The organism is Geminocystis herdmanii PCC 6308, from assembly GCF_000332235.1.
GTDB classification, from domain to species: Bacteria; Cyanobacteriota; Cyanobacteriia; order Cyanobacteriales; family Cyanobacteriaceae; genus Geminocystis; species Geminocystis herdmanii.
This window is the reverse complement of the sequence record NZ_CM001775.1, coordinates 995,687-1,226,372: the sequence shown is the minus strand read 5'-3', so window position 1 is coordinate 1,226,372 and position 230,686 is coordinate 995,687. Positions and strand designations below refer to the sequence as shown.

General features: G+C 34.3%; 224 protein-coding genes, 4 tRNA genes and 2 pseudogenes (2 of these 230 cut by a window edge). 110 read left to right on the top strand and 120 right to left on the bottom strand.

Features of this window, described 5'->3' with window-relative positions; translation table 11 throughout:
• From SYN6308_RS06140 to SYN6308_RS06105, 7 genes are all read left to right on the top strand, one after another.
• A protein-coding gene (locus SYN6308_RS06140; RefSeq protein WP_017293563.1) for a TIGR04283 family arsenosugar biosynthesis glycosyltransferase crosses the window boundary here: on the top strand, positions 1–247 show its 3' portion. It extends 443 nt beyond the left edge of the window; only the last 247 of its 690 coding nucleotides appear in the window; its start codon lies off the left edge, out of view; it ends in the stop codon at positions 245–247.
• 264 nt (positions 248–511) lie between these two features.
• The gene (locus SYN6308_RS06130; protein ID WP_017293561.1) at positions 512–898 is read left to right on the top strand and encodes a DUF3110 domain-containing protein; all 387 of its coding nucleotides are present in this window, start codon (positions 512–514) and stop codon (positions 896–898) included.
• Positions 899–983: 85 nt separating this feature from the next.
• Complete coding sequence (murQ, locus tag SYN6308_RS06125) at positions 984–1,877, top strand: N-acetylmuramic acid 6-phosphate etherase (RefSeq protein ID WP_017293560.1); 894 nt, start codon at positions 984–986, stop codon at positions 1,875–1,877.
• 263 nt (positions 1,878–2,140) lie between these two features.
• The gene (locus SYN6308_RS06120; RefSeq protein ID WP_017293559.1) at positions 2,141–3,718 is read left to right on the top strand and encodes a site-2 protease family protein; all 1,578 of its coding nucleotides are present in this window, start codon (positions 2,141–2,143) and stop codon (positions 3,716–3,718) included.
• Positions 3,719–3,962: 244 nt separating this feature from the next.
• Entirely contained in the window at positions 3,963–4,370 is a 408-nt protein-coding gene (locus SYN6308_RS06115; protein WP_017293558.1) for a hypothetical protein, read from the top strand.
• A 10-nt stretch (positions 4,371–4,380) separates the two neighbouring features.
• Entirely contained in the window at positions 4,381–5,652 is a 1,272-nt protein-coding gene (locus tag SYN6308_RS06110; protein ID WP_017293557.1) for a glutamate-5-semialdehyde dehydrogenase, read from the top strand.
• Positions 5,653–5,875: 223 nt separating this feature from the next.
• Positions 5,876–6,310: an Hsp20/alpha crystallin family protein gene (locus tag SYN6308_RS06105; protein WP_017293556.1), complete on the top strand. Its 435-nt coding sequence runs from the start codon at positions 5,876–5,878 to the stop codon at positions 6,308–6,310.
• A gap of 143 nt (positions 6,311–6,453) precedes the next feature.
• On the opposite strand, the gene SYN6308_RS06100 is transcribed toward SYN6308_RS06105, so the two are convergent.
• From SYN6308_RS06100 to SYN6308_RS06080, 6 genes are all read right to left on the bottom strand, one after another.
• Positions 6,454–7,194: a DUF3120 domain-containing protein gene (locus tag SYN6308_RS06100; RefSeq protein WP_017293555.1), complete on the bottom strand. Its 741-nt coding sequence runs from the start codon at positions 7,192–7,194 to the stop codon at positions 6,454–6,456.
• 193 nt (positions 7,195–7,387) lie between these two features.
• Complete coding sequence (locus tag SYN6308_RS06095; RefSeq protein ID WP_017293554.1) at positions 7,388–10,762, bottom strand: helicase-related protein; 3,375 nt, start codon at positions 10,760–10,762, stop codon at positions 7,388–7,390.
• A gap of 79 nt (positions 10,763–10,841) precedes the next feature.
• The gene (locus SYN6308_RS25440; RefSeq protein ID WP_272943056.1) at positions 10,842–11,138 is read right to left on the bottom strand and encodes a sigma factor-like helix-turn-helix DNA-binding protein; all 297 of its coding nucleotides are present in this window, start codon (positions 11,136–11,138) and stop codon (positions 10,842–10,844) included.
• A gap of 66 nt (positions 11,139–11,204) precedes the next feature.
• Positions 11,205–12,437 (bottom strand): sigma-70 family RNA polymerase sigma factor, encoded by a 1,233-nt coding sequence (locus tag SYN6308_RS23285; RefSeq protein ID WP_017293552.1) that lies wholly within the window; start codon positions 12,435–12,437, stop codon positions 11,205–11,207.
• An 82-nt stretch (positions 12,438–12,519) separates the two neighbouring features.
• Positions 12,520–12,861: a hypothetical protein gene (locus tag SYN6308_RS06085; RefSeq protein ID WP_017293551.1), complete on the bottom strand. Its 342-nt coding sequence runs from the start codon at positions 12,859–12,861 to the stop codon at positions 12,520–12,522.
• Between the two features lie 16 nt (positions 12,862–12,877).
• Positions 12,878–14,155, bottom strand: a complete 1,278-nt coding sequence (locus tag SYN6308_RS06080) for a hypothetical protein (protein ID WP_017293550.1) — start codon at positions 14,153–14,155, stop codon at positions 12,878–12,880.
• A gap of 140 nt (positions 14,156–14,295) precedes the next feature.
• Here SYN6308_RS06080 and SYN6308_RS06075 point away from each other — a divergent pair, with 140 nt between their 5' ends.
• Complete coding sequence (locus SYN6308_RS06075) at positions 14,296–14,739, top strand: lysozyme inhibitor LprI family protein (RefSeq protein ID WP_017293549.1); 444 nt, start codon at positions 14,296–14,298, stop codon at positions 14,737–14,739.
• 1 nt (position 14,740) lies between these two features.
• Here SYN6308_RS06075 and rimK read toward each other — a convergent pair whose 3' ends face one another.
• Positions 14,741–15,649, bottom strand: a complete 909-nt coding sequence (gene rimK / locus SYN6308_RS06070) for a 30S ribosomal protein S6--L-glutamate ligase (protein WP_017293548.1) — start codon at positions 15,647–15,649, stop codon at positions 14,741–14,743.
• A gap of 257 nt (positions 15,650–15,906) precedes the next feature.
• Between rimK and SYN6308_RS06065 the strand changes: the two genes are divergently transcribed.
• The 6 genes from SYN6308_RS06065 to SYN6308_RS21880 all read left to right on the top strand — a co-directional run bounded on the left by SYN6308_RS06065 (position 15,907) and on the right by SYN6308_RS21880 (position 20,073).
• Positions 15,907–17,127, top strand: a complete 1,221-nt coding sequence (locus tag SYN6308_RS06065; RefSeq protein WP_017293547.1) for a vWA domain-containing protein — start codon at positions 15,907–15,909, stop codon at positions 17,125–17,127.
• Positions 17,128–17,156: 29 nt separating this feature from the next.
• Complete coding sequence (locus SYN6308_RS21890; protein WP_017293546.1) at positions 17,157–17,399, top strand: type II toxin-antitoxin system RelE/ParE family toxin; 243 nt, start codon at positions 17,157–17,159, stop codon at positions 17,397–17,399.
• Between the two features lie 149 nt (positions 17,400–17,548).
• Positions 17,549–17,803, top strand: coding sequence for a hypothetical protein (locus SYN6308_RS06055; RefSeq protein WP_017293545.1), 255 nt, complete (start codon positions 17,549–17,551; stop codon positions 17,801–17,803).
• Entirely contained in the window at positions 17,796–18,095 is a 300-nt protein-coding gene (locus tag SYN6308_RS06050) for a hypothetical protein (protein WP_017293544.1), read from the top strand. Before SYN6308_RS06055 ends, SYN6308_RS06050 begins: the two co-directional genes overlap by 8 nt.
• Before the next feature lie 37 nt (positions 18,096–18,132).
• Positions 18,133–19,512: a protein kinase domain-containing protein gene (locus SYN6308_RS23280; RefSeq protein WP_017293543.1), complete on the top strand. Its 1,380-nt coding sequence runs from the start codon at positions 18,133–18,135 to the stop codon at positions 19,510–19,512.
• Positions 19,513–19,869: 357 nt separating this feature from the next.
• The gene (locus SYN6308_RS21880) at positions 19,870–20,073 is read left to right on the top strand and encodes a hypothetical protein (protein ID WP_017293542.1); all 204 of its coding nucleotides are present in this window, start codon (positions 19,870–19,872) and stop codon (positions 20,071–20,073) included.
• Between the two features lie 217 nt (positions 20,074–20,290).
• On the opposite strand, the gene SYN6308_RS06035 is transcribed toward SYN6308_RS21880, so the two are convergent.
• From SYN6308_RS06035 to cysE, 7 genes are all read right to left on the bottom strand, one after another.
• On the bottom strand, positions 20,291–21,871 hold the full coding sequence (locus tag SYN6308_RS06035; RefSeq protein ID WP_017293541.1) for a serine/threonine protein kinase: 1,581 nt from the start codon (positions 21,869–21,871) through the stop codon (positions 20,291–20,293).
• A gap of 58 nt (positions 21,872–21,929) precedes the next feature.
• On the bottom strand, positions 21,930–22,373 hold the full coding sequence (locus SYN6308_RS06030) for a hypothetical protein (protein ID WP_017293540.1): 444 nt from the start codon (positions 22,371–22,373) through the stop codon (positions 21,930–21,932).
• A 253-nt stretch (positions 22,374–22,626) separates the two neighbouring features.
• Complete coding sequence (locus tag SYN6308_RS06025) at positions 22,627–22,953, bottom strand: DUF760 domain-containing protein (RefSeq protein ID WP_017293539.1); 327 nt, start codon at positions 22,951–22,953, stop codon at positions 22,627–22,629.
• Positions 22,954–23,054: 101 nt separating this feature from the next.
• Positions 23,055–23,546 carry an SMC-Scp complex subunit ScpB gene (gene scpB, locus SYN6308_RS06020; protein WP_017293538.1) on the bottom strand — a complete coding sequence of 164 codons (492 nt, stop codon included), beginning with the start codon at positions 23,544–23,546 and terminating at the stop codon, positions 23,055–23,057.
• 179 nt (positions 23,547–23,725) lie between these two features.
• The gene (locus SYN6308_RS06015; protein ID WP_017293537.1) at positions 23,726–25,294 is read right to left on the bottom strand and encodes a S8 family serine peptidase; all 1,569 of its coding nucleotides are present in this window, start codon (positions 25,292–25,294) and stop codon (positions 23,726–23,728) included.
• A 73-nt stretch (positions 25,295–25,367) separates the two neighbouring features.
• Positions 25,368–25,571, bottom strand: coding sequence for a heavy-metal-associated domain-containing protein (locus SYN6308_RS06010; protein WP_017293536.1), 204 nt, complete (start codon positions 25,569–25,571; stop codon positions 25,368–25,370).
• Between the two features lie 43 nt (positions 25,572–25,614).
• Positions 25,615–26,301 carry a serine O-acetyltransferase gene (cysE, locus tag SYN6308_RS21875; RefSeq protein WP_017293535.1) on the bottom strand — a complete coding sequence of 229 codons (687 nt, stop codon included), beginning with the start codon at positions 26,299–26,301 and terminating at the stop codon, positions 25,615–25,617.
• A gap of 219 nt (positions 26,302–26,520) precedes the next feature.
• On the opposite strand from cysE, the gene SYN6308_RS21870 reads away from it, so the two are divergent.
• On the top strand, positions 26,521–26,859 hold the full coding sequence (locus SYN6308_RS21870; protein ID WP_017293534.1) for a hypothetical protein: 339 nt from the start codon (positions 26,521–26,523) through the stop codon (positions 26,857–26,859).
• 105 nt (positions 26,860–26,964) lie between these two features.
• Here SYN6308_RS21870 and xth read toward each other — a convergent pair whose 3' ends face one another.
• Complete coding sequence (gene xth, locus SYN6308_RS05995; RefSeq protein WP_017293533.1) at positions 26,965–27,753, bottom strand: exodeoxyribonuclease III; 789 nt, start codon at positions 27,751–27,753, stop codon at positions 26,965–26,967.
• A gap of 343 nt (positions 27,754–28,096) precedes the next feature.
• Between xth and SYN6308_RS05990 the strand changes: the two genes are divergently transcribed.
• A complete protein-coding gene (locus SYN6308_RS05990) occupies positions 28,097–29,023 on the top strand; it encodes a metallophosphoesterase (RefSeq protein WP_017293532.1) in 927 nt (308 codons plus the stop codon).
• A gap of 45 nt (positions 29,024–29,068) precedes the next feature.
• On the opposite strand, the gene SYN6308_RS05985 is transcribed toward SYN6308_RS05990, so the two are convergent.
• From SYN6308_RS05985 to SYN6308_RS05975, 3 genes are all read right to left on the bottom strand, one after another.
• Positions 29,069–29,761, bottom strand: a complete 693-nt coding sequence (locus tag SYN6308_RS05985; RefSeq protein WP_017293531.1) for a glycoside hydrolase family 24 protein — start codon at positions 29,759–29,761, stop codon at positions 29,069–29,071.
• A gap of 116 nt (positions 29,762–29,877) precedes the next feature.
• A complete protein-coding gene (gene arsJ / locus SYN6308_RS05980; RefSeq protein WP_017293530.1) occupies positions 29,878–31,110 on the bottom strand; it encodes an organoarsenical effux MFS transporter ArsJ in 1,233 nt (410 codons plus the stop codon).
• Positions 31,111–31,331: 221 nt separating this feature from the next.
• A complete protein-coding gene (locus tag SYN6308_RS05975; protein WP_017293529.1) occupies positions 31,332–32,333 on the bottom strand; it encodes an ArsJ-associated glyceraldehyde-3-phosphate dehydrogenase in 1,002 nt (333 codons plus the stop codon).
• 264 nt (positions 32,334–32,597) lie between these two features.
• On the opposite strand from SYN6308_RS05975, the gene SYN6308_RS05970 reads away from it, so the two are divergent.
• Positions 32,598–32,670: transfer RNA gene (locus SYN6308_RS05970), tRNA-Phe, on the top strand.
• A 177-nt stretch (positions 32,671–32,847) separates the two neighbouring features.
• On the opposite strand, the gene SYN6308_RS25975 is transcribed toward SYN6308_RS05970, so the two are convergent.
• The gene (locus tag SYN6308_RS25975) at positions 32,848–33,084 is read right to left on the bottom strand and encodes an HNH endonuclease (RefSeq protein ID WP_390091426.1); all 237 of its coding nucleotides are present in this window, start codon (positions 33,082–33,084) and stop codon (positions 32,848–32,850) included.
• A 721-nt stretch (positions 33,085–33,805) separates the two neighbouring features.
• Between SYN6308_RS25975 and ppsA the strand changes: the two genes are divergently transcribed.
• From ppsA to SYN6308_RS05930, 7 genes are all read left to right on the top strand, one after another.
• On the top strand, positions 33,806–36,316 hold the full coding sequence (ppsA, locus tag SYN6308_RS05960; protein ID WP_017293528.1) for a phosphoenolpyruvate synthase: 2,511 nt from the start codon (positions 33,806–33,808) through the stop codon (positions 36,314–36,316).
• 188 nt (positions 36,317–36,504) lie between these two features.
• A complete protein-coding gene (locus tag SYN6308_RS05955) occupies positions 36,505–36,729 on the top strand; it encodes a DUF433 domain-containing protein (RefSeq protein WP_017293527.1) in 225 nt (74 codons plus the stop codon).
• A 2-nt stretch (positions 36,730–36,731) separates the two neighbouring features.
• Positions 36,732–37,100: a DUF5615 family PIN-like protein gene (locus tag SYN6308_RS05950; RefSeq protein ID WP_017293526.1), complete on the top strand. Its 369-nt coding sequence runs from the start codon at positions 36,732–36,734 to the stop codon at positions 37,098–37,100.
• Between the two features lie 106 nt (positions 37,101–37,206).
• Complete coding sequence (locus tag SYN6308_RS05945) at positions 37,207–38,055, top strand: type II restriction endonuclease (protein WP_017293525.1); 849 nt, start codon at positions 37,207–37,209, stop codon at positions 38,053–38,055.
• Positions 38,052–38,942, top strand: coding sequence for a DNA adenine methylase (locus SYN6308_RS05940; RefSeq protein WP_017293524.1), 891 nt, complete (start codon positions 38,052–38,054; stop codon positions 38,940–38,942). The genes SYN6308_RS05945 and SYN6308_RS05940 overlap by 4 nt, the downstream gene beginning before the upstream one ends.
• 100 nt (positions 38,943–39,042) lie before the next feature.
• A complete protein-coding gene (locus SYN6308_RS05935) occupies positions 39,043–40,254 on the top strand; it encodes an AAA family ATPase (RefSeq protein WP_017293523.1) in 1,212 nt (403 codons plus the stop codon).
• A 19-nt stretch (positions 40,255–40,273) separates the two neighbouring features.
• Entirely contained in the window at positions 40,274–40,888 is a 615-nt protein-coding gene (locus SYN6308_RS05930; protein WP_017293522.1) for a DUF4276 family protein, read from the top strand.
• Positions 40,889–41,104: 216 nt separating this feature from the next.
• On the opposite strand, the gene SYN6308_RS05925 is transcribed toward SYN6308_RS05930, so the two are convergent.
• The 4 genes from SYN6308_RS05925 to pipX all read right to left on the bottom strand — a co-directional run bounded on the left by SYN6308_RS05925 (position 41,105) and on the right by pipX (position 44,035).
• Positions 41,105–41,893 carry a CsgG/HfaB family protein gene (locus SYN6308_RS05925; protein WP_017293521.1) on the bottom strand — a complete coding sequence of 263 codons (789 nt, stop codon included), beginning with the start codon at positions 41,891–41,893 and terminating at the stop codon, positions 41,105–41,107.
• 98 nt (positions 41,894–41,991) lie between these two features.
• Complete coding sequence (locus SYN6308_RS05920) at positions 41,992–42,741, bottom strand: metallophosphoesterase family protein (protein ID WP_017293520.1); 750 nt, start codon at positions 42,739–42,741, stop codon at positions 41,992–41,994.
• Between the two features lie 182 nt (positions 42,742–42,923).
• Entirely contained in the window at positions 42,924–43,610 is a 687-nt protein-coding gene (locus tag SYN6308_RS05915) for a YggS family pyridoxal phosphate-dependent enzyme (protein ID WP_017293519.1), read from the bottom strand.
• 155 nt (positions 43,611–43,765) lie between these two features.
• Positions 43,766–44,035, bottom strand: coding sequence for a transcriptional coactivator PipX (gene pipX / locus SYN6308_RS05910; RefSeq protein ID WP_017293518.1), 270 nt, complete (start codon positions 44,033–44,035; stop codon positions 43,766–43,768).
• 185 nt (positions 44,036–44,220) lie between these two features.
• On the opposite strand from pipX, the gene SYN6308_RS25740 reads away from it, so the two are divergent.
• Together SYN6308_RS25740 and aroQ are read left to right on the top strand one after the other, a co-directional pair.
• Positions 44,221–44,355, top strand: coding sequence for a hypothetical protein (locus SYN6308_RS25740; RefSeq protein ID WP_017293517.1), 135 nt, complete (start codon positions 44,221–44,223; stop codon positions 44,353–44,355).
• Positions 44,356–44,390: 35 nt separating this feature from the next.
• A complete protein-coding gene (aroQ, locus tag SYN6308_RS05900) occupies positions 44,391–44,837 on the top strand; it encodes a type II 3-dehydroquinate dehydratase (protein WP_017293516.1) in 447 nt (148 codons plus the stop codon).
• Between the two features lie 5 nt (positions 44,838–44,842).
• Here the strand turns inward: aroQ and SYN6308_RS05895 are convergent, their stop codons facing one another.
• The 7 genes from SYN6308_RS05895 to SYN6308_RS05865 form a co-directional block, all read right to left on the bottom strand.
• Complete coding sequence (locus SYN6308_RS05895) at positions 44,843–45,415, bottom strand: Uma2 family endonuclease (RefSeq protein ID WP_017293515.1); 573 nt, start codon at positions 45,413–45,415, stop codon at positions 44,843–44,845.
• Between the two features lie 10 nt (positions 45,416–45,425).
• Positions 45,426–45,998, bottom strand: coding sequence for a Uma2 family endonuclease (locus SYN6308_RS05890; RefSeq protein WP_017293514.1), 573 nt, complete (start codon positions 45,996–45,998; stop codon positions 45,426–45,428).
• 10 nt (positions 45,999–46,008) lie between these two features.
• Entirely contained in the window at positions 46,009–46,581 is a 573-nt protein-coding gene (locus SYN6308_RS05885; RefSeq protein ID WP_017293513.1) for a Uma2 family endonuclease, read from the bottom strand.
• A 114-nt stretch (positions 46,582–46,695) separates the two neighbouring features.
• Positions 46,696–47,085 (bottom strand): hypothetical protein, encoded by a 390-nt coding sequence (locus tag SYN6308_RS21860; RefSeq protein WP_017293512.1) that lies wholly within the window; start codon positions 47,083–47,085, stop codon positions 46,696–46,698.
• A gap of 263 nt (positions 47,086–47,348) precedes the next feature.
• Positions 47,349–48,878, bottom strand: a complete 1,530-nt coding sequence (locus SYN6308_RS05875; protein ID WP_017293511.1) for an ATP-binding cassette domain-containing protein — start codon at positions 48,876–48,878, stop codon at positions 47,349–47,351.
• Positions 48,879–48,968: 90 nt separating this feature from the next.
• Positions 48,969–49,346: a hypothetical protein gene (locus tag SYN6308_RS05870; protein ID WP_017293510.1), complete on the bottom strand. Its 378-nt coding sequence runs from the start codon at positions 49,344–49,346 to the stop codon at positions 48,969–48,971.
• Between the two features lie 87 nt (positions 49,347–49,433).
• Positions 49,434–50,390 carry a hypothetical protein gene (locus SYN6308_RS05865; protein ID WP_017293509.1) on the bottom strand — a complete coding sequence of 319 codons (957 nt, stop codon included), beginning with the start codon at positions 50,388–50,390 and terminating at the stop codon, positions 49,434–49,436.
• Positions 50,391–50,594: 204 nt separating this feature from the next.
• Here SYN6308_RS05865 and SYN6308_RS05860 point away from each other — a divergent pair, with 204 nt between their 5' ends.
• Positions 50,595–51,368, top strand: a complete 774-nt coding sequence (locus SYN6308_RS05860) for an Rpn family recombination-promoting nuclease/putative transposase (protein WP_017293508.1) — start codon at positions 50,595–50,597, stop codon at positions 51,366–51,368.
• A gap of 66 nt (positions 51,369–51,434) precedes the next feature.
• Here SYN6308_RS05860 and SYN6308_RS05855 read toward each other — a convergent pair whose 3' ends face one another.
• From SYN6308_RS05855 to SYN6308_RS05825, 7 genes are all read right to left on the bottom strand, one after another.
• Positions 51,435–53,681, bottom strand: a complete 2,247-nt coding sequence (locus SYN6308_RS05855; protein WP_017293507.1) for a PBP1A family penicillin-binding protein — start codon at positions 53,679–53,681, stop codon at positions 51,435–51,437.
• Positions 53,682–53,891: 210 nt separating this feature from the next.
• Positions 53,892–55,142: an RNA-guided endonuclease InsQ/TnpB family protein gene (locus SYN6308_RS05850; RefSeq protein WP_017293506.1), complete on the bottom strand. Its 1,251-nt coding sequence runs from the start codon at positions 55,140–55,142 to the stop codon at positions 53,892–53,894.
• Between the two features lie 138 nt (positions 55,143–55,280).
• Positions 55,281–55,505: a HypC/HybG/HupF family hydrogenase formation chaperone gene (locus tag SYN6308_RS05845; protein ID WP_017293505.1), complete on the bottom strand. Its 225-nt coding sequence runs from the start codon at positions 55,503–55,505 to the stop codon at positions 55,281–55,283.
• 203 nt (positions 55,506–55,708) lie between these two features.
• Entirely contained in the window at positions 55,709–56,506 is a 798-nt protein-coding gene (locus SYN6308_RS05840; protein ID WP_017293504.1) for an HpsJ family protein, read from the bottom strand.
• A gap of 55 nt (positions 56,507–56,561) precedes the next feature.
• The gene (coaD, locus tag SYN6308_RS05835; protein WP_017293503.1) at positions 56,562–57,044 is read right to left on the bottom strand and encodes a pantetheine-phosphate adenylyltransferase; all 483 of its coding nucleotides are present in this window, start codon (positions 57,042–57,044) and stop codon (positions 56,562–56,564) included.
• A 51-nt stretch (positions 57,045–57,095) separates the two neighbouring features.
• Entirely contained in the window at positions 57,096–57,434 is a 339-nt protein-coding gene (locus tag SYN6308_RS05830; protein ID WP_017293502.1) for a thioredoxin family protein, read from the bottom strand.
• 206 nt (positions 57,435–57,640) lie between these two features.
• Positions 57,641–58,375: an NnrU family protein gene (locus SYN6308_RS05825; RefSeq protein ID WP_040467075.1), complete on the bottom strand. Its 735-nt coding sequence runs from the start codon at positions 58,373–58,375 to the stop codon at positions 57,641–57,643.
• A 409-nt stretch (positions 58,376–58,784) separates the two neighbouring features.
• Between SYN6308_RS05825 and SYN6308_RS05820 the strand changes: the two genes are divergently transcribed.
• Entirely contained in the window at positions 58,785–59,789 is a 1,005-nt protein-coding gene (locus SYN6308_RS05820; RefSeq protein ID WP_017293499.1) for a LysR family transcriptional regulator, read from the top strand.
• Between the two features lie 207 nt (positions 59,790–59,996).
• Here the strand turns inward: SYN6308_RS05820 and SYN6308_RS05815 are convergent, their stop codons facing one another.
• Positions 59,997–62,399 (bottom strand): GH116 family glycosyl hydrolase, encoded by a 2,403-nt coding sequence (locus SYN6308_RS05815; protein WP_017293498.1) that lies wholly within the window; start codon positions 62,397–62,399, stop codon positions 59,997–59,999.
• Between the two features lie 867 nt (positions 62,400–63,266).
• Here SYN6308_RS05815 and SYN6308_RS05810 point away from each other — a divergent pair.
• The 3 genes from SYN6308_RS05810 (at position 63,267) to SYN6308_RS05800 (ending at position 65,935) form a co-directional block, all read left to right on the top strand.
• Complete coding sequence (locus SYN6308_RS05810) at positions 63,267–64,319, top strand: DUF3326 domain-containing protein (protein ID WP_017293497.1); 1,053 nt, start codon at positions 63,267–63,269, stop codon at positions 64,317–64,319.
• A 233-nt stretch (positions 64,320–64,552) separates the two neighbouring features.
• Positions 64,553–65,482, top strand: coding sequence for a UDP-glucuronic acid decarboxylase family protein (locus tag SYN6308_RS05805; RefSeq protein ID WP_017293496.1), 930 nt, complete (start codon positions 64,553–64,555; stop codon positions 65,480–65,482).
• Positions 65,483–65,527: 45 nt separating this feature from the next.
• The gene (locus SYN6308_RS05800; RefSeq protein WP_017293495.1) at positions 65,528–65,935 is read left to right on the top strand and encodes a hypothetical protein; all 408 of its coding nucleotides are present in this window, start codon (positions 65,528–65,530) and stop codon (positions 65,933–65,935) included.
• 290 nt (positions 65,936–66,225) lie between these two features.
• Here the strand turns inward: SYN6308_RS05800 and SYN6308_RS05795 are convergent, their stop codons facing one another.
• Positions 66,226–67,338, bottom strand: a complete 1,113-nt coding sequence (locus SYN6308_RS05795) for a radical SAM protein (protein ID WP_017293494.1) — start codon at positions 67,336–67,338, stop codon at positions 66,226–66,228.
• Positions 67,339–67,844: 506 nt separating this feature from the next.
• Between SYN6308_RS05795 and psbD the strand changes: the two genes are divergently transcribed.
• The 4 genes from psbD (at position 67,845) to SYN6308_RS05775 (ending at position 72,093) form a co-directional block, all read left to right on the top strand.
• Positions 67,845–68,900 carry a photosystem II D2 protein (photosystem q(a) protein) gene (gene psbD / locus SYN6308_RS05790; protein WP_017293493.1) on the top strand — a complete coding sequence of 352 codons (1,056 nt, stop codon included), beginning with the start codon at positions 67,845–67,847 and terminating at the stop codon, positions 68,898–68,900.
• The gene (gene psbC, locus SYN6308_RS05785) at positions 68,884–70,260 is read left to right on the top strand and encodes a photosystem II reaction center protein CP43 (RefSeq protein ID WP_026101945.1); all 1,377 of its coding nucleotides are present in this window, start codon (positions 68,884–68,886) and stop codon (positions 70,258–70,260) included. Before psbD ends, psbC begins: the two co-directional genes overlap by 17 nt.
• Positions 70,261–70,461: 201 nt before the next feature.
• Entirely contained in the window at positions 70,462–71,391 is a 930-nt protein-coding gene (locus SYN6308_RS05780; protein WP_052312591.1) for a metal ABC transporter solute-binding protein, Zn/Mn family, read from the top strand.
• Positions 71,392–71,499: 108 nt separating this feature from the next.
• Positions 71,500–72,093, top strand: coding sequence for a DUF3727 domain-containing protein (locus SYN6308_RS05775; protein WP_017293490.1), 594 nt, complete (start codon positions 71,500–71,502; stop codon positions 72,091–72,093).
• Between the two features lie 125 nt (positions 72,094–72,218).
• Here SYN6308_RS05775 and petH read toward each other — a convergent pair whose 3' ends face one another.
• From petH to SYN6308_RS05750, 5 genes are all read right to left on the bottom strand, one after another.
• Positions 72,219–73,421, bottom strand: coding sequence for a ferredoxin--NADP reductase (gene petH, locus SYN6308_RS05770; RefSeq protein ID WP_017293489.1), 1,203 nt, complete (start codon positions 73,419–73,421; stop codon positions 72,219–72,221).
• 22 nt (positions 73,422–73,443) lie between these two features.
• Complete coding sequence (locus SYN6308_RS05765; protein ID WP_017293488.1) at positions 73,444–73,710, bottom strand: phycobilisome linker polypeptide; 267 nt, start codon at positions 73,708–73,710, stop codon at positions 73,444–73,446.
• Positions 73,711–73,961: 251 nt separating this feature from the next.
• Positions 73,962–74,561, bottom strand: coding sequence for an ATP-dependent Clp protease proteolytic subunit (locus SYN6308_RS05760; RefSeq protein WP_017293487.1), 600 nt, complete (start codon positions 74,559–74,561; stop codon positions 73,962–73,964).
• A gap of 39 nt (positions 74,562–74,600) precedes the next feature.
• Positions 74,601–75,287, bottom strand: coding sequence for an ATP-dependent Clp protease proteolytic subunit (locus tag SYN6308_RS05755; protein WP_017293486.1), 687 nt, complete (start codon positions 75,285–75,287; stop codon positions 74,601–74,603).
• Between the two features lie 261 nt (positions 75,288–75,548).
• On the bottom strand, positions 75,549–76,712 hold the full coding sequence (locus SYN6308_RS05750; protein ID WP_017293485.1) for a GuaB3 family IMP dehydrogenase-related protein: 1,164 nt from the start codon (positions 76,710–76,712) through the stop codon (positions 75,549–75,551).
• 242 nt (positions 76,713–76,954) lie between these two features.
• On the opposite strand from SYN6308_RS05750, the gene SYN6308_RS05745 reads away from it, so the two are divergent.
• The gene (locus SYN6308_RS05745; protein WP_017293484.1) at positions 76,955–77,368 is read left to right on the top strand and encodes a hypothetical protein; all 414 of its coding nucleotides are present in this window, start codon (positions 76,955–76,957) and stop codon (positions 77,366–77,368) included.
• Positions 77,369–77,584: 216 nt separating this feature from the next.
• Here SYN6308_RS05745 and SYN6308_RS05740 read toward each other — a convergent pair whose 3' ends face one another.
• Positions 77,585–77,911 (bottom strand): 2Fe-2S iron-sulfur cluster-binding protein, encoded by a 327-nt coding sequence (locus tag SYN6308_RS05740; RefSeq protein ID WP_017293483.1) that lies wholly within the window; start codon positions 77,909–77,911, stop codon positions 77,585–77,587.
• Positions 77,912–78,082: 171 nt separating this feature from the next.
• Complete coding sequence (gene pgeF / locus SYN6308_RS05735; protein WP_017293482.1) at positions 78,083–78,868, bottom strand: peptidoglycan editing factor PgeF; 786 nt, start codon at positions 78,866–78,868, stop codon at positions 78,083–78,085.
• A 138-nt stretch (positions 78,869–79,006) separates the two neighbouring features.
• Here pgeF and uvrA point away from each other — a divergent pair, with 138 nt between their 5' ends.
• Both uvrA and cobJ read left to right on the top strand, forming a co-directional pair.
• Complete coding sequence (gene uvrA, locus SYN6308_RS05730; protein WP_017293481.1) at positions 79,007–81,904, top strand: excinuclease ABC subunit UvrA; 2,898 nt, start codon at positions 79,007–79,009, stop codon at positions 81,902–81,904.
• 356 nt (positions 81,905–82,260) lie between these two features.
• Positions 82,261–84,189, top strand: a complete 1,929-nt coding sequence (gene cobJ / locus SYN6308_RS21855; RefSeq protein WP_017293480.1) for a precorrin-3B C(17)-methyltransferase — start codon at positions 82,261–82,263, stop codon at positions 84,187–84,189.
• Between the two features lie 101 nt (positions 84,190–84,290).
• On the opposite strand, the gene SYN6308_RS05720 is transcribed toward cobJ, so the two are convergent.
• Complete coding sequence (locus tag SYN6308_RS05720) at positions 84,291–85,586, bottom strand: proton extrusion protein PcxA (protein WP_017293479.1); 1,296 nt, start codon at positions 85,584–85,586, stop codon at positions 84,291–84,293.
• Between the two features lie 257 nt (positions 85,587–85,843).
• Here SYN6308_RS05720 and hisD point away from each other — a divergent pair, with 257 nt between their 5' ends.
• Both hisD and rimP read left to right on the top strand, forming a co-directional pair.
• Complete coding sequence (gene hisD / locus SYN6308_RS05715; protein ID WP_017293478.1) at positions 85,844–87,142, top strand: histidinol dehydrogenase; 1,299 nt, start codon at positions 85,844–85,846, stop codon at positions 87,140–87,142.
• Positions 87,143–87,458: 316 nt separating this feature from the next.
• The gene (rimP, locus tag SYN6308_RS05710; RefSeq protein ID WP_017293477.1) at positions 87,459–87,923 is read left to right on the top strand and encodes a ribosome maturation factor RimP; all 465 of its coding nucleotides are present in this window, start codon (positions 87,459–87,461) and stop codon (positions 87,921–87,923) included.
• A 174-nt stretch (positions 87,924–88,097) separates the two neighbouring features.
• Here rimP and SYN6308_RS21850 read toward each other — a convergent pair whose 3' ends face one another.
• Positions 88,098–88,283: a hypothetical protein gene (locus tag SYN6308_RS21850; protein ID WP_017293475.1), complete on the bottom strand. Its 186-nt coding sequence runs from the start codon at positions 88,281–88,283 to the stop codon at positions 88,098–88,100.
• 18 nt (positions 88,284–88,301) lie between these two features.
• Between SYN6308_RS21850 and nusA the strand changes: the two genes are divergently transcribed.
• The 6 genes from nusA (at position 88,302) to SYN6308_RS05670 (ending at position 94,199) form a co-directional block, all read left to right on the top strand.
• Positions 88,302–89,444: a transcription termination factor NusA gene (gene nusA, locus SYN6308_RS05695; RefSeq protein ID WP_017293474.1), complete on the top strand. Its 1,143-nt coding sequence runs from the start codon at positions 88,302–88,304 to the stop codon at positions 89,442–89,444.
• Positions 89,445–89,909: 465 nt separating this feature from the next.
• Positions 89,910–90,197: a YlxR family protein gene (locus tag SYN6308_RS05690; RefSeq protein WP_017293473.1), complete on the top strand. Its 288-nt coding sequence runs from the start codon at positions 89,910–89,912 to the stop codon at positions 90,195–90,197.
• Between the two features lie 209 nt (positions 90,198–90,406).
• Positions 90,407–92,272, top strand: a complete 1,866-nt coding sequence (locus SYN6308_RS05685) for a PP2C family protein-serine/threonine phosphatase (RefSeq protein WP_017293472.1) — start codon at positions 90,407–90,409, stop codon at positions 92,270–92,272.
• A 21-nt stretch (positions 92,273–92,293) separates the two neighbouring features.
• Positions 92,294–92,545: an NAD(P)H-quinone oxidoreductase subunit L gene (gene ndhL, locus SYN6308_RS05680; protein WP_017293471.1), complete on the top strand. Its 252-nt coding sequence runs from the start codon at positions 92,294–92,296 to the stop codon at positions 92,543–92,545.
• A gap of 53 nt (positions 92,546–92,598) precedes the next feature.
• The gene (locus SYN6308_RS05675; protein WP_017293470.1) at positions 92,599–92,889 is read left to right on the top strand and encodes a DUF3007 family protein; all 291 of its coding nucleotides are present in this window, start codon (positions 92,599–92,601) and stop codon (positions 92,887–92,889) included.
• 92 nt (positions 92,890–92,981) lie between these two features.
• Complete coding sequence (locus SYN6308_RS05670; RefSeq protein ID WP_017293469.1) at positions 92,982–94,199, top strand: GAF domain-containing sensor histidine kinase; 1,218 nt, start codon at positions 92,982–92,984, stop codon at positions 94,197–94,199.
• Between the two features lie 37 nt (positions 94,200–94,236).
• On the opposite strand, the gene SYN6308_RS05665 is transcribed toward SYN6308_RS05670, so the two are convergent.
• Together SYN6308_RS05665 and argJ are read right to left on the bottom strand one after the other, a co-directional pair.
• Entirely contained in the window at positions 94,237–94,965 is a 729-nt protein-coding gene (locus tag SYN6308_RS05665; RefSeq protein WP_144051403.1) for a Uma2 family endonuclease, read from the bottom strand.
• Between the two features lie 144 nt (positions 94,966–95,109).
• Complete coding sequence (gene argJ / locus SYN6308_RS05660) at positions 95,110–96,351, bottom strand: bifunctional ornithine acetyltransferase/N-acetylglutamate synthase (RefSeq protein ID WP_017293467.1); 1,242 nt, start codon at positions 96,349–96,351, stop codon at positions 95,110–95,112.
• Positions 96,352–96,691: 340 nt separating this feature from the next.
• Between argJ and rppA the strand changes: the two genes are divergently transcribed.
• Both rppA and SYN6308_RS05650 read left to right on the top strand, forming a co-directional pair.
• Entirely contained in the window at positions 96,692–97,387 is a 696-nt protein-coding gene (gene rppA, locus SYN6308_RS05655; protein ID WP_017293466.1) for a two-component system response regulator RppA, read from the top strand.
• A gap of 39 nt (positions 97,388–97,426) precedes the next feature.
• The gene (locus tag SYN6308_RS05650; RefSeq protein ID WP_017293465.1) at positions 97,427–97,660 is read left to right on the top strand and encodes a DUF1902 domain-containing protein; all 234 of its coding nucleotides are present in this window, start codon (positions 97,427–97,429) and stop codon (positions 97,658–97,660) included.
• Here the strand turns inward: SYN6308_RS05650 and SYN6308_RS05645 are convergent.
• Complete coding sequence (locus tag SYN6308_RS05645; RefSeq protein ID WP_017293464.1) at positions 97,613–97,855, bottom strand: hypothetical protein; 243 nt, start codon at positions 97,853–97,855, stop codon at positions 97,613–97,615. The genes SYN6308_RS05650 and SYN6308_RS05645 overlap by 48 nt on opposite strands.
• A 52-nt stretch (positions 97,856–97,907) precedes the next feature.
• On the opposite strand from SYN6308_RS05645, the gene SYN6308_RS21845 reads away from it, so the two are divergent.
• The 4 genes from SYN6308_RS21845 (at position 97,908) to SYN6308_RS05630 (ending at position 100,504) form a co-directional block, all read left to right on the top strand.
• Positions 97,908–98,411 (top strand): hypothetical protein, encoded by a 504-nt coding sequence (locus tag SYN6308_RS21845; RefSeq protein WP_040467065.1) that lies wholly within the window; start codon positions 97,908–97,910, stop codon positions 98,409–98,411.
• Between the two features lie 185 nt (positions 98,412–98,596).
• Complete coding sequence (locus SYN6308_RS21840; protein WP_237741263.1) at positions 98,597–99,394, top strand: sensor histidine kinase; 798 nt, start codon at positions 98,597–98,599, stop codon at positions 99,392–99,394.
• Between the two features lie 88 nt (positions 99,395–99,482).
• The gene (locus SYN6308_RS05635) at positions 99,483–100,037 is read left to right on the top strand and encodes a DUF411 domain-containing protein (RefSeq protein WP_040467062.1); all 555 of its coding nucleotides are present in this window, start codon (positions 99,483–99,485) and stop codon (positions 100,035–100,037) included.
• A gap of 134 nt (positions 100,038–100,171) precedes the next feature.
• Entirely contained in the window at positions 100,172–100,504 is a 333-nt protein-coding gene (locus SYN6308_RS05630) for a hypothetical protein (RefSeq protein WP_017293462.1), read from the top strand.
• A 253-nt stretch (positions 100,505–100,757) separates the two neighbouring features.
• Here the strand turns inward: SYN6308_RS05630 and SYN6308_RS05625 are convergent, their stop codons facing one another.
• The 7 genes from SYN6308_RS05625 to infC form a co-directional block, all read right to left on the bottom strand.
• Complete coding sequence (locus tag SYN6308_RS05625) at positions 100,758–101,018, bottom strand: hypothetical protein (RefSeq protein ID WP_017293461.1); 261 nt, start codon at positions 101,016–101,018, stop codon at positions 100,758–100,760.
• 287 nt (positions 101,019–101,305) lie between these two features.
• Positions 101,306–102,217 (bottom strand): copper resistance protein B, encoded by a 912-nt coding sequence (locus SYN6308_RS05620; RefSeq protein ID WP_040467060.1) that lies wholly within the window; start codon positions 102,215–102,217, stop codon positions 101,306–101,308.
• A gap of 148 nt (positions 102,218–102,365) precedes the next feature.
• Positions 102,366–104,174 carry a copper resistance system multicopper oxidase gene (locus SYN6308_RS05615; protein WP_017293459.1) on the bottom strand — a complete coding sequence of 603 codons (1,809 nt, stop codon included), beginning with the start codon at positions 104,172–104,174 and terminating at the stop codon, positions 102,366–102,368.
• 123 nt (positions 104,175–104,297) lie between these two features.
• Complete coding sequence (locus SYN6308_RS05610) at positions 104,298–104,879, bottom strand: HNH endonuclease (RefSeq protein ID WP_017293458.1); 582 nt, start codon at positions 104,877–104,879, stop codon at positions 104,298–104,300.
• A gap of 5 nt (positions 104,880–104,884) precedes the next feature.
• Positions 104,885–105,688: a DNA-methyltransferase gene (locus tag SYN6308_RS05605; protein WP_017293457.1), complete on the bottom strand. Its 804-nt coding sequence runs from the start codon at positions 105,686–105,688 to the stop codon at positions 104,885–104,887.
• Between the two features lie 106 nt (positions 105,689–105,794).
• Positions 105,795–106,082: a BrnA antitoxin family protein gene (locus SYN6308_RS05600; protein WP_017293456.1), complete on the bottom strand. Its 288-nt coding sequence runs from the start codon at positions 106,080–106,082 to the stop codon at positions 105,795–105,797.
• A 65-nt stretch (positions 106,083–106,147) separates the two neighbouring features.
• Positions 106,148–106,690 carry a translation initiation factor IF-3 gene (gene infC, locus SYN6308_RS05595; protein WP_017293455.1) on the bottom strand — a complete coding sequence of 181 codons (543 nt, stop codon included), beginning with the start codon at positions 106,688–106,690 and terminating at the stop codon, positions 106,148–106,150.
• Positions 106,691–106,895: 205 nt separating this feature from the next.
• Here infC and SYN6308_RS05590 point away from each other — a divergent pair, with 205 nt between their 5' ends.
• Entirely contained in the window at positions 106,896–107,750 is an 855-nt protein-coding gene (locus SYN6308_RS05590; protein WP_017293454.1) for a branched-chain amino acid ABC transporter permease, read from the top strand.
• 182 nt (positions 107,751–107,932) lie between these two features.
• A complete protein-coding gene (locus SYN6308_RS05585) occupies positions 107,933–108,208 on the top strand; it encodes a type II toxin-antitoxin system Phd/YefM family antitoxin (RefSeq protein WP_026101939.1) in 276 nt (91 codons plus the stop codon).
• A 453-nt stretch (positions 108,209–108,661) separates the two neighbouring features.
• Here SYN6308_RS05585 and SYN6308_RS05580 read toward each other — a convergent pair whose 3' ends face one another.
• The 4 genes from SYN6308_RS05580 to SYN6308_RS05565 form a co-directional block, all read right to left on the bottom strand.
• Positions 108,662–109,225, bottom strand: a complete 564-nt coding sequence (locus tag SYN6308_RS05580) for a 1,2-dihydroxy-3-keto-5-methylthiopentene dioxygenase (RefSeq protein WP_017293452.1) — start codon at positions 109,223–109,225, stop codon at positions 108,662–108,664.
• On the bottom strand, positions 109,222–109,872 hold the full coding sequence (locus tag SYN6308_RS05575; RefSeq protein ID WP_017293451.1) for a methylthioribulose 1-phosphate dehydratase: 651 nt from the start codon (positions 109,870–109,872) through the stop codon (positions 109,222–109,224). The genes SYN6308_RS05580 and SYN6308_RS05575 overlap by 4 nt, the downstream gene beginning before the upstream one ends.
• A gap of 113 nt (positions 109,873–109,985) precedes the next feature.
• Positions 109,986–110,723: a PilW family protein gene (locus SYN6308_RS05570; protein WP_017293450.1), complete on the bottom strand. Its 738-nt coding sequence runs from the start codon at positions 110,721–110,723 to the stop codon at positions 109,986–109,988.
• 599 nt (positions 110,724–111,322) lie between these two features.
• Positions 111,323–112,105 (bottom strand): hypothetical protein, encoded by a 783-nt coding sequence (locus tag SYN6308_RS05565; protein ID WP_017293449.1) that lies wholly within the window; start codon positions 112,103–112,105, stop codon positions 111,323–111,325.
• 239 nt (positions 112,106–112,344) lie between these two features.
• On the opposite strand from SYN6308_RS05565, the gene SYN6308_RS05560 reads away from it, so the two are divergent.
• The gene (locus tag SYN6308_RS05560) at positions 112,345–113,358 is read left to right on the top strand and encodes a type I glyceraldehyde-3-phosphate dehydrogenase (protein ID WP_017293448.1); all 1,014 of its coding nucleotides are present in this window, start codon (positions 112,345–112,347) and stop codon (positions 113,356–113,358) included.
• A gap of 147 nt (positions 113,359–113,505) precedes the next feature.
• Here SYN6308_RS05560 and SYN6308_RS05555 read toward each other — a convergent pair whose 3' ends face one another.
• Together SYN6308_RS05555 and SYN6308_RS05550 are read right to left on the bottom strand one after the other, a co-directional pair.
• Complete coding sequence (locus SYN6308_RS05555; protein ID WP_017293447.1) at positions 113,506–115,254, bottom strand: succinate dehydrogenase/fumarate reductase flavoprotein subunit; 1,749 nt, start codon at positions 115,252–115,254, stop codon at positions 113,506–113,508.
• A gap of 48 nt (positions 115,255–115,302) precedes the next feature.
• Positions 115,303–115,602, bottom strand: a complete 300-nt coding sequence (locus tag SYN6308_RS05550) for a hypothetical protein (RefSeq protein ID WP_017293446.1) — start codon at positions 115,600–115,602, stop codon at positions 115,303–115,305.
• A gap of 230 nt (positions 115,603–115,832) precedes the next feature.
• Between SYN6308_RS05550 and SYN6308_RS05545 the strand changes: the two genes are divergently transcribed.
• Positions 115,833–116,825: an NAD(P)/FAD-dependent oxidoreductase gene (locus SYN6308_RS05545; RefSeq protein ID WP_017293445.1), complete on the top strand. Its 993-nt coding sequence runs from the start codon at positions 115,833–115,835 to the stop codon at positions 116,823–116,825.
• Positions 116,826–116,901: 76 nt separating this feature from the next.
• On the opposite strand, the gene SYN6308_RS05540 is transcribed toward SYN6308_RS05545, so the two are convergent.
• Positions 116,902–117,663 carry a hypothetical protein gene (locus tag SYN6308_RS05540; RefSeq protein ID WP_017293444.1) on the bottom strand — a complete coding sequence of 254 codons (762 nt, stop codon included), beginning with the start codon at positions 117,661–117,663 and terminating at the stop codon, positions 116,902–116,904.
• A gap of 190 nt (positions 117,664–117,853) precedes the next feature.
• On the opposite strand from SYN6308_RS05540, the gene SYN6308_RS05535 reads away from it, so the two are divergent.
• Both SYN6308_RS05535 and pedR read left to right on the top strand, forming a co-directional pair.
• Positions 117,854–118,498 carry a class I SAM-dependent methyltransferase gene (locus tag SYN6308_RS05535; RefSeq protein ID WP_017293443.1) on the top strand — a complete coding sequence of 215 codons (645 nt, stop codon included), beginning with the start codon at positions 117,854–117,856 and terminating at the stop codon, positions 118,496–118,498.
• Positions 118,499–118,571: 73 nt separating this feature from the next.
• Positions 118,572–118,835 carry a photosynthetic electron transport-dependent transcriptional regulator PedR gene (gene pedR / locus SYN6308_RS05530; RefSeq protein ID WP_017293442.1) on the top strand — a complete coding sequence of 88 codons (264 nt, stop codon included), beginning with the start codon at positions 118,572–118,574 and terminating at the stop codon, positions 118,833–118,835.
• A 130-nt stretch (positions 118,836–118,965) separates the two neighbouring features.
• Here pedR and miaA read toward each other — a convergent pair whose 3' ends face one another.
• The 6 genes from miaA to SYN6308_RS21825 all read right to left on the bottom strand — a co-directional run bounded on the left by miaA (position 118,966) and on the right by SYN6308_RS21825 (position 126,388).
• A complete protein-coding gene (miaA, locus tag SYN6308_RS05525) occupies positions 118,966–119,874 on the bottom strand; it encodes a tRNA (adenosine(37)-N6)-dimethylallyltransferase MiaA (RefSeq protein WP_017293441.1) in 909 nt (302 codons plus the stop codon).
• A 200-nt stretch (positions 119,875–120,074) separates the two neighbouring features.
• Positions 120,075–120,335 carry an HNH endonuclease gene (locus tag SYN6308_RS05520; RefSeq protein ID WP_237741262.1) on the bottom strand — a complete coding sequence of 87 codons (261 nt, stop codon included), beginning with the start codon at positions 120,333–120,335 and terminating at the stop codon, positions 120,075–120,077.
• Positions 120,319–121,341 (bottom strand): arsenosugar biosynthesis radical SAM (seleno)protein ArsS, encoded by a 1,023-nt coding sequence (gene arsS / locus SYN6308_RS21835; RefSeq protein WP_017293439.1) that lies wholly within the window; start codon positions 121,339–121,341, stop codon positions 120,319–120,321. Before arsS ends, SYN6308_RS05520 begins: the two co-directional genes overlap by 17 nt.
• 22 nt (positions 121,342–121,363) lie before the next feature.
• The gene (locus SYN6308_RS05510; protein WP_017293438.1) at positions 121,364–123,394 is read right to left on the bottom strand and encodes a cation:proton antiporter; all 2,031 of its coding nucleotides are present in this window, start codon (positions 123,392–123,394) and stop codon (positions 121,364–121,366) included.
• Positions 123,395–123,598: 204 nt separating this feature from the next.
• A complete protein-coding gene (locus SYN6308_RS21830; RefSeq protein WP_017293437.1) occupies positions 123,599–125,839 on the bottom strand; it encodes a GumC family protein in 2,241 nt (746 codons plus the stop codon).
• A gap of 174 nt (positions 125,840–126,013) precedes the next feature.
• Complete coding sequence (locus SYN6308_RS21825; RefSeq protein ID WP_144051401.1) at positions 126,014–126,388, bottom strand: hypothetical protein; 375 nt, start codon at positions 126,386–126,388, stop codon at positions 126,014–126,016.
• Positions 126,389–126,924: 536 nt separating this feature from the next.
• Here SYN6308_RS21825 and infB point away from each other — a divergent pair.
• The 4 genes from infB (at position 126,925) to SYN6308_RS05480 (ending at position 132,904) form a co-directional block, all read left to right on the top strand.
• The gene (gene infB / locus SYN6308_RS05495) at positions 126,925–129,918 is read left to right on the top strand and encodes a translation initiation factor IF-2 (protein ID WP_017293435.1); all 2,994 of its coding nucleotides are present in this window, start codon (positions 126,925–126,927) and stop codon (positions 129,916–129,918) included.
• A gap of 214 nt (positions 129,919–130,132) precedes the next feature.
• On the top strand, positions 130,133–131,092 hold the full coding sequence (gene hemC / locus SYN6308_RS05490; RefSeq protein ID WP_017293434.1) for a hydroxymethylbilane synthase: 960 nt from the start codon (positions 130,133–130,135) through the stop codon (positions 131,090–131,092).
• Positions 131,093–131,232: 140 nt separating this feature from the next.
• On the top strand, positions 131,233–132,519 hold the full coding sequence (gene proA / locus SYN6308_RS05485) for a glutamate-5-semialdehyde dehydrogenase (RefSeq protein WP_017293433.1): 1,287 nt from the start codon (positions 131,233–131,235) through the stop codon (positions 132,517–132,519).
• 301 nt (positions 132,520–132,820) lie between these two features.
• A tRNA-Leu gene (locus SYN6308_RS05480) sits at positions 132,821–132,904 on the top strand.
• Between the two features lie 70 nt (positions 132,905–132,974).
• Here SYN6308_RS05480 and SYN6308_RS05475 read toward each other — a convergent pair.
• Positions 132,975–134,387 carry a GAF domain-containing sensor histidine kinase gene (locus SYN6308_RS05475; RefSeq protein WP_017293432.1) on the bottom strand — a complete coding sequence of 471 codons (1,413 nt, stop codon included), beginning with the start codon at positions 134,385–134,387 and terminating at the stop codon, positions 132,975–132,977.
• Between the two features lie 108 nt (positions 134,388–134,495).
• Between SYN6308_RS05475 and aroB the strand changes: the two genes are divergently transcribed.
• Complete coding sequence (gene aroB / locus SYN6308_RS05470; RefSeq protein WP_017293431.1) at positions 134,496–135,584, top strand: 3-dehydroquinate synthase; 1,089 nt, start codon at positions 134,496–134,498, stop codon at positions 135,582–135,584.
• A 384-nt stretch (positions 135,585–135,968) separates the two neighbouring features.
• Positions 135,969–136,748: a PspA/IM30 family protein gene (locus SYN6308_RS05465; protein ID WP_017293430.1), complete on the top strand. Its 780-nt coding sequence runs from the start codon at positions 135,969–135,971 to the stop codon at positions 136,746–136,748.
• Positions 136,749–137,038: 290 nt separating this feature from the next.
• Here SYN6308_RS05465 and aroA read toward each other — a convergent pair whose 3' ends face one another.
• From aroA to SYN6308_RS21820, 8 genes are all read right to left on the bottom strand, one after another.
• Positions 137,039–138,367 (bottom strand): 3-phosphoshikimate 1-carboxyvinyltransferase, encoded by a 1,329-nt coding sequence (gene aroA, locus SYN6308_RS05455; RefSeq protein WP_017293428.1) that lies wholly within the window; start codon positions 138,365–138,367, stop codon positions 137,039–137,041.
• 109 nt (positions 138,368–138,476) lie between these two features.
• Positions 138,477–139,883 carry a DUF1822 family protein gene (locus SYN6308_RS05450; RefSeq protein WP_017293427.1) on the bottom strand — a complete coding sequence of 469 codons (1,407 nt, stop codon included), beginning with the start codon at positions 139,881–139,883 and terminating at the stop codon, positions 138,477–138,479.
• 139 nt (positions 139,884–140,022) lie between these two features.
• Positions 140,023–141,456, bottom strand: a complete 1,434-nt coding sequence (locus SYN6308_RS05445; RefSeq protein ID WP_017293426.1) for a hypothetical protein — start codon at positions 141,454–141,456, stop codon at positions 140,023–140,025.
• A gap of 13 nt (positions 141,457–141,469) precedes the next feature.
• Positions 141,470–141,751 (bottom strand): hypothetical protein, encoded by a 282-nt coding sequence (locus tag SYN6308_RS05440; RefSeq protein WP_017293425.1) that lies wholly within the window; start codon positions 141,749–141,751, stop codon positions 141,470–141,472.
• Between the two features lie 254 nt (positions 141,752–142,005).
• Positions 142,006–142,224 carry a hypothetical protein gene (locus SYN6308_RS05435; RefSeq protein WP_017293424.1) on the bottom strand — a complete coding sequence of 73 codons (219 nt, stop codon included), beginning with the start codon at positions 142,222–142,224 and terminating at the stop codon, positions 142,006–142,008.
• A gap of 133 nt (positions 142,225–142,357) precedes the next feature.
• Entirely contained in the window at positions 142,358–142,777 is a 420-nt protein-coding gene (locus SYN6308_RS05430; protein ID WP_017293423.1) for an MgtC/SapB family protein, read from the bottom strand.
• A gap of 252 nt (positions 142,778–143,029) precedes the next feature.
• The gene (locus SYN6308_RS05425) at positions 143,030–143,860 is read right to left on the bottom strand and encodes a CPBP family intramembrane glutamic endopeptidase (RefSeq protein ID WP_017293422.1); all 831 of its coding nucleotides are present in this window, start codon (positions 143,858–143,860) and stop codon (positions 143,030–143,032) included.
• Positions 143,861–144,003: 143 nt separating this feature from the next.
• Positions 144,004–146,646, bottom strand: coding sequence for a calcium-binding protein (locus tag SYN6308_RS21820; protein ID WP_017293421.1), 2,643 nt, complete (start codon positions 146,644–146,646; stop codon positions 144,004–144,006).
• 531 nt (positions 146,647–147,177) lie between these two features.
• On the opposite strand from SYN6308_RS21820, the gene purB reads away from it, so the two are divergent.
• Both purB and SYN6308_RS05405 read left to right on the top strand, forming a co-directional pair.
• Positions 147,178–148,473, top strand: coding sequence for an adenylosuccinate lyase (purB, locus tag SYN6308_RS05415; protein WP_026101937.1), 1,296 nt, complete (start codon positions 147,178–147,180; stop codon positions 148,471–148,473).
• A 453-nt stretch (positions 148,474–148,926) separates the two neighbouring features.
• The gene (locus SYN6308_RS05405) at positions 148,927–151,440 is read left to right on the top strand and encodes a mannose-1-phosphate guanyltransferase (protein ID WP_017293418.1); all 2,514 of its coding nucleotides are present in this window, start codon (positions 148,927–148,929) and stop codon (positions 151,438–151,440) included.
• A 456-nt stretch (positions 151,441–151,896) separates the two neighbouring features.
• Here the strand turns inward: SYN6308_RS05405 and SYN6308_RS05400 are convergent, their stop codons facing one another.
• The 3 genes from SYN6308_RS05400 to SYN6308_RS05390 all read right to left on the bottom strand — a co-directional run bounded on the left by SYN6308_RS05400 (position 151,897) and on the right by SYN6308_RS05390 (position 155,013).
• A complete protein-coding gene (locus SYN6308_RS05400) occupies positions 151,897–152,604 on the bottom strand; it encodes a Crp/Fnr family transcriptional regulator (RefSeq protein WP_017293417.1) in 708 nt (235 codons plus the stop codon).
• An 83-nt stretch (positions 152,605–152,687) separates the two neighbouring features.
• The gene (locus SYN6308_RS23275) at positions 152,688–154,169 is read right to left on the bottom strand and encodes a diguanylate cyclase domain-containing protein (protein ID WP_017293416.1); all 1,482 of its coding nucleotides are present in this window, start codon (positions 154,167–154,169) and stop codon (positions 152,688–152,690) included.
• 178 nt (positions 154,170–154,347) lie between these two features.
• On the bottom strand, positions 154,348–155,013 hold the full coding sequence (locus SYN6308_RS05390; protein WP_237741261.1) for a Crp/Fnr family transcriptional regulator: 666 nt from the start codon (positions 155,011–155,013) through the stop codon (positions 154,348–154,350).
• Between the two features lie 235 nt (positions 155,014–155,248).
• Here SYN6308_RS05390 and SYN6308_RS05385 point away from each other — a divergent pair, with 235 nt between their 5' ends.
• On the top strand, positions 155,249–156,475 hold the full coding sequence (locus SYN6308_RS05385; RefSeq protein ID WP_017293414.1) for an EAL domain-containing protein: 1,227 nt from the start codon (positions 155,249–155,251) through the stop codon (positions 156,473–156,475).
• Positions 156,476–156,522: 47 nt separating this feature from the next.
• Here the strand turns inward: SYN6308_RS05385 and SYN6308_RS05380 are convergent, their stop codons facing one another.
• The 3 genes from SYN6308_RS05380 to SYN6308_RS05370 form a co-directional block, all read right to left on the bottom strand.
• Positions 156,523–157,653, bottom strand: a complete 1,131-nt coding sequence (locus tag SYN6308_RS05380; protein WP_017293413.1) for a CO2 hydration protein — start codon at positions 157,651–157,653, stop codon at positions 156,523–156,525.
• 305 nt (positions 157,654–157,958) lie between these two features.
• Positions 157,959–158,375 carry a DUF6691 family protein gene (locus tag SYN6308_RS05375; protein WP_017293412.1) on the bottom strand — a complete coding sequence of 139 codons (417 nt, stop codon included), beginning with the start codon at positions 158,373–158,375 and terminating at the stop codon, positions 157,959–157,961.
• 66 nt (positions 158,376–158,441) lie between these two features.
• Positions 158,442–158,858 (bottom strand): YeeE/YedE family protein, encoded by a 417-nt coding sequence (locus SYN6308_RS05370; protein WP_017293411.1) that lies wholly within the window; start codon positions 158,856–158,858, stop codon positions 158,442–158,444.
• A gap of 417 nt (positions 158,859–159,275) precedes the next feature.
• On the opposite strand from SYN6308_RS05370, the gene SYN6308_RS05365 reads away from it, so the two are divergent.
• The 4 genes from SYN6308_RS05365 to SYN6308_RS05350 all read left to right on the top strand — a co-directional run bounded on the left by SYN6308_RS05365 (position 159,276) and on the right by SYN6308_RS05350 (position 162,313).
• Positions 159,276–159,785 carry a TIGR02652 family protein gene (locus tag SYN6308_RS05365; RefSeq protein ID WP_017293410.1) on the top strand — a complete coding sequence of 170 codons (510 nt, stop codon included), beginning with the start codon at positions 159,276–159,278 and terminating at the stop codon, positions 159,783–159,785.
• A gap of 9 nt (positions 159,786–159,794) precedes the next feature.
• Positions 159,795–160,232, top strand: a complete 438-nt coding sequence (locus SYN6308_RS05360; RefSeq protein WP_026101935.1) for a VOC family protein — start codon at positions 159,795–159,797, stop codon at positions 160,230–160,232.
• 96 nt (positions 160,233–160,328) lie between these two features.
• Positions 160,329–161,192, top strand: a complete 864-nt coding sequence (gene yhdJ, locus SYN6308_RS05355) for an adenine-specific DNA-methyltransferase (protein WP_017293408.1) — start codon at positions 160,329–160,331, stop codon at positions 161,190–161,192.
• Positions 161,192–162,313, top strand: coding sequence for a hypothetical protein (locus SYN6308_RS05350; protein ID WP_017293407.1), 1,122 nt, complete (start codon positions 161,192–161,194; stop codon positions 162,311–162,313). The genes yhdJ and SYN6308_RS05350 overlap by 1 nt, the downstream gene beginning before the upstream one ends.
• A gap of 215 nt (positions 162,314–162,528) precedes the next feature.
• On the opposite strand, the gene SYN6308_RS05345 is transcribed toward SYN6308_RS05350, so the two are convergent.
• Positions 162,529–163,380, bottom strand: a complete 852-nt coding sequence (locus SYN6308_RS05345) for a formylglycine-generating enzyme family protein (protein WP_017293406.1) — start codon at positions 163,378–163,380, stop codon at positions 162,529–162,531.
• A 732-nt stretch (positions 163,381–164,112) separates the two neighbouring features.
• Between SYN6308_RS05345 and SYN6308_RS05340 the strand changes: the two genes are divergently transcribed.
• On the top strand, positions 164,113–166,587 hold the full coding sequence (locus SYN6308_RS05340; protein ID WP_017293405.1) for an ATP-dependent Clp protease ATP-binding subunit: 2,475 nt from the start codon (positions 164,113–164,115) through the stop codon (positions 166,585–166,587).
• Positions 166,588–166,795: 208 nt separating this feature from the next.
• Here the strand turns inward: SYN6308_RS05340 and SYN6308_RS05335 are convergent, their stop codons facing one another.
• From SYN6308_RS05335 to SYN6308_RS05320, 4 genes are all read right to left on the bottom strand, one after another.
• Positions 166,796–167,623 (bottom strand): HAD-IIB family hydrolase, encoded by an 828-nt coding sequence (locus SYN6308_RS05335; RefSeq protein ID WP_017293404.1) that lies wholly within the window; start codon positions 167,621–167,623, stop codon positions 166,796–166,798.
• 69 nt (positions 167,624–167,692) lie between these two features.
• Complete coding sequence (locus SYN6308_RS05330; RefSeq protein ID WP_017293403.1) at positions 167,693–168,637, bottom strand: ABC transporter ATP-binding protein; 945 nt, start codon at positions 168,635–168,637, stop codon at positions 167,693–167,695.
• Between the two features lie 54 nt (positions 168,638–168,691).
• Entirely contained in the window at positions 168,692–169,351 is a 660-nt protein-coding gene (locus SYN6308_RS05325) for a class I SAM-dependent methyltransferase (RefSeq protein ID WP_017293402.1), read from the bottom strand.
• 105 nt (positions 169,352–169,456) lie between these two features.
• Positions 169,457–170,242: a hypothetical protein gene (locus SYN6308_RS05320; protein ID WP_017293401.1), complete on the bottom strand. Its 786-nt coding sequence runs from the start codon at positions 170,240–170,242 to the stop codon at positions 169,457–169,459.
• A 243-nt stretch (positions 170,243–170,485) separates the two neighbouring features.
• Here SYN6308_RS05320 and SYN6308_RS05315 point away from each other — a divergent pair, with 243 nt between their 5' ends.
• Together SYN6308_RS05315 and SYN6308_RS05310 are read left to right on the top strand one after the other, a co-directional pair.
• Positions 170,486–172,729 carry a heavy metal translocating P-type ATPase gene (locus SYN6308_RS05315; RefSeq protein WP_026101933.1) on the top strand — a complete coding sequence of 748 codons (2,244 nt, stop codon included), beginning with the start codon at positions 170,486–170,488 and terminating at the stop codon, positions 172,727–172,729.
• 136 nt (positions 172,730–172,865) lie between these two features.
• Complete coding sequence (locus SYN6308_RS05310) at positions 172,866–173,096, top strand: DUF2283 domain-containing protein (protein WP_017293399.1); 231 nt, start codon at positions 172,866–172,868, stop codon at positions 173,094–173,096.
• Positions 173,097–173,188: 92 nt separating this feature from the next.
• Here SYN6308_RS05310 and SYN6308_RS05305 read toward each other — a convergent pair whose 3' ends face one another.
• Positions 173,189–173,518: a HepT-like ribonuclease domain-containing protein gene (locus SYN6308_RS05305; protein ID WP_026101932.1), complete on the bottom strand. Its 330-nt coding sequence runs from the start codon at positions 173,516–173,518 to the stop codon at positions 173,189–173,191.
• Positions 173,490–173,831, bottom strand: coding sequence for a nucleotidyltransferase family protein (locus tag SYN6308_RS05300; protein ID WP_017293397.1), 342 nt, complete (start codon positions 173,829–173,831; stop codon positions 173,490–173,492). The genes SYN6308_RS05305 and SYN6308_RS05300 overlap by 29 nt, the downstream gene beginning before the upstream one ends.
• 217 nt (positions 173,832–174,048) lie before the next feature.
• Here SYN6308_RS05300 and SYN6308_RS05295 point away from each other — a divergent pair, with 217 nt between their 5' ends.
• Complete coding sequence (locus SYN6308_RS05295) at positions 174,049–175,176, top strand: aldo/keto reductase (protein WP_017293396.1); 1,128 nt, start codon at positions 174,049–174,051, stop codon at positions 175,174–175,176.
• 226 nt (positions 175,177–175,402) lie between these two features.
• Positions 175,403–175,585: a hypothetical protein gene (locus SYN6308_RS05290; protein WP_017293395.1), complete on the top strand. Its 183-nt coding sequence runs from the start codon at positions 175,403–175,405 to the stop codon at positions 175,583–175,585.
• Here SYN6308_RS05290 and SYN6308_RS05285 read toward each other — a convergent pair.
• Positions 175,582–175,845, bottom strand: a complete 264-nt coding sequence (locus SYN6308_RS05285; protein ID WP_017293394.1) for a Txe/YoeB family addiction module toxin — start codon at positions 175,843–175,845, stop codon at positions 175,582–175,584. The genes SYN6308_RS05290 and SYN6308_RS05285 overlap by 4 nt on opposite strands.
• Complete coding sequence (locus SYN6308_RS05280) at positions 175,826–176,077, bottom strand: hypothetical protein (RefSeq protein WP_017293393.1); 252 nt, start codon at positions 176,075–176,077, stop codon at positions 175,826–175,828. Before SYN6308_RS05280 ends, SYN6308_RS05285 begins: the two co-directional genes overlap by 20 nt.
• Positions 176,078–176,363: 286 nt before the next feature.
• Here SYN6308_RS05280 and argZ point away from each other — a divergent pair, with 286 nt between their 5' ends.
• From argZ to SYN6308_RS21810, 3 genes and pseudogenes are all read left to right on the top strand, one after another.
• Entirely contained in the window at positions 176,364–178,478 is a 2,115-nt protein-coding gene (gene argZ, locus SYN6308_RS05275) for a bifunctional arginine dihydrolase/ornithine cyclodeaminase (protein WP_017293392.1), read from the top strand.
• A gap of 298 nt (positions 178,479–178,776) precedes the next feature.
• Entirely contained in the window at positions 178,777–179,097 is a 321-nt protein-coding gene (locus tag SYN6308_RS05270) for a nucleotidyltransferase family protein (RefSeq protein ID WP_017293391.1), read from the top strand.
• Positions 179,098–179,150: 53 nt separating this feature from the next.
• Positions 179,151–179,447: pseudogene (locus tag SYN6308_RS21810) on the top strand (HEPN domain-containing protein); the annotation flags it as partial.
• Positions 179,448–179,815: 368 nt separating this feature from the next.
• Here SYN6308_RS21810 and SYN6308_RS05255 read toward each other — a convergent pair.
• Together SYN6308_RS05255 and SYN6308_RS05250 are read right to left on the bottom strand one after the other, a co-directional pair.
• The gene (locus tag SYN6308_RS05255) at positions 179,816–180,037 is read right to left on the bottom strand and encodes a type II toxin-antitoxin system HicA family toxin (protein WP_017293388.1); all 222 of its coding nucleotides are present in this window, start codon (positions 180,035–180,037) and stop codon (positions 179,816–179,818) included.
• Positions 180,034–180,240, bottom strand: a complete 207-nt coding sequence (locus SYN6308_RS05250; protein ID WP_017293387.1) for a type II toxin-antitoxin system HicB family antitoxin — start codon at positions 180,238–180,240, stop codon at positions 180,034–180,036. The genes SYN6308_RS05255 and SYN6308_RS05250 overlap by 4 nt, the downstream gene beginning before the upstream one ends.
• A gap of 287 nt (positions 180,241–180,527) precedes the next feature.
• Here SYN6308_RS05250 and SYN6308_RS05245 point away from each other — a divergent pair, with 287 nt between their 5' ends.
• The 5 genes from SYN6308_RS05245 (at position 180,528) to SYN6308_RS05225 (ending at position 182,040) form a co-directional block, all read left to right on the top strand.
• The gene (locus SYN6308_RS05245; protein ID WP_017293386.1) at positions 180,528–180,770 is read left to right on the top strand and encodes a type II toxin-antitoxin system RelN family antitoxin; all 243 of its coding nucleotides are present in this window, start codon (positions 180,528–180,530) and stop codon (positions 180,768–180,770) included.
• 161 nt (positions 180,771–180,931) lie between these two features.
• On the top strand, positions 180,932–181,120 hold the full coding sequence (locus SYN6308_RS05240) for a hypothetical protein (RefSeq protein WP_017293385.1): 189 nt from the start codon (positions 180,932–180,934) through the stop codon (positions 181,118–181,120).
• Positions 181,113–181,400 (top strand): type II toxin-antitoxin system RelE family toxin, encoded by a 288-nt coding sequence (locus SYN6308_RS21805; RefSeq protein WP_017293384.1) that lies wholly within the window; start codon positions 181,113–181,115, stop codon positions 181,398–181,400. Before SYN6308_RS05240 ends, SYN6308_RS21805 begins: the two co-directional genes overlap by 8 nt.
• A 128-nt stretch (positions 181,401–181,528) precedes the next feature.
• On the top strand, positions 181,529–181,753 hold the full coding sequence (locus SYN6308_RS05230) for a hypothetical protein (protein ID WP_017293383.1): 225 nt from the start codon (positions 181,529–181,531) through the stop codon (positions 181,751–181,753).
• A 20-nt stretch (positions 181,754–181,773) separates the two neighbouring features.
• On the top strand, positions 181,774–182,040 hold the full coding sequence (locus tag SYN6308_RS05225; protein WP_017293382.1) for a type II toxin-antitoxin system RelE family toxin: 267 nt from the start codon (positions 181,774–181,776) through the stop codon (positions 182,038–182,040).
• 76 nt (positions 182,041–182,116) lie between these two features.
• Here the strand turns inward: SYN6308_RS05225 and SYN6308_RS05220 are convergent, their stop codons facing one another.
• From SYN6308_RS05220 to SYN6308_RS05205, 4 genes are read right to left on the bottom strand one after another with little or no spacing between them, the layout of a single operon-like run.
• The gene (locus SYN6308_RS05220) at positions 182,117–182,347 is read right to left on the bottom strand and encodes a hypothetical protein (RefSeq protein WP_017293381.1); all 231 of its coding nucleotides are present in this window, start codon (positions 182,345–182,347) and stop codon (positions 182,117–182,119) included.
• A gap of 22 nt (positions 182,348–182,369) precedes the next feature.
• Positions 182,370–184,055, bottom strand: coding sequence for a helix-hairpin-helix domain-containing protein (locus SYN6308_RS23270; RefSeq protein ID WP_017293380.1), 1,686 nt, complete (start codon positions 184,053–184,055; stop codon positions 182,370–182,372).
• Between the two features lie 3 nt (positions 184,056–184,058).
• Positions 184,059–184,862 carry a PP2C family serine/threonine-protein phosphatase gene (locus SYN6308_RS05210; protein WP_017293379.1) on the bottom strand — a complete coding sequence of 268 codons (804 nt, stop codon included), beginning with the start codon at positions 184,860–184,862 and terminating at the stop codon, positions 184,059–184,061.
• A 9-nt stretch (positions 184,863–184,871) separates the two neighbouring features.
• Positions 184,872–185,531: a vWA domain-containing protein gene (locus SYN6308_RS05205; protein ID WP_017293378.1), complete on the bottom strand. Its 660-nt coding sequence runs from the start codon at positions 185,529–185,531 to the stop codon at positions 184,872–184,874.
• A 272-nt stretch (positions 185,532–185,803) separates the two neighbouring features.
• Between SYN6308_RS05205 and SYN6308_RS05200 the strand changes: the two genes are divergently transcribed.
• A tRNA-Thr gene (locus SYN6308_RS05200) sits at positions 185,804–185,876 on the top strand.
• A gap of 44 nt (positions 185,877–185,920) precedes the next feature.
• On the top strand, positions 185,921–188,659 hold the full coding sequence (locus SYN6308_RS23760) for a PAS domain S-box protein (protein ID WP_017293377.1): 2,739 nt from the start codon (positions 185,921–185,923) through the stop codon (positions 188,657–188,659).
• A gap of 8 nt (positions 188,660–188,667) precedes the next feature.
• On the opposite strand, the gene SYN6308_RS05190 is transcribed toward SYN6308_RS23760, so the two are convergent.
• Together SYN6308_RS05190 and SYN6308_RS05185 are read right to left on the bottom strand one after the other, a co-directional pair.
• The gene (locus SYN6308_RS05190; protein WP_017293376.1) at positions 188,668–188,952 is read right to left on the bottom strand and encodes a type II toxin-antitoxin system RelE/ParE family toxin; all 285 of its coding nucleotides are present in this window, start codon (positions 188,950–188,952) and stop codon (positions 188,668–188,670) included.
• 3 nt (positions 188,953–188,955) lie between these two features.
• Positions 188,956–189,174 (bottom strand): hypothetical protein, encoded by a 219-nt coding sequence (locus tag SYN6308_RS05185; protein ID WP_017293375.1) that lies wholly within the window; start codon positions 189,172–189,174, stop codon positions 188,956–188,958.
• 142 nt (positions 189,175–189,316) lie between these two features.
• Between SYN6308_RS05185 and SYN6308_RS05180 the strand changes: the two genes are divergently transcribed.
• The gene (locus SYN6308_RS05180) at positions 189,317–190,639 is read left to right on the top strand and encodes a GGDEF domain-containing response regulator (protein WP_017293374.1); all 1,323 of its coding nucleotides are present in this window, start codon (positions 189,317–189,319) and stop codon (positions 190,637–190,639) included.
• Positions 190,640–190,665: 26 nt separating this feature from the next.
• Here SYN6308_RS05180 and vapC read toward each other — a convergent pair whose 3' ends face one another.
• The 7 genes from vapC to rpsL form a co-directional block, all read right to left on the bottom strand.
• A complete protein-coding gene (gene vapC / locus SYN6308_RS05175) occupies positions 190,666–191,073 on the bottom strand; it encodes a type II toxin-antitoxin system VapC family toxin (RefSeq protein ID WP_017293373.1) in 408 nt (135 codons plus the stop codon).
• Positions 191,070–191,270 (bottom strand): type II toxin-antitoxin system VapB family antitoxin, encoded by a 201-nt coding sequence (locus tag SYN6308_RS05170; protein WP_017293372.1) that lies wholly within the window; start codon positions 191,268–191,270, stop codon positions 191,070–191,072. Before SYN6308_RS05170 ends, vapC begins: the two co-directional genes overlap by 4 nt.
• 204 nt (positions 191,271–191,474) lie before the next feature.
• The gene (rpsJ, locus tag SYN6308_RS05165; protein WP_015223309.1) at positions 191,475–191,792 is read right to left on the bottom strand and encodes a 30S ribosomal protein S10; all 318 of its coding nucleotides are present in this window, start codon (positions 191,790–191,792) and stop codon (positions 191,475–191,477) included.
• A gap of 167 nt (positions 191,793–191,959) precedes the next feature.
• On the bottom strand, positions 191,960–193,189 hold the full coding sequence (gene tuf / locus SYN6308_RS05160) for an elongation factor Tu (RefSeq protein ID WP_017293371.1): 1,230 nt from the start codon (positions 193,187–193,189) through the stop codon (positions 191,960–191,962).
• Between the two features lie 120 nt (positions 193,190–193,309).
• Positions 193,310–195,385: an elongation factor G gene (gene fusA / locus SYN6308_RS05155; RefSeq protein WP_017293370.1), complete on the bottom strand. Its 2,076-nt coding sequence runs from the start codon at positions 195,383–195,385 to the stop codon at positions 193,310–193,312.
• Between the two features lie 236 nt (positions 195,386–195,621).
• On the bottom strand, positions 195,622–196,092 hold the full coding sequence (gene rpsG / locus SYN6308_RS05150) for a 30S ribosomal protein S7 (protein WP_017293369.1): 471 nt from the start codon (positions 196,090–196,092) through the stop codon (positions 195,622–195,624).
• Between the two features lie 123 nt (positions 196,093–196,215).
• On the bottom strand, positions 196,216–196,590 hold the full coding sequence (gene rpsL, locus SYN6308_RS05145; protein WP_017293368.1) for a 30S ribosomal protein S12: 375 nt from the start codon (positions 196,588–196,590) through the stop codon (positions 196,216–196,218).
• Between the two features lie 344 nt (positions 196,591–196,934).
• On the opposite strand from rpsL, the gene SYN6308_RS05140 reads away from it, so the two are divergent.
• Positions 196,935–197,960 (top strand): hypothetical protein, encoded by a 1,026-nt coding sequence (locus SYN6308_RS05140; RefSeq protein ID WP_017293367.1) that lies wholly within the window; start codon positions 196,935–196,937, stop codon positions 197,958–197,960.
• Between the two features lie 23 nt (positions 197,961–197,983).
• On the opposite strand, the pseudogene SYN6308_RS21795 reads toward SYN6308_RS05140, so the two are convergent.
• Both SYN6308_RS21795 and SYN6308_RS05130 read right to left on the bottom strand, forming a co-directional pair.
• A pseudogene (locus SYN6308_RS21795) lies at positions 197,984–200,168 on the bottom strand (PhoX family protein).
• Positions 200,169–200,974: 806 nt separating this feature from the next.
• Positions 200,975–203,497, bottom strand: coding sequence for an EAL domain-containing protein (locus SYN6308_RS05130; RefSeq protein WP_017293366.1), 2,523 nt, complete (start codon positions 203,495–203,497; stop codon positions 200,975–200,977).
• Between the two features lie 547 nt (positions 203,498–204,044).
• On the opposite strand from SYN6308_RS05130, the gene SYN6308_RS05125 reads away from it, so the two are divergent.
• The 4 genes from SYN6308_RS05125 (at position 204,045) to SYN6308_RS05110 (ending at position 206,545) form a co-directional block, all read left to right on the top strand.
• Positions 204,045–204,827, top strand: coding sequence for an LmeA family phospholipid-binding protein (locus SYN6308_RS05125; RefSeq protein WP_017293365.1), 783 nt, complete (start codon positions 204,045–204,047; stop codon positions 204,825–204,827).
• Between the two features lie 69 nt (positions 204,828–204,896).
• A complete protein-coding gene (locus SYN6308_RS05120) occupies positions 204,897–205,502 on the top strand; it encodes a GerMN domain-containing protein (protein WP_017293364.1) in 606 nt (201 codons plus the stop codon).
• 5 nt (positions 205,503–205,507) lie between these two features.
• Entirely contained in the window at positions 205,508–206,425 is a 918-nt protein-coding gene (cofG, locus tag SYN6308_RS05115; protein WP_017293363.1) for a 7,8-didemethyl-8-hydroxy-5-deazariboflavin synthase subunit CofG, read from the top strand.
• A gap of 35 nt (positions 206,426–206,460) precedes the next feature.
• Positions 206,461–206,545 (top strand) — tRNA-Ser (locus tag SYN6308_RS05110).
• Between the two features lie 616 nt (positions 206,546–207,161).
• Here SYN6308_RS05110 and SYN6308_RS21790 read toward each other — a convergent pair.
• Together SYN6308_RS21790 and SYN6308_RS25435 are read right to left on the bottom strand one after the other, a co-directional pair.
• A complete protein-coding gene (locus SYN6308_RS21790; RefSeq protein WP_017293362.1) occupies positions 207,162–207,512 on the bottom strand; it encodes a hypothetical protein in 351 nt (116 codons plus the stop codon).
• A gap of 241 nt (positions 207,513–207,753) precedes the next feature.
• Positions 207,754–207,891: a DUF6290 family protein gene (locus tag SYN6308_RS25435; protein ID WP_017293361.1), complete on the bottom strand. Its 138-nt coding sequence runs from the start codon at positions 207,889–207,891 to the stop codon at positions 207,754–207,756.
• A 73-nt stretch (positions 207,892–207,964) separates the two neighbouring features.
• Here SYN6308_RS25435 and SYN6308_RS05095 point away from each other — a divergent pair, with 73 nt between their 5' ends.
• From SYN6308_RS05095 to SYN6308_RS05085, 3 genes are all read left to right on the top strand, one after another.
• Positions 207,965–208,918, top strand: coding sequence for a DUF3102 domain-containing protein (locus tag SYN6308_RS05095; RefSeq protein ID WP_017293360.1), 954 nt, complete (start codon positions 207,965–207,967; stop codon positions 208,916–208,918).
• Between the two features lie 519 nt (positions 208,919–209,437).
• Complete coding sequence (locus SYN6308_RS05090; protein ID WP_017293359.1) at positions 209,438–209,947, top strand: bifunctional DNA primase/polymerase; 510 nt, start codon at positions 209,438–209,440, stop codon at positions 209,945–209,947.
• 15 nt (positions 209,948–209,962) lie between these two features.
• Positions 209,963–212,197, top strand: a complete 2,235-nt coding sequence (locus tag SYN6308_RS05085) for a virulence-associated E family protein (RefSeq protein WP_017293358.1) — start codon at positions 209,963–209,965, stop codon at positions 212,195–212,197.
• Here SYN6308_RS05085 and SYN6308_RS05080 read toward each other — a convergent pair.
• Both SYN6308_RS05080 and SYN6308_RS21785 read right to left on the bottom strand, forming a co-directional pair.
• A complete protein-coding gene (locus SYN6308_RS05080; protein WP_017293357.1) occupies positions 212,194–213,603 on the bottom strand; it encodes a hypothetical protein in 1,410 nt (469 codons plus the stop codon). The genes SYN6308_RS05085 and SYN6308_RS05080 overlap by 4 nt on opposite strands.
• Before the next feature lie 301 nt (positions 213,604–213,904).
• A complete protein-coding gene (locus SYN6308_RS21785; RefSeq protein WP_017293356.1) occupies positions 213,905–214,084 on the bottom strand; it encodes a hypothetical protein in 180 nt (59 codons plus the stop codon).
• A gap of 123 nt (positions 214,085–214,207) precedes the next feature.
• Between SYN6308_RS21785 and SYN6308_RS05070 the strand changes: the two genes are divergently transcribed.
• The 5 genes from SYN6308_RS05070 (at position 214,208) to SYN6308_RS05050 (ending at position 219,107) form a co-directional block, all read left to right on the top strand.
• A complete protein-coding gene (locus SYN6308_RS05070; protein ID WP_017293355.1) occupies positions 214,208–214,516 on the top strand; it encodes a DUF2605 domain-containing protein in 309 nt (102 codons plus the stop codon).
• 97 nt (positions 214,517–214,613) lie between these two features.
• Positions 214,614–214,928 (top strand): DUF2973 domain-containing protein, encoded by a 315-nt coding sequence (locus SYN6308_RS05065; protein ID WP_017293354.1) that lies wholly within the window; start codon positions 214,614–214,616, stop codon positions 214,926–214,928.
• 29 nt (positions 214,929–214,957) lie between these two features.
• Complete coding sequence (gene deoC, locus SYN6308_RS05060; RefSeq protein WP_017293353.1) at positions 214,958–215,632, top strand: deoxyribose-phosphate aldolase; 675 nt, start codon at positions 214,958–214,960, stop codon at positions 215,630–215,632.
• A gap of 99 nt (positions 215,633–215,731) precedes the next feature.
• Positions 215,732–217,576 carry a glutaminase A gene (gene glsA / locus SYN6308_RS05055; RefSeq protein WP_017293352.1) on the top strand — a complete coding sequence of 615 codons (1,845 nt, stop codon included), beginning with the start codon at positions 215,732–215,734 and terminating at the stop codon, positions 217,574–217,576.
• Positions 217,577–217,904: 328 nt separating this feature from the next.
• Positions 217,905–219,107 carry a glycoside hydrolase family 10 protein gene (locus SYN6308_RS05050; protein WP_017293351.1) on the top strand — a complete coding sequence of 401 codons (1,203 nt, stop codon included), beginning with the start codon at positions 217,905–217,907 and terminating at the stop codon, positions 219,105–219,107.
• 96 nt (positions 219,108–219,203) lie between these two features.
• Here SYN6308_RS05050 and gshB read toward each other — a convergent pair whose 3' ends face one another.
• Both gshB and grxC read right to left on the bottom strand, forming a co-directional pair.
• Positions 219,204–220,172: a glutathione synthase gene (gene gshB / locus SYN6308_RS05045; RefSeq protein ID WP_017293350.1), complete on the bottom strand. Its 969-nt coding sequence runs from the start codon at positions 220,170–220,172 to the stop codon at positions 219,204–219,206.
• A 43-nt stretch (positions 220,173–220,215) separates the two neighbouring features.
• The gene (gene grxC / locus SYN6308_RS05040) at positions 220,216–220,482 is read right to left on the bottom strand and encodes a glutaredoxin 3 (protein ID WP_017293349.1); all 267 of its coding nucleotides are present in this window, start codon (positions 220,480–220,482) and stop codon (positions 220,216–220,218) included.
• A 157-nt stretch (positions 220,483–220,639) separates the two neighbouring features.
• Between grxC and SYN6308_RS21780 the strand changes: the two genes are divergently transcribed.
• Positions 220,640–220,900 carry an SDR family NAD(P)-dependent oxidoreductase gene (locus SYN6308_RS21780; RefSeq protein ID WP_237741259.1) on the top strand — a complete coding sequence of 87 codons (261 nt, stop codon included), beginning with the start codon at positions 220,640–220,642 and terminating at the stop codon, positions 220,898–220,900.
• A gap of 448 nt (positions 220,901–221,348) precedes the next feature.
• On the opposite strand, the gene SYN6308_RS05030 is transcribed toward SYN6308_RS21780, so the two are convergent.
• Both SYN6308_RS05030 and SYN6308_RS05025 read right to left on the bottom strand, forming a co-directional pair.
• Positions 221,349–221,549, bottom strand: coding sequence for a hypothetical protein (locus tag SYN6308_RS05030; protein ID WP_017293346.1), 201 nt, complete (start codon positions 221,547–221,549; stop codon positions 221,349–221,351).
• Complete coding sequence (locus SYN6308_RS05025) at positions 221,546–221,890, bottom strand: hypothetical protein (protein ID WP_017293345.1); 345 nt, start codon at positions 221,888–221,890, stop codon at positions 221,546–221,548. The genes SYN6308_RS05030 and SYN6308_RS05025 overlap by 4 nt, the downstream gene beginning before the upstream one ends.
• A 253-nt stretch (positions 221,891–222,143) precedes the next feature.
• Here SYN6308_RS05025 and gltB point away from each other — a divergent pair, with 253 nt between their 5' ends.
• The 9 genes from gltB to SYN6308_RS04980 form a co-directional block, all read left to right on the top strand.
• The gene (gene gltB / locus SYN6308_RS05020; protein ID WP_017293344.1) at positions 222,144–226,772 is read left to right on the top strand and encodes a glutamate synthase large subunit; all 4,629 of its coding nucleotides are present in this window, start codon (positions 222,144–222,146) and stop codon (positions 226,770–226,772) included.
• A 101-nt stretch (positions 226,773–226,873) separates the two neighbouring features.
• Positions 226,874–227,299: a hypothetical protein gene (locus SYN6308_RS05015; RefSeq protein ID WP_144051398.1), complete on the top strand. Its 426-nt coding sequence runs from the start codon at positions 226,874–226,876 to the stop codon at positions 227,297–227,299.
• Positions 227,300–227,323: 24 nt separating this feature from the next.
• On the top strand, positions 227,324–227,533 hold the full coding sequence (locus tag SYN6308_RS05010) for a DUF6887 family protein (protein WP_017293342.1): 210 nt from the start codon (positions 227,324–227,326) through the stop codon (positions 227,531–227,533).
• 32 nt (positions 227,534–227,565) lie between these two features.
• A complete protein-coding gene (locus tag SYN6308_RS21775) occupies positions 227,566–228,330 on the top strand; it encodes a hypothetical protein (RefSeq protein WP_017293341.1) in 765 nt (254 codons plus the stop codon).
• Between the two features lie 56 nt (positions 228,331–228,386).
• Positions 228,387–229,463, top strand: coding sequence for a DNA cytosine methyltransferase (locus tag SYN6308_RS21770; RefSeq protein WP_017293340.1), 1,077 nt, complete (start codon positions 228,387–228,389; stop codon positions 229,461–229,463).
• Between the two features lie 182 nt (positions 229,464–229,645).
• Positions 229,646–229,870 carry a hypothetical protein gene (locus SYN6308_RS04995; RefSeq protein WP_017293339.1) on the top strand — a complete coding sequence of 75 codons (225 nt, stop codon included), beginning with the start codon at positions 229,646–229,648 and terminating at the stop codon, positions 229,868–229,870.
• Positions 229,867–230,136 carry a Txe/YoeB family addiction module toxin gene (locus SYN6308_RS04990; RefSeq protein ID WP_017293338.1) on the top strand — a complete coding sequence of 90 codons (270 nt, stop codon included), beginning with the start codon at positions 229,867–229,869 and terminating at the stop codon, positions 230,134–230,136. Before SYN6308_RS04995 ends, SYN6308_RS04990 begins: the two co-directional genes overlap by 4 nt.
• 152 nt (positions 230,137–230,288) lie before the next feature.
• The gene (locus SYN6308_RS04985) at positions 230,289–230,552 is read left to right on the top strand and encodes a type II toxin-antitoxin system Phd/YefM family antitoxin (RefSeq protein WP_017293337.1); all 264 of its coding nucleotides are present in this window, start codon (positions 230,289–230,291) and stop codon (positions 230,550–230,552) included.
• Positions 230,549–230,686: the 5' portion of a type II toxin-antitoxin system RelE family toxin gene (locus SYN6308_RS04980; RefSeq protein WP_017293336.1), read on the top strand. The gene runs 174 nt beyond the window's last position; the window shows 138 of its 312 coding nt (coding positions 1–138); its start codon is at positions 230,549–230,551; its stop codon lies beyond the right edge, outside the window. Before SYN6308_RS04985 ends, SYN6308_RS04980 begins: the two co-directional genes overlap by 4 nt.

Here is a 230,686-nt window from a genome sequence, read left to right as displayed (position 1 = left end):
AGAAGTTTTTGAACAATTAGGAAAATATCAAGATATAGCCATTATGGAAGATTTTGAATTAGTCAAAAAAGCTCAAAAACACGGTAAAATTTATTTAGCAAAATCAGCAGTAACTACATCATCCAGAAGATGGGATAAACTAGGAATTATCAAAACTACTTTGATTAATCAATTAATAATTATGGGTTACTATCTTAAAATTTCTCCTGAAAAATTAGCTCTTTTTTATGGTAGAATGAAAAAATAATTTACGATATTTATTAACTTATTTAGTATTAAATCTAAGTATTTAATAAATCTTTATAGACAAGAAGAATCATCAATATTAAAATTAACATCATAAGCTGTTTGAAAAGCCATAATTTTGATAATTGATCCCCCCCTTGCCCCCCCTTGAAAAAGGGCGGATATTAAACAAAGTCCTCCTTATTAAGGGGGATTTAGGGGGATCAGAAACTTTTAAAACAACTTCTCAGAAGTTAAAATCAATTAATATTAATCAATAGTTTAAATGCGAATATACGTTTTATTATATAATTCAGGCACAGCTAACGAAGGAATCCACACCCTGCAAATTGGCGATCGAGACTTTGTATTAATGTTTGAATCTGAAGATGATGCAACTCGTTACGCTCTATTACTGGAAGCTCAAGATTTTCCTACCCCTAGTGTAGAAGGCATCGAACAAGATGAAGTGGAAGAATTTTGCGTATCCGCAGGTTACGAATCGAAATTTATCAATGAAGGAATGCTAGAAATTCCCCCAGAAAAAAATGTTGAACAAACTGACTGGAGTGAAGACGCTAGTTATCCTTCTCCCGAATCCGAATCATCCGCAGTGGATATGTCAGCTTTTGAATTAGAACGCATCCGCCGTCAACTCGAAGGACTTCTGTAATTAAGTGATAAGTAATAAGTAATAAAGAATTTAGGTGTTAATTCTCAATTTTCCATTCTCCATTATCCATTCTCAATTATTTATTATGAATCGTGGTCATTTATTAACAGAACAGATTAACACCGCTAGTGTTAATTTAGATCAACTTTCGGCTTTAGAAATCGTTGATTTATTCAATCAAGAGGATCAAAAAACCATTGATGCGATCGCACAAGCACGACAGGAGTTAGCTCAAACCATCGACATCACCGCTCAATCCTTACGCAAGGGAGGGCGTTTATTTTACATTGGAGCGGGTACTAGCGGACGTTTAGGGGTGCTTGATGCCGCCGAATGTCCCCCCACCTTCTGCACAAATCCCGACATGGTACAGGGCATTCTAGCCGGGGGAGAATCCGCTCTGGTTAAGAGTTCGGAAGCCCTTGAAGATCGATCGGAAGATGGGGCTACTGCTATGCTCGATCGATCGATCGGTAATTTAGATGTTGTAATTGGAATTACCGCAGGAGGTACAACTCCCTATGTACATGGTGCGCTGGAAGAAGCGAAAAAACTGGGGGCAGTTACGGTTGCCATCAGTTGTGTACCAAAAGAGCAAGTTACCATTTCTGCGGATATTGATATTAGATTGCTGACAGGGGCGGAAATTTTAGCAGGTTCAACTCGTTTGAAGGCAGGTACGGTTACAAAAATGGCACTGAACATTATTTCTACGGGAGTGATGGTAAAGCTAGGTAAAGTTTACGGCAATCGCATGATCGATGTTTCTGTAACTAATAGTAAACTAGAAGATCGAGCCTTGAGAATTATTAGCGATTTGACAGATTTGAGTCGGGAGGATTCGATCGAACTGTTAAAAGCCAGTGGATATAAGGTAAAATTAGCATTATTGATGCACTGGAGTCAGAAAACTAAAGACGAAGCCGAAATTTTATTAACAAAAAATGATGGTAACTTGCGTAAAAGTCTTTTAACTTAAACTAAATTTTATGCAAGAATTTTTTATAAGGGTAGTTTTTAGGTGTTGGATATTATGAGTTTAATTTAATTTAATTTAAAGGGTTAAAACCATGTTAGGGTTGAATATTATTCAACCCCTACGAATCGATAAAATATAATTTCTTAGTTCAATTTATTGAACGTTTACTATTAGCCTCATCAATTTATTGTGAGGCGATCTATGATACCATTCTATTAATTAAAGATTGTTTTTAAAACACTATTTTTTATTCACTATAAATCATGTTTAATTTATCACAAAATTTTGTAATTATAGCCATTATTTTAGTGGCTATAGGTCTTATTCTTTGGGGTTATAATCGAGCAAAACCTTACGGAGAAATTGGCATTTTAGCTTGGTTACAATCCATAAGTTTAATGACTCCTTGGCTAGTATTTTTTGCATTATTAGCCACAGGAGTTTACTTGAATATCATTGCTATTATTTTACTATTAGTTTTATCATCAGGTTTTTATATTTATTTAGGTAACTTAATTAGGAAAAAAGCGACAGAAAAAGTTGATTCAGAAAAGTTAGAAACATTCAAACAACAATTAATTTCTGCACTAGAAAAAACTGATTTAGTAGAGCAAATGACATCAGAAAAAAAACCCTCAAACCCGAATGAGCCAGTGAAGATAAAAGAGAATAATTATCCTCTTAAAATCGAACAACAACTACAAGTAGATTTTAAGCCCATTGATGAAGATGATTTAAAACAAATTAAAACAATTTTTGGTATTGATACCTTTTTTATTACCGAAACTATCCCCTATCAAGAAGGAGTTATTTTAAAAGGTAATTTAAGAGGAGACGCTGAGTTAATCCATAGTAATTTAACAGAAAAATTAAAGACAAAATTAGGGGAAAAATATCGTTTATTTTTAGTGGAAACTCCTGAAGGAAAACCTGTTGTGATCATTCTACCTAGTACTAATGATCCAAAAACAACTACCCTTGCTCAAAAAAATCTGGCTTTAGTATTATTGTTAGCAACAATTTTTACTAGCATGGAAGCGATCGCATTGCTGTTAGGATTTGATTTAGTCGGAAACTGGAATCGTTATGTCGAAGTTTTACCTTTATGTATTGGTTTATGGGTAATTTTATTAAGCCATGAAATGGGACATCAGATTATTGGAGCTAAAAATAATGTTAAAATTAGCTTACCTTTCTTTTTGCCTACCATTCAAATCGGCAGTTTTGGGGCGATTACTCGTTTCGAGTCTCTGATTCCTAATCGATCAGTATTATTTGATATTTCTTTTGCAGGACCTGCCACTGGGTTTGCAGTATCTTTAGGGATGTTATTATTAGGCTTGGGGATGTCCACTATGGGCGGTACTTTTGAAATACCTACTAACTTTTTTCAAGGTTCAATTTTAGTGGGTATTTTAGCGAAGTTATTTTTTAATTCTGCCTTACAAGGAGACAGTGTAGCTGTTAATCCTTTGACGATTTTAGGTTGGTTAGGATTAGTTATCACCGCGCTTAACTTGTTACCTGCTGGGCAACTCGATGGCGGTAGAATTATTCAAGCTATCTATGGTCGAAAAACCTGTCGCCGTGCTACCATTGGCACATTAATTGTTTTGGCTATTGTGAGTATTTTAAATCCTATCAACTCTTTACCCTTCTATTGGGCGATCGTAATCTTATTTTTACAAAGAGACTTAGAACGTCCTAGTCTTAACGAATTAACAGAACCTAATGATACCAGAGCCGCATGGGGATTAATATTAATTTTCTTATCTTTAACAACTCTGATTCCCATAACTCCCAGTTTAGCAAGTCGTTTAGGTATTGGTATTGGTTTATAAAGCTCAACCCCCTCTAAGTTTACTAGGGGAGAGGGGAAAAGACAAGGTTGTTTCATTCTTAAACCTTTATTATTAAAGGTTTCTTATATCAAACTTAGGTAATTTAAAAGTTTGACATCGAATTCAGGTATTTAGTATTAAGTGTCGCAGTTTAAAATCAAAAAATTTACCTAAAACCTAAAACCTAAAGCCTAAAACCTTGTCTTTACCAATAAATTTTATAATTTACTGAGGTACAAATATTGTGCGTTGGCAAAAAAAAATCGTTAAAATCGACTTAAATTGTGAGTATCCTTGCCCTTGTCGTCGTAAAGGGCGATTATTACCTATTATCTTAACGGAAGCTATGGGGTGCGATCGATGTCAACAAATTTTTGTAGTAACGGATGAAGAAGAATGTATCGAACAATTAACCCCTAGTTATCCGTACAAAAAAAAATGGCGTTGGAATGGTAAAGCATGGATGTTAACTCAAAAACCTTGGCAGGAAAGTTATTTTTATCTTACCCTGAGTTGTTTTCTAGCCTCCATACTTATTTCTATTCCCTTACTCATCACTCTTAATGGGGGAGTTAAGTTAATTTCTGGTATCATATTAGGACTAATCTTAATCCTACTATGTATTTCTTTGTGGTTAGCTTATCGCCGTTAAAATCAAGAATATGAAAGATAATTCTACACAAAAAACAGCTCTCATTGTACAACAAGCTCATCAAGCCTTCGTACAAATGAGTAATATCAAAGGAATTGAACGCTCTCAAGCTGTCTTAAACATGGCGATAAAGCTGGAAGAATGCCTAGATGATATTTTACAAGCAAATACCCTTGATTTGGAAATCAGCAAGGAGATGGCTGTGCCAGATTTGATTCTGGAATGGTTGAAGTTAACACCTCAAAGACTGAAAACTGCGATCGAAATATTAAAGACATTAGCTGAATTACCTGATCCCTTTCAAAAAGTAATTAATTCCCCTTATCAAGTCACCTACAGTCAAAATTACTCTCAATTAATGCCTTTAGGGGTGATTGCTTTAATTTATGAAGCCTTACCAGAGTTAGCAATTATTACCGCAGGTTTAGCCATCAAAACAGGAAATACTATCATTTTGAGAGGTAGTAGTGAAGCCAGTAATACGAATACCATTATCACCCAAGTTTTACAAGTAGCATTAGAAGATGCGAATTTTCCTGCCAGTTGTTTACAGTTTCTCCCCTCAGAAGAAGGTTATTCCATCGAAGATTTAGTAACATCAGATCAATATATTAACCTCATTATCCCTTACGGTCGTCCTAGTTTAATTCAAAAAGTCACCCAATTAGCCACCGCACCAGTGTTAAAATCCGCCATCGCTAATTGTGGTTTATATTGGTCATCTTCTGGTGACTTAGATTTAGTGCGTCATGTGATTATTGATAGCTACAAAAGTATTCCCGATCGAGTCAATGCCATAGAAAAAGTACTAATCAATAAAAATCATAGTTTAAATTCGATCGTGAGACTATTTAACCATCTCAAAGAACAAAAATTCAACCTTTTTGGAGATGAAAATTTAGTCGCCGATTTTCCCGATTATCTTAAACCGATTAAACCTAGCCAATGGAATCAACCCCTATTTAATCATAGTATTGCCTTTCGTACCGTTGACGATCTCAATGATGCTATTGTCTGGATTAATGAATATAGTAGTGGTCATGCAAATTGTATCATAACAGACTCCTATCAAGAAGGAAGAATATTTGCCATGGAAATCGATAGCGCCCTAGTCTATGTCAATTCTTCCCCTCGTTTTTATCGTTATCTACCCGGTAGCAATTCTGTTTTTTTAGGTATTTCTAATCAGAAAGGACATCGTAGGGGATTAATTAGTTTAGAAACCTTTACCACTCTTAAACAAATTGTTATGGGAGGAGGAGAAATCCTCAGTAACAATTAAAGTCTTTCATTAGAAATTACCCATATTTTAGGTAGAGATATAAATAATTTAGGTAGAGACATAAAATTTTACGTCTCTACAATGGTTTTAAATATATTAGGGTTAAACCTACCTTGAATTTTCGGTTTACCCTCCTCTCAACAAAATAAAATTATGACATTATAAAAATAACAATCAAAGTTAAATAAATAATCATTAAATTAGTTATTAGGAGGAAATAAATATGTCCTTAGTTCGTTTTTATCCCTTATCTGACATCAACAGTTTACACCGTCAAATGAATCGACTTTTTGACGAAATTACCTCTTGGGATACCCCTAACAATTCCTTAGTAAAACCTGCGATCGAACTATTTGATAACTATAATAGTTTAACATTAAAAGTATTATTACCCGGAATCAATAAAAAAGATATTGATATTAGTGTCACCCATGACATGGTAAAAATTAGTGGCGAATATCGCCATCAAGAAGAAAATAAAGACAACGGTTACTATATTTCTGAATTTAATTATGGTAAATTTGAAAGAACTATTAATTTACCTGTTGCCATTCAAAACGAAAAAGTAACCGCCGATTATTTCGATGGTATCTTAACCCTTAATTTACCTAAAGTAGAGGAAGTAAAAAACAAAGTGTTTAAAGTTAATTTAGCCTAAGAAAATAAACCTAGTTTAGAGGCAAATGAAAATTAAAAACTAGAAATAAATAGAGTTATCCTAGGGGTTGAATAATATTCAACCCCTACAGGGTTTTAACTTATTTCAATTCTCCATTTTCAATTCTCCATTCTCCATTATTCTTAACTTATTCCCACATAGGCAGCAACAAGGAATAAAGCATCAGTGAAAATAGTACTTAAAACAGCACCAGCAAAGGCTATATAGTGGATTTCTTTTTTTACTAAAGCATATAAACTTATCGCTAACAAAACATTTGCCAATAATACAGCCCAACTAATTCCCCAAGGAGTCTGGACTTGTACGATCGCACCTTGTAAAATAGGTTTAACTAAGGTAGGATCAGTAATCATTAATTCTCGCCAATAGGGTACTAAACCAGCGATATAAAAGTATAAATCAGTTATCGCAGTACCGATCAACGAGCCTAGATAGAAATAGTTACCGATTAAACCCCAACCTTTCCAGATACACCATAAAGCAAAGGGTAAACCAATGGCTTCAATGGGAATATGAATAGCAGGATTTTCTCGCAACCATCCCCAATATATTGAACCACAAAGCCAACTCCAACTAAAACCCCATAACATATCTCCCCAGATATAAGATTCTGATTTACGTTTTAAGATAAAACTTAATCGAAACCATACAAAAGTTAATAATAGACTTAATAGGGGAAAAAGCCTAACTAAAGGCGCTTGAAAAAACACTGGAATAGACACTAAAAACGCCGAGGCGAAGAAAACGAAGACGTTTTGACGCTTTTGTTTTTGCCACCACCAACTGAAAAGAAAATCAAAAAAATTCTCTCTGACGGTAGGGAAAAAAGTAGTTAACTGTGAAAAAAGGGTATGATTTAACAAGATTGCTTAAAATTTCTTTACTTATCGTTACTTAATATAGATTATCTTAAGGGTAAATCTCAATAGGGTTGTGTCAAAAAGTTTTTGCTAAGATTTTTACTCTATTTATAATTATCCCCCCCATAGGCATAATTATAACGTAACTAAGTTTAAAATAAATGAATAATTAGCTCATAACCCATATTAAAATTGATTATTCAGGTTTAAACCATTGATAACAGACTAATTGAATCTCCTCTCTTTTGATAATTTTTATCGGATTTTCTTGATCTTCAATTTCATCATAGTAGCCACTATCAGTAAAAAGCTGATTTAATTCTATTACCAAAATATTGGGAGTTTTATGTTGTTTTAAATTACTCCATATTTTTTTTATTTCTTTATCTAAACTTTTTAAAGGAATATTATCAATAACTTTTAAAATATCTTTAATAATATTCTGATTATCTATCTTTAAATCTGGTTTTTTAAGAAGGTTAACAATAGCAGTTAAAGTTGTATTTAAAGATGGTTTTACCTTTCTAGCAGTCTGTTGTTTCTTAAAATAAGTTAAGATTTGATCAACAGCACTTTCTAACACTGGGAAAATAGCACTATCAAAAGCTACTGGCGATAAATTATCGGGGTTAGGATAATCGGATTGATTACATTTAAGATAATTAAATATTTTCCGTTTATCTGTAATCATTTTATCTTCATCGGTGACAATCGAACCATTAAGACGAGGGAATAGTTGCCAGAAGTGTTTATCATCAGATTTAAACGCTAAAAAAAGTCCTCCTTCTTTAAAGTTTTTGTCAGGTATATTTAAGTTTTTAGTACTATGAATACCTAATGGGATTTCTTCTACTAATTCTTGTCCTACTTGTTGGATAAATTCAATTAAAGGCAATTTCATCTCATCGAGGGATACTAACTCGATTTCTGCTTCTAATTCCTCTAAAATAGCCTGTTTTTCTGCGTCTGTATCAGCTTTTTTTAGTCTCTCTAATTGTTCTAAACTTCTGCCTGTTATAATTTCTCCTAATACACTGGCATCTAATCCTACTTCTCGATCGATGGTAGCAATTCTATCTTGTAGTCTTTTCACTAACCCCAATAACACCTCTAATCCTTCTTCGGGGAAGCAGTTATAGATGTAGAGGGTGTCATATTCTGTACCGAGTCGATCGATTCTTCCAGCCCTTTGAATCATTCTGACAGGATTCCAGTGTAAATCATAGTTAATTAATATTCCTGCATCCTGCAAATTTTGCCCTTCTGACAGTACATCAGTACAGACTAAAATATCGATGGGATTTTGTAATAATTGCTGTAACTGTTCTAATTTTTGTTGAGGATTATCGTTGCTAAGATTGGCTTTTGGGGCGAAACGGTTAACTTTTTCTTGTCTTTGCTGACTACTGCTATCTCCTGTCAAAATATCAATTTTGGGATTATCTAATTGACTCAGGAAATATTGATCTTTTATTAATTCTTGATAGAGATATTTAGCAGTATCTTTATAGTAACTAAAAACTAATATTTTTTTCCCTTTAAGTTTAATTAATAAGTTTTTAAATGCCTTTAATTTTTCATCATAATGAGGTATGACTCCCTCTCTACCCTCTTTCATAAGGTAGGAGTTAGGGGACGTACCTATTTGTAAGGACGATTTAGGAGTAGATTCGTCTTGTTTTTCTAAGGATTTAGGTAGATTATTTTCTATTTGGTTAATTTGCTCTAATATTTGATTAAGTAGCCTTAAATCGTGTTCGATGTGTTGTTGTAACTCTGGTAAATTGTATTGTTTAGCATCTATTTCTTCTAATTGTTGAATGATGTCTGTAACGGTTATATTTTCTTCTTCATCTTCAAGGGCAAGGATTAACTTTCTAAAGTTTTTACTATCTAATAATTTACCTTCTTTGGTTAGTAATTGGTAAAATTTTTCTTGGAATTGTTTTTGATTAGTTACTGTCTTTTTAAAGGCAATTAAGCTACTTTCAAATCTTTTTAAATATAGTGCTTTTTGCAAATTGACTAAGGCATAATTTCTTTTAACTTCTGCTTCATCAGTTTGAACTTTTTTGAGTTTAAATGATTTAATATTATAGGGTGATAAATTTAGTTGATCGATGCTGTTAGCAATGCCAATATATAAACCCTGATATTCGGCTTCAAAGTTATAGGTAAATCTTTCTAATTCTCTTTTGGGAAAATGAATTTTTGTACCTGCAATAATAATTTCTTCTCCTGCTTCTTGTCTTCTAATTACATCTTGACGGCTTCTTCTCACCATCGTTTGAAATAACAATTCGGTGATTTCTGTTTTGCCTTGATGTAAGGCTTTAAAATAACCGTTTAAGTTACTAATTCCGTATTCTCGATAATAACTTTCATTACCTCTAGCTAAGATTAATATTTGATGATATAGGTCATAAACGCTATTATTAATAGGCGTTGCCGTTAACATTAATATCTTTTTATTTCTGTTACCACTATTAACTAATTTGAGGAGATTATTATAGCGATTTGTACCACTATTTCTAAAGTTATGTCCTTCATCAATAACCATTAAATCATAATAAGAATAGCGGTTTAAATTAAAATCTTTTCTACTTATTTCTTCATGAGAGATAATATCAGCTTTTAAGCCAAATTCATCCAGTTTTTTCCGCCAGACTAATTCCCTTAATTGGGCAGGGCAAATTACCATTACTTTTGGTATTTTATTAGGTTTTCTTTCCGTTATTAAATAATGTTCAATGACTCTTAACCCGATATAGGTTTTACCTAACCCAACGGCATCGGCAACGATACACCCTTGATGTTTTTCCATCAGTCTGATAGCTTTTTTGAATCCTTCTTTTTGAAAATCTGCTAAGTCAACTCCTGTGATATTTCCTTCATTAATGTTGGTATCTTCTTTAAATAATTCGTATAATGCCTTGATAAATACTTGATAGGGGGTATAGGCTTTACTGCCAAATTTTGAGGCGTTTAAGGTATCTATTAATTTCTGTTTATAATTAATATCGACACTATGATCATGCCAAAATCTTTCAAACCAATTATTTCTTAAATCACGGGCGATCGCACCTATTTTATTAACAATATTTAATTCACTATTAGCTTTTAATCCTGCTGGAGTAAAGTTAGATGAACCAACGATACTGTACTCATCAAAAATATAGGCTTTGGCATGAAGAAACTGGTTTTTATCTCCTAATGCACCGAACAATCTTACTTCTATTTTATCTTGTTGTAAATACTCAATTAGTCGATCTATTTGTTGTTTATAATTGACATTAAAGGGATTTTCTTCTAATTGCTGTTGTAAAGTTTTTCTATAATACTTTAACAAGTCTATTCGATCGTTTTCAGCAGGACGAATAGCTGGATCTCTACCGATTAGAAGACGGAGAGAGTTAAGTTTATTCATAGGAGATTCTAAACTTATCCATGCTTCAATGCGGAAAAAGCCCGTAGCTATATCAAGGGTTAATTGGTTGTTATCTTCAATTATGATAGCCAAAACCGATTCAAGAGTGTAATTTTTATTATCAATATAATCAGGTAAGTTCATAATTTTTAATTCATTAAAAATAACTAAAAAGGTTTTTGAAAAATTAAAATATTAAGGATTAAGTTAAGTATTATTTATACTAAGTGAATACTAACTCTTCATTTTTTTGATTATTCAATTTGATTGTTTCTAATAATTTTTCTTTTTCTTGCTGTTCCTGTTTTTCTTTTTGTTCTCTAATTTTTGTTTCCTCTATTTCCAAAAAAACTTTTGGATTGTCAATTAATTTTTTAATTTTAATCATAGCTTTATCTTGAATTTGTCTTATTCTTTCTCGGCTAACTCCCAAAATATTAGCAATTTGTTGTAAACTTTTTTCCTCATTATCATCTAATCCAAAACGCATAATAAGGACTTTTTTTTCTTTTTCAGAAATTAGATTTAAAATTTTTTTTATAAATTCAGTATCATTCCAATAATTGATTTCATATTCTTGAGATTGCTATATAATAAAATTTATTAATAAAGTATTATCTTCTTCCTCATTTCTAATTCTTTGATCTAATGATAAAATATTGTTAAAATAACTAAATTTTTCTAAGAATTCTTCTTTTGATTCACCTAAATATTTTATTATATTACTTGTGCTAATAATTTGATTTTTAGCTATTAAATCTCGATAGGCTTTTTTTATTTGTTGTTGATACTCCCATAAATGAATGGGCAATCTAATAACTCTATTATAATTACATAAATAACGAGTAATTGCTTGTCTTATCCACCAATAAGCATAAGTAGAAAAACGATAACCTTTAGTGGGATCGAATTTTTCAGTCCCTCTGATTAAACCGATACTACCTTCTTGAATTAAATCTAATAAATCTAAATTAGGAGAATTATATTTTTTGGCGATGGAAACCACTAAACGCAAGTTTGCTTCTACCATTTTACGCTTCGCTTTTTCCCCTTGACTAATTTTAATAACAAGATGTTTGTAACTAATTTTTACAAATTCTGCCCATTCTTTTGTAGTAGGTTCTTGACTTAATTGTTTCTTTAAAGTTTCTCTTTTTTTCTCAAGTAGTACTAACTCTTGAATTTGTTTTGATAAAATAATTTCCTGTTCTTGGCTCAAAAGAGGAATTTTACCGATTTCTTGAAGATAAAAACCTAATGAATCAGTAGATAATTGATTTCTTTTCTTGGCTTCTCTATTAATATTTTTAATAGCTATTTCCTGTCGTTTATTCAATAAATTTAGATCATTTTCAGTGATAGTTAAAGATTTGATAAAATGTAAAGTACTTAAATCAACTTCTTGTAGATTAACCACAGTGGTATTAATTTCTACTCTAAAATTATAATTTTCATCAAATTTGCCAGAAGATTTAACAAAAACTAAATTTTTATAGGCGACTGTACCAATTACTAAAAAATCAGAAGAACGATTGCTAATTTGTTTACTAATAGATTCGATACGAGGTAAATAAATACTAGATGATACCCATGTTGAATAATCTAATTCAAATAAAACTACTTGTAAATCTGAGTTTTTTTCACTAGCAATTAAATAGGCTTTTTTTATGGCATAATAATTAGTAGATGAAAAAGTAAATTTTTCAATATCAATAGGTTCATTAATAATTGTATAATTGAGTTTTTTAAATAAATCAGCAATATCTTCAGATGAACTAATTAACTCTAAATCTCTAACTTTTAATTCTTCTTTTATCATTGTTTTATCCCCTTTTTTTATACTTTTTTAAGTTACTTACCTAATTTTAAAAATTATTAGGCAAGTATAAAAATCTTAATTTTTAACCGCCAAATTGTCGATCGGTCAATAACTTAAATCCGCCTACCATGGAGACGATCGATAAGAAAAATTGCCATAAACTGGTAGGATTTAAAATAGCTCGGCTACTGTAAATAACAAAAACTACCCCAAAACCAATTAAAATCCAACTAAAAAATTTAGCAGTTTTAGGAAACATAAATAAGCCAATAACACCAGTAGTTAAGGAGAAAATGGAGACATCGGCGGCAATACCACGCCAAAAATATGGACTTGTATTAGTGGTAAATATGATATTTCTTCCTAATAAATAAATACCTAAAAGCATCAATGCGATTCCGATTAATTGATAGATAAATTTCATGATTTTTACTCCGTGATTAATTATTTAAGTAAGGGTTATTTTGTAAGTTAATTTGTTCGAGATAATTCGGGATTAAGTTTTGAGCGATATTATGTAAATATCTTTGAGAATCCATCAAAAGAAACAAAATTTTTAGATCATTTGGATTCTTAATTTTTTTGTTGAGTTTATGATTTTGCCAATGAAAGTAAAGATTTTTGGTGAATCCAAAAGCATAAAAGTTTTCTCCTTCTTGAAGAAAGTATAACCCAGCTTTACGAGGTAATTCATTTTTATTGATAAAATCAATTTTAGGAAAATAATCGAAGTTTAAATCGTTAAAATTTTCTTCTTTAGTAAAATAGAATAAATCAAAGATAAAACTAGCAAAATAAACAAAGTCATAATGCAAAAAACCAAGCTCCATACAGTGATGTTCTATTTCTTCTAAAAATTCAGTTCTGAGAACAAAGTATTCGGAGTTTATATAACCTGAAATATTCGCTTCTCGATCGTCTTCATCTTCTAAAAAAGTTCTGATGTCAATATCTCCCTCGATCATTAATAACTGACGGTCATACCATTCTCTCCACCATTGTTTAACTTTTTTTGCTGATAAACTCGATTTTTGAAAAGAAAAATGCTCCTCTAAGGCTTTTTTTAAGGGGGTATATGACTCAGGATACATCATTGATATTTCTTCAGAGTTAGAGGGCAATGGTTCTAAATCAATGTTAACAATTCCTAAGTGTTTTAATTCCGTTAATTGAATAGATTGATCTATGGGTTCGATCGAGCTTATTTTTGTTTTTGATGATAAAATTTGAGGATTTATGGTATCAATAATTTCCCCTTCAATGGTGTCCGTAACATTATCATTTTCAAAATAAAAATCAATGTGATAATTAATTTTTAGATACCCTGTTTTCCATGGTTTTCCCGGTTCTAAAACCTCGATTTTTCTGACTCCTTGAAAAAACTCTCCCAAGGAATTACCATCTAATCGCGCCATGGAAAGTTCCCGTTTTATTTCTTCTAACCATTGAGAAGCAACCTTAACGGTATTGCGTAATTTCGGATTAGCATGATCTATGTAAGGCTTAATGATCACATTGTCGTTATTAAAATTTTCCTCAAAAGAAGAATAATCCCAATTTCCTTCTGCAAAGTTTTTTGGTTCATAGGTCATTTCACCTGTCTTACTCTTAGTAATCTCAAGATTAATCGCTTGACGGCAAACTTCAGACCAATTTGCCTCCACCAAAGCCATTTCTTCTTTCAAATCATCATTAATATAGATATTGATACTCGCCATAGTTTTATTTACTTTTATATTTTCTATTATGCGTATAAACTATGCACATAGCAAGGGGGATAAAAAAAATACCCTAGAAAAATAAGGTATAATCTTCTCAGAGACTTGGTTATAAGATTTTAATATTTTTTATGTAATTTATGAATAAGATATTTGGTTTCGCTTTTTGCACTTGTTTAACCTTAATGATTCCCTTAGATTCATTGATAGTTCGATCACGAAGTGGCGCTGCGCGATCGAGGGATATTCCTCCAGAAGATCAAGATTGGTATGGTTTTATGGAAACAGAAGATACTAATTTAGGTATGAAAATTAAAGGAGGAGAAGCCATGGAAGTATTAAATCAAAGATTAAATGAAATAATAACAAAAATGAATTTATCCTTAGATTCAGAAGCTCAAAATTTATTACGAGAATCCCAATCAACATGGGTTAATTATGCTCAAAAAAAATGTGAATTTATGAGTGATAAATATAGAGGAGGAACTCATCAAGGTTTAGCCTATAGTTATTGCTTTATCGGTGAACAAGTCAACCGTATTAAAGAATTAATTGCTATAGAAAACGATCGAGATAATTTCTAATTTAAAATTGAATACGATCGCGCACACTATTCCCAACTTCCACATTTTTTTCGATAAAGTCAATAATTTTATCGGCGACATCAATTTGACTCGCCTTTTCAATGCCTTCTAATCCGGGGGAAGAATTAACCTCCATGACGACAGGACCATGATTCGATCGTAATAGGTCAACTCCTGCTATTCTTAAACCCATAGCCTTCGCTGAACGAATAGCTGTACTTCTTTCCTCTGGGGTAAGTTTGATTTTTTCCGCTTTGCCACCTCTATGTAAGTTCGATCGAAAATCTCCTTCGGGTCCTTGTCTTTTCATCGCCGCTACAACTTTATTACCCACCACAAAACAACGAATATCTGCACCCCCTGCCTCTTTAATGAACTCTTGTACCAAAATATTGGCATTTAATCCCTTAAAGGCTTGAATTACAGACTTTGCCGCCTGATAAGTTTCCGCTAAAACAACCCCAATGCCTTGAGTGCCTTCTAATAACTTGATTACTAAAGGTGCTCCCCCCACCGTCTCGATTAAACCATCAATATCTTCCGTGTCATGGGCAAAACCCGTCACAGGTAATCCGATGCCCTCCCGTGCTAAAATTTGTACACAACGTAATTTATCCCTCGATCGAGAAATCGCCTGAGATTCATTGGCACTAAATACCCCCATCACCTCAAATTGTCTTACCACCGCCAAACCATAAAAAGTTTTAGAAGCACCAATCCGAGGTATCACCGCATCAAAATTTTCCAAAGGCTTCCCACCATAAACCACCGTTGGCTTATGGGAGGTAATGTTCATATAGCATCTAAGGTAATTAACCACCTTCATTTCATGTCCTCGTTTCTCCCCCGCCTCTTTAATTCTTCTAGTAGAATAAAGACTATGATCTTGAGACAAGATAGCTATTTTCATAAAGTATTCTTAACATAACCAGCTTTTTTATCTTTTCTATTGTACAACCGCTTATCCTTTTCCCTATTTCTTCATCGATAAAATGATCTCATTTCAAGTAACCTAAGTGAAGGGAAGATGTTAGGTATTAGGTTAAAGAATAAAAAAATCAAGGTTTTGAGACTTTACCCCCTAAATTTGGTTTAATTGAAAACTCACGGAAGAAGCTAAATTCTGACATAATTTAAGGAAAAATAGGAAGTAATCATGAAACTATTATGTTTAATCTTGAATGCCAATGGGATCGATCGAACAAACTTAGTTCAAGTGTATCAGAGCATATATTGCGTGTGAGAATCAATCCTGATACTGCAACTACTACCGCCGAAGGTTTACCCCTGAGAATCGCCATCGCCCTTGATACCAGTAGTTCCATGAATGGTGATAAACTAGCAAAAGCTCAGGAAGCCTGTATCGCTATTGTCAACAATTTAAGACCGATCGATCGTCTTTCCCTCGCCAGTTATAATACGAATGTGATCACTCTGGTTAACAACAGTAATAACAAAACCGAAACGACACAAGCTATTAATAATCTCACCGCTACTGGTGTCACCCGTACCGATTTGGCGTTAAATTGGTTTCGGGAAGTATTACCCCCAGAAAAAGGAGTGGCTAGGGTGGGCATCTTAATCACCGATGGTAACGCTACCGATGCTAAAGGCATGATGTTAGATGATCCTAGCTCGATCGTGCTTCAAGGGCAAGAAATCAGTCAAAACGGCATAGTCATCGACACCGTTGGCTTAGGGGATGCCAGTAATTTTAATACCGCATTTCTCACGGATTTATGTGCAAAGGGCAAAGGTACGTTTATTTATGCCGATAATTTAGCTAATTTTCAGAGTCTTTTAACCACCAGATTAAGCAGTTTTCAAACAGTGGCACTGGAAGGAGCAAAATTAAAATTAAATCCGAAAAATCAGGTAAAATTAAAAGGTTTTTATTGTTTACGTCCCGATTTTTTATCCTTAGAAGAAGTGCTAAAAAATGAGTTATTATTAGGTACAATTCACACAAATTGCTTTACGGATATTTTAATTTCTGTAGAAGTTCCTCCTGCTGATTTTGGTAATAGTAACGGAGAAAAAGAAGTCTTAGAAATAGACTTAATCACCGCAGAAAATAATTCGATCATCAAGCAAATTACTACTTTAAATTATACGGGTTCTTATAAAGAAATCCAGCAAATTAATGAAGACGTTGATCAAGATTTATTGCGATGGAAATTGAAGATTTATAGTACAGAATTAACGAAAACAGTCGATCCCAATAAAACAGGAGAGTTATTAATTAATATGCAGGTAAATGCCACTAAAATAGGAGAAAAAGAATTAGCCAAAACCGTAGCTTCAACCCTAGATAATTTGCAAAAAAAAGGACAATTAACCCCTCATCAAACCACCAGTTTATTGAGAGATACTCGACAAATTAACTAACAAAATAAAGTCTTTTAAATACAAGGAAAATGGTGCATTACCTTATTCCTTGTTGCTATATAAAATCTGTTAAAAAATTTTCAGGTATAGAAAGATCAGCTTTGAAACGTTTGCGTATTCTTGATAGTGCTGAAACTTTAGAAAGTTTAAGGGCTTTGCCAAGTAATCGTTTAGAGGCTTTGAAAGGCGATCGAATTAGTCAATATCTAAATAATCAGTTAGATTTTATTGTTCCTTACCATAAATTAAAACAACATTTATCTCTTAATTAAAAATATAATAATTCTTAAAAATTTCCTAAAAGAGACTTTAGCTATTACCTTATCAATTTCTGGCTAATCGATCGAATTGACCTAAATTTGATCAAAGATTAGATATAATTGCTATAATACTATTATTATTATTTTCAAACTTAAACATTATGGATGGTATTCAATATATTGTTAATGAAGAAGGAGAAAAAAAAGCCGTTGTTATTGATTTAGAAAAATTGGGTAATTTATGGCTAAATTTTTATGCTCAAATAGACAAAAAAATTGACGATGATCAAGAAAATTGGTTAAATGATCCTACAGTACAAAATGACTTAGATCAAGCCCTTGAATGGAATTATAATAATCCCCCTCAAGTCTCTAATTTAGATGAAATAGCTACTAAATTAAACATTTATGAATAAAGTTTTACTTGATCTAAATAACCCGATTTTTCAAAAACATTTATTTAATTTATCTAAATCAGATTTAATTAGTGTATTTAAAACCCTAAAAAAAATATCTAATTTGACATGGGAACAATTATATCAAGATCAAGGGTTAAAATGGGAAAAAATCAAAAATCAAAAAGGAAAAAAAACAGAAAATTTATACACTCTTAGGATAACTCAAAAATGTCGATCGATCGCCGTTAGAGAAGGAGATTATTTACGTTTATTATCCTTACACACTGATCATGATTCTGCTTATAAATAATTCATATTACATTAAATAGTATTTTTATATAGATAATATGAATAATAAATTCTTATTCAAAATCTTAGAAGGGCAAAATATCGACAATAAATATTACCTCAAAAGGTTATTAGGTTCGGGGAGTTTTGGTGGTGTATATTTAGCGGATGAAGTGGTTAGAGATAGATTTATTCGAGAATTGGCGGTTAAATTAATTATCACTGATAACCCTGATAAACAGTTAGATGAATTGATTTTTTCTACTACCTTAAAACAGCCTAATTTACTCGATTGTTATACCTGCGGAGAATGTGTATTAAATAATTTTGAATTTCTCTATTTATTGATGGAAAAAGCAGATTATAGTTTGGAAGATGAGTTGAAAAAAGGTAAATTACCAGAAGAAGAAGTTAAACAATTAGTATTAGATATAGCCAAAGGATTGGATTATTTACACAGTCAAAAACCCGTCATTGTCCATCGAGATTTGAAACCCGGAAATATTTTAAGGGTAGGGGATAAATGGAAAATATCGGATTTTGGTTTAGTCAGAAGTGTGCAAAATAATTCCACTAAAACCACCACGTTGATGGGTTCGATGGGTTACGCACCTCCCGAAGCCTACGAGGGCAAAATCTCCTCGGCTTGGGATATTTGGTCATTGGGAGTGGTTATTTATGAAGCGTTAACGGGGGAATTGCCTTTTAATAGTGAAACTCCTTTAGCGTTAATGCAGGAAGTGGTAAATAAGGAAGTTAATGTGAGTAAAATCCCTCAATTCTGGCAAAATATCATTGAATGTTGTTTAAATAAAGAAAATAATAATCGTTTTACTATTAATCATTTACTAGAAAATTTAGAGAATAAAATTAATCTAAATGATCAAGAAAAAGAAGAGATATTTACCTCTATAGAAATTAAAGAAAATATTGTTGATTCCTCTTTAGAAAATGCTAAAACTTATTTTAACAGTGCTGAAGAATACAGAAATTTAAAACAATATGAAAAAGCCATTATTGATTATACCAAAGCTATTGATTTAGACCCTAATTATACAGATGCTTATAATAATCGTGGTATTGCTTATAAGAATTTAAAACAGTATGAAAAAGCGATTATTGATTATAGCAAAGCTATTGAATTAGATCCTAATTATACGTCAGCTTATAATAATCGTGGTTTAGCTTATGATGATTTAAAACATTACAAAAAAGCAATTATTGATTATACTAAAGCTATTGAAATAGATGCTAATTATGCAAATGCGTATAATAATCGTGGTGTTGTTTACCAGAATTTACGGGAATATAAAAAAGCAATTATTGATTATACAACTGCTATTAAATTAAAACCTAATTTACAAATTGCTATTAATAATAAAAATGCTTTAGATGCAAAAATGAAAATACAAAAAAATGGTTTCTTTTCTAAAATATAAAAAAGAATTATTTAACTAACTTCAGTATTTTAGAAAATATCACAGAAACAATGGATATGACTATATTTAATGAAATAAAGGTTAAAACCCTTACTACAAACAAGAGTAAATCTATAATAAATTGATTGCTCGATCGAACTAAGTTAGGTATGATAAAACTTTAATGAAAATATAGACAAATATATACAAATAATGTCAAGTATTAGCTGAAAATCTGATAAAAAAAGAGAATTGTTCTTAATTTCCTTCATTTTATAGTAACATTAAATTATCATTACTCCCCTTGATTGGATTATTCAGTTAGTCGAAAGACATATTATTACAAAAACTCACTCTTTTTGGTCATCACTAGATCAAGTGTGTTTTGCTTCTAAAAATCTGTACAATAAAGCTAACTATAATATCCGACAAAGCCTGATTTTTTGTGGAGAATTTTCGAGCTATAATCTCCTTGATAAAGTCTTAAAATCAACTCCTGAATATCGAGCATTACCAGCTAAAGTCGCTCAACAAACCCTGAGAAACTTAGAACAAAAGCTGAATAAATCAGAAGACTATTAAAATCAAAGGTTTAGATATAATACATTAGTGAAAAAGTGCGCTGTTTTGAGGATTTTTATTCAAAAATTCGACACTTTTGACCTATTTTTTAAATACAACTATACTCATTCTATCTATCAACAGCATAAAAATCTTGATGTTTCAGTATTTCTCCTATCTCCTGTCTCCTGACTCCTTTCTCCTATCCTCATCAAAAGAATTTTTCAGCAACCCCTAATTATTTATAGCTTTCGGCTAACTTTTGCAAAATACGAGGTTTTAGTCTTTCAAATTCATCCCTTAATCTTTTACGACTTAAATTAGCGTCTCCTTTATCATTAAAGTTACTGGTGTTTTTAATCCAATCTTTCATAATCGTACACTGATTAGATGCGATCGTGGAAATCATACTGTGTTGACACTTCTCAGGTTCTTCAATAGCAAAAAAGAGGATTTTATAACTACCTAATTCCGCCAAAGAAGCTACTACCTGACGAGAACTTTCACTTTTTAAATCTAAATAACAAGGTAGCCAACGAGGACCATGAATCGGATTATAAATAACGGTAATCCATAAAATCATCGGATGAGGTGAACTTAAAAACAGAAACTGATTATAACGAATACTAACTATACGATTTAAAATATCTTGTTTATCTAACATTACCCACAAACTAGGATAAGTCTCCGTTTGAGTGTTAACGATACGAGGAAAAACAATTTTTTGTATGGGTTTATTTTTAGGCCATGTGAGTTTTGTATCTTTCGTTATTTTAGATTGAGACTTTTTGTTGGAAGGTGAAACCACTGTCTCGGAAAATTCTGTTTTATCTTGATTTTGATCACTTTCTTTTATTTGTTTTTGTTGCTCTTGATGCCCTTGATCTGCAACAATAGTTTCTTGACCTGAATAACTGGTCATTTTATCCCTATTATTGCGATTATTTTCCTTTTCTATTCTTTCGATTACCCTTAAAATTTCTGCGACGGTTTGAGGTCGATCGTTCCTAGATTTTGCCATACACTTCATGATAATATTTTTTAAATCTGAAGGTATTTTTAAATGGGCTTCAAAAGGGCGAGGTTGAAAATCATGATGAGCTTTGTACCATGCCCCAAAAGAGGAAGTTTCAGGTAGAATCGGCATCTCTAGGGTTAACATTTCATACATCATTACCCCTAAACTATAAATGTCCGATCGATTGTCTAACTCCTTACCCTCCATTTGTTCAGGAGAACAATAAGCCAAAGTTCCCATAAATGAATGAGTCTGAGTGGCATTTGCCTGTACTAACTTGGCAATCCCAAAATCGAGAATTTTCACTAACTCCCCTAAAGTGGGGTCTTGCATGACGGAAACATTACTAGGTTTAATATCTCGATGGACAACCTGACAAAGTTCCTTATGCAACATTATGCCACTGTGGGCAGCATCCATCCCCACACAAATTTGACGAGTAATGTAGAGAAATCGTTTCAGTTCTAAGGGTTGAAATTTAATAATGTCACTCAAACTTTGACCTTCTAAAAATTCCATTACATAGTAAGGAACTTCATTGTCATCGATACCGTAATCTCTGACTCGGATAATATGAATACTTTTTTCCCCTAAAAGAGCACTAATAGTCGCTTCTCTTTCAAAGCGATGACGCATTTTTTCGTTAAGTAGAGTTTGGGAGAGAAATTTGACAGCTACGATTACTCCACCTAATACTTGATCTTCGGCTCTATAAACTTGTCCCATAGCACCCGAACCAATTAATTCGATTAACTGGTAACGATCGCCCAATATACGATTATCTTTTTGCCCTAAACTCATGATTTAACTTATATATCAAATCTTAATCTATACCTATTTTGACTCATGTTTACACATTTTAACCATGACGTTCTAAAATTCCTTCTAAAGTATTGTAAAGATGATTACCCGTCATCATACCACTGGTTAGATGATAAGTGTCTTCATCTAAACGGAAAAATGTTTCAAAACCATTTAAACGGCGATTATCTCCTAATACCCAATATCGTTGAATAATGGAATCGGCAGTTAACCAACCTTCCCCTTCTATTTTTTCAAAATCACTCCTTTTTAAAATATAGGTATATTGGGTTCTATGACCGGGTAAAAATCCTTTATATTCATAGCTTATTTCTTTTCGATCGCTTTTCGGAAAAATAATTTTCGTTTTAATGATAAACCAATTTGATTGATCCCATGTGATAATAGTTGCACCCTGAAAAGGAACAGCTACTTGACTTTTATCAAGCCATGTGCCTTTAATAATCCAACTACTAGGTTCTAAAAGAAAAGAATGAGTCATGGAAGTGTTATTTTAACAAGATTTAGAAGAAGAAATTTTATCTATACCTAAATATAAATATATAATATACATGAAAAATGACTCACCCATGGGAAAATCATGACTACTGACCAATTTTTGATGTTAATTGTTTTATTAGTACCCGGATTATTACTTTCATTTCTAGTAATGATTTCTTTTGCTAAAGGCGGTTAAGAATTAAGAATTAACAATTAACAATTTAAAGTTTCCACTACTCACTATTCACTATTTATTAAAAAAGGGAATCGGTGTCAGCGATACTCTCGTCTAAATCTTTCCTTTTTTCCATTTGGCAGAGAAAATAACCTGTCATCATCGCCGATGCTAAGAGATTAGCAAGATTTTGTCGATCGGTAACTATTTGAATATTGAATGCTTCCGAAGGTAAACTACCCAATAAACCTTGTACGTTATGGGTAATAATTTCTCTGACTTCGGGGGTAGCAGATTGTGCGATTCTCTCTAAAGTGTCAGGATGTTGTTTTTGTAAATATTCTACTAAGGTGTTTTTGACTGTCGTTTCTGATTCTCTCTGAAAAAAATTTGAATCAAATACCATTATTTCTTCCCTCTGTTGGAATTTGCCGTTACTCTTTTATTCACTCTTACCATATCATAACTAACGTTAAGTGAAAGATGCTAGATTTTACTATCCATTTCTCATTCCTCATTACCTAATTGATTCATCTCAAAATATTGATAAAATTTGCTAGTAACTTCTAGCCAATACGATCGACCTTCTTCTTGACGGCGTTTGCGGATGAATCCTGCTTCTACTAATTCGTTAACGTGTTGATAGGCACTACTACCTCGTAGATTAATTAAATCACTTTGCAAAATCGGATTTTTGAGGGCAATGGCGGCTAAAGTTTTTAAGGTGCTAGGATTTAACTCAGCGGGGATAAGATGTTCTAAGAGAGATTGATAGCAATTTCTTAATTGTAAGCTATATCCTTGAGGTGTTTCGAGAATTTCTAAGGCACTGTCACGATAGCTATAGTCAGACATCAATTGAATTAAAGCCTCTTGGATGTCATCAATGGATGTTTTGGTTAAGGTAACGAGTTCATCAATGGTGGTAGGTTGTGCTTTAAGATATAGAATTGCCTCAATTTTGTTGGTAAGATTAGGAGAAAATGATTCTAGTTCCATTGAAAAATAGTCAACTCAGATACTAGATTTAGTTTACTTGTGAAGATGAATAAAAGGCAAGTGACAACATACAATCTACAACAAAAAATCTCAAAACCTTGATTTTTCATTCTTTAACCTAAAACCTAACACGCCATACCTAACACCCTAATCGATAAATACTATGAGGCAAACCCTAATTATGATTGCCACGCTAAACCGTAGGATTGAAGGGGATTATTGATTTTTTCCGTGAATTTTACCCGAATTTTATATTCTCCTGTTTTGGGTATGGGGCAGAAAATATGTTCGACACTATCTACTTTACTCACAGATGAACAGACTATTTTTTCCTCTTGATCATTAGTAATTAATTCTAAATCTAAGTTATTTAAACCTCGATCGACAAAAGTTTCACCTATATCGTATTGTAGATTATTATTAAGATCATTTAATTCCACTAAACGATCCCATGCTAAGGTAATAGAAATAAAATGATCAGCTTTTAAAGGTTTTTCAATAACATAATCTTGAAAAGTGTTTTCCTCAATTTCATCATAGTTCCAGCCAATATTAGATACTTTTTTCTTATAACTATGTTGACCAGCTTTTAATTGATTATAGGCTCTCATGGTGTTTAAATGCCCTGTTCCCATTTGCATATCTAAAGGAATTTCGGGATTAGTATAAGCATCACTTTCTAACCAAGTTTGATTTTTTTGGGTGTAAATATTGCGAGTCATACCTAATAATTTACCGTTACCATGATCTTTTAATTTATCGGCGGAATTGAGTAAAATTGCTTTCATTACTTGATGATTGCGATAATCTCTTGTCCATGTATTGAGGTTTTGTTGAAAAAATTTATTTCCTGCTTCATGTAAGAGCGCGATCGAACCTGTAATATGAGGAGCGGCGAAACTTGTACCGCTTACTTTTTCCACTCTACCATCTACGTTATAAACATTAATTTTGCTACCCGGTGCGAGTAAACTAATGCCCCGTCTTGCACCTACATTAATTTCTTGACGAATCAAACCTTTCGCAATACTCATGGGCGCAATACTTAAATTGGCAAAGTCAACTTTACTGAAAATTCCTCCTTTGCGCATACTATAGGCAGCAGTGATACCATTGTAATTATCGGTGGGAATAGGAATACCGCCTAACCCTTGATTTCCTGCCACCACATAAAGAACATTATGGACTCTGGCTGACCAATCCAAACATTGAGTTAATAAAGCGTTACCGTCTAATTGAGGGTTTTGTCGTGCATCTCTTGCCAAAGACTCTCCAAAACTTAAATTGATCGATCGAACACTACCACTATTTTGTAAGGCTATATGTTGCGTTGTCAAACATTCTTCGGGTTGTGCCGCACTTTTTAATGAACCAATGGCCGCCGAATATAAATTAGCTTGGGGGGCAACTCCTCGCAAATCCTTTTGATTACTAATCATCACCGAAGCCACCATCATGGCATGATTATCAATATGACTATTAGGTTCGGCAGGTTGATTGCGGAAAAAAAGCCGTGCGATCGGTAGTTTTTTATGTAGTGGACTTATTTTATCAAGGGCAAATTTTTTGGGTCGTCCAATTTCCACTTGACCGATACTAATTTTATTCCCTTGTAAATTATAAGGGGCTTGGTGTAACCTTAAAACATCAATGCCTTTTTCTGAAAGAGAATCATTTAAACCCCAAGCAGGAAGGACAAAAACCAATAAGTTGACACCTGCCGTTAACCATAATATTTTTTGTTTCATCGACCTATAACAATAAGTAATCAATAATGAAAAATTGGGTTTAAGAAGGGTTAAAACCCTTACTACAAACTAATCAAAACCCCTCATGAACATCATGACCAACATCAATGATTACTTGTTTCATTTCTGAGGGAGTTTTTTGGGTGTCAATTTCCACAACTTTTGTGGCAACATCAATGCGTACGATCGAACTAGGATCATGATTTTGAATAGCCTTAGTAATGGTATTAGCACAAACGTCACAAGCTATGGAAGGTACATTAAAAGTTATAATCATAAATATAAAAATAGTGTCAATTCTAACTGTTATTTTCTAACTGTTATTTGCCGATCCAAGAACTAGAATCAGAACAATAAAACTGTTTTTCGAGGGATTGTTGTTGTAACTCTGTTACCTGTTTTTCTAACTGTTCAATTCGATCTAAAAGAGTCTTAATTACGATCGCCTCTGAATCAGGTAAATTACTATGATCAAGGGGATCAACTTTTACGCCCGATCGATAGACTACACGACCCGGAATGCCCACCACCGTAGAATCAGAGGGAACATCCTTTAAAACCACCGAACCAGCACCAATACGGACATTGTTACCGATCAGAATATTTCCTAATACTTTCGCACCACCACCTATAACCACATTTTCCCCAAGGGTAGGATGACGTTTTCCGCTTTGTTTTCCCGTACCGCCAAGAGTAACACCTTGATAAATTAAACAATAATCTCCAATAATGGCGGTTTCCCCAATTACTACTCCCATACCATGATCAATAAAGACACCTTTACCGATGGTAGCGCCCGGATGGATTTCGATACCAGTAAAAAAGCGTCCGAAATGAGACATTAAACGGGGTATGAGGGGTAATCCCAAATTGTTAAGCCAATGGGAAAAGCGATGAAGCACAAGGGCTTGTAATCCGGGATAGCAGAGTAAAACTTCTAACCAGTTACGAGCGGCGGGATCACGTTCAAAAATAATTTTATAATCAGCGATAAGTGATGAAAACACGATCAGCTAGTTTTTTATAAGGTTTTTAGTTTTTTCATTATAACATAGCACCCTCTTGAGTTCAGGATTCGTAATTACCTTACTTCGACAAAAAAATGAAGATAAGACGGGAATACAGGTGGTAAATTACAACAAAATGCGATCGAGGAGTTAAACAATTTACCAAAAAATTCATCTCATCGAGACAATGTAATTGAGCTAGTCTGTAATTTATTAGCTATGTTAGAATTGAATCAAAAAGAAGGCAAAATGTTAGAATCAGAGGATAAAGAATTAATTATGAAACTATCACCCGTTTACTTAAATAAACTTGCTGAAAATAAACAAATTGGCATTCAAGAAGGTTTACAGCAGGGGCGACAACAAGGTTTACAGCAAGGTTTGGAAATAGGACAAAAAATGTTTATTGAAGGTATTCTTGTTAATCGTTTTGGAAATATTGATAGACAATTAGAGGAAATTATTCCTAAATTATTAAAACTTTCTTCGATCGAAATAGTGCCATTATTATTAAATTTATCTAAGGAAGATTTAATTAAACATTGTAAAGATAAATAACAATATAGCAATCCTCTAAATTGATTGTGAAAATTTTAATTAATGTTTCTTTTATAACTTGATGTTTAAGCCTAAATCTTATTTTAACACAATTACAATTACAATTTAAAATTCACAAATAACAGGAGCATGATCACTTGGTTGAGTTAATTTTCTAGGGGTAATATCGATATAGCAATTAAGGGCTTTTTCTACTAATTTATCGGTTAAATAAATATGATCAATGCGCCATCCTCTATTCTTTGTAAAGCCTCCTTGACGATAATCCCACCAACTATAAAAATTTCCTTCTGAAGTAAATTTGCGGAAAATATCCGTTAAACCAAGAGTTAAGATCGATCGTAAACTTTCCCTTTCAATTTTAGAAGCCATGATATGATTTTCCTTGCCTATAGCTTTATAAATATCTATATCTTCTAAGGCAATATTAAAGTCTCCACAAACTAATAATTCCTCTGAATTTTCCTGTTTTAATACTGTTAAATATTGTTTTAATAAATCTAACCATGCTAGTTTATATTGATATTTTTCAGAATCGATCGAGTTTCCATTAGGTACATAAAGATTAACGATTCTAATGTTATTAATAACACCACTAATTACCCGTTTTTGTTCATCAAAATCATTAACAATATTAGGCGGTAAAATATCAGCAAAACCATATCTAACATCTTCTAAAGGTTGACGACTAAAAATCGCTACACCGTTATAGGCTTTTTGACCATAAATATAAGTATGATAACCTATATCTTTGAATCCTTCTAGGGGAAAATCTGCATCAATAACTTTAGTTTCTTGTAAACAAATGACATCAATGTTATTTTCTATTAACCATTGCTTTACTTGTTCTTGACGAGTGCGAATTGAGTTAACATTCCATGTAGCTATTTTCATTGATTAATTAATTATTGAGAACTTTTTTAGACTATTTTACTATATATAATAAACTTCTTCATAAAAGATTTTGAACAAATCAAATGATTGTAAAGACGTAAAATTTTACGTTTCTACGGAAAATGTGAGGAATATCGAATAATTTAGTTCTAATTTTAAATATAAAAGTATTTTTAATGTGCTGTTTTTTTTTGGAAAGTTTAAGTTAAACTTGAGATGAAAGAAAACTAAAATTTTTAAGAAATATATTAGTTAATCCTTAATTTTATTGAATCAAATTTAGATGTTAATCAGATATTTTATCAAACTGTTCTTTAAATTGATCAAATTATTTATCTTATTTATGATCATCTTAGGTTTAAGTGTATTAGGTTTTTTTCTATATATTTATCAGATAGAACCTCAGTGGATAAAAGTTAAAAATATTGAACTTAGTTTACCTAATTTAGACTCAGAATTTATCGGTTGGAAAATAGTCCAAATTAGCGATATTCATATCAATGAATGGATGACACAAAAAAGACTCAATAAAATTGTCAAATTAGTTAATCAACAATCTCCTGATATAGTGGTATTAACAGGAGACTTTTTCTCTCAAAATACGACTGAACTTCAAAGATTAGATGGAACTTCACTTTCCTATAGAAAAAAAAGAGCTTCATCATTATTTCAAAGACTTATGAATAAAATAGGTATTTCCACCCCTCAATCTCCTGCTCATTCTTACACGATAGATCAAGAAATTTTAACAAAAAGTTTAATCAATTTAAAACCTAATTATAAAAGTTTTTCTGTATTAGGAAATCATGATTACGCTACGGAAGTAACTTTAGTTGAAAAAGCCTTAGAAGATAGTCATATTATTAATTTAAAAAATGATTTTTATACCTTTGAAAAAAATAATGCCATCCTCAATATTGCCGGGGTTGATTGTTTCACTTATCGAAAAAATAATATCAAAAAAATCTTGAAAAATTTACCAGAAAAAGGAGTTAATATTCTGTTAGTCCATGAACCAGATTATGCTCAATATAGTGCTAAATTCGATCGATTTCAGTTACAATTATCTGGACATTCCCACGGAGGGCAAATTCGTATTCCTTTTATGGGAGCGCCTTTTCTACCCCCTAATGGTAGAACTTATCCACAAGGTTTATACCAAGTTCAAAATATGATTCAATATACTAATCGGGGAGTTGGCATGGCTTACCCTTATATTCGGTTTAATTGTCGTCCAGAAATTACCGTTTTTACATTAAATAGTAAGTAGGAGGTGAAAAAGTCTTGTCATTGCGAAGCAGGAAGCAATCTTTATTTAGCTTCTTTGATTTTCTAATTCTTCTTTGAGTAATTTCTGATAAATTTGGGGTAAATGTTTCGTCATGGTGTTATCTTCAATACCGTAACCTAAACTTGTCCATGTAGGAGACAATAATTTTAAAACTCGATCGATCTTACCCTGTTCTAGTAAATTAGTTATATCTTCATTCCAAGCCTGAGAATCTTTTAGCCAATTATAAACCACTTGATCTTGATATTCTGCTTCAAAACTATAATCTTTCCAGAGCAAAAATTTTGAAGGATCAGGATGATACAAGGAGGCTTTTTCTGCCCAAGTAGTGTTTAAAAATTGGTATCTTCCTGAAGCAGTAGTACATTTACCCTCATTCGGTCCATTAACAATGGTGACACAAATATTGGGATGTTTACTCAAATCCTTGACATATTTCCCCGTATAAATAACATGATAAGGATTAAGATAATTAGATTCACTGGCGCTAATGGTGCGCATCAAGGCGCGAATATAGGGATTTCCCCCTTCCATTACAAGAGGAGGACTCCCATAAATACTAGAGATGAGATGTTGACTAGCTTTTTTTAAATCGCTTTTTTTTTCTTCCACAAAAACACTTACCAACCCTGATAGCATGACTAAAATAATTACTGTTTTGAAGAAATTACCTAGTTGAGTTGTAAAATTTTGCTTACCTTCAGTAAAATTTGTCATACAAATAGCTAAATCGATCGAAAAAGGTTCATTCCAATCATATAATAATTTTTGACCCTTGTATTAAGATAATTGATTGGAGAGTTGGGGAATTAGGGAATTAGGGAATTAGGGAATTAGGGGATTGGGGTATTAGGGGATTGGGATATTATCGGTGGTAATTTGAAGGAAACAAGGGAAGCGATTAAAACGAAAAAGCTAGAAATCCATAAACAGGCTTCGATACCGCCCATTTGAAAGACTACCCCCGATGTAATTGTACCTAATAGCCTTCCTCCTGAGTTTGCCATGTAGTAAAAACCGACGTTTAAGGCTACGTCATCATCTTCCGTGTAAGCTAAAACGAGGTAAGAATGGACAGCAGAATTGAAAGCAAACACAATACCGAAAATAATTAAGCCTCCTGTAATGACGATTTGAGGATTGAATCCTGCCATGAATGCCAGTGCGATCGCAACTGGTACAATAGTTAAGATAGAAGTCCAAATTTGGATAGTACGCGCTTGGGGTGCTTTTCCCGCCTGATTTTGCCGTAGGATGGTGGGGGAGAAAGATTGAATGATACCGTAACCGATAACCCAACAAGCCATATAAGTACCTACTTGAATAAAACTCCAACCCAAATTAGTGCGCAAAAATACGGGTAAGGCTACCACAAACCAAATATCCCTAGCGCCGAATAGGAAAAATCTAGCTAAGGATAAAATATTGATAGCTTTACTCTTAGAAAATAACTGTTTAAATTTAATTTTTGCTTTAATTTTGCCCAAATTTTTAGGAAGAAATTTACCACTTAAAAAGATGATAAATAAAAGCGATGCTTGAATAAATAAAGCATTTTTAAAGCCAAATACTTCTAATAGAAAAGCACCCACAAAAAAGCCTAAACCTTTGAGGGCATTTTTTGAACCTGTAAGAATTGCTACCCATTTAAACAACTTCGATTCTTGCTCTTTCGGCACAACTAAACGTACGGCACTTTTTGAACTCATTTTGGTTAAGTCTTTGGCTACTCCTGAGAATGCCTGAGAAGTCATGACGTATAAAACCTGAAAAGAAACTGCCCATTCAAAGTTAATTACCCCTAACATAACAAGGGCAAAAATTTGTAAAGCGATACCGCCATAGAGAGTTAATCTTAAACCAAATTTTGAGCCAATCCAACCTCCTAAAAAGTTAGTAATTATGCCAAATATTTCGTAAAATAGGAATAAAAAAGCGATTTCGATCGGACTAAAACCAAGTTTATTAAAGTGCAATAAAACGAGCATTCTTAATGCACCATCAGTAATAGTATAACCCCAATAAGCAGAGGTAACTAAAGCATAATTGCGTAAATTTTTATCCATAAAAAACAATTAGGAATTAAGAATTAAGAATTAAAGATGAGAAATTAGGATGTTAATTAATAGCTCACCGTGTAATGAATTACACGGCTAATAGATTCACGTTCAATAAATTGAACTCTTATTTTTCTTTGCGTTACTCATTGAGAGAAGATATAGAAATCTTTTTACCTCTTTGCGTCTTTGCGTCTTTGCGTGATAAAAAATTTACTATGATTTTTTGACTAGCCTAGATTGCTAATTTTGTTAACTAATTCTATGAGACGATTAGAATAACCCCATTCGTTGTCATACCATGCCAAAATTTTTACCTGAGTATCATCGATAACCATAGTGGAGGGTGCGTCAATAATACTCGATCGAGGATCATCTTTGTAATCTATAGATACTAAAGGCAATTCTTCATAGCCTAGAATGTCCTTTAATTCTGCTTCAGAGGCTTCTTTTAATAAAGCGTTGACTTCTGCTACTGTAGTTTTTCGATCGACTTCAAAAACACAATCCGTTAAGGAAGCGTTTAACATCGGCACTCTTACCGCTATACCGTTGAGTTTTCCCTTCAACTCAGGGTATATCATAGCAATAGCAGTAGCCGATCCTGTGGTGGTGGGTACTAGAGATTGAATACAAGACCTTGCTCTGCGTAAATCCTTATGGGGGGCATCCACCACAATTTGAGTATTCGTGACATCGTGAATAGTGGTAATTACGCCGTGTTTGATACCTAATTTTTCATGAATAACTTTCACCACGGGAGCTAAACAATTAGTAGTACAAGAAGCGGCGGTTAAGAGATGATGTTTCTCAGGATTGTAAAGATGATCATTTACCCCCATAACAATATTAAGCGCTTCTTCCTTGACAGGTGCGGCTACCACAACTTTTTTTACACCGCTTTCAAAATAGGGGTTGAGGGTGTCTGGAGTGCGAAATTTACCCGAACTTTCGATGACTAAATCCACTCCCAAATCCGCCCAAGGCACTTGATTTGGGGTACTATATTCACTAAAACTAATTTTTTTCCCTTCAATGACAAGGTGATCATCTTCTACGGTAATAGATTTTTGCCAACGCCCATGCACGGAATCAAATTCAATGAGATGTGCTGCTGTCGCTACTCCACCTTTTACCTCATTTATATGGACAAATTCCAAGGCTGGATTATCCCAACCTGCCCTTAATGCTAGTCTGCCGATGCGCCCAAAACCGTTAATACCAATACGCATATAATACTTTAATTAATGGAACATAACAAGAAAAGTTGTTTTATTCCGCAGTAATTCTTGGTTATTAGTTTCTAACAATTTGATATACTGGTATTTTAAACAACTAATTCTCATAGCTCGATCGTACCATCAAAACAAGAAAACTTGGTTTAAGGATTGGTTAAGAAGAATGAGTAATGCCCACCATAATTAATTTAAAAAATTTTAGAAAAATTCTTGCCAATTAGAAAAAAATTAGTTATATTAGATAAGTGACGAAAGTCAGGCAGGATAGCTCAGTTGGTAGAGCAGAGGACTGAAAATCCTCGTGTCGGCGGTTCAATTCCGCCTCCCGCCATAAAGTGTACAGTGCCAAATTAATTGTCATCAGTGACAAATTAATGTCATTTAAGTCATTGTTTTCAGTCCTCTGCTCCTTTCAATGTCGGGTAAGTAGAGGGGATTGCCCCCCTTTTCTCCCCTAAGAACCGTACATACAAGTTTCCAAGCATACGGCTCAAGCATTTACACTACTTTAAAATAAACTAAGTTGTATTGGTTGCTTGTTTGTTGACAATTCCTCCATTGCGTTCTCCGTAGAGTATTGCTCTTTTGGTGTGTCCGTTTTGTGTCTCTGTGTTGACCTCACAGCGACTTTGTGCTCAGCTTTGTGGCAGTAATAATGCAGTATTACTAGGTTTTTAGTGAAATCACTTCCGCCTAAAGCTCTTGGAATGATGTGATGTATTTCCGTGGATTCACCATTAAACAACGACTGCTGAAAGTTTGGACAGATGAAGTTTTGTTGCGATGCAATTTTTCTCCATCTTGGGTTGAATTTTTCGGACTCCAATTTGTCCAGTTTCTTTCTCCTTTTGGTGAAATACTCCCTTAAATCTGGATTGTCTGGTGAGTTGGTTTTCAATACTGTTCGGTTAGTCTTTCAAGTTCTTGAGTCTGCCCCCTAAATCCCCCAATGGGGGACTTTCACCAAATCTACTCCCCCCAAATTTGGGGGCTGGGGGCTTATCCGAACAGTATTGTGCCATATCAAATAAAACTTAAATATGATACGATCGAATGAGTAATTTAGTCCATAGTAAAATATAAAGTTTAATCTTTGCAAAGAATAGTTAAGTTTCTTATCAAAAAAATAATTTGGTCATAATATCTGCTTTAATAAAGTTAGATTCAGATAAGTAATTTTAAAGAAAGAAAAAACAGTCAGAGAAGTAAAAAATATTAACTTGATCTTAATTTTTCTTATTTTATATAAACTGTAAGATTTTTAACCAAGAATTAAAAACAGTTTTATCGAAAAATATAATTAAGATTTAGTCGGGGTAATCTTTTGTTTTTCTTAATATTTGTTTGCCCGAAAATCTGAATCTTAAACAAACATTAAGTTAAAAATTACTTTCCCCAATTACGATAAGGTTTACTCCCTATTTTCTAGGCTGTTTGAGATTATATAATTAAGGAGATTAATTATTATGGTAAGTACTGCTCCAGAAAGAATTGAAACCACAACCAAACAAGAAAAATTTGTCCTCTGGTTTGAAGAAGTGGGTATCGAAGATGTGCCAATGGTAGGGGGTAAAAATGCTTCCCTTGGGGAGATGATTCAACAATTGACTGCAAAAGGTGTTAATGTACCCACAGGATTCGCAACCACTGCTTATGCTTATCGCTACTTTGTCAAAAAAGCAGGGTTAGAAGATCAACTGCGCAAGATTTTTGCTAATTTGGATGTGGAAGATTTGCCTAATTTACAAGCCGTTGGGCGACAAGCTAGGGCATTAGTGTTAAATACTCCCTTCCCCAAAGAGTTGAATTTGGCTATTTCTGAGGCTTATTTTAAACTTTGTCAACGCTACGGTAACAATCCTAATCTTTGCACTACCGATGATGAAGAAGAAATGATGCGTTTGCGTAGTTGCTCCTATGATACGGATGTAGCAGTTCGATCGAGCGCGACAGCAGAAGACTTACCCGACGCTAGTTTTGCAGGGCAACAAGAAACCTATCTTAACGTACACGGTGTCAAAAACGTTTTAGATGCTTGTCATAAATGTTTCGCTTCCATTTTCACCGATCGAGCTATATCATATCGTACAGTAAAAGATTTTGATCACTTTGAAGTAGCTTTGTCTGTGGGTGTACAAAAAATGGTTCGATCGGACTTAGCCTCATCAGGTGTTATGTTTAGTATCGACACCGAAACAGGCTTTAAAGATGCCGCCTTCGTTACTTCTGCCTACGGTTTAGGGGAAAACGTGGTACAAGGTGCAGTTAACCCCGATGAATTTTTCGTCTTTAAACCCACCTTAAAACAGGGCTTTAAACCCATTTTAAATAAACGTCTTGGCTCGAAAGAAGTCAAAATGGTGTATGACTTGGGCGGTGGCAAACAGGTTAAAAACGTTCCCGTGTCTGAATCCGAGCGTTTGCAATATTCCATTACCGATGAAGAAGCCTTAACTCTGGCTCGTTGGGCTTGTATTATCGAAGATCATTACAGCGCAAAACGGGGTCAAAATAGCCCCATGGACATTGAATGGGCAAAAGATGGTCAAACGGGTCAATTGTTCATCGTCCAAGCCCGTCCAGAGACGGTACAATCACAAAAATCGGGTAGTGTCCTCCGTGACTATAAACTAAAAGATACAAATGAAATACTTATTACGGGTCGTGCCGTAGGTGAAATGATCGGTCAAGGTTTAGCCCGTGTTATCCTCAACGTCCATCAAATTGGTGAGTTTAAAGCAGGTGAAGTACTTGTAACTAACAAAACCGATCCCGATTGGGAACCCATCATGAAAAAAGCTAGTGCGATCGTCACTAACCAAGGAGGAAGAACTTGTCACGCCGCTATTATTGCCCGTGAAATGGGTATTCCCGCCATCGTAGGTTGTGGTAATGCGACAGGTATGCTAAAAACAGGTCAAGATATTACCGTATCTTGTTCGGAAGGAGAAGAAGGACGAGTGTATGAAGGTTTAGTACCTTTTGACATCATCGAAACTCAACTGGACAATTTGCCCAAAACTCGCACGAAAATCTTGATGAATGTGGGTAATCCTGAAGAAGCCTTCAAATTAGCGGCAATTCCTTGCGATGGCGTTGGTTTAGCTCGTTTAGAGTTCATTATCGCTAATCAAATCAAAGCGCATCCTTTAGCCTTGATGAAATTCGATGAATTAACGGACGAAACGGCGAAAAAAGAGATTGCAGAGTTAACCCTAGGCTATCAAAATAAAGCAGATTTCTTCGTGGATAAAGTGGCTCAAGGGGTAGGTACGATCGCCGCCGCTTTCTATCCTAATCCCGTAGTTGTGCGGATGTCTGACTTCAAATCCAATGAGTATGCTAACCTCTTGGGGGGAACAGATTTTGAACCCAAAGAAGAAAACCCCATGATTGGTTGGCGTGGTGCGTCTCGTTATTACGATGAAAACTACCGTGATGCTTACGGTTTAGAATGTAAAGCGCTTAAACGTGTCCGTGATGACATGGGTTTAACCAACGTAATTCCGATGATTCCTTTCTGTCGTACTCCCTATGAAGGTCGCCGAGTATTAGCAGAGATGGAAAAACATGGCTTAAAACGGGGTGAAAATGGCTTACAAGTTTATGTAATGTGCGAAATTCCTAGTAACGTTATTTTAGCGGATCAATTTAGCGAAATTTTTGACGGATTCTCCATTGGTTCAAATGATCTAACTCAATTAACATTAGGACTCGATCGAGATTCCTCATTAGTAGCACACATTTTCGATGAACGCAACCAAGCCGTTAAAGATATGGTAGCCATGGTAATTGAAAAAGCGAAACGCAATAACCGCAAAATCGGTATTTGTGGACAAGCACCCAGCGATTACCCTGAATTTGCCCGTTTCTTAGTGGAATTAGGCATTGACTCCATGAGTTTAAACCCCGATTCTTTACTAAAAACCTTGCTTGATATTGCCAAATTAGAAGAAAGATTAGACGCTAATAAATAGCCTGTAGGTTGGGTTGAGGAAACGAAACCCAACATCAAAAATTTACTTAAAAGTTCCCTCTAAAAAGAGGGATTTTTTATAATTGTAGGGTGGGCATTGCCCTCCAAAAAACCTCTAATATGATTCAGAAAACCAAAACATCAAATGATGCTCTAAAATAAGAATATCCTTGACATTTAGCTCGAAAAATGGACAGAATAACTGTTAACTCTCAAATTCATTTCGGTAAACCTTGTATCGCAGGTACACGCGTTACTGTACAAAGCATTCTCGAATTACTTAATGATGGACTTTCTTTTGATTCGATTATTCAGGATTATTACCCTGATTTACAAGTTGAGGATATTCGTGCTTGTCTCAAATATGCCATCGCCTTGGTAGCGGCGGAGGATATTGATTTAGTATTAGCTTAACTATGAAATTGTTACTAGACCAAGATGTATATGCGATTACGGCAAATTTTTTAAGACACATTGGGCATGATGTGCTACTTGTAGCCGAGATAGGACTTTCACAAGCACCTGATGAAGAAATACTTAGCACAGCACAACAACAAGGACGAATTCTGATTACTAGAGATAGAGACTATGGAAATCTGGTTTTTGTTCAGGCAAGAGGCTTTGGAGTTATATATCTTAGAATTTTATCGACTACCGTAAAAGCAGTGCATAATGAGTTACAGAAAGTTTTAGAAAATTACTCGGAAGTAGATTTAATCAACGCATTTGTAGTTATCGAACCAAATGGACATAGATTTAGAAAACCACTTCCAAACTTTCCCTAATCAACTTTAGGTATTGATATAAGTTATTTTCTGATTAGATTTTTTTATAATTGTAGGGTGGGCATTGCCCACCAAAAGAAGTTTATTTTAATAATTAAAATCAAAATTGAAAAAACAAAATAAATTAACACCAAAAGATAAATTTTTTCAAGGTATTAGAAATCTAGCAGATACTTTAAATGAATATACAATGACAGAAAATGATCAATGGACAATTAAAGGTTTTATTGATGCTTTTCAGAATATTTATACTATATCATCAGATACTAAAATTATTTCTAAAATATTAGAAATTCATCTTTTTCCTAAAATTTTAGCTTTTGCCCAAGAAAATAATTATAAAATTGTCTTAGCTGAACATCAAAATTATTATCCAGATATATCATTTATTGCGAATCAAGATTCATCAATAAAATTTGCTCTTGATTTTAAAACAACTTATCGTAATCTTGATAAAAATTGGCTATGTAATGGTTTTACTTTAGGTTCTCATGGTCAATATTTTCAAGAAAGAAATAGTACTAAAAATATACAATTTCCTTATAGTTCGTATTCAGGACATTTTTGTTTAGGAATTATTTATGATCGAGTAGAAAATGCCACTATTGATGAGACAAAAATTTATAATATTAATGAACTTAAATTAATTAACTCTGTTATTTCTAATCTTCAATTTTTTGTTGCTGAAAAGTGGCGTATTGCATCAGATAAAAGAGGTTCAGGAAATACGGCAAATATAGGAAGTATTCAACGTATTGAAGATATTTTACAAGGTAATGGAATGTTTAGTCGTTTAGGAGAAGAATGGTTCGATGATTATTGGATGAATTTTGGTAAAATTACGATCAAAGATTCTCAAGGTGAAACAAAAAAAATCACAAATTTAGAAGATTTTGTCAAATATCGTCAAGGAGATACTTCATTAATTGTTAAAAGAGATAATAAAAAGTTATGACAGAAAAAATAATTATACCGCCGATTAAATGTCAGGGCATAAAAACAAAATTAGTATTATGGATTAAAGCAATTATTCCTGATAATTTTAATGGATATTGGATTGAACCGTTTATGGGTTCTGGCGTTGTTGCTTTTAATATTATGCCAAAAAAAGCTATTTTAGCTGATAGTAATCCTCATTTAATTAATTTTTATAAAGCAATACAAGAAGAAAAAATAAATGCTAGTATAGTTAAAATATTTTTAGAAAATGAAGGAAAAATCTTAGAAAAAACTCAAGGAGAATATTATTACACTGTCAGACAAAGATTTAATGAAAAATTAAATCCTCTTGATTTTTTATTTTTAAATAGGGCGTGTTTTAATGGGATGATAAGATTTAATAATAAAGGTTATTTTAATGTTCCATTTTGTAAAAAACCTCAGCGTTTTTCTAAGGCTTATATCACAAAAATATGTAATCAAGTTCAAGCTCTTTTTTCTCTCTTAAAAATGGGAAATTATGAATTTATTTGTCAGGATTTTTCTGATACTATAGCGATGGCAAAAGATAAAGATTTAATTTATTGTGATCCTCCCTATATAGATAGATATAATGATTATTATAATGGTTGGCAAGAGAAAGACGAATATAAATTAAGTGAACTTTTAAAGTCTGTAAAAACGAATTTTATTATGTCCACATGGCACAGTAATCATTATCGAGAAAATAACTATCTTAGTTTAATTTGGTCTGATTATTACTGTTTAACTCGTCAACATTTTTATCATCTAGGTGGTAAAGAAATTAATCGTAATCCGATGCTTGAAGCCTTAATAACTAATTTTCAAACCAATTATATAGAAATTCATTCTTCTAAATCTGAACAATTATCGATATTTTAACTTCAAAAAGCAGAACAAAGATTGGACGCAAATAAATAGTTATAATATTTGGGTAGGGTCAAATTATAAAGCCTTACCCACTCATCCATCAACAACTTAGATGCAACAAAATATTCCTAGAATAGAATCTCTAAAAGTCCAAAATTATCGGGCTTTACATAATCTTGAATTAAAAGAGATTACTCCTTTAACAGTATTTTTGGGACCCAATGGCAGTGGAAAATCTACCATATTTGATGTTTTTGCTTTTTTATCAGAATGTTTTACAGAAAGTTTAAGAACGGCATGGGATAGACGGGGAAGATTTCGAGAATTGCGTACTAGGGGGAGTGAAGGGTATATTGTGATAGAAATAAAATATAGAGAAGAATATCATCCCAGAAAATCGCCCATCATCACATATCATTTGGCGATCGCACAAGAAAATAATCGTCCTTTTGTAGCTGAAGAATGGTTACAGTGGACAAGAGGACGTGGTGGTAAACCTTTTCGCTTTTTAGACTTTAAAAAAGGAGAAGGGCAAGTTATTAGTGGTGATACTCCCGATGCTGAAAATGAACGTATTTCAGAAAAGTTAGAATCCCCAGAATTTTTAGCTGTGAATACTTTAGGGCAGTTTTCTAAGCATCCAAGGGTTAGCGCTTTAAGGAAATTTATTACCAGTTGGTATTTATCTTATATTAGTGCTGATAATACCCGAACTCGTCCTGAAGCGGGTGCGCAAGAAAGATTAACTCCTACTGGAGATAATTTACCTAATGTCATTCAATATCTAAAAGAAGAACACCCAGAAAGATTAGATGAAATATTAAAAATTCTGTCCCTTCGTATTCCTCGTCTGGAAAAAGTGGAAGCATCAATTATGCCTGATAATTACCTTTTATTACAAATAAAAGATGCTCCTTTTGCTCAACCGATACTCTCAAAATTTGCCTCTGATGGAACATTAAAAATGTTAGCTTATTTAACTGTATTATATGATCCTCAACCGCCTCAATTAGTAGGCATAGAAGAACCAGAAAATCATTTACATCCTCGCTTATTGCCTGAATTAGCAGAAGAATGTCGTAGTGCATCTAGTAACACTCAATTAATGGTGACAACTCATTCTCCTTTCTTTGTAGATTCTTTAAAACCTGAAGAGTTGTGGGTTTTATACCGAGATGAAAAAGGTTTTACCCAAGCAAAAAGAACGGCAGATATGAAGGGAGTAAAAGAATTTATTGAACATGGTGCATTATTAGGCTCTTTATGGATGGAAGATTATTTTGATGTAGGAAATCCTTTAAAAAATTCTGGTTTAGGAAGATAAATTTGAGGAGTAAATAATCGTGAATTTGGAATTTTTAGTCGAGGAAGCATCTTTAAAAGAAGCGTTACAAAATTTATTACCAAAAATATTACCTTCTGAAATAGCTTTTAACATTCACGATTTTCGAGGGAAAGAAGATTTATTGAAAAAACTGCCTAATCGTTTAAAAGGTTATAAGGCTTGGATTCCTAATGATTATAAAATTATTGTGATGATTGATGAAGATAGAGAAGATTGTCTTAAATTAAAACAAAAATTAGAAGATATTGCGAAACAAAGTGGTTTTATTACTAAAAGTTCAAAAACAAATAATCAAGATTTTCAAGTTCTTAATCGTATTGTTGTAGAAGAATTAGAAGCATGGTTTTTTGGTGATATAAATGCTATTCATCAAGCCTATCCAAGGGTATCTAAAAATATAGCCAATCAGCAATCCTATCGAAATCCTGATAACATAAAAGGAGGAACTTGGGAAGCATTAGAAAAAATTTTAAATAGAGCTGGTTATTTTAAAGGTGGATTACAAAAATTAGTCTGTGCTAGAGAAATTTCTGGGTATATGAATCCTGACGAAAATCGCTCAAAAAGTTTTCAAGTTTTCATTCAAGGTTTACAAGACATAATAAAAACTTAGTTTCTATTAACTTTTTTATATATTAAAAATTAACTTAAATTATCCCTCTTTTTAGAGGTACTTTTTATAATTGTAGGGTAGGCAATGCCGACCAAAAGAAATATTATTGATTATTTTTAAACTCGATATTGCCAAATTAGAAAAAAAACTAGACGCAAAAAAATAGCCCCTAGGTTGGGTTAGGCTTTGTTAACCCAACATAAAAACGAACCGAGGTTATTCTAATTGTAAAGAATCAAGGGTATTTTGACGACGCTTATCTTCTTTGGCTTTATATTCCGAAAGACAGTTATCTTTTTCTACCATCACACAACTTAAATAGTTGGTAATCTCAATAATTCCTGCTCTTAATGCCTTGCCGACTGGAGCTTTTTCCACTTTTTGATTATCATTACCAGTGTTAATAAGCCCACCTAAAAAACCGACATTATTAGAAGTGCTTTCAGCTTCATCCACGGCACGTCCTTCTACGGTACGGGAATAAACGACTTCTCCTGTAGTTGTGTCCACCACTCGTAAATCAATGGCAACGTAGGCTTCTTGTTTGCTTTTGCGTCCACTATTGCCAAAATTGACAATGCCTAAGTTAACCCCAAAACGATTACCGCTAGATTCTTGGGCAACTCCTTCTTCATAGGATGTTACTTTTCCTAATATAACATATCTTGCACCAGTTAATTCTCCTTTTTGGGCTGCGGTTTCTTTTTTCACTAAGCCTAATTCGGCTAATTCTTGTTCAGAGAGTACCGCATCTAGTTTCTGTCTTTCTACTACGGTAAAACTACCTGTTGAGTTTAATTCATTACTCAAGGCATCGGCTAGTTGTCGAGATGTACCCGATTTCCACCACCACCAATTAGTTTCATTTTTAAAATCAGGTACAGAAATAGAGGGTTTATCTTGTGCTAATACGGATATATTTCCGATCGAAAACCCTAGGGTTAGGGTTGCTAAACTGATTATGGCGTTACGACTAAAACGGCGAGAAAAGTTGAGGATTTTCATGGTGCAACGACTGAAATAATAAATAATAATTCTATCGTATCATAAACTAAAATTAATTCGTAACTTTTAGATATTTTTTGATGAATTTATAAACCTTATTAAAATAAGGCTTTCTGACGACGGGAAAAGAGTTTACGAGTATTGATTTTAGTCACACTTTTATCAAGGGGAATTTTACGGAAATTTTTGCCATGGCTATTAACTTGATAAACCATTGATTCGTTTAAGTCTAAAGCAGTTAACCATCCATGTTCGGGGTGATAAACTCCTGTGTCAATACCAATCCAGCCTTCTCCCCCTGCTAATTGTCCCGATTTTACCCCTTGAAAAGTAAAGGTTATGGTGTGACCAATAATAATGGTTTTATCTTTAAAATAAGGCTCAATAGTATCATGGAATAATTGACGAATCCAACAAAATTGTTCAGAAGATTGTTGCTCAAGGGGAAGACGAGGATCAACTCCTGCATGAACTAACCAATAATCCCCCAAGTCAAAGTATAAAGGTAAGTTTTTAAACCATTCAAGATGCTCCGGAGGTGGCATTTTATTATCATAACTAGCAATAGTGGTATTTCCTCCGTTTTGTAACCATCCGTGAAATACTTGTTGATTAATCTGTTGTCCTCCTATGGCATCTAGTAACATCACTTCATGGTTGCCCAAGATGCACTTATAATCATTTTTGATCACAAGATCAACTACTTTAGCACTTTGAGAACCACGATCGATCAAATCTCCCAGAAAATAAATTTCATCCTCCTGACAGGGGGCTATATTTTCCAGTAATTCCGATAAGGCAGTATAATGACCGTGAACATCTCCAATTACCAATCTTTTGTTACTCATGGGCGATATATAAAGTTTTGTTACAGATTCTCTGAAATGTTACCATTATAACCAATTCCATGAACAATTAATTAAGAATTAAGAATTAAGAATTAAGAATTAAGAAAGTATCTCCGAGTCTTCTAGTCTTCTAGTCTTCTAGTCTTCTAGTCTCCCAGTCTGATCTATGAATGGGGTAAAATTTAATATGGTTTACGATCGCCAAAAATAATAGTTCCCAATCTTACCATAGTAGCACCCGCCTCGATGGCTAATAAATAATCTCCAGACATTCCCATGGATAATTGATCAAAATTAGAATTAAAGGAATCCTTAATATTCTCTAGTAAATCTCTAGCTTGAGCAAAAGCCGATAAAATTTCATCGGAAGATAACCCCAAGGGTAAAATAGTCATTAATCCTCGAATATTCAGATACTTAAAGGATTTTAAAGTCTCCAAATCTTCGTATAGTTGACTGATACTCCAACCATGTTTATTCTCGTCAGGTAATATTTTTACTTGTAAACAAATTTGAGGTAAATCAGTAATAACTTTTTCATCTAAGGCTTGTTGACTATAAGTATCTAATTTTTGAGCTAACTTGAGGCTATCCACAGAATGAATCCAAGAAAAACATTCTATGGCTTTTTTTGCCTTATTCGTCTGTAAATGCCCAATAAAATGCCAACAAATATCAGAAAAATCCTTTAACTGTTCTTGTTTGGCAATGGCATCCTGTAATTTATTCTCAGCAAAATCTCTTATCCCCTCACCGTAAACCATTACCATCGCTTCTAGGGGTACAGTTTTCGACACGGCAATTAACCGCACATGGGAAGGGATAGTTGTTTGAATTTCTCTTAATCTATGGACAAGATTATCATTCATAATTTACCTGAGTTAGATGTAAGAATCCCTAATTAATAATTGATTGAAGGAATGAGAACAAAAAATCTGATTAAGTTTCGGAAATATTTAGAAAACATTAATTAATAATTTTCCGTCAATTCTGACTATTATCTCCTTTCTTCTCTGTTAATAATTTATTGAAAAGTTCGTTGATAAAGCTCGTTGACTTGTTTATAAGCCTCCCATTCACCATTACCCCGAAGACGGCGTAATTTTGCTTCTACTAATAAACGCGCTTCTGTGCGACTTAATGGCTCAAAAATTGTTTCTTGGGGTTGAATAATCACCTTGAAAAAAAGACGTTGAGCATATAATGTCGTGAATAATTCCTCGTTTTTTTCCACGACACACAAACGATAAAGAAGACCAAAATTGGGATGATTTATATATATTTCTGTACTCATTAAACTTATAGAATAATGCTAAATATTTGGGTATTAGCATAGACAATAATTGATTGTATCCTTTCTTTTGCATAATTTTCTAAAATCTTGGCTCGATCGAAAAACTTTAATAGTTGCATTTACAAAAAGTAAAGGTTATGATGGTTTTATATTCAGAAAAAGTGTTATAGGAGTCTTCTTTATTAATGGATCAAATAGAGAAAGTGATTGAAAAACTGAAAGAGTGGACTCAAAAATTAATTGAGGCTTTACTAGGACCACAATCAGAACCTGAACCGGAATTAATACCTATTCCAGTAAGGGATCGTACTCGATATTAAACTTCATTAAATTATAATTTTAGAGAGTTTTTTCCTTGTCCAAGTTTAGCATTTTAGTCTTAAATGGTCCTAATCTTAATCTTTTAGGCAAAAGAGAACCGAATATCTACGGACATCTTACCCTAGAAGATATTAACAAGATGTTGGAGCAAGAGGCAACAAAATTAGATGTCACCCTCTCTTGTTTACAATCCAACCATGAAGGGTTTTTAGTCGATTCAATCCATAACGCTTTGAATCATCATCAGGGTATTTTAATTAATGCTGGTGCTTATACTCATACAAGTGTAGCCATCCGAGATGCTTTAGCCGGGGTGGCTATTCCTGTGGTGGAAGTTCATCTTAGTAATATTTATCGTCGAGAAGATTTCCGTCATCATTCATATATAGCTGCGATCGCCATCGGACAAATAAGCGGTTTTGGTGGGCAAAGTTATCTTTTAGGGTTACAGGCTTTGGTTAATTATCTTCAAGAAAAATAGATTTTTTACCAAATAAGTTCTAAATTTAAGACAAAATTAACTAAAATATTTTCCCCGGATAAAGTGTTAGGGTTGTCTAATATTTCTACTGTTTTATCTTCTCGATAAATCTCGACTTGACGATTTTTGCGGTTAATTAACCATCCCAATTGACAACTATTTTCTTGATATTCTTTCATCTTTTCTTGGGTGTCTTTTAAGCTGTCACTGGGAGACATTAATTCAATGACAAAATCGGGACAAATACGGGCAAATTTTTCTTTTTCTTCATCGGGAATTAGTTGCCATTTTGCTAAAGAAATCCAAGAAGCATCAGGAGATCGAACTGCATTATTTGGTAAGATAAAACCAGCAGAAGAATCAAAAACTATGCCTAAATTCGATCGAGTATTCCATATCCATAATTGAGCTATTATACTAGCATTGCGGTTACTACTAATATCCCCTACTGGTGACATAATAACTAAATCTCCTTTACTATTTTTCTCAAATTTGACATTACGATTATTGACACATAATTGATAAAATTTATCATGGGTTAATTCGATCGATCGACAATCAATAGTTAAGTTACTCATAATTTTTTACCTACCAAATAAGTTCTAAATTTAACACAAAATTAACTAAAATATTTTCTCCTGATAAAGTGTTAGGGTTGTCTAATATTTCTACTGTTTGATTTTCTCGATAAATCTCGACTTGATGATTTTTGCGGTTAATTAACCAACCTAATTTACAACCGTTTTCCTGATATTCTTTCATTTTTTCTTGAGTATCTTTTAAACTATCACTGGGAGACATTAATTCAATGATAAAATCAGGGCAAATACGAGCAAATTTTTCTTTTTCTTCATCAGGAATTAGTTGCCATTTTTCCCAAGAAATCCAAGACGCATCGGGCGATCGAATGGCATTATTTGGTAAGATAAAACCAGCAGAAGAATCAAATACTATGCCTATTTTATACTGATCTGACCAATTTAATAATTGTTGAATTAATCTAGCATTGCGGTTACTACTAATATCCCCTACTGGTGACATAATAACTAAATCTCCTCTATAATTTTTCTCAAATTTAAGGTTACGATTATTTATACATAATTGATAAAATTTATCATGGGTTAATTCGATCGATCGACAATCAATAGTTAAGTTACTCATAATTTTTTACCTACCAAATAAGTTCTAAATTTAACACAAAATTAACTAAAATATTTTCTCCTGATAAAGTGTTAGGGTTGTCTAATATTTCTACTGTTTGATTTTCTCGATAAATCTCGACTTGATGATTTTTTCTGTTAATTAACCAACCTAATTTACAACCGTTTTCCTGATATTCTTTCATTTTTTCTTGAGTATCTTTTAAACTATCACTGGGAGACATTAATTCAATGATAAAATCAGGGCAAATACGAGCAAATTTTTCTTTTTCTTCATCAGGAATTAATTGCCATTTTTCCAAAGAAATCCAAGACGCATCGGGCGATCTAATGGCGTTATTTGGTAAGATAAAACCAGCAGAAGAATCAAAAGCAATCCCCTTCGTATTTTGACGACTCCATGCTTGTAATTGATAGGCAATTTCAATATTGCAGTTACTGCTAATATCTCCTACTGGTGACATAATAACTAAATCTCCTTTACTATTCTTCTCAAATTTAAGGTTACGATTATTGACACATAATTGATAAAATTTATCATGGGTTAATTCGATCGATCGACAATCAATAGTTAGGTTACTCATAATTTTTTACCCTAATTGTTATTATTTAATATAGTGCATTATACTGATGTAGCACACAAAGATTGTAGGGGCAGAAAATTTTTCTGCCCAATCCCCACCAAAAAATATTAAAGATTATGCTATTTTTTTTGAGTCTTCCAACTCTTTTCGGATATTTATTTGCTCATTTTTAATAGCTTCTAATTGAGTTAATATTTCCTGTAATAATTTTGCTTGATTTACATTCAATGACGATGTAATTGCATCATTATTATTAGTCGTTAATAAAGATTTTCCTAAGTTAAAAGGAGACTTTAAAATTACTACCCAAAACTTAACTAAAAGATACGGAATTTGCTGAATAATTCCCCAAAGAGTTAAGATTAAGATAATGAACAAAGTAAGACTAATAATTGGATGGGAAATAAAAAAAGCAAGGTTACGATGGTTACTCATCCAGTTATTCCAAAAAGATTGTAAGCTGGATTGCACTGCATTAGATACTAAATCATTGATGTTATTCATGGTAAGAAATACATTTTAATTGATTATTAGAAAAAAAAACAGAATGATAAAAATAAACTCACTTTAGTAGAGTTAAGCTGTTAGCAATGAAATTTATTTCTTTGCGAGATAAGCGTTTAAACCCATAAACCGCTTTGCAATAAATTGACAAAGCTAATAGCCAAAGTCTGCTAAAGCGACTTCAAACATCCAAGAAAATTAATTATTTATTCTTTTAGTTGTCATTGCGAGGCACGAAGCAATCTCTTAAAAAGGAAATTTGTTTATGCCTTAGCATCTTTTTTCACGACTGTTTGATAAGCCCATAAGGCGACAATTAAAGTAAAAACGATATACAGAATTACCCACATTTTATGGATATTGGTATAAAGATCGTAATGTTGTTCTTTTTCAAAATATAATAGTAATTGAATATTATGATAAAAGGGTGATAAAGTAGCAAAATAGTTGCTTAATAATTCCCCAACATTAAACCATTTAATCCATTTACTAGATTGTTCTAAAGCATTTTTAAAAGGTTCTAATATATTGGCGAGATAAAGGGGAAGCATTAATGAAAAGCAACTAACTAATGCTATTGATTGAATCACTTTTTGTCCAAAGAAATAACCTAATGCTACTCCTAAAAAGAGAAAAGGTATCACCCCTAGTATAAAACCAAAGGATAAAATTAGTAACTCCGATGAAGGAATATCACTTAATAAAACTGTTATTCCAACCATGAAAAAAGTGAGAATAGTTACGATTAATAAAGATGCAATTACTTTTGCAGAAAGATAAATTACGGGAGGTAAAGGTAGTATTTTTAATATTTTATTTAACGTCTCATTTTGACGCTCGATCGAAATAGTATTTCCTGTAATTGTGATCGCCATTAATGCTAAATAAAAAGAATAGGCATTAGCAACAATAAAAGAATGACTAATACCTGTACCCTCTAATGGGAATATACGGGGGATATAGGAAATAAAACCAGCATAGACAACAGTGATAAATAAAGATATTATGAGGTATCTTTTATCAAGTTGGATGGTTTGATAAATGTTAAAATTAATATGTTGAAATAATAAGCCTATCCAGTGAAATAGACTAGGTTTTTTCTCCTCATGTTGAGATTGTTTGGATTCTAATTTTTCTAAGGATATACCTTTTTCTACTGTAACTTGTCCATTTTCTAAGATTAAAGTTTTATGGGGATTTACTCCTATTTCCGAAGTCCAATCAACAAGTAAAATAGTTTTACCTTCATTGCTAAACTCTTGAATTTGTTGCCCAATTTTTTGACAATTTTCAGGGGATAAATTACTCGTGGGTTCGTCCAAAATTAGAAAATCTGGATTTCCTGCTTGGGCAAGGGCAAAAGAAATTTTTCTTTGTTGTCCTCCAGAAAATTCACAATTATATTTATTCTGCCTTAAGTCCTCATTTTGTTCTTGATTTTCTAATTTTTGTAAAGATGAGTTTACTTTTTCTTTGACTTTGGGATAATGACTTTCGATTAAGTTAATCCATTTTCTTAATTTAATGCCATTAGGAAATGTTAAATTTTGAATTACTGTCCCTGTTTTAAATTTATGTTTTAAGTCAGTGGGGGATTCATTAAAAATGGTTATTTCTCCGCTATCGGGTTCTCGAATGCCTAAAATAAAGTCAATGATGGTAGATTTTCCTGCTCCATTACTGCCTTTTAATTGGACTAACTCACCTTGTTCAATGGTAAAATTTACATCTTTTAAAGGGGAATTCATTCCCTCTCTTTGGTAGCTAACATTTTTAAATTCTAATACGTTCATAATCTGCTCTTTTTTTACAATAAATATTTGGTAAATACACAGGCATCTTGCCTGTTTTACGATCGTCTAATGAGGGTTAGTTGTAAATATTTAATACAATACTTGTAAGGTGGTATAAGTCAAACTGGCAAAAGCTACTCCTCCTGCTAAGGCAAAGACGATCGGCAATTCCAAAAAACCTACCCCAATTAATACTCCTAATGCCACTGTGGAAAGTCCCCCTGAAATTAGACTAACCGGAAAAGGACTAATAAGAATAGGATGTGAGTTACCAGAAACTTCTTGTATGTCCAATGGGTTACACCCTTCTGTAACGGAAAGACAAACGGGGGGAGTATCGACATTATATAGTGTTGCTATGATCCAAATGAGGATGATTAAAAATAGTGCGATCGCACCTACTGCAATAATAATTCTGTTGATAGGTTTCTCTAAAAGACTTTTGAGATTTGTATTTTCGTTGAACATAATTTACTCCTTGTTTTTAACTAAGTTTGCATAAGAAAAATTAAGGTGATTCAGATTGCTTCGTGCCTCGCAATGACAAAAAAGTAATCAATGGGGTGGGCATTGACTGAGAAATTCTCCTGCGACATAAACTGTACCCGCAGTTAAAGCTCCTGCACCGAGAGCGATGGGTGCTAATAATCCTCCGCTACCAATCACTAAAACTGTTCCAATCACTACACCTCCAGCAATTAAGCCCCATGTTACATTTCTTCTTGTTGTCGATTTACACGGTTTTTTTTTACAATTTTCTGGGTTCGATCGATCTTCAATAAGTTGAGCTTTTCTTCCTCCTAGTTTCTCTTTTAAGGTAAGATTTTCCGATAATCCTTGATAAATAAGGCATCCGTTTTCATCTTCTGATTTTTCAAGATTTTGTGCTTTATCTAACAATTCTTGAAGTATCTTTGGTGGTGCATTTTGTTGAGATGCTATAGCCGAGAATATATAATACTTTCTCTTAGAACCGTACTGTATGGTATATTCATAGAGTAATTGAATTATAGGTAAAGAAAGTTGAGATCGATTGCTGATAGAAAAATTAATATCATCGTTACCAAACTTTAAAATTAGATACTCTAAAATCGAGTCGCTAGTATTGGGATTTAGAGCTAATCTTTTTAACAGTGGGACTGACAAAGGTACTTGACTATCAATCAGATTCTTAAAAATACTTTCTGATAAATCAGGAGGAGTATTTTTATTACCCAATATTTCTACCTGAAGTTTTTGAGAATCATAATCAACTCTAGGTATATCCGAATTTGACGATAATTGCCTTAAAACACCTCTATCACTGGAAGTTAAAGCAATATTATACAAGACAGTACCGTGAGTATGACTATCTGTAATAATCTGAGAAATCTTCGGTTGTTGATAACATACTGGAGGTAAATTTCCGTTAGTAATCAAGGGATAACAGGAAAACTGAATTTTAGTAGTCAAAATGACGGGTATAAACAATAAAACTACCCAAAGCCACTTTAGTTGTTGAGGTAACGCCATAAACTAATCTTCTGAAATTGAAAACGATAATTATTCAAGACACCCTGTATTATAAGTTTTTTTTCATAAAACAATTATTAAATTTTATGACAACATTCTCATTCACTATTTATAGTGATGCCTTTAGGCATTTATCATAACGACATAATTTTACAAAAATAGATATTTTGCTTTAATTTAAAAATAAATATCTCAATAAAATTCATGTTTGATAACGTATGCAAATTTTTAGCCGAAAACTATAGCGAAGACTTTGCCCAATGGCTATTAGGCTATAAAGTCACTTTAACAGAATTAAAACCCACTGAGTTATCATTGCAACCAATTCGGGCAGATTCTCTTATTTTATTACAATCGGAAAACCTAGTTTTACATCTAGAATTTCAAACGGACACCGATGAAACAATGGCATTTCGGATGATTGATTATCGATTGAGGGTATATCGCCGTTATCCCCAAAAACAGATGAAACAAGTAGTAATTTATCTGCGAAAAACTGCTTCTGAATTAGCACAACAAAATAATTTCCGCTTAGAGAAAACCTACCATGAATTTGATGTAATTCGACTTTGGGAGCAACCACCCGAATTATTTATGACTCAATTAGGTTTATTACCTTTAGCAGTGCTATCGTCAGGAGAAAATCCTAAAATGGTATTAACCCAGATAGCTCAAACTATTAAACAAGAGTCTGATACCACGACAAAAAACAACTTATTAGCAATATCCAGTATTTTAGCGGGATTAGTTTTAAACGAGACAACCATTAAACAAATATTAAGGAGCGACATTATGAAAGAATCAGTAATTTACCAAGAAATACTCCGAGAAGGAGAAATTAAAGGTCAATTGGAAGGTAAATTAGAAGTTGCACTCAATTTGCTCAGAAATGAAATGACGATCGAACAAGTGGTAATGTTAACAGGTTTACCCCAAGATACTATTGAGGAGTTAGCCCAAACTTTAACGAAGGATTGATAACAAAGTAGGGTGGGTATTACCCACCAACATATTAGACTTCTCCAAAAAACTTTTTAAAAACACCTAATTAATTGCTAATGCCTTTTTCATATAATTACCCCATAATATCGCTGCTTGTCCACTACTACTATTGGTAGGTGAATTATTATCATTGCCTAACCAAATGCCCGTCACAAGATTATCTTGAGTGACGTAGCCTATAAACCACAAGTCAACGCCTTTATTGGTTGTGCCTGTTTTTCCTGCTTCATCTTTGCCTACGGATGCACTTCTCCCCGTGCCTGAAGTAATTACCTGTCGTAACATCGTATTCATGGTTTGGGCAATTTTGGAATTAATAACTTGTTTTTGCTCGTCTTTATTCTCATTGAAACGGTAAATTTCTCGGCAGGTGTTATGTTTTTCAAAATCTTCACAATCTCTCCCATCTCGAATTACTCTTATAGCGTGGGGACGTGACCAAATGCCTTGATTCGCAAAAGGAGTATAAGCGCCCGTAATTTCTAAGACTGTTACTTCACTTTGTCCTAATATTAAACCGGGTACGGCTTTTAACTCTGATTTGATACCTAATTTTTTCGCTGTTTCTACTACTTTATTTAAGCCTACATCTTTAGCAATTCTTAGCGCGATCGCATTTTCTGACTGAGCCATGCCTACATACATATTAGTACCTCCCCCCGTTCTTTCACAACCTCGATAGGTGAATCCTTGCCATCGGAGAGGGGAGCAAGAATAGCTCTTATTTGCGGAAATTCCTGCTTCTAGGGCGGCTGTATAGGCAAAAACCTTAAAAGTTGAGCCGGGTTGTCTTTTGGCTTGAGTAGCTCGATTAAACTGACTTTCTCGATAGTCTTTTCCTCCTACTAAGGCGACTATTTCTCCATTTTTGCCTCGAATAGTGGCGATCGCACCTTGAGAGAAGTTGTTTTGTTTTCCATTAGTAGCAAGATGATTTTTCAGGCTCTCTTCAGCTATAGCTTGAATTTTGGGGTTTAAGGCGGTTTCAATGATAAAATCTCCTTCTTGTGTCAAATTACTACCCAATAGGCGATTCATTTCTTGAAAGACGTAACTATAGTAATAGGGTGCTAAAATATTTGATAAAGTTTCCTGCGCTTTTGGGCTAAGATAAATTCTCGATCGTCTAGCCTTAGATGCTTCTTCTTTGGTTATCATGCCTAAATTGAGCATTCTTTCAATAACTCGATTACGGAATTGAATCGCTGTATCGTAATCTTGTACAGGGTTATAGGCATTGGGGGCGGGTAAAATTGCCACGAGGGTAGCAGATTCTACTAAGTCTAAGTCTCTGGCGGATTTGCCAAAATAAAATTGGGCAGCATCTTCAAAACCGTATAAATGCACCCCCAGATAAACACGATTAAGATAGGTTTTCATAATTTCATCTTTGCTGTAAACTGCTTCTAGCTTGGTTGCTACTATCATTTCTCGCAGTTTGCGCTGTAAATTATTTTCTCTGCCCACATCGGGATAGATACTTCGAGCTAGTTGTTGAGTTATAGTACTAGCACCCTGTTGAGTTTCTCCCTGTTTATTAATTAATATTGCCCTGAGTATGCCGATAGGATCAACCCCAAAATGCCAATAATAGCGACTGTCTTCCGATGCCATTAAGGCTTGGGGTAAGTAGGGGGAAAATTCTTGTAAACTATCTAACTCTCGATGAGGAGAATCGATACGGGGAGAAAGTAAGGTTTTACCATCATCACCATACACTACTGTTGAACCGCCCACATGATCAGGGATAGGATAAACGTCATATTGACTCCACTGAAAACCCAACCAAACCATAAGTAACAATACGCCAATACCACTACTGATTAAACCATAACGGGCAAGGGTTAACCATTTAGGGAGAGATTTATCAAAATGTATCTCAATGACATCGGCTAATTCTGGAGGTCCTAATGTGATACGATCGTTATGCTCAAGGGTAAGGGATTGATAGCGTTGATTGCCTAAATAAACGCCATTTGTAGAATTTAAGTCACGAATAATAAATTTTTCGGGGTTATTAGTATCTCTTTCGATGACGCAGTGGGTTTGACTGATAATGGCACTGCGGATAACAATATCACAACTTTTAGTGCTTCTACCTATGATATATCGATCGCCCAACAAAGGATAAAAAGAGCGGTGTTTTTCTTGTCCATTTTTGACGTAAATTCCAGCTACCCTTGCATTCGGCTTTAAACGAGGAATCGGTAACTGATTTTGGACATTATGCCAAATAGTCGTTACTACTTTACTTATATAAGATTCTGTACCGCTCGATCGATTATCCATAGGTGAGAATTGAGAATTGAGAATTGAGAATTGAGAATTGAGAATTGAGAATTGAGAATTGAGAATCGAGAATTGAGAATTGAGAATTGAGAATTGAGAATTAAAAATATTTCCCTATTTCCCCGTTTATAAAAGTTTAATTATCATCCCATAGTATTTATAATAGTTCCAAAAAATATAGTCAAATATAACATTGACTTGAAGTCCATTTCAGGTACTCACCTTCATCTTTTGTTTCGTTGATGTTACCAACCGGGGGTGAACTACGCACCTCTCTATCCCTTCCACAAATGCTTTAGGGAATGCTTTTCTCAATATGTTATAACTTGCATTTACATCAGCATTGATCAGTTTTCCACTGCCACTACGATATAAACCTCTTTTTATTCTTCTGCCACTAAATTTTACTTTTTCTTCCTCTCTTACAACCCCATAAGTCGGCATTTCATCTAAGTCTAAAAAACTGGCTACACTTGTATAGGATTCCTCTCTTTCTATTACTGTTATTCCCACTAATTGACATTTATATTTTATTTTTTCTATCAATTTATTATGGGGAATACTCGTAAAATTTTGATTATTTCTTTTTCCCAATTCCACTTTTTGTTTCCAGTTTTTATTTTTTCCTATTACTAAAGTATCTATTTCTGACTCTAATAACAGATTTACTAAATAACTACTTACTTTATGAAAGTAATCATTTATTTTTTCCTCTCTTTTTCTTGTTAACAAACTTAGACGATTTGACCAATATTGTCCCAATGGCAGTTGTTTTTGTAATTTAGCTTTTTTGAGATTATAAAATTGATTTATGCTCTTTAATATCCGCCCGTTAATCAGAATTGGGGTGAATCCTTGCTGATTTGATGTTAACGCTATTAAATTGTTTATGCCTAAATCTATAGCAGCTATTTTTTCTGTTTTATCTTTTGGTTTTACCTCCTCTTTTTCATAAATTACCTCTATGATATAGTAGTTATTTTTGGGAACTACTCTCACTTGATGTAACTTTTCTCCCCGAATTTTACTAGGAAAAGAAAAGTCTAAACCCGATAATTTAATTGATCCTTGTTTTAAACTCTTTTTACTTACAGCTTGAGCGGTATAAATCACTAAATGTCGTCCATTTTTGTCTTTATATTTAGGTAATTTAGGTTTTCCTAAAAACTTTTCTGGATGTGATTTATACTCTTTTATACCTGCAAAAAAAGAACTCCAATTTTGTTCTAAGTTTCTCAGGGTTTGTTGAGCGACTTTAGCTGGTAATGCTCGATATTCAGGAGTTGATTTTAAGACTTTATCAAGGAGATTATAGCTCGAAAATTCTCCACAAAAAATCAGGCTTTGTCGGATATTATAGTTAGCTTTATTGTACAGATTTTTAGAAGCAAAACACACTTGATCTAGTGATGACCAAAAAGAGTGAGTTTTTGTAATAATATGTCTTTCGACTAACTGCATAATCCAATCAAGGGGAGTAATGATAATTTAATGTTACTATAAAATGAAGGAAATTAAGAACAATTCTCTTTTTTTATCAGATTTTCAGCTAATACTTGACATTATTTGTATATATTTGTCTATATTTTCATTAAAGTTTTATAATACTTGATTTAAAATGGTTAAAGTTTTTTGTGCTTCTTCTTCATCAATGACATTGAGGGCAAAACCCACATGAACTACGACATAATTACCAATTCGAGCATCTGGGGTATAGGCAAGACTAACTTCTTTTAACACTCCCCCAAAACTGACTTTTCCTTTCTTTTCGAGGGGATTTTCTCCTTCAATGCTGACTATTTTACCCGGTATCGCTAAACACATAAATTTAATTGAGAATTGAGAATTGAAAATTATCCATTAATATCGATAATCTCAAAATTTTGATTTTTCATTATTTTACCTAACACTAACACCGCCTTTTTAAATGTGTTAATTTTTAATGTTGAAAATGAAGTTAAAAAAGCAATTAAATCTGCTGTGATAAAAAAGTATTTTGATAAAAATAAACAATCATGTAAAAGTTTTTATTCGCTGACTTTTTTACTCTTAACCATCATCATTTGTAATCCTAACCAACCGATGACAATATAAGCGATCGAAAGCATTAAACTACTAATAGAAGTGCGTAAACTTTGTTTTAAAGCGATGGTTTTTGCCTTACTAATTTCATTATTTTCCATCTCTTTCAATTCACCTCGTAATCTAATTTCAACTTCTTCAAGTTTAGCTTGTAACTCATCAGGTTTTTGAGATAAATCTAACATTTGTTGTAGTTGATCTCTTTGACTGGTAATTAACTCTAACTCTTGAGGGTTAAGCTGTTGCCCTTGTATTAATCCTCCCGCTTCGATAACTTGATTACGTTGAGCAATTTCCTGTTTTAACTGTTCAGGATTTTTGGCAATGGCATCCAATTGAGCTACAAATCCTTGTATTTGCGTCTGTTGTTGCTGAACTTTTTGGGTAATTTGAGCCATTAAATCACCACTAACACTATTAATATTAGTTAAATGTAAGGGAACTAATAACAAAAAGATTAAGCCTAAAATACTGGCAATAATAAACACAGGAATACGAATTATTTTTCCTGCTTTTTCATTAATATTATTATCATGAATCCACCATGCTATTAATAATAAAGAAATAGACATTAAAGGAACAATACCTCGATCGACTAAACCATTAGTAACGGTTATTTGCCAAGTTTGATCTTGAAATTGTAAGGGAAAAACCAAAAAAAGATATTCAATTAAAGATGAAATTAAAAGAATACCTCCGACTAAACTTAAACAAAGACTAATAAAACTAGAACTGACTTTCATAAATATTATTATAGTTAACAATCAATAGTGAACCTTGAACAATGAATTTTGTCAACTAATTTTTCACACTAAAACTTAAAGATAAATCTTTTGCAATATTGGGAGTTACAAGATGTTCGATCGAGCCTCCGAATTTAGCAATTTCCTTGACTACACTACTACTTACAAAACTCAACTCCGTATTGGTAGCCAAAAAGACAGTTTCAATGTTATTCTCTAAAGTTTTATTAATATGTGCCATTTGTAACTCTTGTTCAAAATCAGACATAACCCTTAAACCCCTCAATAAAACTCCAGCTTGTTTTTTCTTAGCATATTCTACCGTTAAACCACTAAAGCTATCCACTTCTATATTATGAATATTTTGAGTACATTCTTTAATTTGTGCAACTCTTTTTTCTACGGTAAAAAGAGGAGTTTTATTAGGATTTTTTAACACAGCAACAATTACTTTTTCAAATAAAATACTACTACGTTTAATCAGATCAATATGTCCTAATGTAATTGGATCAAAACTACCCGGATAAATAGCAATCATAAATAATGGAGAAGGTCGAATGGAGAATGGAGAATTATCAACTATTCACTATTAGGCTGATTTAGGAGTTAAAGTTAGCATAATATTATTCATGCTATTATAGAGGTCTTCTCTACTTTGAAAACCCTCTAATCGATGGATTACTTCTCCCCTATTAATTAATAATAAAGTGGGTAAATTTCGTAAACGATAACTATTTGCTAAAGATAAATTTTGATCTGCATTAATACTAACTATTTTTAGTTGTTCTTGCCATTCTGATTGTATTTTATTCAAAATGGGATTTAACATTAAACATAAACCACACCAAGGAGCCCAAAAATTAACCAACACTGGTTGTGATGATTGTAAAACTTCTTGATTAAAAGTTGTTTGAGTGACTGAAATCATAATGGTTTTAATCGGGGTTTAAGAAAAGATTTTTAAAATTCGATCGACTGAAATAATGAAAAGAGATATTAATTGAGTCTTAATATGTTAATTCTACCGTGACTTTACCTGATCCCCCAACAATTTATTCACAATTAGTGGAGGTGGAAGTAATGAGAAATTAGGTAGTAGATATTAATTAATTACTATTCATTTTCCATTCTTCATTAAATAGTTACCCTAGCCGTTGCCGTCATCAACCAAGGATGTAACCACCAAAAAAGGAAGATGAAGCCGATAACTCCTACATAAGCAGGTTTTAAAAATTCTTTGATGTCTAGTTTTTGTCGCCCGTCTAATACTGCCAACATTGGTATTACAGAAGTTCTTTCCTTCACTTTAACAAAGGCTTCACCGTAACGTTTTGTTAAGCGTCGATCGCCATGCCACACAGCAAAGATATGATGAGCTATTAAGCCAAAGGATGTTACTAGGGTAAAAGTTGTACCAAGCCAGATGCTATGAGCGATACACCAAATAACTTGCCCTACCATTTGAGGATGACGAGAAATGCGAATGATACCTGTTTCGTAAAGATGAACTTCAGGTTTCGTAATTGCCGCAATTTCTAATAAGTTGAAAGTAGCAGGATAAAGAAAAATAAAGGAAATAAAAGATAATATCCACACAGTGGCTTTTACTCCCTGAATATCTTGCACTTGCCACAGCATTAAACCTTCGTAACGATGATTGAAAAAATAGATAACGAGAATTGTTGCTAGGGGGATACTGACTAAGGCAAATAAAACTCGATATAATCGCGCCCCGATTTTTGACTCCCCCCACACTCTCAAACTCGCTAAACCACTATGGGCGATGGCAAATATCAATAGTAAACCTATCATGATAAAATGGCTAGGAGTCAACCAACGAGGGAAGGATAAGGGCGAAAATTGTGCCATTAAATCCAAGTTAGAAAAATGGATCATTTTTGCGTCAAAATGGTGCATAGAGTCTATACTTAAAAAATAGAAAATATAATTAATACTTATTTTATTGTTCAATTTGATCTTATCAATGATGGTGTCAAAAATTGATGCTTCTACGGTGAAAGTCGAAATATTATTGTGAGAAATTTAAAGTAAATTCTTTCAATTAATAAAATTTATGGTTTTTCGATATTGGATATGGGTAAAAGTATCAGGTAAAACAGAGAAGATTATTTCCGTTAACACTAAATATTTAGAGTGATTTATTACTCATTAATAAAATAAAATTGACTCAAAATTTTCAGATACAGCACCGAATATCGTTACACCCAACACCTAAAACCTTTTACACTATTCCTGTTATTATTTATTTATCAAATATATGTCAGATATTCCTTTCTCTCTTGATCAATTACGCATTTTAAAAGCTATTGCTGACGAAGGTAGTTTTAAACGAGCGGCGGATAGTTTATTTGTATCTCAACCTGCTATTAGTTTACAAATCCAAAACCTCGAAAAACAATTAGCTGTACCTTTATTTGACAGGGGAGGAAGAAAAGCACAACTAACAGAAGCAGGTAATTTACTTCTTGCCTACGGGGAAAAAATTATCACTCTTTGTCAGGAAACTTGTCGTGCGATCGAAGACTTACAGAATCTTCAAGGGGGTACTTTAATTGTGGGAGCTTCTCAAACTACTGGTACTTATTTACTACCGAGAATGATTGGCTTGTTTCATCAAAAATACCCTTATGTTAGTGTACAATTGCAGGTACATTCTACCCGTCGCACATCTTGGGCTGTAGCAAATGGGCAAGTTGACTTAGCAATTATTGGGGGTGAAGTGCCTTCAGAGTTACAAGACGTACTGGAAATTATCCCCTACGCCCAAGACGAGTTGGCGTTGATTATACCACCAAACCATCCTTTTGCTGAACAGGAAACCATCGCTAAGGATGATTTATATAGTCTTAATTATATTACTTTAGACTCTCAATCCACTATTCGCAAGGTTTTAGATCAAGTTTTAAGCCGTTGTGAAATCAATACAGGAGAGTTAAAGGTGGAAATGGAGTTAAATTCGATCGAAGCCATCAAAAACGCTGTACAATCTGGTTTAGGTGCTTCTTTTGTGTCGGTGACTGCCATTGAAAAAGAGTTAAAAATGGGCATTATCCATCGAGCCCATATTGAAGGGGTAGAAATTCAGCGCACTTTATCAGTGATAGTTAATTCTAATCGTTATCGATCGAAAGCGGCGGAGGCATTTATTAAAGAAATATTACCTCAGTTTTCTAGTGAAAATTATATGTTATCTCTCGAACAATTATCAAAGAAAGACAAAACTTTTTTAGATAAATCTGTGGAAATTGTTAATGACGAGTAACAATGAACAATTAACACTTCAACAGATGATAACTTTTTCATGGTAAATTTTATCACTGATCTGGATTGAATATTATTCAACCCAGTAGGGATTTTATCTCAAAAATCAAGGCTGATGGAGATTGCTTAGTGCCACGCAATGACACAATATCCTTAACATTTCTGTTGCCTTTTGCCTATCTCCATCAAAATACTTTTTCAGCAAACCCTAACTAAGCACATGATATATTGCCCATATTGCCATAGCTCGTAGATAATGACTAGCTCGAAATGTGCCGACGGCGGTTATAGCTTCGGGAGTGCGGAATTGTAAGCCATTTTCATAGACTTGTTTAACTACCGTTTCCGCTACCTTTAAGCCTTCTTCTTTCATGCCGTTAAGTATCATAAATGCCACAATACCATAATTAATACCAGTCCACACTTCCAAAGGGTGAGTATCATTTTCTTTTACTGGTTTTCCGTCTGGTTTTAAGCCGTTGGCAATACCAAATTTTCCTTCATGGAATTTGAGAAAACAAGCATCATAAACTTTGTTTAAGGTCGATCGAACATACTCAGATTCTACCACATCAGGTAATCCTAATATTTGTGCATAAAATTGTCCAGAAAGTTGATCCGCCATAACTACATCCGAACCACTTTCACTATCTAAGCGATAATATTCCCCATTCCATAAAGTTTGATGATAAATTGCCCTAGATTTTTGTAGCCAATCTGCAAACACTTCGATCGAACTTCTAATGCCTTCGGGGAAGTCATCAGGTTGTAAATTAGGATTCATGGGGGGGTTAGCCATTAAGATTTTACCAATGGCAATACCAGCCTCCAGCGCCACAATCCATAAACCGCCACAATAGGCACTAATACCCTGTAACCGCCAATCATCAAAAGTTTGATCTGGCGCACCCGAATTTTCGGGGATACCATCACCATCCAAATCAAAACCCTTAACATAATGGAGGGTTTCTACAATACTAGCCCAACATTCCCACAAAAAATCTTGATCTTTACTCCCCGTAAACAGATAATCTCGATAGACTTGCAAAACAAAATCACAGCCTAAGTCTTTCCATAAGTTACAATCTTGATAGCTAGTATAGTTGGTTTTTTCCCAAGGATGTTCATTCGGTGCGCCTAAGTCGTGAGGAGTTGCCCCTTTTGCCTTTCTAATGGCACTAGCACGATTATAACCGATAATACGAGGAGTATCGTCACTATGGGAAATGGCATGACTAAAAGCCTCTAAAATCGATTTATCTAAACGAGGCCATAAAAGGATCATGGAAAATGAACCATATAACCTTACATCTAAACTTTCATACCAACGATAATCAATACATTCTAGCACACCGAACTGTCCTACGGGATCATTTTCTGTGGCGGCTGTCCATAAACTACCACCATCCGCTAATAAGTACAATTCGTTAAACAATGCCATTTTAAGCCAATCGGGTAGGTTCGATCGAGTTAAAATTGGTTTTTGCCACTCAGAAATGCGATTTTGCCACATATCGCTATGTTTTAAAGCGGTTCGTATTATTGCCCAAGCATTTTTGCCATTTCTTCCGAAAAAGTCCGTATAACGGCGATAATAGTTGATTCCTTCCGCAAATTCTGTTACGGGGAAATCCCAAGCCAAAACAAAGGGAATTTTTTTCGTTTTTCCTGCTTTAACCGTAAATCTAATCGCCATCGCCCCCGCAATTTGCTCCCCCGGTTCGGCAGGTGTCTCATCTTGGTAATCTGGGAGTGAACCATTCATAGCAAAATAATCCCATAACTCACTACCGTCTCCTTTGGGATTCCAACGGCTATGGTAAAACACCTCTAAAGTTGGATTCGTCACACTAGCAATGGCAAATTGTCCTTCTCCTTCCTTCGGTTCGTCATTCATGCGTATTCGATCGAACAGACAACCCACCCGAAAATTATCTTGAATCCACTGATTAAGATTGCCTGTGCTATCCCCCCAACGGGGTTGATATTCATACTCAGGGCTTCCATCATCCCTAACCTTTACCGTAGGGCTTTTAATAGCATTAGTAAACCAACCAACGCTATTTTGCCACGAAAACATGATGCTAATAGTAATATCCTTATCCGTGGGATTATGAATACTCCAATCAAACATCGCCACGGGGTAACTCGCCTCTTGGTAACTTCCTCCCCAGATAGGGGAAAATTGCTCACAAATAATATGAGACTTAAACACTCCTTGATAGTCAAACCAACTACGAGGATATAACGCCGAATAAGTGCCTTTACCTTGAGGATACCATGTCCAACTAGATAAACTACCATCTTCAGGAGGAGTTGTACTCATAGCATAAACTTGGGGAGTTTCTCCTTCCACCTGCTCAAAAACGCTAAACTGACAAGCGGATAAAGCCTTGAAAATATGATTACCGCCGTCAATATGCCAGAGGTTAAAATCACCGTTAACTCCTCTACCGATGCAACCGCTACCAAATCCCCCTAAAGGCATTCCATGATTTGCACCATCATCTAAGTTACTCTCATAACGCACTTTATAAGGGTTTTCCCAAATTTTGCCGATGTCACACTGCCAAGCATAGGAGGGAATTTTAGGTAATTCGATTTTAAGCATTTTCACTCATTGAAAAAAATATTTTTCATTAATCTTAACCTGAGTTCGATCGCTAACGAGGATTTGCTCAAAAAGTATTTAGGGTTTGCTGAAAAAGTCTTTTGCTGAAGGGGAGGTAAATGATATGCTTGGTTTTGAAGTAATGAGTAACAGTTAATATCTAACTAGATTCTTTTTCTTTTCATTTATTAACTGATGTTACGCAAAAATAGAATTAATTGTTGATTTTAGGTGTCAGGTGTCAGGTGTCAGGTGTTAGGTTAAAGAATTGACAAGAAACTTATGTTTATTGATTTTTTTCTTTATGTCGAAGTAAATCCTTTGACTGACGAATCAATGTTTGAGGGTTTTAAACCTGAAACCTGCTACCTGCTACCTGAAACCTCCCTTAACTTAATATTTGAATGAGTGCGTAACGTCAGTTATTAATTGAACTTATTAATACCTTGATAATTCTTGCATTTTATTCTATCATTTTTTCAAATTTAGATAATTAAATTAAACCTAGTTTTATCATTATTTTATCTAATATAGAATTTTATTTACTTCTTTTAAAATAATATAATATTTATTAATAAAATTTTTATTTAATAGATCAATAGCTCTTAAAAACTTTGTATAGATTGACTTTTTGATTTTTTGTCAAACTTTAATCTATCATAAAAATGTCTTTTTTTAAGCTCATGATATGCTTTTATAACTATAATTACTAATTTTTTGTTCTTTCTTGAATGGTTATATTTATGTTATTATTATTCATAAATAAAATTTGAATGTGGTAATTCAATTCTACTTTATAAGTGATGGGCATTTACTCATTACTCCTTACTTAAAGCATTTTCTTAGTGTTGATTTGTAATATTAAAAATGATCAAAAAACCTTACTCTACCGTTTTAATTATTCCCACTGGTATTGGTGCATCTATTGGGGGTTATGCAGGGGATGCTTTACCCGTAGCACGATCGTTCTCCCAAGTGTGCGATCGAGTGATTACCCATCCCAACGTCATGAATGGAGCAAATTTATATTGGCAATGTGAAAATATAGACTATGTGGAGGGTTACGCCTTAGACAAATTCGCATCAGGAGAATGGGGTTTAGAATCCGTCAGACAAAACAAAATCGGCTTAATTTTAGACAAAGGTATCGAAACCGAATTGCGATATAGACATCTACAAGTAGCAGACGCAGTAAGGGCAACTTTAGGCATCAATATTCAAGATTATATTATCACCGATCGAGCCTTAAATGTGGAATTGAGAACCGCCGATAGCGGTGCAAGTTGGGGTACAATTGGCAATCCTGACAGTTTGCTACGAAGTGCTGAAACATTAATCAGAGAAAAAAAAGTAAACGCCTTAGCCGTAGTCGCAAGATTTCCTGATGATACCGATAGTAAAGCCTTAGAAGATTATCGTCATGGCAACGGTGTTGATGTTTTAGCTGGTGCAGAAGCCGTTATCTCTCATCTGTTAGTCAGGGAATTTCAGATACCTTGCGCCCACGCCCCTGCTTTATCCCCTTTACCCTTAGATATTAATATATCAGCTCGATCGAGCGCCGAAGAATTAGGATACACTTTTTTATCCTGCGTGTTAGTGGGATTAAGCAAAGCGCCTCAATTTACCTTCCAACGAAACCCTTATAGTCTTTGGGCAGAAGATATAAATAGTTTAGTCATTCCGTATAGTGCCTGTGGCGGTAGTGCCGTGTTGAGTTTTAGTGGTTTAAATACAACGATTATCGCCGTAGAAGATAACGAAACCGTCTTAAACATTCCCCCTGAAGTTTTAGGCATTAAGGCAATACGAGTCAAATCTTACCTCGAAGCATTAGGCTTAATTGTACTCGATCGATCGGGCATCCGTCACGATGCACTAAATAAGGGAGAAACACGAATTAATCAAATTAAGAATTAAGAATTAAGAATTAAGAATTAAGAATTAAAAATTAAGAATTAAGAATTAAGAATTAAAAATTAAAAATATTCACCCTTATCACCCTATCATCCTGTCACCCTTATCACCCTTATCACCCTTATCACCCTATCACCCTGTCTCCCTGTCTCCTTGTCTTTCCCCGTTCCCTATTGCCAGAGTAACCCATAAAGGTTAACTTATAAGTTAATTTGAAATTCTGTCAGGGAAATTATATGAGAATTTTAGTTACAGGTGGTGCTGGTTTTGTAGGCTCTCATTTGGTCGATCGACTTATGGAGCAAGGACATGAAGTATTATGTTTAGATAACTTTTACACGGGTACAAAAAATAATATTCAACAATGGTTTAATCATCCTCGTTTTGAGTTAATTCGTCACGATATTACTGAACCGATTAGATTAGAAGTAGATCAAATTTATCATTTGGCTTGTCCTGCTTCCCCCATTCATTATCAATTTAACCCCGTCAAAACCATCAAGGTTAATGTTATGGGTACATTGAATATGTTAGGATTAGCGAAACGAGTTAAGGCTAGATTTTTGTTAGCTTCCACGTCTGAAGTATATGGCGATCCAGACGTACATCCTCAACCTGAAGAATATCGAGGTAATGTAAATTGTATTGGTATTCGTAGTTGTTACGATGAAGGTAAACGAGTAGCGGAAACCCTAGCTTTTGACTATTATAGAGAACATAAGACAGAAATTAGGGTGGCTCGAATTTTCAACACCTACGGAGCTAGAATGTTAGAACAAGATGGTAGGGTAGTAAGTAATTTTATTGCCCAAGCCATTAGGGGTATTCCTCTAACTATTTATGGTGATGGCTCACAAACTCGCAGTTTCTGCTATGTTTCTGACTTGGTAGCGGGTTTAATGGCTTTGATGAATAATGATTATGTTGGTCCTGTAAATTTAGGTAATCCGGGGGAATATACTATTTTAGAGTTAGCGCAAACTATCCAAGAAATGATTAACCCTGATGCTGAATTAGTCTATAAACCTTTACCTGAAGATGATCCTAAACAAAGACAACCTGATATTACAAAAGCCAAACATTACTTAAATTGGCAACCGACTATTCCTTTAAAGGATGGTTTAGAAAGTACGATCGAGGATTTTCGTAAACGTATTATAATTTAATAAACTCAACTATCTCCTTAATTCCCTAACTCCCTAACTACTTATATGGCATCATCGGCAGAGGTAAAAAAATATCTAGCATATTGGCTTCAACTAGGGAAAAAAATTATTATTCCTAGTCGAAATCTGTCTCTATGCCCTTCTAATATTATTCAGTTCGATCGATATAGTGTAGAATTTGAGGAGTGTTGGGCATTAATCTCTGATGAAAACACGGGAGATTGCTATTTAGAAGGTACAATCCAAACCATTCAAGAGTTATTATCCCCAAAATGGGAAATCAGTAACTGCGCTCGTTGTGCTATGCCAGTACCGATGATACAAATGGGAATACAACCAGAGGGTTGCGTATGTAGTGATGTGGAAGGTTGGCCTAACGAAGAATTACCAAAACCAAGAGAACCCATTAATAGTAAAGAAAGGTTACAAAATATCAAAAAATCATTAAGCTAGGAGAAAGGAGATAGAAGTTAGGAGAGAGGAGAAATACTTAGGGTTTACTGAATAAATCAGAAAGCTATTAAAATCAAAGGTTTAGACATAATACATTAGGGAAAAAGTGCGCCGTTTTGAGGATTTTTATTCAAAAATTCGACACTTTTGACCTTATTTCTTAAAATACAACTATACTTATTCTATCTATCAACAGCATCAAAACCTTGATGTTTCAGTATTTCTCCTATCTCCTGTCTCCTGACTCCTCTCTCCTATCCTCATCAAAATACCTTTTCAGCAAACCTTACTTATAAATTTTTTAACCATTTTGCATCTTCGAGAACCGATCGAACGGAAATTAGATTATTATGGTTAAACCAATGGGTAAAGGCTTGTTTAATATTACCTCGTTTTAAGGCTTGGACTCCATCACTGACAGAAACCGCAATATGTTGCATCACGCTCGAATCTCGGTAACAATCCATCATACAAGCTGTACAATTATCCCTAATCCTTTGTGAACCATCAAATTCAGTGATATGACACATCGGTTCAGCCCAATTATGACAACGATAAAGATTTAAAAACCAATCTAAATAAAAGAATTTCCAACCCCCCAAACAACCAAATTTCTCGGTTTCTCCTTTTAAGTGTCTCTCCATATCTTCAATGGATGCGGTAGGGTTAACCACATGAAACTGTTTTTTTAAGGCTTTCACCGCCTCAAATCGATCGAGCAATTCTTCTTTGGTATAATCCACTAAATTAGAGTCAGCATAACCTAAGTAAGAGGATGCAAGAGTTGTTAAAGGATAGGAAAAAGTAACGCTATCAAAGCCTAAAGACTCTAAAAAAGAGGGAAGTTGACTATAATCATCAATCAATCTTGACATGGTGACGGAAGCGGTGGTGCTGATATTGTACTTTTTAAAATATTCGTTAGCGGTTTTAATGCGTTGACAAACACCCCTTAAACCTCTATTTTCCTCGTGTTTTTCTATTTCTGTAGCGTCGATCGATATAATAACACTAGCTAATCCCGTTGTAGCTAACTCCTCAATTCTTTCTTTCGTTAACAGTGAAGCGTTGGTGACTAACATCGGCGCCATACCAATACTGGAAGCATGGGTGATAATTTCCGTCAAGTTAGGGTGTAACATTGGTTCACCTCCCACATAAATAATAAAGTAAACCCCGTTTTTGTAGAGAATTTCGGCGGCTTGTTTTGCTTCCTCTAAAGTAACATATTGGCGTTGCTCGATCGGCATTTTATCCACTGCAAAGTTACAAAATCCGCACTTAGCATTACAAGCACTAGTAATAGCAAATTGACACATACTAGGTCCACCATCAATAATACCTTCTTTTGCCAACTGCCAGATACTTTTCTTTTTCCGTGGGGAGATAATTTTTTGATTCATTAACCTTGTTTTCTACTGATTCATTGCTAATCATAATATATTTAAAGAAAAGTCTAAAAAATAGATATGTCTAAATTAATACAAGAGGACGTAATAAATCCACTACTGTGCTAATTTCTTGTAGTTCACAACAGGATATAGCAGTCTAAATCATTTGTGGCAATAAAAATGAAATTATCAGGAAAAACTTGTCATGAAATTAAACAATTATTAGGAGTGCAATATTTGAAGGACTTTTTGAGCTGACCTCATCTATGTAACCAAAAAGAAATTTAAAGATTCTGAGAGAATTGTGACAATTTGTTAAAAAATTTGTTAAAAATAGAAAGAGCAGGTTTTTAAGCATACCGATCGAGTATCTAAAAACAAGGTTAGATCATTCCTAACTCATGCTATATTAAGAAAAGTTAATTGCGTATCAGTAATCTAGCTGAGTAGCAACATCGTCTCCGATAATATATAGAGACAAAAAAAGTAAAACTTGACAAGTTAAAAAAAGAAAGATTATGACCATTGCAGTCGGCAGAGCGCCGGAAAGAGGGTGGTTTGATGCCCTTGATGACTGGCTTAAAAGAGACCGATTTGTCTTCGTTGGTTGGTCTGGTATCCTTTTATTCCCTTGCGCCTACTTGGCGTTGGGGGGTTGGTTAACTGGTACTACCTTCGTTACTTCTTGGTACACCCATGGTTTAGCCAGTTCCTATCTTGAAGGTGCTAACTTCTTAACTGTAGCTGTATCCTCCCCTGCGGATGTTTTTGGACATTCCTTACTATTTTTGTGGGGTCCTGAAGCTCAAGGTAGCTTAACTCGTTGGTTTCAAATCGGTGGTTTATGGCCTTTCGTAGCATTACACGGAGCTTTTGCTTTAATTGGCTTCATGTTACGTCAATTTGAGATTTCTCGTCTTGTAGGGATTCGTCCTTATAATGCGATCGCATTCTCTGGTCCGATCGCTGTATTTGTAAGCGTGTTCTTAATGTACCCTTTAGGACAATCTAGCTGGTTCTTTGCCCCCTCCTTCGGAGTAGCGGGAATCTTCCGTTTTATTTTGTTCTTACAAGGTTTCCATAACTGGACTCTCAACCCCTTCCACATGATGGGTGTTGCGGGAATTTTAGGGGGTGCTTTACTCTGTGCTATTCATGGTGCAACAGTAGAAAACACCTTATTCCAAGATGGTGAACAAGCTAACACTTTCCGTGCGTTTGAACCTACCCAAGCTGAAGAAACCTATTCTATGGTGACAGCTAACCGTTTCTGGTCTCAAATTTTCGGTATCGCTTTCTCTAACAAACGTTGGTTACACTTCTTTATGTTGTTTGTACCCGTCACTGGTTTGTGGATGAGTTCGATCGGTATTGTTGGTTTAGCCTTCAATCTCCGCGCTTATGACTTCGTATCTCAGGAGTTAAGAGCGGCTGAAGACCCTGAATTTGAAACATTTTATACCAAAAACATCCTATTAAACGAAGGGTTGCGCGCATGGATGGCGCCTCAAGATCAACCCCACGAAAAATTTGAATTCCCTGAGGAGGTACTTCCACGTGGTAACGCTCTCTAATCCTATGGGTGGACGTGACTTAGAATCTACCGGTTTTGCATGGTGGTCTGGTAATGCTAGACTTATCAACCTTTCTGGTAAATTATTGGGTGCTCACGTTGCTCACGCAGGTCTAATTGTTTTCTGGGCAGGTGCAATGACTTTGTTTGAAACTGCTCACTTCATTCCCGAAAAGCCTATGTATGAACAAGGCTTTATCCTTTTACCTCACGTTGCCACTTTAGGCTGGGGTGTGGGTGCTGGTGGTGAAGTAACTGATATTTTCCCCTTCTTCGTAGTAGGTGTTCTTCACCTTATTTCCTCCGCCGTTCTAGGTTTAGGCGGTCTTTATCATGCTTTGCGTGGTCCTGAAACCTTAGAAGAATATTCTAGTTTCTTTGGCTATGATTGGAAAGATAAAAACCAAATGACCAATATTATTGGTTATCACTTAATCCTTCTCGGAATTGGTGCTTTATTACTCGTATTCAAAGCCATGTTTTTTGGCGGTGTTTATGATACTTGGGCTCCCGGTGGTGGTGATGTTCGTGTTATTACTAATCCTACTCTTAATCCTGCCATTATCTTTGGTTATTTAATCAAAGCTCCTTTTGGTGGCGAAGGTTGGATTGTTAGTGTTAATAACATGGAAGACATTATCGGCGGTCATATCTGGGTTGGTTTAACCTGTATTTTCGGTGGAATTTGGCACATCTTAACTAGACCTTTTGGTTGGGTTCGTCGTGCTTTCATCTGGTCTGGTGAGGCTTATCTTTCTTATAGTTTAGGTGCTTTATCCTTAATGGGATTCATCGCTTCTACTATGGTATGGTACAACAACACCGCTTATCCTAGTGAATTTTACGGTCCTACAGGTGCTGAAGCCTCTCAGGCTCAAGCCTTAACCTATTTGATTCGTGACCAAAGATTAGGTGCTAACGTTGGTTCTGCTCAAGGTCCTACTGGTTTAGGTAAATACTTAATGCGCTCTCCTACTGGTGAAATCATCTTCGGTGGTGAAACCATGCGCTTCTGGGATTTCCGTGGTCCTTGGTTAGAGCCTCTCCGTGGTCCTAATGGTTTAGATTTAGATAAAGTCAGAAATGATATTCAGCCTTGGCAAGTACGTCGTGCTGCTGAATACATGACTCATGCTCCTCTTGGTTCTTTGAACTCTGTTGGTGGTGTTATCACTGACGTAAATGCTTTTAACTATGTATCTCCTCGTGCATGGTTAGCAACTTCTCACTTCACTTTAGGTTTCTTCTTCTTAGTTGGTCATTTATGGCACGCTGGACGCGCTCGTGCGGCTGCTGGTGGTTTTGAGAAAGGGATCGATCGTGAAAATGAGCCTACTTTAGCAATGCCTGATATTGACTAATTTTAGCTCGATCGACGGTTAAAGTAGATTAATAAGCCTCCGCCCTGTGGGTGGGGGTTTTTTGTTGTGAATTTTTTAAGTTCGTAGGTTTTAACCCTTCTTGTCATTGATTTTTTTTGGAAATGCTTAATGGCTAAAGTCATCACTACAAACTTTTTGTTATAATTTATGAGAAGATTATGAAAAGATAATGAAATAAAAATGATAAAAAATTTTTTGAGCAATAAAGCAATATGGTTAATGATAGCTATAATTATTGGCTTGGGGGGTTGTAGTCAAAAAGATGAAATTGCTGAAAGCAATGATCAACTTCAAGTAGTTTCCACCAGTACGATTATTGCTAATTTAACGGAGGAAATTGCAGGAGAAAATATTAATCATGTGAGTATTTTACCCGCAGGAAATGATCCTCATATTTATGAACCTGTACCTCAAGATTCGATCGAACTAGAGAAAGCAGATTTAATTTTATATAATGGATATAATCTTGAACCAAATATTATTAAATTAATTAATTCATCGGGTATTAAAGCCGAAAAATTAGCAGTGGGAGAACAGGTAAAACCCCTTGATTTTGACTATGAAGGACAAAAAAGACCTGATCCCCATGTGTGGGGAGATGCAAAAAATGGGATAATTATGGTTGAAAGTATTAGGGATAAGTTAATAGAATTAGACCCAGAAAATGAAGCTATTTTTCAAGAAAATTCAGCTCAATTAATTACAGAATTAAAAGAGTTAGATTTATGGATTAAAAATCAAATTTCTACTATTCCCGTTGAACAAAGAAAACTAATTACCAGTCATGACGCTTTTCAATATTATAGTCAGGCTTATGGTTTAGAAATTCCGGGTACATTAATTGGCATTAGTACAGAAGAACAACCCAGCGCCCAAACTGTTAAAAATTTGGTAGAGATTATCAAAAATACAGGAGTTAAAGCAATTTTTGCCGAAACCACTATTAACCCTACTTTAATTAATACTGTGGCAGAAGAAGCAGGAGTTACTTTAGCTGAGGGGAAACTTTATTCCGATTCCATTGGAGTTAAAGGGAGTGAAGCGGATAGTTATATTAAAATGTTAACGGTTAATACTAACACGATCGTATCTGCTTTAACTCAAGAATAAATTTTAGAAAGATAACCAAAGTATTGAGTAGTTCTTTCTTATGATCTCAAACCATGATATTCTAATTTTTACAAACAATTGAAATCTAGTTTCTAGCTAAAATTAATTATGTCTTCTTCTCAATTTTCTTCAGAAAGTGGGCAATATGATGATACCGAAATTGTCACTATCTATGATGAAGAAGAGCGATCGCTCTCTTGTTATGTAGAAAACGAAATCGAGTATGATGGTAAAGCCTATGTTTTATTAATGCCGATCGACTTAGCTATTGTTATCCTAACAGAAGAAATCAACGATGATGAAGATGAAGAATATGGCGAAACCGTCATGGTAGAGGATAGTGACGAAATTGAAGCTATTTTCGATGATGCTAAAGCGGTATTAGGGGAGTTAAATCTTTATCTCAAACGCACTGGTTTTATTTTGACTGCCAGTGGAGAGTTACCTCCTTTAGAAGAAAATAATATTATAAGTTTGGAGATAGAAGAACACGCTTCGGAAATTGAGCCTGAAGAATTACAGTTTTTGGCTAGTTTTTATAGTTTTGAACAAAAATACAATATTTGCACCCCGTTAACTCCGATTTTATTTGTAGGTGAAAGAAGAAGTCTGGGTAAAATCGAGGTATTTCAAGCGGAGGAGGAGGAGTTAGGTTTTATCCTCGAAGAGTTGTTGTTTGATGAAGACTACGACGACAATTAGCAGTAGCGAAAAAAGTGTTATCGATGGTAATGAGTAATAAGGAAAAAATGAAGAAAAAGAAGAGTTTACCCCCTTACGAACGAAAAAAAAAGCCCCCGTTAGGGGGTTAAAAAAAGAACCAATTATTAATACACTTCAACGTGCCAACGTTCTTCTTTTTTCATTTGTTTACGCATTTCATCCCATTTTAAACCTCTTTTTTCAGCTTCTGCTGTAAAGGTTTCAGAAATAGGAGGCTCCATACCTTTTAAACCACACATATATACATGGGTATTAGGTTTTTGGATTAACTCGAACATTTCATCAGCATATTCACTTACACGACTTTGTACATAAACTTTACCACCATCGGCAGTACTTTGTTCACGACTAATGGCGTAGGTTAAACGGAAGTTATCAGGATATTCCGCCGCCATTTTTTCTAAATCCTCTTTATAGAGAATATTTTGGCTGTAAGGAATACCAAAGATTAACCACGCTAAACCTTTGAATTGATAATCAGGGTTTTTCTCTCTTTCTTTAAACATACGCCATAAAAAGGCACGGAAAGGAGCGATACCTGTACCTGTTGCTAACATAATGATGGTTGCATTTTCATCATCAGGTAACAACATTTCTTTACCCACAGGACCCGTAATTGATATATCGGCTCCCTCCTCCAAGTTACAAAGATAGGTAGAGCAAACACCTTTTACGGTTTCCCCTGCTTCATTTTGATACTCTAATTGACGTACACATAATGAAACTGTTGTACCATCTAATCGATCGCCATGACGGGTAGATGCGATCGAATATAAACGTAACTTGTTAGGCTTACCTTTATCATCAGTACCCGGAGGTATAATACCAATACTTTGCCCTTCTAAATAATGTAAATCACCACCAGAAAGATCGAAAGTGAGATGACGTACAGTACCGCTACCGCCTTCGGCGACTAATTCATAGTTTTCTAAACATTTACCCACAAAAGGGCTATTAGGGCGATAAATATTAACAGGTACTTTTTTATGCTCTTTTGGTTTTGCTTGAGTCATAGGTTCAGGATTTGTAGTAAAATCGGAACTATAACTTAGACTATTATCAGGAATCGGAGTATTAATGCCCATAGGAGTAATTTTAATAATTTTACCCCCTAGACGGTTAATGCGATTCATTTCCTGATTCATTCGAGAGTAAGGCACAGCAATAAAACTACTGCCACTCAAGCGAATGGGATAGTCTAAATTATTGCTTTCTTGCTGAGAAATACCAACAACCTCAAAAAGAAACCTACGTTCTTCTGTATTGGAATTGTTGGCAAAGGTTTTAACTGTATTAATTTTTTTCATTTACAAAATAACTCCTTACCTATTACGCACTTGCTGAAGTACCAACTAAGGGTGCAACCACACCAATAGGAGAAATACTAATAATCTTGCCACCTAAACGGTTAATGCGATTCATTTCGTAATTCATCCGAGCATAAGGCACGGCAATAAAAGTATTACCACTTTGACGAATAGGGTAGTTTACACTATTCTCTCCTTGATCAGCAATACCAGTAACTTCAAACAAAAAACGGCGTTCTTCAACGGCAGGATTATTCGCAAAAGTTTTTACAGCTCTTGAATTTCTCATATCCTTAATATACTCCTGATTTTATGAAAGTAAAGTAAATTTTGTCTTAAAATGCTTATCATGTCAAGTTTTCACCACATTAACGCTGTGATTTAATTAACTGAATATAAGCTCAATGTTAATCTTACCAAAAGGGGGAGTAAAAAAGAAATGAGGAATGAGGAATGAGTAATGAGTAATGAGTAATGAGGAATGGGAGTATGTCAATTTAAAAGATGGTTTAATTCCTAATTCCTAATTCCTAATTTGATTTACACTCTATCTTCGATGACTTTATCAATTAAGCCGTATTCAAGAGCTTCTTGAGCCGACATAAAGTAATCTCGATCGGTATCTTTGGCAATTTTTTCGATCGATTGTCCTGTATGATGAGCCATCATGCCATTTAATTCATCACGAATACGGAGAATTTCTTTCGCCTCAATTTCAATATCCGTAGCTTGTCTTCTACCTTGTACACCGCCTAGGGGTTGGTGTATCATGATACGAGAATGGGGTAAAGCTAATCTTTTTCCTTTAGTACCTGCGGTTAGTAAAAATGCCCCCATAGAAGCGGCTAAACCGACACAAATAGTCACCACTTCCGATTTAATATGTTGCATGGTGTCATAAATTGCCAATCCTGCGGTGACAGAGCCTCCGGGGGAGTTGATATACAGGTAAATGGGTTTATTATTGTCTTCGGAATCGAGATAAAGCATCACCGCAATAATTTGGTTAGCTAAACTGTCATTAACTCCTCTACCTAAAAAGATAATTCTTTCTCGATAAAGTCGATCGTATATATTTACCCAGTCGCTATAGGGTTGTCCGGGTGCTTGATATGGAACTCTAGGTACTCCAATAGGCATATTTTTGCTCTCGATTTGATATTAGTGAATAAATAATGGTTAGCTGACAGCGGCTAAAGGTACAGGTAAGTCTTTTGAGCTTTCGAGTACTCGATCGATCAACCCGTATTCCTTCGCTTGGTAAGGATTCATATAGAGCATTCTATCGGTATCTTTTTCGATTTTCTCTACAGGTTGCCCTGTTTTATCAGCAAACATTTTTAGCATGACTCGTTTATTAACGATAACTTCCCGCGCCCGAATGGAAATATCGGTGGCTTGTCCTTGCGCTCCTTGTCTAGCTTGATGCAAAATGATGGTAGCATGGGGTAAGCTCGATCGACATCCCTTCGTGCCAGAAGCTAAAATCATCGCCGCCGTACCCATAGCTTGACCTAAACAGATAGTATGGACAGGAGGTTTAATATAACTAATAGTGTCACAAATAGCGAAGGCTTCCGTTTCAAATCCGATGGAATCACCGCCATACCATGATGTACCCGTAGAGTTAATATACAGATAAATCGGTTTTTCAGGATCATCGAATTGTAAAAACAACAGTTGTGCAATAATTAACTCTGTTACATCCACCCCTAATTGATCTTTATACTCGTCAGGGGAGACTAAAGGCAATCCTAAATAAACAATTCTTTCTTTTAAAAGTAAAGAAGGTAAATCTGGCGGTGGAGTGCGATAATAAGCATCGCCTCGATAGGGAGCGCTTACAGCTTGAATTGGTGAATTCATCTTGTTATTTTGTCTTAACTGGGCTTAATTAAAATACTTCTTTAGATTTTGACACAATCTCGTTACTGTGCGCGTTGGGTAATTACGAAATAATGGAGAATGGAGAATGGAGAATGGAGAATTAAGAATTAAGAATTAAGAATTAAGAATTAAGAGTTAAGAATTAAGAATTAATTATCTCCTAGTCTCCTATTCTTCTAGTCTTCCTGTCTGCCTGTCCACCTGTCCACCTGTCCACCTGTCCACCTGTCTTCCTGTCTCCTATTTGCCCATCCCTAATTGTTGGGCTTTTTGATAAACTTTACCCTCTGTTAATAAAGATGGTGCAATTACAACTTCGACTTCCTGCATTTCTTTGATATTTTTTGCTCCTAATGTACCCATACTGGTTTTTAAAGCACCTAGTAGATTATGAGTACCATCATCGAGTTTAGCAGGGCCTCGTAAAATTTCTTCGATCGAGCCAGTAGTACCAACATTAATTCTAGTACCACGAGGTAAAACAGGGCTAGGAGTTGCCATACCCCAATGAAAACCTCTACCCGGTGCTTCGGCACTACGGGCAATGGGTGAGCCAATCATAACAGCATCAGCACCACAGGCGATACATTTACAAATATCTCCTCCAGTGATGATACCACCATCGGCAATAATGGGAATATATTTGCCTGTTTCCTTCTCAAAATCATCCCTAGCGGCAGCACAATCGGCAACAGCAGTGGCTTGGGGAATACCTACCCCTAAAACTCCCCTAGAAGTACAAGCCGCACCCGGACCAATACCGACTAAAATACCAGCTGCTCCAGCTTTAAGTAATTGTAAAGTTACATCATAAGTAACGCAGTTACCCAAAATAACGGGCATGGGCATTTGCTCACAGAAACTAGCTAAGTCTAAGGGGGTTATGGTGTCAGGAGATAAGTGAGCTGTGGAAACAACGGTAGCTTGAATAAAGACTAAATCTGCCCCCGCTTCTGCGACTACTTTACCGTATTGACTAGCACCAGCAGGAGTTAAACTTACCGCAGCGATACCGCCTTGTTGTTTGATGTCTGTAATTCTTTGTTTAATTAATTCTGGTTTAACAGGTACGCTGTATAATTCCTGCATTAAACCGACAAATTCTGACTTGCCAACGGAGGCAATGCGATCGAGAATAGGATTGGGGTCTTCATAACGAGTTTGGATACCCTCAAGGTTTAATACTCCTAATGAGCCTAATTGAGACAAAAGTACCGCCATTTTAACATCTACAACACCATCCATAGCACTAGCAAGAATAGGAATTTCTCGTTCGATTCCTCCAATCGTAACATGGGTATCCGCTAAAACTGGGTCTAATGTTCTATTACCCGGTACTAAGGCGATTTCATCTATACCATAAGCTCTACGCGCTTGTTTACCACGACCAATTATAATACTCACTTTATTTTTTCTGCTATAAGTTTATTTGCTTAGATTATCAAATTTTGATCGATCGTGGCAAATTGAGCAATATTTTTTCTATTTAGGTGTTGATTAAAAAGTATTTTGATAGAGATAGGAGTTAGGAGACAGGAGACAGAAGAGAGGAGATAGGAGAAATAGTGAAAAATCAAGGTTTTGATATTTTGTATAGAAAAGTTATACAATAACGATCGAGAAGTTAAGTTATAAATGAAAGGTTTATGTTAGGTAAATTTCAAAAAAGCGAATTAAGAATTGAAGTTAAAGCAAAAGAAACTATTTTTCGGGATAGTTTATTAAATATTAGTGATTTAAAACAATGGTGTTTTCCTTTAAAATTTACCGAAAAATCTGCCAGTAAATTATCTCAAGGGGATACTTTTAGTTTTTATGTAGGTTTAATAGAAATTAAAAATAAAGTTGAATATATGAACAATAATTGTCTCCGTTTAATTTTAAGTGGTGGCATTGACGGTTATCAAGAATGGAGTTGGGGGGATGGTTGGATTCAATCTCGTTTAGAAGGAATTTCGGTGTTTCCCCTCAATTTAGGACAAACATTAAACCTATTCAGGTTAAAATCTTTTGCCAGTTATCAAGAATTAAAAATTGCGAATAAACAATCAATTAAGTAAGTAAGTAGGGGTTGCTGAAAAAGTATTTTGATGAAGATAGGTGTTAGGTATTAGGTTAAAGAATAAAAAAATCAAGGTTTTAATACTTTGTATCTATAAAAGTATATAAAATAGCATAAAATGAAAAATGCTAATTTTTTTGAGTAAAAATAGCTAAAAATATATTAATTTTTAATAAAAAAATTAAACTTAAATTAGATATTGTTTAAGATAAAGCTACCAAATTTTTGTCCCTCCTTGCCCCCAAAATTTGTCATATTTAGACACAGTTATATCCCCTAAAACTTCCGTTTGACAAGCTAATCTTAAATTTCGCTCTAACTTATGGGGAGGAAGACTAAGACGGGTTTTATCTTTCCAATTAGGGGGATTAATTTCTCCTTCAATTTCCACAGCACAAGTGCCACAAGTACCAATGCCTAAACAGTTAATATATTTAGCTTTTCCATTGTATAAATCGATGTTATTTTTGAGTAAAACTTGACGTAAGTTTGCTCCTTTTTCACACTCAATTATCTTTCCTTGAACAATTATTTTAGGCATAAGTTAACCTCAGTTCGACATAAAATTTTAGATAATGGGAGGAGATAGGAGATAGGATACAGGAGATAGTAGTAAGAATTGATTTAAACATTAGTCAAATACATTTTTTGTAATTATTTACCTTGCTAAAATTTAAACAGCTATTACTCAATAACCCTTATTTTAAGTAGTTCATAAAGAAACTATACCAGACCATTGTACATTTTTTTGTTTTGTACGGCGATAAGAGAAGAAAAATTCAGGGGTTTGATAAGTACAATAAGGTGCGATCGAAATGTTGTCAACAGGAATATTTTGCTGTTGAATTTGCAAATTAATTACTTGGGTTACGTTTAATTTTACTTTGTTTTCTTCTTCATCGGGGAGGATAGGTTGATGATTTAATTGATAACCTTTTTCGATGATTAAATTATCTTCTAAATCTTCATTAATAATAGTTTTTAATACTTTGATGGCTACGGGTTTATCAACTTGATATACTTTACCATGAATAGCAGGACCGAGAGCAAATAAGAGGTTTTCTTCTTTACTACCTTGAGATTTTAATAAATCAATAGCTTTTGGTACAATTTTACTAGCTGTACCTCTCCAACCTGAATGGATAGCAGTAACTTTTCCTGTAGCTCGATCGGCTATTAGTACTGGTGTACAATCTGCACTAGCCGCCCATACCGACTGTAAAGGTTTTTGGGTAATGATGCCATCTCCTTCTACTAAATCAGCGTCTTGTTTTAAGAAGTCAACTTTATCGGTGGAAAGCAATATATCACTATGAATTTGTTTAAGACGATAGATAGAAGCGCTAGGATTGAGATGCTTTACTAACATTTCGGGAAGTTTCCCTTGAAAATGACTGGAAAAAAAACCGTGTTGCCAATCTTTTAATAGTTGACAAGTGAGATAGTTACCGTTGTCTGTCTCTTGCCACTGCCATAGTGAAGAATCATTGTTATTCATAATTGATTTTTTCAGACTTAATCTCATAATTTAGTATAGTCGATCGTTAAGTGATGGTGATCGATCGTTGCGATGGAAAGCAATAGCGCCTAATTATATGTCAAACTTAGATAAGTTTGTGTATAGTAAATTTTCAAAATGATTCGTATTCGTGGCGCTAGGCAACATAATTTAAAAAATATCGATTTAGACTTACCTCGTAATAAGTTAATTGTCTTTACGGGAGTTTCGGGTAGTGGTAAATCCTCCCTCGCCTTTGATACTATTTTCGCTGAAGGGCAAAGGCGTTATGTTGAATCATTAAGTGCTTACGCACGACAGTTTTTGGGACAATTAGATAAGCCTGATGTTGATAGTATAGAGGGTTTATCCCCTGCTATTTCGATCGATCAAAAGTCCACTTCCCATAATCCTCGATCGACGGTAGGTACTGTTACAGAAATTTACGATTATTTACGATTACTCTATGGTAGAGCAGGAAATCCCCATTGTCCCATCTGTGATCATTCTATCACCCCTCAGACCATCGATGAGATGATCGATCGAATTTTATCCTTACCCGAAAAAACCAAGATACATTTATTAGCGCCCGTTGTTAGAGGTAAAAAAGGCAATCATCATCAACTATTATCTAGTTTACGCTCTCAAGGCTTCGTCAGAGTCAAAATTAACGAGGAAATTCGAGAGTTAGCCGACAATATCGAACTTAAACCCCAACAACATCATAATATCAGTGTTTTGGTCGATCGACTCATCGTTAAACCAAATCTTCAAGAAAGGTTAGCTGACTCCCTCTCTACTTGTCTCAAAATTGCTGATGGTATCGCTATTGTAGAAATTATAGAGGAAAATGATCCCCCTCAGTCCCCCTTAAAAAAGGGGGAAGGAAAAGCCTCATCCTCTTTATCACAGGAGAGGGGAGTCGATTCTTCTCTTAGTAAGCAAAACCCCTCTTTATCCCCCCTTAGTAAGGGGGGTAGGGGGGATCTCGTATTCTCTGAGAAGTTTGCTTGTCCTACTCATGGGGCGGTGATGGAAGAATTATCCCCCCGTCTTTTTTCCTTTAACTCTCCCTATGGCGCTTGTGAGTCTTGTCACGGGTTGGGTAGTTTAAGGCAGTTTTCTCCCCATTTAATCATACCTGATCCCACAGCCAAAGTAATTAATGCCATCGCACCTTGGGCAGAAAAAGATAACCCCTATTATCTCTCTCTCCTTGAATACGTCAGCAAGGAGTATAAATTTAAACTTACTGATTCTTGGGAAAGTCTTACCCCTCAACAACAGCATATTATCCTTTACGGTGACAAGGAAATTCAAAATATCCAATACGGTTATTATCGTGGGGTTATTCCCATGTTAGATAAAACCTATCAAGAAAGCAATTCTGATGTTATCAAGCAAAAATTAGAGCAATATTTAGAGTATCAAGTCTGTGAAGTTTGTCACGGTAAACGTCTGAAACCCGAAGCCTTATCCGTCAAGTTGGGGCAGTATTCTATCTATGATTTAACTAGCATCTCTATCGGTGAATGTGTTAACCGCATTCAGAATATTCAATTAACTCCTAAACAAGCCCAAATCGGCGAATTGGCTTTACGAGAAATCAACGATCGATTACAATTCCTCATGAATGTAGGCTTAGACTATCTTACCCTCGATCGAACCGCTATGACACTATCGGGAGGAGAAGCCCAAAGAATTAGATTAGCTACTCAAATTGGCTCAGGTTTAACAGGGGTGTTGTATGTTTTAGATGAGCCTAGTATTGGTTTACATCAACGAGATAACGATCGACTTTTAGAAACCTTAAAAAAATTACGAGAACTCGACAATACTTTAATTATTGTAGAACATGATGAGGATACGATCAAGTTTGCTGATCATATTGTGGATATAGGCGTAAAAGCAGGGGTACACGGTGGCGAAATTGTTTGTCAGGGTGACTTGCAAACTCTCCTCAACAATGAAAAATCTTTAACAGGCGCTTATCTATCAGGGCGACTCAAAATCGAGATACCAGAAAACAGAAGGGAAGGCAACGGCAAATTTTTAACCCTCAAAAATTGTCACCGCAACAACCTAAAAAATATCGATGTCGAGATACCTCTAGGCAAGTTTGTCTGTGTCACGGGGGTATCTGGTAGCGGTAAATCCACCCTCATTAACGAGTTATTATATCCTTCCCTTCAACATCATCTTAGCCGTAATGTACCCTTCCCCAAAGATTTAGACGCATTGGAAGGCATAGAAGCGGTAGATAAAGTCATTGTAATTGATCAATCCCCCATCGGGCGCACTCCTCGATCGAATCCTGCCACTTATACAGGCGTTTTTGACGTGATTCGGGAGTTATTCACAGAAACCATCGAAGCCAAAGCCAGAGGCTATAAAGCCGGTAGATTCTCTTTTAACGTCAAGGGGGGAAGATGTGAAGCCTGTAGCGGTCAAGGTGTCAATGTGATTTCCATGAATTTCTTACCTGATGTCTATGTACAATGTGACATCTGCAAGGGTGCAAGGTATAACCGTGAAACTCTCCAAGTTAAGTATAAGGGATATTCGATCGCCGATGTCCTCAATATGACGGTAGAGGAAGCCTTACAAGTTTTTGAAAATATCCCTCGTGCGGTGAATCGCCTCCAAACCCTTCTCGATGTTGGCTTAACCTACATTAAATTAGGGCAGTCTGCGCCCACTTTATCAGGGGGAGAAGCGCAACGGGTGAAACTGGCTACGGAATTGTCTCGCCGTGCCACAGGGAAAACCATATACTTAATTGATGAACCAACTACAGGATTATCTTTTTATGACGTGCATCACTTATTAAATGTTTTGCAAAAATTGGCAGATAAAGGCAATTCGATCGTGGTTATCGAGCATAATTTAGATGTGATAAAATGTGCCGATTGGATTATCGATTTAGGCTTAGAAGGAGGCGACAAAGGAGGAGAATTAGTGGCAGTTGGCACACCAGAAAAAATTGCTAAATCGAAAAAATCTTACCTCGCAAAATACCTTACAAAACTATTATAAATTTGTTTTTTATAATAAAAATTAATTTTCTATAGCAGTTATGATAAGTTAGAAATGAATAATGATTAATTGTTTAAACCTCAGTTACCTCAGTCGATGCAAAAATGTTTGATAAGGGAAGGTTTCAGGTATAATTTTCAGAAGATTATATAATTCGATTTTAAAGAGGAGCTGTGTTAGATTTATACTTGAAAAGATAGTATCCTAAGATAATGGGTTTTCTATTTTTGCTGATTAACAAGCCCATTATTAAATCTGGCTTTTCTACAGTTTATGACAAAATAAATTTAAAAGTAAGAGAGTCAAAATAATGGTTAATTGTTAATTATTAATTCTTAATTATTAATTATTATTTTATGTCTATTATTTTTGCTGATTATCAACCACTTAATTTTATTACCGTTACGGAAGAAAATGCTCTCCAACTATTACCTTTAGTCAAAATTACTCAAGGAATTTTATGGTTGCCTAATAGTTTAAAAAATATTGATATTTTTGATGATAATTTAGTTAAATATTACGATCGAGCTTTAGGGGAACATTTAGTCAATATTTGGCATGAATCAAAAGCAATTATTTTTACTTTAGCTATGGGGGCAGTGGTGCGTTTAATCACTCCTTTATTGACAGATAAAAATACTGATCCTGCTATCATAGTAATAGATCGATCGTTAAATTATGTTATTAGTTTAACAGGAGGACATCAAGGCAATGCCGATAAATTGACAGAATTATTAGCCAATGAATTAGAAGCAAAACCTATTATTACCAGTGCTTCTTCTTCTCTTAATTTACCATCGATCGACACCTTTGGGCATATATTTGGTTGGCAAAAAGGAGAAGGAAATTGGACAGAAGTTAGCATAAATATTGCTAGAAATAAACCTATTTTAATTCAACAAAATTCAGGTTTAAAATGGTGGCAAAATCGCTTACCCTCTCATCAATCGTTTATTTTTGATACCCCTGAATCTTCCTTAGTCAAAACAACCCCAGAAAATAATGAAAATTCCTTAAAAATAGAGATAAAAGACATCAAAGGAATGGTTTATATTGGTGTCGAAAAAACCCCAAAAGTTGATATTCCTTGTATTAGTTGGCATCCCCGTTTGTTATGGGTGGGTATCGGTTGCGAAAGGGATACCTCTCCATCTTTGATTGAATCTGCTGTTACGGATGTCTTAAATAAGTATAATTTGGAACAAAAAGCCATCGCCTCTTTAGCTACGATCGATCTTAAAAATGATGAAATCGGTATTTTAGCCTTAGCCAAAAAATGGAATTTACCGTTACAAATCTTTACGTCCGAAGAATTAAACTCCGTATCTGTACCCAATCCTTCTAGTATTGTAGAGAATGAAGTTGGTACACCTAGCGTAGCGGAAGCATCGGCATTAAAAGCAGGTTTATTGCCTAATTTGTCAGAAAATCAACTCAAATCACCTTATTTAGTCGTACCTAAACAAATTATTCGCTCCTTAGGAAAAAAAGGTGCGGTAACAGTTGCCATTGCTCGATCGAACTTAGAATATAATCCGAATCAGGGTAAATTATACCTCATTGGTACAGGACCCGGAAATATAGAATATCTCACCTCCACCGCCAAAACCGCCCTCAAGGAAGCGGATATAATTATTGGTTATAGCTTATATATTGATTTAATTAAAAGTTTACTACGTCCTGAACAAATCATCGAATCTTCTCCTATTACCCAAGAAAGACAACGGGCGCAAAGGGCGATCGAACTAGCAAAATGGGGCTTAAAGGTAGCGGTAATTTCTTCGGGAGATTGCGGTATTTACGGCATGGCAGGGCTTGTTTTAGAACTTTTGGCAAATCAAAACTGGGATACAAAACAACCACCTTTACAAGTATTTTCTGGCATAACAGCCATGCAGAGTGTCGCCGCCAAAATTGGTTCACCTCTGATGCACGACTTTTGTGCTATAAGTTTAAGCGACTTGTTAACCCCTTGGGATGTCATCGAAAAACGTCTTATCGCCGCCGCTAGTGCTGATTTTATCACAGCTATTTACAATCCTCGATCGAACACCCGTACTCAACAAATTGTCAAAACTCAAGAAATTTTCCTTCAATACCGCAATCCAAATACTCCTGTAGCTATAGCTCGTTCTGTCACAAGGGATGATGAAAATATTGTGATTACCACCCTAGAGATGATGTTAACCCATTCGATCGATATGTTAACAACGGTTATCATCGGCAATAGCACTACAAAACGTTATCATGATTTATTAATCACCCCTAGAGGATACCTGAGTTAGACTGAATCATTGATTTATTATTAGTTTGTAGTAAGGGTTTTAACCCTTATTTTGTTAATTATTGGACAAGTCTAATGGCTAAAGCCATCACTACAAACTTTTTAAGATTCATTCATGTTTTTATAAGTAGCAACAGCAGAAGGAGAAATACGATTGAGGTAACGAAAAATCCAATACTTTAAGACAGTATCTAAAATAACGGGAAAAGTGGCAATAAATAAGAAGTTAAAATCTCGATTTTCTGGTAAACCAAAATGTCGTGCAACACTTTCTAAAATAACTTCCCAACCATGGGGAGAGTGGAATCCCACAAACATATCAGTAAACAGAATGATGAGAAATGCTTTAGCAGAATCACTTAAACCGTAAACGGTTTCATCAATAAATGATTTTAAAATCGCTATTTCTCTTTTACTCAACACCAGAATAATCACAAAAGCACTAAAAGAGAGTAAATCAGCAAAAATATTTTTCACAGCATTAGAACTTTCATTACGATAATTATCAGCTATTTCCTTTGCTTTTTCTTTCATTTTATCTTCTTTTTCTTCAGATGATAAATTAGGACTTAAACCCATTAAACTTTTAAGATTAAGATGTTCTTCAAAAGTTTTTAATTCTATTAATGCTTCTTCTTCTAAATCTTGATTAATAAAAATTATTTGCTCATTTTTGGTAAAATAAGGATCAACAAATATTTTTCCAAGGGTAATTTTACTCAAGTTATGAACTAATAAAGGTACTATGATTAATAGTAATAAAAATTTAACAGAAATCGCTGTTTTATACCTAGATTTTCTAAATTTATTGATCACATTCTGTTCTATATCTGCTGATTTGGGATCAATTTCTTGCTTGATTCTGTCTAAGGTTCGTAAAAATGAACGGGGTAAAACACTGGTTTTATCTGAGACGGTTTCGATACTGGGTTCAAGATTATTTTCTGAACTATTTTTCTTGGTTATTGGTGTAGATTTTTGTTGAGATTTTTCTGGTTTAACTATTTTTAATGATGTATCGTAATAATTACCATTATATTTGTTGATAATTTCATCAATAACTTTTAATCTTTCTAAAATAATATCTTTTTGGTAATCAATTTCTTGCAGATTTTTATTATTTTTTAAACTGTTATCTAAGAAATGATGTACTGATTTACTTGTTTTAAATTGATTTATTTTTAGGTTAATTATTTGTAAATTTGATTTTAATTCTTGTTCAAAATATTCGTAAACTCGATCGCCATAGTTACAATTTTTAGGATCAATTTTTTGACTATTAAAATGTTCTTCCTCAATTTTTTTGATAGCTAAAGCCTTTTGATATGCTTCTTCTAAGGCATTTTGAGAACTATTACTAATCCAGCGTTTTGTAGATCGAAAGATACGATTAAACATGAAATGGACTCTAAAATGACATGATTTAACATTCTATCTCAAGATTCTTCAAAGTGCGATCGAGTTTAAAGGAATTAGGTAATAGGCAATAGGTAATGAACTTTTTTATTAATTCTCAATTCTCAATTCTCAATTCTCAATTCTCAATTCTCAATTCTCAATTCTCAATTCTCAATTCTCAATAATCCCATCGTTGACGAATAAAACTGTTATCATAAAAACAATAGTTAAGATTTATTTAGTTTCATAGGATCTCGATGTTGCGAATAATAACAGATTCCGTTACAGCCCGACAAGAGTTGCAGCGCATTAGCGATCGCACTCACAATGAACAAATAGAGACACAATCCGCCATTGTGAAGGAAATCATCGCCACGGTAAGAAAACGAGGAGATGAAGCCTTATTGGAATATACAGAAAAATTTGATGGACAAACCATCACGAAAGAAAATCTCAAGGTAAGTGGCTCAGAAATTGATGCAGCTTATCAACAAATTTCGCCAGAATTACTTAAAGCGATCCAATTAGCAGGTAAAAAAATCGAGGCTTTCCATCGTCAACGAGTGCCAAAATCATGGGTAAAATTTGAAGATGATAATGTTGTCTTAGGAAGACGCTACACCCCCGTCGATCGAGCTGGTTTATATGTACCCGGTGGCAGAGCATCTTATCCTAGTACAGTTTTAATGAATGCTATACCAGCGAAAGTGGCACAAGTACCCAGAATTGCCATGGTGACACCCCCTAGCCAAGATGGAAAAATCAATCCTGCGGTATTAGTCGCCGCCAGTGAGGCAGGGGTAACAGAAATTTATCGAGTCGGGGGCGCTCAAGCCGTAGCCGCTTTAGCCTACGGTACAGAAACTATCCCTAAAGTAGATGTCATTACAGGACCGGGCAATATTTATGTTACCCTAGCCAAGAAAGAAGTTTATGGTACTGTGGGCATTGATTCCTTAGCAGGACCTAGTGAAGTATTAATTATAGCCGATGGAAATGCAAATGCTACCCATGTAGCCGTTGACTTACTCGCCCAAGCGGAACATGATCCCATGGCGGCTTCCATTTTAATTACGGATTGTGGTGTATTAGCAGAAAAAGTGCAAACGGAAGTAACAAGATTATTAGAAGATCATCCTCGTCGTATCCTAACCGAAAAATCGATCGCCCATTATGGAGTGATTATCTTAACAGAAAATCTCACCGAAGCCGCCGAGCTATCTAACCTATTTGCTCCCGAACACTTAGAATTAGAAGTAGAGTCTCCTTGGGAATTAGTGGAACATATTCGCCATGCAGGAGCAATTTTTCTCGGTAATTCCACCCCCGAAGCCGTGGGAGACTACCTTGCAGGACCAAATCATACTCTACCCACTTCAGGAGCAGCTCGTTATGCCTCTGCTTTAGGAGTAGAAACCTTTATGAAATATTCTAGTTTGATTGAATATAGCCCTGTAGCATTGCAAAAAGTATCTAAAGCCATCATTGATTTAGCGACAGCAGAAGGTTTAGCTTCCCATGCTGATTCTGTTAAGTTTAGAACAAAAAATCATTAATTCGATCGTACGATCGTAGGTTGGGTTGAAGAATGAAACCCAACATTATTTCTTAAGTTCTTAAATTTCATGTTATAATTATTATTGAAGCAAAACTCTACAGTTGATTTTCTTTACCTTAAGTTAAAAATTGAGACTTTGACGAAGCCTAGAAATAAAGGTTTAAAGTCAGATTTTGAAGTCAACTTAAAGATGTCTTTGTGAAAATTACGAAAAGGTAAAATCTTGGGGTGAACTCAAAAAATACCTTGTGAGGAGTGGGTATAACCCGCTTTTTTTATTGCTGTTTATTGTTTATCGATCGAACTTTTATTATATGACTCATCCCCTGATTCCCAATATTACAGAAATTGCCCAACCCATAGCCCAAGATTTGAACCTAGAAATCGTCAATCTGGTTTTTCTGTCTAATCATAATCCTCCCGTGTTAAGGGTGGACATTCGCAATCTATCAGGGGATACCAGTCTGGATAACTGCGAAAAAATGAGTCGTTTGTTAGAAAAAACCCTCGATGCAAATAACATTATTCCTTCCGCTTATGTTTTGGAAATTTCTAGTCCGGGTATCGGTGAAAACTTGACGAGCGATCGAGAATTTATTAGTTTCAAAGGTTTTCCTGTCATGGTAGAAACTAATATCGAGTATAAAAAACGTACTCAATGGGAAGGAAATCTTCAGGGGAGAGACGAAAAAGCAATATACATCAACTGTAAAGGCAAAATGGTAGCAATTCCTAGGGAGATTGTTACACGAGTCAAATTAGAAAACAAAGGAGAATAATTAAGAATTAAGAATTAAGAATTAAGAATTAAGAATTAAGAATTAAGAAAATGTTTGAAAAGTCTTAATTTTGATACTTGATCCCCCTTGCCCCCTTGAAAAAGGGGGAAATATTAGACAAAGTCCCCCTTGTTAAGGGGGATTTAGGGGGATCAGAAACTTTTAAAACAGGTTCTAAGAATTAATTGAAAACCCAGTAATTTTTTCTTCCTGTCTTCCTGTCTTCCTGTCTTCCTGTCTTCCTGTCTTCCTGTCTTCCTGTCTTCCTGTCTTCCTGTCTTCCTGTCTTCCTGTCTTCCTGTCTTCCTGTCTTCCTGTCTTCCTGTCTTCCTGTTTTCCTGTCCCTTCTTCAACTATCAACTATTATTATTAATTACTATGAGTATCGTTAAATTACCCGGTTTAAAAATGTTGATTGAAGAAATCAGTCAAAGTCATAATTTACCCCGAACTTCTGTGCAAGAAGCCTTGAGAGAGGCATTATTTAAAGGATATGAGCGTTTTCGTCGATCGAAACATCCCGAACCCTTCCCCGAAGACTATTTCGATAATTTCCGCTTGGAATTGGATATAGAAGAAGAAGGATTTAGAGTTTTAGCTTTAAAAATGGTAACAGAAAACGTTGAAGATACCGATCATCAAATTCCCTTAGCGGATGTGAGAGAATTTAATGAAGACGTTGAACTGGAAAACGAGGTTTTAGTGGATGTTACCCCCGAACAAAAAGACTTCGGACGCATGGCAGCGATTCAAACCAAGCAAGTATTACAACAAAAGCTCAGAGATCAACAACGATCGATGATTCAAGCGGAGTTCAAAGAGTTAGAAGGGGAAGTGCTAACGGCGAAAGTGCTTCGTTTTGAGGGTAAATCCGTAATTATGACTCTCAAAAGTAACGCCAATCGCCCCGAAGTGGAAGCCGAATTACCTTTCCATGAACAAATTAGTAGCGACAATTATCGCGCTAATGCCTCTTTTAAAGTTTATCTTAAAAAAGTGCGGGAAGGTTCTCAAAGAGGTCCTCAATTACTGGTATCCCGTGCTGATGCTGGTTTAGTGGTTTATCTTTTTGCCAATGAAGTACCCGAATTAGAAGAAGGGGTAGTGAGAATTATTGCCATCGCAAGGGAAGCTAATCCCACCAACCCGAATATTTCCGCCCGAACTAAAATCGCTGTGGATACCCTCGAAAGAGATGTTGATCCTGTAGGTTCTTGTATTGGAGCTAGAGGCTCTCGTATTCAAGCGGTAGTGAACGAGTTGAAAGGAGAAAAAATAGATGTAATTCGTTGGTCTCCTGATCCTGCTACTTACATCGCCAATGCTTTAAGTCCAGCTCAAATCGATTTAGTGAAACTGATTAACCCCGAAGAAAGGCAGTCGGTGGTAGTTGTACCTGATAACCATTTAAGTTTAGCCATTGGTAAAGAAGGACAAAACGTCAGATTAGCCGCCCGTTTGACTGGTTGGAAAATCGACATCAAACGCAAATCTCAATATTTTGATGAAGAATCCCCTTAAACATTAGGACTGTTTCAAAGTAACTTGGTAAAAATGTTGGGGTGTTAGGGTATTAGGGAATTAGGGGGATTTTTTACTTACAGATTTTAAATAATTATCAAAACTCCTTACTCCTCAATACTGTTCGGTTAAGCCCTCCAGCCCCCAAATTTACCTGAGTGAACTATAAAATTATTGGTGAGAACTGACTTGGAAGACAGGCAGACAGGCAGACAGGGGGATTATATTTCTTGTGAATCAATAAAATTCTCTCAAAAATGTACAAATATTGAAAATTTTTCTTCTTGTCCACTTGTCCACCTGTCTCGTCTTCACCATTTTTCTTCTGTCGAACTGAGGTAAATTTGGGGGAGTTAAACTTGATAAAAGTCCCCAGTATCGGAAAGGGGGCAGACAAAATAACTTGAGAGACTAATCGAACAGTATTGCCTTACTCATTACTCTATCCAAACTAAAAATTTGAAAATGAAACAGCCCTGCCCTAAACACAAAAATTATCGTCGTTGTATTAGTTGTCATCTCATTGGAGATCGATCGTTATTCTGGCGTATTGTCAAAAATTATCCCGATCATAATATTACCTTAGATGAGGGCATGGGTCGATCGGCTTACCTTTGTCCTCAAGCTCAATGTCTGAATTTAGCCCAGAAAAAAAAGCGCTTACCTAGGGCATTAAAAACAGACATCCCCTCAGAAATTTATGAACAACTATGGCAAAAATTACACGAAAAAGAATTGAGAATTGAGAATTGAGAATTGAGAATTTAAAATGAAATAATAACCTCACTTCGATATAAAATTATTAGTTAGAAGATAGAATCAAACATGGGAAAAAATAGCTTTAAACATTAGTAAAATTAATTATACTAGAAAAGCCTTGATTTTCGGTTCTTTAACCTAACACCTAACACCTAATACCTAATACCTTCCCTCATCAGAAGACTATGAGGCGGCTTCTTATTATGAGTAATTCGATCGCAAAAATCCAATGTGTTAATAAAAAATGCCAAACCACAAATCTTTTAGATGATACTTTTTGTAGTAAATGTCAAACTCCTATTGTTAAACGCTATTTAAGAATTGGGGGAAATTCAGAGAAAGATTATGAGGTGGGAGAGTTAATCAACGATCGATTTTTGCTGTGGGAATCTCATATTGTCATCGATACAAAACCCAATTTACCGCCTCTTTTTTCTGATAGTGTACCCGAAAATATCATACCCTATTTAAAATTATTTTCTCATCGTCTCCATGTACCTCAAATATACGGATTTCTTGATGATAGTTTTCAACAGTGGTTACTAGAATATGAAAGCATCCCCCTCGATGAAAAAGGACATTTAATCCATCCTGAATTATATCCCTCGATCGAGCTTAGTTTATTTGAAGCATCTTCTTTAAGACAAGTAAGTTGGTTATGGCAAATAATTTTACTCTGGACACCCTTAGCCAAACAAAAAGTATTATCTAGTTTATTTCATCCTAATAACATTCGAGTCGGGGGCGGAATTATTAAATTACAAGAATTAATCAGGGATAATGAATCAAGTCCTAGCTTCAAAGATTTAGGTAATTTATGGGAACATTGGATAACTAAATTTAATCCTTTAATTCAAGAAGTAATGGGAAAAATTATCTTATCTTTACAAGAAAATTTATTAGAAGAACCTACGAAACTTTTAGAGATTTTAGACCAAATTTTATATATTTTAGGCAATAATTATTATCAAAGAAAATTTAAGTTAATTACCGTCACTGATGCGGGTAAAAAGAGAAAAAATAACGAAGATTCTTGCTATCCTTCCATTAATTCTCTCAAAGAAACTAACTCAGGTATTGATACTTTAACCATCGTTTGTGATGGTTTAGGGGGACAAGAAAAAGGAGAAATAGCTTCTCATTTAGCTATCGAAATTATGCAAAAAGAGTTAGAACAAGATTATAAAAAAACTCTTAAAGAAACCTTAAATAATAAACATTGGACTCCTTTAATTGACTCTAAAAAAATTCTCAAAGCTATTTCTAAAGCTAATGATACGATTACTAATATTAATAATAAAGAAAGACGCAAAGATCGAGAACGCATGGGTACTACTGTAGTAATGGCAATGGCGATCGCCCATGAAGCATATTTTGCCTATGTAGGGGATTCTCGCATTTATTGGATTACTCAAGATAGTTGTCATCAAGTCACTGTCGATGATGATTTAGCCACAAGGGAAGTGCGCTTAGGCTACGGATTTTATCGACAACTTATTAATAATCCCCAAACAGGAGCATTATTACAAGCATTAGGCATGGAATCCTCCCGAAAATTAAAAGTACATATACGGCGATTTGTCTTAGATGAAGATAGTATATTTTTATTGTGTTCTGATGGTCTGTCAGATTTTGAAAGGGTAGAACAGTATTGGAAATCTGAAGTATTACCAATTATTAATAAAGAAGTTGATGTAGAAGAAAGCGCCCAAAAAATATTGAAAATGGGCTTACAAAAAAATGGTCATGACAACATTACGATCGCACTTTTACAGTGTTCGATCGAATCAAAAACACCAGAAGATTACGAAGGGAAACTAACATGGGCATATCTACAGGAAATTATCTCAGATTTACCTAAACCCCAAGGAAAATTAACCTTAGATAAAACCAAGACAAAACAACCATTAAATTCCATCGATTTACCCCTATCAAAATCCACATTAATCATCATCATAAGCTCAATAATTCTCGTAATAGGATTAGTAGTTTGGCAACAAAATAAACCATCTCAAAATAAATCTCTAAACCAAGACCTGATTTATAGTAACCTAGAGATAAAGAATTAAGTTGTGATCACCTTTGCCATTATGGAAAACTTATTAAACATAGAAAATATCGACTTAGAAACCATCATCACGGGGATTTTATATTTAAGTCTCAGTGGCTTGTATTTATTGATACTTCCTGCTGGAGTATATTTTTATTTGAATCAGAGATGGTATGTAGCTAGTTCATTTGAACGGGGATTTATGTATTTTATGGTTTTCTTTTCCTTTCCCGGAATGTTACTATTAAGCCCTTTTCTTAATTTTCGCCCTCGTCGTCGTCAAATTAGTTAACAAAAAAGGAAGACAAGCAGATAAAAGAATTTTTTTAGGTAAATAGAAGTTATATGAGAAGAATTGATGCTATTTTAATCGCCTTGGGAATATTTTTCCTTGGCGGTGTTATTTATTATGTCTTTCAATCGATCGGATTTGATGCTACTCAAGCAGGTATTTGGAGTCAAGGATTATTAGTCTTAGGCTTAATGGGTTGGGTATTAACCTATTTATTTCGAGTTTTTACTAACAATATGACTTATCACAAACAAGTTAAAGATTATGATGACGCTTTTTTTGCCAAACAATTAGAAAAAATGTCCCCAGAAGAAATAGAGAAACTCATGGAAGACAATAATTAAGTTCTTTTTTAGTAAGGGTTTTAACCCTTATTCTCTTGTATAATAAGTAAAAGACTTAATTAGGTTGTAAATAATAAAGGATTAAATTATCAATGAAAGTCGCCCCATTGCCTGAAAACGAAAAAGAGCGAATTGAAGCGTTGATGAGATATGATATTTTGGATACGGAATTTGAACAAGCCTACGATGAAATTACTCAACTAGCCTCATCAATTTGTGGTACACCCATCGCTCTTATTAGTTTAATCGATAGTCACCGACAATGGTTTAAATCTCAAATCGGCATTTCCCCTAGAGAAACCCCTAGAGATTTAGCTTTTTGCGCCCATGCTATTCTCGAAGATGATATTTTATTAGTGGAAGATGCTTCCAAAGACGATCGATTTTTTGATAATCCTCTTGTAACTGCTAATCCTCCCCACATCCGTTTTTATGCAGGTGCGCCCTTAGTCACTCCAGATGGCTATGCTTTAGGCACTCTTTGTGCCATTGATACTCAACCGAGAAAATTAACTCCTCAACAATTAAACGCTTTAAGAATTTTAGCGAAACAAATTATTAGTCAATTAGAATTAAGAATAGCCTTTAAAAAATTGCAGAAATATTCCCAAGAATTAAAAGAGTTAAACGCTAGTAAGGATAAATTTTTCTCAATTATTGCCCATGATTTAAAAGCACCTTTTAACACCCTTTTAGGTTTTACAGAAATTCTCAAAGATAATGTTAACAGTCTTTCTGTAGAACAAATAGAAGAATTAGCCTCTGATATTTATATTTCGGGAGAGCAAAATTTGAAATTGCTGAAAAATCTTTTACAATGGTCAATGCTAGAAACGGGTAAAATGAAGTGTAAACCCATAGCGATTGATGTTTGTCATTTAAGTAAAAATATTTTCGGAATTTTAATTGATACAGCTAAACAAAAATCGATCGAATTAAAATTAGATACCGATTGTTGTCCTGAAGTTTATAGCGATCAGAATATGTTATTTTCAACTATGCAAAATTTGATTTCTAACGCCATTAAGTTTACACCTCAAGGGGGGCAAATTGAGATCAAAATCCGTAAATATAAAGACTTTGCTCAAGTTGACGTTATTGATACGGGAATCGGCATGACACCGCAACAGATAGAAAAACTATTTAAAATTGAATCTTGTTGTAGTAAAGAGGGTACTGATGGCGAAACAGGTACAGGATTAGGATTATTATTATGTCAAGAATTTATCGAAAAAAATGGAGGTAAAATTTGGGTTGCGTCCGAAGTCGGAAAAGGTTCAACCTTTAGTTTTACGATTCCCTTAAAGTAGCTGTTAGCAATGAAAAATGAAGGATTAAATCACATTTTTAATTTTCAATTTCTATGCCAGAATTTTTTAATAATTCTTTTAATCTAGCGATTTCCAACAGAGCATTATCAGCCCTTTGCTTTTCAACTTCAGCCTTTTGTTTTTCCATATCACTAACTTCTTTATCCGTAGGTAATAACTCTCCTTCTAAAGTTTGCCAACGCAACCAAGTAGCATCAATGCCACGATAAACCCCTTGCCAACGCACTAAGGCTAGTTGTAGTTGTTTACTAATATAGCGGTTGTCGTCATCAAGTTTTAATGGTTGATAGACTCCATTGAGGAGAGAAAAACCAGCCCAATCATCAGAGTTAAAGGGATCATACCAAAAGTATTCTGGTACACGCATTTTATTTTGATAAATGATTTTTTTTTCATTTTTATCATGGGAAGCGGTGCTGTCGGATAGTAATTCGATGACTAAATCAGGGGCTTTTCCTTCTTCCCACACCACCCAACTTTTACGTTCTTTTTGATCTACGTCTAAAACACAGAAAAAATCAGGTCCTTTGTAATCTTGATTTTTTACTTGAGACAGGCTAAAATAAACAAACATATTACCCCCAGCATAACCATTTTGACGTTTTTCTAGCCAAGGGTAAATAGTTTCTAGCAGTAAGTCCATTTGATGTTTATGGCGTGAAGTTTCCATATTTTCGTTGTCATCGTAGGGTAAATCGTCTTGGGTGGGAATATAAATCGGAGGATTTGAGGTAAGAGCTATCATATTTTTCTCTGATTTTATAGTACATTTATTATAACCTGAGTGAATCATAAAATTTTCGATGAAATCAGGAGATAGGAGACAGGATAGAGGAGATAGTAGGAAGAATTGTTTTCAACTTTTCTTATGGTTCACTGAGGTGATTCTTTAAGTGGTGTATTCAGCGTTGATTTTGACATAATCGTAACTGAGATCGCAACCCCATGCTTTACCTGAACCTGAACCGTTACCAACGGATACAGAAATAGCTACAGTATCACTTTTTAAGTATTCTCCTGCGGCGGCTTGTTTAAGGTAGTTACTGGCGGCGACTCGATCGAACGGCAAGGGTTGCCCTCTTTCCATTAACAAGAAATCTCCCAACTTGATCATTAAATCATCTTGATTAAATTGTACTCCTGCTCTACCTGCGGCGGCGGCAATACGCCCCCAATTCGGATCACGCCCGAAGATAGCAGATTTCACTAAAGATGAACCCACAATGGTTTTAGCAATTTGACGGGCAGAGGCTTCATCCGTTGCTCCTGTAACTTCAACTTCTACCAAACAGGTTGCACCTTCACCATCACGAGCGATGGCTTTAGCTAAATGTTGACAAACTTCCGTTAACATTGCCTCTAATTTTTGACCATTTTCATCAAGGCTAGTAATGGCAGGAGTGCGAGATTGTCCATTGGCAAGGGCGATTAAACTATCATTAGTACTGGTATCACCGTCAACGGTAATTTGATTAAAACTCTTATCACAGGCACGTTTTAACATCTGTTGCCACAGCTGAGTAGAAACTGCCGCATCACAGGTAATAAAGCCCAACATCGTCGCCATATTGGGGTGAATCATACCTGAACCCTTAGAAATACCACCAATGCGCACGGGTCGATCGTCTATAATCGTTTCCAGTGCGATCGATTTAGTGACTAAATCTGTAGTAATAATGGCTTTTGCGGTGGCTTCTCCCCCATTTTCTGATAATTCCGCCACTAATTGAGGGATTGCATTTTTTAATATATCCATTTTGATTCTCTGCCCAATCACCCCCGTAGAGGCTAAAAGAATAGAATCAGCGTCAATGTTTAACTCTTTAGCCAAAGCCTCCGCTGTATCTAGGGCATCCTGTAAACCTAGCTCCCCTGTAGCGGCATTAGCTTGACCAGCATTACAAATAATGGCTCTAGCACTAGATTTTGTTTGCAATTTTTGACGACAATAATCGACACAGGCGGCACGAACCTCAGACGTAGTGAATACCCCTGCTGCGATCGCATCGGTTTCCGAATAAATAAGGGCTAAATCGGGTGCTTTGGAAGGTTTAAGCCCTGCGGTAATACCAGAAGATTTAAAGCCTTTAGGAGCGGTTAAGCCCCCTTCAATTACTTTCCAGTCAGACATAATAGTTAATGAGGAATTACAAATTAGGAATTAATAATGGGAAAAAAGTGAACGATAAAAAGTTTGCTATGAACAAATAAAGAGGTATTAGGTTATTTGTAATAATAAATATACCTACATGATCCCCCTAACCCCCCTTTATAAAGGGGGAATTATAAATTGTAAGCTATTTTAATTAATTTAAAAATTCATAATCTATAGAATTTTTCAGAACTTCAGTAAAAAGTAAATAAGAATAAGTCACAGGTTTTGATTGATGTCTCCAATACGATCGAATAATAAAATAAAATTTGAGGTTAATTTAATAAATATTATAATTGGTCATTGCTAAGATAAAATTATGCGAATATTGTTAATAGAAGATGAAGAAGATTTAGGTATTGCCATTAAACGATCGCTTTTAGGACAAAATTATGTGGTAGATTGGATAACATCAGGACAAGAAGGCTTATATTTACTAGAAAATCCAAATATTAGCTACAATGTGGGTGTTTTTGATTGGTTATTACCAGAATTATCAGGTATTGAATTATTAAGAATAATTAGGCAACAAAATAATTCTTTACCTGTATTAATGTTAACGGCAAAAGATACTATGGGGGATAAAATTCAAGGATTAGATGCAGGTGCTGATGACTATTTAATTAAACCCTTTGAAATGTTAGAATTATTTGCGAGAATTAGGGCATTATTAAGAAGAAATCAAGAGATTAAACCATCACAGTTAATAGTAAAAAATTTAATTTTAGACTATCAAACTAATACAATTCAAGTAGAATTAAAAATAGGAAAAAATGAAATAATTCCTTTAACAAATAAAGAGTTTCATTTGCTAGAATTTTTTATGCGTCATCCTCAACAAATTTTAACAAGAGATCAACTTTTAGATCAATTATGGGAAATTGGTTCTGATACTATTAGTAATGTGGTAGCGGCTCAAATTCGTCTGTTAAGAAAGAAACTTAGTCAATATGGTTATGGTGACTTAATTGAAACGGTTTATGGTTTAGGTTATCGTTTAAAATTGAATAAATAAATGATAAAATCTAAGAAATAATTAGCAGTTTAAAATATTATGGAAAAATATATTATAGATGCTTTTTGGGATTATGAAGCTCAAGTCTGGATTGCAACAAGTAATGATATTTTAGGATTAGTTACCGAAGCGGAAAATATTGATATTTTAATCCAAAAACTTAGAGTAATTGTTGCCGAATTATTGGTTTTAAATCACCAAGTTAAAAATAATAATACTCAAAAGTTATGTAAAATTTCCCGCATTTTGTTTAATATATTCATTGATAATTAACTCAATTAAATTTTGATAAGACATATTATTTTTATCGGCTTTTTCTTTTAAAAAAGATAAATTGGTTTCTGTTAATTCTACTGGTATTTGAACTTTTATTTCCTTTAAAGTTAATTTTTCTGGTGGAGGTAAAAAATCTTCCATAATTTCACCAAATTCCAAATTCTCATCAGTATATTTTATTTTGTTTTTCATACAGTTTACTTCCTTTGCGCCAAATTACTCATTAGATTCAATTTACTAACTTGTGTCAAAAAATAGACTATTTAATCAAACTAAAATATCTCTAACTTGTTGGTATGCTAGTATTTTTTCAGGTATTATTAGCTTAGGTGCATTAGGGGTTTACGAAGCGATCGAACACGCTCATTATATCACAATTAATCAAGAATTAAAAACGGTAGCGGGTACTTTTCATGACACCCTTGAACCTTTATTAATTAAACCGAATAAACTAGAAAAAACCGTTAGAGAAATTATATCAGATTTGTGCTTAATAGATGAGAAGTGTGATAATCAATATCATGAAAATCGATATATAACAAGACTTATTCAGCAAGGAAAATACTATCTCAAATTTTATGATTTATCGGGTAACTTACTAGGTAATGCAGGAATAAAAATTGATAATTTATCTCTTAATTATCCCTCTGAAGAATTTAAAACAATTCAAGACAATCAAAATATTAATTATCGTCAAATTACTTTACTTTTGCATACAAAAGATAATCAAGAATGGGGTTATTTATAGCAATCAGGAATCATTTGTGAGAAATAAATTATTAGAAAAAATATCGAAGATACGACTAATCTTGCCTTTTGCCTTTTGCCTCTTGCCTTTGATGATAAGATAATTTTCACAACTCATAACTGACTGCTATACAAATAGGTAGGAGTTTAGAGGAGTTCGATCGATATGTTGGTAATATCAAGTTATTGTTATTATTAGGCTTACCTTTACTAATTATTTTAGTGATAATTGCTAGTTGGTATTTAGCCGAAAAAGCGATACAACCTGTATATAAATCTTATCAAGAAATGCAACAATTTAGCTCCGATGTTGCCCATGAATTACGCACTCCTTTGTCAGCAATAAAAGCAACTATTGATAGTGTGATTTTAAATAATTTAACTTTACAAGATAGTCAAGAAACCTTAAAAATTATTCATCGTCAAAATGAAAGATTGATTAATTTAGTTAAGGATTTATTAATATTAACTCGTCTCGATTCTGTTTTAGAAAATAATTATCAAATCTCAAAAACAAAAATTAATTTATTAGATTTAATTAATGACTTAGTAGAAGAATTATCTTGTTTAGCCTTAGAAAATAACGTCAATCTCCGTCAAGAAATTAAAACCAATAATGATATATTTATCTTTGGAAATGAAGAACAAATTTACAGATTATTGACTAATTTGACCATAAATGCTATAGAAAATAATCAGAAAAATGGTCAAGTAATTATATTTTTAGAAACCGATAAACAAGAAGTTATTATTAAAGTTATTGATACTGGTATTGGGATTAATAACACAGAACAAAAATTAATTTTTAACCGTTTTTATCGAATAAATAAAGCTCGAAATCGAGACAAAGGAGGCTCAGGTTTAGGATTATCTATTGTAAGATCGATCGTGCTTAATCATCATGGTAAAATAGCAGTAGAAAGTAGAGAAAATGAAGGCAGTACTTTTATAATTTATCTTCCCAAAATTATCGAAAAATCATAGTTAATTATCATCAAAAAGTCATTTCATCCTGATTTCATCTTTTTAGGGCAAAATGGAGTCAGAAAAAATAAAAATGGGAGAAACAACTATGCTAAAAACGAAAGTCATTCAATCATTAACAGGTATTGCACTTATTACCATTATCAGTAGCATTGCTATAGCTTCTAATAGCCCAAGTTATGCCCATGAAACCCATGAAAATCATGAAAATAAGTCAATAACAGTAAGTGTTTGGGATAAAGCAACGGTTAACTATGAAGGCAATAAGAAAATTACCGTATATAATAGCCCTTCTTGTGGTTGTTGTGGGCAATGGATTTCTCACATGAAAAAACACGGCTTCGAGGTGACAGACATTAAAACCGATGACATGGAGGCGATTAAACGGAAAAACAATTTACCGCCACAGTTAGAATCTTGTCATACTGCCATTATTAACGGTTATGTCATGGAAGGGCATATTCCCGCCGATGATATTAAACGTTTTCTAAGGCAAAAACCTACTAATCTAAAGGGTTTAGCTGTTGCAGGAATGCCTATTGGTAGCCCCGGTATGGAATCTGATAAAATAAAACAACCTTTTGATGTCGTTGCTTTTAATAATCAGCAAATTAAAGTATTTAATAGTCATAAAAATTATTAAATTTTACCCTAGCTTATCTTAATGATAATTATTGATATTTAATCTTCAAAAATAGTCAAAAAGCCATTTCATTCTCTTTTCATAATTGATTGTTAAGATAGAGTTATTAAGACAAAGTAAAGAGAGATAAAACCATGAAAAATGTACATAGAATATCACTACTTTTTCTATTAGTTAGCGGTGTAGGATTAAATTTAGCATTACAACCTAATTTAGCATTTAGTCAAACCCCAGAAACTCAAAAAGAAACTATAGAAAATCAAGAAGAATGTATGAATCATAAAAATCATGAGATGATGGGAAATAATCATCAAATGATGAGCAGTGAAAATCATGCAAATCATGAGATAATGAGGGGTGAAAATGATCAAAAATGTGAAAATCAGGAGATGATGAATAATCATCATCAAATGGGTGAAAATCAAGACAATCATTATAATAATCAACAACCTCAACCAAAAAATTAAAAATTATTTTTCCTAGAATTTCGTTTTAAAAACTATACTGATTTATTATCATTATTCCTTGATGTTTTATTTTTATAATTATGAAGATAAAGAAGAAAAATACGAAAATCATCAAAATCATTAAAGGAGTAAAATCGAGTATTTCGGAATAAATCTTTATCTAAGGGGATTAAATTCCCCTTTTTTATTCCCTTGATAAGTTTATATTTATTTATTAATAATAAGTTCTTCCTTGAGATAAACCAAGAGGTATTTATTGATCAATTCCGACAAAATTGCCAGATAATCTGTATTGCCAAGTATGAGGTTTTCCATTGGTTTGAACTCCTCTTAAACTTACATATATTCTGGTATTAGGTTTAATAGCGTCAGCAAAATTTACTACTGCTTTATTTTCAGTAATATTTGCTTGAGTATTAATTTTTGTACCGTTTTTATCTTGAATTTCAACATTATTAATAGTTAAACCATTAGGTAGTTGAATTATTAACTTTTCTAAGGCAAATTTGCCCATAACATCATAGGAAAAATGATGAGTAGCATTTTGAATTTGAGAAGCTGAAGGATGAGCTCCACTATGAACATTAGTGGCTAAAATGCTGGGAGTAAAAGAGCTTAATATTATCCCTGATATTAAACTACTAAAAATTCATTTATTCATCTTTTAATCTTTTTTATATTCTGAGTTATTATCTTTAATTTTGCAAGATAAAAATGAAATTAGTATGAAAATTAGGAATATCACGCAAAGACGTAAAGGCGCAAAGAAAAAGAAGATTTAAAATTCTACGATTAAGTAATTTAAAACATTAATCTAACTCCTGTGACAAATTTAATATCATCATTACTTTCGCCTTCTTCCTTAGCAAATTTAGCAGTATCGCCAAATAATTTATTCCAACTAACCCCAATATAAGTGGCAAATTCTCGACTAATTTCATAACGCAATCGCAACCCCAATTCTAAATTATTAAAACCGCTACCTACTCCAAATTCTTCTACTTTTTGTATGGCTAGATTAGTTTCTATTTTCGGTTGTAAAATAAGTTTTTGAGAGAGTAAAAAATCAGATTCGGCTTTAAATCTAGCAGAAATATCTCCTTGATGACTAATAAATAAAGCGGTGTCAACTTCAATGAAATAAGGTGCTAATCCTTCAATGCCAATGACAGCAAAACCCCTACTATTTCCTTTATCTCCATAGAGTTGATCGTATCTTAATCCTGCTTGTAAATCCCAGTAAGGAGAAATTTGTTGACTGTATAAAAGTTGTAATTCTGCCTCACCGTTACCATCATCTAAACTAACATCACCTTCGGTTTTAAAAACGAATTTTTGATAGTCACTTCCCACCCAACCAGACACATCCCATTTAAAAATATTTTGACTATCATTAACTTGATATTCTAGTTGATCAAATAATATTTTATAGAAAATTTGATTGTCATGAATAGGCTCACCAAAATTATTTTCTTGGTTATGATTATGTTGGGTAAAGATAAAGTTTTTTTCTTGAGTTAAGTATTTTTTATCTTCAAAGTCTTGAAAAAATAGTTGTTTTTCTTGAGGTAAATCATCTTCATAAATAAAAGATTTTTTTGCACTATCTTTTTCAATAATATTTGGTTGTGCTTGAATTTTATCACAGAATAAAATAACACTAAAAATAATAGTTAAACTGTTGAAAAAAATTAAGGATTTAAAAATTGACATGGATTTATTTAGTAATGATAAATGTAGGGTGGGTTGAGGCATCGAAACCCACCAAGAAAATATAAAATTTGACGATGTTTTGTTGGGTTGCACTTCGTTTAACCCAACCTACTTTATGGGTTAATAGTGAATCAAATTTGATTATTTTTTAGGAAATAACGTTAATAGTGCGAAACATTCCGACATCCATGTGATACATTAAATGGCAATGAAAAGCCCATCTTCCCTTAGCATCAACATCAATTTCTGTAGATAATTTTTCGGCTGGTTTCACAATAATGGTATGTTTTCGAGGTTGATAATCTCCATTTCCGTTTACTAATTCCATCCACATTCCGTGTAAATGTATGGGATGTTCCATCATGGTATCATTGACAAATGTTAGTCTTAATCTCTCTCCATAATAAAAGTCTATTTCTTTTTCTTCGGAGTATTTTTTTCCATTAAATGACCACATATAACGCTCCATATTTCCTGTTAAATATAGGGCTATTTCTCGATCGAATTTTCTTCTATTTTTTAAGGGTTTTACACTCTTTAAATCTGTATAAACTAACACCCGATGATTGACATTTTCTAAACCAACTCCTGCCTCGTTTAAACGATTTTTAACCATCATTGGGGTTGCGGCGTTACCGATACCGTTATTATCCTCTCCCCTCGGTTGCCATGAAAAGTCTAAGATTTCTTTTTCAGTCATCCCATGGTTACTATGATCTGTATTCGACATATCATGATTATTATGATCACTGTGACTCATATTCGACATATCATGATCATTATGATCTGATGAAGAAGTTTGATGGTTAGTATGATCAGATGATGAAGAATTGTGACTACTATGATCGATCGAGCCCGAACTTGAACTATTATGACCACCATGAGCATCATGATCCATACCCATATCAGCCATTGTACGCAATGGGCGCTCTCTACGAGGAGGAATTTCTGCGGATAAGCCTTGTTTTATGCCTAGTGTACCTCTAACATAACCACTTCGATCGATGGTTTCCGCAAAAATAGTATAAGCCTCTTGGGTATCAGGTTGAACAATGACATCATAGGTTTCCGCTACTCCTATACGAAATTCATCTACCGTCACGGGTTGCACATTCTGCCCATCTGCTTGTATCACTGTCATGGGTAAGTTAGGGATTCTGACATCAAAAAATGTCATGGCTGAAGCGTTAATAAATCTTAGTCTGACTTTTTCACCCTTGTTAAAGATACCAGTCCAATTGTCATTACTGGTTTTACCATTCATCAAATAAGTATAAGTTGCCCCCGTCACATCGGCAATATCGGAGGCATCCATACGCATTTGTTTCCACTCCCAATCTTCTCCTAAATTAGCAACGGTGCGTCTTTGGTAGTTATAGTAAGTGGGCATTTTTTTCAAATTAGCGAGAATAGCGTGGGGATTCTCAAAACTCCAATCTGATAAAATAATGACATAATCCTTATCATACTCGATCGTTTCAGGTTCACGAGGTTCAATTACTATAGCACCATAATGCCCTAACGGTTCTTGCATATTGCTATGACTATGATACCAGTAAGTACCGTTTTGATTCACAGGAAATTGATAGGTAAAGGTTTCCTGCGGTTTGATACCCCGAAAACTTACCCCCGGCACACCGTCCATATTTGCTGGTAAAATTAAACCGTGCCAATGAATAGAGGTATCTTCTTTTAAGTTATTCTTTACCCTAATGGTGGCAATTTGCCCCTCTTTTAGCCTAATAGTGGGAGCTGGTAAACTATTATTAACAGTATAACCCCTCGCAGTTCGATGGTCGATCGAAACCTCTGTTTCCCTGACTTCTAAATCAATAACATCCCCCTCAAGATAATTATTTTGTGCAGAAACGGGGATAATTTGATGTACAGCATAAAAACTGGCAATCCCTCCTGAAAATCGCAGGAAATCACGTCTATTAAGCCGATACTGTGTCATAATCAACTTTTACCTCATTTTTGACCTAATCTTACTAACAACCTATATTGTCATAAGAATATGAAATGAGGATGAAATAGATACTAAGTTTGAGAATTAAAAGCTGTTCTTCGACTTTAAGAACTATTTTTTCCATTCAATATGACCATTAATATTGTTTTTTTCAAAAACTTCTAAAATTTCTGCACAAAAATTCATTGTTTGAGAATCATTAATTGACTTTGCTTTTTCATAAAGTCTAATAAACATTTTTTTTCCTGTTTCTGTTTGGTTATAATTTTTTTTCTGGAAATTATGAATAGAACATAAAGTTTGACCATTTTCAATGGTTGCTTCTCCACCTTGATCTTTTGGTTTTATATGATCAACGTGCAATTCTACTCCATCTTTTAAACCTCTACCACATATAACACATCTATAGTCATCTCTAGCTAAAATTTCTTTTTTTTGCTTCTCGGAAAAATCCTGTAAATTTTTATTTTGAACTAGACTAGGATCATATCGATAAACTCCCTTCGCAACTTTAACCAATGATCCTTGTTGATGAAGTTTTCTAATTTGCCTATCTGGATCTCTAAATATTTCTCCCGTTCTTTTTTTGTACTCTTGTGTCACCCAGTCAACAATTTCAGGATGCGTAATATCTCTTAATGGATTATTTTTAAAATATTCCATCACAATCTCTGATTGAGTAATTTTTTTCATAATTTTTATGTAAATAATAAGCTACCTACTTCATCAATAATTCTATTTTTAGCTAATTCGCAATATTGTTCATCTAATTCAACACCTACAGCTCTCCTCTTTGTGTTTTCTGCAACAATTAATGTTGTTCCGCTACCTGCAAATGGATCGAAAACTAAATCATTTTGATAACTAAATAACTTAATAGCCCGTAATGGTAATTCTTTAGGAAATGGAGCAGGATGTCCGATTCTTTTTTTACTTTCACCATTAAAAACCCATAATCCATTTGTCCATTCCATAAACTCTTGTTTAGTAATATCACTAATTTTTGTTCCTGTAGTTTTTTTCCAATCTTCCTTATACAAAATAACAATTAATTCCACAGGTGCAATAACATGAGGTGCAGAAGCTGACATCCATGATCCCCAAGCCGTTCTTCTTGATATATTACCCTCATTCCAAATTATAGTCGAGTGATATTTCCAACCAACATCTTGGGCTATTTTTGTTAAGTCTGCACCAACGCTACGATGTCCTCCCTTATTTTTATCTAAAGGGATATTCAACAAGAATCTACCTTGTTTTTTTGTCCACCTATAGCAGTTCGACATCCACTGAAAAGAAAATTCTAAGTATCGATCATAAGATAATTGATCATCATTAGAGTTATACTCGATGCCGACATTGTAAGGTGGAGATGTTACTATCAAGTCTATAAATTCTGTTGTAAAAAGATTAGGGTTAAGACTGTTACCATTTATCAGTGTAATATTTTTATGTTTAAAATATTCTTTGTATTCTGGTTTTGATTCGGTTACTATTGTCATTTTGATTTTGACTGTCAATTTAATATTTTTATAAAATTATCTTATATCCTATATTTAAGTTTCTATCAAATACTAACACGGTTCGATCGAACTCCAGAAAATTAGATTAAAGTGAAATATGCTTTAATAACGTTTGATTGATCACTGTCTGATAGCCAATATCTTGCTTTTTCGCTTTTTCTTTCGCCCATGCCAAAACTTGAGGATGAATCCGAATAGAAATAGGTTCATACAAATCATTTTCATCTTTAGCGGGTCGTCCACGGTTTCTTAGCTTAACATTAAACTGTGTAGCGATCGCCTCTTTAAATTTTTCATTTTCCTCTTGTGTTACTCTTCTTGCCCTTTCAAAAGGAAATTCAGATTCCTTCTTCATATCGATATAAAAACGCATCAATTTTTTTTAGTCTTCTAGTCTCCCTAACCCCCTATCTCCCTATCTCCCTAACCCCTATCTCCCTATGACTTTTTGGGTGAGAGAAACATGATCATATTCCGCCCTTCTTTTTTGGGTTTTTGTTGAATTTCGGCTAATTCAGTCAAATCGAGCGCCATGCGTTCCAATAATTCTTGTCCTAAATGAACGTGTTGCGCTTCTCGCCCTCGAAAGTTAATCGTGGCTTTAACTTTATCTCCTGCATTCAGAAAACGCTTTGCTTGACTGACTCGCACTTGATAATCATGCTCATCAATTTTGTAACGCATTTTCACCTCTTTTATGTCCGCAGTATGTTGCTTTTTACGGATTGCCCTGGCTTTTTTCTCCTGCTCAAACTTAAATTTACCGTAATCCATAATACGACACACGGGAGGATCAGACGTTTCGCTGACTAAAACTAAGTCTAATTCTTGTTCTTCAGCCATGCGATTAGCGTCTCTGGTGTCGAGGATGCCTAGTTGCTCCCCGTCTGTACCAATTACCCGTACTCTGGGAAAACGGATATTGTTGTTAATTTTCGGTAAATCTCTTTGGTTTGTTTTTTTGTTGTTGCTATAGGTCACAGGTTTTGATTAATGTCTCCAATACGATCGAATAATAAAATAAAATTTGAGGTTGATTTAATAAGTGATAGTTTTTAGTGCTAGTCAATATTATAATTGGTCATTGCTAAGATAGGATTATTTTTTGTGAAAGATTCTTAGCTTAATGCTTTGATTAGTAATGATTTGCACATAATATTAAAAAAAATTAAGAAGTTTGATCTCAATGGATACAATACAATCACTTTTCAATGGTATTGCAGTAGGGAGTATTATTGCCCTTGCGGCGGTGGGTTTAACCCTGACAATGGGAATTTTACGATTATCAAATTTTGCTCACGGAGATTTTTTGACTATTGGTGCTTATTTAACATGGGTAGTGAATCATGAGGGATTAAATATTTGGTTATCGATCATCGTGGCTACGGTTGGAACTGTGATTTTAATGTTAATCTGTGAGCAGTTGTTATGGAAACCCATGCGAGATAAACGGGCGAGTAGCACTACTTTAATTATTATTTCTATCGGTTTGGCTTTATTTTTGCGCAATGGCATTTTGTTTATTTGGGGGGGTAGTAATCAAAATTATGATTTGCCTCTGGTGGAAGCCATCGATATTGGGGGGGTAAAAATCGCTTATTATCGTATTATCGTCATTGCTTTAACTATCGGTGCGATCGTGGCTTTACATCTAATTTTACAAAATACTAAAATCGGCAAAGCTATGCGCGCGGTGGCAGATAACATCGATTTAGCAAGAGTATCAGGGATTAATGTAGAGCAAGTCGTCTTATTTACATGGATTATGACGGCGGTGTTAACGGCTTTTGGGGGGGGATTGTTTGGTTTAATTACCGCAGTACGTCCGAATATGGGTTGGTTTATGATTTTACCTATGTTTGCGGCGGTGATACTCGGAGGCATTGGTAATCCCTATGGTGCGATCGCTGGGGGGTTGATTATTGGCATTGCACAGGAGTTGAGTGTGCCATTTTTTGGTTCTGAGTATAAGTTGGGGGTAGCTTTAGTAATTATGATCGGAATTTTGTTAATTCGCCCTCAAGGTATTTTCGGGAAGTAATAGACCTCTTGCAAAATTAAAATTAAAATAAATTTAGATAAAAAAATTATCGATTTTCTTCACTAATTACTAATTACTCATTACTCGACTTCTGCAAGAAGTCTAATATTTTTTTTTTGTAATCTGAATAAATTTTTTTTATAATAAGATGATAAGGCTATATCAACAGTTTAATTATGACCATGTTAAAAAAAACCTTTGATGTCAATTTACAGGGGGATAATTTATCGGAGTTGTTGTCAGCTATTCAAAATCAGGTAGAGGTTACTTTAACCCGTGATGGTGTAGCGTTAGCGAAGGTTTTACCTTTTCCATTGGGTGGGGAAAAAATTACTACGGATAACAAGGTGTTAAAGCCTCGCACTGCGGAAGGTTGGGAAGGACAAATTTGGATTGCGAATGATTTTGATGATGAATTACCAAAAATTAACACTATGTTTTACGGGGAAGATGAATGAAGTTTTTATTAGATACTCATATTCTCTTGTGGTGGTTAGGAGCTTTTAACTGTTAACTAATAGTTTATTATAGTTGTTTATACCTACTCACGGGATAAAGGTTGACATTTTTTTTAAAATATGTTAGCTTTTAATGAAGTCGATAACCAAGACTGTTAAAACTATTTAATTTAAAGATTAAATTAAATAAAAATTAGTTATTATTCAAGATTAATCAATTAATTAGAATAATAAAAGTAGGGTGGGTTACACCCGAATCAACGCTTGTGGACAGTATCAAGCCGACTTGACTGGTAGAAGCAAGAAGTAAACGTCATAGGTAACTATGAGTAAGTTTTATATAACAGATGACGAAAAATTATCACCACAGATAATGATTAATTGATAAGTCTATTGACGATCGAACCTATATAATAGACATCGATCGTAATTATTTAATTTTGAGAATTTCTCTTAGTTTTCCAGTCGAGAAAACTTACTAGCAATATCACTTCCTGTGAAATTGGCAACCCAACCTTCGGGATTATTAAAAAAACGAATAGCGGTAAAGTTAGGATTTTCTCCCATGTCGAACCAATGACGAGTATTCGCAGGTACACTGATTAAGTCGCCTCTGGTGCATAATACTTCAAAAACTTGGTTTTCGAGGTGTAAACTGAATAATCCTTCTCCATCGACAAAGAAACGCACTTCATCTTCACTGTGAGTGTGTTCATTTAAGAATTTTTCACGGAAGGCTTTTTTATTGGGGTTATCTGCGGTTAAACTCACCACGTCAACGGTTAAATATCCTTCTTCGTTGATTAATTGATCAACTTCCGATTTATAAGCCGTTAAAACTTCCTCTGGAGTCGCTACGGATGTTAAACTTTCGATCGTACCCCATTGTTCAAATCTTACGCCCACCTCCCTTAATCTATGGGTAATTTTATCAATTTTGTCAGTATCAGCAACAGTGTTGCTGTCAAAAATAGGGGTAACGGGGTTATTGTCGTTAAATATTTTTAAAGCTGTCATTTTTTTCCTTTAATTCGCATAACTTCTAACTCACATTGTATTAAATATTCGATCGCTTCTAAATGTCTTAAGGTTTCTGTCATATCTTTACCCCAAGTATAAACTCCATGCCCTCGAATCAGATAACCCCAACAAGGAATTTTTTTATTCAAATACTCTATAACTTCATCGGCTAAACTAGCTATATCTTGAGTATTAGCAAATATGGGGAGTTCGAGCACGAAGTGGCGCTGCGCGATCGAACTTTCATGGGTAGAAATACCATTAAACGCCTTCAATAACTCATAACCTGCTAATTTCCATGAGGAATTGTCTGTTACAAGAGTCAGCAAAGTACTATTAAGAGAATGAGTATGTAAAACCGCGCCAATATCAGAATTTTCAGCGTATAAACTGGTATGAAGGAGAGTTTCGGCGGAAGGCTTTTTCTCGTCTTGAGGTTTTCCTTGCAAATCCACCACCATAATATCATCAGGAGTTAATCTACCTTTATGTTTCCCTGACACGGTGATGGCACAATAATTATTATCTAACCGTTGGGAAAAATTACTACTGGTGGCAGGAGTCCAACCTTTACTATCAAGAAAATTAGCCGTTTCAATAATGCTATGAATTGCGATGTCTAAATCTAAGGGGGAATAAGTCAATTTTACTAATCCTTTTCTCAAAACATTACATTATATCAGTGATCTAAAATTTCTTGGAAAAAAAACGATATAGGAGACTAGGAGAAAAATTCTTAATTCTTAATTCTTAATTCTTATTGACTGCGAGTGAATGCGATCGTACTTACTTTGATAGGTTGTCCATTAATGATATGTCCATATAAAAATATTCTTACTAATCTATTTTGACTATGATTTTCATAAAGACAAAATCGAAATCCCCCTTTTTCGTTACTCTGATGAGTAATATAGCCATAAACTGTTGTATGACTTGACCAAGTAACACTATCTTGTGTACACAAAGTCTTGTTATTTATAGCATGGGTTTCGTTTTTCCCCAATAATCCATCTGCCACCACAATCCAATTTCCTTGATTTTTGTCACAAATAATTTTTCTACGCAAAATCGCAGGTTTTAACCAAATTTGGGGCGATTTACCACTAATATCTTGCAATCCATAATAAATTGTAGGATTATTAACACATCCTTCTCTTAATGGGGTTTTATGAGGATAGGTTAATACTAAACAATTTTGAGAGTCAATACCAGAAGAATTGCAATATCCTCCTACAGTAGCAGGTTCGATCGTCACAGATTTTGCCGTTTTTATATCTTCTTGAAGATAATTTAAGGCTTTGATTAATCCATTATGGCGAATAGTTTTCGATTCTATGTGTTGATTCGCTTTGAGTAAATTAATAAATCCACTGGCGGCGGCGGTTAATACCACACTCCCCATGACAACACTGACTAATAATTCTGTTATCGTTAAACCTCCACAGGAATATTTACCTTGACAAATTTTTCCCATCACCATGATTTTTTTTTTCATGGCATCGTTTCTCCTACTGATTTGGTAATTTTTTTATTAATTCATAGACATTCCTTTCAATTATGTTGTATTATTAATTGGTATGATGTTAAAATAATTACATTTTGAAAAAAAAACCGATTCAGAAGATAAATAGAATGACTTACTATTACCTAATGTCCACCCTATGCGTGGGTCGAATTTAAGTCATTTTTCAGTACTTTAGTACTGTGATATTTCTCCGAATCGGATTTTAAAAAAGTCTATACTTACTTATCAGTAGGAAAATGGGATTTTATGCAGTATTTTTTGAGAAATTTTAAAATTTCTTTTTTTTGTCAGCGTTAATTTTTTTTCAGCACAAGTTTTGTCAAATTTTCTGTTAAGTTAAGTTTTGCGAACAAGATCATCAATATATTAGGAATTTTTCTACCTGTCCACTTGTCCACTTGTCCACTTGTCTCTTGCCTTCACCGATAATTCTATCTTGAAATTAGGTATTACCTAACACCTTTTAAGTACTAATGCAAAATAGATTGTATATTTTGGAATTAATAAAATTTTCTCAATACCATGTTGCCTTTCTTAATGTAAACATACAATGAATTCTCCTCACTCATTTATTGATTTTTGCGATCGCCATGACCAAACCAAGACCTTTCCTCTTGATCTGTTGTATATTTTTCGGCTAAAACATTAGTAACGTCTTTCATAGTACCAGTAGCACTAACCCAACCATTGTCAATATCCGGGAAATCGATTTGACAGTTAGCACACTTTTTCTCAGAATAAAAACGAATAGGACACCAGAAAGATTCTACATTGCGTAACATTTCCGTTCCTAAAGACCAAACTCCCGTCATCCAATCACAATACAAACACCAGATTAGATCATAACCTACCAATCCCTCGAATTTTTGACGTGAGACATTAACCCAGTCTTTACCTTCATATTTAGGTAAGCGAATCAACCAAGTTAAAGGGGGATAAACAATTAATTCAGCAAAACGTACCACCCAAAAAACGGGGATAGCTAAACCCGTAATCCACACCGCCAGATGATTACGCCAACCGCCCACAATACCACTTAAAGTAGAATGTATTTTTTCACTTTTTGCCACAGGATGAGTTAATTCGTGAAGGATAATCCACACCCATAAAGCACTTAATTCTGCTAACAGAGCAATTCCTATGCCCAACCCACCACTAAAACTAAACCCCACAATCAGGGGTATTAACATAAAATATCCTAATGCCAAATCGATACCGGGAGCATAACAAAAAAAATCACTAATTTTCCTGCCCAATTCCCCACTTTTAGCGGTTAAATGTAAAAATCCTGCTCCTAATAATAAACTTATTAGTAAAGCTAAATATAATTGTGTTAGTTCGTTTAAGATCATTGTTTTTTACTGAGATGACAAATTTTTCACATCTTATCGAAAATTTTGAATAATAAGTTCAAATGTAACAACTCTTGACATCGAACAAAACTAAGAAGTACTTCATATTTGTTCTGTATATGCAAAATACTAGCAAAAAAAATCAAAAAATGGGTATGAAAGGGTACAATCTTTACGATATGATTAGGCACATTAGAAAAATTTACTTTATTTAGTTTAAATAACAGAGGAAATAAACTGTGGTTAGAGTAGCTATTAATGGTTTTGGACGTATTGGACGCAACTTTTTACGTTGTTGGTTTGGTCGTGAGTATAGTGGTTTAGAAGTAGTAGGTATTAACGACACTTCTGATCCTAGAACTAATGCTCATTTATTACGATATGACTCTATGTTAGGGATTTTTGACGCTGATATTCAAGCGGATGAAAATTCTATAACCGTTAACGGTAAAACGATTAAGTGTGTGTCCGATCGAAATCCTCTTAACTTACCTTGGGCAGAATGGGGTGTCGATTTAATCATCGAATCCACTGGGGTATTTGTTACCGATGAGGGTGCATCCAAACACATTCAAGCAGGGGCGAAAAAAGTTTTAATCACTGCTCCCGGAAAAGGTGCTAATGTCGGTACTTATGTTGTTGGTGTGAACGATAAAGAATATTCTCACGATAAATATAATGTAGTCAGTAATGCTAGTTGTACGACTAACTGTTTAGCTCCGATCGCTAAAGTACTTCATGAGAATTTTGGTATCATCAAAGGTACAATGACCACTACTCACAGTTACACTGGAGATCAGAGGTTATTAGATGCTAGTCACCGTGATTTACGTCGGGCGCGTGCTGCTGCTATCAATATTGTACCTACCAGCACCGGTGCAGCTCAAGCGGTGGCTTTAGTTTTACCCGAATTAAAAGGTAAGTTAAATGGTATTGCTTTGCGTGTGCCTACTCCTAACGTTTCTATCGTAGATTTAGTTGTACAAGTAGAAAAAAGCACGATCGCAGAACAAGTTAATCAAGTACTAAAAGATGCTTCCGAAGGTGCATTAAAGGGTATTCTCGGTTATAATGAATTGCCTTTGGTTTCTTCTGACTATCGTGGTACTAACGTATCTTCGATCGTGGATGCTAACTTAACCATGACAATGGGAGGAGACATGGTTAAAGTAGTAGCTTGGTATGATAACGAATGGGGTTATTCTCAAAGAGTTGTTGACTTAGCTGAAATTGTTGCTTCCAACTGGAAATAAGACAGGTGTTGGGCTGTTTTATTCTCAAATTTTTGGTTAAGAGAAAGTAATGAGTAAAAAGTAATAAGTAATGAGTATAGACTAGAAGACTGGGAGACTATGGGATAGTTTTAAATTCTCCATTCTCCATTTTCCATTCTCCATTCTCTAGTATTTTCGCTCTTTGGGTTCAAACATTGTGACGACAACGGGCATATAATCAACGGTTACGCCGTCAGGAGAATGGGAAGCGAGGGTGTGTTGTAAGAAGTTTCGATCGTCTCTAGTGGGATAGTCTTCTCTTGAATGCGCCCCTCGACTCTCTTTTCTTTGGATAGCGGAGGTTAAAATCATTTCGCCCACAATCATAATGTTTTGCAATTCGAGGGCTTCAACTAATTCCGTATTCCACTGTCTTTGTTTATCATCAAGGAAAATTTGCTCATATTTAGCGATAAGTTGCCGAATTTGTTTTAATCCTTCTTCCATGACTTCCTGAGTACGAAATACGCCACAATGCTCTGTCATAACGTCTTGAAAGTTCTGTCTTAGGCTTTTAATTCTTATATCCCCTTCTTTATTCAATAAGTCTTGGATTCGTTTTTCACAGGCTTGTAAGTACTTTTGTTCGTCTATTTGTGGCATAGCTCGATCGCCCAGCAACCTTTCACGATCGAGAACATAATTAGCGATTGAACGTCCTACTCTACGCCCATAGACTACGCATTCTAGCAGGGAATTACTACCAAGACGATTAGCACCATGTACGGATACACAGGCACATTCTCCCCCTGCAAAAAAGCCTTCCGTGAGTTGATTACCATTAATTCTCACTCTGCCATCGGTATTAACAGGGATGCCTCCCATACAATAGTGAGCGGTGGGGCGCACTGGCATCGGCTCATATACTGCATCAACCCCCACTAAACGATGGGCTTCTTCCCAACAAAAAGGCACACGAGACATGATTTTTTCTTTGCCCATGTGGGTTAAGTCCAAATGGACATAAATCCCCCCTGCGCTACCATCGGGATTGATTCCCCTTCCTGCTCGTATTTCAGTGACGATCGCCCTTGAAGTAATATCTCTTGGTGCTAACTCCATTTGATTAGGGGCATAACGTGCCATAAATCTTTCCCCTTCACTGTTGCGCAGATAAGCGCCTTCTCCCCTCACGGCTTCAGAAATTAACACCCCCACGGGATATAAACCAGTAGGATGAAACTGGACAAATTCCATATCTTCTAAGGGTAAACCAGCTTTTGCTGTCATGGCTAAACCGTCTCCACTGGAGGCATAATCATTGGAGGTGGTATTGAATACCCTGCCATAACCACCAGTAGCAAACATTACGGCTTTCGATCGAACTACCTCTAAATGTCCATCATTGATGTTAAACATGACTACCCCCTTCGCTTCGTTATCTTCGAGGATTAACTGCATAACATACCATTCCTCGTAGATTTTGACGTGATTACGGCGTAAATTATTAACTAATTCATGTAGCATTGCATGACCTGTCTTGTCTGCGGCGTAACAGGTGCGTTTATGGGAATGCCCTCCAAAGGCACGTTGGGCGATTCTACCGTCTTCTAAACGAGAAAATAATACCCCTAAATGTTCTAATTCGATGATTACTTCGGGTGCTTCTTTGGTTAAAAATTCCACGGCATCTTGATCAGCTAAATAGTCTGAACCCTTTACTGTATCGAAGGCGTGGGCTTTCCAATCGTCATCAGGATCAACATTTTGTAAACTAGCCGCAATACCACCTTGAGCGGCGACAGAATGAGAGCGAATGGGGTGAGTTTTTGCCACCAAACCCACATCCATACTAGGATTGAGCTTTTTAATTTCTAGTGCCGCACGACATCCTGCTAAACCACCGCCGATAATGATAACATCATGTTCTAACATTTTTTGATTATCCGTTAACAATAACTATCTATAACAATCCTAAATCATTTAGTGTATTGAGTGAATGTGTCGCCATGCTTTTAATTTACTGCCATGACGAAAGAGAATACAGGTGGCTAAACTAAAATTTTGAACACCATAGATTAAAACATCGGCTTTTTCCTTAATTATTTCCAGAAAATGTGGGCATTGTTGAAAATCAAGACACAATACGGTAGAGGAATCCCAAGTTTCTCGATAAATATGACATTCTGGGGGTAAAATATCCACGAGATAACGAAATCTACTTAATACTTCCTGCTCAAAATCATAACTGGTGGACTTGAGGATCGATCGTGATTCAGACATAGAGAATTACCCTTCAACTGCTTATATTTTAAAACTATCACTGTTTTTAGATTTCGATCGAAAATTTTATGAAAAATTAGTAAACCCATTGTTCGCTTCAATAAAATAGGATAATGGGTAAAAAAAGGTTAAAATCAAGACTGGATATACTGTTTAGTAAGAAGACGTAAAATAATCATTGCACATTGTACAAAATTATATAATAAAGTAAGGATTAGGAGGAAAAATCGATGAAATTATCTAGTAAAAATTTTGAAACCCGTCTTGATACCGTCTATGATGCCATTATCGTAGGGGGCGGTATGGGAGGTTTATCCACAGGTATCTATCTGGCTCGTTATGGTCTAAAATGCTTAATTATCGAAAAGGGTAAAGGTCGATCGCTATGGATGCAAGACCTTCGTAATTATTTAGGTATTGATCCCCATGCACCGGGTAGAGATATATTGAATCATGGCACAAAACAAGCCATTGATTGGGGTGCAGATCATTTACGGGGTTATGTAGAAGATGTTACCGATGAGGGAGACACCTTTGCGGTGAAGGTAAAAATCGGTAAAAAAGATAGTGTTTATCCTGTTTTTCGCAGTAAATATTTAGTGGCGGCTTCTGGAGTTATCGATGTTTTGCCTGAAATTGAGGAGATGCAAAACATTTATGATTATGCTGGTTATACCCTCCATGTGTGCATGATTTGCGATGGTTTCGATATGTGGGATCAAAAAGCGGTGTTAATCGTTGCTAGGGAAGCTCAAATTAATGCTGCTTTTGTTTTAAACTGGTTTACTCCTTATATCAGCGTTTTAACTCATGGTTTATGTGAGGTTGGGGAGGAAATGAGGCAAAAATTGGCGGATCATGGTTATCCTTTATATGAGAGTAAGATCGATCGTATTATTGGCGAAAATCATAAAATGCAAGGGGTACAATTAAAAGATGGTACTGTGGTAGAAGCAACTACGGGCTTAATCAACATGGGATCAATTTATCATAATCACTACTTGAAAAATATTGAAGGTTTAGAGTGGGATGGTGAAAATCTTGTTACTAATGATATGGCACAAACTAGCCACGATCGAATTTTTGCTTTAGGTGATTTGAAAAAAGGTTTAAATCAAGTTTCGATCGCTGTAGCCGATGGTACTTTAGCCGCTACTCAAATTTGGCGTAATATTCGCCGTCAATCAACCCCCCGCAAATGGGAAGAAAACTTGAATAATTAAAATTAACAATTAAGTTCGTAGTGAGGGTTTTAACTCTTATAATGACTAAAGTCATCACTACAAACTTTTAACCTTTTTAATGATTAACAATTTTTGTCATTAAATTTGATAAATCAGCTTCGGTAATATTGATATTTTTTAAAATATTGTTGGTGAAATAAGCTAATTTTTCGGCATCAAAAACAATAAAATCTTGGGGATTAAAAATTAAGAAGTTATCATAACGCATTTTTTCTACATATTTCCAAAATCGCTTCATTGTCAAATAACAAAAAATTAACGGTAATTGTTTTTCTATTTTTTCCGCCTCTGAATCGTTATTATTAATGGTGTTAATTTCCATAAAATAACCCTGTCTATCCATAAAAGTTAGACTACATTTTGGTTCTTTTTCATCAAAAGAAAGGTACATATTTTTCCAACAATCCCATTCAATAAATTGATATTGGTTTTGCTTTAAATCCGATACAATATCATCATTTTCTAAAATTAATCCTTGGGGAGTGAAAATTACAAAAGTCTCGATCGAATCTGTAACTACTTTTTGATTACCTAATTTTTCTCCTAATAAAACTTGAAAATTAGAACCAAAAAATAATACTGACTCACTTTTGAGAATGGAATTATTCAGAATACTGGAAATAGAAATATGTTGATTATTTTTATTGATCACAAAAGCAGAAAGAGGTTTATATTTAAGGGAATGTTCACGAATTTTAAACAAGGGAATTAATTGTTCACTTTCTAACACTAACAATAGCTTAACGATCGAACTAGGACACTGAGATTCATCAGGGAAAATAGAGGTAAAAAGATTATGAGTTACAGACTTAATCATAGTTGTCACTGGTTTTAATGGTTTCTATAGCTTTATCCAGTCACTTAATTTGATTTATGCCATTATCGAAAAAAAAATTTTGTCATTGTGAGGTAACGAAGCAATCTTAAAACCTTCTTTAAAAAAAATGTGATCTCGATCGAAATTCCCTATCTATAATTAATTGACTGACATTCCCAAACTCCGAACTATGCTACTACAACCAGATCAAAGAACCAAATTAGATGATAGTGAAGACACCTTATTCTATTCTTTCCCCCGCTTCGTTAACCATGTGGATGATCACTTTATCCGTCAATTAACAGAATTATATCGGCGAGAGTTACAAGAAAACACAAAAATACTGGATTTAATGAGTAGTTGGGTATCCCACTTACCTCCAGAAATGAAATTTAGTCATATAGAAGGACACGGTATGAATGAAGAAGAATTGAAGAAAAATCCTCGCTTAAATCATTATTTTGTTCAAAATTTAAACAAAAACCCTAAATTTCCCCTAGAAAATCAAGATTTTGATGCGGTTTTATGTGCTGTTTCCGTACAATATTTACAATATCCAGAAGCTATATTTAGTGAAATTGCTCGAATTTTAAAACCCAATGGAGTCGCTATCTTTAGTTTTTCTAATCGGATGTTTTATCAAAAAGCTATCTCTGTATGGCGTGATAGTTCCGATCGACAAAGACTACATTTAGTCAAATCATATTTTCAATCTATTCCTGATTTTGGCGCATCGCAAATAGTGGCAACTCAACCAGAATTACCTGCGATTTTACAAATGTTCGGTATCGGTGGAAAAGACCCTTTTTATGGAGTTTTTGCTCGTAAAAAATAAATTTTTTAATCTCTCATTTTTCGTTACAATTAAATTGAGAATAATCGGTAAATCTACGGGGTAACAAATACTTATGAATAGTGGCAAAATATCAGAATCCACTACTCTTTCTGATAGAGAATTAGAAATCTTAGAATTAGTTGCGATCGGTTTAACCAATAACGATATTGGCGAAAAATTAGAGATTAGTAAGCGAACTGTTGATAATCATATTAGTAACATTTTAACCAAAACTAAAACAGATAACCGAGTGGAATTAGTACGTTGGGCTTTACAATGGGGTAAAATCTGTCTTGATGAAGTAAATTGCTGTATTTTGCCTAACGTTGCTGAGTAATGTTCCTTAGTTAAAACCTTTTGATTACAGGAGGCTTTATCTGTTTGTTTTTAGCTTTTTCCCTAAGAAACCTCACACTGTATTTTTTAACAAAAAAAGTCTCATAAAATCAGTGTGGGATGAATTACGGTCAAGATTTAATGATATAATTTGGTTCATTATTAATTCTTTCCCAAACGTCTTCTAATAAATCAGCAGAATCTGCATTAAACCATTGAATATCTTGATTCGCATTAAACCAAGTCCGTTGTCTTTTGGCAAATTGACGAGTATGAATAACAATTAATTCTTCTGCTTGATTAAGGTTAATTTCTCCCATTAAATATTGTTTAATTTCTGCATATCCTAAAGTATTTAATAAGGGTAAATCTATCCCATATTTTTTGATTAAATTTTCTGTTTCTGTCACTAAACCTTGTTCAAGCATTTGTTTTGTACGTTGTTTGATTCTTGCTTCAATAGCAACTCGATCGCACTGTAAACCAATAGTTAAAATAGGATAACTAGGGGGATTTTCTCCTTGTTGTGCAGAAATAGGCTTCCCCGTGACATAATAAACCTCTAAGGCACGAATCGTTCTAATTTCATCGTTAGAATGGATTTTTTCGCAGGATTTACGATCGACTTGCTGTAAAAAATCATACCTTTCCTGTTGACTATAGTACTCTAATTGCGATCGAAGTTGCGGTTGGGGAGCAACCCTAGGAATTTTTAACCCCTTAGTAATCGAGTTAATATATAACCCTGTACCCCCTACCAATAAAGGGATAGAAGTACTAGAATTAATGATATTTTGAGCTTTTTCTTGATAATCCGCTAAAGTGAGAATTTCTGTTGGGTGACAAATATCAATGAGATAATGGGGTACTAAATTTTGTTCGGCAATAGTAGGTTTAGCTGTACCAATATCGAACTCTTGATAAACCTGCCGAGAATCCGCACTAATGATAATTGTATTCAATCTCTGGGCTAATTTCAACCCCAAAGAGGATTTACCACTAGCAGTCGCACCACAAATAACAATTAAACCCCATTTCATAAATTTTTTTAATTTTATTAAATACTCATGAATTATTCGATCGAATTTTTATAAGTTGAGACACATTTAAGTTAGGTGATTTCTAAGAATAAATATACCTGATTTAATTAAATTCATTTAACGATAGCTATTAACAATAAACATCTCCAAAATATAAATTTCCTATGACAAAACAAATACTATTTCATATTTTTCAATGTCTAAATATTAAGAGATAATTGACCTATCGTAATATTACCTTTTCTTCCCCGATGATATTCTAAATGACAACTATTGCATAAAGCGACTAAATTTTCTAGTCTATTATCTTCTGGTATTCTATTCCAGTGATGTACTTGCAAACAGTTTCCTCTTCTTGAATTTTCCTTAAAATCTGCACCGCATTTGGCACACTTCCAATCCGCTTTTTCTTTGACAGCAATCGATATTTCTCTCCAATCTTTGCTATATCTGCTCATCATTTATTCCTTTTATGCCCTCCCTAAGTATCACATCAGTTATTAACATACCGCCACAACTTGAACCACTTCCAGCAGTACAACCATAACAAAAATTAGCGGTTTGAATTTCTTTAAGTAAATCTAAATTATTTTGCTCTAAAATATCTTTTAAAGTAATTTTTTTCTGGTGAATATCTAAAGAAGGTATATTTTCCATTTGGTTAAAATCACAGTCATAAATATTGCCCAAATAGTCAACTGATAATTGATTTTTACACATTAAATGGGGTAAAGTGGCAAAATTAAAGTTAGTTTCTAAAAATTTTAAATAACTATCTTTTAAATTAAGTTTTTCTAAATAAATATTGGTTCTGCCGATAGGTAAATTAGTAATGGTAAATAAGTTATTAAATTTGATATTAAAATTATCTAACAAATATTGTTTATAGTCTTTTTCAAGATTTGCTTGATTGGGGGTTAAACTAAAATTATTATCTTGAGGTAAAGGGGGATTATAAACTAAGTCAATGATTAAATTTTTATCTCTACCATAACCTAATTGATTAAGTTTCTGTAAGGATAAAATAGATTTATTATAAACTCCTTTTCCTCTTTGTTTATCGACATTATCTTCTAAATAACAAGGTAAAGATGCCACTACTTGCACCTGATTTTTAGCAAAATATTCGGGTAAATATTCGTAACTAGATTCAAAGAAAATAGTTAAATTCGATCGAACTATGACAGTTTTCTGATTAAGTTTTGCCGTTTCCACTAACTCCCTAAAACCATAGTGCATTTCGGGTGCTCCTCCTGTCAAATCGACGGTATCAATTTGAGGAAAATGATTAATAATTGTCAGTAACTGTTGACAAATTTCAGGAGTTAATTCTTCTGTACGTTGGGGAGATGCTTCCACATGACAATGATGACACGCAAGGTTACATTTTTTGCCTAAATTAATTTGTAAAACTGTTATTTTATCTTTAGTTAAAGGAGTTTTTATTTTGGCACTAAAGTTAGTCATTTTGTCAAGAATTAGCATCATTTTAACTGGTTTTTAAACAAATAATCATCATTGAAACTCGTCTATAATCACGAGCGATCGATTCAGGAATAGTACCTAAAGTGGGAGTCCCGACTACTTTATGATCACCGATGGACATAAGTAATAATAAATCATCGGGTTGAATTTCTTGTAAAACTCTGCGAGTAAAATTACCCTTTAATTGTTGAAAAGAAAGCCCCATTAAACGATTATCAACAATTACTCCTGAACTATTACCAGAAATTAAGAGAATGTGTAAATTAGCATTAAGTTCGTTTGCTAAAATTTTGGTTAAAGTTAATGCTTCCGCAAAACTAGAAGAATTGTACTGAAAATCAGAAATAGCAAAAACTACCCTTTGAGTGGTTTTAATGGGTTCGGTAAAACGAGTAATTAGTACCGGTACAGGAGATTTTTGCACTACATTATCAATGATACCACCAAAAAAGTTGTCTTGATAAGTAGAAAAACCTTTCCAACCGCAGATAATTAAATTAGCATCGCACTCTTGATATACATGGAGAATACCTTGTTCGATCGAACTTTCAATTCTAGCGATACTTTGTACATCCGTAGAAGTAGCATGAGCGATCATTTCCGCCGTTTCTAACAGTTGTGCTTGACGAGTTTTGTCTCCTTTAGAAATAACTTTATCATTATCGGTCAGGATGTGTAGAGGAAAAAGTTTGCCTTTAGTGGCATTAACTAATAATAAAGCCAAATTTAACAAGTTATCTTCTGTGTTGGGGTTAGCCACAGGTACAATTACTCGATAAAGAGGAGTTTGACTTGCCAAGGCTTCTTCATTTTCTTCCGTTTCTGGTGTTTGGGAAGCTAATTCTTCCGTCTTAATTTGATCTGCCCATTTTGTTGTTACCCAAGGGGATACAATACAAGTAACAAGAATCATGGCGATCGTACCATTAACTGTTAATTCATCCACTAAATCGATATTAAAAGCCACAGTAATCGCCGCTAAAGTTGATGCAGCTTGAGCTACAGACAAACCAAACATCACCATAATATTAGGGAAAGAATATTTAAAATATTTACCTACCCCCCAAGCAGGAATAAATTTCGCCACGATCGCCACTACTATCATAACACCAGAAACTAAGAACGATCGAGGTTCTTGAATTAAAGTAGCAGGATTAACCAACATTCCCACCGACAACAGAAACAGGGGAATAAATAAAGTATTGCCAATAAATTGGATACGATTCATTAATGGACTCAAAGGCGGAATTAATGGTCTAATACTGATACCTGCCAAAAAAGCTCCGATAATGGGTTCAATATCAATTAATTTAGCGACATAAGACACCATAAATAAGGTTAGTACTACAAAGGTAAACTCAGCCCCTTCATCCCTGCCAAAAGTACGGAAAAACCATCTCCCCAATTTAGGTACACCAAACAGAGTGGCAAAGGTATAAATAATTAAAGAAGGAATTAAGTATAACCAAAATCCTAAAGTTAAATCTCCATCATTGGCTCTCACGACGATCGTTAACACCAAAAGAGCTAAAATATTAACAATGAGAGTGCCTCCTAACGTCACCGTCATCATTTTCGATCGCATTAAGCCCCGTTTACTGACAATCGGTAAAGATAGCAAAGTGTGAGAAGCAAAACAAGAAGCCACCAAAATCGCCGCTAAAATATCATAACCAATCAACGTCATAGATACGACACCTAAAACCATCGGCACGGCAAAAGTACTTAATCCGAAAATCGTTGCTTTATCACCATTTTCCTTTAAATCATCCAAACTGGTTTCTAATCCAGCCATAAACATGAGAAATAATAGCCCCACTGTACCAAAGAGTACGATCGTTTTATCCCTCTCTAATAATCCTAAGCCATAAGGTCCAATAATAATTCCCGCAACAATTAAACCCACGATACCGGGTAATTTAATTTTCTCGAATAGAATAGGAGCGATCAATAATACTCCCATCATAATTAAAAATACAGCAACAGGGTCTGTAATGGGACCGGGAAGAAAAGAAAACAAATAAAAATTAGTCATACAGTAATGGAATTATTAATTAGGGTTTGTCTTATCGTCTTTTGGTGAAGGGGAGGTATTAGGCATTAGGTGAAATGTCAACTATAAATTTATAACAATTGCATTTTTAAAATTATCAAAACTATATATATGAAAGTTTTAAGCGATTATTTTCTTGTAATTTATCATAACTACTGTAGAAGAGCCATTCTTAATTCTTAATTCTTAATTCTTAATTCCATTAGCCACGATACCCAATAATGGTACACGAGATATTTTAAGCTGATCTGTCACTATCCGTAATTTATTGCGATCGCTCCTACCTAACCTCATCACTAAAATTAAACCATTAGTATTAGGGGCAATAATTTTAGCATCAATAAACCCCAGCAAAGAAGGACTATCATAGATAATCAAATCAAAAGTTTGACAATTATTCAACAGCTTAACAATCTCCTGCATTTTTTGAGAATATAATAACTTTGTCGGATCATCAGATACATTTCCTGCGGTAATCACAGACAGATTATCCCATGAAGGTACTTGTTGCATAACAGATTCCAACTTTAATTCTGAACTTAAAACTTCACTTAAACCTTGATTATTTTCTATACCTAACAATCGATGTAATTGAGGAAGTCTCAAATCAGCATCAATTAAAAGAACCTTGCGCCCCATTGCCACCGCCGTTTGTGCTAAATTAAGGCTTATAGTGGACTTACCCTCCATCGAATTAGGTGAACTTATCACGAGGGAATTTACCACAGAATTAGAATTTAATGAGTCAATATTCGTCAAAAAATTGCGAAATGACTCTATCCAATCAGAAGAAGTATATTCTTGAGGTTGAGAAGTTTTCGACATCCAACCAACACTAGATTCTGTGTTGAAAGAAGGTAAAACCTTCCCCATAACATCCTTTACAGAATTTTTGTGCCAAGGAATTTGCCCTAAAACGGGATATATTGTTACCTCTTTTAATTGAGATAAAGAGTAAATTTTCCCGTCTAATAAATCTATAATACTAGCGGTGATTGTTCCTGCAATTAATCCTCCTAATAACCCCATCATTAAGTTATTTAAAGGTACTGGATAAACAGGCTCTTCTTTTACCGAAGGTGGGCTAATAACACGCCAATTAACAATATTTTGAGCGTTTTCTAATTCTAATTTTTCTCTTGTTTCTAAAAATCTTTTTAAACTATCTGCATTTGCCTGTAATTCCCTTTGCAAATCTGTATATTTTCTGGTGATAGTTGGCATCTTACTAATACGATCGTTCACGTCATCTAAAGCAATTTTAAGATTTTCTATCTTAGTCTCTAACATCTTAATTTCATTACCTTTTAACAACATTTGCTCTGTTAATTTAGTGCGAATTTCGTTTGGTGATGATAAATTTATTGATTGTTGATTATTGATTTTTCCTGAATGTTGTGATAAAACTTTTTTGCGTTCTTCTTCTAATAATTTAACTAAATTTGCTTTCTTTTCATTTAAAGTAATCATTTGAGGACTTATATCGGTGAAAACTGCGGATTTTGTCGCTATTTCTATTTCTAAATCTTGTAATTCTTTCGATAAACTTTGATATTGTTTAGACTGGTTTAAATCATTAACTGCAATGGCTTGTTCGAGAGTTAAATTTAGTTGTTTTTCTAAATTTTCATAGGAGGCGTTTGCCTGTTTTAAATTAATTTGTGCTGATAAATACTCTTGTTCGATCGCAATTAATTGTTGAGTTAATTCCGTAGATTTAGCTTGAGGATCAATAAATTTATGTTCTTGTCTTAAATTTTGTAATTGAGTTTCTAAAGAGACAACTTTTTTCTCTAATTGTGGTACTTGATTTCTCACAAATTTTAAACCTTCATTGACATTATTTTCATTATCACCAAGATTTTTAGTTAAATAACTATCGGCAATTTTATCTAAAACAAATTTAATTTTTTCAGGATTTTGATTTTTAAATGCTACCTCAATTATCTTAGTATTTTCCAGTTGTTTAATACTTAAATTCTCATTATTAGGAAGGTTTATATCATCAAAAATATCGGGATATTCGATGGCAACTTCTTCTAAAATTGGCACTAAAACACTAGGACTTCCTAATATTTCTACTTCGGTATTATAATCAACAGTTCCGGGAGAAGTTGGGGATAAAGTACCATCAATATTAATATTATTATTAGTATTAGTATTGTTTTGATCTTGAGGTTTTTCGATTAATAACAAAAATTTTCCCTGATAAATAGGAGATAATTGATAAGTCCAATAACCTACCCCTGATGTGACACCTAATGTCATAACTAAAAATATTAACCATCGTCTTTTTAATACAGCAAAAAACTTGACAAAATCATTATCAGTATCCATTTCTTCCTGATTTGATAAAGTAAGTTCTTTTGTTCGATCGATATTTTGAGAGTTAATATCACCAGAGTTAAAATTATTTTTCTTAGTCATATTTTGGGTTTGTCTATGGGAATCAAAAGCCTTTTGAATTAATTATTTATATATATTACATCAACAAAAAAAGTGTCAATTTGAGAATTTTTATTCAAAACCTAAACTGTCTTCCTGTCTTCCTGTCTTCCTGTCTTCCTGCCCTCTTGTCTTCCTGCCCTCCTAATAATTCTGTTAAACTCCAAAAAGTTGTTGATGAGGGCAAGTAGCAAGATATACCTGATCTGTTAATGCTTCACCATGAGTGCCAACGGTCATTCCTCTTAATCTCTTTAATTTATTGATAGAGGTAGTACAATCGCACCCAAACATTTGAATCGCAGCGTCACTTTCCTCATCAGTGAAATTAAGCATATAGTAACCGTCTTCATTTTTTTCTAAACCTGAATATTCACTTATATTTCCAGAGTTAGGGCTAATAATGGTAATATCAATAGCCTTTGTTTCGGAAGCGTGGACTTTTTGAGGTTGTATAAAATTAAAAAAGAAAGAAGCCAAGATAACTGGTGTGGATAACAAACACCATTTTAAAATTTGATTAGTTTTCATAGTTGAATTTTTCATGGTATAAATTTTTTTGTGAAGGCATTTAGCTATTAGTATTAGGTCTTTCTAATAATTTCTAGTATCTAACACTTTATTCTTATCCATAAATTTTAAAACAAAATCAGGTAATTTAAAAAAGTACTGAGGTATTTAATCAGAAAAATCATCATAATAGTAAGTACAGTATTTAAGACAGACTAAGAATTGAGATCAATTCTTGAGTTATCATTTAACATCGATCGATCCTAAAAAGACGACTCTAATCTAAGAGGCAAATGCCCACAAGATGTCTAAAAATATCGGATTCGCAGTAAAAAGAATGAACTATTAAAACTCATTGGTTTAAAATAAAGAATTAATCTTAATCGTGTCTGTTTAGTGAAAACTAAAAACTGGTCATGGTCATAAAACTGCTTAATAGGTTATTAAAACAAAACCAACCCCTATTAAATAACTCACCATTAAATATAAAATTAAAAATCTAACTACTAAAATTAGTAAAAACAGTTATAATATAGTACAATTAGGGCAATTTGTGGATGAAAAACGGAAAAGTAAGAATATACGATTTATCAAAAGAGCTAGAGTTGGATAATAGAGACGTATTAGAAATATGTTCTCGTTTATCCATCGATGTGAAGAATCATAGCAGTACTATCACAGAATCTCAAGCCGACAACATCAAAGAAGTAGCAAAAAACTATCCTATGACCTCTGTCAATAACCAAGTCAAAAAAACGACTACCACCCACCATAAAGAACAAAAAAATCCTGCATCACCAGAATTGAAAACCAAGAACAAAAAGCAAGAAATCCTTGCCATATATAGCAGTAATCAGTCATCGACAGACGGTTCTACGAAGGACTCCCCCATGTTATTGACTCCCCCTCGTCCTCAAGCGCCTTCTGATGGCGGTAAAAATATAGCAGAAACGGGGGCAAAACCGCCTAAAATCGAGCCTTCGAGACCTCAAGTCAGTGCCAATAAACCAACAATCAAATCTCCCCCTTCCCTCGATCGGGATAATGTTGTCAATGACCCTGAGAAAGAGCAAAAATCCTCTCCCAAAGTCAAATTATCTTTTAATGAAGAGGATAAAAAACCTCGTCCTAAAACAGCAAATAAAACCAGCCCTCCTCGTCGAGGCAATAATAAAAATAATCGCAAAGATTTTGATACTCCAGACATCGTCAGCGGTGATTTAGATAATAATATCAAGCCCTCAAAACCCTCCGTAGCCAAACAAGAGACAGGAGAAAAAGAAAACTTTAAAGCGGCGCCTAAACCTAAACTACATAGACCGCCTCAACGACCGGTAGCGGTGGTTGAACCAGAATTAGATTTAGATGAGGATATGGATGAAACCGCCTTAACATCCTCTGATGATGATTTTGATGGAGAACCCATATTATTAGAAAAACCCAATCGAATTAAGCAGAAAATTAAGAAACCTTTAGAAAAAGGAGAGACTGCTGTATGGGATGATGATGACGATAGTAAAGAAGGTAAAAAAGCCGTCAAGAAACGTCGAGCTCAACTCATTGATGATGATGACGATGATCTAGTTGACTATTTAGATGGAGAAGATGGAGATAATGAGTTTCTCAATTTAGCCTTAGCACGTCCTGAGAAAGAAGTTAGTCAACAGCCGAAGCCTCCAGAAAAAACCCGTGCGCCTCGGAAACAAAAACCAAAATTCGATAAAACCGAACTTAAAGTTGATAAAAAACTTAAAGCGGAAAAAGAAAAACCACCAGAATTTATTGTTCTTAAACAAAGTCCTACCTTAAGAGAACTAGCAGATTTACTCAATACTCCAGATACAGAAATTATTAAGCTGTTATTCTTTAAAAGTATTGCCGTTAATATCACAGAAACCCTTGATATGGAAATTGCCAAAATAGTGGCTGCCGATTTAGGGGTAGAAGTGATTACCGAAGAAGAAAAAGCTAGTGCCAAGAAAACTGAGATGATCATGGAAACCGATCTTGATAGTCTTCAACATCGTCCTCCTGTCGTTACGATTATGGGACACGTTGACCATGGTAAAACAACTCTTTTAGACTCTATCAGAAATACTAAAGTCGTTCAAGGAGAAGCAGGAGGCATTACTCAGCATATTGGAGCATACCATGTGGATGTGGAGCATGAAGGCAAAACTCAACAGATTGTTTTCTTAGATACTCCCGGTCACGAAGCCTTTACCGCTATGAGGGCAAGGGGAGCAAAAGTGACGGATATTGCGGTGTTAGTAGTTGCTGCCGATGATGGTGTACGACCTCAAACCAAAGAGGCAATTAGTCATGCTAGAGCGGCGAAAGTTCCCATTGTGGTAGCCATCAACAAAGTTGATAAACCCGACGCTAATCCCGATCGAGTCAAACAGGAGTTAGTGGACTTACAATTAGTTCCCGAAGATTGGGGCGGTGATACCGTCATGGTGCCTGTCAGTGCCTTAAATGGTCAAAATTTAGACACTCTCTTAGAGATGATTGTCTTAGTGGCAGAGATGGAACAACTTTCCGCTAATCCCGATCGATTGGCAAAAGGTACAGTGATTGAAGCTCACCTCGATCGAGCCAGAGGACCAGTGGCTACTTTATTAGTACAAAATGGAACATTAAGAGTCGGAGATGTCATCGTTGCTGGTTCAGTAGCGGGGAAAATTCGGGCGATGATTGACGATCGAGGCGACAAAGTAGAAGCCGCTAGTCCATCTTTTGCGGTGGAAGTATTAGGCTTAAATGAAGTACCTGCGGCGGGGGATGAATTTGACGTTTATAAAAATGAAAAAGAAGCCAAAGCCATCGCCGAAAGCCGTGCCGAAGCGCTTCGAGATACCCGTTTACAACAAGCCTTATCCTCTCGTCGTGTTACCCTAAGTACCCTATCGGCTCAAGCCCAACAAGGGGACTTAAAAGAACTAAACCTAATCATCAAAGCCGATGTACAAGGTTCAGCCGAAGCGATTTTAGGCTCATTAAAACAACTTCCCCAAAAAGAAGTACAAATTCGAGTCTTATTATCAGGGGCGGGAGAAGTCACCGAAACCGATGTGGATTTAGCCGCCGCCAGTGGTGCAGTTGTCATTGGTTTTAATACGACCTTAGCACCCAATGCACGACAAGCCGCCGAACAGGAAGGCGTTGACATTCGGGAATACAACGTAATTTACAAATTGCTCGATGAAATTGAAGGGGCGATGGAAGGATTACTCGATCCTGAAGAAATCGAAGAAAGTTTAGGAGTAGCCCAAGTCAGAGCCGTATTTGCGGTGGGCAAAGGTGCTGTAGCTGGTTGTTATGTACAGTCAGGTAAAGTTCTCAGAAACCGCTTTATTCGAGTGATACGCAATGGAAAAGTTGTTTACAATGGCAACTTAGATTCCCTAAGACGGGTTAAAGATGACGTGAAGGAAGTTGCTGCTGGTTTTGAATGTGGTATTGCCATCAATAAATTTGCTGATTGGCAAGAAGACGATCGCATTGAAGCCTACGAAATGGTATTTAAACGTCGTACCCTCACTCAGTAGTGGAGATAGTGGAAGACAAGAAGACAAAAAGATAGGGAGACAGGGAGACAGAAAAACAGGAAGATTATATTTTTGTAAATAAATAGGGTAAATTTCTGTCATGAATAACATATTAGGAGATATATAAAATCGAGAAAAGATCAACAATCAATCAAATAACGTTTTTCTGATAAGCTAGATCGAGTTCTCAAAAATTTTTATAAAAACTATTTATATGACCGCAACTATTGAAAATGAACGTACTATAGTAATTGGAACGAGAAAAAGTCAACTAGCATTAGTACAAACTTATTGGGTAAAAAAAGAATTAGAAAGTCGCTTCAGTGATGTAGAGTTTGAAGTGGAAAAAATGAGTACTCAAGGGGATAAAATCCTTGATGTGGCTTTAGCAAAAATTGGTGACAAGGGTTTATTCACCAAAGAATTAGAGTTAGGAATGATTAACAATGAAGTGGACTTTGCGGTACACTCCTTGAAAGATTTACCGACTAACCTGCCCGATGGTTTAATGTTAGGTTGTGTTACCCAGAGAGTTAACCCTGCCGATGCTTTAGTTGTCAATGAAAAACATAAAGATAAACAATTAGACACCCTTCCCGAAGGTTCGGTAATTGGTACATCGTCTTTACGTCGTCTTGCTCAATTACGTCACCATTTCCCCCATTTAACTTTTAAAGATGTGCGAGGAAATGTGAATACCCGTCTTGCCAAATTAGACGCTGGAGAATATGATGGTATTATTCTTGCCGTTGCAGGTTTAGAAAGATTAGATATGGGAGATCGAGTTCATCAAGTAATTCCCCCTGAGATTTCCCTCCATGCAGTAGGGCAAGGTGCTTTGGGTATCGAATGCCGTGTAGGCGATGAATCTGTGCTACAAATTATCAAAACTCTGGAAGATGCTGATAGTCGTGATTGTACTATGGCAGAACGTTCTTTCTTGAGAGTCTTAGAAGGGGGTTGTCAAGTACCTATCGGGGTTAATAGTAAGATTGAAGGTGATAAGCTGACTTTAACGGGAATGGTGGCTAGTTTAGATGGTAAACAATTACTTAAAGATAGTGTAACTGGCGATCGAACCAATCCTGAAGAAATTGGCTCACAATTAGCTGAAAAATTGAAACAGCAAGGTGCAGGAGAAATCTTGGCGACGATTATCGCTGAAGTGAGATAAAAAGAAGTAAGAAGTAATGAGCAATTAAAATAATAAGCATTTCCAAAAATTTGTGAAAGAAGGGTTAAAACCCAGTAGGGGTGAATGGTATTCACCCTCTACAAATTCATTGTTAACTATTAAGTGTTCACTGTTAGTATATGTCGGAATTACAAAAAATCGCCCAAAAAAACCAAGTTGCTGCCAGAGAATTGGCGATATTGTCTGAGAAAGATAGAAATGAGGCTCTAAGCTCGATGGCATTTGCCCTCGAAAAACATCAAAAAGAAATTATTACAGCGAATGAAGCGGATTGTCGTGAAGCGGTCGGGGTAATTTCTGCACCTCTCTATGCTCGTTTAAAAATGGGAGAATTTAAGTTAAAAAGTGCGATCGCAGGAGTGCGAGATGTGGCAAAATTAACTGATCCTCTTGCGATGGTATCCTTAAAAAGAGAGTTAGATGAGGGGTTAATTTTACAACGCATTAGTTGCCCTTTGGGAGTCTTAGGAGTCATTTTTGAAGCGCGCCCCGATGCCTTAATTCAGATTACCAGTTTAGCCATCAAGTCAGGTAATGGCGTTATTTTGAAGGGAGGAAAGGAAGCTCTCCAAACTTGCACAACTTTAGTTAAGATTATTCAAGATGCCCTCAAGGAAACGAAAGTTAACCCCAACGTCATACAGTTGTTAACCACCAGAGAAGAAATTAAAGAATTGTTATCACTGGATAACTATGTGGATTTGATTATACCTCGTGGCTCGAATGAATTTGTCCGCTATGTGCAGGATAACACCAAAATTCCCGTTTTAGGACACGCTGACGGTATTTGTCATCTGTTTATTGACTCTGACGCTGATTTAGACAAGGCGATTAATATTGCTGTTGATGCAAAAACTCAGTATCCTGCCGCTTGTAATGCGATCGAGACTTTATTAATTCATCATGATATAGCCGAAAAATTCTTACCAAGTATTGCCCAAGCATTAACAGAGAAAGGTGTGGAGTTAAGAGGAGATGAAGCTACCCAAAAAATTATTATCTGTAATCCTGCCACAGAGGAAGACTGGAAAACAGAATATAGTGATTTGATTCTATCGATTAAAATTGTCGATGATTTAAGCAGTTCGATCGAACATATTAACTATTATGGCTCAAAACATACCGATGCGATCGTGACGAATAATCAACAAAATGCTGAAATCTTCATGAATAAAGTGGATTCCGCTGGAGTATATCATAACTGTTCCACTCGTTTCGCCGATGGATTCCGTTATGGATTTGGAGCGGAAGTAGGTATAAGTACTCAAAAAATGCCCCCCAGAGGACCTGTGGGTTTAGATGGTTTAGTTACCTACAAATATAAATTAGTGGGCAATGGACAAATTGCGGCAACCTACAGCGGTGATAATCCTAAACCTTTTACTCATGTAGATATATCTGAGTGAACTATAAAAATAGATGAGGGCTAACTTGGAAGACAGGCAGACAGGCAGACAGGAAGATTGTATTTCTTGTGAATAAATAAAATTCTCTCAAAAGTACATCAAATATTAAGAATTTTTCTCCCTGTCCACTTGTCCACTTGTCTAGTTTTCATCATTTTCTTTATGGTTCACTGAGGTAGATATACTGGGTTAAGTAAAAAATCCCCCTTTTTTCTTAACTGAGCAGTATTGGATGGGATAATTCTTGATTATTATTGCTGACTCTTTTAATATACGCTAAAATTTGTAGATAGTTATTTAAGCAGGACTGGCGGAATTGGCATACGCGCTAGATTCAGATTCTAGTGTTCGCAAGGACTTCCGGGTTCAAGTCCCGGGTTCTGCATTTTTTGTTCTCTTTAAACTATATTATACATCAAACATATTTTAGTTAAAAATTTAATTTCTGGAGAAGTCTATTGTATGGGTATAGAAATAATAAAACGATACCCTGATTCTGACGAACCCTGTAAGGAAATATCTCCTGCTTGAAGATGGGCTAAATAACCACTAAATAAAAGGCAAATTAGATCATATTCATAAGTATTTTGTTTACTGGTTTTTTTGTTTAATTTATTGTCTAAAGATAAGTTATAATAATTATTTAATACCTCTTGATAAAGGCTTATTTTTTCAGAGGAAATACCTTCCCCTAACCAAGGATGAGTTACTCGACAATTAATTTTTAAATATTCCTTTTTTTTCGAGATATGAACTTGTATTTCACTCCCTGTTCTTGATGATTCAATGATAGTAATTAGAAGATAATATAAGGTTTTTTTGACTTTTTCTCGATCGAGCTTCCAGACTTTTTGCCCCGGTTCGATCGATAATATTAAAGTATGATCACGGCTATGGGCAATGGTTTCTAAACTTTTAAGAACTTGTTTACCTAAATTTTCTAAATCCACAGGGACATATTCTAGGTTAACTTCTGCGTTAAAAGTAGCTAATTTATTAATTTCATTGACTAAAGTCACCATTTCTTGTCCACTATCATGGATAATTTGTAAATACTCTAATTGTTTAGAGTTAAGTTTTCCGTAAATTTCTTGCTTTAATACACTAGACATTCCGATGACAGAAGTAAGGGGAATAGATAATTTTTGAGTTAATTTATTGAGTAATTGATAACTTAATAATTTAATATATTTTTCTTGATCATTATTATTATTTTGAGGTATAACTGATGAGATAGGGGAAATATTAGCAACTTTTTTTGTTAAGCTACTTTGATTAATATGTTGTGCATTATTCAAATATTGAGCAACATTATTGTTAGAAGTCGTTAATAAATTTCTTTCATATTCTGCCATACACCATCTGGCGGTTATCACCATGAAATTAATCTCTTGAGTTGTAAATTTTCTCGCTGTTGTATCCATCACTTCTAAACAACCAATACACACCCCATTAAATAGAGTTAAAGGTACACCTAAATAAGAAACAATACCGTAGTGTTGAGTTAAAATTGCCCTTGAAAAAAAAGAGTCATTTAAGGTATTTTCCATGACTAAATAACTTTCAGAATCAATCACATGGGTAGCAAAAGCATCGTCTCGACTAATTTTTCTGGTTTTGGCGATGGTATTCATTAAACCTAAATTTGATAACCCATAGACTGATTTAATCTGATATTCGGTTTCTAATAATAAACCTAAACAAGATACGGAAATATTAAGACAATTTGCCACAGTTTGAGTGGCTTCTTCAAAAACAGGGATGATTTTTTCCTGTGATAGATTAAGATTTTGAATCGCCGAAATTCTCTTATTTTCTCTTAACTGAATTGACTCGTTATTCCAAATACAAAATAGAGGTTTTCTCATCTTAATCCATGGTAAATTATTTTGACGATAATCTTTTCTTTCTTCTTGAGACGATCGAACCGTTTTATCTTACAATAAAAATGATTAAAGTAGTGAGATCGATCGATAATGGAATCAATTATACCTGTATCTTTGCCCAACAATTCCTATAATATTCACATCGCTAGTCATGGCTTATCAACTCTAGGAGAAAGAATCAAAGAGTTGAATTTAGGGAAAAAAATTTTAGTAGTATCAAATCCCGAAATCTTCGATTACTATGGAGATATTGCCGTCAAATCTTTAGAAAACGCAGGTTTCACTGTCAATTATCACCTAATTCCTGCGGGGGAAAATTATAAAACCCTAGAATATTTAGCTAAAATCTATGATAGCGCCCTCAAGTTTTCTTTAGAACGCAACTCGACTTTATTGGCTTTAGGAGGAGGTGTGGTGGGAGATATGACAGGATTTGCGGCGGCGACTTGGTTAAGGGGAATTAATTTTGTACAAGTGCCAACTTCTCTTTTAGCGATGGTGGATGCCTCCGTTGGCGGTAAAACAGGAGTGAATCATCCTCAAGGCAAAAATTTAATTGGCGCTTTTTATCAACCCAAATTAGTATTAATTGATCCTACAGTTTTGAAAACATTGCTCGATCGAGAGTTTAGGGCTGGTATGGCGGAAGTCATTAAATATGGAGTAATTTGGGATAAAACTCTTTTTGAAGCCCTTGAAGACGCAAATAACCTTGATAGCTTAAATAATTTTGATGAGATGCTATTAAATGATATTTTAGTTCGTTCTTGTCACGCAAAAGCCGAAGTCGTCAGTCAGGATGAGAAGGAGGGAGGATTAAGAGCTATTTTAAATTACGGACACACCATAGGTCATGTTATCGAAAGTTTAACGAATTACGAGACTTTTGTTCACGGGGAGGCGGTAGCTATCGGTATGGTAACGGCGGGTAACTTGGCGGTTAAAATGGGTTTATGGAGTGCATCGGAGGCAAAAAGGCAAGATTTATTAATCGAAAAAACTGGTTTACCAACGGCTATTCCTGCTAATTTGGATGTGGAAAGTGCCATTGCCCATTTACAAACCGATAAAAAAGTTCAAGCTGGAAAGGTGCGTTTTATCTTACCTAGTTCGATCGGTAAAGTGATTATAACAGATCAAGTTACCGATGATTTATTAAGAACAGAATTGAATAAATAATAGTTTTATTTATTTGTTCGTAAGGGGTGAATATTATTCAACTTTAAGGGTTTTTGAATATTATTTTTTTAATTTTGGGAGATGCTTCTTCTTCATGATGCCGAAGGATTTTTATGGTCAAAAATGTTAGTTTTTAAAACTAATTAAGAGTATGAAAAGCAGAAGTTTTCAACTAATAATTCATCAATTAATAAAAAAACTTAATATTTTGGAGAAAAGTAAAATTATGCTCTTTTTTGCTACTGTTTTCAGCCCTCATCAAAAGACAATGAGGTAAATCCTCGATCGATTCAAGTGAGGTGTTAAGATAGTCAAGGTATGATTTAAGATAAGATTAAAATTGAAATAATGTAAATGTTAGAGTAGAAGAAAAGGTTAACTATTATGGGAATATTCGATCGCATCAGTAGAGTAGTACGAGCTAACGTCAACGACATGATTGATAAAGCTGAAGATCCAGAAAAAGTATTAGAACAAAGTATTCGAGAAATGGGTGATGATCTCGTTAAAATGCGTCAAGCAGTAGCACAGGCGATCGCATCCCAAAAAAGAACCGAACAACAGTATCAAAAAAATATGTCCGAAGCCAATACATGGCAACAACGGGCGCAATTAGCTTTAACCAAAGGTGAAGAAGGTTTAGCCAGAGAAGCCTTAGTGCGGAAAAAAACCCATGCCGACACTGCCGCCAGTCTAAAAGCTCAATTAGACGGGCAAGTAGGGCAAATTGACTCTTTACGCCGTAACCTCACCGCCCTAGAGAGTAAAATTTCTGAGGCAAAAACTAAAAAGGATATGCTCAAAGCTCGATTTAGTGCCGCTAAAGCCAATAAACAAATCCAAGAGAGCATGAGTAGTATTCAAAGTAGTTCAGCTATGTCTGCTTTTGAACGCATGGAAGACAAAGTAATGCAAATCGAAGCCGAATCCCAATCCGTAGGAGAATTAGCGGGAATGGGAGAAGATGTAAAATGGGCGCAATTAGAAGGTGGCACTGCCGTTGACGATGAATTAGCCGCTTTAAAAGCTCAATTATCAGGCACTCCCCAACCTAGTGCATTACCCCCTAGTACCACTACTTCAACTCCCTCTACTTCAACTCCTGTGAGCGCTGTTGATGACGAATTAGAGCAATTGAGACAACAATTAAATAAAGGCTATTAATTAATTAGGGTTTGCCTCATAGTCTTTTGATGAGGATAGGTATCGGAAAGGGTGTTAGGTATTAGGTTAAAGAATGAAAAATCAAGGTTTTGAGACTTTGTATAATACAAAAAAATATAGAGATATTATTAAAAATAAGGTCAAAAGTGTCGAATTTTTGAATAAAAATCCTTAAAACTGCGCACTTTTTTCTTAATGTATGATGCCTAAACCCTTGATTTTAATAGCTTTCTGAGTTATTCAGCAAACCCTAAATATTTTATTCCCTTGATCAGACATTTAAACTACTTTTAAGAGACTATTTTAATTAATGTATCTACAAAAGTAGGATAAGAAATTGAGGCAGCTTCGGCACGGTTGATAATGGTTTTGCCCTGGGCATTTAAACCTGCAATGGCTAAACTCATAGCTATACGATGATCAGTATAACTGTCCATGGTCGAACCTTTGAGGGTGACACCGCCATTAATTTCTAAACCGTCTGGTAATTCAACAATATTGGCGCCCATTTTATTCAATTCTGTCGCCATTACCGCCAGTCGATCGCTTTCTTTGACGCGCAATTCTTCAGCATCTTTGATAACAGTTGTACCTTCTGCAAAACAAGCAGCCACGGCAAGGATAGGAATTTCATCGATTAAACGAGGAATGATTGCACCTTCGATGGTACAAGCCTTCAGTTTACTTGATTTTACCCTTAAATCGGCTACGGGTTCTCCTGCGGTTTCCCGTTGGTTTTCGAGGGTGATGTCTGCATTCATCATCTCCAATGCTTCTAAAATGCCCGTGCGAGTCGGGTTTATACCAACATTTTCGATGATTAACTCGGCATTGGGTGTAATTGCTCCTGCTACTAACCAAAATGCGGCTGAACTAATATCACCGGGTACTATTACTGTTTGCCCTTGTAATTTTGCTCCGCCTTCAATGGTGACGCTATGGGTATCTGTATCAATTTCGAGGGTAGCACCGAACGATCGTAACATTCTTTCACTATGATCTCTCGACAAAGCTGGTTCAGTGACAGTGGTTTTGCCTTCTGTCATCAACCCTGCTAAAAGGATACAAGATTTGACTTGGGCGGAAGCGACGGGGGAATAGTAGTGAATGGATTTGAGTTTTTGCCCGATAACTGCTAGGGGTGCGTTTTTGTTGTCATTTCTGCCGTAAATTAATGCGCCCATGTCTTGTAATGGTTTGATTACCCTTGCCATGGGGCGACTTCGGAGGGAGTCATCTCCTGTGACGGTGAAAAATTTGCGAGGTTGTGCCGCTAACAATCCCAACATTAAACGCATGGTTGTGCCTGAGTTTCCTGCATCTAAAACGTTTAAAGGTTCTTGTAATGTTTTTTGTCCGATTCCTGTCACTGTCACTTTTTTGCTGTTTAACTCGGAAATTTGCGCCCCCATTGCCTCAAAACATTTTGCTGTACTACGAGGGTCTTCTCCTAATAATAAACCTTCGATCGTCGTTTCTCCAGATGCGATCGCACCTAACATTAAAGCACGATGGGAGATAGATTTATCCCCCGGAATAGTGATTGTACCATGTAAAGAATTGGCTTTTTTTTCAATAATTAATTGATGATGTTCGTTGGTTTTAATAAGATTAATCACGGGTAATAATTATAAATTTTATGATGCAATAAATTAGGACTTATTATATCAGATTATGGCTATTTTAAAAATATTTATTTAGTGATTATCTCAATTAGATAATGCTAAATTAAATAGTGAAATATTCATCTTTTTCGTAATCATTTAATCTAAATTTGAGGGTAAAACTTTCGCCATAGTTACCCCAGAATTTATATTGAATAATAGCATCATTATTATTTGTGTTAATTTCTTCAAAAATGTCGTTATTATCATCGATTATTTGTAACTGTAAGTCATTTGGTAAATAACTATTATTACTTAGGTTATAAATTCTAATAAAAATATCAATTTGCTGATCAAATTTAGGTAAAATACCGATTAATAAAGCAATATTTTCTGTCTCTAAATTGATAATTTTTCCTTGCCAAATAGCACAAGCAGGATGATTAGCATCTAATGTTTGTAAGGCTAAAACTGCATTCCAGCGAGTTTCTTCATCTTCTTTCTTGTCAATAAAACTAGGTAAAATTTTAATAATTTCTGGTTTTAAATTATCTTCAATTCCTTGGTTAATAATACTTTTAAATATGTTATTAATTGCAGTTCGATCTTGAAACGGCACTGCTCGATCGAACCTATCTTCATCGAGATTTTCTTGTAAAATTTTAACATAATCTATCCTAGAAATCGATCGAGCTGAAAAAGCAGGAGTTAAGGAAAAATCTGGAATAGAAAATTGTTGTTGTAAATCATCTAAACATTGCCATCCCTTAGTTAAAGCCGAAGAAAATTGACGATTCAACCAGATATTTAAATTCACACCTTGACGAGAAGAAAATAACTGATGACGAGTAATATTATCACTGATTAGGCTTAACCATTGTTCAAAATTAAGCAATAAACGAGGAGAGGAATAGTTTTGAATTTCTTGAATTAAACTCTGTTGCTTTATAGTTGATAAAACAGGTAAAGGGGAAATTTGAGGAAGAGAATTCCAACCATATTCATATTCTAAACAGATTAAATTTAAGTCAGTTTCTAAAGACTCAAAAGGAAAATCAACACAATGATTAAAAGAATCTAAATTACCATAATTTAAGACATCTTGATAGGAAGTGTAACCCCAAAAACTCAAATAATTTTCTTCTAAATTTACTTCCACAGGGAGATAGTAATTACCTACCCAAGAAGGAATTTTTAACCATTCTTCGGGGATAGAAAATTCCGTTTTATCTTGAGTTTCTACAGGGATTAAAACAATGCGACTCGAATCAATATCAGTAGCATTACCATTAGTAAATTCCCAAATACTCAGGTTATCTTCTAAACTAATGTTATCAACAAAATTAGAATCTAACATTAAATTGAGCCATGAAAGAAAAGTTTTTCTAACTAACAAATTAAGATAACCTCGAAAACGGCTAATTTCATTACTTAACTTATTTGTTTGTTGCCAAGTTTCGGTTTTAATTTTATCTGTTAATTGTATTTTTATCTCATCTATGGAAGTATCAATAAAAGAAAGATTAGTCATATTTTTTAATAAAAAGTAATGGTTAATAGACATATGGTAAATATACAGGCAAGATGCCTATTTTATGAGGTAAAAATCATAATTTTTGGAGATTTCTAATGAATAAAAAGTTCAATTATCCATTCTCCATTCTCCATTATCAATTCTCCATTCTATTAAAATATTCATGAAAAAATTTCTCTAAGCACAGCATTAAACTATTATTAATCATAGCCTCGTCTTTTAACTGAAGGTTAAGTTTTTTGTTAAAATTTTCTCTAAGATTGTTAAGAATTTCTGAGGGAATTTTTTCAGTCAAACTAAAGTTATCGGAAGATAATTGAAAATAATTTGTCTTGAGAGAAGTTTGTTGATTGATGTCAATTTCAAGAAAAGATTTTTCACATAATAATAAGATTTCCGATTCAATATATTCTGTTAACCAAGGTTTTAAAATAGCAATTAAAGATTTAATTTTATCTTTGTCTATTTTTTCCTTTTTTCCGTTTAAATTTTGAATCACTTTATCTAATAAAGATTTTCTAATTCTATCTATATTTTTAGAGAGTTGATATTGTTGACAACTAAAATCAGGATTACTTAATTGAATAGTTGTGATAATTTTTTGTTGAGTAAAATTTAACCCTTCCCCTAAATAAAAAATACTTTGGAATATTAAATTTAGGTTATTAAAACTACTGGTAAGAATCTGATTTATTTCTTGATTATATTGATTTTTCTCTAAAGTGTTTAAATAATTTTCGGGATTATCATTACTATTAATTTCTTGATCTTGAGGAAGCTCGATCGTGCTAATATTAACAAATAATCGGGCTTTTTCTCCACAAAATTCTATTTTATTTTTAAACTGCTCGATCGACAACTCAGAAGGAAAATTAAGTCTTTTTTTTGCTAAAATATTATAATCGCTAATCATGACTTTCAATTGAGATAAAGAAGGAGGAGATAAAGATTTATTTTTATGGGGTGAAGCTGAAACATAATTATCAACAAAACATTCCCAAACTAATAAATATTCTGCTAAAGTATCTCCCGTTAATCCTCCTATTTTTTTTAAAACTTGTTGCCGTTGTGACTTAGCAATTTTTTTGAGTAATCCCCAATTTGTCAATAACTGCCAACCTCGACTAAGATAAACTTTATCTTTAATGATAGTTTTTAATCTAGTTTGAGCATAGGTTGTAATTTTACTTCCCATCTCATTGTGATACTTTCTTAAAATTTTTTCGGGTTTAATAATAGCTTCATTTCCCCATAAAAAACATTCACTAAGGGTAAGAGAATTAACTCTATTATTGACAGAAAGATAAACTTGTTTTGTCGCCCAATAACAAACCTCTTGCAGATAAGATGTGAGATGATAACTATAAATTTGTTGAGGTTTAAACCTAATACCTTGTAAGAATTCATAGGCTAATCTTTCCTCATCAATCTCACACTTTAGTTGATTAACTATCTTTTCAAGATGAATTTTTAAGGGATAATCTCTTTGCCAATGCAAGATAAATCTATGACTATCCCTAATAGATAAAAAGGTAGAAAATCGATCGAGCAAATTGGTTCTAGGAATCATATAATTAATAAAATTAACGAATTAAATGATGAATATAATTAGTGGAAATGGGAGAAAAAGATTTTCTTTGAATAGTAGCTTGTATGCGTTGCTCGTCAATTATTTGTCTTTCTTTTCTATTAGCTAATGTACAGATATTCATCGCAAAATTATAATCTTGATAGTATTGAAAATGTCCTTTTGGCGTAAACTTAAAATGACGACAAAAAATACGATTATTTCTAATATCAAAGACTAAGTATAGTTTACCTTTGACAGTAATAGCATCACCAATATTAATTTTTCTTTCGTTCATTTGTACTATTATTTCCTCTTAATTTTGACTAGGGTTTTCAATAGTACATCCAGAGGGTATCTTTAAATTATGCAAAATTCTTAATTTTTCTTAAAATTTTGTGTGTAAGTTGAGGTTAATTTTTGAATATCAACATTTGAGATAATCAATCTGCATCCGCAAAATTGACAAAATAAGGGTTGAATAATATTCAACCCCTACCTCTATCCGAAAAAATTAGGGTTAAAACCCTTACAACAAACAAATAATTTTGGCTAAACCAACTCTTGCTCTGCACGAGAAACCATGTTATCTTGTAAATTGTGATCATGGTGACGATTTTCTGCTAATAATTCCCTTGCTTTTTCTTCCACATCCGTTGCGTGGTGTTCGTGTAATTCTTGTTCAGTTAAAGATAACAAATTTTCTTCATTATGTTGTTGATGAAGTCTTTGTTTCGCCATTAACTCTCTTGCTTTGTCTTCTGTACTCATTTTGATTGCCTCATTATATTTATATCTATTCTCATTTTAAGGTTTTCTGGACAATTTTCGGAATTTTTGTAAATTTAGTCACAAAAAATTTTTAATTCTTCAAAAAGTCAAGTTTTGCTGAAAATATCAAGATTTAATCACTTATATCCGATATATCGGAAGATTTATTATTTTTGTTATTAAAATATAGCCTCATTGTCCTTAAAATAATTAAAGATAGTAAAAGTAAGGCTAAAGCTAAACGCCATAAACCAACACTACAGGCTAAGCCCATAGCAGAAGACACCCAAATTTCTGTAGCTCCCGTTACATTTCGAGCATTTTTTTCAGCTTTAAGAATTAAACCACCGCCGATAAAACCGACACCTTGTATAATTCCCGTCATAACTCTAGCAGTTTCAGAAACATCTACTTGTTGAACAATTAATACAAAAGCACAGGAAGCCATAGAAACTAAGGCATTAGTTTTGACTCCTCCCGGTTTATGTCTTAACTCTCTTTCTAATCCTAAAATTGCCCCAAAAATTGCTGAAATAAATAACGGTAATAACATTAAAAATTTATAATTTATAATTAATTAACACAAAAAAATATAATAATTCTATTTATAGATAAATTTTAAGTTTAATAAAAAGTCCATTTCTTTTGTCTTGCTCATGTCAAGCTCAAATAATCATCACCCATCAAACTTTGCTTCTTTGCGTGAGACACTCCTATAATTATTTAATCAAATCTGATATTAATTAATTTATTTCCAATTTATAAATAGGATAAAGATAAAGAACTTTTTAAACTAATAAAAACGCTATTTTTTCAATTTAATAATATACAGTAAAATAGACATAAAAACTAATCCCATTATTCCAGCGATCGGATTCTTGTCTATACCTGTAATCCATTGAGGTACTCGATCGAGGTAAGTGATCATTTCTCCGACATTAAGGACATAATAACCCCAAACTAAACCACTGTGAAGACCGATACTAATACCAAGTAGATTTTGGTGCGATCGTTTTGCTACTACGAGGGTATATCCTAATAATAATAAAGCTGGAAAAGTAACTATGGTTCTAATAATTTCTGAGATGGGCTTAATAAAGTGAGCAATAGCAAACATTAGGGTACTTAAAAAAGCAGAAGTGGATAAAGAAAAATCCCTTTCTAACTCCGATAATAACCAACCCCGAAAAAATAATTCCTCAGCAAATCCAATGGCGATCGCACTAATAAAACCCTCTAAAATTAGACGTGGAAAAGCCATAGCAGGAGGTTGAAACGTTACCCAACCTAATAAACTTTCTACGGTAAATAATAGCCATGTAAAAGTAAACCCTATAGCCAACCCCTTAAATAAATTTTGATAAAATTTTTGACTATTAACTAAACCATAATATTTAAAAATATGAGAATTTTGATAAATATATTTACCCCAAAACTTTACTAAAAATAAGAAAATGACAAATAAAATTGCCATAGTAATAATAGTAGTGAAATTGGGGTCTTTTTCTCCTAAAAAATAATAAATAGGCACGGCAAAGGGTAGCCAAAATAAACCTAAAGTTAAGATAAATATTCCTAACCTAATAATAAACGGATAATTTTTAATTCGATCGAGCAACAATGTTTTTTCATCCATGAATTTTAGATCAAACGGAGGTAATTGAAGAGAATCTCAAACTATGTTAAAAATCTTTCCAATAAAAAACCCCCCAGATTATTCTAGGGGATTTTCGAGAATTATAATCCCCATTAACAAGAGGATTATAATAATTAGTGAGATTAGGAATTAAAGGTAGCACCCATGATATTATCCTGAGTTAGTCCCACAATGCCATCTAAAGTAGCAAGTAGTTCACCACTATTATCAGTACCAACATAGATATTAGTCTGAGTAATGATATTAAATACGTCAAACTCTTCAACAAAAACATTTGAGATACCCGTAAAGGAGAAGATATCAAAAGCAGTTTCAAAACCAGTAACAGTATCAGCACCATCTCCATTAGTATAATAGAGGTAATCTGCAACACTGTTTGCGGTTAAGGTGATATTATCATTACCAACTCCCCCAGTAATACTGTCTAAACCAGAACCGGCAACAATGGAATCATCCCCTGCACCACCTTCAATCCAGTTATTACCACTAACTCCGAGAAGAGTGTCGTCTCCTTGTTCACCGTAAATGGTGTCATTCCCCGCATCGCCAAAGATTAGATCATTACCTTCCTCACCAGAGAGAGAATCGTTACCCTGTTCACCGTAAATGGTGTCATTACCTAAACCACCGAAGATAGTATCATTACCATCAATGATGGTAGCATTTGCACTACCACCATAAAGAAGATCATCACCATCTTCACCATAGATTAGATCATTATCTTGGTCACCACGGAGGGTGTCATTACCTGCTCCACCATAAATAGTGTCATTATTCTGTCCGCCACGAACGAAGTCATCATCGTTGCCTCCATCAATGAAATCATTACCTTGATGTCCTTGAAGATCATCATTACCGTCATTGCCAAAGAGACTATCATCTCCTTGATCTCCACGAATAGTATCATTACCGTTTCCGCCAGAAATAGTATCATTTCCATTATCACCTCGCAGAGAGTCATCACCGGCACTGCCATAAATCTCATCATCACCGTCATTTCCACGAATAGTATCATTATCATCGCCACCGCCAGAAATAGTATCATTACCAATACCACCTAAGATAGAGTCATTACCTTCCTCACCATAAATCTCATCGTTACCTACACCCCCATCGATCGTATCATTACCATCACCACCGTCGATATAATCGTCACCTGTTCCACCTAAGATAGAGTCATTACCCGATCCACCGTTGATGGTATCATTACCATCACCACCTAAGATAGAGTCATTACCATCACCACCGTCGATATAATCGTCACCAGTACCACCTAAGATAGAGTCTGCACCAGTACCACCGTAAATCTCATCATCACCAGCACCACCGTCGATGGTATCATTACCAGTTCCACCAAAAATGGTATCATTTCCATTTTCTCCGTAGAGGAGATCATTATCGTCATTCCCGTCTATGTAATCGTTACCTTCACCACCATAGATGGTATCTTGATCATTCGAGAAACCCAAATCACCTCCATCAAAACCAAAAAGTGTATCATTACCATCACCACCATAAATCAGGTCGTTACCAAAGTCACCATAAATCAGGTCGTCACCGGCACCACCTAAGATAGAGTCTGCACCAGAGCCACCACGAATTGAATCATCACCAGCACCACCTAAGATAGAGTCATTACCCGATCCACCGTTGATGGTATCATTACCAGTTCCACCGTCGATCGTATCATTACCATCGCCACCGTCGATAGTATCATTACCAGCACCACCTAAGATAGAGTCTGCACCAGTACCACCGTAAATCTCATCGTTACCAGTTCCACCGTTGATGGTATCATCACCATCGCCACCGTCGATATAATCGTTTCCTGTATGACCAATGATCGAGTCATTGCCAATGCCACCGTAAAGAGTATCGTCTCCTGCATCACCGAAGATACTATCATCTCCGTCTCCACCGTCGATAAAATCCCCACCGATGGTACTATCACCAAGAGTGATAAGACCTCCTAAAATGAGGTCATTACCCGCACCACCATAAATAGTGTCGTTACCTAAACCCCCAATTAAGAAGTCATTACCCAGTCCACCATCGATATAATCATCACCATCGCCACCGTCGATGCTGTCATTGCCTTCTCCGCCCTCAATCCAATCATTCCCTATACCACCATCGATTAAATCATCACCTTCTCCACCATCGATCGTATCATCACCAGCTCCACCTTGGATGGTATCATTACCTTCTCCGCCTTCAATCCAATCATTATCTATACCACCATCGATTAAATCATCACCTTCTCCACCAAAGATCGTATCATTACCAGCTCCACCTTGGATGGTGTCATTTCCACCTTCGATGTCATTGTCATAGGAGTCATCTCCAAAGATTAAGTCGTTACCAGCTCCAGCTAAGATCGTGTCATTCCCAGACCCACCTTCGATCGTATTATTACCATCACCACTATTGATCGTGTCATCTCCACTATTGCCAAAAATATTATTATTTCCAAATTCACCAAAGATAAGATCATCGCCACTATTGCCAAAGAGGGCATCATCACCATAGCCTCCATAAAGGGTATCGTTACCGCTATTCCCTTTAAGAACATCATTACCCCCGAAACCATAAATGAGATCATCACCTTCATCACCTGTAAGACCATCTTCCAGATTACCACCTCCGATGGTATCATTACCTTCAAGCCCGATAGCAACGAAGTTGTTGTGTAAAGTATCATATCCCGTGAGACTTGCCATCAATAAATCGTTTCCTTCCGTACCAATCATTGGAATTATAGCCATAATAATAAATAGATTTAGAATTTGTAATGTTTAACCATGATAATAGCATAGAAATTTGAAAAATCAATATAAACTTTAGGTAAACTCTCAGTGAAATTACTTAGCTCTCAAATTTTCCTCAAATCTGCACTCTGGAAAGAGTTGATCGAAAAATACAGACACTACAGAGAAGAAAAAGAACAAGAATTCAAAAAAGTGACAAGTGAGAATTGTTGCAATACAAATTGAGCCTTATTTAACCTGAGTGAACCATAAAATTATTGGTGAAAACTGACTTGGAAGACAGGCAGACAGGCAGATAGGGGGATTATATTTCTTGTGAATCAATAAAATTCTCTCAAAAATGTACAAATATTGAAAATTTTTCTTCCATTCGACTTGTCCACTTGTCCACTTGTCTCGTTTTCACCACTTTTCTTATATCGAACTGAGGTATTCACCTGTCTTCCACCCTCATCAGAATACTTTTTGATCAATTCCTCTTTTGGGGTAGAATATAACGGTTGTATTTGCAAAAAAACTAAAATTGCAGTGATTGAACGCTATACCTTGCCCGAAATGGGCGGAATTTGGACAGACGAATATCGTTTAAAAACATGGTTACAAGTTGAAATTGCGGTGTGTGAAGCCCAAGCTGAAGTGGGCAACATTCCTAAGGAAGCAGTAGAAGAAATTAAGGCAAAGGCTAATTTTGATGTTCAACGGGTATTAGAAATTGAGGCTGAAGTGCGCCACGATGTGATTGCCTTTTTAACTAATGTTAATGAATATGTGGGAGATGCAGGACGATATATCCATCTGGGGATGACTAGCTCTGATATGCTTGACACTGCTTTGGCATTGCAGATGGTGGCTAGTTTAAATCTGATTCTCGAAGCTGTGGAAGAAACTATCCAAGCCATTCGCTATCAGGCACAGCAACACCGCTATACTTTTATGGTAGGTCGATCGCACGGAATCCATGCAGAGCCTATCACCTTCGGTTTTAAACTAGCAGGTTGGTTAGCCGAAATGCGCCGTAACCGTGATCGTCTTGTCAAATTACGTCAAGATATAGCCGTAGGTAAAATTTCTGGGGCTGTGGGTACTTATGCTAATATTGATCCTCGCATTGAGTCGATCGCCTGTACTCTTTTAGGTTTAGAGCCTGATACCGCATCAACTCAAGTTATTTCCAGAGACAGACACGCTGAATTTGTCCAACAAATCGCCTTAGTCGCCGCCTCCCTCGAAAGATTCTCTGTAGAAATTCGTAACCTACAAAGAACGGATGTATTAGAAGTTGAGGAGTATTTCTCAAAAGGACAAAAAGGTTCATCGGCGATGCCCCACAAGCGCAATCCTATCCGTAGTGAACGTATAACGGGTATGGCTCGTATTATTCGGGGGAATGCGATCGCCGCTTTAGAAAATGTGGCTTTATGGCATGAAAGAGACATTTCCCATAGCTCTGTAGAACGAGTGATTTTACCTGATACTTGTATTTTGATTCATTTTATGTTGAGAGAAACCACTAATTTGATTCAAAATTTGTTAGTATATCCTGACAATATGGCAAGGAATATGAACGTTTATGGCGGTGTTATTTTCAGTCAAAAAGTTTTACTTGCTTTAGTTTCTAAGGGGATGAGTCGAGAAGACGCTTATCGAGTAGTGCAGGGGTGCGCTCATCAGGCATGGAATACCAAAGAGGGCAATTTCCGTAATTTAGTCGAAAATCACCCTGAAATTGTGGAATTATTGACAGATTCTGAAATTGATACTTGTTTCGATCCTCAACAACACTTAAAGAATCTTGATACAATTTACCAAAGGTTGGGAATTTAATTCAATGGTGGAGTTTTTTTATCACGCAAAGACGCAAAGACGCAAAGATATTTTAAGATTGTGTCTCCATAGGCAAAGCAAGACAAGGTAAGGCGGTTTCCAAGAAAGAATTTACCAATCTTCTTTATAATTCTCCCTTAATAAAGGCAGGGCTGTTTCATTTTCAAATTTTTGGTTAAGAGGGAGTAATGAGTAATAAGTAATGAGTTTCGATAATTTACTATTATAAATTGATTATTTCAAAATTTATTATTATTACCTAAAATCTTAAAACAAAAAATCACCCTAATCCCCTAATACCCTAACACCCCAACATTTTTACCAACTTACTTTGAAACAGCCCTGCTTTGAAAAACGGGGAAATATTATACAAAGTCCCGCTTTTTAAGGGGGATTTAGGGGGATCAAAAACTTTTAAAACAACTTCTAACATCTAACAACAAGGAGAACTTTATGCGCGCTGTTTTAATGGCTGGTGGTTCGGGGACTCGATTACGCCCTTTAACTTGTGATTTGCCTAAACCAATGGTACCAGTCTTAAACAGACCCATTGCTGAACATATCGTTAATTTATTAAAACGTCATGGTATTAATGAAATAATTACCACTCTCCACTATTTACCTGATGTTTTACGAGATTATTTTCAAGATGGTAGTGATTTTGGCGTGACGATGAAATACTCTGTAGAGGAAGATCAACCCCTCGGTACGGCAGGTTGTGTGAAAAATATCGAGCAAATGTTAGATGATACTTTTATTGTAATCAGTGGTGATAGTATCACGGATTTTGATCTACAGGATGCTATTCGTTTTCATCGGGAAAAAGGTTCAAAGGCGACTTTGATTTTAAAACGAGTGCCTAATCCCATCGAGTTTGGGGTAGTCATTACGGATGCTAATGAAAAAATACAAAGATTTTTAGAAAAGCCTTCCACTAGCGAAATTTTCTCGGATACTGTCAACACGGGTACTTATATTCTCGAACCAGAGGTTTTAGAGTATTTGCCACTTCAAGAGGAATCGGATTTTTCTCAAGATTTGTTTCCTTTGTTGTTAGAGATGGATGAACCTATGTACGGTTATATTGCCGATGGTTATTGGTGTGATGTGGGACATCTGGAAGCCTATCGGGAAGCTCATTATAGTGCGCTCGATCGAGATGTTCTTTTAGATTTTCCTTACCATGAAAGTCAGCCTAGTGTTTGGATTGGGGAGAATACTTATATTGATCCTACTGCCCTAGTGGAAAGTCCTTGTTTTATTGGTAGTAATTGTCGCATCGGCGCACGGGCTAAAATTCGTAGTGGTGCGGTGATCGGGGATAATGTCACCGTAGGGGAAGATGCAGAACTCGATCGACCCATTATTTGGAATGGAGTTGTAGTTGGCGATGAAGTCCATCTTTCGGGTTGTGTGATCGCAAGGGGAACTAGGGTCGATCGTCGATCGCAAATTTTGGAAGGTGCAGTAATTGGTCAACTGTGTAACATCGGCGAAGAAGCGCAAATCAATACAGAAGTACGAGTGTGGCCTAGTAAAAGAATTGAATCTGGAGCTATCCTCAATATCAATCTGATTTGGGGAAATATGGCTCATCGCAATCTTTTTGGACAACGGGGAGTAACGGGGTTAGCTAATATTGATATTACCCCAGAATTTGCCGTAAAATTAGGGGCGGCTTATGGTTCAACTTTAAAACCTAAAAGTTGTGTAGTAGTATCCAGAGATCAACGCAGTGTATCTCGCATGGTGAGTCGTTCCTTGATGGCAGGTTTAATGTCTGTGGGGATTGATATTCAAAACCTCGAATCAACGGCAATTCCTATTTCTCGTACCATGACTCCCCGTTTAGGAGTGGCAGGAGGGGTTCATGTAAGGCTACACCCCGATCGACATGACTATATATTAATTGAATTTTTCGATACTAACGGCATTAATCTCTCCAAGGCAAAAGAGAAAAAAATTGAGGGCGCTTACTTTAAAGAAGATTTAAGACGAGTTCAAGCTATGGATATTGGCGATATGTCTTATCCTTCCCAAGTACTAGAAACCTACAGAGATACTTTTGAAATACAACTAAACCTTGAGGCGATTCGCAATAGTAATACTAAAATCGTCATCGACTATGTTTATTCGGTTTCTGGGGCAATTCTACCGCAATTATTAGCAAAATTTGGCTGTGATGCGGTGGTTTTAAATGCTAGTTTGCGACAACGGGCAATTTCTACCGCCGAAAGGGAAAATCTCTTGTATCAACTTGGTCATGTGGTGGAAGCCTTAAAAGCTAATTTTGGGGTACAAGTATCAGCTAATGGGGAGTTATTAATTTTGGTGGATGAATCGGGTATTCAAATTCGAGGAGAAGAATTAACTGCTCTAATGGTAAACACCATCTTAACTGCCCACCCTAGAGGTACGATCGTTGTTCCCGTCAACACTTCCTCCGCCGTAGAGCAAATAGCGCGCCGTCATGATGGTAAAGTGATTCGTACTAAAGCTAATCCCACAGCTATTATGGAAGCAACTCAACATAATCCTAATGTGGTATTGGGCGGTAGTGGTGATATGGGTTTTATTTTCCCGAACTTACATCCCGGTTTTGATGCTATGTTTACCATCGCTAAACTAATTGAAATGCTCACGGTGCAAGAACGATCGTTAACTCAAGTTAGAACAGATTTACCTCTTGTCTGTCATAAATACCATTCTTTAAGATGTCCTTGGAAAGTAAAAGGTGCATTAATGCGCCATTTAGTAGAAACAGAATCTCAAGAAAACCTAGAGTTAATTGACGGGGTGAAAATTATACAACGTCATACGGATAACTGGATTTTAATTTTACCCGATGCTGGAGAGCCTTTAATTCATATTTATGCTAATAGTGACAGTCGAGAATGGGCAGAAGAACATTTGCAGACTTATCGCACTAAAGTCCAAGAATTTATCATGACTCAACAATCAATGTAGTTAGGGAACTGCGTGAAAATACAATACCAGTTACAAATCAAGTTCCCCCTTTATTTAAGGCAGGGCTGTTTCATTTTTAAATTTTTGGTTAAGAGGGAGTAATGAGTAATAAGTAATAAGTAAAGAGTAATGAGTTTTGATAATTTACTATCATAAATTGATTCTTTTAAGATTTTTTATTATTATTTAAAATCTATAAGTAAAAAAAAACCCTAATCCCCTAATACCCTAACACCCCTATATTTACCTCAGTTCGACATAAAGAAAATGATGAAAACTAGACAGGTGGACAAGTGGACAAGTGGACAGGGAGAAAAATTCTCAATATTTGATGTACTTTTGAGAGAATTTTATTCATTCATCAGAAATACAATCTTCCTGTCTTCCTGTCTTCGGAGTCTTCCAAGTCAGCCCTCACCTATTTTTATATCGAACTCAGGTTATATTTAGACTACCCTAAGTAAAATTTAGTAATTGGGCAAATTCTGTTTTAACTTTGTCATAACATTCACAGGCTTTTGATTTCAGAATATCTCGATTTAAAATAGTTATATTTCCTCTTGTATAACGGATGATACCTTCTTTCTGAAATTTTTGAGCTACTTCTGTGACGCTCGATCGTCTTACGCCTAACATTTCGGAAATAAATTGTTGTGTTAAAGGTAATTCTTGTTGTTGAACTCCATCATAGGCAAAAAGTAACCAACAGGCAAATTGATTGCTAATGGGGTGATGACATTTACACACAGCATTTTGAGATATTTGAGAAATTCGGGCTTGAGTATATAGTAATAAAATACGCTGAAGTTCTCCACCTCGATTAAATTCCGATCGAAATATATTCGCATCTAATTTCATGGCACTATCAGGAATTTGCACAATAGTATCACAAATCGCATGATTTCCTCCTAAAAAGACAGGAAGCCCTACAAATCCTTCATTGCCAATTAAACCAATTTCCGTGGTATTTTTATTAGAGACAGTTGACACAAGGGAAATCATCGAGTGAAGTGGAAAATAAACATACTCAATCTCTTGATGTAATTTATAAATAATTTGTCCTGATGTTAAAGAAATCTTCTCTAAATTAGAAAAAAGTGTTTTATAATTGTCTTTAGATATAGATGCTAATATTTGATTATTAAAAATTGTATTTTCCTTCAATTATATTTTGAATGTATAATGTGTTAATATTACCTTAAAAAACTGTCAACAACCCACCACTAACATCCGACACAAAACCTAACTTAGCAATGATACATAGAATACAGTTGTCCATTTTGTTTTGCCTGATACATGGCAATATCCGCTTGAGATAAAAGGTTAGAGAAATTTGCCGTTTGAAAGTCTCCGATGACAATGCCAATACTAACGCTGATCATGATTTTTTGTTCATTTATTTCAAAACAATTAGATAATGATTGTTGTACACGATGGACGCAATCTTTTGCTTCTTGAGCGGAATGAATGTGAGTTAAAATAATTATAAATTCATCACCGCCTAATCTCGCAACATGATCACATTTTCTAGTACTGCTGATTAATCGTTTGGCGAAATTAATTAATAGTTTATCTGCTGTTAAATGTCCAAAAAAGTCGTTAATGTGTTTAAATTTATTGATGTCTAAAAATAAGACGGCAAATTGGGTAGAATGATTTTTTTCTCCTTGAGTTAAGATATTTTGTAAAAACTCGATTAACGATCGACGATTTGGTAAATTAGTTAGGGCATCATAACGAGATTGATATAAAAGTTCGTTTTGAATTTTTTGCCATTGTGTCATGTCATGAAGGGATAAATACCAAGCGATAATATTATTTTCAGCATCTTTAATACTAGATACATTTAAGCTAACAGTAATGAGGGATTTATCTTTTAAGACTAAATTTAAGGAAAAAAATGACTGTTTTTGTTTATTAATAGATTCTGTATTTGATAGACCTAATATATCAAATAATGATTGTTTTTTATTTGGTTGAATAAAAGAGTTAAAAGATTGATTAATTAGTTCATTTTCTGCAATTTTTAAAAGATTTGCTCCATTTTTATTGACAACTTTAATGACACCATTATTATCAATGATAAAACAACTATCGGGAGAATATAAAAATAAATTTTCAAAATATTTTTTCTCTTTTCTTTCATGCCATAAATTCCCCCAAAGTTCTTCATTTTCTTGGGTTAAATCTTGAGAATCATTAATAATTGTTAAAGATTGTGGATTGGTTAATTCAAAAGAATAAGTAATATTTTCAGCTTTTTCTTGTTCCAAATCTTCTATATAACCATGACAATTTTCTTTTGCTTCAAAAATACTGTCAAAAGGACCAAAATAATAGGTTGCATAAGGTTTTGTTGTTTCTACTCTAATCCACCAATTTATTACTGAAGATTCATAGGGTTTTTTTTGTCGATTATTATGAGTAATATTAAATTCAAAAAAATCTTGTACTATAGTATCTATATTTTTAGTTATTTGAGTATAAATTACTAATTGTTCAGGGCATAAATTAAGACAACAAATTAAATCATCAAAAAAATGAGAAGATTCATCAACCAAAATATGATTGTTAGGGATACTATTTAAGACTTTTGTAATTAATTTTTGACGAAAATAAGGTATCGATAATGCCATGTAATAAGGATGATCAGTATTATATTCTTTCAAAAACTCATGAATTTCTGTGTTGACGATCGACAAGGTAGAATTAAAAACTTGATAACCCATGATCTAAATCTCCGTTAAGTTAAGGACTCGATCGAAATTAAATTTTATTATTTACCCAGTTTTTTTATTTTTTATTTGTCTTTGCAAATAAATAGAATTAACTGTGGTTAATTCCATCTTATAATTATTTTCCTTGTTATTGTGTACGGTATAGTACATTGTTATTATAATGTTATATTTAACCTCGACGAGAACCTAATAATCGGATAAACTCATTTTGAACAACTCGATAGCATTCACAGGAAGTCTCTTCTAGTTTTTTGTGATCCAAAATTACTATTTTCCCTCGGTTATAGCGAATAATGCCTTGGGCTTGTAAGGCATTGGCGGCGATCGTAACTCCTGCACGGCGTACTCCTAACATATTAGAAATAAATTCTTGAGTTAAGAGTAATTCATCACTTAACACACAATCATAGACAGATAATAACCATCTTGCTAATCTTGCCTCAATTTTATGTTGACGATTACAAGCGGCACTTTGAGCAATTTGTGTTAATCGGGCTTGGGTATGAAGCAGTAATATTTGTTGAAATACTCCTCCTTTATGAAATTCATTGAGTATGATACTGGCTTTTATTTTCAAACTTGTGCCAGAAATTTGTACGATCGCCTGACTAAGAGTATATTCTCCCCCCAAAAAAATAGGCACTCCAATCATGCCTTCATTGCCGATTAAACCAATTTCTGTGGTTGAACCATTATCCATAATTGACACTAAAGAAATCATTGCCGTTAAGGGAAAATAAGCAAAGTTAATCGGTTCATAGGCATGATGTAAAATCGTTCCAGCTGTTAAAGTTTCTTCCCGTAAATATGGAATAATATTGTCGTATTCAGACAATGGAAGAGCAGCTAGTAATTTATTTAGAGAAATTAAATTATTATTAATCAAAGGCTTTTTAAAAAAAGTAGTATTAAAACTATTATAAAAGAGTTATCTCTTGTGTCTGTACGGTAACGTACAAACTTTTGCCTAAGATGTCAACTCCCTTCTCCCAAGTCTTCCCTTTACCGAAAATTTAACTCTAACTGAGGTAAAATCTAGGTGAGATTTGCTTTAAGATGAAAATGGAATTATGATAAATCAAGAATCTGACATAGATAATCAATTTCTGAATCGAAGTTTAACCACAGGAGAATGTATTTTCACAGAAGGAGATAAGGGAGATTTTGCTTATATCATTGAAGAAGGGGAAGTCGAAATATCCACTGTTACCCCAGAAAATAAACGTCTCATTTTAAATGTTCTTAAATCGGGGGATATGTTCGGAGAATTGGCTTTAGTTGATGGTAGCGCTCGATCGGCTTCTGCTTATGCTAAAACTAATGTAATATTAACGGTGGTGACAGGCGAACAAGTTAAGAGTAGAATCGAATCGGCTGATCCTATTTTAAAGTTATTATTAATGGTGGTAATGAATTATTTTCGTTCCGAAACAGGACGACTTCGAGCGAAATCAGAACCAGATTTTTCTTCTTTAGATAAGACAAAAAAAGAGTATCAAGAAAAGATTTTTCATGCCATAGAATTAATTAGATTAGAAAGTGATTTAAGAAACGGTTTTAAACGAGAAGAATTAGTGCCATTTTATCAAGCTATTGTGGACTTAAATACTAATTCGATCGTCGGTTTTGAGGTTTTATTACGATGGTTTTCTCCCACTAGAGGTAATGTATCCCCATCAATATTTATTCCTTTAGCGGAGTCAACTTCTTTAATTATTCCTATGGGAGAATGGTTATTAGATCAAGCCTTGAGTGCGATCGAGCAAGTCAAAAAAGAAACAGGAATTGATATATTTTTAAGTATTAATATAGCGGAAAAACAGATTCAAAGTCAGGAATTTTTAACCGTTATGAAACAAAAAATTGACTTATCCTCAGTAAAGCCAAAACAAATAAAATTAGAGATATTAGAAAGAAGTTTATTTGAAGGAGAAAAAGCCTTATCTTTAGTGCAAGAATGTCGTGAATTTGGCTTACCTTTAGTTATCGATGATTTTGGCACAGGTTACGCTAATTTATCCTACTTAAAAAACTTTCAATTCGACACCTTAAAAATAGATCAATGTTTTGTAAAAGACTTAGAAAATAACGTCAAAGATCAAATTATTTGTAAAACATTAATTGATTTATCCCATGGTTTAGAAATGACGGCAGTAGCAGAGGGCATCGAAAATCAACAACAATGCAAAATATTATCCTCTTTAGGATGTAATTATGGACAAGGATACTTATTTTCTCCCCCCGTACCCCTCGATCGTGCGATCGAATTAATGAACACTTCAATTACCCTTACCTAAAGGGATTAGAAGATAATTGATAATTCTTAATTCTTAATTCTTAATTCTTAATTATTAACATCTAAAATGCGAGAATAAGTAAAACGATTCATCCATTGTTCTAAATATTTACGGTTGGCTTGTTTTTCTTCAGGATTTTCTGTAGTTAAGCCATAGGGTGCTAATCCTTGTAAAGCCGCCGTTGTTACACAATACATAGATTTTTGAAAACTAACACAAATTTTCACTAATAAATCATCTTGCCCTCGCTCACTTTCATCATAAATCTTTTGTAAATATTCAGGGATATAATGACGCATATCTTGCATTAACAAAGTGGGAGGAATACCAGCACTTCCAACAGGTAAAGGATCGGCGTATAATGCACCATAGGCAAATTGAGATTGATCAAAGGATATTTGATTAGCTTGAGCGTTAAAAGATACTGTACCAAGAAAAGGCGTACCTCGAAAGAAAACCGCTTCCACATAGGGTACTGCTGTATCCATCAAAAAAGTTAATTCTGCACTTTTAGGCAATAAATCATAGGTTTTGCCGTTAATTTCTACACCGTAGGTAATGGGTTTACTGGCATCGGCTACTAATCCATCTAAGATATGTTTTACTACTTCTTCGATCGAGTTTATCTCCCCTTGGTCATATCTGTCAGAAAGAGAAATAAAAATATCACTCATCACTCGCCAAAATTGCCCTAAAGCGGAATAATAAGCTAACATTTTGACTTGTTCGGGCAAAAAATCGGGAAATATTTTATTTAACGTACCCATAAACAGATTTCCTTTTAATTTAGCGTTAATAGCTCGTTTTGTTATCTCTAAAAATTCAGGACTATCTACATATTCATCTAATTTACCGCCTCCATGCCACAACATAGCGCGCATACAATATTCAGCATATTCAAAATTAATTCGATCGTGCCACCAATGACGCAAAAGTTTCGAGAAAGTAAATTTACCATCGAAATATTTAAAAAAAGGAAATATTACGAGGAATTGATGTTCAGCAATATAATTAAGATTATTAGAATAGGCATCTAAAACCACACCGTAGGATTTTAAAATACCCACCACCTCAATCAAATTTTGTGAAGTATCTTTTAACAGACTTTTTCCCGATTCTAAACGGTGGACATATTCAGCTAAAGGATGTTTTGATGGTTGGATGGGTGTTGTTACCATAATTTTTACTAATAAAAACGTTAATTAAAATATATTACCTGACGAGGTAACGCAAAGGAGTTGGGCTTATAATGTTCTAGTAGAGACGTAAAATTTTTGGTGCTGTAAAGGTTGCGGAAAGGGTATCGGAAAGGGTTAAAGTATTGACAAAAAATATATCCTAATTGATTTTTTTATCTTCAATTCTTTGATCGAATTATATAACCTTCTAAAAATTACACCTGAAACCTGCAACCGGCAACCTGCAACCTGCCCTTATCAAACATTCTTGCATCGAACTGAGGTTCTAATGTATGAAAGAGAAATTAATTCTTCAGAGATTTATAAGCAAAAGAACCACCAATAAAGGCTAAAATAAAGATAATCGGATTAAGACTGAGTTGCACTAAGGAAACCACCGCAGGACCGGGACAAAACCCCGAAATTCCCCAACCAATGCCGAAAATCACCGCTCCTAAGATTAATTTCCCGTCAATATCATTACGAGTTGGTAAGTAAAATTGTCGATCGAACAAAGGATGTTTTAAAGGTAGAATAAACCGAAAACTAATAACCGTAACTCCTACCGCTCCACCAAGCACAAACATAAGAGTTGCATCCCATTTGCCCACCACATCAAGAAAACCTAAAACTCTTTCTCTATCTATCATTTGCGAAACAGCTAACCCTAAGCCAAATAATAAACCACTAAGTAACGCCACTATATTTTGTTTATTGTTCATTTGCTAATTTGTTGTAAAAATATTTTTCAGTATTTCTCCTATCTCCTATCTCCTGTCTCCTAATTCTTAAAGATGTCGAATTACAAATACTGTAATCATTCCCGATGCTAAAAAACTGATTACCGCAGTAAGCGATCGAACTGATAATCTACCTAAACCACAGACACCATGACCGCTAGTACAACCGTTTCCCATTCTTGTACCAAAACCCACTAAAAAACCGCCTAAAATCATAGGAATTATGGTGACGGCATAACGAGGAGTTTCAGGTAAGGGTAATAAATATTCATAGATAATCCCCCCCAATAACATCCCCCCCAGAAATAAAACGCGCCATGTTTCCGAAGGCTTAAATTCTAACACTCCGTTAATCATGCCACTAATCCCCGCAATTCTACCGTTAAAGGCTAATAATACCGTGGCACTTATACCAATTAAAATACCGCCTATTAATCCGTAAATCCAACTAGGTTCGATCGTCATTACTTTATAAAAGTTATACTGATTAAGGTCATAATAATTACTATAGCCTATTCGATTTTACCTCAGTTCGATGCAAGAATGTTTGATAAGGGCAGGTTTCAGGTTGCCGGTTGCCGGTTTCAGGTGTAATTTTCAGAAGATTATATAATTCGATCAAAGAATTGAAGATAAAAAAATCAATTAGGATATATTTTTTGTCAATTCTTTAACCCTTTCCGATACCCTTTCCGCAACCTTTACAGCACCAAAAATTTTATGGTTCACTCAGGTGATTTTAGCCCAATAAGTGGTCAAAAAATTGAAATAAATGGGATGTCAAAATGTGAAAATTTAACTAACTTAAGCATTTTTTCATAACAGAACTATAATAAAGAGCAAACTTGATGTAATTATTAATGGTGCTTTTAAAAATACATTATGACTGATCTTAATTTACAATATCCTATTTTCGGAGCGCAAATAAAATGTCCCCATTGTCGTCAAGTAATTGAAGCCTTAACTCTTACAGATAGTTATTTATGTCCTCGTCATGGTGCTTTTGAAGCTGATCCAAATACACAAGAACTGGTACATTTACAATCAGGCAGACATTGGCGATTATGGGAAAATAAATGGTATCGACAACATAATCACCCCGACGGCATCAGATTTGAAATTCATGAAGCCTTAGATACCCTTTATACTGAAGGCTATAAGGCGACAAAAGTGATTATAGCTCATAGATATTATCCCTTGATTAGTTCTTATTTAGAAAAAGGAAATAGTTGGCAGGATAATCAAGATAGTAAAATCTATAAACTGTATGGTTTACCCGTAGAATTTAGTGATCAATCTGATCCCGAACCTTTTTGGAATATAATTAATTTCATGTTAGAAAAAGAAAAAGGTACTCCTTCTCGTTATCCTTATTTTCGTTTCTTTGAGTAAATTATGATACTGCATCATGTGGCTATTCGCACTGCGGATATAATGAGATCGATCGAATTCTATCAATTATTAGGATTTACGGTGAAAGAAAGATTTACCGCAGGTTATACCCTAGCCTGTTGGTTAGAAGGATTAGGAGGGCGATTGGAGTTGATGCAAATACCCGAACCAAAACCCGCCCCCGATGCCTTTTTTGATGAACATTATGTGGGTTATTATCATCTTTCCTTTGACATTACCAGTGAGGGCATTAGTCTCCCCATGTGGTTACAACAATTAGAAGATAAATTTATCCAAGCCAGTGAAGAAAATCCTGCGGTTTTTTCCCCTCTTAAAATCTTATTACCTCCTCAACAACAGATGATTGTCGATCGAATTTACGAAGTAGCTTTTATTGCTGATATAGATAATTTGCCTATTGAAATAATCAGAAAAATTAACAATTAACATGCGATCGTAAAGGAATAGGATCAAGATAATTGGAAGGTTTTGGTAAGTAAGATCAACCTTACATGAAAATTAGAATTTTAATTAAAGCTAATTATGAATTTAATATCCACATTTCAAAATGAAAAAACACAGATTATTTTAGGGGAAGCTATCAAAGTATTGAATGAATACATTGATGACGAATCGATCGATTTAATATTTGTCGATCCTCCTTATAATATTGGCAAAAAATTCGCTAACTTTCAAGATAAATGGGAAGATGAAGAAAACTATATATTATGGTGTTATCAATGGCTTGATTTATGTATTAATAAACTTAAAAAAAATGGGTCAATTTATGTGATGTCAAGTACGCAAACAATGTCATATATAGATTTATATTTGCGTAAAAAGCTGACCATTTTATCAAGAATTGTATGGTGTTATGACAGTTCAGGGGTTCAAGCAAAAAAATATTATGGTTCTTTATATGAGCCTATTTTATTTTGCGTAAAAGATAAAAATAATTATACATTTAATAGTGATGATATTCTGGTAGAAGCCAAAACAGGATCACAAAGAAAATTAATAGATTATCGAGGAGATAAACCAAAACCTTACAATAGTCAAAAAGTACCAGGTAATGTGTGGCAATTTCCTAGAGTTAGATATAGAATGCCAGAATATGAAGAACATCCTTCTCAAAAACCAGAAATTTTACTAGAAAGAATTATTAAAGCTAGTTCTAATCCTGATGATTTAATTCTTGATCCTTTTGCGGGTACTTTTACCACTTGTGCCGTAGCACAAAAATTAAATAGAAGATCAATTGGTATAGAAATGCAGGAAGAATATATCAAAATAGGTTTAAGAAGACTGGGAATTGCAGAGGAATATAAAGGAGAAAAATTAACCCCATTAAATAAAGTATTTATGAGGGAAAATACTTGTGAGTATAATCAGTTGAGGATTTTCTAATGTTAGAGCATGAATTTACATTTACTATCAAACAAATATTAACGGAATTATTTGGCAATAAAAATAATGAAATTTTTGAAAAAAGCTATTTAATCCAGTATCTAAACAAAAAAACAAAAGCTGCTAACAGAGGAAGTAAATCTCGTTCTTCTTTTGCAAACCATTATGCAATATATGTGTTAGTAGAAGATTATATTCTCAAAGGATTTTTACAGCCAGAATTTGATTATAGTGAATATGAAGGAGCAAAATATACTGATATTTTTCAGAGAATGAGAGAATTACCTTTCGGTAATAAACTTCAAAATCATGCTTTAAATAGTAGGATAAATGAGGAATTTAAAAAATTTTTTCCCGATATTCTATATCAACCTATTTTAAGAGATATTCAAACAAAACGTTATTGGATAAATGAAAAATTATTAATTATTCGTTTATACGATGGTCAAAAATTAAATATTGCGAAGGCAATTATTAAAATTATTTCAGCTTATGTAGAAGCCAGAAAATCAGCTTTTGATCAGTTTATTTCTTATTGTTCATCTTTAGCTAATATATCTAATGAAAATTTAGAAACAGTTATAGAATTTATCAATTCTCAAATCCAACCAAATGTGGACGCAAGAATTTTTGAAATTGTTAGTTATGCTATTTTAAAGGCTTATTATTCTGACCAAATTATTTATTGGGGCTGGAATATTAACGATTTAACAGAAGAAAATTTAAAGTTATATAAAACAGGAAGAACGAATGCAAATGACGGAGGTATTGATTTTGTAATGAAGCCTTTAGGTCGTTTTTTCCAAGTGACGGAAACACTGGATATTAATAAGTATTTTTTAGATATTGATAAGATACAACGCTATCCTATAACTTTTGTGATAAAAACAGAAAAATCAGAGAATGAAGTATTAACAAAAATAGAAGAAAATGCTATTAATACTTATATAGTAAAAGCTATAGTTAAACGATATATGGAATCAATTGAAGAAATTATTAATATTCCCTATTTACGAAGAATTTTGAATCAATTAATACAAGATGGAAAAACAAAAGAAATCATGAATGAAATTATTTTACAGAGTAAAGTTGAATTTAATTACGATGAAAATGATGATTAATTAATTTTTTTTGTTATCCAACCTATCTGAATATGTAAGAGCAGTATGTACAATTAAATTTACTAGATGCAAAACAGATTGATATGTAATAGGTCGTCATCAGAACAAATATACCCCGAACAGTCCACAAGTGCCTTGCCAAGAGTATCGGCTAAACTGTACGTCTGTTCTTATCCTCTAGCTAAATAAGCACAGTTTGAGGTGCGGAATGTGGGCTAAGAATCACAGGCTACTCGAAAACCGATCAATTTCCCCTTGAATTGGGGTAACGTCCATAATCTTACCCCCGATCGACAATAATAAGCAGTATCATCCCACGAACCACCCCTAATTACTCTGGGTAAATCGTCATCTTCATCGGCAGGTATATCTAACCAAGCACTACCATCTGTCGGACTTCCATTATAATTTTCGTGCCAATGATCTTGACACCATTCCCACACGTTACCATGAAGATCATATAAGCCAAAATCATTAGCGTAAAAACTGCCTACCTCTGTGGTTTCCTGTTTCCACTTTCCGCCACTACCGTCTCCATAACCATAATTAGCTTTATAATTAGCTAACTCTGGGGTGATACTTCTGCCAAAAGAAAAAGGGCAGTTAGTTCCTGCTCTACAAACATATTCCCATTCAGACTCTGTTAATAAACGAAATTTTTTCTCTGTAAGGGAAGATAGTTTTTCACAAAAATTCTGCGCATCAAACCAAGAAATATTTTCTACGGGTTTATTCTCTCCCTGAAAAAAAGAGGGATTTTCCTCCATCACCGCTAAATATTGTTTCTGAGTTATGGGATATTTACTCACAAAAAAAGATTCGATCGATACTTCATGTTGAGGAGTTTCGTCTTTACTTCTTCCCTGTTCAGTTTCTGGAGTTCCCATGATAAACTGTCCTTGAGGAATATGTACCATTTCTAATCGGTTATTTTCCGATAGTTGTACCTCAAAAAAATCTCCTTCCTTTTCTACTTTATTTAAACTTAAAGTATTAGAACTATGATTATTAAATGTGGTTAAATTTATCGTTACAACCTGATACTTATATTTTTGACAATTATTCATAACTTTCAGGGTTTTTCAGTCTTTACAGAGGTTTGATAAAATAATTATAGCGTAATTTGAACATTAAATTTTAGAAATATTCTTAAATAGTTTTTTCTAAATCTTCTTAATTGATGATAACATTTAGAGTGAATAAATTTAGCTAAATATTCCATCAATAACAGAAACAATCTTGATTAAAACAGGGTTTTATCTCTAATTTCGTTAAATTATTTTCAGGTTAACTTTAATTAGTTTATCACAGTTTTTTAACAATTTAGATACAATTATAGCAGTCAGTTATGAGTTGTGAAAATTATCTTATCATCAAAGGCAAGAGGCAAAAGGCAAAAGGCAAGATTAGTCGTATCTTCGATATTTTTTCTAATAATTTATTTCTCACAAATGATTCCTGATTGCTATATTCACAATTAACTCAAAAAAATCATCAAAAATAAATTTTTTTTCACTTTTCAAGATGATTAAAAACTTTAGCTTAATAAATCTTCATAAACTCTTATTTTTCAGAAAAATAAATAAGTATAATAGGAAAACAAAAAATAGAGTAAAAGTAGTTAATTGAGGTGATAGGAAAAGTCTTATAACTATCAGGAATAGATGAAAGACCCACAGAAAAAAACTTTCATGATGTTGATAACCGAACTAATTACTGTACTTACTGACACATACTAACCCTAATCCTGTGCTAAAATCAGCTATTAAACGTGGCATAAGGGTGAGTAAAGAAAAATTATGTTTGAACGCTTCACAGAAAAGGCGATCAAGGTGATCATGTTAGCCCAAGAGGAAGCTCGTCGCTTGGGTCATAACTTCGTAGGTACTGAGCAAATCCTGCTCGGTTTGATTGGAGAGGGTACTGGTGTCGCCGCCAAAGTACTGAAATCTATGGGTGTTAACCTCAAGGATGCTCGGATCGAGGTTGAAAAAATTATCGGTCGAGGTTCTGGCTTTGTAGCGGTGGAAATTCCCTTTACTCCCAGAGCTAAACGAGTCTTAGAGTTATCCTTAGAGGAAGCTCGTCAATTAGGACACAATTACATTGGTACAGAACACCTACTTCTCGGTTTAATTCGTGAAGGAGAAGGAGTCGCCGCTAGAGTTTTAGAAAATCTTGGGGTGGATTTAGGTAAAGTTCGTACTCAGGTTATTCGTATGTTAGGGGAAACCGAAACTACTCCTGTGGGGGTGGGCGGTGGTAATCGATCGAACAAAACTCCGACTTTGGATGAATTTGGCTCAAATTTAACGGTTTTAGCTACTGAGGGTAAATTAGACCCCGTAGTTGGTCGTCAAAAAGAAATTGAGCGTGTTATTCAAATTCTCGGTCGTCGTACCAAAAATAACCCCGTGTTAATTGGTGAACCGGGAGTAGGTAAAACTGCTCTTGCTGAAGGTTTAGCCCAACGCATCGCTAATAAAGACATACCTGATTTATTAGAAGATAAAAAAGTAGTCACCCTTGATGTGGGCTTATTAGTGGCTGGTACTAAATATCGTGGGGAATTTGAAGAAAGACTCAAAAAAATCATGGACGAAATTCGTCAAGCAGGAAATGTTATTCTTGTAATTGATGAAGTTCATACTTTGATTGGTGCTGGTGCAGCCGAAGGAGCGATCGATGCGGCAAACATCCTTAAACCTGCTTTGGCAAGGGGTGAATTGCAATGTATCGGGGCGACTACCCTCGATGAATACCGCAAACACATCGAAAGAGATGCGGCCTTAGCGAGACGTTTTCAACCCGTCATGGTGGGTGAACCGAGCGTAGAAGAAACCATCGAAATCTTATATGGACTACGGGAACGTTATGAGCAACATCACAAGCTGAAAATTTCTGATGAAGCGCTTACCGCCGCCGCTCAATTGTCCGATCGATATATCAGCGATCGTTATTTACCTGACAAAGCTATTGACTTAGTCGATGAAGCTGGTTCAAGGGTTCGTTTAATGAATTCTCAGTTACCCGCCGAAGCCAAAGAGTTAGATAAAGAATTGAGACAGGTTTTAAAAGAAAAAGACGAAGCTGTAAGATCACAAGACTTCGATAAAGCAGGAGAACTGCGCGATCGAGAAATGGAAATCAAAGCGGAAATTCGTGGTTTAGCGGATCTGAAGAAGAAAAATCCTCAAGTTACCGATAGCCCAGTGGTGACAGAAGAAGAAATCGCTCACATCGTCGCTTCTTGGACTGGTGTACCCGTTCAGAAACTCACAGAATCCGAAGCCGAAAAACTCTTAAACATGGAAGACACTCTCCATCAAAGAATTATCGGGCAGGAAGACGCTGTAAAAGCCATTTCACGCGCCATCAGACGGGCAAGAGTGGGCTTGAAAAACCCCAATCGTCCGATCGCATCCTTTATCTTCTCTGGTCCTACAGGGGTAGGAAAAACCGAACTTACCAAAGCCTTAGCAACCTATTTCTTTGGTTCAGAAGATGCTATGATCCGTTTGGATATGTCTGAGTACATGGAACGTCACACAGTATCCAAATTAATCGGCTCACCTCCGGGGTATGTCGGCTATAACGAAGGCGGACAATTAACCGAAGCCGTACGTCGTCGCCCTTATACCGTTGTTCTTTTCGATGAAATTGAGAAAGCACACCCAGACGTATTCAACTTACTTTTACAAATCCTTGAAGATGGACGTTTAACGGATTCTAAAGGACGTACCGTTGACTTCAAAAATACCTTATTAATCATGACTTCCAACATCGGTTCAAAAGTAATCGAAAAAGGAGGCGGTGGATTAGGTTTTGAACTCGAAAGCGATCAGTCAGAATCTCAATACAACCGTATCAAGTCTTTAGTCAATGAGGAATTGAAAAACTACTTCCGCCCTGAGTTTCTCAACCGTCTCGATGAAATTATCGTCTTCCGTCAACTTAATAAAGAGGAAGTCAAGGAAATTTCCGAACTCTTGCTCAAGGAAGTCTTTGCTCGTTTAACAGAGCAGGAAATCTACTTACAAGTGACAGACAAATTCAAAGAGCGTTTAGTAGAAGAAGGTTTCAACCCTGCCTATGGCGCTCGTCCATTACGTCGTGCCATTATGCGACTTTTAGAAGACGTATTAGCGGAAGAAATCCTGTCGAAACGTCTCCAAGAAGGCGACACTGCTACAGTGGATATTGACGAGGATGGAAAAGTAGCCATTAAAGCCACTGAAAAAGAAAATCCTTTGTTAGTCAAAGCTGGTGTCTAATAGACTTAGATCAAAATTTTATGGAATAAGGGTTAAAACCCTTACTACGAACAAATAAAAAATCTATTTGATCAAAATTTTTAGTTAATCTAGGGGAGGTAATGCTCCCCTTTTTTTATCTTAATTTCGAGAAATCTTTACCTAAAACCTACCTCCATCGAATATTTTGGCATCGAACTGAGGTTAATTCAAGTGCCAGTATATCAATTTACGATATAGGGGGGAAATAATGGGCAATACCTTCTAAAATTCCTGCACTATAATTTCCATTCATATTTAAGTAATTTCCTTGGGCGATATAAATAGAATTTGTATCTCCTGTTTCTTGGATATAAGAGTTAACTTTTTCTTTGACTTCTTGATGAGCATTAGCTACTAAAATTGATTTAATCGGGCTAATTAACACATCTAAATCGTTGCCACTATCCCCAGAAAATACGGTATTTTCTAAGGTAAAATCTTTATTTTTCATTAAATACTCGATCGAGCGAAATTTGTTAGAAGATTGAGGTAAAATATCTAATAAACCAATTTTTTTTTCTTCATCAATACTCCAAATTAAGTTCGATTTTAAATTAGCATTTTCTAAGATTAAAGAAATTTTATTGATAATATTTTCGATGTCAATATCAAGGGAAATATAGTAACTTAATTTATGTAAACCCTGTTTTTCTTTTTCCTGTAATTGACACTGTTTAATATCTGTAAAAAGAGAGATTAAATCCGCATAATTTTTATGTTGCCAATCCTTTCCTATGTGATTATCCCAATCTTTTAACCTTAACCATTGACTATTTTCTAGGGTATAAATAGTTGAACCTACATCAGCAATCACAAAATTAGGAAAAGGTAATTGATATTGTTCGATGGCATTTTGTACTAAACTTTTATCTCGTCCAGTTACATAAGCTAAAGTCACATGAGATTGAGTAACTAATTGAGTGAATAAATTTCTAGCTTGAGGAGATTCTGGTGCATCACCATTAGGAATTAAAGTTCTATCTAAATCGGTACAAATTAACAGTTTATTGAGCATGATATTATATTATCGTAGGTTGGTTTAAATCTGTGAAACCCAACATTATTTGTTCATCGAAATTTAATATTATTGGCTGGAGGTAATTCCTTTTTCTTCTAATTGACGAATAAAATATTCTTCGAGGGAATCACGACTTAAATTCATGCTAATTAATTTAGCGGAAGTGCCTTGTAAATAGTTGACAAAACCATCGCTATTTTGTCTTAATTCACCACTAATAAAGTCATTTTCCCTTTTTATATGGGTTAGCCATTCTTGTAATTCTTCTTCTTTTCCACCTTGCACCACTACATGATAACTTTCTTTTGTGCCGAGAATGTCGTCTAGTGAACCGATATTTAACAGTTCACCCCGTGCTAAAATGGCAATTCGATCGCATATTTTCTCCACATCAGACAAGACATGAGAATTGAAAAAAATGGTCTTGCCTTGTTCCTTGAGAGATAGTATAATTTGTCTAACCTGATAACGTCCCATAGGGTCTAAACCAGACATAGGTTCATCAAAAAAGACAATTTCAGGATCATTAATTAAGGCTTGTGCCATACCTACTCTTTGCAACATTCCTTTAGAATACTGTCTTAATTGTTTCTTTTTAGCGGTTTTTTGGGCTAATCCCACTAAATCTAACAAGTGTAAAATTTTTTGTTGATGTTGAGATTTAGGAATCTGAAATATATCGGCGATGAAGCCTAAAAACTCCCAAGCTGTCAAAAAATCGTAATAATAAGCATTTTCGGGTAAATAACCGACTCTTTGCTTGGTGGTTTTGTCTCCTAAAGGTTTTCCTAGTAATAAGGCTTTGCCAGAGGTGGGCTGAATAATACCGAGAAGGGTTTTCAGTAAAGTGGTTTTTCCTGCACCATTAGGACCTAATAAGCCAAAAGTTTCTCCTTGATATACTTTCAGTGTACAATCTTTTAAGGAAGGAACTTTGGTATTCATCCAAAAACCTGTACGATAAATTTTACTTAATTGATAGGTTTCTACTACTGTGGGTTTATCGTTCATATTTATCAGAAATTATATATCAAAAGTCGAAACTATAGGATAATCAATTATTGACTAATCACTAATTCCTAACACTAATTCTAACCATAAAACATTTGCGGATAATGGGAAAGACGATCGATTAGGACGATTTTTTTCTTTTAATCCCAAGGAAGTAAAATAATTTAATTCTGTTTCAGATAATGCCCAAGGTGGGCTTTCTGGTACTTCTTCGGTATCCCTGATATTAGTTACCATCAAAAGTGTACCATCAGGTTTGAGTAAAGATACGATCGAGCTGATCACTTTTTCTCGAACATTAAGAGGCAAGGCTTGAATGGTGCGACATTCCCAAACTAAATCAAATTCTTGTTGCCAATGGGAAGGTAAATTAAACACATCCGCCGTCTGATAATTCACGGAAGAATCAGGAAATCTTTGACGACACCAATTAATGGCAGTGGGAGAAATATCAAAGGCTGTCACTTCATAACCTTTTTTTTGCAAGGCTTCCGCATCATCTCCTAAACCGCAACCCACAACCACCGCTTTTGGTGATGAAATCGGAGTTTCATTTTCTGTTAACCATTGTTGCAAATAGGGATTAGGTTTTAATAATGCCCAAGGTATCTTTTCTGGATTTTGATTCGCCAAAGTATATAATTCTTCAAACCATCCTGAAGGTTGATTATTTTCGAGATATTTTTGGCTTAATTGACGGATAAAATCTTTCATCTATATTATTAATGGGCTTTAGGTTAATTTCTATCTTCATCAATATCTTATAAATTATTTGATGGCGCTCGATGGTAATGGTGGGCAATGCCCACCCTACATTGATTATCGGAAATTAGCTAAGAAATTTTGTCCGTCAAGAGTGCCTTGTCCGATTAAATTATTAATAGAGTTACCAGCGCCCAATTCTACGGTAAAAAATCCTGTAGCCGATGCCATACCCGATCGATCGACTTGTATTCTGATACTATAGGCATCTCTATGAGTTTGTCTTCCTTCAAAGTTGAAACTATTACCATTTTGGAAAACTAAAGATACTCTGGCTTTTTGTTGATTGTCCACACTGACAAACACAGATGTAATATTTTGGTTAGGACGAGATTGCAGACTAAATAATCCTTCTCCAGACTGTTGAATATTCAGATTAGGGGTATTGTTTGGTTTTGAAGTGGTTTGATTTCCTCGAAATGTCATGCGAAACTTTTGACTATCGAGACTACCTTCACCGTTTAACAGACGAATGCTATTATCGGATTGATACTCTAGTAATAAACTTCCCGTTGCATCTGCCATGCCAGAGTTAGTTAAATTAATTCGCCCTTGGGTTGCGGTTTGTCGATTAAAATTGCCGTCTAGGCGCACGGTGCGATTATCACTTAAAAATAAGGTAACTTGAGCTTTATTGTCGGTTTGGATAGTAACAGAAGTTGATGTTATATTAGCAGGTTTCCCCCGCCCCATATTCCATGTACCTTTACCCTGACTGAGTAAATTAACTTGATTACTTTGAGCTAGTACTTGATGATTAATGGTTGGAGTGATTACCGTTAAAGGAGATAATAACAGTGTTACACTGAGTGCGATCGATGATGACTTTGATGATAATTTCATTTTATTTTCTTTAATAACTTAAATTTTCATTATTCATTATCTAGGATAATTTACCAAAAAAAACCTAAGTGAACCATAAAATATTATTCACAATACATACACACATCAAGCACGAGTCAGTTGTTGAGAAGTTGTGCAATAACAGTGATTGAAGAAGTGAAGCTAAATACTTTGACAAGTGGTCTATAATAGAAAAAATATAGCACTCAAAAACTACTTATGTATCATAAAGGACAACCGAAAATGACAACTAATTTATTAGAGAAAAAAACTTTTCAGTTAGAGGGTATGGGATGTTCTGCCTGTGCAAAGTCGATCGAAACTGCTATAAATAAAGTTAATGGAGTAGAAGAATGTATAGTTAACTATGCTTTAGCCGAAGCCACTGTGACTTATAATCCACAGGCAAATGTAGAGGCGATTGAAGAAGCAGTAAAAAAAGCAGGTTATCAAGCCTATATTGCTGATAGCGAGAATCAGGATAAGGAAACCTTAGAAAATAACCGTCAAGAGAAGGAATTAGTCAATAAATTTAAAGTTGGGGCAGTAATTAGTATTTTTCTAGTCGTTACCTCCCTCCCGATGATGACAGGGTTACATATTCCCTTTATTCCCCATTGGTTACATAATCCTTGGTTGCAATTAGTGTTAACCACTCCCGTAATGTTTTGGTGTGGGCAATCTTTTTTCGTGGGGGCAATTTCAGCCTTAAAACATGGCACTAGCAATATGAATACTTTAGTTTCCCTTGGCACGGGGGCGGCTTATATTTATTCTGTAGCAGTGACGTTTTTCCCTTCCTTTTTTGAAAATCAAGATTTACCTGCGGATGTTTATTATGAGTCGGCGGCGGTGATTATTACTTTAATTCTTTTAGGTAAATTACTCGAACATCGGGCTAAAAGTCAAACTTCGGAAGCGATTAAAAAGTTATTACAGTTAGAAGCAAAAACCGCTAGGGTGATTCGAGATAATATTGAGCAGGAAATCCCCATTGTACAAGTGAGAATTGACGATCGAATTATAGTACGACCGGGAGAAAAAATCCCCGTTGACGGTGAAATTGTCGAAGGGGAATCCTCCATCGATGAAAGTATGGTAACGGGAGAATCTGTGGCGGTGAAAAAAACCATCGGTGATGAAGTCATCGGCGCAACTATCAACAAAACGGGGAGTTTCACTTTTAAAGCTACAAGGGTAGGAAAAGACACCGTTTTAGCCCAAATTGTGGAGTTAGTCAAACAAGCCCAAAGAAGCAAAGCCCCCATTCAAAAATATGCCGATCGAGTTACGGGGTATTTCGTGCCGATAGTCATGGTTATCGCCATTGTCACCTTTTTGGCATGGTGGTTATTTGCCGATAATTTTACTCTTGCCTTAATTGCCTCTATCAATGTTTTAATTATCGCTTGTCCGTGCGCATTGGGGTTAGCCACTCCCACTTCTATCATGGTGGGTACGGGATTAGGCGCAAATCATGGTATTTTGATTAAAGATGCTGGTAGTTTAGAATTAGCACACAAAATCAAAACCATCGTTTTAGATAAAACAGGCACTTTAACCGTAGGTAAACCAGTGGTAACGGATTTTATTACCCTGAATACGGAGTCAGAAAAAGAGATTTTAACCCTTGTGGCTATGGTAGAGTCTAAATCAGAACACTCGATCGCGCAATCCATTGTAGAATATGCTCAAAAACAAGAAATTGTGATTAATAATCCCCCCGTGAATAATTTTGAAGCAATTTCAGGATGTGGTGTTCAAGGTATTGTTGATAATCAATTAATCCGCATCGGTACAAAAATATGGTTTGAGGAAATAGGGCTTAATCCTAGTAAAATTGAGGATTTGTGGGATAAGGAAGTTTTTGGTAAAACTAACGCTTGGATCGCCCTCAACGATGAAATTGTGGGGATAATCGCCCTTGCCGATGCCCTGAAGGAGTCTTCTAAATTCGCAGTCAAACAATTACAATCCCAAGGTTTAGAAGTCATCATGTTAACAGGGGATAATCAAAAAACGGCAGAAAAAATTGCGCAGGAGGTAGGTATTAGAAGATTTTTTGCCCAAGTGCGCCCCGAAGCAAAAACCGCTAAAATTAAGGAAATTCAGCAGAATACGGGCAAATTAGTCGCTATGGTAGGAGATGGTATTAATGACGCACCCGCCCTCGCTCAAGCTGATGTGGGCTTTGCCATTGGCACAGGTACGGATGTTGCGATCGCATCCAGTGATATAACCTTAATTTCTGGGGATTTAGAAGGTATTGTTTCAGCGATAAAATTAAGTAAAGTCACCATGAGAAATATCAAACAAAATCTCTTTTTTGCCTATATTTATAATATTATTGGAATCCCCGTAGCAACAGGAATTTTTTATCCCTTTTTTGGTTTATTATTAAACCCGATTATTGCAGGAGGTGCGATGGCTTTTAGTTCAGTTTCTGTGGTGACAAATGCTTTAAGATTGAAAAAAGAATTAATCTAACTGATTTGTACATACAATTTTCGATGAAGGCAGGAGATATTAGTAAGAATCAATCAATAATATCAGGTTGGGTTAAATAGTTATACTAGAAGTTCACGCAAAGACGCAAAGACGCAAAGTTAATATTAAAACTTTTATGGCAGAAAACCTAACTTTTAAATATGATTCAATGGGTGATATTTTATATATAAATAAATGTCAACCATACTTAGAACAAGAAAGCGAAGAAATTGGAGATGATATTATTGCTCGTCTCAATCCTAATACTGGAGAAGTAGAAAATTTAGAAGTGTTATTTTTTTCTCATCGATTGCATAAACAAACTGAATGGCAAATTCCCATCATGGCAAACTTACGTCTTAATTAAATGAGTTCGATGCAAGAATCTTTGATATAGGGAAGTTTTAGATTTTAGGTTAATTTTTAATCTAATCGTTTAAGCTAATTTAGCCGTTTTTATTATTCAATAAGAGGACTAATATATTCTAAAAGTTCGGGGATATAACTTTTGACGACTTGCCACACTAAATCAACTTTTATTTGATCATAATCATGAACTAATTTATCGCGCATTCCTGCTATTTGTCGCCATTGAATTTGTGAATGAGTTTGTCTAAATTCTGGAGATAATCTTTTGACTATTTCCCCAATAATGGTGATTTCGTATAAAATAGCAAGATAACTTTTTTCATCTTCGATAAATTCGGCTTCTGTCATATCATTGGTTAACCTGATAATAGTTTGACATAATTTAGCAATGTCAAGCAGATAGGATATGTCTCGATTCATAGATAACCTTTGCTGTGTTGAGTATATTTTGACGACGTAGCCAATTATGGCTATCCATAATAGAACGTTTTTCTATTAAATCAACTTTTCGTCCTGTTAAGTCTTCTAATTCCTGTTGTATTCTAACTAAATCCATTAAATTTAATTTAAAACTTTGCTTAAATACTACTAAAAAATCTAAGTCGCTATCCTCTCGGAAGTCTTGCTGTAAGACTGAACCAAATAAAGACAATTCTTCTATCTTATTGACTTGACAAAAATTTATTAAATTATCGGATGAAATATTAATTCTTTCCCAAATTTGACTATCCATATCTTTACCAAAATACGATCGCTCCTATTCTATTACTTTTTCGACTTCGACAGTTCAAATGATAAAATATAATTTATAAATTATTGAAATATAGCAGAACTAAATGATTTGTGGACAATCCCCCCTTTAATTCCCCCCAAGTTTGGAGGGTTAGGGGAGCGAAAATTTTACAACTGATTTAGGATTGCTATCGTATAAGCACTATTAATTTTTACCTATGAAATATCGCCGTTTTGGAAAAACAAACTTAAATTTATCCGTATTTTCTTTGGGTTTAATGCGTTGTTGTGATGAAGAATCACAATTTTTAAATACAGTCAAAAAGGCTTTAGATTTAGGCATTAATCATTTAGAAACCGCTAAAAATTATGGTAAAAGTGAGAAATATTTAGGGTTAGCTTTAAAAAAATTAAATATTCCTCGTGAGCAAGTATTTATTACCACAAAATTAACTCCTGTTAATGATGGTAAAATTATGGAAAAATGGTTAGATGAATCATTAACTAATCTCAAGGTTGATTATATTGATTGTTTAGCAATTCATGGTATTAATACACCGCAACATTTAGAGTTATTAATAAAGGAAAATAGTTGTTTAACGGTTTTACAAAAGGCACAAAAACAAGGAAAAATTAGACATATTGGCTTTTCTACTCACGGTAATTTAGATTTAATTTTAAAGACAGTTTCTACAGGGTTTTTTGATTTTGTTAATCTTCATTATTATTACTTTTTTCAAAGAAATTATCCTGTCATAGAATTGGCAAAAAAAATGGATTTAGGTGTATTTATTATCTCCCCTGCGGATAAAGGAGGACGTTTATATACACCTTCTGCTAAGTTACAAGAAATTTGTCAACCTTTGTCACCCTTACTTTTAAATTATCGCTTTCTTCTGCACGATCGAGCCATTACCACTTTAAGTGTAGGTGCAAGTAATCCCGATGAATTGATTTTTCCTTTATCTGTAGCGGATGAGGATGGAGAGTTAACGGCTTTGGAGTTAGAAAAACTCCATCACATAGAAGATACTCTTAATCATACCCTAAAGCTCGATCGATGTTCCCAGTGTCATCAGTGTTTACCTTGTCCTGAAAATATTAATATTCCTGAAATTTTACGGTTGCGAAATCTGGGAGTTGGTTTAGAGATGGAGGATTATGCTAATTATCGTTATCAGATGCTAGAAAATGCAGGACATTGGTTTTGGGGGCAAAAAGGGGATAAATGTACCGATTGCGGAGAATGTCTGCCGAAATGTCCCGAAAATCTTAATATTCCTGAGTTATTAAGGGATAGTCATACTAGATTTAATGGTAGTGCAAGGAGAAGATTATGGGAGTAATTAATCATAAGTAATTAGTATTTTTTATGTGATTGTAGTTAATTCCTCTGATATAATGTTTTCAGAGTTCGATCGAACTTTGTGCTATTAAATTTAAAGGATTAACTATGATTCGTGTCTCTACTAATTTCTCTATATTGGCATTCAAGTTAAAACTCGTAGCGGAAATTTAACAGAAATTTCATGGTCAATTAGTAAAGCTGAAATATCAAAAAATAGCCTTTTAGTGTGTGTTTTAAGTGAACAAAAAATCTCCGAAGCTCAACCAGATTATAGACTGATTTTTGCTGGTTTTATACCTACTTCTGAAATAAAAATTGAGGATGATAAAGCCTATTTATCGATCGAACAATTATATTATGGTGGCGGTATTTATAGTTATTTAGAACATCTTAGGAATTACTTTTAATTATGATAATGATAGCGACAAGATATAATGATAATGGAATCATCCTCAACTCTGTACACTAATCGATGTTCTTCATTAATTCTTTTTGACCAATATCCTTGTAAGTCATGTTTTAAAGGTTCTGGTTTACCCAATCCAGTAAATGGATTTTTTTGTGTGTCTTTGAGTAATAACAAAATCTTTTTAAATATTTTTTTATCTATATTTACCCAATAATTAAATTGTTCAAAGGCATTAATTTCAAAGGTTATTTTTCTCATAATCCTCTAAGTTTATAGACACAATTTTACCCTGTTTTACATTTTCCATCGACTCCAATAACTGTTTTTTATTAGCTTCTGATTTTAATAAATAAGTTGTTTCATCTTCGATTTTAAGGGAATCATTGACGATAATAACTTCAACAGATGCGCCTTCTTTGAATTGACTTTGAGAAATTTCTATTTTGCCATTTTTTCCCACGATTGCCTTTTGTCTGATTGTATTAACCATCTTTATTTTATGCTTAAATTAATACTGATTATAACTTTATATTTTAATAAATTCCTTAAATAATAGTTCTATTAAGGTTCAGATATTAACATCGAAATAATTAAGTATTCAGCAATCCCTAATTATCATTGCGGAAGTTCTAAGTTATGATTTCCACACATAGAGAGTTTAAGGTGAAAAGTACCTACCACATAAAGTTATAATGGAATGTTGGTAAAAAATCTATTGGTTAGAAATACCATTAGCCCATTAAATTTTATAGTTTTATAGTAAATTTCAAATTGTTATGAATCAAGATATTCGCATTCTAATGTGCGCCCCAGATCACTATGATGTGGATTATGTGATCAATCCTTGGATGGAAGGTAATATACATAAATCTAGTCGAGAACGTGCCGTAGAGCAATGGCAAAAACTCCATCACATCATTAAAGATCATGCTATTGTGGACTTGGTAACACCCCAAAAAGGTGTACCTGATATGGTTTTTACTGCTAATGCTGGTTTAGTGTTAGGGCAAAATGTGGTGTTAAGTCGCTTCTATCACCCCGAAAGACAAGGAGAAGAACCCTTTTTTAAACAGTGGTTTGAAGAAAATGGTTTCACTGTCTATGAATTGCCGAAAGATTTACCTTTTGAGGGCGCAGGTGATGCTTTATTCGATCGAGAAGGGCGTTGGTTATGGGCAGGTTACGGATTTCGATCGGAATTAGACTCTCATCCTTATATTGCCAAGTGGTTAGATACGGAAGTTTTATCATTACGCCTCATTGACAATCGTTTTTATCATTTAGATACCTGTTTTTGTCCTTTAGCTAACGGTTACTTACTCTACTATCCCGAAGCCTTCGATAGCTATTCTAATCGTTTAATCGAGATGCGTGTTCCTGAAGAAAGACGTATCGTAGTAGAAGAACCCGACGCTGTTAACTTTGCTTGTAATGCGGTTAATATTAATGATGTGGTAATCATGAACAAAATTAGTCATGATTTAGAGCAACGCATCACGGAAAAAGGCTTCCGAGTGATTCAAACACCCTTAACGGAATTTTTGAAAGCAGGAGGTGCGGCTAAATGTCTTACCCTAAGAGTGACTGAACCGATTTTAGAGGATGTTCACGCTAACGTTAGCGTTACCAGTCGATTAATCAAAATGGAAGGGCATTTACTCGATAGCGGTTTGATGAATCGTGCTTTAGATGTGGTAGTGAAGGAGGGAGGTAGTTTCAAAGTCCTTAAATTTGATTTAGGGGTAGAAAGACAAAGCCCTTCTACTGCTGAGGTGCGTATTTCTGCACCTTCACCCGATGTGATGGAAGATATTGTAAGCCTTTTAATTGATTTAGGCGCGATGTCTCTCCCTGACAGAGAATCCGATGCTAACCTCGAAACGGTGGTGAAATCTGGAGTTTCTCCTGATGATTTTTATGTAACTACTATTTACCCTACGGAAGTAAGAGTTAACGGTTATTGGGAAAGAGTCACTAATCAGCGCATGGATGGTGCGATCGTGATTTCAGAAACAGAAGAAGGTACTACTGCCACTTGTAAACTATTGCGTGACTTGGAAGTAGGAGAAAAAGTTGTAGTTGGTGTTGATGGTATTCGTACGGTTCGATCGACCCAATCCCGTGAAGAAAGAAATAAACCCCAAGAATTTAGTTTCATGAGTGGTGGTGTTTCTAGTGAAAGACGAGTAGAATTATTAGTTGAACAAATTGCATGGGAAATGCGCCACATCCGAGATCAAGGGGGCAAAGTTGCTGTAGTAGCAGGTCCTGTGGTTATTCATACAGGCGGTTCTGAACATCTTTCTCGCTTAATTCGTGAAGGCTACGTTCAATGTTTATTAGGCGGTAATGCGATCGCAGTCCATGACATGGAACAATCCATGATGGGAACATCTTTAGGGGTGGATATGCGCAAAGGTATCCCCGTAAGCGGTGGTCATCGTCATCACCTCAAAGTAATCAATGGGGTTCGTCGTGCTGGAAGTATCGCCCAAGCGGTAGAACAAGGTTTAGTTACTAAGGGTATCATGTACGAGTGCGTAAAAAATGATGTGCCTTTCTGTCTTGCAGGTTCAATTCGTGATGATGGTCCTTTACCTGACACTCACATGGATTTAATTAAAGCACAAGAAGAATATTCTCGTTTACTCAAAGGGACAGACATGATCATCATGCTTTCTACCATGTTGCATTCGATCGGGGTAGGAAATATGACTCCTTCAGGGGTGAAAATGGTATGTGTGGACATCAACCCTGCCGTTGTCACCAAATTGAGCGATCGAGGTTCGGTGGAATCTGTGGGTATTGTTACCGATGTTGGTTTATTCCTCAGTTTGTTATTACAACAGTTAGATAAACTTACTAATCGTTATCAAGTAATCGCTAGTTAAGGATTTATTCCCTAGTTTTTAAAGTTGGTTATGGTAGAGACGTAAAATTTTACGTTTCTACAAAAATTACTGGAGATGTCTATTGCAAATTAACTTGATAACCCATAATTCGATCGAGTTTAATACTTAATTAAATCAATTATAGTGTTATTTCAGATTAGTTCGATCGAACCCAATAAAATAATCGAACCTGATAAATTAGTAATCAATATTCTAATAATAACTCCGCATCTCGATCACTCTTAATTTTTGGTAGGTTTTGTTGATGTAAGGTAGGTTTTGTTTTGGAGTAAGTGTAATGGTGAAAAGTAGAGATATTCAAATTGTCAAAGAGTTTCGCTCTCGATTGGAGGCAATTATGCCGATTCTGGATTTACGCATTTTTGGTTCACGGGTTAAAGACACTGCTACAGAAGATTCTGATTTAGATGTCTTTATCAAAGTACCACAGTTAGATCGATCGCACCGAGAAAAAATTTATTATTTAGCATGGGAAGTCGGATTTGAGCATAATCTGGTAATTTCTACATTTGTAGTCACAGAAAATCAAATTAAATCAGGGGCTGTAGGTGCTAACCCCTTACTATCTAAGGTATTAAGTGAAGGGGTTATAGTATGACCGATATTCAATTAGAATTATTGGTTAAATATCGTTGATCCCAAGCTGACGAAACCTTAACAGAAGCCAAACTTTTATTGAAAGAGTTGAAAATTAGAGGAACGATTAACCGTTCTTATTATGCTATGTTTTATGCAGTAATGGGATTATTAGCTACTCGTAGTTTAGGCACATCCAAGCATAGTGGCGTTATTAGTTTGTTTGATAAAGAATTTGTCAAAACTGGGATTTTTTCTAAGGAGTTATCCCGTAGTTTACATAGAGCTTTTGACGAGCGACAAGTTAATGATTACGGGGAAATGTTAGAACCAGATTTGCAGTTAGCTGAGGAACTTTTACAACAGGCATAAGTTTTTATTGATGAGATTAAACTACAATTGGCAAAAATGGGTTTTTCTCTGGAGATGTAATAATGAGTATAATAGAACCTGATAAATTAGTAATTAATATTCAAATAATTTGTTAAATTTTGTTCTAATAATAACTCCGCATCTCGATCGATCCTAATTTTTGGTAAACTTTTATTCATATTTTTTAGCCTCTGTTTTATAGATAACTAGAATGTCTTTAATTCACTTGTGATAAGATCATCCTAAATTAAATTCAGGTAGTTTTATAAAATTGGACAATATAAAACAATGCCTAAAGGAAAACATAGTTTATTGCAAACGGAGTTAGCTAGTGAAATTAATTATTTTTTGAAGAAAGTAATTAAAACTTATAGTAAATTAATAAATTCATCTATAGTTAAATTAGCACTTTTTATGATTGTTCTTAATGTGCCTTTTGCGATATTTTTATGATTGGGTACAACAATTTGTGAAAAAGGATCATCTTTTCTTAAAATCATGTGACTTCCTTCTTGACGTTTTTGATAATAACCAATTTTTGCTAATGCTTTAACGCACATTTTGCCTGAAATATTGAGAATTTTTGTCATATTGCTACTAATAATGCCTCAAAGTTTTCGAGGGGAATAGGGATGTTATCTTCTTCTAAGGCTTTGATATAACCATTAATAGCTTCTTTGATGTTGATTAAAGCTATTTCTTTCGTTTCCCCTTGAGAAACACAACCTTTTAAACTAGGACATTCTGCAATCCAATAACCATCTTCATCTCGATATAAAAAAACTTGTCTCATATTATCTTTATAGTATTGTTTTATCTAGTTTTAATTTTATCAAAAAGTGAAAAGCTCGATCACAAAGTGGCGCTGTTCGATCGAGCCGAATCAATAATCGAACCTGATAAATTAGTAATTAATATTAAAATAATTTGTTAAATTTTGTTCTAATAATAACTCTGTATCTCGATCTTAGTTTTTGGTAAACTTTTATTCATATTTTTTAGCCTCTGTTTTATGGATAACTAGAATGTCTTTAATTCACTTGTGATAAGATCATCCTATCGTGTCATGGAGTTAAGTTAATGAAAGCATTTGAAGTAATGGCAACCCTCAATAATGGCAAAGAACTTTTATTAGATGATCATTTAGATTTAGTGACACCTAGTCGAGTTAAACTTATTGTGTTAGTATCCGATGAAAATGAATCTGATCCTCATGATACCCCAGTAGAAGAAATTAAAGCTAGTTTAAGACGAGCTTTGCAAGAAAGAAAAGAAGGAAAAACTATACCAATTTCTGAACTATGGGAAGGAATTGATGACTAAATAATAAAATCATTTAAGGTTGCTATAGCAGTCCGTTATGAGTTGTGAGAATTTGATCCCCCCTAACCCCCCTTAAACAAAGGGGGAATTCAGTTTAGATTTCTCATAAATGATTCCTGATTGCTATATAATAATTTTTAATCGTTTTATAGAGAAGAATTATGACAAAACTTTCGATCGATATACCTATTCAAAATATAGCGGAATTAATAACCTCTATGAACAAACAGGAAATTGAAACCCTATATCTTCTTTTAACAGAAGAAGGGACAGAACTTTTAGAGAGGAAAAATGACGTTTTACTCAAGAGATTAAAATTTTTAAATAGAGATGAAGCCTTCGATGTATAAAGATCAATATCATCCAAGAATAAAAAAAGACTTAAAAAAAATCGATCCACAAATTCGTGAAGAGATCAAGAATAAATATATACCCAATATTTTATTATCCCCTGATATTGGTCATAGTCTCGAAGGCGATTTAAGTGGGATTCTTTCTTATCATATTACGATCGTTAAGCAACAATATCGGGTTGCTTATATTATCGATGAAGATGTTAAAACAGTTTTTATTCTCATGATTGGTAAAAGAGGAGATTTTTATACTCTTTTGAAAAGAAGAATTAAATAATTTTAGGGACACTTAATAAAAAATACGATCGAACCTGATAAAATTGAGATAATCTGTTAAATCCTCAAAAATAGAATTTGAGATTATAATAAAGTCCTATTACTTATTTATTGAACATAATTATCCTTATGCAAATAAAAGATTTAACGATCGACGATTTTAAAAATTTAATTCAGGATACAGTTAAAGAAACGATCGAACAAACTTTAACCGAGTATTTACACGATCCTGATTTTGATCTTAACTTAAAAGAAGACGTAAAAAAAAGATTAATTGAATCTCAAGAAAAAACACTGAGAGGAGAAAAAGGTGTTCCATTGACAGAAGTAATAAAGCAATTAAATAATCTATAATAAATTCTCAAAGTTTGTATATGTGTTATGCCCTAGAATTAAAGCAAAAAGCGATCGAGCAACTCAACAAAATAAACCCAACAATTCAACAAAGAATCATAAAAAAAATACAATGGCTAGAAGATAATTTTGAAAATATAATACCATTACCATTAACTGCAAATTTATCGGGTTTTTATAAAATCAGAATTGGTGATTATAGAGTTATTTATACTTTTCAGGTAAGTAATAAAATTATCACAATACATGAAATTGGTCATAGAAAAGATATTTATGAAGGAGGTTAGAAATAAAAGAGGAAAAAGTTCGATCGAGCCTAATCAATAATCGAACCTGATAAATTAATAATCAATTAAAGAAGATTCAACGGTTTCTGTTAACAATTTTTCTGATATATGCTAAAAAAATAGCAGACATAAAAAAAGAAATAATGAATCCTAAAATTCCCCATTCTAGCCCATAAAACCATGTAATTCCCGTCAGAAAAGATAAGGGCAAAACAAATAAAGTTGTAATAAGTTTAAAAGTATCTAAATCTTTCTCTAGGTAACAAGAAATAGATATACAAACAAAAGAAGCAATTGAAAAAGCCATAATTCCCCTTGGATAATTTTTATTATGGCTGAGAATTTACATTAGCGTTATTATTTTGATCCGAAAAAGATAATAAAGATTTAGCTTCAGACTCACTAAGAACCATTATTTGATTAAGATTCTCTAAAAAAATTTGTGGTGTATTAAGGTGATTTCTGACAATAATTGTATCAGTACGATCTCCTCTACTCCTCCTTAAAAAAGGGGGAATTATTGAGAAAATTGGTATATTTTTTCTTGGAAACCACCTAATTCCTTTATTGACTTGTATCTTTCCATAAACTTTAAGATATAAATCGATAGATATATTATTAATAGTATTTAGGAATAAAGGAAATTTTTGAAAATTGACAATAATATACAATGGCTGATATTCTTGAATATTATATGATTGATATTCTTGGTTGTTATCGAAAAACTCTATTGTTTTTATTTGAAGAACCAGATACTGTGAATTTTGCTTGTGTGGTAAAACTCCATTTGTGATATTATTAATAACCTGACCAATAATAGTTATTTCTTTTCCATTTTGTTTTAATATTTCTTCTATATTATTTGCATCAAATATTGCATCAAATATTTGAGTAGATTTATTTTTGTTTTTAGGAAATAAATTAGTTTGATCATTATTATAATTTGTAGAGGATGAAGATTTTATTCTTATTTTAGAAGTTGATTTAATGCCCGTTGGTAGTTTAAATATATCTGCATTTAGCTTATTACTTCGATCGCACCAATAACAATTATTTTCTAAACTAGAGTGAACATGACTATCAATTTGATCACAAACTTTTAAATGATTTACTCCTTGACTTAAACCATAAAACCAATCTTCCGCAGAAGGGCGTAAATGAGGTTGAGAATAACCATCATTAAAACATTTTTTAAATAATTTTTGTAGGGCAGGATGAAGAATATTTAAGGGAATAGTATTTTGATTATGGGTTAAAAGATTATGCTCACTTTCTATCCAATAACCTCTTTTAATTAACTCATTTTGTTCTGGTTTGTCTTCTGCACCTTGCCAATGACCTAAACTAAAGGGATGATAACTAAATAATAATTGATAAATTAAGACTGCTAAACGAAAATTATCATGATAAATATATTGTTCAATATTATGAAAATCTTTACCAATTAACTCTGGAGGAGTATAACCTTCTGTACCTACTAAACAAGGATATATTTGAGAACTATATGGATGTCTTACTTGAAAAGAATCCGTATCAATAAAAGATGGTAAAGCCTGACTATTTACTAAAATATTTTGTGGTTTAACATCCCCAATTATATAACCTTCTCGATGAATTGTCGTCATAATAGAAGCGATATTTAAGGCAACATAATGCAAAAAATGCCAGTCAACTTCTAATTTTTTTATTCTTCTTCGCCTAGGATTATAAATATCAATTAATTCTACTCCTCCTTGTATTTGAGGCATCAAAAAACCGATTAAATTACCCTTATTATCTTTGATTAAAGATTGAGGAAAAGCAAAAGAATTATGATTTAATTGTTTATTAGGATCATCGGGCTGATGGGTGATCATTACTTCTAGTTTAGCGAATCTTTCTGGGGTAGGATGATGATAAATTTTTGCCAACATCCCACTCCAATTAGTTGTCCAAACTTCCCCCTCACCACTATTGGCAATTTTATCAAGTAAGATAATATCTTGATTAGTTTTGGCACAAACTACAGTATTCATAGATTAATTTGATTCGGTGAGTAGGGCTAAAAGTAAGGTTTTATCGTCATTAGTACGCGCATTGAGTCTTTCTGAGTTGAGAAAATCAATGATATACTGATCATCCTTATGGGTTTCGACAGTTTCCTTCATATACTCCTCTAAGGGATTAAAGAAAGGAGGGAAGGGTTGCCAATCCTTAAAATTAATCGCCACTTTTTCTAAACCATCGGTGGAAGCACAAATAAAACGGCACGGCTTTTTTAACACTTTAACCTGCATTTCCTCAAAAGCAGTACTAGAAGTAACAAAGGTTGTTTCGTTAATATATTCTCCTTTATCGGGAGTGAACAACAGTTGTAAATCTTCATCCACAGGACGCACCGCCATAAAACCATCTCCAATTTGCATGGCACTGATACAGTTATAGTTGGCAAAAAAGACGAGCAAAGTACAAGCTAAATCTTGATAACGACAGTTAAGGCTTTGCGCTTCTTCGTTAATCGCCTTTAATACTTCTTTTAATAAATCATTATAAACATCGTGGGCTTGATTCATACTGGGAATATTTCGACGAGGTTTTTTGGGATATAGTTTCATATCCTCAAGGAGTCGATCGAAATAACCTTTCAGAAAGCTGATAGCTGTATTGACAGCGATTTTTGAACCAATATGGGAATATTCAGCACTTCCTGCACCATCCGCCACCGCCCCGATGACAAATTTGTCACCAAACAAAAGATAATCTCCGTAGTCTTGACAGGGTAAATTTTGTTGTTGATGACTAACCCCAACAGCACATTTAACAACAGTTTTCCATTTTTTCATAGTTAATCCCTAAGTAGAAATTTGTCCCCAACCAACGGCAGGTAATGCCACCGCTTCCCCAATTTTTCCTCCAGAAACTCTTTTCATGGAAGTGCTTAACCACTGAAATAAACCGCCAAAATCTAAACCATTTAATACTACAGGAGGTCGATCGATCGGCGCAATTTGTTTAAGTTTATCCATGTCTGCACCTTCCACTGCTACAGTAAAGAAAAGACAACGTTTTTGCGCTTCCGCTTCCCTTACCATTTCCGCAGGAATTTGCCAATTATCTGTAGGCGCACCATCGGTAATTAAGAATATCCAAGGGCGATAGTAACCAATGCCATTCTCTTTGTAAACTCTTTTTCTGGTTTCTAATAATATTAGGGCTTTTTCCATGGCTTCCCCCATAGGAGTTACGCCACTAGCTTCTAATTTTGGCGGATTAAATTCATCGATCGTGATAAAATCTTGAGCTAATTGGACTTTTTCACCAAAAGTAATAATTGCTAATTCTACGCTTAAACTTGCTTGAGTGTCTTTAATCACATCTTCTTTAAAGTTACTAATACCAGCATTTAAGGCGTTAATAGGTTCACCATACATTGATCCTGATGTATCTAATAATAGAATAACGGGACAACGATTTTCGGGGTTATCGGCAAATTCGGGTAATCCTATGGGCATAATTCTCACTCCAATAGCGACGAATGATTCTATATTAATTCATTTTATATTATTAAACATAATTTTAATCGATCGATCTACAATACCAATCGATCGATGCAAGAATATTCAATTGAGGCAGGTTTCAGGTAAAGATACGATCGAACATTGATTAATTAGGTTGTTCGATCGATCTCATTTTTTGTGATGAAACTCCATAAGAGAAAGTCGAATAAAATTCCTCATTCTTAAATTGCTCATTTATGTTATAATTTTGATTGACCAAAAAATTTGCTACCTTAGCTCAATTGGCAGAGCAATTCATTCGTAATGAATAGGTTGTCGGTTCGATTCCGATAGGTAGCTTACACTCTAAACCCTATATTTATCAGTACTTATTGTTTTTAGCTATGAGAAATTCTAATTTTCGTACTAAGCAATTTCAAATAACTTTAACCAGATATAGTCTTTTTTTAGTTATCCTAACAGGTTCGATCGCGCTATCGGTAATTTTGGGATGGATTTTTCATGTGGAATCCCTCGTGAGAATTTTACCGAATTTAGCCACTATGAAGTTTAATACGGCTTTATGTTTTATATTGCTCAGTGGTTCTAGTTTATTATCCTATCAATCTTTTCAAAGTAGGGTTGTTCGATCAATCATCAATATCTTTATAGTTATGGTACTAATAATAGCTACTTTAACTTTAATGGAGTACATCTTCAACTTAAATTTTGGCATTGATCAATTATTTGTTAAAGATTTATTTCCCAATAGTGGAGGTATAAACGCAGTAAATGCACCTTTAGGAAGGATGGGATTTAATACGGCTTTTTGTTTTCTGATATTAGCATTCGTTAAATTATCTCTTAATTTACCTCGTCCATTATATTTTCTCGCTCACATTCTTTCCTGTTTGGTTTTTTTTATTGCTTTACTAGCTTTTTTAGGCTTAATTTACAATACCGCTTATTTTAATCGTGTTGAGTCTTATACTGAGATGGCTTTGCATACCTCATTAAATTTGATCATCTTCACCATCAGTATTTTATTTCGTTATCCCCATGGAGGAATAATGAGAATGATTACTAATGATACTTTTGGGGGTACGATCGCCCGAAATGTTTTGCCAATGATGATCCTATTATCTCCTCTTTTATGTGGATTAGTACTTATGGGTTATCAACAAGAACTTTATACCATAGCCATGGGCTTTAATCTTTTAGCTATTGTTTATATTGCCATTTTTGGGAGTATAATTTGGCAAAATTCCTATTTTTTAGATCGCATTGATATTAAACGAAAAAAAGCAGAAAATTTACTGTATAGAAAACAGCAACAATTAATTAAGCAAAATGAGTATTTAGCGCAATTAAATCAACAACTTGAAGAAGAAATTAAGAAACGTCAAAAAGTCGAAATTATCCTGAGAGAAAGTGAGGCACAATATTTAGCTATTATTGAGGATCAAACGGAGTTAATTTGTCGTTTTTTGCCAGATGGTACAATGTTATTTGTAAATCAGGCTTTTTGTAACTATTATGAAGTAGGTAGAGATGAGATAATCGGCTCTCAGTATCATCCTATTATTTATCCAGAAGATTTACTAAAAATTGAGCAAATGCTTGATTCTCTTTGTTTAGAGAAGCCTGTGGCTACTATTGAACATCGTGTTATTGTAAAGGGAAAAATTCGTTGGATGCAATGGATTAATCGAGCAATTTTTGATAAGCAAGGAAATTTTATCGAATTTCAATCTGTGGGAAGAGATATTCACGATCGAAAACAAGCAGAAGCATCTTTAAAGACGAAAACTGAAGAATTAAATCGCTTCTTTTCCGTTGCCATTGATTTATTGACGATCGCCAATACAGAGGGAAATTTTCTGCGCTTAAATCGTCAATGGGAAAAAACTCTGGGTTATAGTCTTGAAGAATTAAAAGGTTGTACATTTTTTGACTATATCCATCCAGAAGATTTAGAAAAAACTCATGATGCTTTATCAACTTTAAAAAATCAAAATATCGTTACTAATTTTGTAAATCGTTATCGTTGTCATAACGGCTCTTATCGTTGGATTGAATGGAATTGTTTTCCTGTAAATGATTTGATTTATGCGGGAGCAAGGGATATTACCGATCGTCTCAACTCAGAACATATTTTAAGACAATATGAACGTATTGTTTCTGCCACCAGTGATGCTATGGCTTTAGTTAATAAAGATTATACCTATCAAATTGTGAATCAAAAATATTTAGATTTACATGGAAAATTCTACTCTGAAGTTGTGAATCACCACATTAAGGATATTTTAGAACCCGAAGTATATGTTAATGTTGTTCCTAAAGTGGAGGCTTGTTTATCCGGCGAAACAATTCAGTTTGAAATATGGGACGATCGAGAGCAAAGTAACCCACAATATCTCAGTGTTACTTATTCTCCTTGCTTGGACGCAGATTATAGCATTTCAGGAATAGTTGTCAGTATTCGTAATATTACTAAGTTAAAGCAAATTGAGCAAAAAATAGAAAAATCTTTACAAGAAAAAGAAGTTTTACTCAAAGAAATACATCATCGAGTTAAAAATAATTTACAAGTCATCAACAGTTTATTAAATTTGCAATCTCGATCGATCGAAGATAAAAACATTCGTCTGAAATTTAAAGAAAGCCAAACTCGCATACAGTCGATGGCATTAATTCATGAACATCTTTACCAATCTAATAATCTTTCTAAAATTGACTTATCAATATATATCAAAGAATTGGTGAATGTTTTATTTAGTTCTTATCAAATAAATACGTTATCTATTAAGGTAGAAATGAACATAGAGCAAAACTTGTTTTTAGATATTGATTCTGCCGTACCCTGTGGTTTAATTATCAATGAATTAATTACTAATGTGCTTAAATATGCTTTTGAGGATCATCAAAAAGGAAAATTATTGATAGAAATTAACACCGATAATGATGAAAATTTAGTGATTACGATCAAGGATAATGGAAAAGGTTTACCCCCTGAGTTAGACTGGGAAAAAACTACTACTTTAGGATTAAGATTAGTCAAAAACCTTACCAATCAACTTCGAGGAAATATTGTCTTAAATACGCAACAAGGAACAAAATGGACAATTACTCTAAGCCATTAAAAAGATTTTTAATAAACTTCATCATATGTACCAATATCAATTAATATAATTTCTTCTGTTTGAGTTTCCTGATTTTTTCTAAAACTAAAAATTATACGACAATCGTATTCAACTGAACAAGCCCAAGCACCAGATAATTTTCCTTGCAGTTTATGAGTTCGTAATATTGCGTTATAAGGATCATCACTAAGTAATCTTAATCTGTCCGTAATTTTTGCTTTTAAATGAGGTTGACGTTTTACAGTTGTTTTAAAAGCTCGTTGAAAGGATGAAGTAATAATTAGATTCATCATCACTTAAAGCTCATCTAATTTTGCAATAACATCATCAATAGTTCCTCTAAAAACTTCCCCATTGTTATATTCTTCATCAGCTTTTTGAATATTAACCGCTATTTCATTCCTTCTTTGTTCAATTCGTTTATTTTTGAGAATATTAATTAAATCATCTTGTTCTTGAAAAGAAAGATAATCAATCATTTTTAAAATTTCATTAAAATTAACTGTGGTGTTCATGTTTCTTCATTTCAAGATAAGTTGTAAAGATATAAAAAGTTTATCAAAATTTTAACCACAAAGGTTAAATGAAAATATTAGAATAAGTTATAATTAAATCATACTTAATTAAAGTATTTCTTGTAAAGAGAATAATGTATAAATGGCAAACACTCCCGCAAAAGTCTTAATAGTTGAAGATGAAAGTATTGTCGCCCAAGATTTACAGGCGATACTAGAGGATTTTGGGTATTCTGTACCAATGTTTGTGGATTCAGGAGAAAAAGCCATAGAAAAGGCGATGGAACTTAAACCCAATTTAGTTTTAATGGATATAAGATTAATTGGGGAAATGGATGGTATCACCGCAGGACAAAAAATTGTGAAAATCCTCGATATTCCCATTATTTATTTAACTGCCCATGGAGATAAAAATACCGTTCAAAAAGCAAAAATTGCGCAACCTTATGGATATATAGTTAAACCATTTACAGAGCAAGAATTACGCATTGCCATAGAAATTGCCCTTCATAAATATCAAATAGATCAAAAATTAAAAGAAAATACCAAATGGTTAGCAACGATTCTTAATAGTATGAGCGATGGAGTTATTGTTACCGACAGCGAAGGTTATATTACTTTCCTCAATTCTACCGCCGAAAAAATAACAGGTTGGTCTTACAAATCCGCTATTAATCAACCAATTACTTCAATTTTGAATATTATTAATGAGGATACCAAAAAAAATCTTGATTCTTTTCTCATCGACATCATTGAATCAGGAGAATCGACTAATTTACCAGATCAAACTTCTCTGATTAACAAATATGGCATGGAAATTCCGATTAGCGATCGAATTTCACCCCTGAATGAAAATGTCGAGATTGAGATATATAAAAATTTTATGGCAGAATCAAAAGGAAGTGTTTTTATAATTCGAGATGATACAGAAAGAAGAATAGAGTATAGACAATTAAAACGCCAAGCCTCCTACGATTTTTTAACAAATGTAGCTAATCGAATGTGGTTCATAGAAAGACTCACGGATGCGATAAAAAGAGTTGAATCTAATCCCAAATATTTATATGCTGTGTTATTTTTAGATTTAGATAATTTTAAAACGATCAATGATCAATTAGGACATTGGACTGGAGATCAATTATTAATCGAAGTGGCAAATCGTCTATTACAATTAGTTCGATCGAATGATACGGTAGCTCGTTTTGGAGGGGATGAATTTGCAATTTTGCTAGAAAATATCAACAATTTTGAAGAAGTAGAAAAAGTTACTCAACGTATTCAAGAAGATTTAAAAGTTTGTTTCACTATCCGAGAAAATACTGTTTGTACCAATGCGAGTATCGGTGTTGTCTTTAGTTCGATCGACTATGACAATGTTGAAGGTGTAATGAAAGATGCCGACACTGCCATGTATGAAGCGAAAAAGAAAGGAAAAGGAAGATATGAGATATTTAAAAAGTTCTAATACTTCCTCAAAGTTCGATCGAAAGATTAATAATTTAGAAGATTAATGGGGATATGTGATTTAAAATTATCAAAATCTTTATCGGTAGTGAAAATGTGATAATTATAATTGTAAGATACAGCACAAATTAAAAAATCATTATTTGATCCTTGAATACCTTTTTGACGACAAATATTAAAAAATTCTGCTCCTAATTCATAATCTTGATAAGTAATTTCTAAGTCAGAAAAAGCCCGAAGATAGTCTCTTAATTTAACAAATTGTTCAGGATAACGAATACCAGAAAGGATTTCTTGACGAATAATTCCCAGTAAAATAACTTTCTGTTCTATAATCAAATTTTCTAATAAATTATTAATAGGAAATATTTTTTGATAATCTTTATTTCTTCTTAAAGATAAAGACCAAACAGAAGTATCAACAATAACATTCATTGTCTCTTTCTTTGTTGTTTATAATCAAAGTTTTCCTCATAATCAATAGTACCAAATAAATCTATTATTTTCTGTTGTTTATACTTATTAATATAATCTTTTAGAGCATTTTCTAATAATAAATTAATCTCTGAATCTTTACCCAAAGCTAGGGCTTCTTCTAGCAAATTTTCATTAATTTCTACTATTTTGGTCATAATTTTTTCAAATACTTTATTTAATTTCAACTATACCAATGTTTTTTTTATATTTTTTTCTGATTAAATATTAACTTCAAAAAGTTTTAATCCTTCCTCAAAGTTCGATCACAAAGTGGCGCTGCGCGATCGAACTCTCTGACTTTTTTAAATTTTAATATATTCCTATTTAATTCCTAATTCCTCATCAAAACTTTTTTAAATTTACAATTTTACTTCAATGTCCACCCCAGCAGGTAAATCTAACTTCATTAACGCATCGATGGTTTTAGAAGAAGGTTGGTAAATATCAATAACTCTGCGGTGAGTACGAGTTTCAAAATGTTCACGGGAATCCTTATCAACGTGGGGAGATCTCAGTACACAATAGATTTTACGCTTAGTTGGTAAAGGAATAGGACCTACTGGTTGAGCATTAGTACGATTCGCTGTTTCAACAATTTTAGTACAGGATGTATCGAGTAAACGACGATCGAACGCTTTGAGACGGATGCGAATTTTTTGTTGTTGTAAAGTTGCCATGATGATTTTTTTCTATGTATTTTATGTTGTCAAGGTACAAGTGAATTGAGAATTGAGAATTGAGAATGCAGAATTAAAAATTAAGTAAATCGGTAGGGTGGGTTAGACAAGGAGAATTGAAGAAACGCATCTCAAAATTACATTATGTCGTAACCCACCAAAGCCTACTATTTTAAGATTTTAGCTACAGCACCCGCACCAATGGTACGACCACCTTCACGAATAGCGAAACGCATACCTTGCTCGATCGCAATGGGGTTGATTAATTCAACGGTCATTTTGATACGATCGCCGGGCATAACCATTTCAGCAGCGCTACCATCATCCGCAGTAAAGTCACTGATAGTTCCAGTTACGTCAGTTGTACGCACATAGAACTGAGGACGGTATCCGGGGAAGAAAGGAGTATGACGACCACCTTCTTCTTTTTTGAGAACGTAAACTTCAGCTTCAAATTTGGTGTGAGGAGTAATCGAACCGGGTTTAGCTAATACCATACCACGCTCAATATCTTCTTTTTGTACACCACGAAGAAGAACCCCTACGTTATCTCCTGCCATACCTTCGTCTAAGGTTTTTTGGAACATCTCAACCCCAGTAACAGTGGTGCTACGGGTATCACGAATACCAACTAATTCTACGGTTTCTTGAACTTTTACTTTTCCACGTTCAATACGACCAGTTGCTACAGTACCACGACCAGTGATAGAGAATACATCTTCTACAGCCATTAAGAAAGGCTTGTCGATGTCACGAGCAGGAGTAGGAATATAGTTGTCCACTGCTTCCATGAGGGAATGGATTTTATCAGTCCACTCATTTTCGCCTTTTTGGGTTTTGGGGTTAGCAGTCATTTGCTCTACCGCTCTTAAAGCAGAACCAGCAACGATGGGAATATCATCTCCGGGGAAACCATACTCAGTTAACAACTCACGAACTTCTAATTCTACGAGTTCTAATAATTCAGCATCATCGACTTGATCTTCTTTGTTTAAGAATACAACTAAGCTGGGTACGCCAACCTGTCTAGCTAAAAGAATGTGTTCACGAGTTTGGGGCATAGGACCATCAGCCGCAGATACTACTAAGATAGCTCCGTCCATTTGAGCCGCACCAGTGATCATGTTTTTAACATAGTCAGCGTGGCCGGGGCAGTCAACGTGGGCGTAGTGACGATCGGGAGACTCATATTCAACGTGAGCGGTGTTGATGGTAATACCACGAGCTTTTTCTTCGGGAGCAGCGTCGATTTCATCGTATTTACGAGCTTTTGCTTGACCGATCGCCGATAAAGTTAAGGTAATAGCGGCGGTAAGAGTAGTTTTACCGTGGTCAACGTGACCGATCGTACCAATATTAACGTGGGGTTTATTTCTTTCAAATTTTTCCCGTGCCATTGTCGTTGTTTTTCCTTTATTTAATAAATTAAATTAATATTACAGAATACATTGTAGAAGACATTCGCTTTTTTGTCTTTCCCCTTTCAAGGGGATTAAGGGATTGCCTTTTGCCTTCCGTTATAGATAACCTCTATTTTTAGCAATAATGGTATTTGCCACATTACTAGGAACTTCGGCATAATTGCTAAACTCCATGCTAAATATACCACGTCCTTGGGTCTTAGAGCGAATATCAGTCGCATATCCGAACATCGCCCCTAAAGGAACTTTGGCTGTAACTTTAGCTAAACTGTCTTCGGAGTTCATGCCTTCGATCGTACCACGACGAGAGTTAAGATCACCCATGACATCTCCTAAGAAATTGTCTGGTACTTCTACCTCAACTTTCATCATCGGTTCTAACAATACAGGTGCTGCTTTTTCAACACCATCCCGAATTGCCATTGAACCAGCGATTTTAAACGCCATTTCTGACGAGTCCACATCGTGGAATGAACCATCAACGAGGGTGACTTTGAGATCAATTACAGGATAACCTGCCATTATACCAGATTCACAGGCTTCTTTGATACCTTGACCGATGGAGGGGATATATTCTTTGGGAATTGTACCGCCCACTATTTTCGAGACAAATTCAAAGCCTTTGCCTTCCTCTTGGGGTTCGATTTCGATTACCACATGACCATATTGTCCTTTTCCGCCACTTTGACGAATAAATTTGCCTTCGGCTTTTACAGCTTTACGAATAGTCTCACGATACGCTACTTGAGGCTGTCCAACGTGGGCTTCCACTTTAAACTCTCGCAACATTCGATCGACCAAAATCTCTAAGTGTAATTCTCCCATACCAGCGATTACCGTTTGATTAGTCTCAGGATCAACGCTGACTTTAAAGGTTGGGTCTTCATCAGAAAGAGATTGTAAGGCTTTGGATAACTTATCCATGTCTTGGGTAGTTTTTGGTTCTACCGCTACGGAAATAACGGGTTCTGGCACATATAGAGATTCTAAAATGATGGGATTTTGATCATCACATAAAGTATCCCCTGTGGTAGTTAATTTTAAGCCGATAATCGCCCCTAAATCTCCAGCGCGTAACTCATCCACTTCAATGCGATCGTTCGCTTTGAGAATGATTAAACGAGAAATGCGTTCTTTTTTGTTTTTAGTGGCATTGTAAGCATAACTACCTTTACCCAACACTCCCGAATAAACCCGAATGAAGGTTAAACGTCCATAGGGATCGGATGCAATTTTGAAGGCTAAGGCGGAGAAAGGCTCATCATCGCTAGAATGTCTTACTCCTTCTTCACCATCTGGCAAAATCCCTTTAATGGCGGGAACTTCTGTTGGTGCTGGTAAGTAGTCCACAACGGCATCTAAAAGCTGTTGTACACCCTTATTTTTAAAAGCTGAACCGCACAACATGGGAATCAAAGCACCCGTTAAAGTACCATGACGCAGAGCCAGTTTAATTTCTGCTTCGGTAATTTCTTCTTCTCCCAAATATTTCTCTAACAGATTCTCGTCAGATTCTGCTACGGCTTCCACCAGATAGCCTCGATATTCTTGGGCTAGTTCCAAAATGTCTGAAGGAATATCGGTAATTTCGATTTGTTCGCCTAAATCATCTAAATAGATGTGGGCTTTCATGGTGATTAAATCCACGATGCCTCGGAATTTTTCTTCACTACCGATAGGGATTTGAATAGGTACAGCAGAAGCTCTTAAACGCTCTTTTACCTGTTGATATACCTTGAAGAAATTTGCCCCGGTACGATCCATTTTATTGACAAAAGCAATACGAGGCACTTTATATCGATCGGCTTGACGCCAAACCGTTTCTGACTGGGGCTGAACTCCTCCCACAGAACAAAATACTGCGATAACTCCATCGAGTACCCGCATCGATCGTTCTACTTCAATGGTAAAGTCCACATGACCCGGAGTATCAATAATGTTGATATGATGACCACTCCAATCAGTACTAATAGCCGCCGCCGTAATCGTTATACCGCGCTCTCTTTCCTGTTCCATCCAGTCAGTGACTGCATTGCCATCATGAACTTCCCCGATTTTGTGAACAATACCAGAGTAAAAAAGTATTCTTTCTGTTGTTGTGGTTTTACCCGCATCTATATGAGCCGCAATACCAATATTACGAACTTTTTCTAGGGGAATTGTACGAGCCACCGTTACCTCCTTTGACTTAAAGCAATACTTTTAAGGTGATTTCTGGTAAAATTTGACACCATTTACTATTCTACACTGTTCTTTACAAAACTTACCACTTTTTCTGTAAGTTTAATGACTTTTTCAGGTAGATTTCGATCGAAACATAAACAATGAGTTAGCCATTAAATCAGCAAAAATTACAGGCAAGATGCCTGTTTTACGCACATCATCTATACTCACGATTTATGAAAATCTTAGTAACGGTAGTGAGCAAAAGCCTTGTTAGCTTCAGCCATTTTATGGGTTTCTTCTCTTTTCTTAATCGCGCCACCAGTTTCGTTAGCCGCATCCATAATTTCGTTAGCTAATTTCATCGACATGGTTTTACCACTTCTTTTACGAGAAAAAGCAATTAACCAGCGCAATGCCAAGCTACTACCACGAGAGGTGCGAACTTCCATAGGTACTTGATAAGTAGCACCACCGACTCTTCTTGCTTTCACTTCCACTAAAGGAGTTAAGTTTTTGATGGCTTTTTCAAAAGTTTCCATAGGTTCTGTACCAGTTCTTTCAGAGATGATACTTAAGGCATCATATAAAATTCTGGCGGCGAGGGATTTTTTACCATCTTTCATGATTCGACGAATGGTCATGTTAACCAAACGGCTATTATAGACTGGATCAGGTGGAACTTCCACCACTTTAGCTTTACTTCTACGAGACATTTATTTATCCTTAAAAATTACTATGGGATTAATCTTTACTTAGGAATTACGCACCTTAATCAGAAGATAAGGTTTTGAGATTGCTTCGTTATTACTTGCAATGACGTAAATCCTTTTATTTCTCTACGCTTTAGGACGTTTAGCACCATACTTGGAGCGTCCTTGTCTTCTGTCTTTTACTCCAGTCGCATCAAGAGTTCCACGCACAATGTGGTATCTTACACCGGGTAAATCTTTCACCCGGCCACCTCTGATTAACACAACGGAGTGTTCTTGAAGGTTGTGACCAATACCGGGTATGTAAGCAGTTACTTCAAATCCTGATGTTAAACGAACCCTTGCTACTTTTCTTAAAGCAGAGTTAGGTTTTTTAGGAGTGGTGGTATAAACTCTTGTACATACACCACGACGCTGAGGACATTCTTTCAGCGCAGGAGATTTGGTTTTCTTTTGAATTTGAGAACGTTCGTTACGAATTAGTTGTTGAATAGTTGGCATGAGGTATGCTTTTTATACACAATTTTTGTATATATAATTATAATTATCCCTAGTATATATTAACCAGTGACAATCTATGATCATATCTTATTTTTTAAACCTTTGTCAATTTTTTTTACCACTTGTTCGAGGACGATCGAACATTTCCATGGGGAAATGGGTTACAACCTAGTGATAAATCATAAAATACTTAAGTAGATTAAAAATAGGTAAAAATTGTCATAAAAATTTATAAAGTTTCGATAAAAAATACCAAAATATACTGATTGATTAATCAAAAAAAGACTTTATGATGGTAAGTGTAAAGGAAAATTCTTCAAAAGTCTTCAAAAGAGGGTAGCATCATGGAAGCAGAATTAGTATTAGAAGAAAAAATAATTACAAAGCCTTGGTGGAATCGCCCTTTGTTGGGAGAAAAAACCCTCGTTGATTATCTTTTTGGGCAAGATTTACGCCATTCTATCCCCCCAGAATATTTATTTCTTTATCATAGTGCGATCGAGAAAATAGAAAATTTAAGTTTAACTTTGAGAGCTTTATTAAACGAACATTTTACCCGTCAAGATTTTTTAATTTATGCAAGAATTCAAACTTACTTAGATCGATATTATCAACAAAAAAAACATTACTTTATCATTGGTAAAGATTTTTTTAAACCTTTATTAGATAACCTAGAAATCTTCATTAAAATTAATGAAATAGAAAAAGAACATCATCAAGGAAGTTTTTTAGATTTTTATGCTCAGTGTATTGAACTTATTAAAGAGCAACCTAACAAATTAATTTTTCAAGAAAAATTGAGAAAAATTAAACAGTCTTTTCATCGTCAATTATTTGAAGAAGAAGAACAAAGAATTATTAGTATTTATGCTAAATATTTGAGTATAATTTCGGAAACGTCGAACTTATTAAACATTTTTTATGAACTCAAAATTAATAAGATTGAGCAATGGGAATTATTTAAAAAAATTAAAGAATTTGTGGATTATAATATTCAATATAATACGGAAGAATTAAAATCCTTTGTGTTGTTAGTAAAAAATAATGAAATAGAGTTACAGGATATTGCTACTAAAATTCTCAAAATCAAAAAAGAGGAAACGGAAGATTTTTTAATTATTTCTGGTATTTTACAGTACGTTACTTTAAGCTATAAATATGAACAATATTATTCACAATTTAAGTTATTTTTAGACTATTTGAGTAAATGGGAAAAAACTTATTTTTATATTCTTAATTTTCGAGAAAAATATCCTAGTAGTCAGTATTATCATCCTGCTTCTTTTAAAGCTAAATTAGCGGGTTTCGATGTTTATAAAAGTTATCATGATTATTTAGATTCGAGTTATTTGATGAAATATCACAAATAGGGATAATCTCTCCTCCACAAACCTTAAATATTTCTCGATATAGCCACTAGAGAGGGTTTTGGAGGTTGATTGGGTTGTAAACTGGGCCAATTTGAGCCTTGAGGAATGATTCTTTTTTGCTTAAATTCCTCTCCCTTGGTGGTTAAAACGGAAATTTCAGCGTTTATCTCTTGCATATTCTTTCTTATACCTTTTATCTCCCCCGGATGTTGAATTGCTAAAAAAAGAGTTTGTTGATCTTTTGTAAAAAAAGATACCACAGGCTTCTGCTTCCATGGGAGTTATACCAAAGGGGTAGGCTTTTCCTGCATTGTCTCCTGATAATGGTATATACCAAATAGAGTTGTTACCTAATACACCACTGGTATAAGGATTTCCTTCTACTCTTGGTAGTTTATTTTGTAATCCCGTCGGTATGTCTGTCACCATCCATAAGTCTCCGTTGGTATCAAATTCGAGGTTGTCGGGATTGGCAAAACCCATACCACCGCTTGAAGGTTCACCTCCCACACCTAAAATATCCCAAGTAAATGTCATGGCATCGGGTTTATTGTTGGTTTCTTTTAGACGCATTAAGCAACCATATTGATACATTTTACCCTCTCGATCGCCAAAGGCGGCGCGATTGCGATCGCCAAAAATTCGTTTATCGGGACTGCCTTCACTTCCTGCGACTCCTGCGGTATAGGCAATAACTAGGGATTTATCTATGGGACTTAATTCTACATCTTCGGGACGAGCTCCACAAGTACCGCCCACTATATTGGCGCAGTAATGGGCATCGATTAAGATGATACCTTGTATTTCTGCTTCGGTTTTACCTACATATAAGTCGCCCAATTTTCTATATTTTGTGGCAAAATCGTCTAATTCTGCTTGATTATTAACGGCAATATAAGAACCTTTTTTCCTGTCGGGGTTAGGTATAGTTAATAAGCCTCCTTGTAAATTTTGCAAGGCAATGGGGTTGATAGGAGTATTTGGTTGTAAGGGTATCCATTCTCCTTTCCCGTCTTCGGACATTTTGGCAACGTATAACATCCCCTCTTGCAGTAAAGCGGAGTTTTTCTTGTCGGTGGGATTAACTATTTTTCCCTTTGAGATAAATTTATATAGGTGTCCTCCAGTTCGATCGCATCCAGAGTAAAATACTAAAGGTTGATCTTTTTCTGCTCGAATCGCTACCGCTTCATGACGAAAACGTCCTAACCATGTATGTTTTGTGCCATAATCGTCGGGATTCGTAGGATCAATTTCCACCATCCAACCGTATTTATTTCCTGCTAACCCGAAGGGATTACCCTGCCCACTCAAGCCTGATACGGGGGTAAATTCTGGAGGTAAAGAAGTACCATCTGCCATGATACCTTCAGGCACATAGCTTTGGAAATTTTCTTCTGCACTAAATACTGTACCCCAAGGAGATGTACCTCCAGCGCAATTAGCAAAAGTACCGATAATTTTATCTCCTAGATTGTCTATATAGCCTAATCCTTCTTGTTTTTTAAAAATGGCAGTAGCAGCGCCTGTGGAGGATAAGTAACGATTATCTTGCCAACCTGAAATTCCTGTAATACGTCGATCGAGCTTACTGTATGTACGTTGCCATTTGCCGTTATTGTCCTTTTTAACAGATATTATACCAATACCTTGATCTATTAATAATTCGGCAAAAAATTCTTGAAATTTTAGTTTTATCGGGTTGTCATCAGGAAGGGCAAAAATGTTTAAAGCCTGTCGATTTTGATTCGCTTGTGCTAGGGAATCTAAAACCTCCTGTGATAATGATTTTTTTATCACCATTTCATAGGATTGTAACCAAGGAGTTGGGCTTACATATTCAAAATTTATGACTAAAAAGCCTTCATTAGAGCTAGTTTCAATGAATGACACATAATCGTTATTATAACCGAAACGGGAGTCGCCTATTCGATCGCCCCAAGAGGCGATGACATCATATTTAAACCCTTCGGGTAAAACTAAATCATCTTCAACTTGATAACTTTGATATATGTGTTTTTGTTGTTGACTATTAAGATTATCAATTTCTAAGGGAATAGGATATTTTACGGGTTTAAAATTATTAAATAAAGTACTATTAAGATTTGAGGTTTGTGCTTGTATTCTACTTTGCAATATTCCACCACAGGCAGTTGTTGTGATACCTATGCCTAAAAATGTTAAAAATTCTCTACGGTTAAAAGTCATGGGGTTCGATCGAATTAGAATAAAATAAGTTGTTAATATTCTAATCGATTTAAGCATTAGTTTTGAGAAAATTTCTTAATTTTAAATTAATTTTCCCTTAAACTATTTTTAACTTTAAAAATTAAGAATAAAGGAGTAAAATCAAATATTGATAAAGATTTAGTTTTACTCCTTTATTCTGTTAGTTAATATTAAATAGAAAAGGTGTCAGGTATTAGGTAAAATGCAAACTGTAAATTTATAACATCTGCATTTTTAAAATTCTAAACCTATTATATATCAACACTTTTAATGATTGTTTATTACTAAAATGTTGTAACTACTTTACAATAGTCAGAGAAAAATATATTACTCCCACAAAAGTTAACCATATTTTAGCAACTATTAAACAACAAATATTTAGGGTTTGCTGAATAACTCAGAAGATTATTAAAATCAAAGATTTAGACAAACTACATTAATAAAAAAGTGCACGGTTTTAACGATTTTTAGTGAAAAATTGCACATTTTCTGAGAATTCAATAAAACACAAAATGAAATTTAGTGCCTTACAAAGAGCTAGGAATTAGGCTTAAAACCTTGATTTATAGCAATCAGGAATCATTTGTGAGAAATAAATTATTAGAAAAAATATCGAAGATACGACTAATCTTGCCTTTTGCCTTTTGCCTCTTGCCTTTGATGATAAGATAATTTTCACAACTCATAACTGACTGCTATATAAGTATTTAACCTAAAACCTAACACCTATCCTAGCCTAAACACTTTTTCAGCAACCCCTATTTACTGTTAACTTTATTTAATATTTAAGACAGATAAATATTTTTAAGAGAATCATCAATATATTTTTGCTGTTTTAATAAATATTGAGTAAGATTAGTAGGAGATAATGGTTTAGAAAAAAAGTATCCTTGCCCATAATCACAGTTTAATTCTCTTAATATATCTACTTGTTTAATGGTTTCTACTCCATTGGCGATCGTTTTTACATTAAATATTTGTGCTAAATTAATAATAGATTTAACCAATAATTTTGTCTCTTGATTATTGACTAAATTATTAATTAAAGACTGATCTATTTTTAAATATTTGAACTTAAATTTTTGAAAATTTTGTAAGTGAAGACAGCCTATCCCAAAATTATCTAAAGATAAATTAATATTTAATTGAGATAATTTTTCTACAATATCTTTAACTAAATATTTTTTTTCAAGTAAGATTTCTTCATTAATTTGAATTTCTATGATATTATTTTCTTCCTGATTCTTGATAATAACATTGATTAATTCTTCAATCATATTATTATCTTGAAATTGATATTCTGATAACTTAATACTAATAGGAATATTTTTAATAGTTTGCCATTGTTTAATATCCTTAGATATAGATTTTAACATCCAATTTTCTAAAGTAAAAATTAGTCCATTTTTTTCAAGAATGGGAATAAACTTTTCAGGATAAATTAATCCTATTTCTTTATTTTCCCAGCGAATAAATGCTTCAGCACCCACAACTAATTCAGAGTTAAATTCAATGATTGGTTGATAAACTATTTTAAATTCCTGTTTTTTTATAGCTTCAAGAAAATTTTCCTCTAAATGAGACTTATTAATCTCTTTTTTAGTCATTTCTACATGATAAAATTGAAACTGATTACGCCCATTTTTTTTAGAATCATACATCGCTAAATCTGCATTACGAATCAACTGTTTTAAATTGTCTCCATCTTGAGGAAAAATTGTGATGCCAACACTAGCAGAAATTGATATTTGATGTTCAAAAATATCAAATGTTTGATGTAATAATTCAATAATTTTTGTGGCTATTTTTTCTAAGTCTGTCACTTTGGTAACGTAGGGGATTGCCATAAAAAACTCGTCTCCTCCCAACCTTGCTAGTAAATCAGTACTGCGCAAAGCATTTTTCATTCTTTCTGTGGCTTGGATTAACAATTCATCTCCAAAATCATGGCCTAAATTGTCGTTAACTTCTTTAAAATGATCTAAATCAATAAACATTAATCCTAAATTTGTATTAGTATCTCTAGCTTGGTTAAGAAAATAATTGACTTTTTCTAAAGCATAATTTCGGTTAGGAATTTTGGTTAAATGATCATATTTTGCTTGATATTGTAAGAGAATTTCTTGGTGTTTTTTTTCGGTTATATCTTCTTTTACTGCCATAAAATGAGTAATAGCACCAGCAGAGTTAAATATGGGAGAAATTAGGGCTTTTTCCCAGTATAATTCTCCTGTTTTTTTGATATTATGAAATTCTCCTTGCCATTCTTTTCCTTGACTGATAGTTTGCCATAATTTTTTATAATCACATTCTTTAAAATGTCCAGACTTGAGAATGCGAGGATTTTTGCCTAAAACTTCTTCTTCTTTATATCCTGAAAGTTCTTCAAATTTTGGGTTAACATATTCTATATTGCCTTCAATATTTGTAATGACGATCGAAGCTGGACTTTGTTCGGATGCTTGAAATAATATCTTTAATTTCTCCTCCATTTTCTTCCTTTCAGTAATATCAATAAATGATATTAAATAAGCATTTTTATCATTCCAAATAATTGGAACAGTTCTCATTTCTACTATTAATAATTCCTGATTATTTTTTTTATTATTAGTTTGCGATCGAGGTATTTCTAGTTCACTAATTTTGTCAAATTCTAAGGGTAATCCTAAAATTTCTCCTAACATTTTATTACTGGTTCGATCGAATATTTTTTCAGCTTCTTTATTAACAAATAAAATTATACCATCATGATCTATGACAATCATACCATTGAGATCATTATTAATAATAGTTTTAACTTTTTCTTCGCTTTTTTTAAGGGCTAATTGGGCATTTTTTTTAGCTTTTATTTCTGCGATAAGAGTTTTATTTTGTTTTTCTAAATTATCATAGAGGCTTTTAATTTTTAAACAAACATTAATTCGAGATAATAATTCAGCAAATTGAAAAGGCTTAGTGACATAATCCATCGCACCTAATTCTAAACCTTTTACTTTATCATTAATATCATCTAAAGCACTTAAAAAAATGATGGGAATATCTTTAGTTATAGGTGAGGATTTTAATAAAGAACAAGCATCAAAGCCACTCAAATTAGGCATTAAAATATCTAATAAAATGAGATCTGGATGAGCTTTTTCTATAGCGGGTATAGCTTTTAAAATATCAATTTCTGTGAGAATATTAAAACCTTGACGACTTAAAAATATTGACAGCAAATTTAAGTTGATTTTTTGATCATCAACAGCATATATAAGAAAAGATTTTTTCTCATCACTTAATATTTTTACTATTTTATTTTTATTCATTTTTGACAGGGTTTTAACAAGCATATAATTCTAAATTTTAATTAACTATACTCAGCCATTAGCTGTTAGTTATTTTTTGGTTAAATTTATAATTTTTAAACTCTAAAAATGGTGGACTATTCATGAACAACTAAAAATTATTAATATTTTTGAAGCCCGAAATAAAATTTACTAATAGAACAAGTTTACCTTAATCAAGAGAAATAAATTCTAATATATTTTTATTTACAAATTAGTTATAAAATATAGAATAATTTTAATTCATTTTAATTTGGTAAAAATTAGTTAATGATGATAGTTGAATACTAATTATCAGCATAAATTCTTACCTCTAATATGAGATTACTATATAGCCATTTCATATTAGGGACATACAAGTAATATTTTGCTTTACAAGGATTTGATAATTAGACAATACTGACTATCTTTTTAAAACGAAATACTTACTTAAGTATTTAACTATTCCCAAGAATTAAATAATTCATTTAAACTGGCTATATATTGATTATTTTCTCAATAAATTTTTAGATGGAGTTACCAATAAAATATGGAATTTTTTGTTATCTTTAATACCATTATAATGTCTTTATTTACGGGAGGAGGATTTATCCTTAACAATTCTTTAACCAATGTCATTGTCAATAAATCAGAGGAAGTAGGGGAAGTGAGGGTTAGAGTGAATAGTCTTCCTACTCATCAATTAATCAAGGGAGAGGTGGATTCTATCCAAGTTAGTCTTAAGCAATGGCAACCTCGTCCTCATATTCAAGTAGAGTTATTAGAGCTAGAAATCGATCGAGTTGGGGTAAATTTGGATCAGTTAAGAGGATTAAAAGCTGATAACTGGCAAAATGTCTTAAAAACTCCTTTGAATATGGCATGGCGTAGCATTCTCACGGAAGAAGATATAAACAAGTTAATGAAATCGTCACAGCTACAGGAAATGATCACAAAATTTACGGGAGATTCTGCATCAGGATTCCAGTTATTAGACTTGAGTTTCAATTTACAAGATAATAATAGAGTCGGTATTGATAGTAAGGTAAAATTACCGATACGGGGGGACGAAATCTTAAATGTTAGTTTAGAATTTAACTTAGAGGTGATTAAAGGTCATAGTATCACAATCAGTGAGGTAGAAGGAACATTAAATAATCGAAAATTATCATCTACCCTATTACAAGGGTTTGTTGATAACATTAATAATCAATTGAGTTTGCGAAATTTAGAAAAATCTGGCATTACTGTCAGACTTCTGCAATTTAATATTGATGAGGATAATCTGGAAATTGCAGGTTTTGTTCATCTTCAGCCGTCTAAAAATGAATAATATATTTATCTATTAATTACTAACTATTTATTTTAAATTACCTAAATTTATTCTTTAATTATAAAAATTATGACTGATAATCACGATCGAAACCCACTTTTTTCCACTAAAACTATAGCAGGAATTGCCACAACTATATTAGCATTAGGCACGATCGCAGGGTGGTATGCTTATGGTAACTTTACGGCTCAAAATCAAGGTAATAATTTACCAAAACAACCTATAGAAATTATACCCGATCCTGTTACCCCCGAAAGCTCGATCGAACTCTATGGCTTAAATGACGAGTTAGAGCTTGTCCCGACTATAGTTGAAATTCCCAAAGGACAAAATGAGCAAGAATCTTTAACCAACGGATTCAACAAATTATTGACAGTATCAGAAAAAGACTCCCTTAAAACAGCTATTCCTCAAAATACCAAGTTAATGAGTTTAGCAGTAAAAGAAGACGGCATTCACATTGACTTATCCCAAGAGTTTACCACAGGAGGAGGAAGTGCTTCCATGATTGGACGTTTAGGACAAGTAATTTATACTGCTAGTAGTTTGAATCCTAATGGTAATGTGTGGATAAATATCGAAGGTAAACCTTTAGATATTTTAGGGGAAGAAGGTTTAATGGTTGAACAACCCATGACAAGACAATTATTTATGGAGTCTTTTCCCTCTAATTAATGAGAATGTCTAATATTATCACCTATAGCCCAGCTTTTACGATCGTACCTACCTATGAGTGTTTTAATCATTGCACTTATTGTAATTTTCGGGCTAATCCTCATACTAGCCCTTGGTTACAATTAGATGAGGCTAAAAAAATTTTAGGAAATCTGGAGGGGAAAAATGTCACCGAAATTTTGATTTTAAGTGGAGAAATTCACCCTCAATCACCTCGCCGAAAACCATGGATACAACTTATTTATGACATCGGCAAATTAGCATTAGCAAGAGGTTTTTTCCCTCACACTAACGCTGGAGTGTTGAGTTTTGAAGAAATGTCTTTACTCAAAAAAGTTAATGTATCTATGGGGTTGATGTTAGAACAATTAACCCCTAAACTTTTAAATACAGTTCATCGTCATGCGCCCACAAAAATTCCCGAATTACGATTACAACAATTGGAATGGGCAGGACGACTCAAAATTCCTTTCACTACGGGCATTCTTTTGGGCATTGGTGAGACTTTAGACGATCGAATCGAAACTTTAAGCTCGATCGCCCAAATACAAGCAAAATGGGGTCATGTTCAAGAGGTGATATTACAACCCTATGTAAAAGGTTCACAAGACAAATTTTTAGGGAAATTTATCTCTTTGTCAGAAATATTTGAGGTGATTTCGATCGCCCGTGATATACTACCCGAAACCATTACCTTACAAATACCACCTAACTTGATCGACAACGAAAAAACCTTGTTAAAATCCCTAGAATTGGGCATTAGAGATTTAGGAGGAATCGTACCCAAAGATGAAGTGAATCCCGACTATCATCATAGCAACCTCGACAATTTAAAAGCTATTCTTTCTCAAAACGGTTGGGAATTACAACCTCGTTTACCTGTTTATCCTCAATATTATTCTTGGATAGATATAGATTTATAAGAAATTTTTTGTTATAATAGTTAATGCTTGTTACTGGAGAGGTGGCAGAGTGGTCGATCGCGCTCGACTTGAAATCGAGTGATTAGAAATAATCCGTGGGTTCAAATCCCACCCTCTCCGTTCTCTACATCCCTTATATTCTCTACCTTTCAATCTTTTTCTTTTGTATTAAATACTTATACTTGCTCATAATTTGCTCATTTATGCTTAAATTTCTTGTTTATTTTAGATGACAGTAAAGAAACAATCTGTTTAAAACCCGTTCTAACTCTGTTTAACTTTTACCGAACCTTAAAGGATTGGTAGAGAGTTAATGATGGTTAATAAGACTAAATCTTTGTAGTGTGATTTTTCTCTTGGTAAAATGCCTCTTGGATTCGAGTTCGTTGCGCGGACATCTATTAATCTCCGCGCGACCTTAGTGCATCCTAACCGCATCCAAAATAACAATAATACTTGAATACTTAAAACAGTTCGGAACTAAGTTGATAACCTTTAATAACTTGTTTCCATAAGATCAAACCTTAAAGGTTTGATAATGCACAATGACAAGTTAATCATGGGTAACAAAGGGTTATATAGATTCAATCCTTTAAGGTTTGAAAATAAACGTCACCCCATATCACCCATTTATGAGTCTCTCTAAAGTTTTTCTAAAATCAAGTAACTACTGCTGTCATTTTCGGGTTTATTTGTCTCAAATTGAGAGTTTTTATCACTATTGTTAATAGCTATATTACATCGATAAAATATCTTTTAAATCTTTGATTAATTGTCCTGAACCGTTGCTTTTATATCCCGTTTGTTTTAAATCAATTTTATCCATAATTACTTTTAATTTATCGATTATTTCTAAACTCTGACTTTCAAAATTAGAGTCTAAATTTAACAAAGACTTTTTGACTAAATCTTCAATAGTTCCTGAGATATTACCAGTAGATTTTAGTATTAAGTAAAGTTCCTGATCAATGGTGATATTAATCCGTTTTTTAGGTACATCACCTTGTAATCTATTTTGAGGATTAAGCGCCTTAATAGAGTTGTCATTAATATTTTTCCTTAAATATCCCATAATAATATATTGCATGAATGCAATCAGATAATGTGTATATAATAAATATAGCATTCTATCAGATAATGTGTATATGTATTTTTAGTAAAAATAGTAATATGTTTACTCTGTAAGTTTTTATTCTCTGATCATTACTAAATAATGGATTGAAAATATATACGCTTATTTGCTATGTAACTGCTATTATGCTTATGATTAATCAGTGAGTATGTATATATGGTTAAATGAGCAAAATAAGGGTAATTTAGAGAATATTTTATTTATTAGTTTTTAACTTTCTAATTTTTTCTCTTAAAACATCTGACATACTTCTATTATGAATATCACAATAGTTTTTTAAAAGATTATATTCATCTTGAGTTAATCTAAAATTAATAGTTTTTAGCTTATCCATGTGTTTATTTCTTATATACAATTTTTATAATTGTAGCGTATAATAAAAATATAAATTTTATTAAATTTTAACTATGAGTGAATTAACTAATATCAATGTAGAAAATCAATTATCAGTATTTGATTATTCGTCTTTATCTATAGAAGTAGCTAAACTTGTAAAAGAAAGTGCGATCGAAATTAAAGCACGGGAAAAAGCAATTTGGGAAAATATTATTGAGATTGGTAACAAATTAATTGAGGTTAAAAACACTTTACCTCATGGTAAATTTCAATCATGGTGTGAATTAGAGTTTAAATGGACGATCCGAACCGCGCAAAGATATATGAAAGTTTCTAATCAGTTAGGAGCAAAAACGACACAAGTGTCGCATTTAGAAACCAGTTTAAGAGCAATGTATGAGATAGCAACTTCTTTTACAGATTCTGATCAAGAAACTCAAGAGAAAATTTTAGAAAAAGTTGAGATTAAAACTGAAGAAAAAGGTAAAGCATTAACTGAAAAGGAAATTAAAGAAATTAGAGAAGAAGTAAGTAAAAAATACCAAAATCAAATTAAAGAGTTAGAAAATAAACAAATTTCTTTGTTAACTGAGTTAAAAGAACAAAAGCTAAATTCTCTCAAAACAATTATCAATAAGGATAAAGAAATTGAAAAATTAAAAGTATCCGAAAAAGATAAATATGAAATAAGAGATTTAAAAACCACACTAAATAGACAAAAGAAAATGTATAATGATACGACACAATGGTTAAATTCAATTGAAATTATGAGTAACGTGTTATATGAAACTGCTAATACTTTAAAACAACAAAAAAGGACATTAAAAATAAAACCAGTATTAGATGAATTAGCAGAAAATGAAAAAGACATCCTCAATAAACGTATGCTAGAAAGAATTGCTAGTTTAAACGATAACCTTAGAGAAGTTGATAAATGTGTAAATGAAATAAGAAATGCTCTTAATACTGAAAACTATACTCTTGCATTAAAAACGATTGATATTAATAGTAAGGAAATAATATAAATCATTTTTTGACTATTCACATTGAATAATTAGTAAAATTTACCAGTAAATTAGTTAACAAGTTGTTATAAAGTTTATATCCTATTTTAGGATTGCAAAATGCTATAGCGTTTGACTAAAAACCTTATAAATACTAGGAAAAAAGGTACTTTTAATTAAGTAAGTAGATAACTGAAACGCTATATCCTGAGCAGAGGACTAATTGACAACTTGCTAAGTAAATGAGCAAAATTACTGGTCAAAATGCACAAAATTAATCGCTTAAAATGTTAGTTTCTTTAAACTGGTTAGTTTGTATTTTATGCTGATATAATAGTTCTAATACTTCATTGTTTTTCTCTTACTCTTATGATAAATCTAATTTTGGGCAAAAATAAAGCCCTTACAATGAAGGGCAAATACAATATCTAAAAAAGTTAAGGGATTGTGACGAGTCCCTTTTCTCGTTTTAATATATAATTAAATATAAGAGTTTGAACCGCTCTTAAGTTATCCAAAATTAATAAACAACTTAATATCATGGTACCAAATTTTGCTGAATTTCGGTTAATTTTTTCACGTCTTGGTTTAGATATAGTTTCATTTACACCAGTAGGATATACAAAAAGTGAAAAATATAATGCTAAACACGCTTACGAAAAACAATGGACAACTAAACACAAAACTTTAGATTATTGTTTCGATCGAATTAAAAAAGGAATTGCAACGGGTTATGGTTTAGTCACGGGTAACGGGTTATTGGCGATCGACTTTGATGGAGAGAATAGTTTTAAGATAGCAACCGCCGCCGCCAATTGGTTAATTGATATTGAGACATTATCATGGTCAAGTGGTAAATCTCACAGACAGCAAAAACTATTTAAGATACCTGATCACCGCTTAAAAGATTTTGAGAATTTCAAAAACAAAAAAATTTATAGCTATGGTGAAATTGAACAAATTAAGGGTGAACAATTAGAACTACGATACAACGGTTCTCAATCAGTTTTACCCCCTTCAAAACATCCTGAAACAGACTGCTATCAATGAATTTTTACAGATAGTGTGTATCAACTTAATGATAGTCAATGTGATGATTTATTATCCATTATTGAATACTCAAATATCTCTAATCAAAAACCTAAATCTACTTCTTCAAATACCATGAATAGCTATGAAAAATTCTTAAGTGAGTTAACCTTACCAATTAATGAAGAAATACCTTTAGAAATTTGTTTAGCTCTAAAGACAAGGGAATTATTAAAAGGTGTTGGGGAAGGTATGAGAGATGATAGCGGTGCATTGATCGCCCGTGACTTGATCGGTACAGCTTCTTATTTGAATAGTATCGGACAAAGATATAATCAATTACCCTATGATTTATTAGCTGATTTTTGTCAGAAATGTTCACCACCATTAACCATTAATGACTGTGAGAGAATTTTTAATAGTGCCAAAAAGAATAGCCCTAAATCATCATTAGATTCAGAGAAAATTGATAACTGTATAAAAGCATGGTATCGGAATAATAATCAAGAAATTAAATCACTTTATCAGAGCAAAAAAGAATCTAAAACTAATAACACACTATCTGATAAAACTACTGATACAGTTGAGAAAAAGACAAAAGTAGAAAAGTTAGATAACATTGCAGAAACAAGAGAAATTTTACTGAATGACTATTCATCAAGATTGAGATTTAATGAACTTAAAAGGATAGTTGAGTTAGATAATGAAGAAGCATATTTAGACGACTTATATTTAAAAATCCATGAAGATTATGGAGTTAAAGTAAGTAAGCAAATTGCCTATGATTTAGCTGTAATGATTGCCAAAAAGAATAGTTATCACCCAGTTAAGGATTACCTTGATAACTTAGAAACAGACAATCAGGAAATAGACATTAAAAACCTATCATCTTTATTTTTTGGCACAACGGATAAGATTTATGATGAAATGATTTATCGTCATCTTATTGGTAGTGTAGCAAGAGTATATAAAGCTGGTTGTAAGTTTGATACAGCATTAATTTTACAAGGTAGTCAAGGTATCAGAAAAAGTACTTTTTTCAAGGTTCTATATGGTGATGAATTTTTTACTGATTCTGTTACTGGTACTGATAGAGATAACCTTTTAATCGCTCATCAAAACTGGTGTTGTGAGTTAGCAGAATTTGAAACAATCACTAATAAAAAAGCAAGTGGTGAATTAAAAGCCTTTTTAAGTAAGTCAGTGGACACATTCAGAGAACCTTATGCAAGATCAAGCCGTATGGTTAAACGTCAATGTGTGATGGTAGGTTCGGTTAATGAAAGTGAATTTTTAGTGGATACTACTGGTAATAGAAGATTTTGGGTTATTCCTGTTAACACCCAAATTGATACGGATAAAGTAATTAAGTATCGTGATGATATTTGGTATCAAGCTAAAAAAGCATTTCTTGAGGGTGAATTTTGGTACTTAGATGAAAAGTATCAGAAAGAAAGTGAAGCACTCAACAAAGAGTATTTATATCAGAGTACATGGGATTGTCAAGAACTTGATAATTACTTACAAGGTTTTGAAGAAATTGGAGTTAGTGGAAAGGATATTTTAACCACAGTTTTAGGTTTTGAGTTGAAAGATATTAATAGTTCCCATGAGAGAAAATTAGGTCATATTTTGCGTAAAAAAGGATGGATAAATAAACCTAAAAAACAAAATGGAAAAACTCAAAGAGTCTGGTTTTGTGAATCAGGTGATATTTTAATGAACAAGTCTTTAAATTTATCTGATCCATCCGATCCTTTTATAGAACGTATATATACTAATGGTTATAGTAGGGATCGGATAAAGGATCAGATAGACAAGTGTTTCTTATCTGATCCGCTAAAAAAAGGATCGGATCAGATAAAAGATCAGACTGATAAATTATCCGATCCTACCTCAAATCCTTATATATCAACAATGGATCGGATGGATCGGATGGATCAGATACAAACATCACCTTTAGAAAATTTAGATAATTCTGCAAACATTGAGTTAAATCAAGATGACTCAGAAAAAAATCAAGATAACTTAAATGACTCTCCAAATGAAGATAATAAAACTAAAAATGGAGATGATGAATTAACCATTTGGCGAAAAGGTTTATACAAAGAATTTAAGTCAAAAAATATCACTGATAAAGAAAAAATATTGATCTATATTCGTAAAGGTTTAGATGATAATTCTGTTAACTCATTTAATGACTTGTCGATTAATCAGTGTGTTATTTTACTTAATAAGTTAAGAGGGATAGAAAATATTTTTGAGTCTTAATTATTAAATTGATAAATTTGATAAATTAACTTAACTATTTCTTCTTTAGTCAGATTCTCAGGTAAATCATCCAAAAGTCTTAATGCTGTTTCAAAAGGTATTGGTTGACGTTTTGCATTAGTGTATAGATCAATAGTTGTTTGACCTGAGAAATTCTGATAATACTTAGCATTGACTGTTTCAGAATGTCCTAAAGATTTACAACGGATTGTGTCACTGATACCCGCTTGGATACCGTTAGCATTGCCTAATTTTCTTAAAATATGTGTTTGTGATACTTTATAACCTAAAAATTTAGTTGACCAATTTTCAAGATTTGCTTTACTTCTTTTGGAGTAAGTTTCATAATTATTGATGATAAATTCTGGTATATCTTTAATGTTTAATTTTTCGATAATATCAGGATATGTTGGAGGTATTAATGGCATGGCAATTCTACCTCCTGTTTTAACTTTTTTATTACCCCATAAAGTAAAGTTACCAATATAAATTATATTCTCTTTATTATTAGAATTATTTAATGCTTGAAATATAGTTTTATCTTGACTATTTTCTTGAGGATCATTTGCTGGAATATAGTCTATGGTTAAGTTTTTGATAGCTGTTACCTCAGCAATTCTTAAACCATAAATTAATTGAACTGAATATATCCACATCCAAAATATACGATTTTTTTCTGTTTGATGATTATTTATAGATAATACTAATTCTCTTAATTTTAAAAATTCTTCAATACTAATAGATTGAGATTCATGTTTTATTGATACTTTTTTCTTTTTATTTGTATTTAACTTCAGTCTATTTAACTTGTTATAAATTGTAGTTAATTGATTAACTTCACATAATTTTAAATAGGCAATTAAACAATCTTGATATTTTCTTTGTTCTCTATCAGATTCATATTGAATCAAAGTATTATAGAGAGTATCATAGGTCACTCTTTCCTTAATGGGTAATTTTTGAAAATAAATATCATAGGTTCGGTAATAACTTTTGTAATCAGTCTCTTTAGTTCTTTCTAAACCACGTCGATCGTTTTGACTGAAAAACCATGATTCAACTTTATTTATGGCATGAGCAACGGTTATAAGGTCATTTGTAGCGTTCTTATTTATTCCCTTGATAGTTTCATCATACCAAGACCAAAACTCAATTTCTGACTCATAATTCTTTAATTGTCGATCGATTAAGATTGCTTTTTCTAAGCAACGGTTTAATCCTAAGATTGTATAGTTTTCCCCAGTAGTATATTTACTTCTTGATTTATTTTTAGTTTTGAATTGGAAATATAATCTTTTACCCTCAACTAACACAGATATTCCTTTTGGCATTTGATTTTTGATTAACTTGAAATAATCAATAATTTCCTGATAACCTTTATAATCTGTATTTTGTTTTTTGCTCATTTCTTGCTCATTTTAATTGAAAAGCTATTTAATATTGACTTTTAAAGAATACTCACTGTCACAATCAATGGCTAAAAGTATAACAAAAAACTAAATAATTTGGGTTCAAATCCCACCCTCTCCGTTCTCTACATCCCTTACACTATAATTATTTCGGTTAACTTCTTTTATATTTGATAAAATATCTTCAATTATTTTTCAACAATTTAAGATAAATATAGACTCTGAAAACACCTTTTTACATCACGTCAACTTATATATACCCCTTAATGGCGTATATATAAGTACTAAATATTTTTGATTATTCTGATAAGGTTTTAACCAAGTCTTTTATCTCTGAAATTAGTTGACCACTATCATTACTTCTATAGCCTTTTTCTTTACTCTCAATCTTGTCTAAAATATCCCTTAATTTCACTTGCAAGGGTGAAATATCAGATTTACCCATTAAATATTCCTTAGCTAATTTTTCTATAGTCACTGATACATTACCAGTGACAAATTTTATGGTAAATCAGAAAATAATGAGAAAAGTGTAAATTTTTGTAAAGTTAGTTAAGATAATTAATAGAATAGTAAAATATAAGAAACTGAGATTATTACCATGCACTCATCAGAGTCCACAGAAAAAGAACTTTTAAAAAAAGTGTTGTTGCCTTTATTGGAAGATTTTACCTATTGGTTTTCCCGTTCTTCTACTTTATTAGAGTCTGAAACCATGCCTTTTTTGTCTTCCGATGAACAAGGAAACCTTCTAAATCGCATTAAACAAGCTCAAGCTGAAGTCCAAACTGCGACTATGCTGTTTAAAGTGACCGATGCAGGAATTGATACTAAGGTATTAATCCCTTGGCATAAGCTAGTAGGGGAATGTTGGCAAGTCTCTAGGCAATGGCGTACCATTCATGAATAAATTATTCGGCTCGATATTCCCCTCGATCGAACTTCACCCTTTTTAATATTCCTCAGATTTTTCAGACCCTAATTTATTACCACTTTTGGAGGTTTAAATGTTACACTTAGTCTATATTTTGGCGTTTACAGTCATCGCTTTTTTTGCTATAAGTAATCTTATTCGTAGTTTGATCACTATTAGTGGTGAATCTCAAAGAGGTTCATGGACTGATACTCCTAGACCAGTACGATCGTCACAAAATAGAACATATCGATCGAGTCATCCCGAATTATTTGATGCCCAAGGAAAACCTTTTAATGAACCATTATTAGTTATCCGTTCCGTATCTGTCGAAGATGCTCGTCAAAAACTCGACTCTATCTATGAATCTTCCCCTAGTCAAACAATCCCTAGTGAAGAAGACGTTTAAATAAATCATAACAGTTTGATCAAAAAACAATGGTAATTTCAGCTACAGATATTGATATAGCCCATTATATAGATCATGCCCTACTGAATCCGATGGCAACAACCAAAGAATTAGAGCAATGTTGTCATCAGGCAATCCAGTATAATTTTCCTGCGGTGTGTGTTTATCCTCAAGCCGTCAAAAAAGCCACTCAATTGCTTCATAATCATCCTTCCAAAGTGGCTACCGTCATTGGTTTTCCCACTGGAGCAAATACGTCTAATACCAAGCTCTATGAAGCTCAAGAGGCTGTGGAAAATGGGGCAGAGGAATTAGATGTGGTAATTAACCTTAGTTGGTTAAAAGAGGGTAAATCAGAACAAATTTATCAAGAAATCGCCTCCATTTGTGAAGAAACTGGGCAAGTGGTAAAAGCAATTTTAGAAACAACCCGTTTAACAGACACAGAAAAAAGAATGGCCGCCGAAATTTGTATGGATGCTGGAGTAAGTTTTTTAAAAACTTCTACGGGATGGTTTGGCGGTGCAACGGTGGAAGATGTCCAATTCTTGAATAACATTGCCAAAGGGCAAGTACAAATTAAAGCCTCTGGTGGTATTCGTGATTTACAATATGCGATCGAACTTATAAATGCAGGGGCAACCCGATTAGGCACTTCGGCAGGAGTTGAGTTAGTTAGACAACAAAAAACCATGAATAATTAGGGGTTGCCTCATAGTAAGTGCTTTTGATATATATAAAATGAATGGAGATTAATAAATATTCGTTCTATCATTCGACAAAAAAAAATCAGTAGAGTTTATATGTTATTGTCTCCTATTCTTACTTCCATTCAAGATATTTATGAAAATTATCTTCCTTTAACAGAAGGAAACCCAGCTAGTTATATTCCCGAATTGGCAAAAGTTAATCCTGATTTATTTGGTATAGCTATTTGTACTGCTGATGGACAAATTTATGAAGTAGGTGATTCTCAACATCTTTTTACTATTCAGTCTATTTCAAAAGCCTTTGTTTATGGTTTGGCTTTAGCTGATCATGGTGTTACAGCAGTAATGAAAAAGGTAGGAGTTGAGCCGACAGGAGAGGCTTTTAATTCTATTGTGTTTGATGAAGTCAATAATCGCCCTTATAATCCTATGGTAAATGCAGGTGCGATCGCAACTACTGCTTTAATTAAAGGTAATTCTGCCGAAGAGCGTTTTAGCCGTATTTTGACATTATTTGAAGACTTTGTGGGGCATCCTTTAACAGTAGATGAGTCTGTCTATCAATCAGAAAGCGAAACAGGGCATCGTAATCGTGCCATTGCTTATTTAGAGTTAAACTCAGGGATGATTGAACAACCTATCGATGAACATTTAGAACTTTATTTTCGTCAATGCTCTATTTTAGTCTCTGGGAGAGATTTAGCTGTAATGTCTGCTACCCTTGCTAATAATGGTATCAATCCCATCACCAAAAAACAAGTAATTGAACCAGATATTATCAAATCGATTCTTAGTGTCATGGCTAGTTGTGGAATGTATAATTTTTCAGGAGAATGGATATATAAAGTTGGTTTACCCGCTAAAAGTGGTGTAGGGGGTGGTATTATTGCCGTCTTACCCGGACAATTTGGCATTGGCACTTTTTCCCCTCGTTTAGATGAATTAGGCAATAGTGTTCGTGGTTTAAAGGTTTGCGAAGATATATCAAGTCGCTTCAATTTTCATCTTTTTGATACCCATACTCTTTTAGACTCTATAATTCATCGTCAGTATAATGGCAGTATTGTTTCTTCAACAAAACAACGCCGTCAAGCAGAAAAAGAGATTTTAGAAAAAGAAGGTAAGCAGATTGCAGTTTTTGAGCTACAAGGCGATCTTTATTTTTCCACTATGGAGAAATTATTTCGTTATTTAGAAAACCTTGATCCTGAAATCAAATATTTAATTCTTGATGGTCATTTTATTAATAATGTTAACTCTAGTGCGTTATTTTTACTAGATCAAACTAAAGAAGAATTATTGAAAAATAATATTACTTTAATTGTTTCTAATTTTGATACTAATATCATAAAAACATTGCTTTCTAAAGGATGGTTAGATGTAAATTTTTCTGTTGATTTAGATAGTGCTTTAGAAGAATGTGAAAACTTATTACTATCAAAATATCTATCAAAACAAATTGATAAAAATAAAAAATTATCCTTATCAGAAATGGATTTATTACTAGAGTTTACTCCACCAGAAATTGAGATTATAAAGCCTTTATTTGAGGAAATTATCTATAAAGAAAAAGAATCAATAACTGTTGAAGGAGAAGAAGCTAATCAAATATTTTTCTTGGCTTCTGGCACTGCTACGGTTTATTTAAAACTCTTAAATGGTGATAAAAAAAGACGCTTAACAACTTATATTTCTGGTACTTGTTTTGGAGAGTTAGCTTTATTCGATCGAGGTAATCGTTATGCTAATATTGTAGCAGATAATGATGTGATTTGTTATGTATTGCATTTTGAAAAATTAAAGATTTTAATTAACAATTATCCCGAAATTTATCTAAAACTTTTAGAGATATTAGGCAAGAATTTAGTTAAAAAGTTGCGTAGAAATAGTGCAGAAATTAAGAATTTTTCAGGGGTAAATATTCTTAGCAGAAAATAAAGTAGTTGTAATAACCTGAGTTCAATACCATGTTGCTTCTTGCCTTTCTTAATGTAAATATACAATTAATTTTACTCACTTACTTATATACTCATCAAGGTTATAATCTGATGTTGCAAAATGTACAGTTGCCTTTTGCCTACTTGCCTTTTGCCTACCTTCACCAAACTCAAGTTATACCCTCGCCAAGTATAGTTTTGATAATTTTAAAAATGCCATTGTTATAAATTGACAGCTTTGTATTATTTTAAATTACAATCTTACCTCGAACTCAGGTTAAATTCATTAGGTGATAATATGTATCAGGAACAATTTTGACATCTTGATTATGAATCATCTTTTTTCGATCGAACACATTGACATCAAACTTAGTAAGATAGCTAAAATAAGGAAAACCATTATCTTATTTTTAGTCTCAGTATTTTTAGTGGTTTTTTTAAATCCGCAACAAGTAGTGAGTCAGGCGGTTTTCCCTGAAATTAGAGGGGTATGGTTAACTAAAAATGATACTGATGTATTGATTGATCGATCGCAACTGGAAAACAGTTTAAGAGAATTAGGGCAACTAAATTTTAACACCATTTATCCAGTCGTTTGGAACTCTGGTTACGCATCCTTCCCTAGTCGAGTGGCAGAAAGTGCAGGTATTCCCCCCTTAGTTCGATCGGACTTACATAATCAAGATATAATCGGAGATATTGTTAGAGAAGGGCATCGACAAGGTTTATTGGTAATTCCTTGGTTTGAATTTGGCTTCATGACAACTCCTTCCTCCGAATTAGCTACCAAAAATCCTCGCTGGTTAACCAATCGCCGTGATGGCAGTAAAATTGGAGATAGCGCCGCTGGGCAAGTCGTGTGGTTAAATCCCTTTCATCCTCAAGTACAAAAATTTATCACCGATTTAGTCTTAGAAGTTGTCACAAAATACCCCGTTGATGGTGTCCAATTTGACGACCATACTGTGCTACCAAGAGATTTCGGATACGATCCCTATACCGTAGAATTGTATAAACAAGAAACGAAAAAAAATCCCCCCGCTAATGCCAAAGATAAGGCTTGGATGAAGTGGCGTGCTGATAAAATCACCGATTTCATGGTAAGACTCAATAAAGCGGTGAAAGCCAGAAAACCCAACGCCATATTTTCTGTCGCACCGAATCCTTACTCTACGGCTTATAATTTATTTTTGCAAGATTGGCATCGATGGGTAAATTTAGGCATTGTCGATGAATTAATTATTCAAGTATATCGCCCTGATTTGAATGCTTTTGTCAAAGAATTAAAAAGTCCACAATTACAATCCGCTCGACAAAAAATTCCTGCGGGAGTGGCTATCTTAACAGGATTGAGAAATAAACCAACTCCTATTACCCTCATTGAAGACAAAGTGCGCCAAGCTAGACGACATCGTTTAGGGGTGGCTTTTTTCTACTACGAAACTCTTTGGGAAAATGCCCCTCTGGAGAATGATAACCTACGCAAAGGTGTTGTTCGGGCTTTATTTTTTGAGCCTCAACGACGCATATAAATTCATCCGGGGTTGCCTCATAGTCTTTTTAGTTAATGTATTATGTCTAAACCTTTGATTTTAAAAGCGACTAACAAGAGCGATTGACGGTAAATATCATTCTCCATTTTCAATTTCTGTGGCAAGTATTACTTCTTTACCTAAGTTAACATTATTCAGTCGATCGATCTCTCGAATGCCAGTCGGGCTGGTAACATTAACTTCAGTGAGATAACCCCCTATCACGTCTATTCCCACAAAAAATAAACCATCTTGCTTTAATTTTGGTGCAAGGGTTGCACAAATGGTTAATTCTCTTTCCGTGATATTAGTTTGAGCAACTCTCCCTCCTACTGCCATATTCCCTCGAAATTCTTTACCTGTAGGAATACGATTCACCGCACCAATGGGTTTACCGTTTAACAAGATGATACGTTTATCCCCTTCTTTGGCAGATGGTAAATATTCTTGTACCATAATCGGCTCTTGCCCTTGTTTAGTACTAATTTCGATGAGGGAGTTAAAATTGCGATCGCCTTGTTGTAAGAATAAAATACCTTCTCCTGCCTTACCATTTAAAGGTTTTAAGATAATTGCTTCTTTTTCTTCGAGGAAATCAGCGATAACTTTTTTACTTTGAGTGACGATGGTTTCAGGAATGACGCTAGAGAATTGTAAAGCGTACATTTTTTCATTAGCGCTACGGATACCTTGAGGAGAATTAATAACTTTAGTTTTTTGACGATCGATTAGGTCTAAAATATAAGTAGCATAAAGATAAGGAGTATTAACAGGAGGGTCTTTACGCATAAATACGCTATAACAAGATTCTAGGGGTAAAAAAGCCGATTCTCCTAATAAATACCAATTTTCTTCCGCAACCCAATGATTATCGACTAATGTGACAGGTTTGAGGGTGACAGGATATAAATGGGCATAGGCTTTGCCCTTAACGACACTTAACTGCTCGATCGTGGTAATATAAACTTCATAGCCTAACATTTGTGCGGCTTCCATCATGGCAACACTACTATCATGGGTTGGGTCTAATTTTTCGATCGAGTCTATAATAAAAGCAAATTTCATCTTATTTTTTGTGGATTAGTGAAGGTAATTTCTTGGGTAAGGATTAAGCAATTCCTTGCAGTAATTCATCTAACTCTCCCGTTGCCTCAATCTCATGTAAATCATCACACCCTCCGATATGTTTATCATCGATAAAAATTTGGGGAACGCTAGTACGTCCGTTTGCTTTTGCCGACATTTCCCGTCTAGCTTGGTTATCACCGTCAATGCAATATTCAATAAAATCCACCTGCTTTTGCTTTAACAAAGCCTTAGCACGAATACAGAAAGGGCAACTACTCCAAGTATAAATTTCGACTTTTGCACTCATATTTTTTATTGGTAGATCAACGTTTATATTAAGTATTGTAAACGATTTTAGCAAAGTTAGGAATAGGGGATTTGGGGAGTTGGGGAGATGGGGAGTTGGGGAGATGGGGAGTTGGGGAGATAGGGAAAAAAACGCATTTACAGAGCAATATAATTTTATGAATAGTTCTGATAAAGAAACGAGATTTGTTATTAGCGTAAATACGATCGCACCTATCGAAATTACCAGAAAATTAGCTGGTAATCTGGCACAAGCAGACAATCCAAGAGCCATATTTATCGGTGCATTGTCAGGTTTTGACAACTGCGCATCCCCCGAAGTTGCCAACACTGCATCTAAATTCGGTTTACGAGGGGCAGTACAATCACTAAGACTGGCATTCAAACATAAAAATATTACAATTTTTACGGCGGAATAAAACCTATGGAATTACTCATATTTGCGAATTAGAAAAAATAGATAATAGTGATTTTTCAATAGATGAATTAATAGATATTTTAGAAAAGCTAACTTATTATCTTTCTTTTGTTAATGGTTCATGGACAACCACAATTTTAATGACTGGTTTTGATAGTAATGATCAACTTATTTGGGATTCACCTATGAGTTTTTATGTTGAATCCTATCGTCCACTAAAAAATTGGTTTCCTCAAAATCCCAGTTAATAGAGATAATGTTATTCAGGAAATTTATATTTTAGGTCAGTGGTATTTAGAGATAATTTTATTAAAAATATTTGACTATCAAGGAAATTATGTCGATCGTACAAAACAAGATATTTAGAAAAATTCAATTGGGGAAAATTTTAAATTACTATCTTAGATATAGCTATAAAAAAAGAAGTTACAAAAATTAAATTTTTTGTTTTATTCAGTGAAATTAAGAGAATTTTTTGCTTTTTCTAAACGATATATATAATTAGGCTGTTGACGAATTTCCTCCTCTAATTGAGTAATCAAATCCTCAGTTACAGAAATTAACGCATCCCAACGATGACAATTTTTTTGCATTTTTTTTGCTCTTTCTTGGATTTTCTCTAAGTTTGGTGTTTTTTCTATATTACTCATAATAAGTTCCAATCCTTTTTTATTTCTTGAATAGTTGCAATAGAAGCAGAAATTATTGCTTCGGCTTCGTTTAAAGTTTTCTCTAATAAGCCTATCATAGCCAAAGAAGCTATCGGTTGAGTTTCCGCTATTCTTAATGATAAAGTGTAAAGGCGAGAATAATAAGTCGTTGTTTTTTCTTTGGTATTTTGCAACATATCTAAATCAGAAATGGTTGCTTCATTTTCTCCGTATTGTGTTAAATGAGAATATTCTGTGCTTGTGGTTTCATTAATAATATTCCAAATACTGAGTTGTAATTCAAATATTTTTGTGATTGTTTCTGGGGATAAATTAGCCATTGAGCTAGAAAAAACTTTGAATAATTATATGATTTTCAAGACAAATTTTAATCACTTTTTCAACCTAACAAAATTTTCAATCGATCGAGCTTCAACTTTAAAAAACTTAATCTTATGTTAATTTTCTGACAAAAAAAGCGGTTCGATCGAGAAATCTTCCTATAATGTGTAGATAAACGAGTAAAAAGAAATAAAGAGCTAGGCTTAAAACTTTTTCGTGTTTCAATAGCAACACCATTTTTAGGAAGCAATCATGACTTATAGTTTAATACCAGAAAAACAAGGATTATACGATCCACAAAATGAACACGATGCCTGTGGTGTGGGTTTCGTGGTTAATAAATACGGGAAAAAATCCCATGAAATCGTACAACAAGCCTTAACCATTTTAATCAATTTAGATCATAGAGGTGGTTGTGGTGCAGAGCCTAACACTGGAGACGGTGCAGGTATTTTAATGCAGTTACCCCATGAATTTATGAGCAAGGAAGCCCAAAAATTGGGGATTACTTTACCCGAAGTCGGTAGCTATGCCGTTGGGATGATTTTTACAACCCCTGATGAAACCGCTAGATTGAAAGCTAGGGAATTATTTGAGCAAGTAGTCGCTGAGGAAGGGCAAAAAGTCTTAGGTTGGCGTGACGTGCCTACGGATAACTCGGATTTGGGTAAAAGTGCCTTAATTAGTGAGCCTTATGTGCAACAAGTGTTTATTGCCAAAAATCCAAATATTACTGATAATATTGATTTTGAGCGTAAATTATTTGTCATCAGAAAACGATCGCACTCCGTCATTAAAGCACCTAAAATTGATGAATATTGGTATCCTGCCACCATTTCTAGTCGTACTATTGTTTATAAAGGAATGTTGCGCCCTGAGCAAGTGGGCAAATATTACCTTGATTTGAATAACCCTGAGTTGCAAACAGCTTTAGCTTTAGTGCATTCTCGTTTTAGTACAAACACATTTCCTAGTTGGGAAAGAGCGCACCCTTATCGCTACATCACCCATAACGGCGAAATCAACACCCTCCGAGGCAATACTAACTGGATGCACGCGCGTCAAGCCCTATTTGAATCCGACTTATTCGGGGAAGACATGGCAAAAATTCAGCCTATCATCAATATGGAAGGTAGCGATTCTCTCATCTTCGATAACGCTTTAGAGATGTTGGTATTAAGTGGGCGCTCGTTACCCCATGCGGTAATGATGATGATTCCTGAGCCTTGGAGTGGGCATGAATCCATGAGTGCGGAGAAAAAGGCTTTCTATCAATACCATTCTTGTTTAATCGAGCCTTGGGATGGACCAGCTTCGATCGCTTTTACCGATGGTAAGCAAATTGGCGCTATACTCGATCGAAATGGTTTACGTCCATCACGCTACATCGTCACCAAAGATGGATTAGTCATCATGGCATCGGAAGCTGGAGTATTGCCCATTGAGCCAGAAAGAGTAGAATCTAAAGGAAGATTGCAACCGGGGCAAATGTTTTTAGTGGATATGGAAGCAGGGCGCATCGTTGCTGATGAGGAAGTCAAGCATCCTATCATCACCCAAAAACCTTATCAACAATGGTTAGACGAACATTTATACACCCTCGACAAATTGCCAACCCCTTCCGTAGAACAGGCTTCCAGCCTGTATAATGATGATCTCATTCCTTTACAACAAGCCTTTGGTTATACCTTTGAAGACTTGCGGATGTTACTCGTACCTATGGCACAAACTGGTGTTGAATCTGTAGGTGCAATGGGAGTTGATACCCCTTTAGCGGTGTTAAGCGATAAGCCCAAACTCCTATACGACTATTTTAAACAACTTTTTGCGCAAGTTACCAACCCTCCCATTGACTCCATCAGGGAAGCGATTATTACCTCCGCAGAAACTACCATCGGTAGAGAAGGAAACTTACTCAATCCGCAACCCGAAAGTTGTCACCTCATCGCCCTGAAAACTCCTGTTATCACTAACGAAGAATTGGCGAAACTGAAAGCACTTACTCCCCCCTTAGTAAGGGGGGCTGGGGGGGATCAAACCTATCAATTCAAAGCTCATACTATCTCAATTCTGTTTAACCCCAAAGATGAGGTAAAAGGTTTAGAAGATGCCTTAGAAGGGATTTTTGCCGAAGCAGATAAAGCAATCAAAGAGGGATGCACCCACCTAATTTTGAGCGATCGAGGGGTGGACTTTAACAACGCACCCATACCAGCATTACTCGCAGTAGCGGGGTTACATCATCATCTCATCCGTAACGGCACACGAACCCTTGTAGGCTTAATTTTAGAGTCAGCAGAGCCAAAAGAAGTACATCATTTTGCTTTATTATTAGGCTATGGTTGCGGTGCAATCAATCCCTACCTCGCCTATGAAACCTTGCATCAGATGATTGAGGAGAATTTGTTGACAGGGGTTGATTATGATACTGCGGTTTATAACTACATCAAATCCGTTACCAAAGGAGTGATCAAAATTGCCGCTAAGATTGGTATTTCTACCATCCAAAGTTATCGAGGTGCACAAATTTTCGAGGCTGTGGGCTTAAATCAGAGTATCATTGACAAATATTTCACTCGTACCGCTTCTCGTTTACAAGGTGTTGATTTAGAAGTTATCGCCCAAGAAACGATTATGCGTCATAGCCACGCTTTCCCTGATAGACAAGTTAATGGGCATACCCTTGACGTAGGGGGAGAATATCAATGGCGTAAAGACGGTGAGGCACATCTATTTAACCCTCAAACTATTCATACCTTACAACAAGCCGTACAACTGGGAGACTATCAACTATTTAAGAAGTATTCCCAGATGATTAATGATCATGGTAAGCATTATTTCCGCCTCCGTGACTTATTGGAATTTAAACAACGGGAATCTATCCCCATTGAAGAAGTAGAGTCGATCGAAAACATCATGAAGCGCTTTAAAACAGGGGCGATGAGTTACGGTTCGATTTCCAAAGAAGCTCACGAGTCTTTAGCTATTGCCATGAATCGCATCGGCGGTAAATCTAACACAGGGGAAGGAGGAGAAGACCCAGAGCGCTATACTTGGACTAATGAAGAAGGAGACTCGAAAAATAGTGCCATCAAACAGGTAGCTAGTGGACGTTTTGGCGTTAACAGTTTATACCTTTCCCAAGCCAAAGAGATTCAAATTAAAATGGCGCAGGGTGCAAAACCGGGTGAAGGTGGACAATTACCGGGTAAAAAAGTCTATCCTTGGATTGCCAAAGTGCGTTACTCTACCCCCGGCGTGGGCTTAATTTCTCCTCCTCCTCACCATGATATTTACTCCATTGAAGACTTAGCGGAGTTAATCCATGACTTGAAAAATGCTAATCGAGAAGCTCGTATTAACGTTAAACTTGTTAGTGAAGTGGGAGTAGGTACGATCGCATCGGGAGTAGCCAAGGCAAAAGCGGATGTAGTTTTAATCTCTGGATATGACGGAGGCACAGGCGCTTCTCCTCGCACATCCATTAAACACGCAGGACTACCGTGGGAATTGGGATTAGCAGAAACCCACCAAACCCTCTTATTAAATAACCTTCGCAGTCGCATTGTGGTAGAAACCGATGGGCAAATGAAAACAGGGCGAGATGTGGTAGTAGCCGCCTTACTTGGTGCTGAAGAATTTGGTTTTGCCACTGCACCCCTCGTCACTCTGGGTTGTATTATGATGCGTGTCTGTCATCTCAATACTTGCCCCGTGGGAGTTGCTACCCAAAACCCCGATCTTCGTGCTAAATTTACAGGTGATCCTGCTTATACCGTCAATTTCATGAAGTTTATCGCTGAAGAAATGCGAGAAATCATGGCAGAATTAGGCTTCCGCACCGTGGATGAGATGGTAGGACGTACTGATGTATTAGAACCCAAGGGTGCGATCGAACATTGGAAAGCTAAAGGTATTGATATTTCTCCGATTCTCTATCAACCCAACGTTGATCCTAATATGCCTCGTCATTGTACCACGAAACAAGATCACGGTTTAGATCAATCCCTCGATGTAACTACTTTACTGGATTTATGTGAGGGTTCGATCGAGCATGGAGAAAAAGTTAAAGCCACTTTACCCATTAAAAATATTAACCGTGTGGTAGGCACAATCTTAGGTAACGAGATTACCAAGAAACACTGGGAAGGCTTACCTGAAGATACCGTGCATTTGCATTTTGTGGGTAGTGCAGGGCAAAGTTTAGGCGCATTTGTACCAAAAGGAGTTACGATCGAACTAGAAGGAGACGCTAACGACTATATCGGCAAAGGATTAAGCGGTGGCAAAATCATCGTTTATCCTGACAAAAAAGCCACCTTCCCTGCGGAAGATAATATCATCGTGGGTAACGTTTGCCTTTACGGTGCAACCAGTGGCGAAGCCTATATTTCTGGTATCGCTGGGGAGCGTTTCTGTGTGCGTAACTCTGGTGTAACTGCGATCGTCGAGGGAGTAGGAGATCACGGTTGCGAATATATGACAGGAGGACGAGTGGTAATTCTTGGCTCAACAGGGCGTAATTTTGCGGCGGGTATGAGTGGAGGAGTTGCCTATATCTTCGATGAGAAGGGGGATTTTGCCACCCATTGCAATACGGAAATGGTAGGTTTAGAAACCCTTGACGATGCCTCAGAAATTGCCGAATTGAAACAATTAATCACTAAACATTCCGAATTTACTAATAGTAAAAAAGCCCAAAAAATTCTTGTTAATTGGGAAGAAAATATCGGTAAATTTGTGAAGGTAATGCCAAGAGATTATAAACGAGTTTTACAGGCGCTAAAAAGTGCGATCGACTCTGGTTTAACAGGGGATGAAGCCTTAAACGCAGCATTTGAAGCCAACGCTCAAGATGTCGCCCGTGTCGGCGGAAGTTAAGGCTTTTTTCTTTCTCTCGCAAAGACACAAAGTCGCAAAGAGTTAAACAAAGTAGGGTGGGCATTGCCCACCTTTTTGACATAATTTTAATTGATATTGTAATGAATATAGATGAAACTAAATATAGAGATAAAGTAATTCGTACTTACATTAAAAACCGTAATTGGGATAAAAATAATGAATTTTTATTAAAGCAAAAATTATTACTAAATAGTGATCAATTACTGCCAAAATATCCTTTTGTAGTTGAAGATGAATGGGAGGTAGAGTTTGGAAGATCAGATTCAGGTTTAGGAGATTTAATTTTTACCGATGGCAATGGTAATTTTGCTGTTGTTGAAATTAAATATATTGATAACTTAAATAGTGGAGATACAGCTAGTAATAGAAGAACTAAAAAAAGACAAAAAGTGCGTGAACAGTCAGTGAAATATGCTGATATTTACAGTAAAAATAAGTTTGTAAAATCTATTAGGGCTTTTATTTTTACTAATGATAACCCTTCACCTATAGAGATAAATATTTAATCGAAATGGAGACTGACAATTTATATGATTAAACCTGATTTTATTACTATGAATAAAGAAGAATTACGGCAATATGTAATTCAAAATCAAGATGATAAAGACGCATTTTATCAATATGTCGATCGACTAAAAAGTAATTCTAATCAGCAAATATATTCTCATTCTCTTTGTGTTAATGAGACAGAAAAAGTTATTGCTAATTATGTTAAAAATAATCAAATTAATGTTAATTAAACTAAGCTAATTTATAATTTTGAGGTTGTATTTTGCGAATAAATAAATCCACAAAACAAAATATTTTACAAGAAATAAGTCACGAAAAAGAAAAGATTATTATTCCGGATATTGTACCTGAAGATCAAGAATTGAGGAATGCGTATCAAATTGCTCGGATTTTAGATAAATATTTACCTGATTATTTTAGAAGTGTGAATCAACCATTAACATTAACTGAAATTGAGCAAAAAATAGACAAAATTTTAGTCAAATTTAAGGAAGAAGTTTTGATTACTTTATCTCAAGAAAAAGAGAAATTTAGAAAAGAAATTAAAGAAAATAAAACCAGCTTTAAAAATATTTTTGAGTTTGCAGGATGTGAAAATCTATATTTATCGAATCTTTATACCCGTTTTATTTCGGAAAATATAGGACATAAATTAGAAGATATTGGAGGAATAGCAACTAATGTTTTTCTACCAGATAAAGAATTAGATATAAAAATAAAAGGTATAGATTTAATTATTTTCCATGAAGAAAAGATAAAATATACTCAACTTAAAACAAAAAAAGATACTCTTACTGGAAGTCAAAGTAGTCGATCAATTAATGAGTTAAAAATTCATCCTTTTTCTATTTTTGCAGTGGCTTTAGATATGGGAAATAGTTGGACTATAAATAAGGCAATTTGTGAAAAATATAATATTGAAAGATTAGCAGGAGAATCTTTTTGGTCTTTGCTCAATTTAGATTATAATTTGATACTTAATAAACTGGCAAAAACTATCAAGGAAATAGATAAAGAACTTTATTAATATTTTGATTTGTTATAATAAATTAAGTCATCATTAAATAATTCAATTACTAAATTATGCTCTCAAATCATCTTTCAGGGTCATATAAAATACTAAAAAATCCACAACAATATAATTTTAATGTCATTGAGTTATTCGCAGGTTGTGGAGGTATGGCATTAGGATTAGAAAATGCAGGTTTGCAAACAGAATTATTAGTTGAAATTAATAAAAATTGTTGTGAAACTTTAAATAAAAATCGTCCTAGTTGGCAGGTTTTAAATGAAGATGTAACCAAAATAGATTTTACAAAATATAATAATAAAATTGATATAGTAACTGGTGGTTTTCCTTGTCAAGCATTCAGTCATGCAGGGGAAAGAAAGGGATTTTTAGATACTAGGGGTACATTATTTTTTGATTTTGCTAGATGTGTAAAAGAAGTGCAACCAAAAATTATTGTTGGGGAAAATGTTAGGGGTTTAATTACTCATAAAAAAAGTGAAACTTTAGCGATAATTTTAAAAACTTTAGATGAATTAGGTTATCAAACAAGTTATAAATTATTAAATGCTCAATATTTTGATGTTCCACAAAAAAGAGAACGGGTTATTATTATTGGCACAAGAAAAGATTTGAATATTCAACCTATTTTTCCTAGAGAAAATAATTATATTATTACTTTAAAAGAAGCCTTAAAAAATTGTCCTCTATCAGAAGGTGTTAAATATAATCAAAGAAAAAAAGAGATTATGGAATTAGTACCAGAAGGGGGAAATTGGCGTAATTTACCTGAAGAAATCCAAAAAGATTATATGAAAAATAGTTATTATCAAGGGGGAGGAAGAACGGGTTTTGCGAAAAGATTATCTTATGATGAACCTTGTTTAACTTTAACTTGTAGCCCTGCACAAACTCAAACAGAAAGATGTCATCCGACAGAAACTAGACCTTTAACGGTCAGAGAATATGCTAGAATACAAACGTTTCCTGATGATTGGGAATTTATGGGTTCATTAACGTCACAATATCAACAAATAGGTAATGCTGTCCCTGTTAATTTGGCTTTTCATTTAGGAAGGTGTTTAATTAGTATGTTAACTGGTGAAGGGAAAATTTCAATTCAAGAAGAAAAACAATTATCTTTATTTTAGTTTTTATCATCGAAATCGATCGAACTCTTAGAGCAAGAAAATAGTAATCAACGTAAACAATATTTAAACAAGGTTTTAAGCTAATCCGTTGAGGAAATTCGATCGAGCAGCACCGTTTCACGATCGAACCTAAAAAAGAATAAGGTATAATTGACATAGTTGTAACAAAATAAAACAAAAAAATGCAAACAACTTATCGTTTAAAAGCCAGTGAATTAAATCAAAAAATTCTTGATGGCATCAAAACACTTTATGGAGATCAAGAAATAGAAATTATTATCTCTGAAATTGATGAAACAGATTATTTATGTAAATCAGAAGCGAATAAAAATAGACTTATTCAAGCGATAAATGATGTAAATGAGAGAAAAAACTTAATAGAAGTTTCTTTACAGGAATTAGAATGAAGAAAAAAATTGTATTTCATTCTTTAGCTTTTGATGACTTTAATCTATGGGCTTCTGAAGATAAAAAAATCTATAAAAAAATTGTTAATCTTTTAAAAGATATTGATCGTTCTCCCTTTAGTGGTTTAGGAAAACCAGAACCATTAAAATATAAAATAAGTGGATATTGGTCAAGAAAAATTACACAAGAACATAGATTGGTATATCAAGTGACAGACACAGAAATTATTGTAATTGCCTGTAAATATCACTATGAAAATATCTAATTTATGGCAATCTGTATTAACGTAAACAATATTTAAACAAGGTTTTAAGCTAATCAGTTGAGGAAGTTCGATCGCATATCTTCTGTGCCACAGTGTAAACTTCTTCAACCATAAACTATAATTTCAGTAATTCTCAAAAATTAAAAGAATTTATGACTCAATATTTAAAAATTGAAGAAGCACAACAAGAATTTATTGATTTACCGCAAAAGTTAACTACAGAACCAATTATTATTACTCAAGATGGTTTACCCGTAATGACAGCGATGAGTTATGAGCAATTTGAATCTCTCATGGAAACTTTGGAGATTTTAACAGATGAATTATTCTCTCAAAAATTACAAGCAAGTATAGCCCAAGCCGAAGCAGGAAATACGATCGCATGGGAAGAAGTTAAAACAAAATTAGGAATATGAGAGAAGATCAAGAATATCAGATTAGATTTACTCCGTTGGCTTTGGAAATGTTCGCCGAAATCAAAGATCAACGCCATGTTAAAATTATCGGTGAAAGAATCGAAAAACTAAAATATCAACCTGAAAAACAAGGT

What these genes read in the sequence shown, in the direction of transcription:
- SYN6308_RS05985 (WP_017293531.1), bottom strand. Translation starts at nt 29,761, where the DNA reads ATGACAAATTTTACTGAAGGTAAGCAAAATTTTACAACTCAACTAGGT.
- SYN6308_RS05565 (WP_017293449.1), bottom strand. Translation starts at nt 112,105, where the DNA reads ATGATCTTAAACGAACTAACACAATTATATTTAGCTTTACTAATAAGT.
- SYN6308_RS05240 (WP_017293385.1), top strand. Translation starts at nt 180,932, where the DNA reads ATGACAAAACTTTCGATCGATATACCTATTCAAAATATAGCGGAATTA.
- glsA (WP_017293352.1), top strand. Translation starts at nt 215,732, where the DNA reads ATGTTATTGTCTCCTATTCTTACTTCCATTCAAGATATTTATGAAAAT.
- cobJ (WP_017293480.1), top strand. Translation starts at nt 82,261, where the DNA reads ATGTCTATTATTTTTGCTGATTATCAACCACTTAATTTTATTACCGTT.
- SYN6308_RS06130 (WP_017293561.1), top strand. Translation starts at nt 512, where the DNA reads ATGCGAATATACGTTTTATTATATAATTCAGGCACAGCTAACGAAGGA.
- ndhL (WP_017293471.1), top strand. Translation starts at nt 92,294, where the DNA reads ATGGAAAACTTATTAAACATAGAAAATATCGACTTAGAAACCATCATC.
- SYN6308_RS06050 (WP_017293544.1), top strand. Translation starts at nt 17,796, where the DNA reads ATGAATAAAGTTTTACTTGATCTAAATAACCCGATTTTTCAAAAACAT.
- SYN6308_RS05365 (WP_017293410.1), top strand. Translation starts at nt 159,276, where the DNA reads ATGACTGATCTTAATTTACAATATCCTATTTTCGGAGCGCAAATAAAA.
- grxC (WP_017293349.1), bottom strand. Translation starts at nt 220,482, where the DNA reads ATGAGTGCAAAAGTCGAAATTTATACTTGGAGTAGTTGCCCTTTCTGT.
- hisD (WP_017293478.1), top strand. Translation starts at nt 85,844, where the DNA reads ATGTTGCGAATAATAACAGATTCCGTTACAGCCCGACAAGAGTTGCAG.
- SYN6308_RS05025 (WP_017293345.1), bottom strand. Translation starts at nt 221,890, where the DNA reads ATGGCTAATTTATCCCCAGAAACAATCACAAAAATATTTGAATTACAA.
- SYN6308_RS06085 (WP_017293551.1), bottom strand. Translation starts at nt 12,861, where the DNA reads ATGAAATTTATCTATCAATTAATCGGAATCGCATTGATGCTTTTAGGT.
- SYN6308_RS05815 (WP_017293498.1), bottom strand. Translation starts at nt 62,399, where the DNA reads ATGCTTAAAATCGAATTACCTAAAATTCCCTCCTATGCTTGGCAGTGT.
- SYN6308_RS21825 (WP_144051401.1), bottom strand. Translation starts at nt 126,388, where the DNA reads ATGAAAACTAATCAAATTTTAAAATGGTGTTTGTTATCCACACCAGTT.
- SYN6308_RS06010 (WP_017293536.1), bottom strand. Translation starts at nt 25,571, where the DNA reads ATGATTATAACTTTTAATGTACCTTCCATAGCTTGTGACGTTTGTGCT.
- SYN6308_RS05010 (WP_017293342.1), top strand. Translation starts at nt 227,324, where the DNA reads ATGATTAAACCTGATTTTATTACTATGAATAAAGAAGAATTACGGCAA.
- cofG (WP_017293363.1), top strand. Translation starts at nt 205,508, where the DNA reads ATGTCTAATATTATCACCTATAGCCCAGCTTTTACGATCGTACCTACC.
- rimK (WP_017293548.1), bottom strand. Translation starts at nt 15,649, where the DNA reads ATGAAAATAGCTATCTTGTCTCAAGATCATAGTCTTTATTCTACTAGA.
- SYN6308_RS05865 (WP_017293509.1), bottom strand. Translation starts at nt 50,390, where the DNA reads ATGGCGTTACCTCAACAACTAAAGTGGCTTTGGGTAGTTTTATTGTTT.
- tuf (WP_017293371.1), bottom strand. Translation starts at nt 193,189, where the DNA reads ATGGCACGGGAAAAATTTGAAAGAAATAAACCCCACGTTAATATTGGT.
- SYN6308_RS05130 (WP_017293366.1), bottom strand. Translation starts at nt 203,497, where the DNA reads ATGAATAAAAATAAAATAGTAAAAATATTAAGTGATGAGAAAAAATCT.
- SYN6308_RS06095 (WP_017293554.1), bottom strand. Translation starts at nt 10,762, where the DNA reads ATGAACTTACCTGATTATATTGATAATAAAAATTACACTCTTGAATCG.
- SYN6308_RS06055 (WP_017293545.1), top strand. Translation starts at nt 17,549, where the DNA reads ATGGATGGTATTCAATATATTGTTAATGAAGAAGGAGAAAAAAAAGCC.
- nusA (WP_017293474.1), top strand. Translation starts at nt 88,302, where the DNA reads ATGAGTATCGTTAAATTACCCGGTTTAAAAATGTTGATTGAAGAAATC.
- SYN6308_RS05780 (WP_052312591.1), top strand. Translation starts at nt 70,462, where the DNA reads ATGATAAAAAATTTTTTGAGCAATAAAGCAATATGGTTAATGATAGCT.
- SYN6308_RS06030 (WP_017293540.1), bottom strand. Translation starts at nt 22,373, where the DNA reads ATGACTCATTCTTTTCTTTTAGAACCTAGTAGTTGGATTATTAAAGGC.
- SYN6308_RS05230 (WP_017293383.1), top strand. Translation starts at nt 181,529, where the DNA reads ATGCAAATAAAAGATTTAACGATCGACGATTTTAAAAATTTAATTCAG.
- SYN6308_RS05255 (WP_017293388.1), bottom strand. Translation starts at nt 180,037, where the DNA reads ATGACAAAAATTCTCAATATTTCAGGCAAAATGTGCGTTAAAGCATTA.
- SYN6308_RS05050 (WP_017293351.1), top strand. Translation starts at nt 217,905, where the DNA reads ATGAATCATCTTTTTTCGATCGAACACATTGACATCAAACTTAGTAAG.
- SYN6308_RS05170 (WP_017293372.1), bottom strand. Translation starts at nt 191,270, where the DNA reads ATGACCAAAATAGTAGAAATTAATGAAAATTTGCTAGAAGAAGCCCTA.
- SYN6308_RS05245 (WP_017293386.1), top strand. Translation starts at nt 180,528, where the DNA reads ATGAAAGCATTTGAAGTAATGGCAACCCTCAATAATGGCAAAGAACTT.
- SYN6308_RS05920 (WP_017293520.1), bottom strand. Translation starts at nt 42,741, where the DNA reads ATGAGTAACAAAAGATTGGTAATTGGAGATGTTCACGGTCATTATACT.
- SYN6308_RS05065 (WP_017293354.1), top strand. Translation starts at nt 214,614, where the DNA reads ATGTTACACTTAGTCTATATTTTGGCGTTTACAGTCATCGCTTTTTTT.
- SYN6308_RS05800 (WP_017293495.1), top strand. Translation starts at nt 65,528, where the DNA reads ATGGCATCATCGGCAGAGGTAAAAAAATATCTAGCATATTGGCTTCAA.
- SYN6308_RS05510 (WP_017293438.1), bottom strand. Translation starts at nt 123,394, where the DNA reads ATGACTAATTTTTATTTGTTTTCTTTTCTTCCCGGTCCCATTACAGAC.
- SYN6308_RS05795 (WP_017293494.1), bottom strand. Translation starts at nt 67,338, where the DNA reads ATGAATCAAAAAATTATCTCCCCACGGAAAAAGAAAAGTATCTGGCAG.
- yhdJ (WP_017293408.1), top strand. Translation starts at nt 160,329, where the DNA reads ATGAATTTAATATCCACATTTCAAAATGAAAAAACACAGATTATTTTA.
- SYN6308_RS05095 (WP_017293360.1), top strand. Translation starts at nt 207,965, where the DNA reads ATGAGTGAATTAACTAATATCAATGTAGAAAATCAATTATCAGTATTT.
- SYN6308_RS06110 (WP_017293557.1), top strand. Translation starts at nt 4,381, where the DNA reads ATGAAAGATAATTCTACACAAAAAACAGCTCTCATTGTACAACAAGCT.
- SYN6308_RS05590 (WP_017293454.1), top strand. Translation starts at nt 106,896, where the DNA reads ATGGATACAATACAATCACTTTTCAATGGTATTGCAGTAGGGAGTATT.
- miaA (WP_017293441.1), bottom strand. Translation starts at nt 119,874, where the DNA reads ATGAAATGGGGTTTAATTGTTATTTGTGGTGCGACTGCTAGTGGTAAA.
- SYN6308_RS05620 (WP_040467060.1), bottom strand. Translation starts at nt 102,217, where the DNA reads ATGTCAATTTTTAAATCCTTAATTTTTTTCAACAGTTTAACTATTATT.
- SYN6308_RS05320 (WP_017293401.1), bottom strand. Translation starts at nt 170,242, where the DNA reads ATGAAATTATCATCAAAGTCATCATCGATCGCACTCAGTGTAACACTG.
- SYN6308_RS05210 (WP_017293379.1), bottom strand. Translation starts at nt 184,862, where the DNA reads ATGAAAAAATGGAAAACTGTTGTTAAATGTGCTGTTGGGGTTAGTCAT.
- infB (WP_017293435.1), top strand. Translation starts at nt 126,925, where the DNA reads ATGAAAAACGGAAAAGTAAGAATATACGATTTATCAAAAGAGCTAGAG.
- rppA (WP_017293466.1), top strand. Translation starts at nt 96,692, where the DNA reads ATGCGAATATTGTTAATAGAAGATGAAGAAGATTTAGGTATTGCCATT.
- SYN6308_RS05690 (WP_017293473.1), top strand. Translation starts at nt 89,910, where the DNA reads ATGAAACAGCCCTGCCCTAAACACAAAAATTATCGTCGTTGTATTAGT.
- SYN6308_RS21870 (WP_017293534.1), top strand. Translation starts at nt 26,521, where the DNA reads ATGTTAGAATTGAATCAAAAAGAAGGCAAAATGTTAGAATCAGAGGAT.
- SYN6308_RS05190 (WP_017293376.1), bottom strand. Translation starts at nt 188,952, where the DNA reads ATGATGAATCTAATTATTACTTCATCCTTTCAACGAGCTTTTAAAACA.
- SYN6308_RS05120 (WP_017293364.1), top strand. Translation starts at nt 204,897, where the DNA reads ATGACTGATAATCACGATCGAAACCCACTTTTTTCCACTAAAACTATA.
- SYN6308_RS05820 (WP_017293499.1), top strand. Translation starts at nt 58,785, where the DNA reads ATGTCAGATATTCCTTTCTCTCTTGATCAATTACGCATTTTAAAAGCT.
- SYN6308_RS05180 (WP_017293374.1), top strand. Translation starts at nt 189,317, where the DNA reads ATGGCAAACACTCCCGCAAAAGTCTTAATAGTTGAAGATGAAAGTATT.
- pipX (WP_017293518.1), bottom strand. Translation starts at nt 44,035, where the DNA reads ATGAGTACAGAAATATATATAAATCATCCCAATTTTGGTCTTCTTTAT.
- SYN6308_RS21860 (WP_017293512.1), bottom strand. Translation starts at nt 47,085, where the DNA reads ATGAATAACATCAATGATTTAGTATCTAATGCAGTGCAATCCAGCTTA.
- ppsA (WP_017293528.1), top strand. Translation starts at nt 33,806, where the DNA reads ATGGTAAGTACTGCTCCAGAAAGAATTGAAACCACAACCAAACAAGAA.
- SYN6308_RS05310 (WP_017293399.1), top strand. Translation starts at nt 172,866, where the DNA reads ATGGCAGAAAACCTAACTTTTAAATATGATTCAATGGGTGATATTTTA.
- SYN6308_RS21805 (WP_017293384.1), top strand. Translation starts at nt 181,113, where the DNA reads ATGTATAAAGATCAATATCATCCAAGAATAAAAAAAGACTTAAAAAAA.
- SYN6308_RS05325 (WP_017293402.1), bottom strand. Translation starts at nt 169,351, where the DNA reads ATGAAAGATTTTATCCGTCAATTAAGCCAAAAATATCTCGAAAATAAT.
- vapC (WP_017293373.1), bottom strand. Translation starts at nt 191,073, where the DNA reads ATGAATGTTATTGTTGATACTTCTGTTTGGTCTTTATCTTTAAGAAGA.
- SYN6308_RS05345 (WP_017293406.1), bottom strand. Translation starts at nt 163,380, where the DNA reads ATGAATAATTGTCAAAAATATAAGTATCAGGTTGTAACGATAAATTTA.
- SYN6308_RS05305 (WP_026101932.1), bottom strand. Translation starts at nt 173,518, where the DNA reads ATGAATCGAGACATATCCTATCTGCTTGACATTGCTAAATTATGTCAA.
- proA (WP_017293433.1), top strand. Translation starts at nt 131,233, where the DNA reads ATGTCGGAATTACAAAAAATCGCCCAAAAAAACCAAGTTGCTGCCAGA.
- SYN6308_RS05280 (WP_017293393.1), bottom strand. Translation starts at nt 176,077, where the DNA reads ATGGTTAATACAATCAGACAAAAGGCAATCGTGGGAAAAAATGGCAAA.
- SYN6308_RS05220 (WP_017293381.1), bottom strand. Translation starts at nt 182,347, where the DNA reads ATGGCTTTTTCAATTGCTTCTTTTGTTTGTATATCTATTTCTTGTTAC.
- SYN6308_RS05350 (WP_017293407.1), top strand. Translation starts at nt 161,192, where the DNA reads ATGTTAGAGCATGAATTTACATTTACTATCAAACAAATATTAACGGAA.
- SYN6308_RS05435 (WP_017293424.1), bottom strand. Translation starts at nt 142,224, where the DNA reads ATGAGTACAGAAGACAAAGCAAGAGAGTTAATGGCGAAACAAAGACTT.
- SYN6308_RS05375 (WP_017293412.1), bottom strand. Translation starts at nt 158,375, where the DNA reads ATGAACAATAAACAAAATATAGTGGCGTTACTTAGTGGTTTATTATTT.
- psbD (WP_017293493.1), top strand. Translation starts at nt 67,845, where the DNA reads ATGACCATTGCAGTCGGCAGAGCGCCGGAAAGAGGGTGGTTTGATGCC.
- SYN6308_RS05805 (WP_017293496.1), top strand. Translation starts at nt 64,553, where the DNA reads ATGAGAATTTTAGTTACAGGTGGTGCTGGTTTTGTAGGCTCTCATTTG.
- rpsG (WP_017293369.1), bottom strand. Translation starts at nt 196,092, where the DNA reads ATGTCTCGTAGAAGTAAAGCTAAAGTGGTGGAAGTTCCACCTGATCCA.
- pedR (WP_017293442.1), top strand. Translation starts at nt 118,572, where the DNA reads ATGAATAGTGGCAAAATATCAGAATCCACTACTCTTTCTGATAGAGAA.
- murQ (WP_017293560.1), top strand. Translation starts at nt 984, where the DNA reads ATGAATCGTGGTCATTTATTAACAGAACAGATTAACACCGCTAGTGTT.
- SYN6308_RS05940 (WP_017293524.1), top strand. Translation starts at nt 38,052, where the DNA reads ATGACAGAAAAAATAATTATACCGCCGATTAAATGTCAGGGCATAAAA.
- SYN6308_RS05430 (WP_017293423.1), bottom strand. Translation starts at nt 142,777, where the DNA reads ATGTTATTACCGTTATTTATTTCAGCAATTTTTGGGGCAATTTTAGGA.
- SYN6308_RS05670 (WP_017293469.1), top strand. Translation starts at nt 92,982, where the DNA reads ATGAAAGTCGCCCCATTGCCTGAAAACGAAAAAGAGCGAATTGAAGCG.
- SYN6308_RS21890 (WP_017293546.1), top strand. Translation starts at nt 17,157, where the DNA reads ATGGTGCATTACCTTATTCCTTGTTGCTATATAAAATCTGTTAAAAAA.
- SYN6308_RS23270 (WP_017293380.1), bottom strand. Translation starts at nt 184,055, where the DNA reads ATGAATACTGTAGTTTGTGCCAAAACTAATCAAGATATTATCTTACTT.
- SYN6308_RS05140 (WP_017293367.1), top strand. Translation starts at nt 196,935, where the DNA reads ATGGAAGCAGAATTAGTATTAGAAGAAAAAATAATTACAAAGCCTTGG.
- SYN6308_RS05685 (WP_017293472.1), top strand. Translation starts at nt 90,407, where the DNA reads ATGAGTAATTCGATCGCAAAAATCCAATGTGTTAATAAAAAATGCCAA.
- SYN6308_RS25740 (WP_017293517.1), top strand. Translation starts at nt 44,221, where the DNA reads ATGGATCAAATAGAGAAAGTGATTGAAAAACTGAAAGAGTGGACTCAA.
- SYN6308_RS05205 (WP_017293378.1), bottom strand. Translation starts at nt 185,531, where the DNA reads ATGCCCATAGGATTACCCGAATTTGCCGATAACCCCGAAAATCGTTGT.
- SYN6308_RS05465 (WP_017293430.1), top strand. Translation starts at nt 135,969, where the DNA reads ATGGGAATATTCGATCGCATCAGTAGAGTAGTACGAGCTAACGTCAAC.
- SYN6308_RS05740 (WP_017293483.1), bottom strand. Translation starts at nt 77,911, where the DNA reads ATGCCTAAAATAATTGTTCAAGGAAAGATAATTGAGTGTGAAAAAGGA.
- SYN6308_RS05830 (WP_017293502.1), bottom strand. Translation starts at nt 57,434, where the DNA reads ATGATTTCAGTCACTCAAACAACTTTTAATCAAGAAGTTTTACAATCA.
- SYN6308_RS05300 (WP_017293397.1), bottom strand. Translation starts at nt 173,831, where the DNA reads ATGGATAGTCAAATTTGGGAAAGAATTAATATTTCATCCGATAATTTA.
- SYN6308_RS05630 (WP_017293462.1), top strand. Translation starts at nt 100,172, where the DNA reads ATGAAAAATGTACATAGAATATCACTACTTTTTCTATTAGTTAGCGGT.
- SYN6308_RS05445 (WP_017293426.1), bottom strand. Translation starts at nt 141,456, where the DNA reads ATGATTCCTAGAACCAATTTGCTCGATCGATTTTCTACCTTTTTATCT.
- SYN6308_RS05885 (WP_017293513.1), bottom strand. Translation starts at nt 46,581, where the DNA reads ATGAGTAACCTAACTATTGATTGTCGATCGATCGAATTAACCCATGAT.
- SYN6308_RS05890 (WP_017293514.1), bottom strand. Translation starts at nt 45,998, where the DNA reads ATGAGTAACTTAACTATTGATTGTCGATCGATCGAATTAACCCATGAT.
- SYN6308_RS05090 (WP_017293359.1), top strand. Translation starts at nt 209,438, where the DNA reads ATGGTACCAAATTTTGCTGAATTTCGGTTAATTTTTTCACGTCTTGGT.
- coaD (WP_017293503.1), bottom strand. Translation starts at nt 57,044, where the DNA reads ATGATTGCTATTTATCCGGGTAGTTTTGATCCAATTACATTAGGACAT.
- SYN6308_RS05765 (WP_017293488.1), bottom strand. Translation starts at nt 73,710, where the DNA reads ATGAGAAATTCAAGAGCTGTAAAAACTTTTGCGAATAATCCTGCCGTT.
- SYN6308_RS23280 (WP_017293543.1), top strand. Translation starts at nt 18,133, where the DNA reads ATGAATAATAAATTCTTATTCAAAATCTTAGAAGGGCAAAATATCGAC.
- SYN6308_RS05450 (WP_017293427.1), bottom strand. Translation starts at nt 139,883, where the DNA reads ATGACTAATCTTTCTTTTATTGATACTTCCATAGATGAGATAAAAATA.
- SYN6308_RS05540 (WP_017293444.1), bottom strand. Translation starts at nt 117,663, where the DNA reads ATGATTAAGTCTGTAACTCATAATCTTTTTACCTCTATTTTCCCTGAT.
- SYN6308_RS05555 (WP_017293447.1), bottom strand. Translation starts at nt 115,254, where the DNA reads ATGTTAGAACATGATGTTATCATTATCGGCGGTGGTTTAGCAGGATGT.
- gltB (WP_017293344.1), top strand. Translation starts at nt 222,144, where the DNA reads ATGACTTATAGTTTAATACCAGAAAAACAAGGATTATACGATCCACAA.
- SYN6308_RS05330 (WP_017293403.1), bottom strand. Translation starts at nt 168,637, where the DNA reads ATGAACGATAAACCCACAGTAGTAGAAACCTATCAATTAAGTAAAATT.
- SYN6308_RS05270 (WP_017293391.1), top strand. Translation starts at nt 178,777, where the DNA reads ATGGTGAAAAGTAGAGATATTCAAATTGTCAAAGAGTTTCGCTCTCGA.
- xth (WP_017293533.1), bottom strand. Translation starts at nt 27,753, where the DNA reads ATGAAAATAGCTACATGGAATGTTAACTCAATTCGCACTCGTCAAGAA.
- SYN6308_RS04985 (WP_017293337.1), top strand. Translation starts at nt 230,289, where the DNA reads ATGACTCAATATTTAAAAATTGAAGAAGCACAACAAGAATTTATTGAT.
- SYN6308_RS05070 (WP_017293355.1), top strand. Translation starts at nt 214,208, where the DNA reads ATGCACTCATCAGAGTCCACAGAAAAAGAACTTTTAAAAAAAGTGTTG.
- SYN6308_RS05625 (WP_017293461.1), bottom strand. Translation starts at nt 101,018, where the DNA reads ATGGGCAAATTTGCCTTAGAAAAGTTAATAATTCAACTACCTAATGGT.
- SYN6308_RS06080 (WP_017293550.1), bottom strand. Translation starts at nt 14,155, where the DNA reads ATGGCGAGTATCAATATCTATATTAATGATGATTTGAAAGAAGAAATG.
- SYN6308_RS05380 (WP_017293413.1), bottom strand. Translation starts at nt 157,653, where the DNA reads ATGGTAACAACACCCATCCAACCATCAAAACATCCTTTAGCTGAATAT.
- SYN6308_RS05650 (WP_017293465.1), top strand. Translation starts at nt 97,427, where the DNA reads ATGGAAAAATATATTATAGATGCTTTTTGGGATTATGAAGCTCAAGTC.
- SYN6308_RS05015 (WP_144051398.1), top strand. Translation starts at nt 226,874, where the DNA reads ATGAATATAGATGAAACTAAATATAGAGATAAAGTAATTCGTACTTAC.
- SYN6308_RS05585 (WP_026101939.1), top strand. Translation starts at nt 107,933, where the DNA reads ATGTTAAAAAAAACCTTTGATGTCAATTTACAGGGGGATAATTTATCG.
- SYN6308_RS05535 (WP_017293443.1), top strand. Translation starts at nt 117,854, where the DNA reads ATGCTACTACAACCAGATCAAAGAACCAAATTAGATGATAGTGAAGAC.
- SYN6308_RS05675 (WP_017293470.1), top strand. Translation starts at nt 92,599, where the DNA reads ATGAGAAGAATTGATGCTATTTTAATCGCCTTGGGAATATTTTTCCTT.
- SYN6308_RS05915 (WP_017293519.1), bottom strand. Translation starts at nt 43,610, where the DNA reads ATGAATGATAATCTTGTCCATAGATTAAGAGAAATTCAAACAACTATC.
- SYN6308_RS05580 (WP_017293452.1), bottom strand. Translation starts at nt 109,225, where the DNA reads ATGACAGCTTTAAAAATATTTAACGACAATAACCCCGTTACCCCTATT.
- SYN6308_RS06105 (WP_017293556.1), top strand. Translation starts at nt 5,876, where the DNA reads ATGTCCTTAGTTCGTTTTTATCCCTTATCTGACATCAACAGTTTACAC.
- argZ (WP_017293392.1), top strand. Translation starts at nt 176,364, where the DNA reads ATGAATCAAGATATTCGCATTCTAATGTGCGCCCCAGATCACTATGAT.
- SYN6308_RS05600 (WP_017293456.1), bottom strand. Translation starts at nt 106,082, where the DNA reads ATGCGTTTTTATATCGATATGAAGAAGGAATCTGAATTTCCTTTTGAA.
- petH (WP_017293489.1), bottom strand. Translation starts at nt 73,421, where the DNA reads ATGAAAAAAATTAATACAGTTAAAACCTTTGCCAACAATTCCAATACA.
- rimP (WP_017293477.1), top strand. Translation starts at nt 87,459, where the DNA reads ATGACTCATCCCCTGATTCCCAATATTACAGAAATTGCCCAACCCATA.
- SYN6308_RS05950 (WP_017293526.1), top strand. Translation starts at nt 36,732, where the DNA reads ATGAAATTGTTACTAGACCAAGATGTATATGCGATTACGGCAAATTTT.
- SYN6308_RS05665 (WP_144051403.1), bottom strand. Translation starts at nt 94,965, where the DNA reads ATGATAGCTCTTACCTCAAATCCTCCGATTTATATTCCCACCCAAGAC.
- SYN6308_RS05610 (WP_017293458.1), bottom strand. Translation starts at nt 104,879, where the DNA reads ATGAAAAAAATTACTCAATCAGAGATTGTGATGGAATATTTTAAAAAT.
- SYN6308_RS05635 (WP_040467062.1), top strand. Translation starts at nt 99,483, where the DNA reads ATGCTAAAAACGAAAGTCATTCAATCATTAACAGGTATTGCACTTATT.
- SYN6308_RS05760 (WP_017293487.1), bottom strand. Translation starts at nt 74,561, where the DNA reads ATGCCTATTGGAGTACCTAGAGTTCCATATCAAGCACCCGGACAACCC.
- aroB (WP_017293431.1), top strand. Translation starts at nt 134,496, where the DNA reads ATGGAATCAATTATACCTGTATCTTTGCCCAACAATTCCTATAATATT.
- SYN6308_RS06015 (WP_017293537.1), bottom strand. Translation starts at nt 25,294, where the DNA reads ATGAAACAAAAAATATTATGGTTAACGGCAGGTGTCAACTTATTGGTT.
- SYN6308_RS05030 (WP_017293346.1), bottom strand. Translation starts at nt 221,549, where the DNA reads ATGAGTAATATAGAAAAAACACCAAACTTAGAGAAAATCCAAGAAAGA.
- SYN6308_RS05570 (WP_017293450.1), bottom strand. Translation starts at nt 110,723, where the DNA reads ATGAAAAAAAAAATCATGGTGATGGGAAAAATTTGTCAAGGTAAATAT.
- SYN6308_RS05925 (WP_017293521.1), bottom strand. Translation starts at nt 41,893, where the DNA reads ATGAAAATCCTCAACTTTTCTCGCCGTTTTAGTCGTAACGCCATAATC.
- gshB (WP_017293350.1), bottom strand. Translation starts at nt 220,172, where the DNA reads ATGAAATTTGCTTTTATTATAGACTCGATCGAAAAATTAGACCCAACC.
- SYN6308_RS05370 (WP_017293411.1), bottom strand. Translation starts at nt 158,858, where the DNA reads ATGACGATCGAACCTAGTTGGATTTACGGATTAATAGGCGGTATTTTA.
- SYN6308_RS05125 (WP_017293365.1), top strand. Translation starts at nt 204,045, where the DNA reads ATGGAATTTTTTGTTATCTTTAATACCATTATAATGTCTTTATTTACG.
- SYN6308_RS05955 (WP_017293527.1), top strand. Translation starts at nt 36,505, where the DNA reads ATGGACAGAATAACTGTTAACTCTCAAATTCATTTCGGTAAACCTTGT.
- SYN6308_RS06025 (WP_017293539.1), bottom strand. Translation starts at nt 22,953, where the DNA reads ATGGTATTTGATTCAAATTTTTTTCAGAGAGAATCAGAAACGACAGTC.
- SYN6308_RS05860 (WP_017293508.1), top strand. Translation starts at nt 50,595, where the DNA reads ATGTTTGATAACGTATGCAAATTTTTAGCCGAAAACTATAGCGAAGAC.
- SYN6308_RS06065 (WP_017293547.1), top strand. Translation starts at nt 15,907, where the DNA reads ATGTTTAATCTTGAATGCCAATGGGATCGATCGAACAAACTTAGTTCA.
- SYN6308_RS05315 (WP_026101933.1), top strand. Translation starts at nt 170,486, where the DNA reads ATGACAACTAATTTATTAGAGAAAAAAACTTTTCAGTTAGAGGGTATG.
- SYN6308_RS23285 (WP_017293552.1), bottom strand. Translation starts at nt 12,437, where the DNA reads ATGATAAAAGAAGAATTAAAAGTTAGAGATTTAGAGTTAATTAGTTCA.
- SYN6308_RS04990 (WP_017293338.1), top strand. Translation starts at nt 229,867, where the DNA reads ATGAAGAAAAAAATTGTATTTCATTCTTTAGCTTTTGATGACTTTAAT.
- SYN6308_RS05185 (WP_017293375.1), bottom strand. Translation starts at nt 189,174, where the DNA reads ATGAACACCACAGTTAATTTTAATGAAATTTTAAAAATGATTGATTAT.
- arsS (WP_017293439.1), bottom strand. Translation starts at nt 121,341, where the DNA reads ATGACTAACTTTAGTGCCAAAATAAAAACTCCTTTAACTAAAGATAAA.
- SYN6308_RS05810 (WP_017293497.1), top strand. Translation starts at nt 63,267, where the DNA reads ATGATCAAAAAACCTTACTCTACCGTTTTAATTATTCCCACTGGTATT.
- SYN6308_RS05975 (WP_017293529.1), bottom strand. Translation starts at nt 32,333, where the DNA reads ATGCGTATTGGTATTAACGGTTTTGGGCGCATCGGCAGACTAGCATTA.
- deoC (WP_017293353.1), top strand. Translation starts at nt 214,958, where the DNA reads ATGGTAATTTCAGCTACAGATATTGATATAGCCCATTATATAGATCAT.
- SYN6308_RS21770 (WP_017293340.1), top strand. Translation starts at nt 228,387, where the DNA reads ATGCTCTCAAATCATCTTTCAGGGTCATATAAAATACTAAAAAATCCA.
- SYN6308_RS05935 (WP_017293523.1), top strand. Translation starts at nt 39,043, where the DNA reads ATGCAACAAAATATTCCTAGAATAGAATCTCTAAAAGTCCAAAATTAT.
- SYN6308_RS05550 (WP_017293446.1), bottom strand. Translation starts at nt 115,602, where the DNA reads ATGTCTGAATCACGATCGATCCTCAAGTCCACCAGTTATGATTTTGAG.
- SYN6308_RS05775 (WP_017293490.1), top strand. Translation starts at nt 71,500, where the DNA reads ATGTCTTCTTCTCAATTTTCTTCAGAAAGTGGGCAATATGATGATACC.
- SYN6308_RS05335 (WP_017293404.1), bottom strand. Translation starts at nt 167,623, where the DNA reads ATGCTCAATAAACTGTTAATTTGTACCGATTTAGATAGAACTTTAATT.
- argJ (WP_017293467.1), bottom strand. Translation starts at nt 96,351, where the DNA reads ATGTCTGACTGGAAAGTAATTGAAGGGGGCTTAACCGCTCCTAAAGGC.
- SYN6308_RS05425 (WP_017293422.1), bottom strand. Translation starts at nt 143,860, where the DNA reads ATGGATGAAAAAACATTGTTGCTCGATCGAATTAAAAATTATCCGTTT.
- SYN6308_RS05855 (WP_017293507.1), bottom strand. Translation starts at nt 53,681, where the DNA reads ATGGATAATCGATCGAGCGGTACAGAATCTTATATAAGTAAAGTAGTA.
- SYN6308_RS05385 (WP_017293414.1), top strand. Translation starts at nt 155,249, where the DNA reads ATGATAAATCAAGAATCTGACATAGATAATCAATTTCTGAATCGAAGT.
- SYN6308_RS05605 (WP_017293457.1), bottom strand. Translation starts at nt 105,688, where the DNA reads ATGACAATAGTAACCGAATCAAAACCAGAATACAAAGAATATTTTAAA.
- SYN6308_RS05440 (WP_017293425.1), bottom strand. Translation starts at nt 141,751, where the DNA reads ATGAACGAAAGAAAAATTAATATTGGTGATGCTATTACTGTCAAAGGT.
- SYN6308_RS05990 (WP_017293532.1), top strand. Translation starts at nt 28,097, where the DNA reads ATGATCATCTTAGGTTTAAGTGTATTAGGTTTTTTTCTATATATTTAT.
- arsJ (WP_017293530.1), bottom strand. Translation starts at nt 31,110, where the DNA reads ATGGATAAAAATTTACGCAATTATGCTTTAGTTACCTCTGCTTATTGG.
- SYN6308_RS05745 (WP_017293484.1), top strand. Translation starts at nt 76,955, where the DNA reads ATGTTAGGTAAATTTCAAAAAAGCGAATTAAGAATTGAAGTTAAAGCA.
- SYN6308_RS05895 (WP_017293515.1), bottom strand. Translation starts at nt 45,415, where the DNA reads ATGAGTAACTTAACTATTGATTGTCGATCGATCGAATTAACCCATGAT.
- SYN6308_RS05405 (WP_017293418.1), top strand. Translation starts at nt 148,927, where the DNA reads ATGCGCGCTGTTTTAATGGCTGGTGGTTCGGGGACTCGATTACGCCCT.
- SYN6308_RS05615 (WP_017293459.1), bottom strand. Translation starts at nt 104,174, where the DNA reads ATGACACAGTATCGGCTTAATAGACGTGATTTCCTGCGATTTTCAGGA.
- SYN6308_RS06120 (WP_017293559.1), top strand. Translation starts at nt 2,141, where the DNA reads ATGTTTAATTTATCACAAAATTTTGTAATTATAGCCATTATTTTAGTG.
- SYN6308_RS05875 (WP_017293511.1), bottom strand. Translation starts at nt 48,878, where the DNA reads ATGAACGTATTAGAATTTAAAAATGTTAGCTACCAAAGAGAGGGAATG.
- SYN6308_RS05520 (WP_237741262.1), bottom strand. Translation starts at nt 120,335, where the DNA reads ATGATGAGCAGATATAGCAAAGATTGGAGAGAAATATCGATTGCTGTC.
- pgeF (WP_017293482.1), bottom strand. Translation starts at nt 78,868, where the DNA reads ATGAATAACAATGATTCTTCACTATGGCAGTGGCAAGAGACAGACAAC.
- SYN6308_RS21790 (WP_017293362.1), bottom strand. Translation starts at nt 207,512, where the DNA reads ATGCAATATATTATTATGGGATATTTAAGGAAAAATATTAATGACAAC.
- SYN6308_RS05285 (WP_017293394.1), bottom strand. Translation starts at nt 175,845, where the DNA reads ATGAGAAAAATAACCTTTGAAATTAATGCCTTTGAACAATTTAATTAT.
- SYN6308_RS23760 (WP_017293377.1), top strand. Translation starts at nt 185,921, where the DNA reads ATGAGAAATTCTAATTTTCGTACTAAGCAATTTCAAATAACTTTAACC.
- uvrA (WP_017293481.1), top strand. Translation starts at nt 79,007, where the DNA reads ATGATTCGTATTCGTGGCGCTAGGCAACATAATTTAAAAAATATCGAT.
- SYN6308_RS05250 (WP_017293387.1), bottom strand. Translation starts at nt 180,240, where the DNA reads ATGAGACAAGTTTTTTTATATCGAGATGAAGATGGTTATTGGATTGCA.
- SYN6308_RS05645 (WP_017293464.1), bottom strand. Translation starts at nt 97,855, where the DNA reads ATGAAAAACAAAATAAAATATACTGATGAGAATTTGGAATTTGGTGAA.
- SYN6308_RS05870 (WP_017293510.1), bottom strand. Translation starts at nt 49,346, where the DNA reads ATGTTCAACGAAAATACAAATCTCAAAAGTCTTTTAGAGAAACCTATC.
- SYN6308_RS21830 (WP_017293437.1), bottom strand. Translation starts at nt 125,839, where the DNA reads ATGACTAAGAAAAATAATTTTAACTCTGGTGATATTAACTCTCAAAAT.
- SYN6308_RS05545 (WP_017293445.1), top strand. Translation starts at nt 115,833, where the DNA reads ATGAAATTATCTAGTAAAAATTTTGAAACCCGTCTTGATACCGTCTAT.
- SYN6308_RS05720 (WP_017293479.1), bottom strand. Translation starts at nt 85,586, where the DNA reads ATGTTTAATCGTATCTTTCGATCTACAAAACGCTGGATTAGTAATAGT.
- SYN6308_RS25435 (WP_017293361.1), bottom strand. Translation starts at nt 207,891, where the DNA reads ATGGATAAGCTAAAAACTATTAATTTTAGATTAACTCAAGATGAATAT.
- SYN6308_RS06075 (WP_017293549.1), top strand. Translation starts at nt 14,296, where the DNA reads ATGAATAAGATATTTGGTTTCGCTTTTTGCACTTGTTTAACCTTAATG.
- SYN6308_RS05340 (WP_017293405.1), top strand. Translation starts at nt 164,113, where the DNA reads ATGTTTGAACGCTTCACAGAAAAGGCGATCAAGGTGATCATGTTAGCC.
- rpsJ (WP_015223309.1), bottom strand. Translation starts at nt 191,792, where the DNA reads ATGGCAACTTTACAACAACAAAAAATTCGCATCCGTCTCAAAGCGTTC.
- SYN6308_RS05225 (WP_017293382.1), top strand. Translation starts at nt 181,774, where the DNA reads ATGTGTTATGCCCTAGAATTAAAGCAAAAAGCGATCGAGCAACTCAAC.
- SYN6308_RS23275 (WP_017293416.1), bottom strand. Translation starts at nt 154,169, where the DNA reads ATGGGTTATCAAGTTTTTAATTCTACCTTGTCGATCGTCAACACAGAA.
- hemC (WP_017293434.1), top strand. Translation starts at nt 130,133, where the DNA reads ATGACCGCAACTATTGAAAATGAACGTACTATAGTAATTGGAACGAGA.
- rpsL (WP_017293368.1), bottom strand. Translation starts at nt 196,590, where the DNA reads ATGCCAACTATTCAACAACTAATTCGTAACGAACGTTCTCAAATTCAA.
- SYN6308_RS06035 (WP_017293541.1), bottom strand. Translation starts at nt 21,871, where the DNA reads ATGAGTTTAGGGCAAAAAGATAATCGTATATTGGGCGATCGTTACCAG.
- SYN6308_RS05825 (WP_040467075.1), bottom strand. Translation starts at nt 58,375, where the DNA reads ATGGCACAATTTTCGCCCTTATCCTTCCCTCGTTGGTTGACTCCTAGC.
- SYN6308_RS05295 (WP_017293396.1), top strand. Translation starts at nt 174,049, where the DNA reads ATGAAATATCGCCGTTTTGGAAAAACAAACTTAAATTTATCCGTATTT.
- SYN6308_RS05755 (WP_017293486.1), bottom strand. Translation starts at nt 75,287, where the DNA reads ATGAATTCACCAATTCAAGCTGTAAGCGCTCCCTATCGAGGCGATGCT.
- SYN6308_RS04995 (WP_017293339.1), top strand. Translation starts at nt 229,646, where the DNA reads ATGCAAACAACTTATCGTTTAAAAGCCAGTGAATTAAATCAAAAAATT.
- SYN6308_RS05840 (WP_017293504.1), bottom strand. Translation starts at nt 56,506, where the DNA reads ATGAAAGTCAGTTCTAGTTTTATTAGTCTTTGTTTAAGTTTAGTCGGA.
- SYN6308_RS05845 (WP_017293505.1), bottom strand. Translation starts at nt 55,505, where the DNA reads ATGTGTTTAGCGATACCGGGTAAAATAGTCAGCATTGAAGGAGAAAAT.
- SYN6308_RS05475 (WP_017293432.1), bottom strand. Translation starts at nt 134,387, where the DNA reads ATGAGAAAACCTCTATTTTGTATTTGGAATAACGAGTCAATTCAGTTA.
- SYN6308_RS05850 (WP_017293506.1), bottom strand. Translation starts at nt 55,142, where the DNA reads ATGCAGTTAGTCGAAAGACATATTATTACAAAAACTCACTCTTTTTGG.
- scpB (WP_017293538.1), bottom strand. Translation starts at nt 23,546, where the DNA reads ATGGAACTAGAATCATTTTCTCCTAATCTTACCAACAAAATTGAGGCA.
- SYN6308_RS21820 (WP_017293421.1), bottom strand. Translation starts at nt 146,646, where the DNA reads ATGGCTATAATTCCAATGATTGGTACGGAAGGAAACGATTTATTGATG.
- SYN6308_RS21780 (WP_237741259.1), top strand. Translation starts at nt 220,640, where the DNA reads ATGAATAGTTCTGATAAAGAAACGAGATTTGTTATTAGCGTAAATACG.
- SYN6308_RS05080 (WP_017293357.1), bottom strand. Translation starts at nt 213,603, where the DNA reads ATGAGCAAAAAACAAAATACAGATTATAAAGGTTATCAGGAAATTATT.